General features: G+C 49.0%; 212 protein-coding genes, 4 tRNA genes, 1 other RNA gene, 2 pseudogenes and 1 riboswitch (2 of these 220 only partly in view). Of the genes and pseudogenes, 134 read left to right on the forward strand and 85 right to left on the reverse strand.

All coding sequences use genetic code 11. The features are described 5' to 3' along the window. Window positions 1-144: the beginning of a DNA gyrase subunit A gene (gene gyrA / locus OXH18_RS02675; protein WP_268610878.1), read on the reverse strand. The gene continues 2,421 nt to the left of window position 1, outside the view; the window shows 144 of its 2,565 coding nt (coding positions 1-144); its start codon is at window positions 142-144; its stop codon lies beyond the left edge, outside the window. 190 nt (window positions 145-334) lie between these two features. Between gyrA and OXH18_RS02680 the strand changes: the two genes are divergently transcribed. Further along, window positions 335-733 carry a response regulator gene (locus OXH18_RS02680; protein ID WP_268610879.1) on the forward strand — a complete coding sequence of 133 codons (399 nt, stop codon included), beginning with the start codon at window positions 335-337 and terminating at the stop codon, window positions 731-733. A gap of 92 nt (window positions 734-825) precedes the next feature. On the opposite strand, the gene OXH18_RS02685 is transcribed toward OXH18_RS02680, so the two are convergent. Both OXH18_RS02685 and OXH18_RS02690 read right to left on the reverse strand, forming a co-directional pair. Further along, window positions 826-1,023 carry a hypothetical protein gene (locus OXH18_RS02685; protein ID WP_268610880.1) on the reverse strand — a complete coding sequence of 66 codons (198 nt, stop codon included), beginning with the start codon at window positions 1,021-1,023 and terminating at the stop codon, window positions 826-828. A gap of 180 nt (window positions 1,024-1,203) precedes the next feature. Further along, complete coding sequence (locus tag OXH18_RS02690; protein WP_268610881.1) at window positions 1,204-2,424, reverse strand: 4-hydroxy-3-methylbut-2-enyl diphosphate reductase; 1,221 nt, start codon at window positions 2,422-2,424, stop codon at window positions 1,204-1,206. Window positions 2,425-2,581: 157 nt separating this feature from the next. Here OXH18_RS02690 and OXH18_RS02695 point away from each other — a divergent pair, with 157 nt between their 5' ends. Further along, window positions 2,582-4,657: a S9 family peptidase gene (locus OXH18_RS02695; RefSeq protein WP_268610882.1), complete on the forward strand. Its 2,076-nt coding sequence runs from the start codon at window positions 2,582-2,584 to the stop codon at window positions 4,655-4,657. 253 nt (window positions 4,658-4,910) lie between these two features. Here the strand turns inward: OXH18_RS02695 and OXH18_RS02700 are convergent, their stop codons facing one another. Both OXH18_RS02700 and OXH18_RS02705 read right to left on the reverse strand, forming a co-directional pair. Then, a complete protein-coding gene (locus OXH18_RS02700) occupies window positions 4,911-5,885 on the reverse strand; it encodes a DMT family transporter (protein ID WP_268610883.1) in 975 nt (324 codons plus the stop codon). Window positions 5,886-6,553: 668 nt separating this feature from the next. Further along, complete coding sequence (locus OXH18_RS02705) at window positions 6,554-6,796, reverse strand: hypothetical protein (protein WP_268610884.1); 243 nt, start codon at window positions 6,794-6,796, stop codon at window positions 6,554-6,556. Window positions 6,797-7,294: 498 nt separating this feature from the next. Here OXH18_RS02705 and OXH18_RS02710 point away from each other — a divergent pair, with 498 nt between their 5' ends. After that, window positions 7,295-7,609, forward strand: a complete 315-nt coding sequence (locus OXH18_RS02710) for a P-II family nitrogen regulator (protein WP_268610885.1) — start codon at window positions 7,295-7,297, stop codon at window positions 7,607-7,609. A 572-nt stretch (window positions 7,610-8,181) separates the two neighbouring features. Here the strand turns inward: OXH18_RS02710 and argG are convergent. Next, a complete protein-coding gene (gene argG, locus OXH18_RS02715) occupies window positions 8,182-9,444 on the reverse strand; it encodes an argininosuccinate synthase (RefSeq protein ID WP_268610886.1) in 1,263 nt (420 codons plus the stop codon). 190 nt (window positions 9,445-9,634) lie between these two features. Here argG and ssrA point away from each other — a divergent pair. Continuing rightward, window positions 9,635-10,026, forward strand: a transfer-messenger RNA (tmRNA) gene (ssrA, locus tag OXH18_RS02720). Window positions 10,027-10,227: 201 nt separating this feature from the next. Here ssrA and OXH18_RS02725 read toward each other — a convergent pair. Continuing rightward, window positions 10,228-10,301: transfer RNA gene (locus tag OXH18_RS02725), tRNA-Pro, on the reverse strand. A 157-nt stretch (window positions 10,302-10,458) separates the two neighbouring features. Further along, complete coding sequence (locus OXH18_RS02730) at window positions 10,459-11,628, reverse strand: GNAT family N-acetyltransferase (protein ID WP_268610887.1); 1,170 nt, start codon at window positions 11,626-11,628, stop codon at window positions 10,459-10,461. A 685-nt stretch (window positions 11,629-12,313) separates the two neighbouring features. Between OXH18_RS02730 and OXH18_RS02735 the strand changes: the two genes are divergently transcribed. Next, the gene (locus OXH18_RS02735) at window positions 12,314-16,036 is read left to right on the forward strand and encodes a PAS domain S-box protein (RefSeq protein ID WP_268610888.1); all 3,723 of its coding nucleotides are present in this window, start codon (window positions 12,314-12,316) and stop codon (window positions 16,034-16,036) included. A gap of 40 nt (window positions 16,037-16,076) precedes the next feature. Here the strand turns inward: OXH18_RS02735 and OXH18_RS02740 are convergent, their stop codons facing one another. Beyond that, on the reverse strand, window positions 16,077-16,949 hold the full coding sequence (locus tag OXH18_RS02740) for an SGNH/GDSL hydrolase family protein (RefSeq protein WP_268610889.1): 873 nt from the start codon (window positions 16,947-16,949) through the stop codon (window positions 16,077-16,079). A 547-nt stretch (window positions 16,950-17,496) separates the two neighbouring features. Between OXH18_RS02740 and OXH18_RS02745 the strand changes: the two genes are divergently transcribed. Together OXH18_RS02745 and OXH18_RS02750 are read left to right on the forward strand one after the other, a co-directional pair. After that, window positions 17,497-17,841 (forward strand): hypothetical protein, encoded by a 345-nt coding sequence (locus tag OXH18_RS02745; protein ID WP_268610890.1) that lies wholly within the window; start codon window positions 17,497-17,499, stop codon window positions 17,839-17,841. A gap of 184 nt (window positions 17,842-18,025) precedes the next feature. Then, window positions 18,026-18,706: a hypothetical protein gene (locus OXH18_RS02750; protein WP_268610891.1), complete on the forward strand. Its 681-nt coding sequence runs from the start codon at window positions 18,026-18,028 to the stop codon at window positions 18,704-18,706. A 62-nt stretch (window positions 18,707-18,768) separates the two neighbouring features. Here the strand turns inward: OXH18_RS02750 and OXH18_RS02755 are convergent, their stop codons facing one another. Together OXH18_RS02755 and OXH18_RS02760 are read right to left on the reverse strand one after the other, a co-directional pair. Next, window positions 18,769-20,151, reverse strand: a complete 1,383-nt coding sequence (locus OXH18_RS02755) for a (Fe-S)-binding protein (protein WP_268610892.1) — start codon at window positions 20,149-20,151, stop codon at window positions 18,769-18,771. A 9-nt stretch (window positions 20,152-20,160) separates the two neighbouring features. After that, on the reverse strand, window positions 20,161-21,468 hold the full coding sequence (locus tag OXH18_RS02760) for an FAD-binding oxidoreductase (protein ID WP_268610893.1): 1,308 nt from the start codon (window positions 21,466-21,468) through the stop codon (window positions 20,161-20,163). Window positions 21,469-21,716: 248 nt separating this feature from the next. On the opposite strand from OXH18_RS02760, the gene lpdA reads away from it, so the two are divergent. From lpdA to OXH18_RS02780, 4 genes are all read left to right on the forward strand, one after another. Further along, a complete protein-coding gene (gene lpdA / locus OXH18_RS02765) occupies window positions 21,717-23,150 on the forward strand; it encodes a dihydrolipoyl dehydrogenase (RefSeq protein WP_268610894.1) in 1,434 nt (477 codons plus the stop codon). Between the two features lie 190 nt (window positions 23,151-23,340). Then, window positions 23,341-24,222 carry an indole-3-glycerol phosphate synthase TrpC gene (gene trpC / locus OXH18_RS02770; protein ID WP_268610895.1) on the forward strand — a complete coding sequence of 294 codons (882 nt, stop codon included), beginning with the start codon at window positions 23,341-23,343 and terminating at the stop codon, window positions 24,220-24,222. A 113-nt stretch (window positions 24,223-24,335) separates the two neighbouring features. Continuing rightward, complete coding sequence (locus OXH18_RS02775; RefSeq protein WP_268610896.1) at window positions 24,336-24,668, forward strand: DUF5340 domain-containing protein; 333 nt, start codon at window positions 24,336-24,338, stop codon at window positions 24,666-24,668. Between the two features lie 170 nt (window positions 24,669-24,838). After that, window positions 24,839-26,167, forward strand: a complete 1,329-nt coding sequence (locus OXH18_RS02780) for a coiled-coil domain-containing protein (protein ID WP_268610897.1) — start codon at window positions 24,839-24,841, stop codon at window positions 26,165-26,167. A gap of 106 nt (window positions 26,168-26,273) precedes the next feature. On the opposite strand, the gene OXH18_RS02785 is transcribed toward OXH18_RS02780, so the two are convergent. Continuing rightward, window positions 26,274-26,825 carry an FKBP-type peptidyl-prolyl cis-trans isomerase gene (locus OXH18_RS02785; protein WP_268610898.1) on the reverse strand — a complete coding sequence of 184 codons (552 nt, stop codon included), beginning with the start codon at window positions 26,823-26,825 and terminating at the stop codon, window positions 26,274-26,276. An 86-nt stretch (window positions 26,826-26,911) separates the two neighbouring features. Then, complete coding sequence (locus OXH18_RS02790; protein WP_268610899.1) at window positions 26,912-27,235, reverse strand: phasin family protein; 324 nt, start codon at window positions 27,233-27,235, stop codon at window positions 26,912-26,914. A 179-nt stretch (window positions 27,236-27,414) separates the two neighbouring features. Between OXH18_RS02790 and OXH18_RS02795 the strand changes: the two genes are divergently transcribed. The 3 genes from OXH18_RS02795 (at window position 27,415) to OXH18_RS02805 (ending at window position 28,460) form a co-directional block, all read left to right on the forward strand. Further along, window positions 27,415-27,774, forward strand: coding sequence for a TIGR03792 family protein (locus OXH18_RS02795; RefSeq protein WP_268610900.1), 360 nt, complete (start codon window positions 27,415-27,417; stop codon window positions 27,772-27,774). Window positions 27,775-27,815: 41 nt separating this feature from the next. Continuing rightward, complete coding sequence (locus OXH18_RS02800; protein WP_268610901.1) at window positions 27,816-28,166, forward strand: zinc ribbon domain-containing protein; 351 nt, start codon at window positions 27,816-27,818, stop codon at window positions 28,164-28,166. A gap of 220 nt (window positions 28,167-28,386) precedes the next feature. Then, window positions 28,387-28,460, forward strand: a tRNA-Pro gene (locus OXH18_RS02805). Window positions 28,461-28,552: 92 nt separating this feature from the next. Here the strand turns inward: OXH18_RS02805 and OXH18_RS02810 are convergent. Both OXH18_RS02810 and OXH18_RS02815 read right to left on the reverse strand, forming a co-directional pair. Beyond that, on the reverse strand, window positions 28,553-29,479 hold the full coding sequence (locus tag OXH18_RS02810) for an SPFH domain-containing protein (RefSeq protein ID WP_268610902.1): 927 nt from the start codon (window positions 29,477-29,479) through the stop codon (window positions 28,553-28,555). Window positions 29,480-29,637: 158 nt separating this feature from the next. Continuing rightward, window positions 29,638-30,069, reverse strand: a complete 432-nt coding sequence (locus OXH18_RS02815) for an NfeD family protein (protein WP_268610903.1) — start codon at window positions 30,067-30,069, stop codon at window positions 29,638-29,640. 275 nt (window positions 30,070-30,344) lie between these two features. Between OXH18_RS02815 and OXH18_RS02820 the strand changes: the two genes are divergently transcribed. Both OXH18_RS02820 and OXH18_RS02825 read left to right on the forward strand, forming a co-directional pair. Continuing rightward, window positions 30,345-32,441 (forward strand): PP2C family protein-serine/threonine phosphatase, encoded by a 2,097-nt coding sequence (locus OXH18_RS02820; protein ID WP_268610904.1) that lies wholly within the window; start codon window positions 30,345-30,347, stop codon window positions 32,439-32,441. Between the two features lie 182 nt (window positions 32,442-32,623). Next, window positions 32,624-32,845, forward strand: coding sequence for a ferredoxin-thioredoxin reductase variable chain (locus tag OXH18_RS02825; RefSeq protein ID WP_268610905.1), 222 nt, complete (start codon window positions 32,624-32,626; stop codon window positions 32,843-32,845). Window positions 32,846-33,231: 386 nt separating this feature from the next. Here OXH18_RS02825 and OXH18_RS02830 read toward each other — a convergent pair whose 3' ends face one another. Next, window positions 33,232-33,507 carry a hypothetical protein gene (locus tag OXH18_RS02830; RefSeq protein WP_268610906.1) on the reverse strand — a complete coding sequence of 92 codons (276 nt, stop codon included), beginning with the start codon at window positions 33,505-33,507 and terminating at the stop codon, window positions 33,232-33,234. Between the two features lie 236 nt (window positions 33,508-33,743). Here OXH18_RS02830 and OXH18_RS02835 point away from each other — a divergent pair, with 236 nt between their 5' ends. The 3 genes from OXH18_RS02835 (at window position 33,744) to OXH18_RS02845 (ending at window position 37,310) form a co-directional block, all read left to right on the forward strand. Next, complete coding sequence (locus OXH18_RS02835; protein ID WP_268610907.1) at window positions 33,744-34,088, forward strand: hypothetical protein; 345 nt, start codon at window positions 33,744-33,746, stop codon at window positions 34,086-34,088. Window positions 34,089-34,159: 71 nt separating this feature from the next. Continuing rightward, window positions 34,160-34,513 (forward strand): hypothetical protein, encoded by a 354-nt coding sequence (locus tag OXH18_RS02840; protein ID WP_268610908.1) that lies wholly within the window; start codon window positions 34,160-34,162, stop codon window positions 34,511-34,513. Window positions 34,514-34,682: 169 nt separating this feature from the next. Next, window positions 34,683-37,310, forward strand: a complete 2,628-nt coding sequence (locus tag OXH18_RS02845) for a M1 family metallopeptidase (RefSeq protein ID WP_268610909.1) — start codon at window positions 34,683-34,685, stop codon at window positions 37,308-37,310. 227 nt (window positions 37,311-37,537) lie between these two features. Here OXH18_RS02845 and OXH18_RS02850 read toward each other — a convergent pair whose 3' ends face one another. After that, window positions 37,538-37,882, reverse strand: coding sequence for a hypothetical protein (locus OXH18_RS02850; protein WP_268610910.1), 345 nt, complete (start codon window positions 37,880-37,882; stop codon window positions 37,538-37,540). Between the two features lie 439 nt (window positions 37,883-38,321). On the opposite strand from OXH18_RS02850, the gene OXH18_RS02855 reads away from it, so the two are divergent. After that, a complete protein-coding gene (locus OXH18_RS02855; protein WP_268610911.1) occupies window positions 38,322-38,933 on the forward strand; it encodes a hypothetical protein in 612 nt (203 codons plus the stop codon). 81 nt (window positions 38,934-39,014) lie between these two features. Here OXH18_RS02855 and OXH18_RS02860 read toward each other — a convergent pair whose 3' ends face one another. The 4 genes from OXH18_RS02860 to OXH18_RS02875 form a co-directional block, all read right to left on the reverse strand. Further along, on the reverse strand, window positions 39,015-39,710 hold the full coding sequence (locus OXH18_RS02860) for a glutathione S-transferase N-terminal domain-containing protein (protein WP_268610912.1): 696 nt from the start codon (window positions 39,708-39,710) through the stop codon (window positions 39,015-39,017). 29 nt (window positions 39,711-39,739) lie between these two features. Next, complete coding sequence (locus OXH18_RS02865; RefSeq protein ID WP_268610913.1) at window positions 39,740-40,459, reverse strand: hypothetical protein; 720 nt, start codon at window positions 40,457-40,459, stop codon at window positions 39,740-39,742. Next, a complete protein-coding gene (gene coaD, locus OXH18_RS02870) occupies window positions 40,342-40,920 on the reverse strand; it encodes a pantetheine-phosphate adenylyltransferase (RefSeq protein WP_268610914.1) in 579 nt (192 codons plus the stop codon). The genes OXH18_RS02865 and coaD overlap by 118 nt, the downstream gene beginning before the upstream one ends. Window positions 40,921-41,151: 231 nt before the next feature. Next, window positions 41,152-42,000: an alpha/beta fold hydrolase gene (locus OXH18_RS02875; RefSeq protein ID WP_315874655.1), complete on the reverse strand. Its 849-nt coding sequence runs from the start codon at window positions 41,998-42,000 to the stop codon at window positions 41,152-41,154. A 303-nt stretch (window positions 42,001-42,303) separates the two neighbouring features. Here OXH18_RS02875 and OXH18_RS02880 point away from each other — a divergent pair, with 303 nt between their 5' ends. The 4 genes from OXH18_RS02880 (at window position 42,304) to OXH18_RS02895 (ending at window position 45,207) form a co-directional block, all read left to right on the forward strand. Continuing rightward, window positions 42,304-42,492: a hypothetical protein gene (locus OXH18_RS02880; RefSeq protein WP_268610916.1), complete on the forward strand. Its 189-nt coding sequence runs from the start codon at window positions 42,304-42,306 to the stop codon at window positions 42,490-42,492. Between the two features lie 452 nt (window positions 42,493-42,944). Further along, a complete protein-coding gene (locus OXH18_RS02885; protein ID WP_268610917.1) occupies window positions 42,945-43,364 on the forward strand; it encodes a peptidylprolyl isomerase in 420 nt (139 codons plus the stop codon). A gap of 44 nt (window positions 43,365-43,408) precedes the next feature. Then, window positions 43,409-44,650, forward strand: coding sequence for a bifunctional ornithine acetyltransferase/N-acetylglutamate synthase (gene argJ, locus OXH18_RS02890; RefSeq protein WP_268610918.1), 1,242 nt, complete (start codon window positions 43,409-43,411; stop codon window positions 44,648-44,650). Window positions 44,651-44,691: 41 nt separating this feature from the next. After that, a complete protein-coding gene (locus OXH18_RS02895) occupies window positions 44,692-45,207 on the forward strand; it encodes a Ycf66 family protein (RefSeq protein WP_268610919.1) in 516 nt (171 codons plus the stop codon). Between the two features lie 66 nt (window positions 45,208-45,273). Here OXH18_RS02895 and metG read toward each other — a convergent pair whose 3' ends face one another. Then, window positions 45,274-46,953: a methionine--tRNA ligase gene (metG, locus tag OXH18_RS02900; protein ID WP_268610920.1), complete on the reverse strand. Its 1,680-nt coding sequence runs from the start codon at window positions 46,951-46,953 to the stop codon at window positions 45,274-45,276. Between the two features lie 109 nt (window positions 46,954-47,062). After that, on the reverse strand, window positions 47,063-47,623 hold the full coding sequence (locus OXH18_RS02905) for a hypothetical protein (protein WP_268610921.1): 561 nt from the start codon (window positions 47,621-47,623) through the stop codon (window positions 47,063-47,065). Window positions 47,624-47,871: 248 nt separating this feature from the next. Here OXH18_RS02905 and OXH18_RS02910 point away from each other — a divergent pair, with 248 nt between their 5' ends. Beyond that, window positions 47,872-48,642 carry an MBL fold metallo-hydrolase gene (locus tag OXH18_RS02910; RefSeq protein ID WP_268610922.1) on the forward strand — a complete coding sequence of 257 codons (771 nt, stop codon included), beginning with the start codon at window positions 47,872-47,874 and terminating at the stop codon, window positions 48,640-48,642. A gap of 85 nt (window positions 48,643-48,727) precedes the next feature. After that, window positions 48,728-48,801: transfer RNA gene (locus OXH18_RS02915), tRNA-Arg, on the forward strand. A 56-nt stretch (window positions 48,802-48,857) separates the two neighbouring features. On the opposite strand, the gene OXH18_RS02920 is transcribed toward OXH18_RS02915, so the two are convergent. Then, a complete protein-coding gene (locus OXH18_RS02920; protein WP_268610923.1) occupies window positions 48,858-49,001 on the reverse strand; it encodes a hypothetical protein in 144 nt (47 codons plus the stop codon). Window positions 49,002-49,315: 314 nt separating this feature from the next. Here OXH18_RS02920 and OXH18_RS02925 point away from each other — a divergent pair, with 314 nt between their 5' ends. Further along, window positions 49,316-50,164 carry a basic amino acid ABC transporter substrate-binding protein gene (locus OXH18_RS02925; protein ID WP_268610924.1) on the forward strand — a complete coding sequence of 283 codons (849 nt, stop codon included), beginning with the start codon at window positions 49,316-49,318 and terminating at the stop codon, window positions 50,162-50,164. 733 nt (window positions 50,165-50,897) lie between these two features. On the opposite strand, the gene OXH18_RS02930 is transcribed toward OXH18_RS02925, so the two are convergent. Then, entirely contained in the window at window positions 50,898-51,056 is a 159-nt protein-coding gene (locus tag OXH18_RS02930) for a hypothetical protein (protein WP_268610925.1), read from the reverse strand. 801 nt (window positions 51,057-51,857) lie between these two features. On the opposite strand from OXH18_RS02930, the gene OXH18_RS02935 reads away from it, so the two are divergent. From OXH18_RS02935 to OXH18_RS02945, 3 genes are all read left to right on the forward strand, one after another. Further along, window positions 51,858-52,409, forward strand: a complete 552-nt coding sequence (locus OXH18_RS02935) for an HdeD family acid-resistance protein (protein WP_268610926.1) — start codon at window positions 51,858-51,860, stop codon at window positions 52,407-52,409. 51 nt (window positions 52,410-52,460) lie between these two features. Continuing rightward, window positions 52,461-55,193, forward strand: a complete 2,733-nt coding sequence (locus OXH18_RS02940; RefSeq protein ID WP_268610927.1) for an MGH1-like glycoside hydrolase domain-containing protein — start codon at window positions 52,461-52,463, stop codon at window positions 55,191-55,193. A 129-nt stretch (window positions 55,194-55,322) separates the two neighbouring features. After that, the gene (locus OXH18_RS02945) at window positions 55,323-56,795 is read left to right on the forward strand and encodes an alpha-amylase family glycosyl hydrolase (protein WP_268610928.1); all 1,473 of its coding nucleotides are present in this window, start codon (window positions 55,323-55,325) and stop codon (window positions 56,793-56,795) included. Window positions 56,796-56,825: 30 nt separating this feature from the next. On the opposite strand, the gene lpxD is transcribed toward OXH18_RS02945, so the two are convergent. Further along, window positions 56,826-57,860 carry a UDP-3-O-(3-hydroxymyristoyl)glucosamine N-acyltransferase gene (gene lpxD / locus OXH18_RS02950; protein WP_268610929.1) on the reverse strand — a complete coding sequence of 345 codons (1,035 nt, stop codon included), beginning with the start codon at window positions 57,858-57,860 and terminating at the stop codon, window positions 56,826-56,828. Between the two features lie 67 nt (window positions 57,861-57,927). Between lpxD and OXH18_RS02955 the strand changes: the two genes are divergently transcribed. Then, window positions 57,928-58,338, forward strand: a complete 411-nt coding sequence (locus OXH18_RS02955) for an ACT domain-containing protein (RefSeq protein ID WP_268610930.1) — start codon at window positions 57,928-57,930, stop codon at window positions 58,336-58,338. Here OXH18_RS02955 and OXH18_RS02960 read toward each other — a convergent pair. Next, window positions 58,300-59,331, reverse strand: a complete 1,032-nt coding sequence (locus OXH18_RS02960; protein WP_268610931.1) for a DMT family transporter — start codon at window positions 59,329-59,331, stop codon at window positions 58,300-58,302. The genes OXH18_RS02955 and OXH18_RS02960 overlap by 39 nt on opposite strands. Before the next feature lie 32 nt (window positions 59,332-59,363). Beyond that, entirely contained in the window at window positions 59,364-60,212 is an 849-nt protein-coding gene (locus OXH18_RS02965; RefSeq protein ID WP_268610932.1) for an AraC family transcriptional regulator, read from the reverse strand. Between the two features lie 207 nt (window positions 60,213-60,419). On the opposite strand from OXH18_RS02965, the gene OXH18_RS02970 reads away from it, so the two are divergent. After that, window positions 60,420-62,234: a bifunctional serine/threonine-protein kinase/formylglycine-generating enzyme family protein gene (locus OXH18_RS02970; protein WP_268610933.1), complete on the forward strand. Its 1,815-nt coding sequence runs from the start codon at window positions 60,420-60,422 to the stop codon at window positions 62,232-62,234. A 77-nt stretch (window positions 62,235-62,311) separates the two neighbouring features. Here the strand turns inward: OXH18_RS02970 and OXH18_RS02975 are convergent, their stop codons facing one another. Continuing rightward, window positions 62,312-63,367, reverse strand: coding sequence for a potassium channel family protein (locus OXH18_RS02975; protein WP_268610934.1), 1,056 nt, complete (start codon window positions 63,365-63,367; stop codon window positions 62,312-62,314). A 317-nt stretch (window positions 63,368-63,684) separates the two neighbouring features. On the opposite strand from OXH18_RS02975, the gene rpsO reads away from it, so the two are divergent. From rpsO to typA, 4 genes are all read left to right on the forward strand, one after another. Continuing rightward, a complete protein-coding gene (rpsO, locus tag OXH18_RS02980) occupies window positions 63,685-63,954 on the forward strand; it encodes a 30S ribosomal protein S15 (protein WP_268610935.1) in 270 nt (89 codons plus the stop codon). Between the two features lie 8 nt (window positions 63,955-63,962). Beyond that, complete coding sequence (locus OXH18_RS02985) at window positions 63,963-64,505, forward strand: PAM68 family protein (protein WP_268610936.1); 543 nt, start codon at window positions 63,963-63,965, stop codon at window positions 64,503-64,505. 5 nt (window positions 64,506-64,510) lie between these two features. After that, complete coding sequence (gene aroF / locus OXH18_RS02990; protein WP_268610937.1) at window positions 64,511-65,572, forward strand: 3-deoxy-7-phosphoheptulonate synthase; 1,062 nt, start codon at window positions 64,511-64,513, stop codon at window positions 65,570-65,572. 442 nt (window positions 65,573-66,014) lie between these two features. After that, window positions 66,015-67,805: a translational GTPase TypA gene (gene typA, locus OXH18_RS02995; protein ID WP_268610938.1), complete on the forward strand. Its 1,791-nt coding sequence runs from the start codon at window positions 66,015-66,017 to the stop codon at window positions 67,803-67,805. Window positions 67,806-68,084: 279 nt separating this feature from the next. On the opposite strand, the gene psaJ is transcribed toward typA, so the two are convergent. Then, entirely contained in the window at window positions 68,085-68,207 is a 123-nt protein-coding gene (gene psaJ / locus OXH18_RS03000; RefSeq protein ID WP_268610939.1) for a photosystem I reaction center subunit IX, read from the reverse strand. A gap of 23 nt (window positions 68,208-68,230) precedes the next feature. After that, the gene (locus tag OXH18_RS03005) at window positions 68,231-68,716 is read right to left on the reverse strand and encodes a Photosystem I reaction center subunit III (RefSeq protein WP_268610940.1); all 486 of its coding nucleotides are present in this window, start codon (window positions 68,714-68,716) and stop codon (window positions 68,231-68,233) included. Window positions 68,717-69,047: 331 nt separating this feature from the next. Here OXH18_RS03005 and tsaD point away from each other — a divergent pair, with 331 nt between their 5' ends. Next, a complete protein-coding gene (gene tsaD / locus OXH18_RS03010) occupies window positions 69,048-70,106 on the forward strand; it encodes a tRNA (adenosine(37)-N6)-threonylcarbamoyltransferase complex transferase subunit TsaD (RefSeq protein ID WP_268610941.1) in 1,059 nt (352 codons plus the stop codon). Window positions 70,107-70,132: 26 nt separating this feature from the next. On the opposite strand, the gene malQ is transcribed toward tsaD, so the two are convergent. Further along, the gene (gene malQ, locus OXH18_RS03015; protein WP_268610942.1) at window positions 70,133-71,641 is read right to left on the reverse strand and encodes a 4-alpha-glucanotransferase; all 1,509 of its coding nucleotides are present in this window, start codon (window positions 71,639-71,641) and stop codon (window positions 70,133-70,135) included. A gap of 1,018 nt (window positions 71,642-72,659) precedes the next feature. Here malQ and treS point away from each other — a divergent pair. From treS to clpB, 3 genes are all read left to right on the forward strand, one after another. Beyond that, window positions 72,660-76,076 carry a maltose alpha-D-glucosyltransferase gene (treS, locus tag OXH18_RS03020; protein ID WP_268610943.1) on the forward strand — a complete coding sequence of 1,139 codons (3,417 nt, stop codon included), beginning with the start codon at window positions 72,660-72,662 and terminating at the stop codon, window positions 76,074-76,076. Window positions 76,077-76,291: 215 nt separating this feature from the next. Beyond that, entirely contained in the window at window positions 76,292-77,878 is a 1,587-nt protein-coding gene (locus OXH18_RS03025) for a glucose-6-phosphate isomerase (RefSeq protein WP_268610944.1), read from the forward strand. A 231-nt stretch (window positions 77,879-78,109) separates the two neighbouring features. Then, the gene (gene clpB, locus OXH18_RS03030; RefSeq protein ID WP_268610945.1) at window positions 78,110-80,779 is read left to right on the forward strand and encodes an ATP-dependent chaperone ClpB; all 2,670 of its coding nucleotides are present in this window, start codon (window positions 78,110-78,112) and stop codon (window positions 80,777-80,779) included. Window positions 80,780-80,975: 196 nt separating this feature from the next. On the opposite strand, the gene OXH18_RS03035 is transcribed toward clpB, so the two are convergent. The 11 genes and pseudogenes from OXH18_RS03035 to OXH18_RS03085 all read right to left on the reverse strand — a co-directional run bounded on the left by OXH18_RS03035 (window position 80,976) and on the right by OXH18_RS03085 (window position 91,359). After that, a complete protein-coding gene (locus tag OXH18_RS03035) occupies window positions 80,976-82,241 on the reverse strand; it encodes a cation:proton antiporter (RefSeq protein ID WP_268610946.1) in 1,266 nt (421 codons plus the stop codon). Window positions 82,242-82,338: 97 nt separating this feature from the next. Continuing rightward, window positions 82,339-83,334: a Gfo/Idh/MocA family protein gene (locus OXH18_RS03040; RefSeq protein ID WP_268610947.1), complete on the reverse strand. Its 996-nt coding sequence runs from the start codon at window positions 83,332-83,334 to the stop codon at window positions 82,339-82,341. A 98-nt stretch (window positions 83,335-83,432) separates the two neighbouring features. Then, window positions 83,433-84,185: a hypothetical protein gene (locus OXH18_RS03045; RefSeq protein ID WP_268610948.1), complete on the reverse strand. Its 753-nt coding sequence runs from the start codon at window positions 84,183-84,185 to the stop codon at window positions 83,433-83,435. 115 nt (window positions 84,186-84,300) lie between these two features. Then, window positions 84,301-84,594: a DUF2103 domain-containing protein gene (locus OXH18_RS03050; RefSeq protein ID WP_268610949.1), complete on the reverse strand. Its 294-nt coding sequence runs from the start codon at window positions 84,592-84,594 to the stop codon at window positions 84,301-84,303. A gap of 82 nt (window positions 84,595-84,676) precedes the next feature. Next, window positions 84,677-85,420 carry a monofunctional biosynthetic peptidoglycan transglycosylase gene (gene mtgA, locus OXH18_RS03055; protein ID WP_268610950.1) on the reverse strand — a complete coding sequence of 248 codons (744 nt, stop codon included), beginning with the start codon at window positions 85,418-85,420 and terminating at the stop codon, window positions 84,677-84,679. 221 nt (window positions 85,421-85,641) lie between these two features. Beyond that, a pseudogene (locus OXH18_RS03060) lies at window positions 85,642-86,044 on the reverse strand (hypothetical protein). Window positions 86,045-86,101: 57 nt separating this feature from the next. Then, a complete protein-coding gene (locus OXH18_RS03065) occupies window positions 86,102-86,530 on the reverse strand; it encodes an HHL1-like protein (protein ID WP_268610951.1) in 429 nt (142 codons plus the stop codon). A 164-nt stretch (window positions 86,531-86,694) separates the two neighbouring features. Next, on the reverse strand, window positions 86,695-88,590 hold the full coding sequence (locus tag OXH18_RS03070) for a tetratricopeptide repeat protein (protein ID WP_268610952.1): 1,896 nt from the start codon (window positions 88,588-88,590) through the stop codon (window positions 86,695-86,697). Between the two features lie 97 nt (window positions 88,591-88,687). Continuing rightward, window positions 88,688-88,819, reverse strand: coding sequence for a hypothetical protein (locus tag OXH18_RS03075; protein WP_268610953.1), 132 nt, complete (start codon window positions 88,817-88,819; stop codon window positions 88,688-88,690). Between the two features lie 8 nt (window positions 88,820-88,827). Further along, entirely contained in the window at window positions 88,828-90,321 is a 1,494-nt protein-coding gene (locus OXH18_RS03080; RefSeq protein ID WP_268610954.1) for a sodium:solute symporter family transporter, read from the reverse strand. Between the two features lie 84 nt (window positions 90,322-90,405). Further along, a riboswitch (TPP riboswitch) is annotated at window positions 90,406-90,507 on the reverse strand. Between the two features lie 39 nt (window positions 90,508-90,546). Further along, window positions 90,547-91,359, reverse strand: coding sequence for a DNA adenine methylase (locus OXH18_RS03085; protein WP_315874656.1), 813 nt, complete (start codon window positions 91,357-91,359; stop codon window positions 90,547-90,549). Window positions 91,360-91,760: 401 nt separating this feature from the next. On the opposite strand from OXH18_RS03085, the gene OXH18_RS03090 reads away from it, so the two are divergent. Then, window positions 91,761-95,273 (forward strand): PAS domain S-box protein, encoded by a 3,513-nt coding sequence (locus OXH18_RS03090; protein WP_268610956.1) that lies wholly within the window; start codon window positions 91,761-91,763, stop codon window positions 95,271-95,273. 67 nt (window positions 95,274-95,340) lie between these two features. Here the strand turns inward: OXH18_RS03090 and OXH18_RS03095 are convergent, their stop codons facing one another. Together OXH18_RS03095 and OXH18_RS03100 are read right to left on the reverse strand one after the other, a co-directional pair. Continuing rightward, window positions 95,341-95,970, reverse strand: a complete 630-nt coding sequence (locus OXH18_RS03095) for a methyltransferase domain-containing protein (protein WP_268610957.1) — start codon at window positions 95,968-95,970, stop codon at window positions 95,341-95,343. Between the two features lie 16 nt (window positions 95,971-95,986). After that, window positions 95,987-96,157 carry a hypothetical protein gene (locus OXH18_RS03100; RefSeq protein WP_268610958.1) on the reverse strand — a complete coding sequence of 57 codons (171 nt, stop codon included), beginning with the start codon at window positions 96,155-96,157 and terminating at the stop codon, window positions 95,987-95,989. 124 nt (window positions 96,158-96,281) lie between these two features. Between OXH18_RS03100 and OXH18_RS03105 the strand changes: the two genes are divergently transcribed. Together OXH18_RS03105 and OXH18_RS03110 are read left to right on the forward strand one after the other, a co-directional pair. Further along, window positions 96,282-97,025 carry a cytochrome c biogenesis protein CcdA gene (locus OXH18_RS03105; RefSeq protein WP_268610959.1) on the forward strand — a complete coding sequence of 248 codons (744 nt, stop codon included), beginning with the start codon at window positions 96,282-96,284 and terminating at the stop codon, window positions 97,023-97,025. A 45-nt stretch (window positions 97,026-97,070) separates the two neighbouring features. Continuing rightward, the gene (locus OXH18_RS03110) at window positions 97,071-98,483 is read left to right on the forward strand and encodes a cytochrome c biogenesis protein (RefSeq protein ID WP_268610960.1); all 1,413 of its coding nucleotides are present in this window, start codon (window positions 97,071-97,073) and stop codon (window positions 98,481-98,483) included. A 69-nt stretch (window positions 98,484-98,552) separates the two neighbouring features. Here the strand turns inward: OXH18_RS03110 and OXH18_RS03115 are convergent, their stop codons facing one another. Continuing rightward, complete coding sequence (locus OXH18_RS03115; protein ID WP_268609225.1) at window positions 98,553-98,753, reverse strand: hypothetical protein; 201 nt, start codon at window positions 98,751-98,753, stop codon at window positions 98,553-98,555. 602 nt (window positions 98,754-99,355) lie between these two features. Between OXH18_RS03115 and OXH18_RS03120 the strand changes: the two genes are divergently transcribed. From OXH18_RS03120 to mnmA, 3 genes are all read left to right on the forward strand, one after another. Then, window positions 99,356-100,498, forward strand: coding sequence for a glycosyltransferase (locus tag OXH18_RS03120; RefSeq protein WP_268610961.1), 1,143 nt, complete (start codon window positions 99,356-99,358; stop codon window positions 100,496-100,498). A gap of 77 nt (window positions 100,499-100,575) precedes the next feature. After that, complete coding sequence (locus OXH18_RS03125) at window positions 100,576-101,364, forward strand: Uma2 family endonuclease (protein WP_268610962.1); 789 nt, start codon at window positions 100,576-100,578, stop codon at window positions 101,362-101,364. A 155-nt stretch (window positions 101,365-101,519) separates the two neighbouring features. Then, the gene (gene mnmA, locus OXH18_RS03130; RefSeq protein ID WP_268610963.1) at window positions 101,520-102,590 is read left to right on the forward strand and encodes a tRNA 2-thiouridine(34) synthase MnmA; all 1,071 of its coding nucleotides are present in this window, start codon (window positions 101,520-101,522) and stop codon (window positions 102,588-102,590) included. 32 nt (window positions 102,591-102,622) lie between these two features. On the opposite strand, the gene OXH18_RS03135 is transcribed toward mnmA, so the two are convergent. Together OXH18_RS03135 and OXH18_RS03140 are read right to left on the reverse strand one after the other, a co-directional pair. After that, a complete protein-coding gene (locus tag OXH18_RS03135) occupies window positions 102,623-103,309 on the reverse strand; it encodes a peptidylprolyl isomerase (RefSeq protein WP_268610964.1) in 687 nt (228 codons plus the stop codon). Between the two features lie 110 nt (window positions 103,310-103,419). Next, the gene (locus tag OXH18_RS03140) at window positions 103,420-104,223 is read right to left on the reverse strand and encodes a pre-peptidase C-terminal domain-containing protein (RefSeq protein ID WP_268610965.1); all 804 of its coding nucleotides are present in this window, start codon (window positions 104,221-104,223) and stop codon (window positions 103,420-103,422) included. A 711-nt stretch (window positions 104,224-104,934) separates the two neighbouring features. Between OXH18_RS03140 and pheS the strand changes: the two genes are divergently transcribed. The 4 genes from pheS to OXH18_RS03160 all read left to right on the forward strand — a co-directional run bounded on the left by pheS (window position 104,935) and on the right by OXH18_RS03160 (window position 108,074). Next, window positions 104,935-105,936: a phenylalanine--tRNA ligase subunit alpha gene (gene pheS, locus OXH18_RS03145; protein WP_268610966.1), complete on the forward strand. Its 1,002-nt coding sequence runs from the start codon at window positions 104,935-104,937 to the stop codon at window positions 105,934-105,936. Between the two features lie 458 nt (window positions 105,937-106,394). Continuing rightward, the gene (gene gloA2 / locus OXH18_RS03150) at window positions 106,395-106,781 is read left to right on the forward strand and encodes an SMU1112c/YaeR family gloxylase I-like metalloprotein (protein ID WP_268610967.1); all 387 of its coding nucleotides are present in this window, start codon (window positions 106,395-106,397) and stop codon (window positions 106,779-106,781) included. 123 nt (window positions 106,782-106,904) lie between these two features. Then, window positions 106,905-107,690, forward strand: a complete 786-nt coding sequence (gene larB / locus OXH18_RS03155; protein ID WP_268610968.1) for a nickel pincer cofactor biosynthesis protein LarB — start codon at window positions 106,905-106,907, stop codon at window positions 107,688-107,690. Beyond that, the gene (locus tag OXH18_RS03160; RefSeq protein ID WP_268610969.1) at window positions 107,691-108,074 is read left to right on the forward strand and encodes a histidine kinase; all 384 of its coding nucleotides are present in this window, start codon (window positions 107,691-107,693) and stop codon (window positions 108,072-108,074) included. Here OXH18_RS03160 and OXH18_RS03165 read toward each other — a convergent pair. After that, entirely contained in the window at window positions 108,033-109,028 is a 996-nt protein-coding gene (locus tag OXH18_RS03165; RefSeq protein ID WP_390904375.1) for a methyltransferase, read from the reverse strand. The two genes, OXH18_RS03160 and OXH18_RS03165, sit on opposite strands and share 42 nt — an antisense overlap. A 342-nt stretch (window positions 109,029-109,370) precedes the next feature. Between OXH18_RS03165 and OXH18_RS03170 the strand changes: the two genes are divergently transcribed. The 5 genes from OXH18_RS03170 to nblB all read left to right on the forward strand — a co-directional run bounded on the left by OXH18_RS03170 (window position 109,371) and on the right by nblB (window position 112,992). Beyond that, on the forward strand, window positions 109,371-110,666 hold the full coding sequence (locus OXH18_RS03170; protein WP_268610971.1) for an MFS transporter: 1,296 nt from the start codon (window positions 109,371-109,373) through the stop codon (window positions 110,664-110,666). A 121-nt stretch (window positions 110,667-110,787) separates the two neighbouring features. Continuing rightward, entirely contained in the window at window positions 110,788-111,054 is a 267-nt protein-coding gene (locus tag OXH18_RS03175) for a hypothetical protein (protein WP_268610972.1), read from the forward strand. 51 nt (window positions 111,055-111,105) lie between these two features. After that, complete coding sequence (locus tag OXH18_RS03180) at window positions 111,106-111,606, forward strand: GNAT family N-acetyltransferase (RefSeq protein ID WP_268610973.1); 501 nt, start codon at window positions 111,106-111,108, stop codon at window positions 111,604-111,606. An 86-nt stretch (window positions 111,607-111,692) separates the two neighbouring features. Then, window positions 111,693-112,160, forward strand: a complete 468-nt coding sequence (locus tag OXH18_RS03185) for a CBS domain-containing protein (protein ID WP_268610974.1) — start codon at window positions 111,693-111,695, stop codon at window positions 112,158-112,160. A 172-nt stretch (window positions 112,161-112,332) separates the two neighbouring features. Continuing rightward, a complete protein-coding gene (nblB, locus tag OXH18_RS03190) occupies window positions 112,333-112,992 on the forward strand; it encodes a phycobilisome degradation protein NblB (protein WP_268610975.1) in 660 nt (219 codons plus the stop codon). Window positions 112,993-113,048: 56 nt separating this feature from the next. Here nblB and OXH18_RS03195 read toward each other — a convergent pair whose 3' ends face one another. Together OXH18_RS03195 and rsmI are read right to left on the reverse strand one after the other, a co-directional pair. Then, window positions 113,049-113,627, reverse strand: a complete 579-nt coding sequence (locus tag OXH18_RS03195; protein WP_268610976.1) for a hypothetical protein — start codon at window positions 113,625-113,627, stop codon at window positions 113,049-113,051. A 385-nt stretch (window positions 113,628-114,012) separates the two neighbouring features. After that, window positions 114,013-114,894: a 16S rRNA (cytidine(1402)-2'-O)-methyltransferase gene (rsmI, locus tag OXH18_RS03200; protein WP_268610977.1), complete on the reverse strand. Its 882-nt coding sequence runs from the start codon at window positions 114,892-114,894 to the stop codon at window positions 114,013-114,015. A 380-nt stretch (window positions 114,895-115,274) separates the two neighbouring features. Here rsmI and OXH18_RS03205 point away from each other — a divergent pair, with 380 nt between their 5' ends. The 3 genes from OXH18_RS03205 (at window position 115,275) to OXH18_RS03215 (ending at window position 118,278) form a co-directional block, all read left to right on the forward strand. Continuing rightward, window positions 115,275-115,970: a sugar transferase gene (locus OXH18_RS03205; protein WP_390904345.1), complete on the forward strand. Its 696-nt coding sequence runs from the start codon at window positions 115,275-115,277 to the stop codon at window positions 115,968-115,970. 187 nt (window positions 115,971-116,157) lie between these two features. After that, on the forward strand, window positions 116,158-117,066 hold the full coding sequence (locus OXH18_RS03210; protein ID WP_268610979.1) for a sugar kinase: 909 nt from the start codon (window positions 116,158-116,160) through the stop codon (window positions 117,064-117,066). A 132-nt stretch (window positions 117,067-117,198) separates the two neighbouring features. Next, window positions 117,199-118,278, forward strand: coding sequence for an SPFH domain-containing protein (locus tag OXH18_RS03215; RefSeq protein ID WP_268610980.1), 1,080 nt, complete (start codon window positions 117,199-117,201; stop codon window positions 118,276-118,278). Window positions 118,279-118,431: 153 nt separating this feature from the next. Here OXH18_RS03215 and OXH18_RS03220 read toward each other — a convergent pair whose 3' ends face one another. The 3 genes from OXH18_RS03220 to OXH18_RS03230 form a co-directional block, all read right to left on the reverse strand. Further along, window positions 118,432-121,203 carry a molybdopterin-dependent oxidoreductase gene (locus OXH18_RS03220; RefSeq protein ID WP_268610981.1) on the reverse strand — a complete coding sequence of 924 codons (2,772 nt, stop codon included), beginning with the start codon at window positions 121,201-121,203 and terminating at the stop codon, window positions 118,432-118,434. 166 nt (window positions 121,204-121,369) lie between these two features. Then, on the reverse strand, window positions 121,370-122,368 hold the full coding sequence (locus OXH18_RS03225) for a zinc-dependent alcohol dehydrogenase family protein (RefSeq protein WP_268610982.1): 999 nt from the start codon (window positions 122,366-122,368) through the stop codon (window positions 121,370-121,372). 136 nt (window positions 122,369-122,504) lie between these two features. Continuing rightward, window positions 122,505-122,837 carry a ribbon-helix-helix domain-containing protein gene (locus OXH18_RS03230; protein ID WP_268610983.1) on the reverse strand — a complete coding sequence of 111 codons (333 nt, stop codon included), beginning with the start codon at window positions 122,835-122,837 and terminating at the stop codon, window positions 122,505-122,507. A 128-nt stretch (window positions 122,838-122,965) separates the two neighbouring features. On the opposite strand from OXH18_RS03230, the gene OXH18_RS03235 reads away from it, so the two are divergent. Together OXH18_RS03235 and OXH18_RS03240 are read left to right on the forward strand one after the other, a co-directional pair. Beyond that, entirely contained in the window at window positions 122,966-123,373 is a 408-nt protein-coding gene (locus OXH18_RS03235) for a hypothetical protein (protein WP_268610984.1), read from the forward strand. Window positions 123,374-123,569: 196 nt separating this feature from the next. After that, window positions 123,570-123,959: an alr0857 family protein gene (locus OXH18_RS03240; protein WP_268610985.1), complete on the forward strand. Its 390-nt coding sequence runs from the start codon at window positions 123,570-123,572 to the stop codon at window positions 123,957-123,959. Window positions 123,960-123,964: 5 nt separating this feature from the next. On the opposite strand, the gene OXH18_RS03245 is transcribed toward OXH18_RS03240, so the two are convergent. Beyond that, window positions 123,965-124,396, reverse strand: coding sequence for a hypothetical protein (locus OXH18_RS03245; protein ID WP_268610986.1), 432 nt, complete (start codon window positions 124,394-124,396; stop codon window positions 123,965-123,967). Window positions 124,397-124,859: 463 nt separating this feature from the next. Between OXH18_RS03245 and OXH18_RS03250 the strand changes: the two genes are divergently transcribed. Next, complete coding sequence (locus OXH18_RS03250; RefSeq protein ID WP_268610987.1) at window positions 124,860-125,054, forward strand: hypothetical protein; 195 nt, start codon at window positions 124,860-124,862, stop codon at window positions 125,052-125,054. Window positions 125,055-125,215: 161 nt separating this feature from the next. Next, window positions 125,216-126,184, forward strand: a complete 969-nt coding sequence (locus OXH18_RS03255) for a GNAT family N-acetyltransferase (RefSeq protein ID WP_268610988.1) — start codon at window positions 125,216-125,218, stop codon at window positions 126,182-126,184. Between the two features lie 3 nt (window positions 126,185-126,187). Here the strand turns inward: OXH18_RS03255 and OXH18_RS03260 are convergent, their stop codons facing one another. Beyond that, a complete protein-coding gene (locus OXH18_RS03260; RefSeq protein WP_315874658.1) occupies window positions 126,188-127,153 on the reverse strand; it encodes an aldo/keto reductase in 966 nt (321 codons plus the stop codon). A gap of 606 nt (window positions 127,154-127,759) precedes the next feature. On the opposite strand from OXH18_RS03260, the gene OXH18_RS03265 reads away from it, so the two are divergent. The 8 genes from OXH18_RS03265 (at window position 127,760) to OXH18_RS03300 (ending at window position 137,864) form a co-directional block, all read left to right on the forward strand. Beyond that, entirely contained in the window at window positions 127,760-128,767 is a 1,008-nt protein-coding gene (locus tag OXH18_RS03265; RefSeq protein WP_268610990.1) for an S-layer homology domain-containing protein, read from the forward strand. A 526-nt stretch (window positions 128,768-129,293) separates the two neighbouring features. Continuing rightward, complete coding sequence (locus OXH18_RS03270) at window positions 129,294-131,900, forward strand: alpha/beta fold hydrolase (protein WP_268610991.1); 2,607 nt, start codon at window positions 129,294-129,296, stop codon at window positions 131,898-131,900. Window positions 131,901-132,020: 120 nt separating this feature from the next. After that, complete coding sequence (locus OXH18_RS03275; RefSeq protein WP_315874659.1) at window positions 132,021-133,463, forward strand: MFS transporter; 1,443 nt, start codon at window positions 132,021-132,023, stop codon at window positions 133,461-133,463. A 178-nt stretch (window positions 133,464-133,641) separates the two neighbouring features. Next, window positions 133,642-134,487 (forward strand): ABC transporter permease, encoded by an 846-nt coding sequence (locus OXH18_RS03280; protein WP_268610993.1) that lies wholly within the window; start codon window positions 133,642-133,644, stop codon window positions 134,485-134,487. After that, window positions 134,484-135,785: an ABC transporter ATP-binding protein gene (locus OXH18_RS03285; protein WP_268610994.1), complete on the forward strand. Its 1,302-nt coding sequence runs from the start codon at window positions 134,484-134,486 to the stop codon at window positions 135,783-135,785. The genes OXH18_RS03280 and OXH18_RS03285 overlap by 4 nt, the downstream gene beginning before the upstream one ends. A gap of 63 nt (window positions 135,786-135,848) precedes the next feature. After that, window positions 135,849-136,724, forward strand: coding sequence for a glycosyltransferase family 2 protein (locus OXH18_RS03290; protein WP_268610995.1), 876 nt, complete (start codon window positions 135,849-135,851; stop codon window positions 136,722-136,724). Window positions 136,725-137,000: 276 nt separating this feature from the next. Next, window positions 137,001-137,417 (forward strand): YidH family protein, encoded by a 417-nt coding sequence (locus tag OXH18_RS03295; protein WP_268610996.1) that lies wholly within the window; start codon window positions 137,001-137,003, stop codon window positions 137,415-137,417. Between the two features lie 18 nt (window positions 137,418-137,435). Then, on the forward strand, window positions 137,436-137,864 hold the full coding sequence (locus OXH18_RS03300; RefSeq protein WP_268610997.1) for a YidH family protein: 429 nt from the start codon (window positions 137,436-137,438) through the stop codon (window positions 137,862-137,864). 65 nt (window positions 137,865-137,929) lie between these two features. Here the strand turns inward: OXH18_RS03300 and OXH18_RS03305 are convergent, their stop codons facing one another. Next, a complete protein-coding gene (locus OXH18_RS03305; RefSeq protein WP_268610998.1) occupies window positions 137,930-138,676 on the reverse strand; it encodes a WecB/TagA/CpsF family glycosyltransferase in 747 nt (248 codons plus the stop codon). 460 nt (window positions 138,677-139,136) lie between these two features. After that, window positions 139,137-139,340, reverse strand: a complete 204-nt coding sequence (locus OXH18_RS03310; protein WP_268610999.1) for a hypothetical protein — start codon at window positions 139,338-139,340, stop codon at window positions 139,137-139,139. Window positions 139,341-139,762: 422 nt separating this feature from the next. Between OXH18_RS03310 and OXH18_RS03315 the strand changes: the two genes are divergently transcribed. The 4 genes from OXH18_RS03315 (at window position 139,763) to OXH18_RS03330 (ending at window position 145,138) form a co-directional block, all read left to right on the forward strand. Continuing rightward, window positions 139,763-140,890, forward strand: a complete 1,128-nt coding sequence (locus tag OXH18_RS03315; RefSeq protein WP_268611000.1) for a glycerophosphodiester phosphodiesterase — start codon at window positions 139,763-139,765, stop codon at window positions 140,888-140,890. Between the two features lie 148 nt (window positions 140,891-141,038). After that, window positions 141,039-142,226, forward strand: coding sequence for a hypothetical protein (locus tag OXH18_RS03320; RefSeq protein WP_268611001.1), 1,188 nt, complete (start codon window positions 141,039-141,041; stop codon window positions 142,224-142,226). 331 nt (window positions 142,227-142,557) lie between these two features. Then, window positions 142,558-144,138, forward strand: a complete 1,581-nt coding sequence (locus OXH18_RS03325) for a B12-binding domain-containing radical SAM protein (protein WP_268611002.1) — start codon at window positions 142,558-142,560, stop codon at window positions 144,136-144,138. Between the two features lie 37 nt (window positions 144,139-144,175). Beyond that, on the forward strand, window positions 144,176-145,138 hold the full coding sequence (locus OXH18_RS03330) for an NAD-dependent epimerase/dehydratase family protein (RefSeq protein ID WP_268611003.1): 963 nt from the start codon (window positions 144,176-144,178) through the stop codon (window positions 145,136-145,138). Between the two features lie 126 nt (window positions 145,139-145,264). Here the strand turns inward: OXH18_RS03330 and OXH18_RS03335 are convergent, their stop codons facing one another. The 6 genes from OXH18_RS03335 to ctpB all read right to left on the reverse strand — a co-directional run bounded on the left by OXH18_RS03335 (window position 145,265) and on the right by ctpB (window position 153,029). Beyond that, complete coding sequence (locus tag OXH18_RS03335; protein ID WP_268611004.1) at window positions 145,265-146,065, reverse strand: ABC transporter ATP-binding protein; 801 nt, start codon at window positions 146,063-146,065, stop codon at window positions 145,265-145,267. A 384-nt stretch (window positions 146,066-146,449) separates the two neighbouring features. Then, window positions 146,450-147,682 carry an FtsX-like permease family protein gene (locus OXH18_RS03340; RefSeq protein WP_268611005.1) on the reverse strand — a complete coding sequence of 411 codons (1,233 nt, stop codon included), beginning with the start codon at window positions 147,680-147,682 and terminating at the stop codon, window positions 146,450-146,452. A gap of 298 nt (window positions 147,683-147,980) precedes the next feature. Then, window positions 147,981-149,528, reverse strand: coding sequence for a mercuric reductase (locus OXH18_RS03345; RefSeq protein ID WP_268611006.1), 1,548 nt, complete (start codon window positions 149,526-149,528; stop codon window positions 147,981-147,983). Window positions 149,529-149,565: 37 nt separating this feature from the next. Then, entirely contained in the window at window positions 149,566-150,360 is a 795-nt protein-coding gene (locus OXH18_RS03350) for a TVP38/TMEM64 family protein (protein WP_268611007.1), read from the reverse strand. 261 nt (window positions 150,361-150,621) lie between these two features. Then, the gene (locus OXH18_RS03355; RefSeq protein WP_268611008.1) at window positions 150,622-151,341 is read right to left on the reverse strand and encodes an endonuclease III domain-containing protein; all 720 of its coding nucleotides are present in this window, start codon (window positions 151,339-151,341) and stop codon (window positions 150,622-150,624) included. Window positions 151,342-151,685: 344 nt separating this feature from the next. After that, a complete protein-coding gene (gene ctpB, locus OXH18_RS03360; RefSeq protein ID WP_268611009.1) occupies window positions 151,686-153,029 on the reverse strand; it encodes a carboxyl-terminal processing protease CtpB in 1,344 nt (447 codons plus the stop codon). Between the two features lie 746 nt (window positions 153,030-153,775). On the opposite strand from ctpB, the gene ppk1 reads away from it, so the two are divergent. Beyond that, entirely contained in the window at window positions 153,776-155,935 is a 2,160-nt protein-coding gene (gene ppk1, locus OXH18_RS03365) for a polyphosphate kinase 1 (RefSeq protein ID WP_268613117.1), read from the forward strand. 31 nt (window positions 155,936-155,966) lie between these two features. On the opposite strand, the gene OXH18_RS03370 is transcribed toward ppk1, so the two are convergent. After that, a complete protein-coding gene (locus OXH18_RS03370; RefSeq protein ID WP_315874660.1) occupies window positions 155,967-156,779 on the reverse strand; it encodes a carbohydrate ABC transporter permease in 813 nt (270 codons plus the stop codon). A gap of 344 nt (window positions 156,780-157,123) precedes the next feature. Between OXH18_RS03370 and OXH18_RS03375 the strand changes: the two genes are divergently transcribed. Beyond that, window positions 157,124-157,819 carry an aldehyde oxygenase (deformylating) gene (locus OXH18_RS03375; protein WP_268613118.1) on the forward strand — a complete coding sequence of 232 codons (696 nt, stop codon included), beginning with the start codon at window positions 157,124-157,126 and terminating at the stop codon, window positions 157,817-157,819. A gap of 45 nt (window positions 157,820-157,864) precedes the next feature. On the opposite strand, the gene OXH18_RS03380 is transcribed toward OXH18_RS03375, so the two are convergent. Beyond that, the gene (locus OXH18_RS03380; RefSeq protein ID WP_268611011.1) at window positions 157,865-161,101 is read right to left on the reverse strand and encodes an alpha-mannosidase; all 3,237 of its coding nucleotides are present in this window, start codon (window positions 161,099-161,101) and stop codon (window positions 157,865-157,867) included. 203 nt (window positions 161,102-161,304) lie between these two features. Between OXH18_RS03380 and OXH18_RS03385 the strand changes: the two genes are divergently transcribed. The 3 genes from OXH18_RS03385 to OXH18_RS03395 all read left to right on the forward strand — a co-directional run bounded on the left by OXH18_RS03385 (window position 161,305) and on the right by OXH18_RS03395 (window position 164,088). Next, the gene (locus tag OXH18_RS03385) at window positions 161,305-162,702 is read left to right on the forward strand and encodes a hypothetical protein (protein WP_268611012.1); all 1,398 of its coding nucleotides are present in this window, start codon (window positions 161,305-161,307) and stop codon (window positions 162,700-162,702) included. Window positions 162,703-162,733: 31 nt separating this feature from the next. After that, window positions 162,734-163,570 (forward strand): TlyA family RNA methyltransferase, encoded by an 837-nt coding sequence (locus tag OXH18_RS03390; RefSeq protein WP_268611013.1) that lies wholly within the window; start codon window positions 162,734-162,736, stop codon window positions 163,568-163,570. Window positions 163,571-163,803: 233 nt separating this feature from the next. After that, window positions 163,804-164,088, forward strand: a complete 285-nt coding sequence (locus OXH18_RS03395) for a DUF2470 domain-containing protein (protein WP_268611014.1) — start codon at window positions 163,804-163,806, stop codon at window positions 164,086-164,088. Here OXH18_RS03395 and OXH18_RS03400 read toward each other — a convergent pair. After that, window positions 164,085-166,598: a metallophosphoesterase family protein gene (locus OXH18_RS03400; RefSeq protein WP_268611015.1), complete on the reverse strand. Its 2,514-nt coding sequence runs from the start codon at window positions 166,596-166,598 to the stop codon at window positions 164,085-164,087. The genes OXH18_RS03395 and OXH18_RS03400 overlap by 4 nt on opposite strands. A gap of 125 nt (window positions 166,599-166,723) precedes the next feature. Here OXH18_RS03400 and OXH18_RS03405 point away from each other — a divergent pair, with 125 nt between their 5' ends. Genes OXH18_RS03405 through OXH18_RS03415 form a run of 3 tightly spaced genes read left to right on the forward strand, consistent with a single transcriptional unit; the run spans window position 166,724 to window position 170,253 of the window. Further along, window positions 166,724-167,524, forward strand: coding sequence for an ABC transporter permease (locus tag OXH18_RS03405; RefSeq protein WP_268611016.1), 801 nt, complete (start codon window positions 166,724-166,726; stop codon window positions 167,522-167,524). 54 nt (window positions 167,525-167,578) lie between these two features. Next, window positions 167,579-169,180: an MBOAT family O-acyltransferase gene (locus tag OXH18_RS03410; RefSeq protein ID WP_268611017.1), complete on the forward strand. Its 1,602-nt coding sequence runs from the start codon at window positions 167,579-167,581 to the stop codon at window positions 169,178-169,180. A gap of 41 nt (window positions 169,181-169,221) precedes the next feature. Continuing rightward, window positions 169,222-170,253, forward strand: coding sequence for a hypothetical protein (locus OXH18_RS03415; RefSeq protein ID WP_268611018.1), 1,032 nt, complete (start codon window positions 169,222-169,224; stop codon window positions 170,251-170,253). A gap of 14 nt (window positions 170,254-170,267) precedes the next feature. On the opposite strand, the gene OXH18_RS03420 is transcribed toward OXH18_RS03415, so the two are convergent. Then, the gene (locus OXH18_RS03420) at window positions 170,268-170,744 is read right to left on the reverse strand and encodes a CRR6 family NdhI maturation factor (RefSeq protein WP_268611019.1); all 477 of its coding nucleotides are present in this window, start codon (window positions 170,742-170,744) and stop codon (window positions 170,268-170,270) included. Between the two features lie 688 nt (window positions 170,745-171,432). Here OXH18_RS03420 and OXH18_RS03425 point away from each other — a divergent pair. Both OXH18_RS03425 and OXH18_RS03430 read left to right on the forward strand, forming a co-directional pair. Then, window positions 171,433-173,589 (forward strand): alkaline phosphatase, encoded by a 2,157-nt coding sequence (locus tag OXH18_RS03425; protein ID WP_268611020.1) that lies wholly within the window; start codon window positions 171,433-171,435, stop codon window positions 173,587-173,589. 14 nt (window positions 173,590-173,603) lie between these two features. After that, window positions 173,604-174,035 carry a carboxypeptidase-like regulatory domain-containing protein gene (locus tag OXH18_RS03430; protein ID WP_268611021.1) on the forward strand — a complete coding sequence of 144 codons (432 nt, stop codon included), beginning with the start codon at window positions 173,604-173,606 and terminating at the stop codon, window positions 174,033-174,035. A 305-nt stretch (window positions 174,036-174,340) separates the two neighbouring features. Here the strand turns inward: OXH18_RS03430 and OXH18_RS03435 are convergent, their stop codons facing one another. Then, on the reverse strand, window positions 174,341-174,754 hold the full coding sequence (locus OXH18_RS03435) for a hypothetical protein (RefSeq protein WP_268611022.1): 414 nt from the start codon (window positions 174,752-174,754) through the stop codon (window positions 174,341-174,343). A gap of 473 nt (window positions 174,755-175,227) precedes the next feature. Beyond that, window positions 175,228-176,091: a pentapeptide repeat-containing protein gene (locus tag OXH18_RS03440; protein WP_315874662.1), complete on the reverse strand. Its 864-nt coding sequence runs from the start codon at window positions 176,089-176,091 to the stop codon at window positions 175,228-175,230. Between the two features lie 268 nt (window positions 176,092-176,359). Here OXH18_RS03440 and pgl point away from each other — a divergent pair, with 268 nt between their 5' ends. The 4 genes from pgl to OXH18_RS03460 all read left to right on the forward strand — a co-directional run bounded on the left by pgl (window position 176,360) and on the right by OXH18_RS03460 (window position 180,335). Continuing rightward, a complete protein-coding gene (gene pgl, locus OXH18_RS03445; protein WP_268611024.1) occupies window positions 176,360-177,088 on the forward strand; it encodes a 6-phosphogluconolactonase in 729 nt (242 codons plus the stop codon). Window positions 177,089-177,377: 289 nt separating this feature from the next. Continuing rightward, the gene (locus tag OXH18_RS03450; protein WP_268611025.1) at window positions 177,378-178,376 is read left to right on the forward strand and encodes an FHA domain-containing protein; all 999 of its coding nucleotides are present in this window, start codon (window positions 177,378-177,380) and stop codon (window positions 178,374-178,376) included. A 150-nt stretch (window positions 178,377-178,526) separates the two neighbouring features. After that, entirely contained in the window at window positions 178,527-178,949 is a 423-nt protein-coding gene (locus OXH18_RS03455; protein WP_268611026.1) for an FHA domain-containing protein, read from the forward strand. Between the two features lie 213 nt (window positions 178,950-179,162). Beyond that, window positions 179,163-180,335: a cysteine desulfurase family protein gene (locus OXH18_RS03460; protein WP_268611027.1), complete on the forward strand. Its 1,173-nt coding sequence runs from the start codon at window positions 179,163-179,165 to the stop codon at window positions 180,333-180,335. Between the two features lie 90 nt (window positions 180,336-180,425). Here OXH18_RS03460 and OXH18_RS03465 read toward each other — a convergent pair whose 3' ends face one another. The 4 genes from OXH18_RS03465 to ndhN form a co-directional block, all read right to left on the reverse strand. Beyond that, on the reverse strand, window positions 180,426-181,115 hold the full coding sequence (locus tag OXH18_RS03465) for a class I SAM-dependent methyltransferase (protein WP_268611028.1): 690 nt from the start codon (window positions 181,113-181,115) through the stop codon (window positions 180,426-180,428). 95 nt (window positions 181,116-181,210) lie between these two features. Beyond that, the gene (locus tag OXH18_RS03470) at window positions 181,211-182,995 is read right to left on the reverse strand and encodes a R3H domain-containing nucleic acid-binding protein (protein WP_268613119.1); all 1,785 of its coding nucleotides are present in this window, start codon (window positions 182,993-182,995) and stop codon (window positions 181,211-181,213) included. A gap of 240 nt (window positions 182,996-183,235) precedes the next feature. Continuing rightward, window positions 183,236-184,375, reverse strand: coding sequence for a circadian clock protein LdpA (ldpA, locus tag OXH18_RS03475; protein ID WP_268611029.1), 1,140 nt, complete (start codon window positions 184,373-184,375; stop codon window positions 183,236-183,238). A gap of 316 nt (window positions 184,376-184,691) precedes the next feature. Beyond that, a complete protein-coding gene (ndhN, locus tag OXH18_RS03480; RefSeq protein ID WP_268611030.1) occupies window positions 184,692-185,168 on the reverse strand; it encodes an NAD(P)H-quinone oxidoreductase subunit N in 477 nt (158 codons plus the stop codon). Window positions 185,169-186,013: 845 nt separating this feature from the next. On the opposite strand from ndhN, the gene rplC reads away from it, so the two are divergent. From rplC to prfA, 31 genes and pseudogenes are all read left to right on the forward strand, one after another. Next, window positions 186,014-186,652, forward strand: a complete 639-nt coding sequence (gene rplC, locus OXH18_RS03485) for a 50S ribosomal protein L3 (RefSeq protein WP_268611031.1) — start codon at window positions 186,014-186,016, stop codon at window positions 186,650-186,652. 60 nt (window positions 186,653-186,712) lie between these two features. Continuing rightward, window positions 186,713-187,348, forward strand: coding sequence for a 50S ribosomal protein L4 (rplD, locus tag OXH18_RS03490; protein ID WP_268611032.1), 636 nt, complete (start codon window positions 186,713-186,715; stop codon window positions 187,346-187,348). After that, a complete protein-coding gene (locus OXH18_RS03495) occupies window positions 187,341-187,643 on the forward strand; it encodes a 50S ribosomal protein L23 (RefSeq protein ID WP_268611033.1) in 303 nt (100 codons plus the stop codon). Before rplD ends, OXH18_RS03495 begins: the two co-directional genes overlap by 8 nt. Window positions 187,644-187,726: 83 nt before the next feature. Then, entirely contained in the window at window positions 187,727-188,590 is an 864-nt protein-coding gene (gene rplB, locus OXH18_RS03500; RefSeq protein ID WP_268611034.1) for a 50S ribosomal protein L2, read from the forward strand. A gap of 46 nt (window positions 188,591-188,636) precedes the next feature. Then, entirely contained in the window at window positions 188,637-188,915 is a 279-nt protein-coding gene (gene rpsS / locus OXH18_RS03505) for a 30S ribosomal protein S19 (RefSeq protein ID WP_268611035.1), read from the forward strand. Window positions 188,916-189,008: 93 nt separating this feature from the next. Next, complete coding sequence (rplV, locus tag OXH18_RS03510; RefSeq protein WP_268611036.1) at window positions 189,009-189,371, forward strand: 50S ribosomal protein L22; 363 nt, start codon at window positions 189,009-189,011, stop codon at window positions 189,369-189,371. 48 nt (window positions 189,372-189,419) lie between these two features. After that, a complete protein-coding gene (rpsC, locus tag OXH18_RS03515; protein ID WP_268611037.1) occupies window positions 189,420-190,169 on the forward strand; it encodes a 30S ribosomal protein S3 in 750 nt (249 codons plus the stop codon). Window positions 190,170-190,243: 74 nt separating this feature from the next. Continuing rightward, window positions 190,244-190,663: a 50S ribosomal protein L16 gene (rplP, locus tag OXH18_RS03520; RefSeq protein ID WP_268611038.1), complete on the forward strand. Its 420-nt coding sequence runs from the start codon at window positions 190,244-190,246 to the stop codon at window positions 190,661-190,663. A gap of 3 nt (window positions 190,664-190,666) precedes the next feature. Beyond that, window positions 190,667-190,912, forward strand: coding sequence for a 50S ribosomal protein L29 (rpmC, locus tag OXH18_RS03525; protein WP_268611039.1), 246 nt, complete (start codon window positions 190,667-190,669; stop codon window positions 190,910-190,912). 24 nt (window positions 190,913-190,936) lie between these two features. After that, window positions 190,937-191,170 (forward strand): annotated as a pseudogene (gene rpsQ / locus OXH18_RS03530) (30S ribosomal protein S17); the annotation flags it as partial. A 116-nt stretch (window positions 191,171-191,286) separates the two neighbouring features. Beyond that, window positions 191,287-191,652: a 50S ribosomal protein L14 gene (gene rplN / locus OXH18_RS03535; protein ID WP_268611040.1), complete on the forward strand. Its 366-nt coding sequence runs from the start codon at window positions 191,287-191,289 to the stop codon at window positions 191,650-191,652. Continuing rightward, window positions 191,652-191,987: a 50S ribosomal protein L24 gene (gene rplX / locus OXH18_RS03540; RefSeq protein ID WP_268611041.1), complete on the forward strand. Its 336-nt coding sequence runs from the start codon at window positions 191,652-191,654 to the stop codon at window positions 191,985-191,987. The genes rplN and rplX overlap by 1 nt, the downstream gene beginning before the upstream one ends. Before the next feature lie 112 nt (window positions 191,988-192,099). Beyond that, window positions 192,100-192,645 carry a 50S ribosomal protein L5 gene (gene rplE / locus OXH18_RS03545; protein WP_268611042.1) on the forward strand — a complete coding sequence of 182 codons (546 nt, stop codon included), beginning with the start codon at window positions 192,100-192,102 and terminating at the stop codon, window positions 192,643-192,645. A 23-nt stretch (window positions 192,646-192,668) separates the two neighbouring features. Further along, window positions 192,669-193,070 (forward strand): 30S ribosomal protein S8, encoded by a 402-nt coding sequence (gene rpsH / locus OXH18_RS03550; RefSeq protein WP_268611043.1) that lies wholly within the window; start codon window positions 192,669-192,671, stop codon window positions 193,068-193,070. A gap of 80 nt (window positions 193,071-193,150) precedes the next feature. Further along, complete coding sequence (rplF, locus tag OXH18_RS03555) at window positions 193,151-193,690, forward strand: 50S ribosomal protein L6 (protein WP_268611044.1); 540 nt, start codon at window positions 193,151-193,153, stop codon at window positions 193,688-193,690. Between the two features lie 2 nt (window positions 193,691-193,692). Further along, complete coding sequence (gene rplR, locus OXH18_RS03560; protein ID WP_268611045.1) at window positions 193,693-194,055, forward strand: 50S ribosomal protein L18; 363 nt, start codon at window positions 193,693-193,695, stop codon at window positions 194,053-194,055. Between the two features lie 35 nt (window positions 194,056-194,090). Beyond that, on the forward strand, window positions 194,091-194,612 hold the full coding sequence (gene rpsE / locus OXH18_RS03565) for a 30S ribosomal protein S5 (RefSeq protein WP_268611046.1): 522 nt from the start codon (window positions 194,091-194,093) through the stop codon (window positions 194,610-194,612). A gap of 16 nt (window positions 194,613-194,628) precedes the next feature. After that, entirely contained in the window at window positions 194,629-195,075 is a 447-nt protein-coding gene (gene rplO, locus OXH18_RS03570; RefSeq protein WP_268611047.1) for a 50S ribosomal protein L15, read from the forward strand. A 251-nt stretch (window positions 195,076-195,326) separates the two neighbouring features. Continuing rightward, window positions 195,327-196,640, forward strand: a complete 1,314-nt coding sequence (secY, locus tag OXH18_RS03575) for a preprotein translocase subunit SecY (RefSeq protein ID WP_268611048.1) — start codon at window positions 195,327-195,329, stop codon at window positions 196,638-196,640. Then, on the forward strand, window positions 196,640-197,200 hold the full coding sequence (locus OXH18_RS03580) for an adenylate kinase (protein WP_268611049.1): 561 nt from the start codon (window positions 196,640-196,642) through the stop codon (window positions 197,198-197,200). The genes secY and OXH18_RS03580 overlap by 1 nt, the downstream gene beginning before the upstream one ends. A gap of 307 nt (window positions 197,201-197,507) precedes the next feature. Next, window positions 197,508-197,732, forward strand: coding sequence for a translation initiation factor IF-1 (infA, locus tag OXH18_RS03585; protein ID WP_036002386.1), 225 nt, complete (start codon window positions 197,508-197,510; stop codon window positions 197,730-197,732). 141 nt (window positions 197,733-197,873) lie between these two features. Continuing rightward, on the forward strand, window positions 197,874-197,987 hold the full coding sequence (gene rpmJ / locus OXH18_RS03590) for a 50S ribosomal protein L36 (protein WP_071782548.1): 114 nt from the start codon (window positions 197,874-197,876) through the stop codon (window positions 197,985-197,987). 104 nt (window positions 197,988-198,091) lie between these two features. Continuing rightward, window positions 198,092-198,472 carry a 30S ribosomal protein S13 gene (rpsM, locus tag OXH18_RS03595; protein ID WP_268611050.1) on the forward strand — a complete coding sequence of 127 codons (381 nt, stop codon included), beginning with the start codon at window positions 198,092-198,094 and terminating at the stop codon, window positions 198,470-198,472. A 198-nt stretch (window positions 198,473-198,670) separates the two neighbouring features. Next, window positions 198,671-199,066 carry a 30S ribosomal protein S11 gene (gene rpsK / locus OXH18_RS03600; protein ID WP_268611051.1) on the forward strand — a complete coding sequence of 132 codons (396 nt, stop codon included), beginning with the start codon at window positions 198,671-198,673 and terminating at the stop codon, window positions 199,064-199,066. 109 nt (window positions 199,067-199,175) lie between these two features. Next, window positions 199,176-200,126 (forward strand): DNA-directed RNA polymerase subunit alpha, encoded by a 951-nt coding sequence (locus tag OXH18_RS03605; RefSeq protein ID WP_268611052.1) that lies wholly within the window; start codon window positions 199,176-199,178, stop codon window positions 200,124-200,126. 69 nt (window positions 200,127-200,195) lie between these two features. Continuing rightward, window positions 200,196-200,546 carry a 50S ribosomal protein L17 gene (rplQ, locus tag OXH18_RS03610; protein WP_268611053.1) on the forward strand — a complete coding sequence of 117 codons (351 nt, stop codon included), beginning with the start codon at window positions 200,196-200,198 and terminating at the stop codon, window positions 200,544-200,546. Between the two features lie 19 nt (window positions 200,547-200,565). After that, window positions 200,566-201,468 (forward strand): tRNA pseudouridine(38-40) synthase TruA, encoded by a 903-nt coding sequence (gene truA, locus OXH18_RS03615; protein WP_268611054.1) that lies wholly within the window; start codon window positions 200,566-200,568, stop codon window positions 201,466-201,468. A gap of 72 nt (window positions 201,469-201,540) precedes the next feature. Continuing rightward, on the forward strand, window positions 201,541-201,996 hold the full coding sequence (rplM, locus tag OXH18_RS03620) for a 50S ribosomal protein L13 (protein WP_268611055.1): 456 nt from the start codon (window positions 201,541-201,543) through the stop codon (window positions 201,994-201,996). Then, window positions 201,996-202,409, forward strand: a complete 414-nt coding sequence (gene rpsI / locus OXH18_RS03625) for a 30S ribosomal protein S9 (protein ID WP_268611056.1) — start codon at window positions 201,996-201,998, stop codon at window positions 202,407-202,409. The genes rplM and rpsI overlap by 1 nt, the downstream gene beginning before the upstream one ends. Window positions 202,410-202,549: 140 nt before the next feature. Further along, the gene (gene rpmE / locus OXH18_RS03630) at window positions 202,550-202,792 is read left to right on the forward strand and encodes a 50S ribosomal protein L31 (RefSeq protein ID WP_268611057.1); all 243 of its coding nucleotides are present in this window, start codon (window positions 202,550-202,552) and stop codon (window positions 202,790-202,792) included. Between the two features lie 108 nt (window positions 202,793-202,900). After that, entirely contained in the window at window positions 202,901-204,010 is a 1,110-nt protein-coding gene (prfA, locus tag OXH18_RS03635) for a peptide chain release factor 1 (RefSeq protein ID WP_268611058.1), read from the forward strand. Between the two features lie 105 nt (window positions 204,011-204,115). On the opposite strand, the gene OXH18_RS03640 is transcribed toward prfA, so the two are convergent. Beyond that, the gene (locus OXH18_RS03640) at window positions 204,116-206,158 is read right to left on the reverse strand and encodes an amylo-alpha-1,6-glucosidase (RefSeq protein ID WP_268611059.1); all 2,043 of its coding nucleotides are present in this window, start codon (window positions 206,156-206,158) and stop codon (window positions 204,116-204,118) included. Between the two features lie 81 nt (window positions 206,159-206,239). Beyond that, entirely contained in the window at window positions 206,240-206,821 is a 582-nt protein-coding gene (locus tag OXH18_RS03645) for a pilus assembly FimT family protein (RefSeq protein WP_268611060.1), read from the reverse strand. 210 nt (window positions 206,822-207,031) lie between these two features. Here OXH18_RS03645 and OXH18_RS03650 point away from each other — a divergent pair. Continuing rightward, window positions 207,032-207,112: transfer RNA gene (locus tag OXH18_RS03650), tRNA-Leu, on the forward strand. Between the two features lie 372 nt (window positions 207,113-207,484). Further along, window positions 207,485-209,308, forward strand: coding sequence for an AAA family ATPase (locus tag OXH18_RS03655; RefSeq protein WP_268611061.1), 1,824 nt, complete (start codon window positions 207,485-207,487; stop codon window positions 209,306-209,308). Window positions 209,309-209,384: 76 nt separating this feature from the next. On the opposite strand, the gene OXH18_RS03660 is transcribed toward OXH18_RS03655, so the two are convergent. The 3 genes from OXH18_RS03660 to OXH18_RS03670 all read right to left on the reverse strand — a co-directional run bounded on the left by OXH18_RS03660 (window position 209,385) and on the right by OXH18_RS03670 (window position 211,755). Then, window positions 209,385-210,092 (reverse strand): polysaccharide deacetylase family protein, encoded by a 708-nt coding sequence (locus OXH18_RS03660; RefSeq protein ID WP_315874663.1) that lies wholly within the window; start codon window positions 210,090-210,092, stop codon window positions 209,385-209,387. A gap of 175 nt (window positions 210,093-210,267) precedes the next feature. Beyond that, window positions 210,268-211,377, reverse strand: coding sequence for an arsenosugar biosynthesis radical SAM (seleno)protein ArsS (gene arsS / locus OXH18_RS03665; protein WP_315874664.1), 1,110 nt, complete (start codon window positions 211,375-211,377; stop codon window positions 210,268-210,270). 45 nt (window positions 211,378-211,422) lie between these two features. Next, window positions 211,423-211,755 carry an arsenosugar biosynthesis-associated peroxidase-like protein gene (locus OXH18_RS03670; RefSeq protein ID WP_268611064.1) on the reverse strand — a complete coding sequence of 111 codons (333 nt, stop codon included), beginning with the start codon at window positions 211,753-211,755 and terminating at the stop codon, window positions 211,423-211,425. A 423-nt stretch (window positions 211,756-212,178) separates the two neighbouring features. On the opposite strand from OXH18_RS03670, the gene hslO reads away from it, so the two are divergent. Together hslO and OXH18_RS03680 are read left to right on the forward strand one after the other, a co-directional pair. Beyond that, window positions 212,179-213,081: an Hsp33 family molecular chaperone HslO gene (gene hslO, locus OXH18_RS03675; RefSeq protein WP_268611065.1), complete on the forward strand. Its 903-nt coding sequence runs from the start codon at window positions 212,179-212,181 to the stop codon at window positions 213,079-213,081. Window positions 213,082-213,235: 154 nt separating this feature from the next. After that, window positions 213,236-213,733 carry a hypothetical protein gene (locus OXH18_RS03680; protein WP_268611066.1) on the forward strand — a complete coding sequence of 166 codons (498 nt, stop codon included), beginning with the start codon at window positions 213,236-213,238 and terminating at the stop codon, window positions 213,731-213,733. Between the two features lie 20 nt (window positions 213,734-213,753). Here OXH18_RS03680 and OXH18_RS03685 read toward each other — a convergent pair whose 3' ends face one another. Beyond that, complete coding sequence (locus OXH18_RS03685; RefSeq protein WP_268611067.1) at window positions 213,754-214,473, reverse strand: M15 family metallopeptidase; 720 nt, start codon at window positions 214,471-214,473, stop codon at window positions 213,754-213,756. Between the two features lie 78 nt (window positions 214,474-214,551). Beyond that, entirely contained in the window at window positions 214,552-215,166 is a 615-nt protein-coding gene (locus OXH18_RS03690) for an FHA domain-containing protein (RefSeq protein ID WP_268611068.1), read from the reverse strand. Between the two features lie 1,118 nt (window positions 215,167-216,284). Between OXH18_RS03690 and OXH18_RS03695 the strand changes: the two genes are divergently transcribed. The 4 genes from OXH18_RS03695 (at window position 216,285) to OXH18_RS03710 (ending at window position 219,335) form a co-directional block, all read left to right on the forward strand. Further along, the gene (locus OXH18_RS03695) at window positions 216,285-217,100 is read left to right on the forward strand and encodes a carbon-nitrogen hydrolase family protein (RefSeq protein WP_268611069.1); all 816 of its coding nucleotides are present in this window, start codon (window positions 216,285-216,287) and stop codon (window positions 217,098-217,100) included. A 97-nt stretch (window positions 217,101-217,197) separates the two neighbouring features. After that, on the forward strand, window positions 217,198-218,049 hold the full coding sequence (locus OXH18_RS03700; RefSeq protein ID WP_268611070.1) for an ABC transporter ATP-binding protein: 852 nt from the start codon (window positions 217,198-217,200) through the stop codon (window positions 218,047-218,049). 277 nt (window positions 218,050-218,326) lie between these two features. Further along, complete coding sequence (gene scpB / locus OXH18_RS03705; RefSeq protein WP_268613120.1) at window positions 218,327-218,821, forward strand: SMC-Scp complex subunit ScpB; 495 nt, start codon at window positions 218,327-218,329, stop codon at window positions 218,819-218,821. Between the two features lie 139 nt (window positions 218,822-218,960). Further along, window positions 218,961-219,335: a DUF760 domain-containing protein gene (locus OXH18_RS03710; RefSeq protein WP_268611071.1), complete on the forward strand. Its 375-nt coding sequence runs from the start codon at window positions 218,961-218,963 to the stop codon at window positions 219,333-219,335. A 110-nt stretch (window positions 219,336-219,445) separates the two neighbouring features. On the opposite strand, the gene OXH18_RS03715 is transcribed toward OXH18_RS03710, so the two are convergent. The 3 genes from OXH18_RS03715 to OXH18_RS03725 all read right to left on the reverse strand — a co-directional run bounded on the left by OXH18_RS03715 (window position 219,446) and on the right by OXH18_RS03725 (window position 221,639). Further along, window positions 219,446-219,823, reverse strand: coding sequence for a DUF423 domain-containing protein (locus OXH18_RS03715; protein ID WP_268611072.1), 378 nt, complete (start codon window positions 219,821-219,823; stop codon window positions 219,446-219,448). A gap of 46 nt (window positions 219,824-219,869) precedes the next feature. After that, window positions 219,870-220,556: a magnesium protoporphyrin IX methyltransferase gene (gene bchM, locus OXH18_RS03720; protein ID WP_268611073.1), complete on the reverse strand. Its 687-nt coding sequence runs from the start codon at window positions 220,554-220,556 to the stop codon at window positions 219,870-219,872. A 186-nt stretch (window positions 220,557-220,742) separates the two neighbouring features. Then, window positions 220,743-221,639 (reverse strand): polyphosphate kinase 2 family protein, encoded by an 897-nt coding sequence (locus OXH18_RS03725; RefSeq protein ID WP_268611074.1) that lies wholly within the window; start codon window positions 221,637-221,639, stop codon window positions 220,743-220,745. A gap of 239 nt (window positions 221,640-221,878) precedes the next feature. On the opposite strand from OXH18_RS03725, the gene murQ reads away from it, so the two are divergent. Both murQ and tadA read left to right on the forward strand, forming a co-directional pair. After that, a complete protein-coding gene (murQ, locus tag OXH18_RS03730) occupies window positions 221,879-222,817 on the forward strand; it encodes an N-acetylmuramic acid 6-phosphate etherase (RefSeq protein WP_268611075.1) in 939 nt (312 codons plus the stop codon). Window positions 222,818-222,954: 137 nt separating this feature from the next. After that, entirely contained in the window at window positions 222,955-223,419 is a 465-nt protein-coding gene (gene tadA, locus OXH18_RS03735; RefSeq protein WP_268613121.1) for a tRNA adenosine(34) deaminase TadA, read from the forward strand. A 23-nt stretch (window positions 223,420-223,442) separates the two neighbouring features. Here the strand turns inward: tadA and glgX are convergent, their stop codons facing one another. Continuing rightward, on the reverse strand, window positions 223,443-225,569 hold the full coding sequence (gene glgX, locus OXH18_RS03740; RefSeq protein WP_268611076.1) for a glycogen debranching protein GlgX: 2,127 nt from the start codon (window positions 225,567-225,569) through the stop codon (window positions 223,443-223,445). 202 nt (window positions 225,570-225,771) lie between these two features. On the opposite strand from glgX, the gene OXH18_RS03745 reads away from it, so the two are divergent. The 5 genes from OXH18_RS03745 to OXH18_RS03765 all read left to right on the forward strand — a co-directional run. Beyond that, on the forward strand, window positions 225,772-226,515 hold the full coding sequence (locus OXH18_RS03745; RefSeq protein WP_268611077.1) for a helix-turn-helix domain-containing protein: 744 nt from the start codon (window positions 225,772-225,774) through the stop codon (window positions 226,513-226,515). A 122-nt stretch (window positions 226,516-226,637) separates the two neighbouring features. Continuing rightward, window positions 226,638-227,531 carry an aromatic amino acid exporter YddG gene (gene yddG / locus OXH18_RS03750; protein ID WP_268611078.1) on the forward strand — a complete coding sequence of 298 codons (894 nt, stop codon included), beginning with the start codon at window positions 226,638-226,640 and terminating at the stop codon, window positions 227,529-227,531. Next, window positions 227,518-227,988: a Cys-tRNA(Pro) deacylase gene (ybaK, locus tag OXH18_RS03755; RefSeq protein WP_315874666.1), complete on the forward strand. Its 471-nt coding sequence runs from the start codon at window positions 227,518-227,520 to the stop codon at window positions 227,986-227,988. Before yddG ends, ybaK begins: the two co-directional genes overlap by 14 nt. A 314-nt stretch (window positions 227,989-228,302) precedes the next feature. Continuing rightward, on the forward strand, window positions 228,303-229,529 hold the full coding sequence (locus OXH18_RS03760) for a calcium-binding protein (RefSeq protein WP_268611080.1): 1,227 nt from the start codon (window positions 228,303-228,305) through the stop codon (window positions 229,527-229,529). 240 nt (window positions 229,530-229,769) lie between these two features. Then, window positions 229,770-230,686, forward strand: partial view of a beta strand repeat-containing protein gene (locus OXH18_RS03765; RefSeq protein ID WP_268611081.1) — the 5' portion only. The gene runs 1,933 nt beyond the window's last position; 917 of the gene's 2,850 nt are visible here — the first part of the coding sequence; the start codon lies at window positions 229,770-229,772; its stop codon lies beyond the right edge, outside the window.

Genomic DNA, 230,686 nt, shown 5'->3' on the forward strand with positions numbered 1-230,686 from the left:
AGGCTTTAACCCATCTCGCACATCGGGTAGGGCGCGTCCTACAATAACGCTCATGGCATATTCAAGGTAGGAACGCTGCACTTCGGTGTGGAGGGCAGTCGAGATCACCTGTCCTGAGGTGAGAATGCTCAATTGTTCAGCCATGAGTTTTCCTTTGGTTGCGTCCTAGCGTAATATCACAAATGGCAAATTTAAATAAATTATTCACAGGCGGTTCACAGGCGCATCAATGCGCAAAGCACAGCGATGAATCATCTTATGGATTAGTCTGAGAGTAATATCGATCAAACATTAGACTGGCACTAGACTGGCATTTAATGATTAGGTAGAGACTATGAAAACGGTTTTGATTGTAGAAGATGACTTGATCAATGCTCGGGTGTTTTCTAAGATTTTGACTAAACGCGGTGGGTTGGAAGTCAAGCATACCGAGAACGTGGACGAAGTCATGAAAATTGCTCAGGCAGGGGAAGCGGACATCATTTTGATGGATGTTTCGCTCTCTCACAGTGTTTACCAAGGTAAGCCGGTGGATGGAATCAAGATTACCCAAATGCTGAAAGCCGATCCTCAAACCGCCAACCTCCCGATTATTTTGGTGACAGCCCATGCGATGGAAGGCGATCGCGAGAATTTTCTTAAGCAAAGTGGCGCAGATGATTATATCTCCAAGCCGATTGTGGATCACCAGCAATTTGTAGACCAAATTGTGGCACTGCTGCCTAAGGATTGAGCTTTGAGTATAGAGTATATATGTACTATTTCGCCAGAGTTTGCCAGATACGACCCGACGTTACAGATTGCAACAAGTGGACAGCGGGCAACTCAGTTCCAATCAAAGCCTTTAATTTTGACTTTATCAAACCGATCGACATTTGTGCCTAATTCTGGAAAGTAGAGCAACGTCGAGGGCACGATGCACTTAAATTCTGCTGAACAGATGGCGTCTAAGTAGTGAATAGCCCTAAGCCCGACATTTGCATTCGTTGAAACAACTTGAAACAACTTCTTGTGTTGATCCATCCCCAATTATGAGCAGGGAATCATCAACAGCTTCCTGCCATTGAATTGGCTAGGGAATCGATCGGACGTACATCCGTTAGATTGGACGATCCGATCGGATTGGGCAAACAAGGGGGGTGTCCCTACAGGGGTTGGTCCCCCTATAGGGCACAATGGATTAAGACGATGACGACTTATCACTCATCCGAGGAATGCAACGCCCACACTGGACGCCTTCAATTCAAAAATTTTCTCAATCACCCGTTCTACAACGCGATCGGGGGTAGAGGCTCCCGAGGTGATGCCCACTACAATTGGACCATCGGGCAACCAATTCTCTTGTACCGTCAAGTCTTGGTGAAGTGGCTTGTGTTCAACGCAATTACCCGGACCAATGCGATCGGCACTGTCAATGTGATAGGAGGGAATACCGCGTTCAATGGCAATTTCTTGTAGGTGGGTTGTGTTAGACGAGTTATAGCCGCCAATCACTACCATGAGATTCAGTGGTTCATTCACTAGTTGAAACATAGCATCCTGCCGTTCTTGCGTCGCATCGCAGATCGTGTTGAAGGCTAGAAAATGCTCGTTCAGTTGGTCTGGACCATATTTTTTCATCATGGTGTGCTCAAACAGCTTGCCGATCTGTTCAGTTTCACCCTTCAGCATCGTGGTTTGGTTGGCAATACCCACTCGTTGCAAATCACGATCGGGGTTAAACCCTTCTGAGCAAGCGCGGCTGAATTTGCTCATAAATTCATCCCGATTGCCGCCATTCAAAATGTAATCGCAGACATACTGGGCCTCTGCCAGATTTAGCACAATTAGATACGTACCGGCAAAGGAACTGGTCGCGATTGTTTCTTCGTGCTTGTACTTACCGTGAATAATTGAGGTGTGGTTGGTTTTCTTATGTTTCTCTACGGTATTCCACACTTTTGACACCCAAGGGCAGGTGGTGTCCACAATGGTGCAGCCGCGATCGTTAAGTAGCTGCATTTCCTGGACACTAGCTCCAAAAGCAGGCAAAATCACGACATCGCCCCGATTGACCACCGAGAAATCTTTCTGACCATTTTCCACGGCAATAAAATTCACCTGCATTTCCCGCAGTCGTTGATTCACCGACGGATTGTGGATAATTTCATTGGTAATCCAAATGCGTTCATTGGGAAAATGCTGCCGCGTTTCATAGGCCATGGCTACCGCCCGCTCAACACCCCAGCAAAATCCGAAGGCCTCCGCCAAGCGAATGGTTACTTCACCCTGCTGCAACCGATAGTGGTTTTCGCGAATTTTCTGGATCAGGTGGCTCTGATATTCTGACTGCATCTGCCCAGACACTTCCACATCATGGCCAAATCCCTTACGGTGATAGTTGGCAGAGCTATTGAGCGATCGCTTAAAGGCTTTCGTGTCCATGCCTATTTTTCTCTATACATTTATAAAAACGATGTCTCTATCCAGCCTACCAAATGATGAAAGCATGAAGAACAAGGGATAGCAGGCAAAAAAAATTATGCTTGAAGTAGGAGTTCGCTGATAAATCCACTGAAGTCACTTATTGATAATGGGTAGCATGTTCCAATCATCTTACGCTGGTGTTACTGATATCTCTGCCCCACCTATTGCAGAACAACGATCGCATACGCATTCCTTGCATGGAGATGATCGCCCCGATCCCTATTTTTGGATGCGCGATCGCCACGATCCAGCCGTATTGGCTTATCTAGAAGCAGAAAATGCCTATACAGCCGCGATTATGCAGCCTACAGAACCGCTGCAAGCGACGCTGTACCAGGAAATGCTAGCTCGCATTCAGGAAACGGACTTGTCGGTTCCAGTGCAAAAAGATGGCTATTTCTATTACACCCGTACTGAAGCGGGAAAACCCTACACCATCCATTGCCGCAAACAGGGCAGCTTGGAGGCAGAAGAAGAAGTGCTACTGGATCAAAACCTCTTAGCAGCAGGTCAGGAATATTTTGCGCTGGGCGTGTTTCAAGTTAGTCCCAACCATCAAATTCTGGCTTACTCAACGGATACGACAGGATCTGAGCGCTATACCCTGTTTTTCTTAGACTTAGCCACACGGCAACTGTATTCTGAAAGCATTCCCGACACAAGTTACTCGTTTGCGTGGGCGAATGATAGCCAAACCGTGTTCTATACCCAGGTGGATGAAGCTCATCGTCCCTATAAACTGCTGCGCCACCAGTTGGGACAAACGATCGCCAGCGATACCTTAATCTATGAAGAACCCGACGAAGCCTATTACCTCAGTGTCTACGAAACACGCAGTCAGGCGTATATTTTGCTGGAGTTGAGCAGCAAAGTTACTACCGAAATCCATTTTCTCGATGCCAATCAGCCCACCGGAAACTTTCAGGTGATTCAACCTCGAGCGCCCGGCATTGAATATTCCGTAGAGCATCACAGCGATCGGTTCTACATTGTCACAAACGAAGACGCTATCAATTTCAAACTCATGCAAACGTCTGTCAGCGCTCCTTCCAAAGATCATTGGCAAACGGTAATTGCTCATCGTGATGATGTTCTGTTGTCAGGAGTCAGTGCATTCGCTAATCATCTGGTGATTTACGAGCGGGAAGCCGGGCTATCCAAAATTCGAGTACGCCATCTTACGAACCAACAAGAGCACTACATCGCATTTCCAGAACCCACCTATGAAGTTTATGAAGATGCTAATCCTGAATTCAATACTTCGATTTTGCGTTTCAGCTATACATCCCTAATTACACCCCGATCGATTTTTGATTATCACTTGGATACCCAAATCCAAGAATTAAAAAAAGAAACACCGGTACTTGGTGGCTACGATCGATCGCACTATATCAGCGAACGATTACAAGCGATTGCCCCTGATGGAACGGCAATTCCGCTATCGCTGGTCTATAAAAAAGGAACTGAACGCAACGGACGAAACCCTCTCCTGTTAGTAGGTTACGGCTCCTATGGCTACAGCTATCCCGATGCTTTTTCTTCCACACGTCTGTCGTTGCTCGATCGCGGTGTTGTGTATGCAATTGCTCACATTCGCGGTGGCTCGGAAATGGGGCGTAAATGGTATGAAGACGGCAAGTTCCTGAACAAAAAGAACACCTTTACGGACTTCATCGCCTGTGCGGAATACCTGATTGAACAGCAGTGGACTTCGCCGCAACAGTTGTCCATCTCAGGTGGCAGCGCTGGAGGGCTTCTCATAGGGGCCGTGATTAATCTCCGCCCAGAATTATTCAAAGCGGCTGTGGCTCAAGTTCCGTTTGTCGATGTTGTCACCACCATCCTTGATACTTCGCTGCCGCTGTCGGCCATGGAATGGGAAGAATGGGGCAACCCCAATGACAAAATCTACTATGACTACATTAAGTCTTACTCTCCTTATGACAATGTCGCCGCGCAACATTATCCGGCTCTACTCATTACCGCTGGTTTCAATGATCCTCGCGTTTCCTACTGGGAACCTGCCAAATGGACAGCAAAGCTGCGCATCCTCAAACAAGACAAGAATGTGTTGCTGCTGAAGACTAATATGGGCGCTGGACACGCTGGCGCATCAGACCGCTACGAGAAGCTGAAGGAGATCGCCTTTGAATATGCATTCCTGCTACAACAATGGCAGTTAGATCGCTAGGCTCTGTCACACCTAATCACCTAGTCCTCCATCTTTGAACGGGTGCTACACGTAGCTTGTCAGCATCCGTCGAAGCTTGAGAACAGTCGTTGGGGGACATCAACCTGAGCTGCCGGTAGAGCCAGTGATCTGGACTAATTAGTGTATTAGTGTATTAACGTTAGGTCTCCGTAGTTTGGTTGCTTAACGGAGTGTAACTCAGTTATGGCTCGAAGGGTTCGAGCCGCTAGGCATCATGCCAATTTGTTTCAAGTTATTCGGTTTCTACCGAGTAAGGAGATTCGGATGGTTGGGTAGGCGATCGATCGTATCCCAAGGCAACAATGCTAACGATCACCAACAACACCCCTAACACCTGCCGCCATTGCAAATCTTCTTGCAGCCCCACCCAAGCAAGGACAACTGTAAAGACTGGATTACTAACTGCCACAATTGCCATGGACGCTGCACTCACTAAATGAATGCCAATGTTATAGAGCAGTTGACCTAACAGGGTCAGCACCGATGCCAGGATGCTGATGATCCAGAGCGGTTCCCATGCACCGGCTGGAACATCGATCGTGAGTAACGGCAAAAGCAGGGTAGAGAGCAGCGCCATCACAATGAAATTGATCAACGTGAAGGGTATGGGATGAATGCTGCCAAAACAACTTTGTGCCAAAAGCCCTTGTATGGAATAGGCTACACTCGCTCCTAGGGCGGCTCCTACTCCTAGCAGCACATTACCGTTCTCTCCAGAAAATCCCGGTGTCACCAAAACACTACCCAATAACACTCCCCCGGTGACAATTCCGCGCAATCGGGTTGGACGGTTGCCAAAAAACTTCCAGGCCAGTAATCCAGTAATAGCAGGGTGAATAAAGAACAGTACGGTGGCAACACCGGCTGGAATTGTGGCGATCGCTAAAAATAACAGCGCCAATGCCAAAAACAAGAAACTACTGCTGATGATTGTCCGCATTAGGAGGGGACGTTGTTGAGACTGGAACAACTTTTGCAGAGCCTCGCCTGTAGTTGGATAGAGCCGCCAAGCAAGCAACGCCATCGCTGGCAACACTAGCACCGATCGAATTTGTAAAATGAGCAATGAATGATCTGGGGTAGGAGCTAACAAACCGCCCCACACAAACTGCCCAGCAATCAAACTTTCAGAAAAAATGACTCGTAGCAACACGTTTTGAAACGCCAAGCACAAAGAGCCAAGGATAACTATCAAAAATCCGTGCATGGTTGCGTTCCTCAAACGATGGAATCGTGTTCTACGCCAATTTATTTACATTCATCAATGACTGATTGTAACAATTTCATAAGATTGAAACTGGATAAAGCTCAGAAGTATTGAATCTAGCCATAAAACCTCATACTTGATCAGACAAGCATGTTCGGCAGCAAATCATAATTAGAATCAAATGCACAATCAATACCATGTAGACTTGCATTGCCACTTTGTTGAGATTTGTCTAATCAAGGAGTCAAGCTTGAGATGTATCTTCAAACACTTCCACAAAAGCTCAATTTGCTAGCGATATTAGAAACCAATACCTGAATTGTTACCTAGTACGCTTTTCGTACCTCTAGCATCGAGAATTGCCAACCAAAAAACGATCGGGTCCTATACTCCTGATCAAAAAATAGTAGGAGAGGTAGAAGTCAAGAAGATTAAAGAGACTCAGAGAGAAGGACAAACTAAGATCATTGTAAAGGATGAATAAAGTGCACACTTGTATACCACACAAGTGACACAGCGCTGTTGGCTCTATTGCCAAGCTAGAGTAGGTCATAACCGCATCTGGACCAACGATCGATACCTATTCCAAGGAAACTAGTCACTGAAGCAATCCTCGCTGTTAGTTGACGCTGTCTCAAGGAGAACACCTCGCCCCTACGATCGCTCGATCAATCTACTTGCCAGATTGGTAACTCGGTTGGTGGGGTCGGCTCTAAAGGGGGACTATAGCGAGCGGCGTTCATCCAAATGACTGAAAGCAATAAACCGACGACACAACCGATCAGAAAAATCCAAGCGTGGGAGGGTTCCAAGACACAGAGTAAACGGCGATTACTGCCATACACCTGCACCACCCACCCCTCATCCGTATCCAACTTTAGCTGTGACTGCCTCGACTCAAACTTACTCATGGTTTTCGCTCCATACTGGTTATGGGTATCGCTGACAGGCAAGTGCTCTGTATCGTATGGAACACCTGCCGAAAATCTACCTGCGTAATGGGTATAGCCGCTTTAGACAACGGATATATCTTGAGCGACCTTTGCTCAATCATAGAAAATAATCTATGATTTGAACAAGTACTATATATCTAAGTTTATACAACCTTGACTGATAAGCAGTACCTTTTTCTGAAAAGGCACCTCAAACTTATCGAATTCTTTAATAAGTGAAACTTATACGTTGAACCAATTCAACTAGATTGCACCTGATTTTTAGGTCGAATAGTGGTTAGGGTCCCAAAAGAATAAGTGTTTTTTATAAAAGTTTTGCTGATTTGAGTCAATTTTTCTCAACAGAAAGCAATAGATTCGTCGAACTTTGGCATAAACTTAAAGATATGGTTCAAGGCAAAACCATAGAGTATTGTTTTGGATTATCGAAGCAGAACGCATCAAGAGGTAACTCACATGCCCCAGAAAGCCAGCAAGCTCGTCATTGTCACCGAAAAGGTACTGCTGAAACAGATCGCCAAGATCATCGACAAAGCCGGGGCTACCGGTTATACAGTGGTGGAAGCTGGCGGTAAAGGCAGTCGCAATGTACGCTCGTCGGGACAACCCACCGTTAGCGACAGCTTCTCAAATATCAAGATCGAGGTGCTCACCGCTAGCCGGGATATAGCCGTGAAGATTTCAGATGAGGTCGCGGTGCAGTTTTTCGACGATTATTCAGGCATTGCCTATATCTGTGAGGCGGAAGTACTGCACGCGCACACGTTCTAACTCAAAACCTCTTAGGGGGCAGAAAATTCCGTCGTCTACGATGATTAGTCTCATCATAAGAGCATCACTACCTTCGCGACCTCAATTTGAGAGCCTCGGAACGGCTGATAGCGCTTTAGGGCATAAGCTTTTGGAGAATGGAACAGTGGGGTGAGGGTGAATTAAGTTCAATTCATTGATGACACCACCGATGACACCACCGGGCAATTTCTTGCGTCCCCAGTTGCAAAAAGCTCACCCCCGGCTCTCCGCGTTACTAGCCAAGTGGTGACCAGTTTCTGTTTTGAGCTAGCAGTATCCCCACCGTGTGTAGTAGATCAAGCCGAATCTAACAGAGGAAAGTTAGCGGAGACTGACAAGAGATGTTGGATTGATCTCATTTACCTCTCTTTTCTTTCCGCTCCTTTGTTATTTCGTGTTCTTCCTCTCGTCTTCAACTTCATCCTCATACTATCTCTTCAGTATCTTTTGCACTATTTTTCTGTTATCCCGAAAGATTTGCACCGATTTCTTGCCATAGCAGCTTCACCCGGAGTAGAGACGGGGGTTTGTGCTGAGTTTATTAGCCGCGTTCAGAGCAAGTCCTGACTATTACGTTCCAATGTAACCTGACCACTGGTGGCTAAAACTCGAGCACTGACGCCAAACACTCGCAGCAGTCCTTCCGAGTCGGAGTGATTATACTCGCCCACCCCTTCCATAGATGCATTTTCTTCTGAATAGAGAATGTGAGGCACGTCCACTGCTGAGAGGAAGGAAATGGTGCCTTTGTAAACCAAAATGGTGATTGTTCCAGTCGCTAGTTCAGCTGTGCGTGCGATCGCCCGTAACGCCATCTGCGTTGCCAGATCGTACCAGTAGCCTTGATAGATTTGCTTGGCAATCAGCAGTGACAGTTGGTCATAAAACTCACGAGCCCGGCGATCGAGAATCAATTGCAGCAGATAAGCATAGCAGGTTCCCAAAATTTCCACCCCAGGGCTTTCATAGACCCCGCGTGATTTAATTCCTACAAAGCGATTCTCTACCAAATGGGTACCAATGCCAATCCCGTGCTTACCGCCGATCGCATTCGTTTGCAAGAATGCCTCAACCAAGCTGACGGTTTGACCGTTAATCGCCACTGGGCGACCCTGCTCAAAGCGAATGCTCAGTTCTTCCGCTTGATCGGGTGCATCTTGGGGATAGCATCCCATGATTGGCTTAACGAACTGTGCTGGTGTTTTTAAGTCTTCTAGCAAGCCGGATTCATGCGTCAACCCCAACAAGTTGGCATCCGTGGAATAGGGCTTGTCTTTCGAAGCGGTAATGGCCAGCCCCTTCGCTTGACAGAAATCAATCATTTCGCTGCGTCCCGGAAATTGGGCTAAAAAGCTTTCATCGCGCCAGGGGGCATACACATCAAATTCGGGAGCCAGCATATTGGTAATCAGTTGAAACCGCACTTGGTCATTGCCGCGCCCGGTGGCCCCGTGGCTAAACACCGTTAGGCCGCGCTGTTTCATCTCTTCGATCATAGCTTTTGCCAATACACAACGAGCAATTCCTGTAGTGTTCCAATAACGTCCTTCATAGCAGGCTTGAGCTTGAATCACATCCACCCCGATCGCAGCAATGGCATCTCGGCAAGGTAGCATGACGAAATCGACGGCTCCGGCAGCCAACATGCGCGATCGAATCGCTTCAATGTCATCTTCATCGGGCTGTCCCAGATCCGCCGTGAAGCATACGACCTTCACACCTTGGTCAGTCAGCCACCGAGTAATGGTGCAGCTATCCAACCCGCCCGAACCAGCAAAGGCGATCGTTTTTCCTTTCAGGTCTTGCGCTTTCATTTCAAGTCCTCCTTACCACCCATCGATCACTAAAGTCCTCATTATCTAGCGAAACTTGAGCACAATCCTGTCAGCAACGGTACAGATCGGAACGCGCTCCTCGTTTAAGGCAAACCGTAACCTTGCTACGGCTCCTTACCCTCGGCTGGCAGGAATGGTGAATCGCGCTATAATTAGGAAAGCACAACGCGGGGCTGTAACGGTTTCGACGTTTTGGTGAACGCTATTTCGTGATACAGGCCGAGAGCGAGCTAACTCTCGAAAATCAATGGCTCAAAACAACGTACATGCGAACAACATCGTACCTTTTGCTCGTAAGCAAGCTGCTGTTGCAGTTGCCTAAAAACCTCTAATTGGTTCGAGCGTCTGTAGTTTGACTCCGTTAAGGACTATGGACCAACCCCCAACGGATGCGCTAGTTGATTGCCTCTGGTCGATCGCTAGCTAAGACTTCACCAGAGCATCCCACCGTTCGGGATAAGGAACGGTTCCCGCTTCGAGGATGAGAGAAGCTAAGCCTGTGAATGAGCGGAGTACTAATAACCAGAGCGGACACGGGTTCGACTCCCGTCAGCTCCATTTTGCTAAGGTTTTTATGGCACGGCTGAATTGAGATAAGGTTTGTCAAATTCAGTCCTTGCACAAGCACCATGAGAACAGACGGGGATTTAAGCTGCTGAATCAAGGAAGCAGACAGTAGGAAATCCTGTCTAGGCGATCGATGTCTGCCATCAACTGTCAAGCCGCATACCAACGGCTCAGGAACATGAACAATACCAAAAATCGGGATGACTGGATTCGAACCAGCGGCCCCTTCGTCCCGAACGAAGTGCGCTACCAAGCTGCGCTACATCCCGTAACGAAGTCCTGAACCTTGCCTGTTGAGGCTGACCGGACATCGTAGCCATTATAGCTGATCTTGAGAGCCCTTGTGAGAAGAGAGTGCTTCAACAGGTCAACTCACATATTCTTATTCGTTGTGTAGTAATGTAGCCAAAATTTGGAAGCTTGGTACTAGAAGAAGTCCGGCAGCCAAGGACAGCTACCTGTAAACAGTTGGGTAGCTATCGTCAGAACAGAGTCAGAAGCGTCGAGTAAGCCTGTCCATTTCAACTGAAGCGGCGTCAACCATCCGCTGTATAGCGGTGCTAGTCCTCGAATAGTTAACTTCAGATCGCCTCGACCACCGGGGGAAACATCTCCCTTACCCTCGGATACCGATAGAACGAACTTACCGTTATTTTCTGTAAGCCAATCATCCTGAAGTTCAACGTGCAATTCAGTTTCAAGTTCAACCGGATAGCCGCGCTTTTCCAACGCCGATCGCGCATTGACTATTCGCAGCATCCAACTCATGCTTGACACCTGCTTGGCGGATTGCTCTGGTAGTAGTAATAGCAACGGATCGATTGCCGCCCCAGTCCAACCAATTTTGTCAATTTGCGACCGATGATCGGACCAAAACGTTAAAAGACTGCGCCCCGCTTCAGCCGAAGTCACTGCCCAATCGCGCACCTGTAACGTTGACTGCTCCACCGATCGTCGTTGAGTAAAGATCACGTACCCCTGTGGCGGCTCGCCAATCAGATAGGCATAAAGCGGGGTTTTATCGTCAGTCTTCAATCGTTCTTGCCAAATGGCAACATGACGATCGAGATGCCCATTTTGACGTTGAGCAAAGGCTTGCTGAAGTTCAACAAAACGGTTGATTTCGATCGACTCCACGGATTGAATCGGCAACAATCGATCGCGCAATTGAATTGCTGATGTTGGCATCGACCAACTAACGCGGCTTCCTCCCTGCTCATAGCCAGCTTTGCGATAGAGTCGTTGAGTTGCAGGATAGAGCACCGAAATGGGCACACCTGTGTCGTGTAACTCTCTCAGCATCTGTTGCAACAGAGTAATCGCAGCCCCGCCTCCACGATATTCTGGCGCAATTCCAACCGCTGCAATGCCGGTCATAGTGACTCGTTGCCCGCCCCACCACTGTCCCATCGGAATCAGCGCCAAGCCGCCTACTAACTGTTTATTGATGCCGATCGTGCGAAAGTTAGAAGCTCCAATCTGATTAATATAATCAAGGCTTTCGCTGGGCGAGCCAATGAAGCATTGGGACAAAATTTGGCTCAAGTGTTTAATCTCGTTATCCCCGGTAGCTGCTTGATAGTGAAACTGAGCCATAAATGTTATACATCTTGACGACGTGCCCTTTCAGCATAAATCAGACACGATCGTTCGGCTTCACCAACTTGATTCACCAGACTGGAGGATGCAATGGATTCTATCAATGCGTCATCTAGTGCATGGGAAGTATCGTTTTTGGCTTTATCTTTAACTCATTAACTTCTACTACCAAATTAGCTGTTAGGTTGTTGTTCTTTCTTAGTAAAATTTCTCCTCAACAAGCGGGTTGTTGCAAAGATTATATTGTTGTCGATGGTCATTGAGTTCAGTGTTTTTGAGCGATCGAGTTTGCGAAAAGATTTCGCGAAAAATCCTGAAATGGTTGATTTTATGTCACTAAAAAGTTTTATTTTCATCACTACCTGATTTGTTCCCGTTTCAAGCAGGTGTTGCTGAGCAGAACCATGAAACGTGAAGTCAATGTAACTGTGCTCTACACAGTGTTTAATTGCTTTCATTAAAGCGATAGTCAAGTTATTAAGGATTGTGACCTATAGTTGCTTCCTAAACCACTCATGCTTCATTACTTGTTGCAAATCTACCTCGAGCTAGAAGACAATGCATGTAAATTTTTGAACAGTACAAGTAAAGAAAAGTTTACATTTCTACGCGATCAACAGCGCAGTCTCGCAATCAATCCTGGTCATAATCAGTACAGTCAGCCTCAACGTGCAATGCTGCAATGATTCAGATTCTGCTTATTGATGACAATCCAACTGATCGAGCATTGGCAATTCGCGCCCTAGAGCAGAGTTTGTCCGATTTGCAGGTTCAACCGATCATGCAAGCAGAGGCTCTTGATCAAGCGATCGCACAGGGGCGATTTGACTTAGTGATCACCGAGTACAATTTGGGTTGGACAAATGGCTTAGCGGTTTTGCGTACCATCAAATCTCACTATTCAACCTGTCCGGTCATTATGCTAACCAGCAGCGGCTCCCAGGAAATTGCGGTCGAAGCCATGAAGGCAGGGCTAGATGATTATGTGATTAAGTCTCCACCGCGCATAGCCCGATTGCCAACTGCGGTTAGTCGAGCGCTTGATAATGTCACTAGTCAGCGTCGTGCCGATGAACTGGAGTCGCGGCTGCACTCCTTGCTAAATGACTTAGAAGTGGGGGTGTATCGTCTGCTATCCGACGGTAGCCTTCTAGAAGGAAACCCAGCCTTCTGGCGATTGTTGAATGTAGACTGGGCGGCCGAGGCCATGCCAATCGCACAGTTGACTAACTATTTTCCCTCAGACTTCTATACCGACTTGCTGGCGCAACTAGGACAACCTGATTGCTCTATCAAAGACACTGGCTCGAATCACATTCACGAGGTGCAACTATATCAATCTGGGGGCGGCGCGTGCTGGGTGCGGATTAATAAACGCTGTAAAACGATCCAAGGTAAGCCAGTCATAGCGGGCATTATTGAAGATATTAGCGATCGCAAACAAGCAGAAGCCAAGCTATATCAACGAGAACAAGCTTTCCGAGCGCTGGTAGAAAACTCACCCGATATCGTCGCTCGGCAAAATCGGCACTTGCAGTTTGTGTATGTCAATCCTACCGTTGAAGCAGCGATCGGGCTGTTGCCAGAGCAATTGCAACACAAAACCCTACTGGAACTTGGCTTTCCTACAACCATGGCAAATAACTGGAATCGCATGGTGGAACAGGTGTTTGCAACCGGACAAAGCGGAGCCACCGAGTTCAAATATCTGTCTCCCCACGATGGGCTGCGATTTTACCAAACGCGGTTTGTGCCAGAGTTTGCCCAAGACGGATCTATCTCAACCGTGCTCTCAATTTCGCGAGATGTCACCGACTATAAGCGGGCTGAAATGACGGTCCGGGAAAATGAGTCCCGATTACGGCTGATCTTAGAAAGTGCTAAAGACTATGCCATTCTCACGCTGGATATGTCTGGACGCATCACCAGTTGGAACTCTGGAGCACAGCGCCTATTGGGGTACGAAGAAGCGGAAATTTTGGGGCAGACGGTACACATCATTTTTACCCGTGAAGACAATGACCAGGGTCAAGCTGATAAGGAATTGCAGGTTGCCGCTACTGAAGGGCGAGCCAACGATGAACGCTGGCATGTGCGCAAGGACGGCAGTTTGTTTTGGGCCAGTGGGTTGGTGATGGCGCTGCGAGATGAAGCCAACCAAGTGCACGGTTTTCTCAAGATCATGCAAGATCGAACAGAGCAACAACGCACCCAAGAAGCACTGCGGTTGAGTGAGAGCCGCTATCGCACATTGGCGAATGCGGTATCGCTGTTGATGTGGGTGAATGATGCCAAAGGCAATATCCAGTTTTTCAATCAGCGCTGGCAAGCCTATACGGGCAAAACTACCTTAGAGTTGAATGTGGGGCTATGGCGCGATCTCATTCACCCCGATGACTTTCAACGCACCTTTGATACGCGAGTAACGGCCATTCAGCGCGGCGAACCCTATGAAGTGAAATGTCGCTTGAAGCGATTTGACCAAACCTATCGCTGGCATTTGGCGCGGGTTGTGCCCTTGAAAGACGATCGCGGTGAAGTTATATCCTGGTTTGGCACGGCAACGGATATTGAAGATTTACAGCGCCTCGAGGCAGAGCAACGGTTTTTGGCGGAAACGAGTTCAACGCTGGCGGCTTCGCTCGATTATCAAACTACGTTAAGGACGATCGCCCAATTAGCGGTTCCGTTCCTTGCTGATTATTGCTTTTTTGACATTGTGGCGGTAGACAACAAAATTGAGCGCATCACTTGGTATCACGTTAATGCTGAAACTCAGGAGTGGTTTGCGCAAGCACCGCAGCATGTGCCGCAAATGACCGATACCCATCCCGTTGCCCAAGTCTTGATGAGCGGTGACGCTATCTTGGTGCCGCAGGTGACAGATCAATGGATGCAATCGATCGCCACCAGTCCAGACCATTTGCAGTTTATGCGTACGGCTCGGTTGCAATCAACCATGACTGTGCCGCTGATTGCCCGCGATCGACGCTTGGGAGCCTTAACGGTTTGCTATACTGCCGAGTCTGGCCGCACGTATTCAGAAGCAGAGCTAGCCTTAGCCAAGGAGCTAGCTCACCGGGCGGCCCTGGCCCTCGACAATGCCCAACTTTATTACCAAGCGCAAGAAGCCAATCGAATTAAGGACGAGTTTTTAGCCGTTCTATCGCATGAATTACGATCTCCACTAAACCCAATTTTGGGCTGGACAAAACTGCTGCGCACACGCAAATTTGATGCGGCTGCTACCGATCGTGCCCTAGCTACCATTGAACGCAACGCCAAAGTCCAAATTCAATTGATTGACGATTTGTTAGACGTAGCACGAATTCTGCGCGGCAAGCTGTCTTTACAAATCACTGCTGTTGATCTAGCCACCACCATTGAAGCTGCGATCGAGACTGTGCGACTGGCCGCCGACGCCAAATCAATCCAAATTCAAACCCACTTTACCCCCGATGTGGGCCCCATCGCGGGAGATGCCGGACGACTTCAGCAGGTAGTTTGGAATTTGCTGTCAAATGCGGTCAAGTTCACCCCTGTAGAAGGCCAAATCGAAGTACGGTTAGAACAAGGCCTGGGCAATTTGGCAGTGAGCACGGGTTGGGAAACACGCAATCCTATCTCCGAATCGCTAACCGCCACTTCGTCACCCTCTGCCATTCACTATGTAGAAATCACCGTCACCGATACGGGCAAGGGCATTACTCCGGACGTGATTCCCTACATTTTTGATTATTTCCGCCAGGCAGATAGTTCCACGACACGCAACTTTGGAGGATTGGGATTAGGACTGGCAATCGTTCGCCACATTGTCGAAATTCACGGCGGCACTGTTCATGCTAGCAGCCGTGGAGAGGGACAAGGGTCTACCTTTGTGGTGCGACTACCACAGCGAAAGTTTGCACATAGCGACGAAAATCGAGAAGCCGATCGATCGCTCCTAGTTTCAAATTCGTTACCCTTAGCCGGAATTCGGGCATTGGTGGTGGATGATGAAGCAGATGCCCGCGAATTACTGACCGTGACGCTGCAACAAGCTGGGGCAATTGTGGTTACGGCCGCTTCAGCCATGGAGGCATTAGAAATTCTCAACCAATTTGCTTCTCCACCCACTTCTCAGTCTGTTTCTCAATCCGATACTGATTCCAAACTTGATATTTTGATTAGTGACATCGGGATGCCCGATGTAGACGGCTATATGTTAATGCAACGGGTTCGCTCTTTGTCTACTGAGCAAGCCAAGCTACCAGCGATTGCCCTCACTGCCTATGCTGGAGAGTCGAACCAAAAAAAGGCAATAGCCGCAGGATTCTATCACCATTTGGCGAAACCGATCGAACCAGACGTATTGGTACAAATCGTTGAAATGCTGGTTGGAAGAAAAGACAAAGGCAGAGGGTAAAAGCGAAAAGCAATGCCTATTTCATGTTGAGTGCAAGTTTTTACGGCAATTGGGCCAACTGCGATCGAGTCATTCCTGCGTCTTGAATGGCAGCAAATGCAGCCTCTCCTAAAACCTGATGGGCGGCCGTAGTTGGATGAATCCCATCCCAAAACAAAAACTGTTCGGGTTGATCGCAACGCTGAGATTCGGTTAAACAGGCTTGGGTAACGTTGGTCAAGCCATACTTGGCGGGATTGGTAATGGCATGGCGATACAGTGCGTTGACATCTAAAACAGCTAGCTTTAACTTGGCTGTGTGTTGATTTTCTTGACTCAGTGATTGATTGAGTTGGTTCAACGATCGCTGTAGACGCCGATTGTAAGCTTTGGATAAGGAATTGAGCGTGTCTGCTTGAGTGCTGTTCTGTGTTGCTGGTAGTTGTCCCAAATTGGGTAAATTAGCGACCAAAATTCGAGTCGCTCCTGCCCGAACCAAAGTATCGATCGACTCGATGACTACATTAGCCGGGGCGTCGGTGCGAGCACTGCCCTGCAAGTAATCATTGGCTCCTATCCAAATAACATAAAGTGCTTGAGTATTGATTTGAGTACTTACTTGAGAGTAAGAGGACAGAAAAGACTGAACTTGGCTGTGAAGGCTGGGAACTAGCGCATTGGGGGTATCGGCCGCAGTAGCCCCTCCATAGGCAAAATTGGTCATATCTGTAGATGACAACTCGAGTCGATCGCTCAAATATTCAACCCAAACTCGTCCATTCGAGTAACGTCCTTGAAAATATGGCGAAGGTGGATGCAGTCCTCCAGTTGCCTGAAATACATTCCCCACATCTGAAAGACTATCCCCAAATACAACCAGTTCAGCGATGGGTGCCAAGGGTTGCAACAATGGGGTCGAAACAGTCAGAGCCATCGTAAACCCCAAAAGCACAAAAACAAGGACTAAAACACGATGTTTCACAAAAACCAGTCAGATTGAGAGCAATTTGAGATCAATGGCAATCTAATAAGATTGATTTGACGAAGTTCTACTTGTTTAGCTAGTTGCCATTCCGAGTGTAACAATTGCCTTGAAATTTAGCTGGCGGTGGTTGCGGAGTCTTGCTGGGAAGCCCTCTGCCACACAAACTCCCTCTAGTCAAGATCGTGATAAACTACATGCCTCTGCAAAGAGGCGGACAACCCCATGAAGTTGCAGCAGCGATTGTGTGGCTACTGTTCGAGGAAGCATCCTCCACAGGCTCGTTGAGCGATATCGCTGGAGGCAACTAACAGCGATCGGCTGGTGTTGGAATCTCTGATCGAAATCTCCTTTTGAGATTTCCCCCAAATGGCTGATCAGCCGAAACTACATACATTAAAAATCATATAAAACTGCATCATATGATACAAAACTATTGCTTATAAATTAAAATAGAGGCGTAGAAAGCGAATTTAATTTAACTGAAGAGGGTGCAATTATGGAGCAAAATCAACTCGATCGGCTCCGCAAGGAATTTGAGCGATTATACCGACAAGCAGATTTTGAGCAACCGGGTGGGTTCAATGAAGTAGAAAGCTCACAGGCTGGATCGGAGCATCTACAGGGATGGCGGCAACGACTGCAACAAATCTGGCAGTCAGTTAGTCGATTTTTCACCGAAGAAATTGACGACTCAACACACAGCGATCCGTTTTGGTGGCAGGTTCATAGTTGGCGCACGGGTGTTTATGCTCCAATTTTTCACGATGAAACGTCGCATGAAGCCAAAGCTTGGCTAGAAGGGTTATATCAGCGCTCGTCAAATGAGTCCGATCGGCATTAGCGAGTACAACGAACTATGGACTGCCATTACCCTGGTTCACCAGGGTTCACTATTGTTCGATCGGAGGTGCTGAAGGGCTGATTCAGATAATTTCAGTTCTAGCAACTTGAATTGATATTAGTCTGTATACAGAATTCAGCATACAATTTAGGAGAAATTGTTTTCATCATCTCCTTGGATCAGCATGACAAGCCGTTGGTTTGCACCCGAAACTGAATCTGTTTCCCAAGCTAGCCTCGTCTTTGAGCATATTGTTCCCAACGGCAAAGGGCTGGCTTTTCGGCTTTGGCATCTTCGGCTGGCAAATAGCGCCCGTCGTTGCGATGGCTGTATTCGAGTCGATTTATGCGCGCCAGTGAAAGGCGATCATTTAAGTTGGTACTCAATTATTCATTTTGATTCGCCAGACCATCTGAATCAATGGCTGAAGTCGAAACAGCGAGAAGCCTTAATAGAAGAGGGGCGAAAAATTTTTGAATTGTATCAATTCAAGTCTTTTAGTACTGGACTAGAGGGATGGTTTTCGCGCAGTAGCAAAGTAGAACAATTTGGGTTAGGGCCGTCTGCTTGGAAGCAAAATTTGGCGGTAGTTTTGGGACTCTATCCCTTGGTAATGGTGCAGACGTTCTTATTTACCAGTCTGCATTTCATGCATTCCTGGTCACACGCTAGTTCTATGCTGGTGAATAATCTGATTTCGTCTTCTATTTTGACGTGGATAGTCATGCCGCTAGTGACAAAAGGATTAAGCTTTTGGTTAACGCCCGATCGACACGCTTCGGTCAAGCTCAATGTGCTTGGAACCTGTGTGGTGGCGATCGCTCTGGTTGCCATGCTGAGCCTTTTTAATTACTTGGAGCTTTGACCTGACAGAACCGAGGCTTCTGCACAAAAGGCAAGATCAAACTATGGACAGGTTAATATACTCTAGAATAAGTCAGCTAATCCAATAGCTCGAATTGAAGCATCCAACAACCGAATGGGATGAATGACAGGGACTGTTCGGTTTTGTTGATGCAAATGTTTGAGAATTTGTAGCGAACAACCCGGATTAGACGAGGCAATCAGCGTTGCACCGGTATTGAGCAAATTGGCAACTTTCTGTTGTCCCAATTCTTCGGCAACATCGGGTTGCAGCATGTTGTATACGCCAGCGCTGCCACAGCAAAGGGCTGCATCGATCGGCTCTCGTAATGTGACACCGGGAATTTGCCGCAGCAACTGACGAGGTTGCAGACTGATTTTTTGCCCGTGTAGCAAATGGCAGGCATCCTGATACACGATCGTCAGCGGTTCTGCTTGCAGAGGATGCAGTGTTGCGGTTAATCCAATGGCACTGAGAAATTCCTGGACATCTTTGACTTTGGGGGCAAATTCGGCAGCTTTGTCACGATAGTTTGGGTCGTTTTGCAGGATGCGATCGTATTCCTTGAGCGTATGTCCACAGCCAGCCGCATTGATAATCACTGCATCTACGTTGGTTCCCTCGAAGGCATCGATCATTTGACGAGCCAGTGCTTGCCCTTGGGCTTCCTGCCCTTGGTGGTATGGCAAGGCAGCGCAACATCCTTGCGACTTGGGAATGACAACCTCGCAGCCGTTGGCGCTCAACACGCGAGCCGTGGCTTCGTTCACTTCGCTAAACAGCAAGCGCTGTACACAGCCTAGAATCATCCCCACCCGATAGCGTTTCTCGCCTTGAGCCGGGATCACCGTGGGTAAGGAGTCCTGAAACGATTTTGCGGTGATGTTGGGCAACAGCGATTCCATTGCCGCTAACCGAGGTGCAAGTCGTTGCAGCAGCCCAGTCGATCGCACTAGGTTTGACACGCCCAATTTCTGGTATAGGGCCAATGGAGCCAGCATCAGCCGCAGCCGATTTGGGTAAGGGAACAGCGAGAAGATGAGTTTCCGGAATAGCCGATCGCCCAAACCTCTGAGATGATTACGCTCAATTTGAGGACGAGTGGCGGCAATTAGCTTGTCATATTGCACCCCAGATGGACAGGTGGTAACACAGGCCAAACAGCCAAGACAAGAATCAAAATGTTGAACACTGGCAGAGGAAAGGGGAGCGTCTCCTTCGTTGATTGCATCCATAAGGTAAATGCGACCGCGGGGTGAATCAGTCTCTTTGCCAATAACGCGATAGCTGGGGCATGTAGATAGACAAAACCCACAGTGGACACAAGCATCAATCAACTTTGGATCAGGTGGATGATTATGATCAAATCCGTTCGCAAACGTAGTTTGAATATCGGTAAAATCAATTGAAACGGAAGAGATTTCTGACGGTAAATTGGTGGTCATCGCTGTTGACTAAATTCCGTTGACAAATCGATGCGGGCTGAATAAATTCTCTGGATCAAATTGCTGCTTCAGGTTTTTCATTGTCGCGAAGGCATTCCCCACGTAGCCCCAAACATCGATCGACTGTTTGAACGCAACCGGAGCCGCCAATACACTCAAGAAACCACCTTCAACTTGACACAATGCACGAGCTTGTGCCAATTGTTCTAGTGATAAAGTGTCAAACCGCAGCAACCCTAGCCCACTGGCGGCATGAATCAGTCCAAAGCTTAAAGGAGCTAGATGGCCAAGCTTGCTGAGCATATCGACCGCATTTGACGGTAACACTCCTATTTTGCAAGTAATTTCGGTTTCTTGGGGATAAGCCTGCATCTGTTCTTGCAATTGTTGCCATAGAGGTTGTTCATCGCTTCCAGGGAAGACTTGGCTATGTAAACCGATCGTCTGACCAAGCTGTTGCAAGTATTCCGTTTGTTCAGCAACGCTCACATCCAAGCTTTGGAACCGCACAATCAGCCCCATTGCCTGCTTGTTGATTAATACTGACGCTACTTCCGGCGTGACTAGCTCGATCGCCACTGGTGATAATCCCGATGCCAATAGGGTTGCTGTCGCGTTAGCAATGGACTCTGGTTTACCCGTTAGGAATACCGTTTGCGAGGCAGGGGGCAGCGGATAAATCCGAAACGATACCTGCGCGATTGCGCCTAACGTGCCATAGGAGCCAGTGAATAACTTCATCAGATCATAGCCCGCTACGTTCTTCACGACTCGCCCGCCGGCCTTAGCGATTTGACCGTCTGAACGGACGATCGATAAACCAATCAACATATCGCGGACGCTGCCATATCGTTGGCGTAGCGCCCCTGTGTCGGCTGTGGCCACAATCCCACCCAACGTTGCAGTGTCGGGATAAGCCGGATCGATCGCCAAAAATTGCCCGGCTGTGGCTAGCTGAGCTTGTAGATCTGAGAGTTTCATTCCAGCTTCGGCCGTCACGGTCAAATCCCCCACAGCATGATCTACTAAGCGATTGAGGCGAGCCGTGCTGATCACCAATTGAATGCCAGTTGCCAATCCACCCCAGTGGAGCTTGCTAGCACTGCCGCAGATCAACACAGGACACCGATGGCGATCGACCCATGCTATCACCTCCCCGAGCATTTCTTGCGTTTCAGGGTAAACCACCCCTTCCACGGTAGAATTTGGGGCTACCGCTTGAGTGATTTGGTGTTTCAGACTCGGTTCCAGAGCCTCCCAAGGGCAAAGGGCATCGGTGCCAACGATAGACTCTAGCTGGTGTGTGATCGAATTCATGGGAGTGGGGAGTCGGGGGTTGGGAATCACGATAGTCTTTACGCATTATCCATCACCTACCACCCATTCCCCCATCGTGCCAGGTTAAATGGCTGGGCTTCGCGATGACTTGGTTGTTTTCACTTGGTTGTTCACTTGAGGCGATTGAGGCTGCCTAGCTCTGTTACGATCGCCCAACCCTAATTCCCTTGTCTAAGACCCCCTTCACCATCGAAAATAGAGCAGAGGATTACCCAGAGGGGGAAATTGTGAGTCACGGATTCGATTACGATTTAGTCATTATTGGAGCAGGTGTAGGCGGGCATGGAGCGGCTCTACATGCTGTACGGTGTGGCTTGAAAACCGCCATTATTGAAGCAGCGGATATGGGCGGCACGTGTGTCAACCGAGGCTGTATTCCCTCTAAGGCATTGCTGGCAGCCTCCGGTCGAGTGCGAGAACTTCGCGACACGCACCATCTAAAAGCGTTGGGTATTCATGTTCCAGATGTTTCTTTCGAGCGAGAAGCAATCGCCAATCATGCCAATAGTTTGGTGAAAAAAATCCGCGACGATTTGACCAATAGCCTCAAGCGCCTCAACGTCGAAACGATTCACGGACGTGGCAAGTTGGCAGGGCCCCAAAAAGTGACTGTAATGACGGAAACAGGGGAAAAAACAATCACTGCCCAAGATGTAATGATCTCATCCGGGTCAGTGCCGTTTGTGCCACCGGGAATTGAACTCGATGGCAAAACTGTGTTCACCAGTGATGATGGTGTGAAGTTGGATTGGTTGCCGTCCTGGCTGGCGATCGTCGGTAGTGGCTACATTGGGCTAGAGTTTGCCGATATCTACACGGCGCTTGGCTCGGAAGTAACGATGATTGAAGCGTTGGATCAGTTAATGCCAGGGTTTGATCCAGATATTGCCAAACAGGCCCAGCGAGTATTAATTGCGCCTCGCGATATCGAGACCAAGGTGGGAATGTTAGCCAAGAAAGTGACACCCGGCTCCCCCGTGGTGATTGAACTCGCCGACGCCAAAACTAAGGAAACTGTGGAAATTTTGGAAGTTGATGCCTGTCTGGTCGCGACGGGACGGATTCCTGCAACTAGCGATCTGGGGCTGGAAACAGTGGGCGTGGAGGTCGATCGCCGGGGCTTCATTCCCGTCAACGATCAAATGGCCGTACTGGCAGAAGGACAACCTGTGCCGCATCTGTGGGCAATCGGAGATGCTACAGGCAAAATGATGTTGGCTCATGCGGCCTCGGCCCAAGGCATGGTAGCAGTCGATAATATCTGTGGTCGATCGCGCACGGTAGACTATCGCAGCATTCCTGCCGCTGCGTTCACTCATCCTGAAGTGAGCTTTGTGGGGTTGACGGAACCTGCGGCCCAAGAACTGGCCCAAGCAGAAGGCTTCAACGTGGCCACTGTGCGATCGTACTTTAAGGGCAACTCCAAAGCCATTGCTGAAGGCGAAACCGACGGACTGGCTAAAGTCATCTACCGTGAAGATACCGGCGAGGTATTAGGCGTTCACATTTTAGGGTTTCATGCGTCGGATTTGATTCAGGAAGCCGCCAACGCTATTGCTGAACGCCGATCGGTGCACGATCTTGCTTACTTTGTCCACACTCACCCCACCCTGTCGGAAGTGCTAGACGAAGCCTATAAGCGAGCGATCGAAAAAGGATAAAGTTTATCAAGATATAAGGATAGATAAAGGATATTTATTCTTATCCTCCTCGCTCCTTCCCCTAACGCTGGGGGACTTTAATTTGATTCCCCCTTAATCTGGTGGACTAGGGAAGCAAAAGTCGCTGAACCGCGTTAGTCCTGTGTCTTTTACATTCGCCTTCATACTCTAGCCTTTACCCTTTCTACTCATGCAGATTCGTCGTCGTTCCCCCGGGCCCGCTGTAGCGGTTGAAAGTTTGCGTTATCAAGTCCAGATCGAGGGTGCAGAGCCGCAGCATATTCTGGAGGAAATTGTTTGGTACAAGGAAAAAGAAGTTGACAAAATGCGGGAACAAGTACCGCTGATGGAGTTGCAACACAAAGCTTTAGAAGCACCCGCGACGCGAGATTTTGTGGCAGCACTGCGGCAGGGCAAAACTCAACCTGCCCTCATTGCTGAAGTGAAGAAAGCATCTCCCAGTAAGGGCGTGATTCGGGAAGAGTTTGATCCGATCGCCATTGCTCAGGCCTATGAAGCTGGCGGTGCATCGTGTGTGTCGGTGCTGACGGATGAAAAATTCTTTCAGGGCAGTTTCAGCTATTTGCGCCAAATTCGCCAGACGATCGACTGCCCACTGTTGTGCAAAGATTTTGTGATTTATCCCTACCAATTGTATTTGGCCCGCGTCAATGGGGCCGATGCGGTCCTGCTGATTGCTGCCATTCTACCCGATCGCGATTTGCAGTATTTTCTCAAAATTATTAAGGCACTGGGAATGTCTGCCCTGATTGAAGTCCATACGCTAGAAGAACTAGATCGGGTGCTGACGTTGCAAGACGTAGCCTTAGTTGGCATCAACAACCGCAACTTAAAGGATTTCTCGGTGAATTTAGACACGACGCGGCAGATTTTGGCAGCTAGAGGCGATCAACTGCAAGCCCGCAATATTTTAGTGGTTAGCGAATCCGGGTTGCATACCGCTGCCGATCTACAGCAAGTTCACCAAGCGGGAGCTAGTGCGGTATTAATCGGGGAATCGCTGATGAAGCAACCCCATCCAGGTGTCGCTATTGGTGCACTGTTTGTGTAAGCTCATCATGGTAACTTCATGAGAAGTAGCTCCTGTACCTAACAGAAGGTCAGGTTTAGGTGCATACTGAAGTCAGACTGAAACAAATTCACAATGAGTGAACCACGGGCTGCATGGAACCTATCCCTCTTCCATCTCACATTCATTACGAGTTGCTTCTGCAATTGCTAGAGCGACAAACAATGTTAGCCGTGGGACGCAAGTCCCCGCAACAGGAGCAAGTCCATGAATTAATTGTGACGTTGCGTAAAGCATTAACTCAGCAAAAACAGTTGGAAGAGAGTTGCCAGCGCGCCAATGTGCCCATTGACTATCGCTGGTCGTTGAATCATACGGCATCAGAACCATCTGTGCTCAATGCGATCGCGTCCCCACCAGCGGAGCCAGTAGAATCTGAACCAATTCAGCCTGAGCCAGTCCCGTCCTCTGAATCTTGCCATCCCTAGATTCTCCAAATTGATATCAATTTGAAGTTCCTTCGGTAGACTGTAAGCCAGCACAACTCGCTTCTGCAACATATCGCCCGCTGGTGTATGGAGCTAGAGCAACCATACAGGTATGTTGAGTGGTAATGTGGCATGACAGGATAGCGTTGGTAGGGTTTTGGAGGTTACGAGTGGTACAGTCAGGTTCTAGACATCGTGATGACATCGTGAATGATCCCTGTTTCCAGCCTCAAGATTGTGAAGACGCCCGTAATTTGAGCTTGACGCTAGTTCCGGCCGACTACCAAGTGTTATTGGAAGAGTTGCAACAAGCCCAGACGCTCGATCGAGAAAGAGTCGATCGCATTCAGCAACTTGAGCAAGCATTAGATCAAGCCTTGGTTTGGCTGAATGATTTACGGGCGCAACTCACTGATCAAGCCCTGCTGGAAACACAGCTTGCTAATACGGAAGAATATGCTCACGTACAGCAACAGGCCATTGCTCGCCTGAAGCTACAACTGGCAGATCAACAGCAAACACTTGATGTGCAACTGCTGGAAACTCAACAACGTGATCAAGCGATCCAAGAACTGATGGCTACGATCGAGACGATGACGCACACGCAGCAACAAGAATTGGAGCGCTTACGCTCGTTTATCACTCAAGATCAAGTTGAGGTTCAAACGCATCGCAGCCTGCTGACACAGCAAATTCAAGACCTTCAAACTACCTTGGAAACTCGACAGCAGCGCATTGCCGATCTAGAATCTGAGACCCTTTCTGCCCGCACCTTGGCAGCCACCCTGCGCGAACAACTGGCAACAGCCCAGCAACAAATCAAAGATCTCTCTGTCCGACTTCAGCAGTATCAGGCCGATTGGGCGCAATTAGAATCTCAACTGGCAGAAGTGCAGTCCGATCGCCAAACTGCTGTAAAGCTGCAATCGAGCATCAGCTTACCGATCAACTTACCACTCCAGCGCTTATCTGCGAGTGAAGCTAACACCCTATTGGTTTCACTGCAACACGATCTGACGCGGGCGCATCGCCGAATTGAGATGTTGGAAAATCAACTAGCGCAGCAAACCCGGCTTCAGGCCCATTGGCAACAAAGCCATCAACAGCTAGAAGAGGAACGCGATCGGCTGCAAACCCGTACAGGAATCTTGGAGCGGCAAACCGCAGAACTGCAAGAGCAAATTCTGCATCAAGCGCAACAGGCAACCGAGTATGAAACCGCTGTACAGTACTGGAAAGATCGCTATCTAGCACAGCAACATCAACTCTCACAGTTGCATGAACTAGCTGAGCAAGTCTCATCGGAATTAGAACCAGACACAATCCCTTCAGCCTTGACAGACCTCCTGAACTCGCTGCTTACTCTAACCGCCAATACCGGCGAAACATTGCCACCTCCATCCATTCCCCTACCCAAATTCCCAACTCCCGAACTTCCCGACTTTTTGGTGCGTCGGCGCGATCGGGTCAAAGGACAGCGGCTTGGCTTGCGAGGCTAAGTGCCTTGGGAAGCAGGAATTGGCGGTAAGAGTTGACAATGGGTAATGGGTAATCGAAGTAAACCTGTCCTCTGTTCCTTACTCCCTACTCCCTATTCCCTAATTCCTACCCACCAACTCGCAGGAGTTCTACATCAAAAATCAAGGTAGCGTTAGGAGGAATCACTCCACCGGCTCCTCGTGCTCCGTAGCCCAGTTCAGGGGGAATAATCAGCCGTCGCTGACCACCGACTTTCATGGTACTTAGCCCCTCATCCCACCCGCGAATCACTTGTCCGGCACCTAAGCGAAACGAGAAGGGGCGATTGCGATCGCGAGAACTGTCAAATTTGGTACCGTCTTCCAACGTGCCGGTATAGTGAACTGTTACATTCTGTCCCGATTGCGGCATGGCTCCATCCCCTTCCTGAAGGTCGATGTAGCGCAATCCAGAGGGGGTAGTGATAATCTCCTGATTTTCTTCCTGCATGAGATCTGTGGCATCAGTGCTAGAGGCTTGAGCAATTAGGGTGGAATTAGCTGCGGTGGTGGTGGAGATAGACGGAGGCTCAGCAAGCTGAGCAGCAATCGCCTCGCTGCCTCGCTGAGTCAGTTGCGCCACCACTAGAAAGACTGCACATGCCAGCATGATCCCAAAGCTAATTAGAATTTCCCGCAAAATCGACCTCCTTCGATCAAACTTGAAACCCAACCCTCAGTGTATATCAGCTAGGAGGCTTCAAGGCGATCGCTTAGGCTGATTGACTATCGCCACAGGCGGTTTTCTAGGTCACGAACTTGGCGCTCTAGGCGATCGATGCGTCCCCGCAGTTCATCCATCTCGTTTTGGCGTGGTACCCCTAATTCTTGTAGAACCGTCCGAAGCTGGCGGCGAAATTGAGCTTCCCAGTTGCTTTGCTCAGACTTCAACTGCTGCATCAGATCGTTAGCAAAATGAGAAGCTTGCTCTGGGTCGAGTTTGCCGTCTTTTACCCACTGATCGCTGACTTCTTTCATCTTTTCAGCAACCAAGGAGGTTGTGCCAATGCCAAGCATCAATAGCTGTTGAAGAAAATTGTTGTTGTCCATAATGATTCCTTATTCTCTGCCTCCTGCTAGCCAAGATGATCGAACCCAGGCATGATAAAACTGAACGGCTTGCAGTTTACAGTCTTATTCTGGCAAATGTTCTGCGAAATAATGCCGAGATGGAATTCTTGATAACCGATCGTTTGTTGTAGAGCAGTGATACACGAGATACACAATCTATGGAAATTGAATGGTTGAAATTCCGGGTAAATCCCGATCGGCGCGAGGAGTTTGTGCAAAAGGATGCGGAGATTTGGACAGCGGCACTGTCGCAATATCCCGGCTTCATTAGTAAGGAAGTCTGGATCAGCCCTGATGATTTAGCAGAGGTGGTACAGGTCATTCGCTGGGAAACGTTTGAGCAGTGGCAGGCCATTCCGCCTCAAGCGTTAGAACAAATCGAAGCCCAATTTAGACAGTCCATGGGCGATAGTTATGAGCTACTAGAATCCTCTCGCTATCAAATTCGCAAATTCTCGAATGAGACTGAACATCAATCTTTGAGACAAGCGCACCACCCCTATGGGCGAGGACGATAGTGCAATAGGCTAGGATTGAGAAAACTGCGGTTAGATGTGCGATGCCAGTTTGTCCTCGTTGTCAGCAATTTGTCGAATCCCAAGCGATCGTTTGTCCTACGTGTCGCCTCATGCTTAAAGCCCATGGGCATCCCGGTATTCCCCTGTTTCGAGCCGAGGAGGATGAATACCTTTGCCAAACCTGTACCTATCATGAGGATGACACTTGTAACTTTCCGCAGCGACCCTTTGCTAAAGAATGTACGCTGTATCATAATCCGCAGACTTCAACACAAGTATTGACCTATCGCCCTAGTCGGCAAGCGCTAGTGAAGCATTGGCTGCGGCGCAACGCCCCGCTGTTGATTGTGGTAGCGCTGTTGCTGATTAGCTTGTTGATTGCATTAAGTTAATGAAAACGACCTGATTGACAAATTGATTGACAAATTGCTGCCCCCTCATCCCCCACCTCCTGCTCCCAGATGGGGCGACGGGAAGTCGAAACGATTGAGGGATTTTCAACGTCACTCTTCTTGAGAAGAGAGAGATGGGGTAAGGGTCATCGAAGCTTGTCAGTCAATCAATGAAAACGGTTGAAATTCTTGATAAAATCACTTACTAATGCAGTTTAGACGGGGCGTAGCGCAGCTTGGTAGCGCACCACTTTGGGGTAGTGGGGGTCGTGGGTTCAAATCCCGCTGCTCCGATGTGTCTGATTGAAGGCTTGATTCACCAGGTAGGTTGATTGATCGGGGCGATCGCCGATCGCCCTTCGATTGTTGTACAGCTTGTTACACGCTCAGGACTTGGTGCCCTCGTCCTCACCAATGATCGATCGAATGCCTTCCACAGTGGCGGGAATGCTGCGCGGGTCCATGAACATGACCTTGCTGCTAGCGCTCGTGCCAATTTTGGAACCCATGTCGATGTAGTTCTGCGCCATCAAAAATTGCAGCGCTTCTCGCGCCCCCGGATCGGATTTCAGCATTTTGGCAATAATCTGAATCGCTTCGGCTGTGGCCTGAGCCTTCAGTACTTGCTCTTGTCGAGCCGCTTGGGCCCGCAGAATGGTGGCTTTTTGCTCAGCTTCAGCCTGTAAAATCTGGGCATCGGCACGCCCTCTAGCAGAGTTCACGGCTGAGTCTCGTTCACCTTCGGAGGTGAGAATAGCGGCCCGTTTGCGGCGTTCTGCCGACATCTGCAATTCCATCGACTCTTGCACAGCCTTGGAGGGAATAATATCGCGCAGTTCCACCCGCGTTACCTTAACGCCCCACGGGTCGGTGGCTATATCGAGTTCGCGCAATAAAACTTCGTTGATTTCCGATCGGGCAGTGAAGGTTTGATCGAGTTCCAGCTTGCCCATCTCGGCACGAATCTGCGTTAAGACCAAATTCACCATCGCCGATTGCAAATTTTGCACTTTGTAGAAAGCCTTCTCTAGATCAACAATCCGCCAGTAAACCACCGCATCAACTGAAATGGCAACATTATCGCGGGTGATGCACTGTTGTGGTGGCACATCCAAAACCTTTTCTCGAACCGTTTCGGAATAAGCAATCCGTTCAACAAACGGCACCGTAAACCGTAGCCCTGGTTCCAACTTGCGGTTATAGCTGCCCAAGCGCTCAACCAAAGCTTCGTTTCCCTGATTAATGATTCGGACGGAACCTGCCAAACTGGTGCCGCCCAGAACCAAAACAATAAGGGCAAAAATAAAGTCCATCTTAGACCTCCAAAGTGTGGATGTAGACCGCTAATGCAACATCTTCTAACGTCTTCTAAAGTTCTTAGGTTGCCCCGATCGATCGGCTAGACCCTCAGCCGCAAACAAACGTTGAGTTGAATGCACCTACAGATAGGATTCTTATCTAATCAAATGCTTCAGTGGTGCAGCAAATTGGCAGGCAAGACAATCAGCGTAGTGCCGCGTCGCTCCAAAACATACACTCGTTGATTTGCGGCAATGGTTAGATCGTCATCCTCACATCGAGCCTGCCACGAATTGCCTTCATACAGGACTCGCCCGGTTTGTCCCGGAAGAATTTCTGTTAATGTTTGTGCTTCTTTAGAATCTTCAATTTGACGATGTTTTCTGGGGGGAACCAGGCGACGCAGTAGGATAGTCAACACAATAGACAAGACGAGCCAAAGCGCAACTTGTACTGAAAAAATCGGCACAGATAGGGCAAAAATTGCCACAATAATAGCGCTAAGGCCCATTGTCAATTCGATAAATGCCGTTGGTAGAACAAGTTCCAACATGCAAAGACTCACCCCTGCAATAATCCAGAATAATGGAGTGCCAAGCGACATAGCGAAACCTCGATCAACGTTTGTAAATTGAAGGCGTTAGGATGCAACCTGGGATATGCCTGTGTCATAACCAATGTGCCGCAGAGTTCGTCTTAAAAAAGGTTGCAGAATGCTGGCTACCAGTCCATCACCAGATTGTTGGTTGCCATTGGTTGTGAAGACACAGAGTTGCCAGAATATCGTTGCAGGCGGTATACCTAGTCCCAATCTAGCTTAGCCTTCTGTGATTTCGGTGCTCTGTCAGCTTATCTTTAGGGTAAGTATCCTAGATGCGTATGAGCAGTTCCCCCATTTATCTTCAGTGTTCCAATCCCACCTGTCTGCACCCGGTTAATCCGATCGGTCAATCGGTCTGCGAGCGCTGTCAAGTTCCCCTGGTCTATCGCCATCTTTGGGCAATTGGGGACGGTGTGCGGCAAATTCCCGTCAATACCGTAGTGGGAGAGCGCTATCTGGTCAAGGCTCCTCAGATTTGGCTAGACACCAACCCAGGCACCGTGCCAGAAGTGCCAGAAGTGCTGCCAGGACGAATACTGCCCTATTTGCATTTGTATCCCCATCGCCTGCACATTCCCGAACTACATGGACTTTGTCCGCTGAGCGACAAATCGATCGCCTTACTCCTAGACAATGTGCCGATCGACGAGACGGGAGCACTGCTACCATCGCTGGAATCAGTTTGGCCCACTGTTCCACCTGTACGGCAGGTGTACTGGCTCTGGCAACTTTTTCAACTGTGGGAACCGCTTAATCACTATGGGGTGGCGTTAAGTTTGCTGCTGCCAGAAAATGTGCGGGTTCAAGGATGGCGGGTTCGGCTGCATCAGCTTTTGCGCAACCGCCAAGAACTGGAAATGCCGCTGGCTATTCGTCGGGAAGATTTAGACGATCGAGAACCGCCACCTACCCTGCCGCCGTCTTTTCCGCCGCCTGATCCTGCTGCCTCGCGAGATGTAAAAGCCCAAACGTTTCTACTGAAGGACTTGGCTGAGGTATGGTTACCGTGGATAGAACAGGCTCATGCGACCGTCAAAGCTCCTCTCCGTGCCATCTGCGCTGCGATGCAAACGGCCGCAGACACCGAACTTGGGCTACAGACGATTGCCACTCAACTGAACCATCTGCTGTTAGAGCAATCGGCCCAGTTGCCCGTGCACATTGAAGTAGTAGGTAAAACCGACACTGGTCCCCAACGATCGCATAACGAAGATGCCTGCTATCCTGATTCCCGCTATCCCGATCAGAACGACACGCTGCGGCCCCGCGTAGGGATTATTTGCGATGGCATTGGGGGGCATGAAGGTGGAGAAGTGGCGAGTCGGCGTGCCCTTGACGATCTCAAACGGCTGACAGAGTATCTGCTAGCTGACTTTCAACATCAAACCAATCCCACCTTACCCAGCGAGGTTGCTGAACAGTTAGAGAGTCGCGTGCGGGTGGTCAATAATGTTATTGCTGAACAAAACGATGCCCAAGGACGAGCGATGCGCCAACGCATGGGCACAACGTTGGTGATGGCTGTCCAGTTGCCGCAACAAGTGGAAACTCCCTCAGGCGTGCGATCGGCCCATGAATTATATCTAGTGCATGTGGGCGATAGTCGGGCGTACTGGTTAACTCCTAACTATTGCCATTTGCTAACGCTGGATGATGATGTGGCCACCCGTGAAGTGCGGCTAGGACGGAGTGTTTACCAAGAAGCCCTTGAACGACCGGATGGAGGAGCCTTAACCCAGGCTTTAGGAACCCGCGATGCCGATGCCCTGCAACCGACGGTGCAACGGTTCATGGTGGAAGAAGATGGGCTGTTGTTGTTGTGCTCGGATGGACTGAGCGATAACGATCGAGTGGAGCAAGCTTGGCAACAATTAACCCTACCGGTCTTTAGTGGCAAATGGTCCCTTGAAGAGGCGGTACAAGCTTGGATTGATGTGGCTAATCAACGCAACGGACATGACAATACATCGGTCGTACTCATGCGGTTTGTTGTGACCCCCGCTTCAACCTTACCAGACTTAGAACCAGACTTAGATCGAGAAGCAGAGCCAAGCGCCACACCCGCTCCATCGATGCCACCAGCTCCAGCAAGTCCCGCCTCTGAAGCAGAGTTTGAGTTAACAGAAGCCTCGCGGGCCTTACTGTACGATGAAGATGAGCCAACTCCGTCTCCTCCGTTTAGACCAAACCCTGGGCCATCACCCGAGTTCTTGTCGCCCCAAAAACCTTGGATACTAGGAGCGATCGTCGCTGTGATTGCAGGATTGTTGGGCTTTTTACTGTGGAGCCTTGTGAATTCTACAACTGTGACCCCTAGCGGCGAGTCTCCATCACTGCCCTTGCCAGAGACCGTATCGCCGCCGCCAAACCCCTAGCAGATCCACCGCTGCCCCTTTACCATCACCGATGGTTGAGGGTGAATGCGGTTGCCCGATCGCGAGTGAAACATCATGTGCAAAGATAATGAATGTCGTAAAACTGAATGTCGCAATCATCGCGATTGAGCAAAAACCTGCATAGCGATAAAGCAGATTGTTAAGGTTGTAATGAAAAAATTATGAAAGTTGGCGATCGTGTTCGTGTTAAAGAATCTGTTGTGGTTTATCACCACCCTCAGCACCGCAACGAAGCCTTTGATATCAAAGGACTAGAAGGCGAAGTCATGGCGTTGGTGAATGAGTGGCAAGGAACGCCTATTAGTGCAAATTTTCCGGTTCTTGTTAAATTTGACGCCAAATTTAAAGCACATCTGCGAGAAAGCGAGCTGGAACTGATTTGACGAATGGCAATGTGTTGATAGTGCTAGTCGTCAAGTATTCATCAAAAAGACAGGCGTTGCGGAGTGGATGGATCGTCTCGTCAGGGTGTTTTGCGAAACGCTTTGACAATTGGGATCAAAATCGCTCAATCAAGCTTGAATTCAGCAACGCAGAAAGCAGAGCTTGAGGAACTAGGTCTAGTTGCAAATCTGGAATTAGAACAAGTCAGCAAAACAAAGAAGATCTCACCGCTTCTATGTAGGGGATGTCTATTCGGAAGCATCCGGTGAGATCTGTTCTCTTTTCTTGAATTTTTTCTAGATTGCCAACGCCGTATTTTGCCCTGAGCGATCAATTCGTATAGGTTACAGGTACTTGCGTAATTTGAAATTGATCTGAGAGGCAACTAGTCATTGGAGCAGTGCACGGTGGTATCATCCTTGGCGATCGCTGGCTGATAATCGGTTCGTTCAGAGACTTGATTGTTAGAATGCACGAGTTCGCGTTGAGCCGCCTCAACAATAACGCGGCGCAGCCATTCAGTGCGATTCGGCAACGTTTGAATTAAGGCATGAATGGATGCCGGTAAACGGACTCCTACCACTTGTTTGGATAGGGGTTCGTCTCCCACTTGTGTGAAGGTTCCACCTTGAGATTTTTGCTTCGGATTCAACAGAGGCATAGGGTTTTCCCATCGTAGTACCCCTACCATGTTAACCCGCTTTTGTTGATATAGTACACTTAGTTTGTTAACGCGCTAGTTTTCGTAAGATTAATTTGTATAAAAAGACTATTTTTCTTCAAAAAAGCGTGTTAACCAATAAAGCCAATTTGTACTAGTCTTGCTATAATAAAAAGGCATAGAGATGGAGTTGCTCGATGATCAGTAACCTTCCCTCCGTTCATTCATTCAATCCAATGGCTACCCCTCGCTCTACCCGTGTTTGGTCTGCAAGTTCTGATTTAGATGCCTCTCCCCAATCGGCTTTACAAGATGCCGCGATCGAATTACAGGCTTATTTTTATCAACAAGAGGGCGAGATCTATCGGGTAGAGGATTTGCAGCGGGCCTTAGAGAATTGGCTAGAGCTTTCGATGGAAGCCTTGGTTGAAGATGCGTTGTTTCATGTGGTTGAGGGCGATCGATCGAGTGCATTTAATCGGTCTGCGTTCGAGTCGCAGATGAAGCGCCTCCGTCCTCTTGACCGTCCCGACGCAGCTACGGATGTTTGCCAGCCGATCTCAGCAGTGCATGCTGCATAATGGCTCATAGCTGTTCGATTGTCTAACGAGTTCTACCCTCCTCTAAATCCCTTTCTTTGCGAGAGACTCCTATGAAACTGATTGACTATCCAGCGGCGATCGCTGAACGGCAACGAGATTTACTGCAAGCGGACCAACGTATCCGTCGGTTGCAGGACACCTTAAATCGACATACGGCTGAGATTGATACTGCCATTGCATTTGATACAGAATTGCGCAACGATGCTCAGCGTAAAGCTAAACGCTTGGAACTGATGAATACCGCTGAATATCGGAAGGCTGTGGCAACACTGCAAATGGCTCAAGATGAACGGGCCGAAATTGAGATTGACTTAAGCCTGTTGCGCAACCAGTTTTCGGTATTGAAACTAGAAAAACGAGAAGCAATTGCCATCCGCGAATTGCAACTGGTGGATGCTGCTTAGCTAAAGCCAAGCTGAAAGGCAGGTATTGAGCACCGTTGAAACGCCCGTTTTGCAAGAACGAGCAGAGACCCAGTGAGACGATCTATCATTTATCCTTAGTACCCGATCGCTGTGTTGCACAGTGGGAAAGCGATATTGATTTTCACTAATGTCACTGGGTTGGTTCTCAATGCAAAACTTTTATTTTGATGATGATAATGGCCGCAAGTCGTTCGAGCTTCCAGGTGCTCGTCCTCACTATAATCCCGATCGTCCAGGACAAGTAGAGCATATTTTTCTGGATTTAGCCCTCGACTTGCCCACCCAAAGCTACTGCGGCAGTTGCACCACTCGAATTACCCCAGTGTGCAATGGCATCGAGACCTTAATGCTGGATGCTGTCAATTTACACATCGATTCGGTACAGGTAAATAATCTCAATCAAGCGTTTGATTACGATGATGAACGACTGTCTGTTCACCTGAGTCAACCAACTCAAGCCCATCAATCGATCGAATTGCGCATCGAGTACCACGTTGAACAACCTCAACGTGGACTTTATTTTATTGCCCCCACTCCCGATTATCCTCACAAACCCGTTCAGGTGTGGACTCAGGGCGAAGATGAAGACTCTCGCTACTGGTTCCCCTGTTTCGATTATCCTGGACAGTTGGCCACCTCTGAAATTCGCCTGCGCGTACCCAAACCATACGTTGCGATTTCTAATGGCGAATTGATTGCAACGCACGATGAAGGTGATGCCAAAATTTACCACTGGTTGCAGAAACAAGTGCATCCTACCTATTTGATGGCGATCGCCGTCGGAGATTTTGCCGAACTACGCGATGATTGGCAGGGGATTCCCGTTACGTATTATGTGGAAAAGGGACGTGAAGCCGATGCTCGTCGCACGATGGGCAAAACACCAGAAATGCTCGAGTTTTTCAGCCAAACCTTCGGCTATGCTTATCCCTTTCCCAAATATGCACAGGTGTGTGTTGAAGATTTCATCTTTGGCGGCATGGAGAACACGTCCACTACGTTGCTGACCGATCGCTGCCTTTTAGATGAACGTGCTGCCTTGGACAACCGCGCCGCTGAAGCGTTGGTCGCTCATGAATTAGCTCATCAATGGTTTGGCGATTTAGTGGTGATTAAGCACTGGTCTCATGCTTGGATTAAAGAAGGCATGGCTACCTATTCAGAGGTGTTGTGGACAGATCATCAGTATGGTGCTGAAGAAGCCGCCTACTATCGCCTCAACGAAACCCGCAACTATTTGTCTGAAGATGCATCTCGCTATCGTCGCCCCATTGTTACCCATATTTATCGTGAAGCCATCGAACTGTACGATCGTCATCTGTACGAAAAGGGGGCCTGTGTTTATCACATGATTCGGGCTGTTTTAGGTGATGAGTTATTCTTCAAAGCGATTCATACCTTTGTTCAAGATAATGCTCATAAAACTGTGGAAACTGTAGATTTGTTGCGAGCGATCGACAAAGCCACGGGCCGCAACTTGCAATTTTTGTTTGATCAATTTGTCTTTCGGGGCGGACACCCCGACTACAAAGTCGCCTATTCCTGGGATAGTGACAGCAACCTGGCGAAAATTACCGTCACACAAACCCAAGTCAAGGACAGCAAAAACGGCAGTAGCAGCAGTAACAGCGGCTTGTTTGATTTGAAAATTCCGATCGGTTTTGGGAAACATGAAAACGGAGATCTGCACACAAATCAGATTCGATCGTCAAGCTCATCCCTTCAGTGCTTCACTGTTCGTATTCATGAGCGAGAACAAACTTTCTATTTCCCATTGACCGAAAAGCCAACGTTTATCAGCTTTGATGTTGGCAATCATACGCTTAAGACGGTGGTACTGGAATATCCGATCGCAGAACTAAAAGCTCAACTTCAGCATGATCCCGATCCAATTTCGCGCATCTATGCCGCCGAAGCCTTGGCCAAGAAAGGAGGATTAGAGGCAGTCAAAACCCTGTCCGCTGCGTTGAAAGAAGACCCATTTTGGGGAGTGCGGGCAGAAGTCGCAAAACAACTGGCAGCAGTCAAACTCGACCAAGCGCTAGATGGACTGCTAGCAGGCTTGTCTGATCCCCATCCTAAAGTGCGGCGATCGGTGGTAGAAGCACTATCAGGACTTAAAACAGCAGCTAGCTATGCAGCCCTGAAACCCATCGCCGAACAGGGTGATGCCAGTTATTATGTGGAAGCGGCGGCCATTACTGGACTATGTGCAGTGGCTTCGATACAGCTAGACAACCCATCGCAAGAAGAAGAAGTGCTGACACTAGTGCGATCGATTTTGCAAACCCGATCGGGCTGGAATGAAACAGTACGCAGCGGTGCCATCAGCGGTCTCAGCAAACTAAAAACCTCTGAAGCAGCGCTGAACCTCATCTTGGAATACACTGTCTCCGGCACACCCCAAGCGCTACGGCTTGCTGCCATTCGCGCACTGGGTGCCATTTCTACTGGGCAAAACAACGTCAACCTGGAACGGATTTTAGTACGGTTAGAAGAACTGTCGCGTGAATCCCTTTTCCTGACACAAGTCTCGGTGGTTACAGCCTTGGGGCAAATGGAAACCAGCAAAGCGATTGGTATTTTGCAAGCCCTGGCAGATCAAACCCCCGATGGCCGAGTGCGTCGCTTGGCCGAAGAGGCAGTGCAACGGGTACAAAAGAGGATCGGCAAAGACCAAGCTGTAAAAAAACTCCAAGATGAATTAGAGCAGTTGAAAAAGGACAATCAGGAGTTAAAAAGCCGCCTAGAAACGCTGGAAGCCAAAAGTAAATAACCTACAATTTAATAAGTAGTTCAATGCAATCAGCCCAGACACTTTAACCCTAAACTGCCCTCCTCCCCCAACCCCTCCTCCCAAACCGAGCGACGGGGAGCCAGATTAACGTCCCGCTCTCAACGTAGGAGAGGGATTGAGGGTGAGGACTAAAGGGATTCAGCGGTCTCACAACAACTGTCCGAAGAATTGTTAATGAAGGTTGTTAATGAAGCTTCACCGTTGCGCTAAAGCGACGATCGAGACGGGAGAACAGTAGGCGTCCGATTGCTGGAAAGCGTTGCCCGGGATAGTTGATTCCGAGAAGCCGCTTGTTTCGACGGTAACGCTTCAGATGAAGCCCTCAGATCTGGAAACGCTTGCACTTGAGCAGGAACTGTCCGAGGCGAGATCGGCGAAATGAACCGCGCCATCAGCGGCACACAGCCAAAAATTGCAAATGTTCCACCGATCGACACCATGAAGAGTCCTGCCGCGAATAATCGCGATTGAATGGTTTGAGCTTTAGCCATGTGTGGGCTAGCAACGGGTAAGGGTTGGATTTGATTAGCACCAATTCGTTGAGGATTCATAAAACGATTGCCCCCTATCCTTGCATCTCTTCTAGTCTACCGTTTTATTAAGTTATGTATATGGCTTGGATCACTTTTTGGCGAGCTATCGGTTGAGCCTGTTACAGTCCTTTACTGCGCATTCACGTGAGCAAAGTATTCAGTAAAGTCTGGGTAAATTCACGGCTCTGGCGCTGCTTTTGATACATAGTTCTGTAACAATCAGGAAAACCAAAACATCAAGTCCTAGCGATAATTCGTTTTCAGGTTAGCGAGAGGACATGGACTAGACCCGATCGATCGGTAGCCTTTGTTCTGGATCTGAATAATTCTGGATCAACCTGTGAGCTAACCCCCAATGTGTCGGGCAACGAGAACCTGCGTTCATTCACCTCAGTGTATTCACTGGCACAGAACGCTAAATCGTTTCGTTGACTTTGTAATAGTGTGGAAGCCATCTATGGAAAAAGAAATTGCAATGGGCTTTGGAGTCAGTGTTATCTGCCTACTAGCGTCTTCGTTTGTTGCTCCGCCTCGAGAGAGTTTACCCAGTTCTTACCGATCGCTGTATCCAGTTCCCTCAGCACTCGCTGAAACATCAATCGATCGGTTGCCAGACGGTCACTACCATTTTTGCCAATCCGTGACCTTGGAAGCGACCACCGCTGATCGCTGTTTTCTCTTTCAAAAAGAAAATGATCGGATCATTGGGCAGTACCAGTCTACGGTTCCTTCAGATCCTAGTCAGACTCGTTTATGTCTAGAGGGGCAGGTGCGGGGCAATGTGATCAGTGGCAAAGCCACATATTTTTCCAACGATTTTGCCGACCTGATTCAGCAGCGTCCTGAACTGCAAGCCTCTGAATTAACTGCTTGGGATGTGACCGGTAACAGCGATGATTTACAAGTAGCCGCCGGACAGACCATTAGCTTAAAGTCTGTCAATCAGGATTCTACGGCGATCGAGTCGGTGCAGGCGATTCTTTTCAGCAAAGCCACGTTAGACCTCAGCGATTTTCAGCAGAACAGCACGGTGCCAGTGTCAGCTCCAACAAGTTGTGATGCTTCTTAATTTGTAGTGCTTAATTTGTGATGCTGGCGCGAAGGGCAGTGGTCTGTTCATGCCCCCATTCCTGCATCCTTGCCTACTTATCTACTTACTATCTCGCCTGCCCTGCCCAAATAAAATGGCTTTGGCTGCATCGCTCATGTCATTGACTTGATTAACCTCTTTGGCCTTGGCGTAGGCTCGCTGCACCGCTGGACGTGCTTGCATCGACTTGAACCAGCGCTGAACATTGGGAAACTCATCCAAGTTAATTTGTTGCCGCTCATGGGGCACAGTCCAGGGATAGCACGCCATATCTGCGATCGAATATTCTCCGGCAATGAAGGGGCGATCGATCAGTTGCGTGTCGAGCACTCCATAAAGCCGCTCGGTTTCTTTGACATAACGGTCAATAGCATAGGGAATTTTCTCAGGGGCATATTGGCTGAAATGATGATTTTGCCCCAACATCGGCCCCAATCCGCCCATCTGCCAAAATAACCACTCCATGACCTTGACGCGCTGCCGTACATCTGTGGGCAGAAACTTTCCGGTCTTCTCCGCCAGGTATTGCAAAATCGCGCCTGACTCGAACACGCTGATCGGTGCACCACCATCTGTCGGAGCACGATCGACGATCGCCGGAATGCGATTATTAGGGGAAATCTTGAGAAATTCTGGCGCAAACTGATCGCCCTTGCCGATGTCGATTGGATGAATGATGTAGGGCAATTCGGCTTCTTCCAGGAAAATCGTAATTTTGTGGCCGTTGGGCGTTGTCCAGTAATACAGGTCAATCATGACAGTTCCTCTAGATTTTCAGCTAGAATTCAGCGTCCTGGTCCTGGATAGCGATCGGCGGATGGCAATCGATTGGGGGTGAAGTTTGCCGCCGCTCGGTTGGTTGAGGGTTGATTCATTTGAATCTGCTGACGTCCGTTGCGCACCACTCGCATCATCTCGGCAAGCTGTTGTTCCATATCTTGCAGGACGCTGTCGGCATATTCGTCGGCTCCGCGTTGAATTTCTTCGCATTCGGCGATCGCCATTCGGTGCATCTCTTCTAAATCTTGCTGGGCTTGGCGGCGAATTTGTTCGATTTCAATCAGCGTTTGCTGTTGCATCTGCTCGCAATCTTGCTGCACCTGCTGACGAATGTGCTGAGCTTCCAATTCAGCTTGACGCACTAGACCCATTTCATCCAAAATTTGAGCAGCCCGCCGTTCTGCATCGGCAATAATTTCTTGGGCATATTGCTCTGCTTCTAGCAATACTTCCTCTTTGTGAAGAAGAATCTCGGTGGCTTCTTGAAACGCAGATGGCAAATTCAACCGCACCAAGTCAAGCTGGTCTAGCAACTGTTCTTCGTCTACCAGCGTGCGCCGACTCAGCGGAATCCGGGGACTGTCTAGAATTAATTCTTCTAGCTTGTTTAGCTCTTGCTGAATGTCGATTCCCCCGGTTCGGGTTGCCTCTCCGTAGATGGATCGATTGGGCGACCCTCCAGCATTGGGGCTGAGTTTTTGGTGGTTTGGGTCTTGGCGTAGCATCGGTAAATATCCAGGGCAACAGGTTGAGGAACGAGATGATCGATCGGGCCACCAAATCTAGCAATTTCCTTGACAACACTACTGCTTAGAAAGCTGTGTTCAGTCGAAGTGGCTAGAAAAACGGTTTCAATATCGTCGGAAAGGGTTTTATTGATATGGGCCATTTGCAGTTCCATTTCAAAATCGGACACTGCCCGCAGCCCTCTTAATAAAACCGTGGCGTTGCGCATTCGAGCGTAGGTGACGGTCAAACCATCGAAACAATCTACTTCCACATTGGTGAGATGCTGAGTAGACTGACGAATTTGCTCAGTTCGCTGCTGTACCGTGAACAACGGATTTTTGTTGGGATTGCGGAATACTACCACAATCACTCGTTCAAACAGCCGACATCCTCGTTCGATGATATCGAGATGCCCCAATGTAATGGGATCAAAACTGCCAGGGTAGAGTGCAATCACAGTTCAGCTAGCCATACTACTTTAAACAACACAGTTCAAACAACATGCTCGGCACAACAGGACACACCAGGACAAATTCGAGGACAAACCGCAAACGAGTCATCAAACGCCCAAGGTTAATGAGGGGATTATATCGGAGAGCTTTGCGATCGTCATGAGAACTCAAGCAATATATAAACAGACTGGCACATCTGTTGAAAGCCCCAATTTATCCGGGTTGCGAGCAATGGCCTAGACAATCTGACGGCGCAAAAATGTCAACAAGGCCTCATTGACTTTTTCGTGCCAATCTTCTTGAGGATAATGCCCCACCTCCTCCAATTCCACAAATTCAGCCGTTGGCAGCGATGACACAACTGCTTGAGCCGTTGCCACCGGAAGCCACGGATCGCGACTCCCCCAAGCAATCAGAGTCGGCTGTTGCCAAGTCGCTAACCCCGATTGAATTTCGCTCAAGGCGTTTGTCAGTTGTAGATTTTTCACCACGGCCAACAAAGCTCGTCCGGCGTCTGAACTTTTCAAGAATGGACGACGATAGACATCCAGATCTTTGTCTTCCACTTGGTAGCCGCCGCCACCTTCAAGCGTGCGATCGACCAACAGCGGATCTTGAGTTAGCATATCGCCAAGCAGGGGCAAGCCCAGTTGCTTCATTTTCCAGGGTAACTTGGCATCCGGAGACAGGGGCGCATTGAAGATGGCTAAGCGTTCTATCTGGTCTGGATGCCGCAGCGCATACTGTAATCCCACGGAGCCAACAAACCCTTGTACCACCAGCGAAAACCGATCGAGCTTTAAAGCCTGTAACCAGTCAGCGAGAGCCGTGATATAGGCATCAGGAGTATAAGCAAAGTCGCGGCGATCGGGTTTATCTGAAAACCCAAAGCCAATCCAGTCGGGAGCAATGGCCCGAAAACCTTGGTTTGCCAAGGCCGGTAACACATGGCGCCAACTGTAGCTTTGTGACGGTAAACCATGCAGCAACACAACAGGCGGCTTATCGCTGGCGTTAAGTGGCTCTGCTTCTCGATAAAACCACTGAAGGGAGCCGACTGCAATTGTTTTCTCCTGACTTGTCATTTGACTTGCCATTGACTTCACCCATGCGATCGTTGTTTGAGCTTACTGCTGTTAGAGGCGTTGAGCAAGCGGGAAGGGTGGGGAATCGGGAATCGGGAAATAATTTCATAGAGACAATCAAATCTGATTGTTCAGACAAATAAAATAAGTTTTCTATCAAGTTTTGTTACAAAGTTCATTTTGTAAATTTAGATACAGAATTTTCTGTTATATTTGATATGTGGAGGTTGATGACGCAGATCAGCGCGCCCTCTGAAATCAGTTCAGGACGTTCAAATCAGCTAATAAACAGAGAGGTTCACTATGTCTACGAGAGATCAGGCCCGGGCATTAATGATTCGCCATCATCAGATGATCAAGAATCGTCATCAGGCAATGTTGACTCGTGCAGCCGCTGAAGTTGGGTTAGATACGGTTGACTACGAAAGCCACATTCAAGGAAAGCCTTTGAATCGAGATGATTACGATCGCAGCAATGCCTCGCTCAGCTAGATGATTGATTGCTGAGTCTAGGTCAATGTTTCTTGAGATATGTCAAGAGTTATTAAAGCTTACAAATTTTGTAATGGTGGATGAGAGTGATATCGGGTGACACCTAGACTCTAAGTCATGGCTAGGTTTGGATGAATCGGCAAACCCTAATCATCATTGGGTGAATGGTTAGGCTAGCTCCCTTAGTGACTCGCTTAACATGACGCATCAACACCCGCTCTCTACATTCCGTTTAACCGTTCAGGTTCTAACCATTCAATCGTTCTAAGGTTAACGTCAGCTTGAATAGCACCGAGCAAGGGCGCTTCTTCAGCAGGAGGCGTTCTTTTTACTATGGGGCTTTTTACTATGGGGCTTTTCTGATGGGTTTTCCTAGCAGGGTTGCGCGAAACACCAAAGATTGACGTACACTAGGCTTCACGTCAGTCGATCGCAAAAGAGGGAATTGGTTTATGACTCGCGCCATTATGGAAACCGACAAGGGAACGATTCATCTTGATCTCTTTGACAACGATGCCCCCAACACTGTCAAAAATTTTGTTGACCTGTCCCAAAAGGGGTTTTATGATGGCTTGACGTTTCATCGGGTGATCTCTGATTTCATGATTCAGGGAGGTTGTCCACGAGGTGACGGACGGGGCGGCCCAGGCTACACCATTAAGTGTGAAATTAATCCGAATAAGCACGTGGCTGGTAGTTTGTCTATGGCTCATGCTGGTCGAGATACGGGCGGGAGCCAATTTTTCATTTGCCACTCACCACAGCCTCATCTGGATGGAGTCCACACAGTGTTTGGCCATACGGATGACATGGATGTGGTCAATGCCATTCGCAAAGGCGACAAGATTGTATCGGTGAAGATTGAGCAATAAGTGAGCAGTAAGACCGTTTAGAAGCAGTAGAGGAGTAAAGCACAATGGCGGACTGGCAGGTTGTTTCGGGAGGCATCACTGCACCGAAGGGGTTCAAAGCGGGTGGGATTGCCGCCGGGCTAAAACCTTCTGGTTCGCCCGATCTAGCGCTAATCGTGTCGGATGTGGATGCGATCGCGGCAGGAGTGTTCACCACCAGTCAGGTGAAGGCGGCTTGCGTCGATTATTGCCGTCAACGCCTGCAAGCGAAACCATCGGCCCGGGCAATTTTGTGTAATGCTGGACAAGCCAATGCGGCAACCGGGGCCCAAGGTTGGGCGGATGCGGTAGAAAGCGCCCAACTGACCGGACAAGCTTTGGGAATTTCACCGGAGTTGGTGCTGGTTGCGTCTACGGGGGTGATTGGGCAACGCATCAAAATGGAACAGATGCGCTCGGGAATTCCTAAGCTGGTGGAAACACTCTCAGATAATGGTTCTGATGCAGCGGCTAAAGCGATCATTACGACCGATTTGGTGACGAAATCAATCGCGCTGGAATTGATGCTGGATGGTCGTCCGGTGCGGGTGGGAGGGATTTGCAAAGGCTCTGGCATGATTCACCCAAATATGGCCACGATGCTGGCGTTCGTCACCTGCGATGCCGCAATTTCTCCGCACTTGTGGCAGGAAATGGTCAGCCGGGCCGCCGACAAGAGCTTTAACCAAATTACTGTAGACGGAGATACCAGTACCAATGATTCCTTGATTGCGTTGGCGAATGGTGAATCTCGCACACCAGCCATTACCGAATCGGGAGCGGAGTCCGATAAACTGGAAGCCGCTCTGACCGAGGTATGTATGCATTTGGCAAAGGCGATCGCCCGCGATGGTGAAGGCGCAACGTGCTTGATTGAAGTGCAGGTCTCTGGTGCACCCGATGATGCATCAGCCCGGCAAATTGCCCGAACGGTCGCGGGTTCGTCTCTGTTTAAGTCGGCGGTGTTTGGTCGTGATCCCAACTGGGGACGGATTGCTGCCGCTGCGGGGCGGGCGGGTGTGCCGTTTGAGCAAGACCATTTGCGTGTGCAGTTGGGCACGTTTTTGCTGATGGAACGCGGACAACCGTTACCGTTCGATCGGGCGGCAGCTAGTGCTTATATGAAACAAGCGGCGGCTGGGGCGTATCTGCAAGACGATACGGTGCTAGTAGCGATCGATATTGGCAGTGGTTCTGGATCAGGCATGGCCTGGGGCTGCGACCTCAGCTATGACTATGTCAAGATCAATGCAGAATATACAACCTAGCTTTCTGAAGTTTGCACAGACTGGCCTGAAGGAGCGATGTGATGCTGACTTATCTGCTGGCGATCGGGGTTGCGCTTGGTAGTTTTACCTTCTATATGATCGCCTTTTTTTTTCCAGAGCTTTACCGCAAACATGACTTGATTTGGAGCGGCGTGGGGCTATTTTATGCCTATGTACTTTGGAACTATGCCGAACGGATTCGTGGAGCCGTGCTGTTAGGGCAAATGAGTGCGATCGCCCTGATTGGCTGGTTTGGTTGGCAAACATTAGCCTTGCGCTGGGAACAAACCCCCGTAGAGCAACGGACTCATGTGCCGTTCTATCAAGATTCTTTCGGTAAAGTGGTACAAACCCAAACCGAGCAACTAATTACCTACCTGCAATCTGACGAATTTAAGTCAAAATTGCCCCAGAACTCTCAAGAGTTTTCGCAGCAAGCAACCCGCTTCTTGAAAACCGCCAAAGAATGGACGATCGCAGCCGTTGCTGCCGTTAAATCATCATTCAACTCTAAATCGATTGATTCAGCGAAATCAACCCTAGATGAGTATGAGTAGAGGATGAATAGCGGTGTGAGGATAGGGATAAAGGCAACGCTCAGGGTAGTTCCCAACCCCTAATCCCTACGCTCCGCCAAACCTCGATCGCAACTCGGCAATTTGATCATCGTCTAGTTTTTGAAACAGCGGCGGTGGCACATCAAAGGGACGATCGGGCAGCAGCGCCTGGAAATTAACGACATCCGTGAAAGAACTGCGGCGTTCAGACTCGTTCAAGTGAAGGGCTGCGCAGATGATGTCGCAAGTAAACGGAATGAACGGACTGGAGACGATCGCATAGATCCGAATTAGATTGATGCAGGTGCGGATGACAACCGCCGCTTCATCTTGGTCTTGCTTGAACAACGCCCACGGAGCACGATCGTCAATATATTGGTTGCCCACTGTCCATAAGGCGCAGAGCGTATCAGCCGCTTTGCGGAACTCCATATGATGCAGGTGATGACGCAGGGTTTCTACCATATCTCGGCAAGTTGCTTCTAGTTGCTGTTCGGCTGCGCCCGGTGTGCCACCCGCTGGAATTTTGCCATCAAAGCGCGAAGCGGCAAATTTGAGAATGCGGTTGATGAAATTTCCCAAATTATCTGCTAAATCTTTATTGACCTTGGTTTGCAATTGCTCCCAGGTAAAGGCCGAATCGGACGACTCAGGGGCAGAAGCCATTAGAGTATAGCGCCAATAGTCAGCAGGTAGCACTTCCAGTGCCTGATCGAGAAATACACCGCGTTTGCTGCTGGTAGAAAACTTGCCGCCATAGTAGTTGAGCCAGTTAAAGCCTTTGATATAGTCTGCCAGTTTCCAGGGTTCTCGGGTGCCCAAAATCATAGCAGGCCACATGATGGTGTGAAACGGCAAATTATCTTTGGCCATAAACTGCACATATCGCACATCATCATGGGGTTGCCACCAACTCAGCCAGTCGCGATCGTCTGCTTGCTGTCCCCAGGCTTTGCTCGCTGCCAAATAGCCGATTGGTGCATCGAACCAAACATAGAACACTTTGGTTTCAAAACCGGGTTTCGGAACCGGAACGCCCCAGCTAAGATCGCGGGTAATACAACGGCTTTGCAGCCCTTCATTGAGCCACTTTAACGCGATCGACTTGGTTAATATGGGCCAGTTGGTTTGCTGCTCTACCCAGCGGCGCACGGCGTCACTCAACTCATTCAGCTTCAAGAACAAATGCTTACTCTGCCGTACTTCTAGCTGAGTACTGCCGGAAACCGCCGATCGGGGTTCGATTAAATCAGTGGGGTTCAAGACAGAGGTACAGTTTTCACACTGATCACCTCTAGCGGCTGTATAGCCACACTTCGGACAGGTGCCAACGACATAGCGATCGGGCAAAAACCGTCCGTCCTCTGGCGAATACATCTGGCTAATTTCCCGCTCCTCAATAAAGCCGTTTTCGTCAAGCCGCTGATAAAAATGCTGCGTGAGTTCGTGGTTTTCTGGCGACGAGGTACGACCAAAATAGTCGAACGATAATCCAAAGCGGCTATACACATCGGCTTGGCGATCGTATTGCCGTTTGCAATAGTCTGCTACCTCTAAGCCTGCTTCCAGGGCAGCCAGTTCTGCGGGTGTGCCGTGCTCATCTGTGCCGCAAATGTAAAGCACCGTTTCGCCCTCTTGCCGCAAAAACCGAGCATACACATCGGCGGGCAACATTGAACCAACCAGGTTTCCCAAGTGTTTGATGCCATTAATATAGGGCAACGCACTGGTGATCAAATATCGCATACCTTTTTCCTTTACCTGACTGCTTCCATTTACATATCCGCTATCTTAGGGTAGCGCGGCAGGAACCAGAAGCAGTTATCTGAAGTCCGCAATCATTTCGGCAATCATCTCAGGCAGCGATCGATTCTTTACCCTGAGCCAAGTCAATATTGGCAATGGCACGCTGGGCCACGTTGCGCCAATCGGTTTGGGTGTCCCACGGGGCAAACACCAATTCCCCGCCGTCGGCATATACTCGACAAAACAGTACTTCTTCGGATTCAGCCGCTTGTACCTCAATCGTGATTGATCGCTGCAACTGTTGGGGGGTCATGGTGGCTAAGGCACTCAGCAACGATCGGCTGAAGTTAGAGTCGTAGCCAGCTTCCAAAATATAGGGGCGATCGGCTTGCACATGCAACTGCGTTTTCCAGGTATCCCGCCCCCGTCGTTCTACTTGTTTTAACTCCAGTTTTTCCACCACACAGGTCAACGCCGAATGAGGAATTAGCTGTGGCGATCGGTGCCCATCTTCGGACAGAAAATACCACAGGCCACCCTGCGATCGATTGCAGTAGATATACTTAGGACGCGGAGACTCCCCAAACCCTAGCTGACGCTTTTGCTGTAGTACATCAATGAGTTGCTGCAACAAGTCATTTTGCTGCGCAATCAAGTGCTCTAGGGACATAGGGTAGCCTCTCTAAGGATATTAATATAGTACATTAATACTATCATTTGGCGATCGTCAAGAGTCCGGTCAATCTACAAACCTGCCACATGGCTTGCAAGTTTATGGGCCGAATACCTGTAAAATGACGGTTTGTCGTCAGTTAGCTCGGGACTGGTCAGTGAGGAACTCGCGGAAAGAACTGACCCAATCGCGGCTGCCACTGACGCAGATATTCAACGGTATGCAATGAAAGTGGAGAGGAGCGCATGAAGCGGCGTCAATTTATCCAATATGCTGGCGCAGGCGTGCTGGCCACCGTGGGATTGAGTTTGGTCGATCGCCCATTGGCGCAGGCTCAGACTGGCTCAGTTACCCTTCAATTTTTGGGTCATACAAGTTTTCTGTTCACGGGTGACGGGCGACGAATTTTGACCAATCCCTTTCGACCGATCGGCTGTACGGCGGGCTATCGCGCCCCTCAAGTAGCGGCAGATTTGGTGATGATTAGTAGCCGTTTGCTTGATGAAGGCGTGACCGACGGGTTGCCCAATGATCCGCAAGTGCTCTCAGAACCAGGAATTTACGAATTTCCGGGAATGCAAGTGCAAGGTATCGCTACCGACCATGATGACATTGGTGGTCGCCGCTTTGGCATAAATGTGGTGTGGCGTTGGAATCAAGGCGGGCTGAATATTGTGCATTTGGGCGGAGCCGCCGCGCCAATCACGGTTGAGCAGCAGATTTTGATTGGTCGCCCTGATGTGCTATTGGTTCCCGTTGGCAATGGTCCTAAAGCCTTCACTCCGGAAGAAGCCAGAGGGGCGATTCAAACGCTGAATCCTCGCCTCATCATTCCAACCCACTATCGTACCCAAGCCGCAGATGACGCCACTTGTGACATTGAGCCGATCGACAATTTCCTCGCTCTGATGCAAGGCACGCCGATTGACCCCGTGAGCAGCGATACAATTACCCTCAGTTCTGCCAGTTTGCCGGAATCAGGCGCGGTGATTCGGGTATTGAGCTACGCTTTTTAGCGAGAGAAGATCTAGTAATTCAATTCGTTACGCTAAAATTGGGTATCAATCGGCGATCGGGTTTCATTGTCCAGAACGCCGGATTGGGGCTGTAGCTCAGCAGGATAGAGCGACCGCCTCCTAAGCGGTAGGCCGCGCGTTCGAATCGCGCCAGTCCCGTACCTTGTTTCTGCCAAAAGAATTTATGTAAGCCGTGGGAACGTAGAAGAAACCACTCAACCCACTCTCCCACAATCAGCCAACCCCATAAACGACGTAAATTGCTCATCGATTGCCACTTTTTCTAAAACTTGAGTGGCAAGGCGGCGCAACACCTCTTCCAGTTCACCTTGCAAGCAATAGGGAGCATTCGATCTCAAAATAATCTAAGCCGTCTGTAAATTCTCAATCATCTCGCTCGGTAATCTCGTAATGAGCAACCCATCACAATAGGAGACACTTTTTTCGCAACTTCTGGGGAAAAGCAGAGGGGGAGAGAGCAAATTGTTCTGAATTCAGCAACGCTTAATTGTTCCATAAACTTCTAGAAAAACGCCAATAATTCACGCTATAGAGCAAATAAAGCGCCTGCTTGTAAAGAACTTAGACCAATCTGAACCATCCTCTGCATCTTCCTCCAAGATGGTTCTCAAGAGAGCTTTATTTATTATTAATTCTAAGGAGTTTATTTAGTATGCTACCTTTTACTCGATCGCGGTTCTTGCGACAACTTTTATTTGGAGTCGTCGGTTTTCTGGGAGTTCTCGTCGTAGGGGCTTGTAGCGCCAATACCCTTGATGGAGGAGCCATCAAATTAGCCGATGCAACTGGCAATGCGGGCAACTTACCCGTCATGCGTGTGGCAACGGCTCCATATTTCCCTCCCTTTACCTTTTTGGCAGAAGACGGTTCTATACAGGGCTTTGATATTGATTTAATGAATGCGATTGGCCAGGCTTCTAACTTTGTTGTGGAGTTTGAAAACCAAAATGGAATCGATCAGGTGATTCGCAGTTTACACACTTCAACCATTGATGCGGCCATTTATGGTTTGACTATCACCCCCGATCGTGCCAGAGTTGTAGATTTCTCTCATCCCTATTTCAGGTCTGGTTTGGCAATCGCAACGCAGGCAAGCGATACGGAAATTACTTCGATTGACACGTTACCAGGCAAGCGAGTTGGAGTTGAATCAGGTTCTACAGGTGAAGCGAAAGCTAGAATGATTTCTGGAGTAAAAGTAAAGCCATTTGAAACGGTGATTCGGGCGCTTGAAATGTTGCAGGATGGCAAGGTGGATGCGGTTATCAATGACGCACCTGTTACAGCTTATCTCATCAATCAAGGAGAAGCGATCGGCGTGAAGGTTGTGGGTCGCTTGCTAAACGAAGAGTTGTATGGCATTGCTGTTCCTAAAAATGCTTCTAGTTTGGAAACGATTAATGAAGGATTGTCAACCATTTTGAAGAATGGTCAATACGAAACAATCTACAGAAAATGGTTTGCAGCTGATCCGCCTGTGTTGCCTGAAACGGTTCCTTAGGAGTGTAAAGGGTCGCATTGTGGATACTTCTGCTTGTATGTAGCAAAATGCCTGAGAGCTATTTAATCAAATTACCTTTACAGTCCTAAAACGTTGACAGGGTTTTCTCCCTCTAACCCTCATAAAGATAGGAACTTGACGCCGCATTTAGATTTCGCTTGCCAAGGTAGGATCGAGGGAAATCAAAACGATTCAAGAAGACTAGATTTTTACTGCAAATGATGGAATGAAACACAACACTTGGTTTGATTAAGCAATAATTTTGTTGTTTATTTCACCCTGTTAATTCTGAGTATATAAACTCATTAAAGGCTGATATTATATAGTCAAGGGGAAAGGAGCACGCTTCAAAACAGCATTCATCGTATCTCCCTATTCGACAGTAATTTCGACCAATTTAGGTGATTTTAGGCTATTGAAGGATGATTATCGAACCATAGATTTTGTTTCTCAAATTCGCATTCATTCAATTTTCTTTGTATTTTTGATCTTTAACTATTTATCAAAAAACTGTCTCAGTATTTCTCATACTGATTCTTCCAGATTTCTGAGGAAGACGAACACCATAAAGAACTTAATGAAGAATAAGGTCATTTTTTAGTTAGAACCGATTGTTTCGATTCTACTAAAAATTCTTCTCAGTTTATCTCAAATCAAGAGTGGTTCATTTGCTTTCAAATTCATCGAAACATGTATTTTGACAGCAAGGCATGAGCTAGAGCCATGGCTTAGCCTATATTTTTGTCAAAGTTAAAATAGGAGACACTTCTATGAGAACTTCAACAGCAGTTGGTTTGGTTGCTTTTTTAGCAAGTGCAGGCATTACAGTTGCTGGAACAAATTTTGCTATTGCTTCTCCTGTTTGCGCTGTTTTACCAGGTTTAGGTCTCAATACTTGTACTTGTTTTGCTAGACATCCACGACTAGGAGGAACTTTTTCAGCGGCTGGCAGCAGATTCGCAAGACAGGTTGCTCTGAGTCGATGCTTTGCGGCGGCAACGGCGCGACGATTAAACCCAGGGCAGTGCTATGCAGTCTGTGTTGGTAGAGGGTGTCGTTAATTGAATTCAACGCTTGATAACCATTTCTCTTCAACCCTCGTGTAGCAGGTATATGGTGTGCTTGTCACCTTTGTGCCCTCACCCTAAATCCCGTTCCCAAACATGGGAGCGGGGCTTTAAAGCCTTTTTCCCTGCCCTCAAACTTGGAAGAAAGGGTTGGGGAACGAGGGCGAATGCCACACTTGCAAACGCGACAGGCTCCCAGTGTATATGAGTAAACTGCGCCTTCATATCAGTTTCATATTTTCTTGTTCTAAGCTGAAAGCAAAATTATTCTAGTAACAATATTCAGCCTGCTGTCTCTTAATAAATATGTGATGTTTGGCTCAATCTTGATCCGATCGGCACATTTTAAGAACCATAACGAACCGGAAAAAGCTTGTGCAGCAAGGATTTCGAGAACCAAATGTCCTCTCTAAGCGAATCAACGCACTTGTCCTTCTCTCAGGAAATGGGAGTGCATAATGCAGCACATTTAGCGCGGATCTGTATCTTACTTAAGAGAGTTTACAGGCGATCGATTGCACGATGTTAGATGCCGTGTGGAGTGTGCATAGATCAGCAGGATAAAAAACGGAAGTTCGAGAAGCGAAGTCAGGTTTACACTGGCGTATCCCTTTGGAGAAATGGTTATGAACACTGAAACCATCAATGAAGTGAGACGCAGTTTAGGGTGGTTAATTGCCTTGGGCGTCGTTATGGTTATGCTGGGCATTACGGCGATCGTCGAACCTTTCATTGCTTCGATTGTGGTAGCGCGGGTTCTATCCTGGACGTTTTTATTAGCAGGAATCGTCCGAATCCTTCATGCATTACAATCTCGGCGACAGCGGGGCTTTTGGTTGAAGTTGCTGATTGGTATGTTCTACATGGTGGCCAGCGTTCTGCTACTCAGCAACATGTTGGGAGCAAAACTCACCTTGACACTGGTGTTTGGATGGACAATCTTGATTCAGGGAATGGTTGAGATTATTACAGCTCTTAAAATCCGTTCGGAGCCGGGTTGGGGCTTAATGGTATTTAGCGGTATTGTCGCACTGATTTTAGGAATTTTAATTTTGAATCGATGGCCCAACAATGCGATTTGGTTGTTGGGATTTTTTACAGGTGTTAGTTTTATCTTTACTGGAATTTGGATGATTATGCTGCCTCGTGCTATCAGCAATCATTTCGCCGCAAATTAATAGTTTCTCTTCATGCAGTTGTTTGAGTAGCCGAATCAATAGGAGCAATCTATGACCACAGAGCATCAGCGCCTTGAACAAAATCGCACAGGTGAAGTCAATTGGATGAAGTGGGGTCCATACTTAAGTGAACGCCAATGGGGAACGGTTCGAGAGGATTACAGTACAGACGGTAATGCCTGGGATTACTTTCCCCACGATCAGGCGCGATCGCGGGCTTATCGGTGGGGAGAGGACGGACTGGGAGGTATCACCGATGATCACAATTTACTTTGTTTTGCGCTGGCACTGTGGAATGGTCAAGATCCAATTTTGAAAGAACGCTTGTTTGGCTTAACGAATGCCGAAGGAAATCACGGTGAGGATGTCAAGGAGTATTACTTTTACCTTGACAGTACCCCTACCCATTCCTATATGAAATACCTGTATAAGTATCCACAAAAAGCATTTCCTTACGATGATTTGGTTGAAACAAATCGTCATCGTAATCGCTACGAACTAGAATATGAGCTAATCGATACAGGCATCTTTGATGACGATCGCTACTTTGATGTATTTGTGGAATATGCCAAGGCGGATGCTGAAGATCTTTTTATTAAAATTAGCGTGGTCAATCGCGGTCCTGAAGCAGCTCCGCTTCATGTATTACCGACGCTTTGGTTTCGCAACACGTGGTCTTGGTCAGACAGTGGTGCAAAACCTGTTTTAACGAAACGAGAAGGAACGGGCAACAGTGTTGTTCATGCTCAAGTCACCAATAATCTGCTAAAGCAGCATATAACTGAATATTACTTTTACTGCGATAGTGTTGTTCCACTATTGTTCATAGAGAATGAAACGAACAACAAACGAATTTTTGGAACAGACAATGCTACTCCTTTTGTGAAAGATGGTATCAACAACTACATTGTTCATGGACAACAGGATGCCATTAATCCATACAATATGGGAACCAAGGTATCTCCGCACTATGAATGCATGATAGATGCAGGGAAAACTAAGGTGATTCGTTTGCGACTTAGTAAACATGCTCCGGCTCAACTCGGAAACCTATTCGCTGACTTTGATCAGATTTTTGCCACGCGCTTGAAAGAAGCAGATGATTTTTATGCGACTGTCATTCCACCCACCGTTTTAGCAGATGCCGATCGCACAAATATCATGCGACAAGCGTTAGCTGGAATGATGTGGACGAAACAATATTTCTACTACGATGTCGATTTGTGGCTGCGGGAACGAGGCGTCAATCCTTGGGCTCCGGCTTTCCAACGGCGACATGTGCGCAATAGCGATTGGTTCCACATGAATAACGATGATATTGTTTCCATGCCCGATAAGTGGGAATATCCTTGGTATGCGGCATGGGATTTGGCATTTCATGTGATTCCCATTAGCATCATCGATCCAGAGTTTGCTAAAAAGCAACTGATGCTGATGTTGCAGGAAGATTACTTGCATCCCAATGGTCAGATTCCTGCCTATGAATGGAACTTTGGGGATGTTAATCCACCAGTCCATGCGTGGGCAACGTGGGAAATTTATACTCGCGATCGGGCGCTGAATCAAGGTAACGGAGATATTGAATTTCTCAAATATGCCTTTTCTAAGCTGCTAATCAACTTCACGTGGTGGGTTAATCGCAAGGATGAAGGCGGTAATAACTTGTTCCAGGGCGGCTTCTTGGGACTGGATAATATTGGGGTATTCGATCGCAGTGCGGCACTACCCACAGGGGGGCATTTAGAGCAGGCAGACGGAACGGCATGGATGGTGTTCTTTAGTGAGCAAATGTTTCAGATTGCGATCGAACTGGCGCTGCACGATCCCCTATACGAAGACTTTGCTATCAAGTTCTTTGAACATACAATGTGGATTGCTGGAGCAATGGATCGCATCGGTGATTTCTATGACGAATTGTGGGATGAAGAAGATGGTTTTTTCTATGATGTGTTGCGGATGCCAAATGGTCATTCCACTCGCTTGAAAGTGCGATCGTTAGTGGGGTTACTGTCACTGATGGCGGTAGCTGTCTTTCCGCGTGAAGCCTTTGAAACGTTGCCTCGCTTCCGGACAAAAGCCCAAACGTTCATCATGCGACATCCCGAACTCACAGGTAATATTCATCTTCCGTCCCAAGAAGGTATCCGAGGACGATTAATGCTGTCGATCTTGAATGAGGACAAACTACGCCGGGTTCTTTCTCGGATGCTGGACGAAACCGAATTTCTCAGTGACTATGGCATTCGTTCCCTGTCGCGCTATCACCTAGAAAACCCCTATTTCTTTTACCACGAAGGTCAAGAATACAAAGTAGGGTATGTGCCTGGAGATTCAACCTCTGGAATGTTTGGCGGCAACTCTAACTGGCGCGGGCCAATCTGGATGCCCATGAACATTTTGCTGTTGCGCGGATTGCTGCAATTCTACAGTTACTATGGCGACGATTTCACTGTAGAGTATCCGACTGGCTCTGGTCAGTACGTGACCCTGTATGACGTAGCTAATTGCATCAGCGAACGCATCGTCAGAATATTTCTCAAAGATGAAAACGGTCGGCGTCCTTTGTATGGTGGTGCTGAAAAATTTCAGACTGATCCCCATTGGCGTGATCTGATCTTGTTCTATGAATATTTCAATGGAGATAATGGGGCTGGGATTGGGGCCAGCCATCAAACCGGGTGGACAGGCTGCGTGGCGCGAATTATTCAGGCATTGGGCTACTTCACCAAAGAAACTGTATTAGACATGAGTGCGTCCATGGCTCCAGTCAAATACCAGACTTGATTGAGTAGGGAAAAGCGGCGGTAAGCGGCGACAGATCATCACCATATCGCACTAATTTTGCGGTATTAATAGAGCGGTATCAATTGCGTTGAACAACGTCGTTGGTGCGGCTCTTTGCAGGTCAAAGCAATGACACCCTTTTCTGCCCCTCTGTTATACCAAGTCAACACTCGTGTCTGGATCGCCTTGCTGTCAAAGCAATTGAATGATTCAGCAACACTGGATGACATTCCTGATGCAGCTTTAGATGAAATCGTGAATCTGGGTTTTGATTGGGTCTACGGTCTAGGAGTTTGGCAAACCGGAGAAGCCGGGCGATTAATTTCTTTGTCTCATTCCGATTGGTTAACGGAATACCGTTTGTTGCTATCTGATTTTGATGATAATGATGTGTATGGTTCCTGTTTTGCGATCAAAGCTTATGTAGGAAGCGATCGCTTAGGCGGTAATATTGCAATCGAACACTTGCGCGATCGACTTCATCAACGAGGTCTCAAGCTGATGTTAGATTTCGTTCCCAACCATACAGCGCTGGATCATCCTTGGGTTCAAACTCATCCTGAATTTTTTATTCATGGCACTGAGGAATTGTTGGAGCAAGAACCTCAGAACTATTGCCGGGTGTCTCTACCAACAGGCGACGCCATCTTTGCCTATGGTCGTGATCCTTACTTTCCGGGCTGGCCTGATACGTTACAACTGAACTATGGCAATCCTGCTGTACAAACTGCCATGCAAGACGAGTTGCTTAGCATTGCTCAATTCTGTGATGGAGTGCGATGTGATATGGCTATGTTGGTACTACCGGAGGTGTTTCAACGCACTTGGGGTATTGCGACAGAACCATTTTGGCAAACTGCTATACAGGCGGTACGATCACAACATCCTAATTTTATCTTCATGGCAGAGGTGTACTGGGAGTTGGAATGGACGTTACAACACATTGGGTTTGACTATACCTACGATAAGCGCCTATATGATTGCTTGCGTGAGCAACATGCCCAACCCGTCCGAGAACACTTTGAGGCAGACTTAAATTACCAAATTAAGTTAGCACGTTTTTTGGAAAATCACGATGAACCCCGTGCTGCCAGCATTTTTCCACCTGATGTGCATCGAGCCGCTGCCATTCTCACCTTTCTAAGTCCAGGATTGCGCTTCTTTCACCAGGGACAGCTAGAGGGATTTCATCACAAAATTTCGGTACATCTGCAACGTGGTCCCGTTGAAGCTATTGATGACGATCTGTATACCTTCTATCGTCAATTGTTAAACTGTTTGCAGCTATCGGTTGTACGAAAAGGAGTGTGGCAATTACTGGCTTGTACACCTGCCTGGGAAGGAAACGATACCTGGAATGACTTCATCAGCTTTGCTTGGAAGAAGAATGAAAAGCGATTACTCATTGTTGTGAACTATTCTGCCCATGCTGGTCAATGCTATGTAACCTTACCAGATACTGCTCTGGTGGAGAAACAGTATCAGCTTCAAGATTTAATGAGTTCCATTGTGTATGAACGATCGGGTCATAGTTTAGTATCTGGTCTTTATTTCGATCTACCGGCTTGGGGCTACCATGTGTTTAATCTTCAGGAGATATAGAGCGGCCCTATTAAAATGCAAGGAAAATGTCTATTTCTGCTTTTGCAACCGTCGCAGGGTTTGATACATTTCCGGCAATCGACTGAAGACAGCGGCGGCTTTGACGAACAACTTGTGCGGAATGGCTGGAATGCCTGTAACGATCGCACCAGCTTCTACATCATGATGCACGCCGGCCTTGGCCGAGGCAATAGCCCCATCACCAATTTTGACATGATCTACAATACCGACTTGCCCCGCTAAAATTACCCGCTTACCCAAGGTTACGGCTCCGGCTAAACCCACCTGCCCCGCCATAATGCAAGCTTCACCCACCTGACAACCATGCGCCACATGCACTAAATTGTCGATTTTAGTATGGCGACCAATGCGAGTGGTTTCTAGTGCTGGTCGATCGATGGTGCTATTACAACCCACCTCCACCTCATCTTCTAGAATCACATAGCCCGATTGCTGCATCTTGAACCAGCCTGCGGAAGTGGGCACAAAGCCAAACCCCTCTGCTCCAATTACCGCTCCACTGTGAATGACACAGTCTTTGCCAATTCGTGTGCGTTCGTGGATTGTGCAGTTAGCGTGCAACACTGTTCGATCGCCAATGATCACATCGGGATAAATCACCACGTTGGGATGAATGCAAACATCAGCACCAATCGTCGCTCCTGCTTGAATCACCACATGTGCCCCGATCGCTACGTTTTTCCCTAATTGCACCGATGGATGAATCACCGCGGTCGGATGAATGCTGGGTTCTAGCTGAAATGGCTGATAGAACACAGCAATCGTTTCCGCAAACAACTTGCGTGGCTGATCGGAGGCGACCCAGGCAATCTCGCGATCGGTGGCTTTCGTTTGCAGCGCACCATCCAAGGGCAAAATTAGAGCACTGGCCCCCGTTGAGTCGATCGCCGAGGCAAATTTGTTGCCATCAATGTAGCTGATGGTTCCTGGCTGGGCCTGCTCCACTTGAGCCACGCCAGTAATGTCTGGGTCGCAGGCAGGGTTTATTACCAGGCTATGATTTTCGCTTTGTGCTAACGCTTGCAGCAATTCACTAAATTTCATTCCCAACTCCTCACCACTTTCACTCAGAATACAATCGATTAGAGTACACCAGCCAAAATGCGAAGTAATGTCAGGAGAAACGAATCTCGATATTTTGTTACGATCGATGCAGCCAATTCTTCACGACAGAGAGTATGTCTTTTGCAGCATTCGTGATCAAAATTACCGTAATTTTAACGTTGATCCGGTTTGTCTATTCAAAGAAGATGAAGGGCTGACGCTGATTCTCGATCGCCAGCAAGCCGATGCAGCCGGTCTACCTTATATCTCCGTATTTTGCATGATTACACTTTCTGTTCATTCCAGCTTAGAGGCAGTTGGATTTCTGGCAACCATTACTAATAAATTAGCTGCACATGGTATCAGCACCAATCTTGTTTCTGCCTATTATCATGATCATTTGTTTGTTCCTGCCTTGCGCGCTCAAGAAGTGATGGCGTTACTTCAGGAGCTTGCGAGGTGTGCTAATAGATGGTGAGCTAATAGATAATATCAAAATTCCGATCAGAATCAACCCTGCCCCAATTAAGCTGACTAGGGAAAGATACTCGTTTAATAACAGCGCTGCGATCGCAGCAGCAAAAATTGGCGTCATTAGATTTAAAGCTGTAGTCAAAACCGGTGAAAGATGTTTGGCGGCATAACTGTAACACAACGTAGGAATGACGGTAGATAGCACGCTTAAGCCCAGCGAAATTATGATCACATCGATGTTGAACCCAGAGATGAATGACTGTGGACTAGAAACTACTATTAGTGGAAGCATAACGCTGGAACCAATGGTAAAGGTTATAAACCCAACGAGCACTGGATTCAATAAGGGCTGGTTTTTAGCACATTGCTTAAACAATGAAGCATAGCTTAAGCTGACCACGGCCGACAACAACGCAAACCCTAGTCCAGTGAAATAAATTGACACATCACTTGTTTGTACCTGCACTTTTGGAAGCACAAACAGAACCAACCCACTAAAGGCTGTGACGGCTCCAATGGTTTCTAGAGATTTTAAAGCCTGACGCGCTGCCACTTTACCCACTACGCCTAACAGTGGAGACAGTCCAACCACCAACACCACATCGCTGACAGGAGCTAGTTGAAAGGCCCGAACGGCAAACAGATAATAAAATACCATCAAGCTAGACAATAAAATTACGATTGGTTGACAAATCAAAATTTTTAGTTGGCAATACAGCGATCGTCGTAGTAGCAGAATTGGCAGCAGCATCGCAAACGACACAGCGAGGCGAATTGCTAGAATCTCAAAAGTAGAGAACTGTGGCAATAGTTTGATGAACGTTCCAGTTAATCCCCAACCCAGTGCAGCCAAACAGCCTGAACTGAGCGCCAGGGTGCGAGTGTCTGGCATATTGAATCTCCGAGCGAATGTGATCCGGTGGGCTAGCAACGCAAGGACAATCTGAAGTCGCTCTAGAATCGGTGGCGAATCGGTGGCGACAGCCAGAATATCCATCTTGCCCGTTACCGCTAGTTTCGAGGGGTGGTTTACCCAGACTTTATCTGAGTTCGGTATTGTCCAGGTGGAATGCCTACCCACGCTTTGAAGGTATGGGTGAAGTGGCTTTGATCGGTAAAGCCCAAGTCGATCGCAATCTCAGCTAACGATCGGTTTTGACACAGGTGGATTTTGGCATGGGCAATGCGTAAGGAAATGAGATAGGCATGGGGGGGCAGCCCGGTAGCTTTGCGAAATACTCGCGCTAGATGAAACGGACTTAAGCCACACACAGTCGATAAATCTTCTAATGATGGATCTTGCGCATAATAAACTTGCAGATAGTCTTTGATTTGTTTCACTGCGCGATGTTCGCGTCCAATCGTAAACTGATTGGGCTTGTGCCACACGGCATGACAAGTGACTAAGGTTTGCAAAATTGCTAGCAACTGCGATTCTTGCTCTAACTGAATCGTTGTTTGAGGGTGGGCCAGTTGGGCATGAAACTGGGATATCTGACAAAACAACGATCGATCGGCAATGATGGGGTCGGCAAAGAACGGCATGGCTATTGTGGTCTCTTCGGCTCCGATCGCTCGCTGCAACAGGTCGATCGCCGGATAAATCACCTGAAAGCTCCATCCGGCAGCAGTGGCAGCCCAGTTGCTGTGCCCTTCATCTGGCTGAAACACCACCAAGCTACCAGTAGGTGCAATGTGCGTTGTCCCGCGATAGCGAACTGCTTCTACGCCCCCCACAATGATGCCCAGGCAAAATTCTTCATGCACATGCCGAGCAAAGGTGTGAGTTCGATAGGTAGCATGGAGAACCTCTAAATTCTCAAGGGCTGGCAACTGCCATGCCTTGGCTTGTTCCTGCTTGGCAAATGGTTTGTTCATCCCACATGCTCTCAATGCTGAAACCTATCGTAGATGGTGTCTTGATTTGCGTCTTGTAAATTCTTGCGGGTCTTGGTTATCACAGTCGGAGCTATCACAGTCGAACTGATCCACCATTGCCGAGTGGTATGTCCGACAGCTTCATCTAGCCTCTAGCAAGCAATTTTGCCAATTCACCTTGCTGTTTGCTTCCCTGTTCTAGTTCTCTTGCCTATACTAAGGTGGGCGATTGATAAGGCGGGCGACCGATCGAACTTCATGTTGGGACAATTGCTAGATGGGCGATATTTAATTCTTTCCAAGCTCGGTGAAGGCGCGTTTGGAGAAACCTATTTAGCCAGAGATCAGAAGCGACCCAGGGAACCTCGCTGTGTCGTGAAGCGCCTCAAACCTGGCGTAACCGATTTTCGGATTCTGGATTTTTTTGAACAAGAAGCGGATGTGCTGGAGCGATTGGGACGTCATCCCCAAATTCCTCGACTGTTGGCCCATTTCGCCGTCGAGCAAGAACTATTTATCATTCAGGACTACATAGAAGGGCACTCGCTGCGCAAGGAAATTCGTCCAGGGCGTCGTCTCAACCAAGATCATGTGGTGCGAATGCTACATGACATCTTGGAAATTTTGGTCTTCGTTCATGAAAATGGAGTGATTCACCGCGACATTAAGCCCGAAAATGTGATGCGCCGCCCCGATGGAAAATTGGTTTTGATCGATTTTGGTGCAGTGAAAGAATTTAGTACCATGACGGTCAATCCGATCGGGCAAGTGGCCACCTCGGTTGTTATTGGCACGATGGGATACATGCCCACCGAACAGGCTAAAGGGAAACCCCGCCTGTGCAGCGATGTCTATGCGGTTGGTATGATCGCGGTGGAAGCCTTGAGTGGGGTATATCCTCTGTCGCTGCCCGAAGATCCCTACACAGGCGACATCATCTGGCGCGATCAAGTAGAAATCGACGATCGCTTTGCCGATGTGCTGCAAACGATGGTGCGCGATCGCTATGCCCAACGCTATCCATCGGCGCGGGAAGCACTGCAAGCCTTGAAGCAAGCGGTAGAATTGCCGCCCTCTTCTCCTTGGATAGGAACCCTACACCCGACCAAACCCGCTGCCACGTTGCTTCAGCACATTGTTGAACAAGATCCCCTGATCAACGTGTTGACCATGAACTTGGATGTGCTGAGTGTGAACGTGTTTGGTCAAGAAACCGTGCGTCGAGCCGGAGAGGTAGAATTTTTTACCGAAGAACTGGGGAACGGCACAATTATGGAAATGGTAGCGATTCCTGGTGGCGATTTTTTGATGGGAATGCCCGCCGATCGCAGTGTGGAAAGCGTCGAAAGCCCCCAACATGCTGTTACCATCGAACCGTTTTTCATGGGGATGTTTCCCGTCACTCAAGCCCAATGGAAAGCCGTAGCTGCCCTACCCAAAGTCCGTATTGATCTCAATCCCGATCCATCCCGATTCAAAAGCCCCGATCGCCCCGTGGAAATGGTGTCTTGGTACGATGCGATCGAGTTCTGCCAACGGATATCGCGCCGCACCAAACGCACCTACCGCTTACCCTCCGAAGCCGAGTGGGAATATGCCTGTCGCGCTGGCACATTAACGCCGTTTCATTTTGGCGAAACCATCACCCCAGATTTGGCCAACTACAATGGCAACTTGACCTATGAAGACGGACCAAAGGGCGTTTACCGCGAGCAAACTACTCCAATCGGCAGCTTTCCCGCTAATGCGTTTGGGCTACACGACATGCACGGCAATATTTGGGAGTGGTGCGCTGATCACTGGCACGACAATTACGAAGGCGCGCCCAGCAATGGTCAACCGTGGCTGGTAGACGATCCGGATGCTCCTCGTCTGTTGCGGGGTGGAGCTTGGAATAAAGACCCCGGAGCTTGCCGATCGACCTATCGCGATCGCGATCTTCCCACCACCCGCAATAAATTCATTGGCTTCCGCGTCGTTTGCGACGTGACTGAAGGAGAGAAGAAGAAAGGTAAGAGATGAGTTGATGAATCGATAAGTAGATGGACAGGATGCATCCCAGTTGGGCAGTTCTCGGCTATTTCCTCCCCTCTAATCCCCTATGATCGCGCCCCGCGATAGCGCAACTTTCGTTTAACGTTATACAGGCGCTTGAAATTAGGAATATCGCCCCGATGCCCCAGCACAATTACTGTATCGCCTGCATCTAGACGCACCTCATGTCCCGGATGGGTCAGAAACTCGCCATTGATCTTGCGCAAAGCGACAACAATAAACGTGCCTTTACCGCGTACCTCTAAATCAGCGATCGTACCGCCCACCAAGGGAGAATCGGCCGGAATACGTAGCTCATCGACTTGTACATCCATTTGGGCCAATAGCTCGTTTAAGCGGGCCCGATCTTCGTTTTGATCGAGAAACTGAATTGTATTAGGATGCGTGATCAAGTTGGCCATGCGCATACCGCTAATGCTGGCGGGTGAGACCACATGATTGGCCCCGGCTAACAACAGTTTTTTCTCGGTAGACGGCAATTCTCCCCGCGCCACAATCGTCAGTTGTGGATTTAACCCGCGTGCCGTTAAGGTAATGAACACATTCAGGGCATCATCTGGCAAGACAGTAGCCAGGGTTTTCGCCCGTTCAATGCCCGCTGTCTGCAATACCTGCTCATCCGATGCATTGCCTTGACAAACGCGATAGCCCAATTCCTCCGCATCGGTCAGTCGCTCCGGGTCTTGGTCAATAATGACAAACGGCTGATTGGCTGCCGCCAGTTTGTGCGCTAACACTTGCCCAATGCGTCCATATCCACAAACGATCGTATGCTCTTGCAAATTGGCAATATCGCGGGTTTTACGGCGCTGTTCTAGTACCTGTTTAATTTCTCCCTCGGCAATCATTTGAATAAATCCTCCTACGGTATACGCCGCCGAGCCATAACCTGCCACAATCACAAAGATTGTGAAAATCCGCTGTGCTGGAGATTGCACCGGGCAAATCTCGCCGTAGCCTACTCCAAACACTGTAATGATCACCATGTAAACAGACGTAATCAACGGGCACTGAAGCAAGGTATAGCCCGTAATCGCTATCAGCAAGGTGCTGATGAAGAAAACAGTGCCAACCAGAATGCGTTGGAGCGGCGACTGCATGAGTAAAGCCTCACAGGGTAGGAGCCAAACCTTATGGTGCTATTTCACGTTGCTCAAACTTTGCTATTTCTAGCTGCCAGATGGTGTGCTTTTAAGCCAACCGTTGCCGCAGTTGCTTTGAGATTAAGCGACCGAACTAGACTCTACTGTTGAGTGATGGCTAAATGTAGTGCTTTTAAGCACAGTGTCCCCAAGAATACTCATTTGAATGCCAAACAATAGCGTTGACTTCATTCTCACATCTTTTACCCCAATCGATGAAGCAGGTATGATAGTATGGTTGACTGCATGAGAATTGATAGGAATAGACTGAATTCATGGCACTACTGCAAGATCGTAAGCAAGAGATTATCTCCGAGTACCAAATTCACGACACGGATACGGGGTCTGCCGATGTGCAGGTGGCGATGCTGACCGAGCGCATCAACAAACTTAGCCTTCATCTTCAGCAAAACAAGAAAGATCATGCCTCTCGCCGGGGGTTGCTGAAAATGATTGGTCAGCGCAAGCGTCTTTTGGCTTACATCCAGAAACAAGATCAGGAACGCTATCGCGCTTTGATTGGGCGTTTAGGTATCCGGGGTTAAGATTTGCTATGTCTCCCAAGTTGCCCGATTCAAGCTCTAGTTCATCAGATGCTGATCGCCAGCCCCTGCCCTTCGAGCCAGTCAAAAGCCGCAAGCAAGTCGCTCGCAAACCTGAACAAAGAGTTGCCAAATCCCCCACTGCTGTCCCAAAGCCAGCCGCATCTAGTTCATCTTCCCCTCGATTGAACGCTCACTCAACCGCTGGAATTCCAGAAAGGGTTAGCCGTCGCATGGTAAAGCGAATGGCAGTTTTTTGTGGACTGCCGACGTTCCTGGGGATGTCTACGTTTGTGGTCAGCTATCTCGTCATCGCTAATGATCTCTATGCAGTCCCTACCTATGCTGTGTTGCTGGTAAGTTTGGGCTTTTTTGGTCTGGGTGTTGTGGGTTTAAGCTACGGGGCGCTGTCGGCCTCATGGGATGAAGACATACCAGGCAGTCGGTTGGGGTTTGCTGAGTTTGCAACAAATTGGGGACGGATGACCGGGACTTGGCAGGCGCAACGAAAAGCGGCACGGGAAGCAGCACGTAACAATCCTAAACGAGGGTAGAAACCATGATCGTGGTCATGAAAGTTGGTGCTCCTGATGAGGAAGTGGCTCGGCTCAATCAGGAGTTTCAGTCCTGGGGACTGACACCAGAAACGATTGTGGGCAAACACAAAACCGTAATTGGTTTAGTGGGAGACACGATCGATCTAGATGCCCTACAAATGCAGGATATGAGTCCCTGGATTGAACAGGTATTGCGGGTAGAGAAGCCGTTCAAGCGGGTCAGCCGCGAGTATCGTCATGGTGAACCCAGTGAGGTGATGGTGCCTACTCCTAATGACGTCATCCCGTTTAGCGAACAGGCGCCGATTGTGGTGGTGGCCGGTCCTTGCTCGGTGGAAAACGAAGCCATGATAATTGAAACGGCCCAGCGCGTCAAGGCATCAGGTGCTCAATTTCTGCGGGGCGGCGCTTACAAGCCGCGTACCTCGCCCTATGCTTTTCAAGGTCACGGCGAAAGCGCCTTGGAATTGCTGGCAGCGGCACGAGCGGCCAGTGGCTTGGGCATTATTACCGAGGTGATGGACACTGCTGATCTTGACAGAATTGCGGAAGTAGCCGACGTGCTTCAGGTGGGCGCTCGCAACATGCAGAATTTTTCGCTGTTGAAGAAGGTGGGGGCGCAAGATAAGCCAGTACTGCTAAAGCGCGGCATGTCTGCCACGATCGACGAGTGGTTGATGGCAGCAGAATATATTTTGGCAGCTGGCAATCCCAATGTGATTTTGTGCGAGCGTGGTATTCGCACCTTCGATCGACAATATGCCCGCAATACCTTAGATCTCGCTGTCATTCCAGTGCTGCGATCGTTGACGCATCTGCCAATCATGATTGATCCTAGCCACGGCACGGGGAAAGCTGAATATGTCCCGGCGATGGCAATGGCAGCCATTGCAGCAGGCACAGATGCGTTGATGATTGAAGTGCACCCCAACCCTGCCAAAGCGCTTTCGGATGGACCCCAATCCCTCACTCCAGAGCGCTTCGATCGACTCATGCAAGCAGAATTATCGCTGATTGGGCAGGCGACAGGGCGCTGGCCAAAACCTGCGGCAATGGCTCTCTAGTCCGTTCCGTCAAGATTGCCGATCATGCACAATTACATTAAAAAATTACATTAAATCGTAAGCCTGACAGACTAGGACAACCAACGCCACTGCTTGCTGCTAGTTGCCTTAGTTATGACGGGAGCGGATGTTATTCCCCTTCAATTCGAAGAATAAGCCCTAGGACGATCGGGTAAACTCACCCAATCGCTTTGGGATCAATTAAGCTAAGATCATTACGGCTTCTTTACACAAATGTTGGTGATATCACAAGGAAAACTTTGTTAAGAAGCTAGCCGATTTTAGATTCTGGAGTTCAGACGGAGATCGTTTAGAGATTTTGTCGGGTCGATCGCCTGTTCCTGATCTACCGCAGGTAGGAACGAAAACGATTGAAATTCCAGTTTCGATAATCCCCTATTAACCCTCATTGCCTATTCTCCATTCATACCGGAACTTTCTTATGACTCTGCCTATTCGCAATGTTGCCATCATTGCCCACGTTGATCACGGCAAAACAACCCTTGTTGACGCTCTTTTGAAGCAGTCCGGCACGTTCCGCGAAGGTGAGGAAGTTCCGGATTGTGTGATGGACTCCAACGATCTGGAGCGGGAACGCGGCATTACAATTCTGTCTAAAAACACGGCGGTTCACTACAAAGATACGCTAATCAACATCGTTGATACACCCGGTCACGCTGACTTTGGCGGTGAGGTGGAGCGGGTTTTGGGCATGGTTGATGGCTGTATTTTGATTGTGGATGCCAATGAAGGCCCGATGCCACAAACCCGTTTTGTGCTAAAAAAAGCGCTGGAAAAAGGGCTGCGCCCAATCGTCGTGGTGAATAAAATCGATCGCCCCCAAGCTGATCCCTACGGTGCCATTGATAAAGTGTTGGATCTGTTTTTGGAACTGGGCGCAGATGACGATCAGTGCGAATTTCCCTACCTGTTCGCCTCCGGACTGGCAGGCTATGCCAAAAAAGATCTGGAGGCTGAATCGGTAGATATGCAGCCGTTGTTTGAAGAAATTCTCGACCATGTGCCGCCTCCGGTTGGTGATCCGGCTAAGCCACTGCAACTTCAGGTGACAACGCTAGATTATTCCGACTATCTGGGACGGATTGTGATTGGTCGTATTCACAATGGCGAAATTCGTATGGGGCAGCAAGCTGCGTTGGTGAAAGAAGATGGATCGATCGTCAAATCTAAAGTGACAAAATTGCTGGGTTTTGAAGGGTTGAAGCGCGTAGACATGGAATCGGCTTCAGCAGGACACATTGTGGCAATTGCTGGCTTTGCCGACGCCAATATTGGCGAAACCATTACCGATCCGAATGAACCGCAAGCCCTGCCGCTGATTAAAGTCGATGAACCGACGTTACAGATGACCTTCTGGGTGAACGATTCACCGTTTGCTGGACAGGAAGGAAACTTTGTCACCTCTCGGCAATTGCGCGATCGCTTGTTCCGCGAGTTAGAAACCAATGTGGCTTTGCGCGTTGAAGAAACCGATTCACCTGATAAATACCTGGTTTCCGGTCGTGGCGAATTGCACCTCGGTATCTTGATTGAAACCATGCGTCGGGAAGGCTATGAGTTCCAGGTTTCTCAGCCGCAGGTGATCTACCGTGAAGTCAATGGTCAGCCCTGTGAACCGTTTGAATTACTGGTGCTGGATGTGCCGGAGGAGGCAGTTGGCGGCTGTATTGAACGACTAGGACAGCGCAAAGGTGAAATGCAGGATATGCGTGTGGGGGGTAACGGTCGCAGTCAGCTAGAGTTCACAATTCCTGCCCGTGGACTGATTGGCTTTCGCGGTGAGTTTATGCGGCTGACTCGTGGGGATGGCATCATGAACCACAGTTTTCTCGACTACCGCCCAATTTTGGGCGAAGTAGAAACCCGTCGTAACGGTGTGTTGATTGCGTTTGAAGAGGGAACAGCAACCTTCTATGCAATGAAGAATGCGGAAGATCGCGGCGTTTTCTTCATTACCCCCGGCACAAAGGTATACAAAGGCATGATTGTTGGTGAACACAATCGTCCTCAAGATCTGGAACTGAATGTCTGTAAAACCAAGCAATTGACGAATCACCGCGCTTCTAGTGGAGAGGAACTGGTACAGCTTCAAGCGCCTGTCGATATGAGCTTGGAACGAGCGCTGGAATATATTGGCCCCGATGAATTGCTAGAGGTGACACCCGCCTCCATTCGGCTGCGCAAAATGGCTAAAAAGCTGGCCAAGCGTTAATCGATCGAGTATTGGCTGGTGCTTTGCATGAGTAGGGTGGGGAAAGCTCACCCTGCTGTAGTATGTCAGCAACGCCAATTAACCAAACGAACAAGAGGCAAACGCTTCAGGGCATGGTTGCAACACAAATGCCGCAATCACTTCCTCAATCGCTTGCCTCTAATCATGAAATGAGACGCTGAACGAAAGTGTGCGATCGGTCAATTGGTTAGGAATCAATCTCGAATCACACAATGACAATCTAAACAGAGCCTCTGAGTTGTCTAGGAAGAGAACAGTTTACGGATAAAACAACAGATCTGGGAAAAATCGATTGAATTCAATCAAAATACCAGCCGTGATGAACATCCAGACGGCCAATAATACTGGGGCCGTCGAAAGGTACTTGGTTAGGTACTGCATGGACACACTCCAAAACTGGGTAACTACCGAGGAGAAACAGGAATTTGCCGATCAGGAACCGTTAACTTGCCCGTGGTGAACTCTCCAAGAGCCGCCAACGGCCAAGTAAAGCCCGTCAACATAATTCGCAGGGCCAGCGGCACATCGATGATGATCTCCTTCATTTCGGGAGATTTATCATCGCGTACTGCAATCAGGTAGGCGCGTCCAACCCAACCAATCCATCCTGCAATATACAGAAAGAGAAGGCTAGGGATAATGAATTCACCCAAGTGTCCCAGCCGACCGTCTACAACTAAGTGGGGTAAGCCATCATCGCCGCAGAGGACGTTGGAGTTAGCATACGCTTCAAACCGAGCTTTTGCTTGAGAAGTTCTAGCATTGGCAGCCCGTTGCAGGAACGCTTTTGATTCTCCACAGGGAGTCAATCCCGCTACATCCGCAGATGCTGGCGGAGCAAAGTTAAGCCACAGGAAAAGAACTAGAACTAGAGCAAACAATCTTCGCATGGAGTTGTTTCCCTTTGTTTACAAAAAGCAATTTTTATGTACAAAACTTTAAGTTTTTTGTACATGAAGGATTAGACTGTCAGAGCAATCATACTCCTTAGTTACACCCGATCGCGTTAAGCTTTTAAAAGAAGTTTACGTCGGTGATTGTTGGCAAAAACTCAATAGAACCGATAATTACAGACTGCGCCTTCTGTCAACAGGTAACTCCAAAAAACTCAACATTTCTTCAATCTTTTGAATTGATGAAACCAATTGATGAAATACAATGATGAGCACTTGGGGTGAGGGTGGGAACGAATCTAACTAAATAGTCAAACAGTCAAGCATTATGGCAACCGTTCTGGCGATCGAAACTAGTTGTGACGAAACCTCGTGTGCAATTGTACGCGACCGCACGGTGCTGAGTAATATCGTGTCATCTCAAATTGCGACGCATCAAGCGTATGGTGGGGTTGTGCCAGAGATGGCCTCGCGGCAACATGTGGAAACCGTGAACTGGGCGATCGAGCAGGCAATTCAGCAATCGGGTCTGACTTGGGCAGATATTGACGGCATCGCGGCTACCTGTGCGCCGGGGTTAATTGGGGCGTTGCTGGTGGGACTAACGGTGGGCAAAACTTTGGCAATGCTCTACCAAAAGCCATTTTTGGGTATTCACCATCTAGAAGGACATATTTACGCTTCTTATTTGAGTGAGCCAAGCTTAGAACCGCCGTTTCTGTGTTTGCTCGTATCAGGTGGGCACACTAGCTTGATCCATGTCAAGGATTGCGGACATTACGAAACCTTGGGCCAAACTCGCGATGATGCAGCGGGTGAGGCATTTGACAAAGTGGCCCGGTTGCTCGATTTGGGCTATCCTGGCGGTCCGGTGATCGATCGCCTAGCCAAAGCTGGAAATTCGCAAGCCTTTCCCCTACCCGAAGGTCAAATCTCGCTGCCCCAGGGCGGGTTTCATCGCTATGACTCTAGCTTTAGTGGATTAAAAACAGCGGTGTTGCGCTTAACCCAAAGCCTCAAACCGCAAGGGGCACTTCCGGTAGCGGATTTAGCCGCCAGTTTTCAAGACACCGTAGCCAGAGCGCTGACCAAACGCACGATCGCCTGCGCCTTGGATTATGGCATCGAGACGATCGCCGTTGGGGGTGGGGTGGCGGCCAACAGTGGCTTGCGACAGAAGTTACAGATGGCAGCGGCTCAGTACAATTTGCGCGTTTTGTTTCCTCCCCTCACCTACTGCACTGATAATGCAGCAATGATTGCCTGTGCGGCGGCGGATCACCTGAATCGGGGACACGTTTCGCCGTTGACAATCGGGGCGCAATCTCGAATGCCGATCGGGGATGTCATGCAACTCTATGCCGAGTCATCCTGTTTGCCATCGTAGCTTTACGTCAGCTTCAACAGCGATAGTCAACGACGGTACAGGTGTGTCAACTTCAATAGCCGATCGCTCAATTCAGGGCTGAGCAAACTGGCATCGGTGAAGCGCCACCGCCACTGGCCATCGTTGTAGCGCGGGTCGTTCATGCGGGCCTTGCCGTCTAGATCCAGCAGATCTTGGAGAGGAATAATTGCTAAATCTGCCACTGACGCCAGTGCCAAACGAATGAATTCCCAATTAATTGAATGCACCTGATCGGGCGAGTCATAGCCGAGATATTGGGCAACATGATACTTTTCGTTCTCGCTGGCTGTATGCCACCAGCCGATCGCCGTGTCATTGTCGTGCGTACCTGGATAGACCACACAATTGCTGACATAGTTATGCGGCAAATAGGCATTGTCAGCACCACCACCAAAGGCAAATTGCAGAATCCGCATTCCGGGAAACTCAAACCGATCGCGCAACAACTCAACTTCAGGTGTAATGATACCCAAATCTTCAGCCATCACAGGCAAACTGCCGATCGCCGCTTTCAGCGCCTCAAAGAATTTGGCATCGGGGCCTTTGATCCATTCACCGTTCATGGCAGTGGTTTCCCCACCTGGCACCTGCCAATAGGCTTCAAATCCCCGGAAGTGATCAATCCGCACAATATCGACATAGAGCAGCGTGGCCCGGAAGCGATCGATCCACCATTTGAAATTGGTTTGCTCCATCTTGTCCCAGTCGTACACCGGATTGCCCCACAGTTGCCCCGTCGCGCTGAAGTAATCGGGTGGTACACCAGCCATGAATGCCGGATCAAACGTGTCTGGATCAAGCTTGAACATATCGGGAGCGGCCCACACATCAGCACTGTTGTGGCAGACATAGATTGAGACATCGCCCACAATTTGGATAGCCTTTTGGTTAGCATAGGCTCGGAGCTTGGCCCATTGCTTAAAGAATGTAAATTGCAAAAAGCGATGGAACGTCACTTGCTCCTGCAAGGCTTCAGCGTGTGCTTGCAGGGCAGCCGGCTCTCGGCGGGCTAGGGCGGGTTCCCACTGGTTCCAAGGCTTATAGTCATGGGCTTCTAGCAGCGCCATGAACAGCACAAAATCATCCAGCCACCAGGACTGTTCTTGGCAAAAGGTTTCATAGTCGGGGCTGGAGGGCAACTGTTGAAAGCGATCGAATGCTGTCTTCAGTAACCCGTACTTATGAGGAATCACCTGAGCAAAATCCACACGGGCATAGCGCGAATCAGCGTCTGACGGCAGCGGCGTCAATTCTTCTGAATTCAACAAACCGTCCTCCGCCAATTGCTCCAGGCTAATCATCAGAGGATTGCCAGCAAACGTGCTGAAATTCATGATGTAGGGTGAATGTTCGTAGCCGGTTGGGCCCAAAGGCAAAATCTGCCATAGTTTCTGTCCGCTGCGTTCAAGAAAATCAACGAACGCATAGGCCGGTTGTCCCAAGTCCCCAATTCCAAACTGACTCGGCAAGCAAGTTGGGTGTAGCAAAATTCCACTGGCACGTTGAAAAGTCACAGCAATTCCTACTCAACTACAATTTGAATTTTTAAAAATAAAGACTGTCTCCAATCGAGTGTTGGAGCACCCTACCGCAGCACTAGCCCCGATCGAGGTATAGTACCAGCTAGTTCTAGCACACAGTTCTAGCCACTATAACGCTACTCAGTTTCTTCACGATTTGTAAACCCTGCTTTATAACGATTAAACGAACCGCCTGTTGCAGTTTTACAAAGATCAAGTGAAGGATTCTAAGACATCCGCAATTCCCGCAGGAAATGCCCTTAAAATTTTAGAATAGGAGGCTGTGTTCACGGAAGTTTGCCCGCATGGGACAAGCTTTGTCAGGCTATATCACTCTCATAAACGTTATGTAAGTTCATGTAACGTTTCAGGACATTGCGCGACGATCGCCTTCTACTGCCTTCTCTTGGTTCAATGAAGGAGCGAATCGCCATCATCAGGAAGCATCTGACTTTACCATTGCTGATGCAGGGAATGGAATCCTGCAAGTGATTCCCTGTTTGCGTTAGTCTTTACCCCTTTGGTCCGATTAGCTATTCCATTATCGCGCTTTGCTCATCAAGCGCTTTGATGATCGATCGCTAATCTTAATACCAGCTATCTCTCTATTGCTCGGTAGGATAAAGAAGGAGTACCTTCACAGTTCTGGCTCTACTGGCCCTTCATTTGGCTTGATCGTAAGTCTAGGCTCAGAGTTCTAGATAGGGTTGCAATCGCGCTCTGAAGCGGAACTCCCGATCGCTTGCTCTGATTCCTACTCCTTAAGATAGTCCAAGGGAAAGGGGGAAAGTCTGTATCGTGGGATAGAGATCTTAATAAAGTCAAGACTGTTTCGTTCTACACGAAAGAGATCGTTAGATTGCAAAAATTAAGATACACGGACCCAGCGATGGGTAACTCTGCGACGCTGCTGAGCTTGTTGCAAGGCTTTTTAACGACCGGAACACGTTCACCTGAATAGGACACTCTCATTTACACACTCTGGCACTCTGGGATATTGGACTGAGGCACTATGCACAAATCACCGTTAAGTGATGACCCCCTTTGGTTTAAGGACGCAATTATTTATGAGGTTCCCGTCAAAGCGTTTGCAGATAGCGACGGAGACGGAATTGGTGATTTTCGAGGATTAACCGAAAAGCTCGATTACATTCAAGATCTTGGAGTCACAGCGATCTGGATACTGCCGTTCTTCCCGTCACCGCTGCGGGACGATGGCTATGATATTGCCGATTACAATAGCGTCAATCCAATCTATGGCAACCTAGAGGACTTTCAAATGTTCCTAGATGCCGCCCACCAGCGGGGCATTCGCGTCATCATTGAGCTAATTGTTAATCATACTTCCGATCAACATCCCTGGTTTCAACGGGCCCGCAAAGCACCTCCAGGCAGCAGTGAACGCGATTTTTACGTGTGGAGTGATACGCCAGAGAAATACCGGGGTGTCCGGATTATTTTTAAGGATTTTGAAACCTCCAACTGGACATGGGACCCTGTTGCCAAAGCTTACTATTGGCATCGGTTCTATTCCCATCAGCCCGATCTCAACTTTGAGCACCCAGAACTACAAAAGGCCATTTTTGATGTCGTCGATTTCTGGCTTGAGATGGGTGTAGATGGAATGCGGTTAGATGCAGTGCCCTATCTCTATGAACAAGAAGGCACTATCTGCGAAAACCTGCCCCAAACTCACCTGTTTCTGAAAAAGCTGCGGGCCCACATTGACGAAAAGTTTCCCAATCGCATGTTGTTGGCGGAAGCAAACCAGTGGCCCGAAGATGCCGCAGAATACTATGGGCAGGGCGATGAATGCCACATGAACTTCCACTTCCCGCTGATGCCGCGCCTATTCATGTCGCTGCAAATGGAAGATAGTTTCCCAATTCTGGATATTCTTCAGCAGACGCCGCAGATTCCCAGCAATTGCCAGTGGGCGGTGTTTTTGCGCAACCACGATGAGCTAACACTGGAGATGGTTAGCGATGAAGACCGCGATTACATGTATAAAGTCTATGCCCAAGATCCACAGGCACGCATCAACCTTGGGATTCGCCGTCGCCTAGCGCCATTGCAGGGTAACAATCGCCGCCGCATTGAGTTGTTAAACAGCCTGTTGCTGTCAATGCCGGGAACACCTGTGCTCTACTATGGTGATGAGATTGGCATGGGCGACAACATCTACTTGGGCGATCGCAATGGTGTCCGCACCCCGATGCAGTGGAGTGCCGATCGCAACGCGGGCTTCAGCCGCACCAACCCGCAGAAGCTGTTTTTGCCAGTGATTGTCGATCCAGAATATCACTACGAAACGGTGAATGTGGAAGCCCAACGCGCCAATCCTAACTCGCTATGGTGGTGGACAAAGCGGTTGATTGCTGTCCGCAGTCGCTTTAAAGCCTTTGGTCGGGGGACGTTCGAGCTACTCTATCCAGAAAACCGCAAGGTGCTAGCATTTACTCGCACCTATGAGGGTGAACATATCTTAGTGGTGGCGAACCTATCTCGATTTGTGCAGGCAGTGGAACTCGATCTATCAGCATTTAAAGGGGCTGTGCCAGTAGAAATTTTTGGCCGTACCGAGTTTCCGGCGGTGGGCGAAGATCCCTATTTCCTCAGCTTGGGGCCTCATGCTTTCTATTGGTTCACGCTTCAGTTCCAAACCAGTTTGGTCGAGCTTCCCAAACCACAGATGCAGTTGCCCGTGGTGTTGGCTAATGGTCACTGGCAAGATGTATACACCCGCACCGAATCGAAAATTGCTCTGGAGAGCGTACTGTTAGATTACCTGCGCACCTGTCGCTGGATGGGCAGCAAGATTCGAATTCTGCAAACGCTGGAAATTATTGATGCCGTCCCGATGGAGTCATCTCAGGAAACGGCGCCTGCCCATGCCCATCATATGGTGATTGTGAAAGTTTCCTTCACTGAAGGCATTCCCGAAACCTATGTGCTGCCGTTGGGCTTTGCGGAAACTGGTGATGGATTGACGATCGAGTCCCACATCAGTGAACATGCGATTGCCTATGTGCAAGGCAAAAACACCACGGGAATTTTGTTTGATGCCGTAGTGGATAAAGCGTTTTTGACCATTCCACTGACGGCGATCGGGCAAAAGCGACGCTATGCTGGCAACGTGGGTGAGGTCATTGCCACCCCCACCGATTTGTTTGATCAGCTTTGTCTGGAGGGAACCCAACCAACACAGTCGTTGGTGGCCAGTCCTCAAGCGGCCTGTGGGGTTGATCCTCATCTGCTGCGGCGCGAACGAACCAATACGCTGGTGGGGTATGGCGAGCGCTTTTTCCTGAAGCTGTTCCACCAAGTCGATGATTGCATCAACTCCGATCTGGAAATTGGGCGCTTCTTGACCGAATCTTCTACCAATCTAGGACTGCCGCTGCCAGATAATATTGCACCAGTAGCTGGTTATCTGGAATATCGCCGCAAAGGAGCCGACCCAGTGACGCTGGGAGTATTGCAGAAATACATTCCCGAAACCCGTGATGCTTGGTCGTATGTGCTGGACAATTTGCGCGATGCCTATGTGGAGGTGCTAACAAAGCAGGTAGATATTGCTGATATTTCCCTGCCGCTGAATGTGCTGAAGGCAACCACTGAGGAAGAAATCCCCACGTTAGCCTATGAAATGATGGGCGGGCAAATTCGAGCGGCAGAACTGTTAGGACAGCGGGCGGCCGAAATGCACTTGGCGTTAGCGGCGGATACTGACAATCCTAGCTTTGCTCCCGAGGAATTTACTTCTTTCTATCAGCGATCGATTTATCAATACATGCGCAACCAGTCTGGTAAGGTGCTGCTGTCGCTACAAAAGCAACTGAAGCATTTACCCGAAGATCTGCAACCGCTAGCCAAATCGGTGCTAACCCACCGCGAGAGGTTAATGGATCGGTTCAAACTAGTGCTGGAACAACCCATTACCACAATGCGCACCCGCTGCCACGGCAATTTCCATCTGGAAGAAGTGCTGTATACGGGCAAAGATTTTGTCATTATTGACTTTGAGGGTGAGCCAAATCGATCGCTGAGTGAACGACGCATGAAGCGATCGCCGTTGCGGGATGTGGCCGGCATGTTGCAGTCGTTCTACTATGCTTCTCGTGTCGCGTTGCGTCATGAGGAAGAAAGCGGCATGATTCGCCCGGAGAATTTGCCTTTGATGGAACAGTGGGCCCACTTCTTCTATAGTTGGGCAGCGGTGGCCTTCTTACAGCAGTATCTCCGAACCGCCAACGGTGCTGCCTTCTTGCCCAAAGAGCCACAGGAACTGCAAGTCCTGCTGGATGCTTTCCTGCTAGAAAAGGTGGTCTATGAGTTGGGATACGAATTAGAAAATCGTCCTGACTATGTGGACATTCCGCTTCAGCGTATTCTGGAGTTGCTGTCGATCGCGCAGACGGCAGGTTAAGAACCAGGGATTAGGGATTGGGGTTAGGGATTAAGGTTAGGATTGGCTGTGACTGATTCATCCTACCCGTCTATTTCTAACTCCTTTCCATTCCTCTGCTTTTTAGGAGTACACTCCCGTCCATCACGCAAAATCTGCAAAAAGTTATTCCTTATCGACGGAGACGTTGACACAGTCTGTAAACTGGTGATGTCACACGTAGGTTGAGGACTGTTATGGACGCGACAGCACTATGGCAACGCTACCAGGATTGGCTCTATCACCACGAAGGATTAGGACTGTTTCTTGATGTCAGTCGTGTTCGGTTCGACGATAGTTTTGTGGCGCAGATGCAGCCAAAGTTTGAGCAGGCGTTTCAAGCCATGGCCGAGCTAGAAGCTGGATCGATCGCCAACCCAGATGAAGACCGCATGGTAGGACACTACTGGTTGCGTGACCCCGATCTGGCTCCTACAGCGGAACTAAAGCACGATATTACCTCGACCTTAGAAAAGATTCATACGTTTGCCCAAAAGGTGCACCGTGGCGACATTCACCCACCAGATGCACCCAAGTTTACCGATATTCTGTCTGTTGGTATTGGTGGGTCAGCGTTGGGACCACAATTTGTCGCCGAAGCCCTGGGGGCAATTGATGCACCAATGGCTATTCACTTTATTGACAACACCGATCCAGCAGGAATCGATCGAGTTTTGGCGCAATTGAACGATCGCTTAGCCACCACGCTCGTAATCATCACCTCAAAATCTGGTGGCACGCCCGAAACCCGCAATGGCATGGTGGAAGTAAAACATGCCTATGAACGGCAAGGTCTCAACTTTGCGCAACACGCCGTTGCAGTCACTGGCATTGGCAGTCGCTTTGAAAAACTGGCACAAACCGAAGGTTGGCTGGATATTTTTCCCATGCACGATTGGGTAGGAGGGCGCACTTCAGAAATGTCAGCCGTGGGGCTATTGCCAGCGGCCCTGCAAGGGATTGATATCGACGCCATGCTGGCAGGGGCCAAAGACATGGATGCGGCGACGCGCGTGCCCAAAATTAACGGCAATCCGGCGGCCATGCTGGCGCTGTGTTGGTATTTTATCGGTAACGGCAAGGGCGAAAAAGACATGGTAATGCTGCCCTACAAAGACAGCTTGTTGCTGTTTTCGCGCTATCTGCAACAGTTAGTGATGGAGTCGCTGGGTAAGGAAAAAGACCTCGATGGCAACACCGTCTATCAGGGCATTGCCGTCTATGGCAACAAAGGCTCGACGGATCAACATGCCTATGTGCAACAACTGCGAGAGGGCGTGCCCAATTTCTTTGTCACCTTTATTGAGGTGCTGCACGATCGCAACGGCGAATCGGTTGAAGTGGAACCAGGCGCAACAAGCGGCGATTTTTTATCTGGGCTATTGCAGGGCACTCGCCAAGCTCTATATGACAACCAGCGGGATTCGATCACTGTCACCATTCCCAGTGTCACCCCCCGAACGGTAGGCGCGTTGATTGCGCTTTATGAGCGAGCCGTTGGATTCTATGCCTCGTTGGTCAACATCAATGCCTATCACCAACCGGGGGTAGAAGCCGGCAAAAAAGCAGCGGCGGGGGTATTAGACCTACAACGGCAACTGGTGACAACCCTCGATAAAGCTGGACAACCCCTGTCTTTGACGGAGTTGGCAGAACGTATGGGAGCCACCGACAAGTTGGAAACGCTGTACCTAGTTGTGCGACATCTACATGCCAATCAGCGCGGAGTATCGGTATCAGGCGATTTTAGCCGGCCAGCTAGTTTGACGATCGCCCCCCGCTAGCCGAATCCTTGCATCTGAACTAATCTGAAAGAAACCATGCAGCCCTCGGTTGAGCAAGGTTGACTGTATCTTTCGGTCGGTCAGGAACTTGGTCAACGATTGTTATACTGAAAGCGCTGAGGCTCTAAGGCTTTAGCGGCTTTTCTGTCCTTAGCTCCCTGGTTTGCTCTTTGCGTGACTTATTCTGATTGTTTGATCTGTTTGATCTGTTCCGATCACCCCTGTTAGCGTATGCAGCCCACTGACGAAAGTAAATTTACGGAGAAAGCTTGGGACGCGATCGTGAAGTCCCAGGATGTCGCTCGGCGATTTCGCCACCAAAACTTAGAGGTCGAACATTTGGCAATCGCCCTGTTAGAACAAGAGGGGCTAACAACCACGCTGCTGGGAAAGGCAGGTGTCGATCCAACGTGGTTTCGGCAAGAACTTGATCGATTTGCCCAGCGACAGCCCCGTGTGACTTACGACAACAAGCTGTACTTGGGGCAGGGGTTAGATATTCTGCTAGACAAGGCAGAAGTGGCTCGCAAAACCATGCAGGATGACTATATTTCCAATGAACACATTCTGCTGGCGCTAGCTGAGGACGATCGCATTGGTCGCCGGTTGTTTCGAGATGTTGATCATCGGCAACTGGAAGCGGCAATTAAATCGGCCCGTGGTTCGCAAAAGGTGAAAGATCGTAACCCAGAGACTGGCTATGAAGCGCTGGAAAAATACGGACGTGATCTAACAGAATTGGCCCGGGCAGGCAGACTTGATCCGGTGATTGGACGAGATGAAGAAATTCGCCGGGTGGTACAGGTGCTTTCGCGTCGTACTAAAAATAATCCTGTTTTAATTGGTGAACCAGGGGTAGGCAAAACGGCGATCGCCGAAGCTTTGGCCCAGCGCATTATTAACGGCGATGTACCAGAATCGCTGAAAAATCGGCGCTTAATTAGCCTGGATATGGGATCGCTGATTGCCGGAGCCAAATATCGCGGGGAGTTTGAAAACCGCCTGCGGGCCGTGCTGCGGGAAGTCACCAATTCCGAAGGGCAAATTGTACTGTTTATTGACGAACTGCACACGGTAGTAGGAGCCGGAACCGCCCAAGGCACAATGGACGCGGGCAATTTGCTCAAGCCCATGCTGGCGCGGGGTGAACTGCGCTGTATTGGTGCTACTACCCTGGACGAATACCGCAAGCACATCGAGAAAGACGCTGCGCTTGAACGCCGGTTTCAGCAGGTAGTCGTAGGACAGCCGACCGTAGAAGACACCATTTCCATCTTGCGCGGGTTGAAGGAACGCTACGAAGTGCATCATGGCGTTAAAATTGCCGATTCGGCCTTGGTAGCAGCGGCCACCCTATCCGATCGCTATATTTCCGATCGCTTCTTGCCGGACAAAGCCATTGACCTGGTAGACGAAGCCGCAGCTAAGCTGAAAATGGAAATCACCTCTAAACCAGTCGAACTCGAGACGATCGAACGCCGACTCATTCAATTGGAAATGGAAAAACTCTCCCTGGAAGGCGAGGGACAATCCTCGGTGTTGATTGGCGTCTATCGTACCGCCCGCGATCGACTCGACAAAATTGAGCAAGAAATTGATGCGTTGAAGCAGCAGCAAAACCGTCTTACTTCTCAGTGGGAATCCGAGAAAGACTTGATTGCGGCAATTAATGTCTTGAAAGAAGAAGAAGAGCAACTGCGGCGACAAATTGAAAAAGCAGAACGCGATTACGACTTGAACACAGCGGCGCAACTGAAGTATGGGCGGCTGGAAACGGTGCATCGCGAACTGGAAGCCAAGGAAGCCACCTTGATCGAAGTGCAAAACCGGGGAGCCAGCCTATTGCGCGAACAGGTGACAGAAGCCGACATTGCCGAAATTGTCGCCAAGTGGACGGGCATTCCGGTCAATCGACTGATGGAGTCGGAGCGGCAAAAGCTGCTGCAACTGGAAAGCTATTTACACCAGCGGGTGATTGGGCAACAAGAAGCCGTAGAAGCGGTAGCAGCGGCAATTCGACGGGCACGGGCCGGCATGAAAGACCTGGGACGACCGATCGGTTCGTTCATGTTCCTGGGTCCGACGGGCGTTGGCAAAACTGAACTGGCGCGCGCACTGGCGGAATGCCTGTTTGACACCGATGATGCCTTGGTGCGGTTAGACATGTCGGAATATATGGAGAAAAACTCCGTAGCGCGGTTGGTGGGTGCCCCGCCGGGTTATGTCGGCTATGAAGAAGGTGGACAGCTATCGGAAGCAATTCGTCGGCATCCCTATTCGGTGTTGCTGCTGGACGAGGTGGAAAAAGCCCATCCTGATGTGTTTAACATCTTGCTGCAACTGCTGGATGATGGTCGCATTACTGATTCACAAGGTCGAGTGGCTGATTGTCGCAACACGATCGTGGTGATGACCAGCAATATTGGCAGTGAATACATTTTAGATGTGTCGGGGGATGATACAAAATACGACGAGATGCAGCGGCGGGTGATGAATGCCCTTCGCGGTCATTTTCGCCCAGAATTCCTCAATCGCGTTGATGATATTATTCTGTTCCACGCCCTTAGCCTTAAAGAACTGCGGCAAATTGTTGGGTTACAACTTCAGCGAGTGCGGCGATTGTTGTCCGATCAAAAGATTGGGCTGGAACTGAGCGTGGCGGCCCAAAATTATGTGGCTGATGTTGGCTATGATCCGGTGTATGGGGCCCGCCCGTTGAAACGAGCCATTCAAAAGGAAATTGAAAACCCGATCGCCACAAAAATTTTGGAGAATACCTTTATCGAAGGCGATACGATCGTTGTAGACGTTGCCGATCACAAGCTGTCGTTTACCAAGAAGCAGCCGACTGTCAATAGCCAAACCGCCCCAACTCGCCAAAGTGTAACAACGGAAGGGTAGCAAGTTGGAAATTTATTTAAAAAGGGTTAAATCGATTCGGCAGGGCACGGTGAGTAATACCAATTCTCTGTCAGGTGGCACATCAGCCCAACCCCTCTCGACCTCCTCTGGTTAGGGGAAAGAGTTGCAGGCGGTAGAGTGAATGCAATGCAGCATGACAAAGAGTTGGTATGACCAGCTTTTTACCCCTTGTAATCTATCCAACATCTTGATAAGACGGTTGCGATTGTTCCGCTAGCGCAAGCCGTTGACCAAAGGTATTGGTGACAAGTGGCCCCACCAAACAGGTGACGATGATATAAGCAATGATGGCGTTAAACAATCCCTCGCTCAAAATTGTATTTGTTCCATCGGGAATCACGGTTTTCATGCCATATAGCGCCACCACAAGCACCAACGCTGCCCGTGACATAGTCAGCCCAAGCATTGTCATGATTTCCGCTAATGAATACTTGAACACCGTGCCCGCTATGCCCGCCGCCAAAAACTTAGCCCCTACTGCACAGATAATGACGATCGCCGCTAGTCCCAAATTTTCTGGATGTTGAATCAGAACAGTAGGATTACACAGTACGCCCACCGAAATCAAAAAGCAGGGAATAAACACACTATTGCCGACAAATTCCACTTGTTTCATTAAAACAGGATGCTTGGAAACCACAGAATTCAGCGCTAATCCGGCAATGAACGCCCCAACGATCGAGTCAATGCCCAGCAGTAACGTCGCCGAGGCGATCACAAACAGACACGTTAAAACAAAAATAAACTGTGGCACCAGCGCATTAGCGTCTAGTTGCGTTGTCGATTGCAGAATCCGCCGACCCAAGCGAGGCACAATCCAAAAGGCAGTCAAAACTAGTAACGGCAGCACCAACAGCAGCTTTGCCCATAGTTGCCAGCCCACCCCGCCGCTAGCAATGGCCTGGACGATCGATAACCCCGTCAGCGTTAAAATTGACGTAACCACCGTACCGCCGACCGCAACCCCCACCGCTTCATGGCGCGTAATGCCCAACCGCAGCACGATCGGATAGGACACTAGTGTATGCGGCGAAAACATAATTCCTAGCAGTAATCCAGTGATCAGAGCATAGCCTAATAAATGGGCAGACAAGACGCCAAAGCTAAACGGAACCGCAAAGGTAAGCAGTCCGAACACCAACGCTCGCGATCCCAGTCGCTGCAAATTGCTCAAATCCATCTGCATTCCAGCCAGCAGCATAATGTAGAGCAACCCAATTTTTTCTAATAGCTGCAACTGTTGATCGCGAGATAAGACTCCCAACACATTTGTACCGAGGACCGTGCCCAAGATGATTAAAACCACCAGCGGTGGTAGACGTAGCTTTGCTCCAATCAGCGGTGCGAGTCCAATAATTAGTAATAAAACACAAAATACATAAACCGGATCAGTCAACGGTAGTGGAGCCACCGAAGCTGTAGGTGTGGCTAAAACAACCATAGAAAAATGCCTACTCGGTGAAGGAATGACGGAATTAGCTACACCTGTTCACCGTGCCTTTCCAGAGAAGTAATCGACAGCAATATTTACGCACTATTTATAGCGCTACCTGTCCAGATTCCAACCCAATCACCTGCTGAGTTTCAGCCGATCGTCGAGCCGCATCCGCCACGTGCAAGGCATGAAGACGCGCCGCGATCGACCCATACAACGGAGTTCCTTGGTCTAAATAATCAAGCACCATTGTTGTATCTTGGGCAAACAGACCGCGCCGACTGCCCACCTCCAACGGTTGAGTGCGCTCAGACTGCACCAGCGTTCCTTGATCGCCATCCACGAAAATACCTCCTTGCTCACCGTGAATTTCCAGCGATCGAATCGATTGCCAAATCGCCTCTCCTTTGCCGTAAATTACCTCTGCTATAAGCCCGTTGACAAAGCGAAGCTGTGCCGTGCATATGCAAGCCGTATACTGGCTTTCTGAGTGATTTGTTCCCCAAAATCGGGACTGACAGTTCACCGTTGCCACCGTCCCAAATAGATCGACTAGGCGATGAATCCGAGACACTGCTCCGATCAACGGAAACCCAAACAAATCGGACTGGTACGTCCATTTTTTGGGAGCCGGATGCTGCGAATTGAGGCTGTTGTAGCGCACATAGAACGGTGTCCCAATTTGCGGTAGCGCCGCTTTAGCCGTTTGGTGAATGCCGCTCAGCAGTTCAATATGCTCAATATGTAGCAGCTTGGCTTGAGAGTCCGCCAATTGCACCAACGCTTCTGCCTCTGCTACATCCAGCGTCAGCGGATACTCAACCACCACATGCTTACCCGCCTGCAACGCTGAGCGCACCACCCGACCATGCTCGCGATTCACGTTTGCCACCACCACCAAATCAATATCCGATCGTGTCACCAGATCTTGCCACGTTGGGCTAGCTTCGGCGGCATAGGTTTGGGCAAAGGCTTGGGTTTTGTCGCAGGTATGCCCTGCTACAGCCACTAATTGCGATCGAGCATCCGCTTGAAAGGCTTCCGCCCGCCGCTTGGCTGCATATCCCGTACCCACCAATCCCACCCTAACTAAAGCCATCGTTGCACTACTCATGGAGGACAGCATTTTGTCCCTTAATTATCGCAGGCTACGATCTGGAGTGATCAGGCTTGGTTGCAGGGGGCTGAGTTGGGATCTTAGCCTTCCACCATGCGCGTTGTGCGAAATGTGACATTTACGCCTTCATTCGACTGCTCAAGCACGAGCAATGGCGTTGGTTTTGCTTTCTGATCCCAATGCATGGACACAATGCGTCCTTGGATCGTTGGTTGCCAATTGTCATGGTTTTGGCTCATAAATCGCTGCATACACTCAATAATTTGGCTGATAGTGGCTGAGGACGGCTGAGTTGGTAGTTTGGTTAGCTTCACTTGAATACGAAATAAAACGCGCTTCAATCCTTTGGGAGAATTGGACGGATCATATTCCACATCAAAAATTTCATCCACCTGTCGGCCAGTGCTAGCAATCCCCAGCAAACCCTGTTCCGCTTGGTTAGGACGTAGGGCGATCGAAATTTTTTCTTTGACCTTGATTTTAATTTGATTCATGATGATGAAGTGGAATTGTTCTTCTTCCATTCTCATCTTTAAGTAATCTAGATTAAACTCCCGCGAGTGAATCAAATCTGGATTTTTTTCCATCTTACTGATGGTATTTAGCGCAAATTTCAGCTTTTTTTGAAGTTCTCGGTTCTTAAATTCTTCAAATCGTTTTTGCTTCTCTAACTTAGCCGTTGACACTTTGGTATATACGGCCAAACCGAGCAGCAGTAATAGCAGCAGCCCTGATGTAATTGTCCAAGGATTTTGCAATGGAGAGGCTCCGGATTGAGCTTGGGTTCCTGTCTGAGCCAACCGGGGTTCTACGAAAACGATGAGGTTTGACATGGTTGAGCCTGTCAAAGACTTGAAAAATGACTGCTACTCTAGAATTCCCTGTAATTGTTTGGGAATAGCAGCATTCGCGAAAGAAGGAAGACATCAAAGCTCAACTAGGGTATTCCTACTGCATCATGGCCTGATCGATCGCCTTTTCTAAGGCTTCTTTGCTAAGAGTGGTGAGCACAAAAACTTCTTGCACAGATTTACCTTTGCGGGCAATCACCTTGAAGCCACCCCGAATAGGAACCGATACCTTAAGCTGCAAAGCTGGATGTTTCGATCGAGCAGGGCCAATCACCGCTGGAGTAATGGTAGAAATTCCCTCTACTTCAGTTAATCGTTCTAAGACAGCAATTAACCCAGCAATATGTGTTGAGTGGTTCCAAACAAGGCGACCTTTAGGTGACTGGGCCATGACAGTAAAAAAGAGTGAGAAGAGATACTCTTATTCTGTCTAGAAAATACCCGTCGTAATAGAGCAAATTTAACCAGAGCATTTATCCCTCCTCTGGCACCTGTTCAAGTGTTTGCAAATAATCCAACCCACCCAATTGTTCCATCTGTTGCAAAATCCAGCGTTGGCGCTGCACCACTGCTGAAGAAGGTGGATTCACTTGATAAACCGATGGGGCAGGTAACACAGCCGCCAAAGCCGCCGCTGCTTCGGGAGTGAGGTCACTCGCAGACCTACCATAAAATTGCTGGCTGGCCGCTTCAACTCCAAATACGGCTGGGCCAAACTGGGCAATGTTTAGATAAATCTCTAGAATGCGTTGCTTTGACCATAGCCACTCGATCAATACGGTAAACCAGGCTTCCAACCCTTTGCGAATTAAGCTGCGCCCTGACCAAAGATACAAATTTTTAGCGACTTGTTGAGTAATGGTGCTGGCTCCGCGTAATTCTTCTCCTCGTTGATAGTCTTCAACAGCCCGTTCCAATTCGGTTAGATCAAAGCCGCGATGAGTAGGAAATCGCTGATCTTCAGAGGCGATCGCCGCTAGAGGCATATAGGGCGAGATATTTGGATAGGGCTGCCAGATGTAGGCGTAAGGCTGCCTTGCTTCTGTAGCAAAATAGGTTTGCAGCATAAAACTACTGGTAGGAGGTGGCACCCAACGCCACGGGAGAACCAACAACAGCGACAACCCAGTCGCAGCAATTGCCAATGTGACAACAGCCCTGAGCAGTAGACAGAAAAGAGACGGGCGGCGCGATCGACGTTTATATCTTCTAACCAATGTCTCTATCCAAGATCAGCGACTCACGTAAGTATGACGAACTATTATAGTGCTTCTATTGTGCTTCGCGCCGATCGGTGTCAAAGGACACAACCTAACATTCGACTTGCCGACCTGTCTGCTTTGCTGGGTGCGTAGCCGAATGACATCGATCGCATACAAAGTAGCAAGAATGGTTAATAAATACAACGTAAATTCTTCAGCAGCGTTGCGCTGGATAGCTAGTCGGTTGGGTTTTGAATCCGTTGTTCAATGTCTTCTAGTGTTTGAATCACTAAACGTTTTGCCTGAAGTCGCCAACCCCACTGTTGCAGTTTAATAGCTGCATAGCCTGCTGCCGCTGTAATGACGAAATCTAATGGCTGAAACAGAGCAATTCCCAAAAGCAAGCTGAGTCCTGCAACACCCCAAAACGGCAGCGCTACTGTTTGTCGCTGGTTTTCGACTAATTGGCTCAAAGCATCTGTGGGCATTTCGGATTGCTGTAGCTTTGATCTGCCGTTGCTCTGTGAGTGGCACTGATAGACCAATTTTTTGTCGAAGCTTTTCAATCTTGCGGGCGTCAGTACTGTATTGTGTTAACTCATCCTCTGCCATGAGGATCAAGCGTTCCAGTTGTCCCATTTAGTTTTACTGAAAAAATTTTGTTGCACTAAATCACGGCTTCTAGCGGGCAATCGCTCAGGATGGTCGATTAAATACCGATTGCACTCGAGTACTAATTTGAGCCACAAGCCCTTGAATACCGTTAGGGCTGGCGCTAGGGGGAACGGCTAGTTGAATGGGTTCATCTTTATATTCCTTTAGCCGATAGCCATACTCCAACTGCTGCTGGTGCTTGCGCAATACCGGATAGAGGCGAACGGCTCCTTGCACTAGCTCATCTTGGCTACCAAAGATTGCTTGGTTGATTTGGTTAGAACGTTTTACTGCGATCGCACCCACTGGATACCAGTGCTTTTTGCCCTGAATGCGAATGTAGACTTCATACTCTGGAAAATTGTCCGATCGCATTTGATCTAACTGCTTAGCAGCCTCAGCCCGCTGAGTCGATCGCTTAGACGGCTTGGGAGGAGCCGGGGGTTTGCCAAAGCCAAGACGAGTGTTCATTGCCATCAACCTAAATTGTTATTAAAAGTGTCTTAATAAAAGTTTACAGCGTTTTAAGGAATTCTTAGCAACTTTTTGAGCAGGTTGCTTTAGATATGCTGGTTAGCTGTGCCAAACGCGGTAAATCATGCTAAGACGGCTCGATTAGAGGTCATTAATGAGCCTTAGCCTAGGGATTGTTTATAGTGTTCCAGCAACACCGGCAAGTGATCGTATCCATCCACGCCAATGATGGGAACAATGGCCGATCGATACTGCGATCGCATGGTTTGAAAGGTATCGCCCAGTTGTCCCTCAAGAATAGTCAGTAGCCCGGCCGCCTGTCGCCACTCATTGGCTTGAATCTGTTCCAGCAGATACATGCTGACGAACGCTGCAAACAGAGCTTGTTCGCGATGTCCTAAGCTGTAGTGAGCTTCGGCTAGATAGAGCAGGTTCAGTCCTTGCAGATATAAATCACCAGACTTTTGGGCGGCTTGAAAGCCTTTTTCCAGGTAAGGAATCGCCGCTTGAGGTTGCTCAATTAACACATAGGCAATGCCGAGGCTGTGATAGCACAGCGATTGACTTTGCCGATCGCCCAGCTTTTCGGAAAGCTGCAAGCCTTGTTGTAAATAGCTAATCGGTAATTCGTATTCGTCTGGGTCAATGTGTTCTAGCTGCCGAGCCGAAACAATTTCGCTGTAGCCAAGATTAGTCAACGCATTGGCTTCTCCCAATCGATCGCCCACCTGCCGCGCCAACACCAGCGCTCGCTGGCTGTAGCCGATCGCTTCTGTATAGTCTTTTTGCGCGACATAGATACGACTGAGGTGGTTGAGGTTAGCAATCTCACAGGCTTGGTCGGTCGCAGAGCGAGCAATGTCTAGGGCTTGTTGATGGAATTCAATTGCGCGATCGTAATCGCCCAATGCGCGGCGAGAATAGCCCAACAGCGTCAAAATGCGTGCTTTTTCTTGGGTTCCAGGCACCTGTCGCAGTGGTTCATCCAGATAATTCAGCGTTTCTTTCAAGTCGTTGCCGCCAAACAAAGCAAACACCCCTCCGTACATCGGGAAATAGGGCTGCTGGGAAAAGCGACGCAGAATTTGCAACATCATCTGAAAACAGCCTTGAGACAGACGGTGGCGATCGTCTGGACTAAGCGAACTGGCGCGCTCAAACCCCAACGACAACTGATTCCAGATCACAGCAAACGTCAGAAATGTAGCAACCGATTGCTTAGTCCCCCATTTGGAATCATAGGGTTGCTTTTCAAACCAAGTCACTAAGCCTCGCTGCAAAAACTGCAAAACAATTACTAATTCCACCCAATCCCGCACTGCAATCGTTGATTGACGCTGAATGGTTTCTTCAATTGATTGATTAGTGGTAATGACTTGAAACAACTGCTTGGGCAACGGGCTTGTCACCTGCTCAGCCCAGAGTTTCCATGGACCCCACTGACTGGGTGTACCTTCAAATCCGATTGCCGTAGGTACGTCATAGATCCAGCGAATCACATGATCTTCCAAGCGTTGTTGAGTTGCTAGCCCGCTATCAATCCCAGCGACAAGTTGCTGAATGACTTGCGGTTGTTCAATCTTTTTTGTTGAAATTGATTGATTTAATGACTGTACCAGTGCCTTTAACTGATCAGTACTCAATGCATTTGTCTGATTTGGATCAACCCAATCTAGCCAAGTTACTAATGTATCTTCCGAAGAAGATTCTATAATCGATCGAGTAGCAGTAGATACGGCTGCCGTCAGGTGTTGTTCTTTTTGGTAACGCTCCCATTCTCCTTGAATTGCCTGTAACGCTCGTAGAATGCGAGTTGCTTTTGCTTGTTTTAGTTCATCGTCTATTTGAAGCTGAGTTTGTGTTTCCTCAAAGCGGGTTGCCAAACAGCGCTCAAAGATTTCTCCGGTTCCAGCCTCCACATCCTGAACCAACTGTTGATAGATTTGTTCTTTAGACCGCAGTTTGCCTTTCAGCGTAATTTCCACAATTTGATTGATTACAGCAAGATAGCGATCGGCAAATGGGCGAGCATCGGGAGAGGAAGCGTCGGATGGCATGAGTTCAACCTCGATTCAACCTTGAATTCAACAAGAATCTGATATTCAGAGTAGCAAATTCAAGGCAATTACCTCTTCTGGGGTTTAATGGTGACGTTCAAGCCAAGATTTCCATTGGGGCGAGGGCAAAATCAGGGACAACGGCCGATTGGATTCGATCGGCTCCGCTGTACACCTTGTCTTCGTAGAGTTTACTAACCCGTTGGCAGGAGATTGGTGTTAGTCTCATACCTAAATTCAACAACGCCCCCGCATCCCTAATCCGTCTGTGTAAGCGCGAATCCGGGTTTGCAGTTGGCTAAAGTCAAAGTATTTGACTCGTCCTGTACTCGTTGCGTAGGTATTCCAGCCAAAGACGATTGCCATCGATACTAGCAGCGGTACACTGAAGCTCACGAGTAAATCACCACCGAATGGAATTGCCAACCACGGACTAAAATCAGGTTTGGGAAAGAATAGTGCTCCGGCGGCAATTCCGATGACGGCACTCCAGAAGGCCACTGCACCTGTTAGTTGCGACGAATATAACCCGTAGAGAATCGGGAAAATTGCACCTGCACAAACTAAGTCTGCTAACAAAAACAAATACAGCACGTTATAACCTTGTGCGGCAATTAGCACCGCTATTAGCCCGATTGATACGACCAAAAATCGGGAAATACGAAGCAATCCAGGCGATCGTAATTGTGGAAAAAAACGAATTAAATCTAGTGTGAAGACACTAGTGATGCCATTGAGCAATGTATCTAGACTGCTCATCACCAATGCTAACGCCAGAATTAAAACTATGATCGTGAACCATGCTGGCAGAGAAAGTGCTTGAATTAACGAAAAGAAGGCTCGATCATCGGTGAATCCTAGTCCAGCCGCAAAAATACCAAGCCAGCCAGCAATAAACAACATGGGTAATATCACTAAAAATGAGGTTAGAAACGAACGCTTTACAACTTGATTATTGCGACAAGCATAAATTCGCTGCCAATTTCCCTGGTTAAACATCTCTGCTGCTAATACAGCAATCACAAGCGTTGCGCCAAATTTTATACCAGGAAGATTGCCAAAGGACAACAGGTCAGGCGTAGTCGATCGCACAGGTTCCAGCGCGACCCCCACCCCACCCAGAGCAGTTACTGTCACGATCAAGCTCAGGAGCAACAACGGCACGATTACAATCAATTGAACCGCATCGGTAAAAATGGTCGTTCCCAAGCCGCCATAAGTCGTATAAACAAACACAGCAGTAATCACCACCAGCGCCGTCCAGCCCAACGGCACATCTGCCATAATCTGTACCGCTTTGGCAATGGCTGTCAACTCGGCCGCCAAGTAAATAAACATGTAAAATACAATAATTGTCAGTGTTAACCCGTACATGGCGTTGCCAAATCGATATAGCACATACTCATTCAGCGAATGCCCGTATGGCATTAACCGACGAATGCGGGGGCCAATGCCGGCAAATACAGCAGCTGGCGTCGCTTGACCAATACAGTAGCCAATAATGCCAACCAGCCCACTGGTCGCACCAACTTCGGGCGGACTAAACAAAATCCACGCCCCCATTGCAGAGGCAACGATGGTTGCAAACGCCATCCAACTGCCAAACTGATTACGGCTGACCATATAGTCTTCCAGATCAATCACCTGCTTGCTGGCATGGAGAAGACCTAGTAGCGCAAAAATACCGGCTGTCACCAAGGTAACTAACAGCGCGATCGCTCCAATTGACATGTGTCCTTCAACCCCTTCAGTCTAGAATTAACAGGGCTAGAGGCAAAAAGCCATGAGAGGTAGAAACGAACCCGTCTCTAGATGAAATCTCGACTCGTGCTTCCCTTCGCTGGCATTACCCAGTCTCAGGTTCCGAGGGTGTAATCTCAGCCTGGCATTTAGCATCAGGCACCCCTAGCTTGAGGTTAATCATAGCATTGTCGATCGTCGCATTCACAAAAATTGCTAGTAATTCTTGATGAATAATTCATTGCCTTTAGGCGCATACTTGCGACCGTAGTTGTTCATGCCGTACTGTAGCTTCCACTCTTCTATGATCTTGGCAAAGCTAAATAGCTCTCGAATTTCTGGAGAATCGTCATAGGTAATCAGCCAGCGATGGGAACATTGTTTCATGCATTCAGCAAAGCGATGATGATCGAACGAAGTGTGCAAATCGCCTTTAATGCCATAGAGTTTGGATTTGGATGCTTTCCAGTAGGGCGGATCGAGAAACAGAAATACTTGTTTTCCCTCGGCTTGCAATAGACTTTCATAGTCTCCCCAAGTGATTTTCGTATTGACCAAATAGGGCGTTATTTGCCTTAGGCGATCGATTGATGACCAAGTAAATCGCGTTTCAAACGCCTGCTGAGAATAGCCGCCCGAATCCATCACACCAGAAAAGGTAATGCGATTCATAATAAAAAAACGAACAGCCCGATCGAACGCAGATGAAACTGATTTAGGTTCTTTTAATTTGGTATACAGTTCACGACCATCAGAATAGGTTTGTTTCAATACGGTGATGGCCGATAACAATCGATCGATGTCTGTTCTTGCGACTTTCCAGAAACAGTACAGATCATAATTTAAGTCATTAATCCAATAACTATATGCAGTAGACTGTCGCAGCGAGCTAATTGCCAAAAAGACCGAACCACCTCCGATGAACGGCTCGCGAAATTCAGTAATATCACTAGGAATTTGCGGCAAAATTCGATCGATCGCTTTAGATTTTCCACCCGGATAGCGTAACGGGCTTCTCACAAACGATATTGACTGGTTCATCGAGTGACGATAGAGGTGAGCACAATTGGGGTAAACAAAATTGTAGAAGAGTAACGGTGTAGAGGGCGCAAAAAATTATGAAGCATTGCTGCTTGAGTGTGTACCTGCTGAGATTCACCTGAAAGAGAGCTTGAAAGTCAATGCTAGGCTGATAAGCTAGAAAGCATGAATGTACAAAACTCTGGATTTATTTATAGTTTTTTCAAGAATCTATAGTTAACGGCTAATATAGGGGCATCAATCTCTTCAATGCTGCAAGACGCTTCCAAAATCGGTCTTCGTTAGGGTGAAGGTAGGTATAGGTACTCGCGGGGTTTGTCCATGCAGGAACGATCTCCAGATTTTGCTTTCAGGTAAATCAGGTAGCCAAGTTAGATATGGAAGCTGATATGAGCCAGTCTCGTGAAGAACTGTTTGAAGAAGTGAGGCAACTGCGGTTGCGCGTCGCAGAACTTGAAACACAGTTGGCGGCTCAGTCCACTCCGGCAGTCGATCGAATCACCGATGGTTTCCTAGTTATCGATCGCGACTGGAAAATTGTTTACCTCAATCACTATCTTGAAACCGTCATTGACAGACCCCGGATTGACTTGATTGGGAAAAATGTGTGGCAGGAATATCCGCAGTTGGTAGATTCTGACATCTATCACAACTATCATGAGGCAATGTTGACAGGGCGTCCTATTCACTTTGAAGCGTTTGAGCAGGTTTTTCATCGCTGGTGGGAAATTCACGTTTATCCTGATGCAACAGGGCTATCTATCTTCATCAAAAATATTGATGAGCGCAAGCAGATTGAAACAGAGCAACAAGCGTTACTTGCAGAACTAACCGCCCTACAGGCGCGGTATGCCGTGGCAGATCAAGTTAGTCATCAAGTTCTCTACGAGTGGAATGTTAAGGCCGATCAAATCCTATGGGGAGCCAACACAGAACGAATTTTGGGCTATCCGGGTCCTGTCATGCCACAAACGTTAGATCAATGGCTGGTCTTGGTTCACCCAGACGATCGCCCGCTCACACGTCGCACAATTGAGCAATCTTTGGCTGAATGTTCTTGCCTCCGAGCAGAATATCGGGTTCGTCATGATCAGGGACATTATGTTTGGATTAGCGATCAATGCCAGTTGTTGTTGCACCCTGACGGCAGCGTCGATCGCGCTGTTGGGGCGATTGTAGACATTACCGATCGCAAACAAGCAGAACAAACCCTGCGCGAGCAAGAAGAACTCTTTCGCCAAATTACTGAAACAATTCAGGAAGTTTTCTTCATTTGCGCCGCAGACTATAGCCAAATGTTTTACATCAGCCCGTCCTACGAATCCATTTGGGGACGTTCTTGCGAGAGCCTCTACCAAAATCCAGCAGCTTGGCTCGATTCAATTCATCCTCAAGATCGTAATCGCGTGGTGGTTGCCCTAGAGCAACAAGCTCAAGCAGATTCCTTTTCTCAGGAATACCGAATTATTCGACCTGATGGCTCAATTCGCTGGATTTTCAGTCGATTGTCGTTCATTCGGAATCAATCAGGAGAACTCTACCGCATTGCTGGAATTGCCGAAGATATTACCCAACGCAGACAGACCCAAAACGCTCTCAATGAATTGGCAGAATTCAACCAACACCTGATTGATAGCATCCAAGAAGGTGTCATTGTCTACGGACTAGATTTTCGCTATTTGGTGTGGAACCGAGCCATGGAACAGATGAGCGGTTTACGAGCCAGTACCGTTTTGGGCAAACGACCGCTGGAGGTGTTTCCATTTCTAGAAGAAACTGGCATCTATCAACTGTTGCTTCGATCGCTTGCTGGGGAAACGATTACGGCTCCAGATATCTATTTCCACATCCCAGAGACGGGTAAATCTGGTTGGACTTCCGCCAAATTCAGCCCTTTTCGTGACGCGAAAGGCAACATCATTGGGGTGATTGGCATCATTCATGACATTACTCATCGCAAACAAGTAGAACAGGTCCTGGAGCATCGACATGCGTTTGAACGGCTATTGGCTCAACTTTCGGCTGAATTCATTAATCTACCGTTGAACGACATAGATGCCCATCTCCAGCAGGGGCTTCAAACGATTGCCACCTTTGCCCAAGCTGATTGGGGTTGGATTTATCTCTATACCAATCATGAAACAGTTGCGACAAAAATATACGAATGGGTTGCACCCAATATCACGTCGCCGTTAGAAAACCTTTCAAGTCTCTCCATGACAACATTTGCATGGTCGATCGAGAAAATGCGTCAATTGCAACCGCTGTTTGTGGCAGACATTGCAGCATTACCACCTGAGGCCGAGGCTGAACGAGCTTCGGCTAGGGCGATCGGAGCTACCTCATTTTTAGCAGTTCCGTTAACCTATCAGGGCAATTTGATTGGGTCATTGGGGTTTCACACCTTTGGGCGCTCTATGTCCTGGTCACCCGAAGATATCAACCTGTTCATGATGGTGGGAACCATTTTTGCTGGTGCTATTCTGCGAAAGCAGAACGAACTGACGAATCAGACGGTGCTTCAGGCCATTCCCGATTTAATGATTCGCTATGATCGAAAGGGTGTATACCTCGATATGGTGAATCCAGGCCGTATTAGGCTACTTAAACAGAAAGATGAATGCATTGGTAAATCGCTTCGTGAAATCTTTCCGCCTGATTTAGCTGAAGAAAGACTATATTACATTGAGAAAGCGTTTGAAACCAACACAATGCAAATCTATGAGTATGAAATAGAGGTGGCAGGGGAAATTCTCCATGAGGAAGCTCGAATCATTGTTAGTGGTACAGATGATGTGTTATGTATGGTTCGTGATATTGGCGATCGCAAGCGAGCCGAACAAGCTCTACAACAACAAGCTGAACGATATAAACTAATTACAGAAATTACTCAAAACATTCATCAGTCGCTTGAGTTAAGCCAAATTTTAGACACAACTGTGACTGGAATTCGCCAGCTATTACAGACCGATCGAGTTATATTCTACAGCTTTAAAGATGATTGCAGCGGAGTTGTCATGGCGGAATCCGTGAGTCCGGAATGGCCTTCTTTGCTGGGACAAACCCTGTTCGATAGCTGTTCTACAATTCAACAATGCTTCGCGTTGCACAAACAAACTGGGCATATGATTGCCGATATTCACTGTACAGAACCTGCCCCCCCCTGTGGTGCATTGTTACAGAATCTACAGGTGAAATCTAACCTTGTGGCACCCGTCTGGCAAGGAGAATTTTTGCGCGGCGTGCTGATGGCTCAACAGTGTGCTGAATCCCGACAATGGCAACCGTCCGATATCGATTTGCTGAAGCAATTAGCGAACCAAGTTGCGATTGCGATTTATCAATCTGACCTCTATCAACGTCTCCAGTCGGCCAATCAAGAACTGCAACGTTTAGCCTCCCTAGATGGATTAACTCAGGTTGCCAACCGTCGTCATCTTGATGAATATCTTGCTTGGCAGTGGCAACAGCTTCAACGAGATGGCACCCCTCTGAGCCTTATTCTTTGTGACGTTGATGCGTTTAAGCTCTACAACGATCATTATGGACACCAAGCCGGGGATGACTGTTTGAAGCAAATTGCGCAAGCGATCGCTCAAACCGTTAAACGTCCTAGTGATTTAGTAGCTCGTTATGGAGGAGAAGAATTTGCGGCTGTTTTGCCCAATACCAACCTTGAGGGAGCCAGGCATGTTGCACTGAACATTCAAACACAAATTGCTCAACTTCACATTCCTCACGCTTGCTCACCTGTCAGCGACTACATCACCCTCAGCATGGGGATTGCGTCGGTAACTCCAACGACAACCACAACTCCAAAAATGTTGATTGCGAAAGCTGATCAAGCACTATATGCAGCAAAATCTCAAGGACGCAACGCTTACTGTATCAACAACGATTAATACGTATCAGCAACACTGCTTACCAGAACACTTTGGCTGGTCAGTTCGCTGGTTTGACATCGCTGCTTCATTTTTTAGCACGAAGCCGAACTAAGTATTCTTCATCTTTACGACTCTCAATCGAATTGGTGGGCTGCACGATCGACACAATTTCAAAGGCGGGAGAAAACCGTTGGAGGATTTCGTCGGGGCTGGTGCCAAAGGGCGGGCCGCCGGGACGATTGTGGGCCCAAAACAGGGCAATCAGTTCACCATGCGGCCGCAAAATCGATCGCACCAGATAGACATAATCTTCGCGTTGTTCGGGCAAAATGGCACAATAACAAGTATGTTCCAACACATAGTCGAATTGGTGGGCAAATTCAGCAGGTAAGTCAAAAATATCGCGTTGTAGAAATTGCGCTGACACACCGCGAGACTGAGCCGCTGCCGTAGCTGCCTCGATCGCCGAGGGAGCAAAGTCAAACCCCACCACCTCAAAGCCTCGATCGGCAAACAGGAGGGCGTCGTGGCCCCGTCCAGCCCCCAATACGGCAATTCGTCCCGGCTTAGGAGCATCCGCAGCGTCTAGCAGCGTCACAAATGGTGGAGCAGGTTGTCCCAAATCCCAACGAGTTGTGCCTTCTTGATAGCGGCCTTCCCAGAAGTCGGGGGTGAGGGGTTGGGGGTTGGGGGGTAAGGGTTGGGAGTGGGACATAGGATTAGGGAGAGGGTTAAAACGGTTGAAGGAACCAGGCTCCAATTGGGGAGTGGAGCGCATGGTGGCTGCGATCGAGGGCTGCCTCCAGAAGAAATAGGGTCAGCCCCAGTAAAACCTGAGAATTTTGAATTCGTTTACTTCCCTGTTGAAGCATGGCATAGGCAAGAATCTCGGTACTTCGCACATCGATTACCCAATATTCTGCAACTCCTAATGGTTCGTAAAGCGCTCGCTTTGTTTACATTGCCCCAATCTCCCGAACCTTCCTCGATACAATGATAAAGTGCAACCGTGTTATGGAGTGCCGCATGATCGAGACGTTACAAACCTGGCTTTACCAATTGGAACACTACGCCGATAGCGTGGTTTCAACTCAGTTAACTCACCTGACGATCGTCAGCGTGGGCATTATTTTCCTGGCAGGATTATTGACCAGCCTGACGCCCTGTATGCTGTCGATGCTGCCAATCACGATCGGGTACATTGGCGGTTACGAAACCCGGACTCGACTACAGGCAGCGGCCCAATCGACTTGGTTTGCTCTGGGACTGGCAACCACTCTAGCAGCATTAGGGATTGTGGCGGCGGTGGCAGGCAAAATCTATGGACAGGTGGGGATTGGGTTGCCCATCATCGTTAGCATTATCGCGATTTTGATGGGCTTGAACTTGCTGGAAGCCTTACCCCTGCGACTTCCAGCTTGGGGCGGCATAGAGTGGATCTCTAAAGATTTGCCCGAAGGCGTGCGATCGTACCTAATAGGCTTGACCTTTGGGTTGGTGGCTTCCCCTTGCAGCACCCCGGTTCTGGCCACCTTACTCGCCTGGGTTTCTACCACGCAAGATCCCCTATTGGGCAGCGTGTTGCTGCTAGCGTATACAGCGGGATATGTCGCTCCTTTGATTTTGGCGGGAACCTTCACCGCATCGATCAAGAAATTGCTGGAGGTGCGACGTTGGTCTGGATGGATTACGCCTGCTAGTGGGGCGCTATTGGTAGGATTCGGGGTGTTTTCGCTATTGTTTCGCCTCTTCCCATCTGGCAGCGTTTAAGTTGAGCCTTTGTATGATTCTTTTTTACAGCCAGTTTTGATATCCATGACTTTAAACACGTCTAACAACTCCTCTAAAAACACGGCAGTTGATACGTCAGACCCACCCTCCACCACGTCGATCGGGCTACTCAAGCGATTGCAACGCTACTGGAAACGAGAACTGATTCCCCTGCTGGCCGATTTGCGTTTGGCGATCGCTCTTCTGTTAGCCATTGCCGTATTCAGCGTGACGGGAACCGTAATCGAGCAAGGACAAACGCTCGCCTTTTACCAAGCCAATTATCCCGAAGACCCGGCCTTGTTTGGATTTTTGACCTGGAAAGTAATTCTGACCCTCGGACTCGATCACGTCTATCGCACCTGGTGGTTTTTGGCCCTGTTGATATTGTTTGGCTCCAGCCTCATGGCCTGCACTTTCAAGCGTCAGTTGCCGGCGTTGCGCTGGTTTTCCCGTACCTGGAATTTCTATAGCCAACCGCGCCAGTTTGAAAAATTTGCCCTCAGCGCCGAGTTCGATCGCGGTTCCTTAGATCACTTTATTCCGCTATTACGGCAGCGCCGCTACAAAATTTTTCAAGAAGGAAACAAGCTCTATGCCCACAAAGGAATTGTCGGACGAATTGGCCCGATCGTCGTCCATGTCAGCATGTTGCTGATTTTGGCAGGATCGCTATATGGGGCCATGACCGGATTTTTTGCCCAAGAAATGGTTCCCAGCGGCGAAACCTTTCAAGTGCGTAATATCTTTGATGCGGGGCCGTGGGCCGCGGCGCAGATTCCCAAAGATTGGTCGGTGAAGGTGAATCGGTTTTGGATTGACTACACCCCCGATGGCACAATCGATCAGTTCTATTCCGATCTGTCGGTGCTGGATCAAGCCGGACAGGAGATCGATCGGCAAACCATTCACGTTAATAAACCACTGCGTCACAACGGTGTCACCTTCTATCAGGCTGATTGGGGCATTGCGGGCGTACAGTTTCGCCTTAATAATAGCCCTGTGCTGCAACTGCCGATGGCCCTGCTGGATACGGGCGGCAATGGACGGTTTTGGGGCACGTGGATTCCTACCAAACCAGACATGAGCGCTGGCGTTTCTGTGGTGGCTAAAGATCTTCAGGGTACACTGCTGGTGTATGACATGAACGGGCAATTAATCTCCACCGTGCGCGAAGGCATGGCTACCCATGTCAACGATGTGGATTTGGCGATCGTTCAGATCATTGGCAGCACTGGGTTGCAAATTAAAGCAGACCCCGGCATTCCTCTAGTCTATGCTGGATTTGGACTGCTGATGGTCGGCGTGATCATGAGCTACATCTCGCACTCGCAAATTTGGGCCTTGCAAACCGAAAACGGCAAGTTTTATGTGGGTGGCCGCACCAACCGCGCCCAAGTTATTTTTGAACGGGAAATGATTGAAATGCTAAATCAAGTTAGGGATGTGAAAGGATGAAGAATGAAGAAAGGAGTAGGTAAGTGGGTGAGCGCATTATTCCCCACTCCCCACTCCCCATTCACCGTTCTACCGCACCAACACCGTCATGTACTTGCCTGTGGCAAACGGAGCCGGAACGATCGGCGTAAACTGCACCCGGTCAGTGGCAATCTTGCGCACATAGAACTCATTGATCTGATGTATCACTTGGTCGCGTGTTCCGATAATCCAAATCTGTACCCGATCGCTTTCCTGAACGGGCAATTCGCGATTCCATTCTCCAGTCATGGTTGTGTTCCTCTTCGTTTCCTTGCTGATGATTTGTATTGGGTTAGGAACGGCCCAAGGCATGGGGGTCACCCAACCATGCATCAGCAAGGTGTGCCGATCGCAGACACCTGGTCTACAATCAACACAGCCTAGCCTCCTGCTTGCGACAGGAAGTTAGGTTAGCTGGTTAGGGTTGCTGGTAACTTCCCTAATCAGCGCCAGTACCTTGAGCCGTTCAGCCGTTCCTCTCGTCCTGCGAAAGAACCAGCATCGCCATAGCATAAACCAACTCGATCGGTCTGCACAAGCGTATCGAGCATTTTTTTGTCAAGATTTTGTAACGAAGGGGAAGCAGAGAGCGAAAAGAGAGTGAATCACCTGCTCGATCGCACAACAACCTGCTGCAATGTAAAGAAACCGTAAATCCTTTTTTGTCAATTGGTGTGAATTCCGGACTCACTGACTAGGACAGGAATAAGCGAATAGTTGAGTTAATTGTACATAACCTCTAAGCCTTTTAAGTGGGTAGCTTCAGGGTCAACCATCACCACATTCAAAGGTGAGTCATTTGCTGTATTGCTGCGCAGCAAAGTTCACCTGCTAATTACAGCTTTCTTGCAATGAAAATTCTTTTTTTGGATCAAAGCGGTAAACCCGGTGGCGCCGAACTTTGTTTACTCGATATCGCAAGGTCGTACCACGATCGCTCCTTAATTGCTTTATTTTCAGATGGCACCTTCAAGGAAATACTTGAACAATATCAAGTTCCTGTTCGTGTCTTATCCAAACAAGGAATCAATATTCGCAAAGATTACAATGCCGTTCAAGGAATTGGTCAAATAGGACAGCTTCTGCCAATCTTAATTCAGGTGACAAAACTGAGCTACCAGTTTGACTTGATTTATGCTAATACGCCTAAAGCCCTCATTGTTGGAGCAATCGCTAGCTTAATTAGCCATCGCCCCTTGGTCTATCACCTCCACGACATTATTTCTGCTGAGCATTTTAGTGCAACTAATCGGTCTCTTTTAGTGAACTTGGCAAATCGCTGTGCCTCTCTGGTCATCGCCAACTCTAAAGCGAGCCAAGCGGCCTTTATTAAAGCTGGCGGTCGAGCAGAACTGACTGAGGTCGTGTACAACGGGTTTCAACCTGAGTCTTATTTGGTTGATGAGTCTGAACGATCGCGTTTACGTACAGAATTGGGGCTTGGCGATCGCTTTGTGGTCGGACATTTCAGTCGCTTGTCTCCATGGAAAGGACAACATGTTTTGATTGAAGCACTACACTATTGTCCTGAGGATGTTTCAGTGCTGCTGGTTGGAGACGCTCTGTTTGGTGAAGAAGCCTACAAGGTACAACTCTGGCGACAGATTGCCATGCTAGGACTTAAACCTCGGGTGCAGTTTTTGGGATTTCGCTCAGATATTCCACAATTGATGGCAGCGTGTGATTTGGTAGCACATACTTCGATCGCACCGGAACCCTTTGGTCGCGTCATTGTGGAAGCTATGTTGTCTGGTACAACGGTGGTTGCCGCTGCCGATGGTGGAGCCGTTGAGCTAATCGATCATGCTCAGACTGGATGGTTGTGTCCACCGAATGATCCTCAACAACTGGCTGAGATGGTTGTAATGTGTCGCAACCAGCTAGCGCAAACCCAGGCTATGGCTAAGCACGTTCAAGCAACGGCCAGCCAGCGGTTTAACCTCAGCCATACCAATCACCAAATTGATCAACTATTGCGGCAGGTTTTAGCTTAATCGTCGCGGTTGTCGCAAAGAAGTCGGTACAATGAAGGTCGATACAATCAAATCGATCGAGCGATCACATCCCGCTTATGTATCAAACCGATCCGTCGCTGCCCGCCAAGGAGACGCTGCCCACCATGTATGATCTTCCCAGTGAAGATCCGCAGGAACCTGGTGTGCCCGACGAGTTTCATCTGTTTCAACCGCGATTGCTGCAAGAGACTTTCTGTCCTCCTAATTATCCTGTTGAGCAGGTTTTTACAGCGAGTGATCTCAACCTTTACTATGATGTGCGTCATCCGCTGTGGTACAAACGCCCTGATTGGTTTGCGGTCGTTGGAATCTCTAGACTGTACGAAGAACACGATTTGCGGTTGAGCTATGTGATCTGGCAGGAAGAGGTAGCCCCTTTAGTGGTGGTGGAATTGTTGTCGCCTGGAACAGAAACCGAAGATTTAGGCCAAACAACCCGCGAAATTAATCAACCGCCGACTAAGTGGTCTGTTTATGAACAAATTTTGCGCGTTCCGTATTACGTTGTGTTCGATCGCTACACGAACCAGCTTCAGGCATTTCAACTGATTGATCGCCATTACCAGAAACTCCTCTTTGATGGCTCGCCGATCTGGATTGCTGAGCTGGAATTAGGGTTAGGACTGTGGTACGGACGTTATCAAGGCGTTGAACGGCTATGGCTACGCTGGTGTGATGGAGATGCGAATTGGATTCCAACTCCCGTCGAAGCAGAACGTTCACGAGCCGAAGCAGAACGTTTGCGGGCCGAAGCAGAACGTTCACGAGCCGAAGCAGAACGTTTGCGGGCTGAACGCTTAGCCGAACGCTTGAGGAGTTTAGGGGTTGATCCAAATCAGCTGTGAGGAATGACTCGTGAGCCTAAAAATCAGGACTAGAACCCTAGAAATAATGTTCTGCTGCTCCGTACTCCAGTGGTGAATGCTAGCCTAGAAGGAGAGATTGACACACTCAATCTAAATCGGTAAATCTACGCGATCATTCTCGGCTTCAGGCGCACATGAACAAGGTGGTAGTTGGACTTTCAGGCGGCGTGGACAGTTCCGTCGCAGCAGCAACTCTGCATCGTCAAGGGTATGACGTTGTAGGATTGACGCTTTGGCTGATGCGAGGCAAGGGACAATGCTGCTCGGAGGGGATGGTCGATGCGGCTCGGCTCTGTGATGAGTTGGGAATTCCCTACCATGTGGTAGACAGTCGCGATGTGTTTGAAAAGCAAATCATTAATTATTTGGTCAGTGGCTATGAAGCTGGCATTACACCGTTGCCGTGCTCACAGTGCAATAAGGCGGTGAAGTTTAGCCCCATGCTGCACTATGCTCGCGAAGAGTTGGGGGTTGATCGCATTGCAACGGGACACTATGCCCGGATTACCGTTGATCCCGATACAGGGCGCTATCAACTGCGGAGAGCCGTTGACTTGAGTAAAGATCAATCCTATTTTCTATATGATCTAGAGCAAGACGTGTTAGCCCATACGCTGTTTCCACTGGGTGAGCAAACCAAAGCCGAAACCCGACGGATGGCCGCAGAATTCGGGTTGCACACAGCCGAGAAACCAGAAAGTCAAGACTTGTGCTTGATTGAGGCACACGGTTCGATGCGATCGTTTCTAGACAAGTATCTAGCGCCGCAGAAAGGCGATATTGTTGATCAGTCTGGTCAGGTGTTGGGACAACACGATGGCATTCACCATTACACAATTGGACAACGTCGAGGGATTGGCATTGCCGCGGAACGACCGTTGTATGTGATTGGCATTGATGCTGGCAGAAATCAGGTGATTGTGGGCGATCGCGAAGCGATTCAAACCAACGACTGCATAGTGCAGCAGGTGAATTGGGTGTCGATCGCACCTCCAACTGCCCCAATTCGTGCTGAAGTGCAAATCCGCTATCGAGCGACGGCTGTTCCTTGTACGGTGATTCCGCTCAGTGAAGATGGACAGGGCGATCGGGTGAAGGTGGTGTTTGACAAGCCGCAAATCAGCGTGACGCCCGGACAAGCGGCGGTGTGGTATCAAGGAGATTTATTGTTAGGGGGTGGCGTGATCGAGAATGCCCACTCATAACAGCAGCTAGTCAGGTAAAGTTGATGGCGATATTAGATTGCGTTGCGATGAGATGGCAGAAGCTCAATCGATTGCATTTGTTCAGAAAGCCAGTGTTCCAATTGCTCATCTAGAAGTCGCTGCTGCACTGTTGCATCGAGTTGAGCCGGAATGCGTGCTTCTACCCGCAAAACCACAAACCGATCATCCAGTTGCAACGGTGGAGACACGACGCCAAGCGGGCAATTGGCTAGTAACTGAGCAAAATCGGGATGATACGTTCCTAATTCTACTGGGCCGACTAATCCACCTGTTTCTGCCTCTGGGCCTTGCGAGTACTGGGCGGCGAGGTTGGCAAACGATTGTTCATTAGCTTGAAGACGAAAATATAGTTCGTAAGCTATATCGCGATCGGGTGTGCGGATTAGTGAGTAGACTACCTGCATGAGTGAACGTTGCCGCTCAACAAAATAGGTTTCTAGTTGGTTGCCCCACTGTTGTTGCTTAAACAAATGAATTTTTAGCGATCGAATCCTATCTTGTTCACAGATATTGGAAGCCTGAAATTCTGATCGCTGTTGCCATTGAGTTAGTTCAGTATCGCTGTATTTAATGTCAGCAATAGCTCGATCGAGAATCAACTCGCGTAATAGACCAGGCAGCATTCGATAACGAATGAGCAATGGCAACAAGTCGGCAGTAGTAATGGTTTGATGATTGATCTGTAAAACGATAGTCATAATTCTAAAACTAAAATTTAAAAAGAAATAGGAATCGATCGGACCTATTGAGGCACTCGATCGATTAGATAGCCGAATAGATAGACGAGAAAAATAAACTTAAATGGCAACTAGCTAAAACTTAATGTGTAACCAGTGCTAGTACCGGAATAGAGATAGACCTGAGCAAAATAAGTACCGGTTCCCAGAAAAGCTGTCACAGAATCAGGAGATATGCCAGCATTGGTTGATTCAGCGATAATTTCAGGAATATCAATGACACCGTTGCGGTTACGATCTTGAACAAGCCGTAAATCAGCATCAGCAGACAAACCACTGAGCGTAATATTAACAAAGCGAAGGCCAGCAACTGAGAACTGAAATGTGTCAGCCGCATCACCACGTGAACCATTGCCAAACTCGCCAGGTTCGTAAAGTGAATCAGAGAACTGTCTGAAACCACGCAGAATTCCAACATTGGTTTCTACAGGCAACAAGTTACCACCGATTCTAGTGTTCGACATCCTCAAGGTGTAGGTGCTGCCAGGTCCACTGTAAAGGTAGGATTGTAAGAAGTACCTACCTGCCGCTAAACCATTGACATTGATTGCCTCATCTGCATTGCTTCCTCTCAGGGAAGAGGCAATTATCGTATCGAAACTATCAACAATACCGTTATTGTTATTATCGCGAATTAATCGCATATCAATGTCCGTACCTGGACGAATTCCTGTTAAAGAAGCATTGAAGTTACCACCATTGAAGAAGAACAATGTCGTATCGACCGTATCAAAGAAGCTGCTGATACTATCGCGACGCACATAAGGCGCACCGCGCAGAGTCCCAGCAAAATACTCGTAGTACTGGTTTGGCACAAAATTAGTGGAATTTTGCGTTGCTGGTGCATCCAACACAGTCAGTGTTGTTTTTGACATGGTAAATTTCTCCTGATTTGCCAAGCGATGAATCAAAACAGCAAAAACTCGATCGCCAACTCGTTCATGTAACCCAAGCGCGATCGACTTATGGAATATCACTGCGTAATTTCACAGAGATGTTGCTTTTAAGCATGCAGTAAGACCTCAGCTTTGCGCAAGAGAAGAAAAAATTAAGAAGTCAGATTTTATCTAAGTAGAAACACTAGAAAAGTCAGGAAAAAGTCAGAAATGTACCAGTACTGAAAGCCTTACATTGTCTGCATGACCTTGATCCCTGTCAATAAAAAAGTAGTCTGTACTACGATTGCGTCTCCCGTCACGGTGCTAAGCATCTACGAGCCAATCAAGGTGTACTTGGAAAAACTTCATGAAGCTCGGTAAAAATGACGCGGCTTCATCCCGTAATTGCAAGAGTTTTCTGAACTGCACGATCGCTGATCTCATCACCGCCGGGATTGGGGTGTTGAAAGTTTGTTGATCATCAACTTTAATACTTCGGACAGTTCAACACGTTTCATTCTCCCAATCCCTCAAGTTTGGGGAAATTGGCGATCTGACAAGTGGCGATCTTAAAAGTTCCGCAGAATTGGGGAAGTTGAGGGGCTGCATCAGTCTTGATCCCTTCTCTTTATAAGCTGGTTCAAGATACAATGGCACCATCACCTTTGCGTTGTTCACTTTTACTTTTTTCACTTTTCTCCTCTGGGCATGACCACACAGCTTAGCGATCTCGAAACTCAACTGTCCACCTTAAAACAAGAAGCTCAGCGGGCGATCGCCACTGCATCTGACCTAGAGCAACTGGAACAACTGCGCATCAAGTACTTGGGTAAGAAGGGCAGCTTATCGCAAGTGTTGGGCGGTATGGGAAAACTAGATGCCTCTGAACGACCACGCATCGGTGCGTTGGCTAATGAAGTCAAAGAACTGATTCAAGCAGAACTAGAGCAGACTCGATCGACGCTACAAACAGCGCAAATTGAAGCGCAACTGGAAGCTGAAACTCTAGATGTGACAATGCCGGGAATCTATCAACCCCAAGGTCGTACCCATCCCCTGACCAGTACGATCGATCGAGTTGTAGATATTTTTGTGGGACTGGGCTATACAGTGGCACAAGGCCCAGAAATGGAGTCAGATTACTATAATTTTGAAGCCTTGAATACACCTGCCGACCATCCAGCGCGTGATATGGCAGACACCTTCTATTTGCCAGATGGTAACTTGTTGCGCACGCATACTTCCTCTGTGCAGATTCGCTACATGGAGAACAACGAGCCACCGGTTCGGATTGTAGCTCCAGGACGGGTCTATCGTCGTGATACAGTCGATGCAACCCATACCGCCGTTTTCCACCAGGTTGAAATTTTGGCGGTAGACGAAGGATTGACGTTTACCGATTTGCGCGGCACCATCAAGATTTTTCTAGAGTCAATGTTTGGCGAGTGTCCGATTCGTTTCCGTCCCAGTTTCTTTCCGTTCACGGAACCGTCTGCTGAGGTGGATTTGCAGTGGCGCGGTCGCTGGCTGGAGGTCATGGGCTGTGGCATGGTCGATCCCAATGTTCTCAAAGCGGTGGGCTATGATCCGGAAGTATACACGGGATTTGCTGCGGGGTTTGGGGTAGAGCGGTTAGCCCAAGTATTGCATCAGTTGGATGATATTCGCCGCTTATACAGCAGCGATCTCCGCTTCCTACGCCAGTTTTAAGGACAGTATGGTCTAGAGGCGTTGCTGAACACAGATAGGAATTGCCCGCATCCCCAACCCTTCTCCCCAAGGAGAAGGGAGCCAGACTTGTTATTCTCTCTCAAAGGAGAGGGCTAGGGTATCGCTGAAAGATTGTCCTGCTTTCAAAAAATTTGGGCGCTGGTGTCAATAGAAGGTTAGGCTTCGGCTTTGCTCAGGAATGGGACGAAAGCTGAAATGGTGTGAGTAAGCAGCTTGCCCATACCCTGGTGGCATGGGGGCAGATGTTGCCATCTTTGGCGTCACGCGATTGTTCTGTTATCAAACCTGCCTCTATAGGTAGTTTTTGTCTATGTCTTGTCTAGAAAATTGATGTCTAAAAAACTCCTTAATCGGGGAGACTGCGATCGGAAGACTATGATCGGGAAGAGACGGTTCACCTTCAGGTTCACCTTCAGTAAATGCAAACAGACTCCCACATGAAAACAAACGGCTTTCACCATGTTGCTATTATCTGTTCGGACTACGCAAAATCCAAGCATTTCTATGTCAATATCCTGGGGTTTGAAGTGATACAAGAAACCTTCCGCGCCGCCCGCCGTTCCTACAAGCTGGATTTGAAAGTGGGAGATAACGACGCGATCGAGCTATTTTCTTTTCCTGACCCGCCCGCTCGCCCCAGCCGTCCTGAAGCTTGCGGACTGCGACATTTAGCCTTTGAGGTCAATGATTTAGAGGCGATCGTCACTGACCTCAGCGCACAGGGCATTGCGGTTGAACCCATTCGGCTAGATGACTTGACAGGCAAGCGCTTTACCTTCTTCCAAGATCCCGACGGTTTGCCCCTAGAACTTTACGAGCGCTGAACCTGCCCTAAAAGCGTCACCCGATCGCTTAAATAAGATAAGGAAGCATCCTATCCGCTTTTAGCGCCCATCCTTTCACCTTCCTTTTATTCGTTATCCTTCAACCTTTTTCTTTTCCTCGCCGTGTCCAATCCTGACGCCTTACGCAATCTACTCAACGATGTTGCCACCGGAACCCTTAGTCCCGATGTAGCACTCGATAAGCTCAAACACTTTGACTTTGAGCCGATCGACGAGTTCGCCAAAGTTGATCATCATCGATTGCTGCGCACAGGTTTTCCAGAAGTGATTTGGGGGCAAGACAAAACGCCCGACCAAATTGCTCAAATTATCCGAACCATGCGGCTGCACAATTCGGTGGTGATGGCAACGCGCATCCGTCCTGAGGTTTATGCTCAGGTTCAAGCGCAAATTCCCGATTTGGACTACTACCCGCTGGCCCGTATTTGTGCCCTGAAACCTGGACAACTTGAACCTCGCTATGCAGGAACGATCGCCCTGCTGTCTGCGGGAACAGCCGATTTACCCGTCGCAGAAGAAGCCGCTGTGACGGCCGAATTGTGTGGATTTCGGGTCAAACGGCTTTGGGATGTAGGTGTGGCGGGCATTCACCGATTGCTCAATAACCGTCATGTCATTGACGAGGCAGATGTGCTGATTGTAGTGGCTGGTATGGAGGGAGCTTTACCCAGCGTTGTGGCTGGTTTGGCTAATTGTCCAGTGATTGCGGTTCCTACCAGTATTGGTTATGGAGCCAGCTTCAACGGCTTGGCGGCTCTGTTAACAATGCTGAACTCCTGTGCGGCTGGCATCGGAGTCGTTAATATTGACAATGGATTTGGAGCCGCTATTTTGGCTGGACAAATTCTGCGGACGGCTCATCGCTTAAGCTCAAAAGGAGATTTGTGAATGCCCGCTATTCCTTGTCATATTCTAGTCGAAGGTAATCCAGTTATTGTTTATGCAAGTCGAAATGGCTCCCCCGAAAAGGTACTTCCGATTCTCAATCGATTCCTTGACACATTCTGGCAAGAGCGAGACGCTTCTGGTGAAATCAGCGATACCCCAGAATGTTTAGTAGCCCAAATTGTTGTGCGATTTGGCTTTGAGATTTGTGAAGACGATTATTCTAATTTGCGGGTAGGGTTGCACTATTATCCTGATGTAGAGTATTTGTATACAATTACAGCCGATCGCCAAGTACAGGTTTGGGTGCCAGAGATAGACTATCGCGAAAATCCGGCGTTGGGGTTAAAAGGCTGCCACCCCCTCCACAACACTAACCATTGTTGACGTCGGAACAATACGAGACAGCTTGAACCCAGCAGCGGTCAGCAATACCTCATATTCGGCGGCGGTGCGTTCACGTCCACCCGGACACATCACCAGCATATTCATATCCAGCAATTTGCCCATAAACGGTTCATTGCCCGGTGGAATCACTTGTTCCACAATCAATACACGACCGTTATCCGTCATGGCGCGTCGGCATTGTTTTAAGATTTCGATCGATCGATCATCATCCCAGTCATGCACAATGTGCTTGAGCAGGTAAGCATCGGCTCCAGTGGGTACGGCTTCAAAGAAATTCCCTTCCACCACTTGACAGCGATCGCTCACGCCATAAGACGCCAACACCGAAGCTGCCCCGGCTACCACCGCTGGTTGCTCAAACAAAATGCCGTGCAGATGAGGGTTAGCGTGTAACACAGCGGCTAATAGGCTACCGTGACCGCCCGCCACATCTACCAAGGTGTGAATTGGGGAGAAATCATAACCCGTGACAACGCCGACATTTTCTACGGATGAAAAGCTGGTCATAGCCCGATCGAACACGGCGGCGGCCTCTGGATTTTGGGCATAGTGTTGAAACACATTCATGCCATACAGATTTTCGAAGGCACTTTCGCCCGTGCGCAGGCTGTGCATCACGTTGCCCCAACTGGCATAATGTTCTGGATCACCGAGCATAATGGCGGCATCACGCACAGAACCAGGCTGATCGCGCTGCAAATACGTAGCTAAGGGAGTGAGGGCAAACCAACCCGGTTCGGTTTCAACGAAAATTCCCAGACTCGACAACGCACGCAGCAATCGATACAGCGATCGAGGATCAGTTGCAGTGAGTTGAGCCAATACCTCAGTTGATTGGGCCCGATCGCCTAAGTGATCGGCAATGCCCAGCTTGGCCGCAGCATAAATTGATTGCGCCACCCAATAGCTCGTCACCATTTGCATCATCATCATTTGCAGTGCATCGGGGGCAGTTAGCTCAGAATCCAGCCCAGAGGGCGCAGCCTCTGGTGCATTTAGTGTTTCTATATTCATCACAATAGTATCCATCCCGTTCTTTGTAGAGAATAAAAAGGTATATAGAGATCGAATAGCATCGCTGAGTTGAAACATGAACTTCATAAGGACAATTTGAAATTACCCTTATGCACTCATAGACGCTCGCCCTATTTTCCTCGTTCAGTAATGCCAGCAAAACATGAAAAATATACCTGTCAGTCGGTGGAGCAACCCGTCAGTCTCGCAGTTGTTACCATCTCTCTTCAATACATGAGATAGTAGATCAATTCCGCAGAGGTGCGACGTTTCTTAAATCTCAATTTGTTGTTTGTGTGGTCTGAACTGTTTTCCCTAATCAAAGCATCCATGACCTTGACCCTGACTCGTGAAACCAGGAACGTGGCGTTGCTGGTAATTTGCCAGGCCCTCGCCATGACCAGTATTACCATTCTGTTTACCGTGGCCGCCCTAATTGGCGATCGTTTGGCAGCCGATAAATCCTTGGCAACGCTACCATTGGCGCTGTTGCAGATCGCGGTGATGATAACTACCATTCCAGCTTCGCTATTGATGAAGCAACGCGGGCGGCGATTCGGCTTTGTGTTGGGTACAATCATCGGTCTGGCAGGAGCCGGGTTAGGTGTAACTAGTACTGTGATCGGTCACTTTTGGCTATTTTGCGTAGCTACGATTCTGTTTGGCGTCTTCAATGGCTTTGTTGGCTTTTATCGGTTTGCGGCGGCCGATGCTGCCAGTGAGTCGTTTCGGGCGCAGGCAATCTCGTTGGTGGTTGCGGGGGGCGTGGTGGCCGCGATTGTGGGGCCAGGGCTGGCCAGTTGGACGAAGGACTGGCTAACTGCCACCTTTGCTGGATCATTAGTGCCGATCGTAGGCTTACAAGTAGTCACCTTGGGCGTGCTGCAAGGCATTGAGATGCCGCCGCTTTCGACATCGGAGCAGCGAGAAGCAGGGCGATCGCTGAGGCAGATTATGCAGCAACCCGTATTCATCGTCGCCACGTTGGGTAGCATGGTGGGCTATGGCGTCATGGTGCTGCTGATGACGGCAACTCCTTTGGCAATGGTAGCGATCGATCATCCCTTTGAGGCAGCGGCGTCTGTGATTCAGTGGCACATTCTTGGCATGTTCGCTCCATCATTCTTTACCGGATTTCTGATTGCCCGCTTTGGCGTTTTGTCAATTATTCTCAGCGGCGTTATCTTAAATTTTCTATGTGTGGGGGTCAATGGGGTTGGGGTTGAGGTTGGACATTTTCGCGTTGCCTTGACGCTATTGGGAATCGGCTGGAATTTCATGTTTGTGGGTTCTACCACGCTGCTGACCGCTACCTATACACCCGTCGAGAAGGCCAAAACCCAAGCCATGCATGATTTTTTGATGTTTGCCTGTGTTGCTGTTGCCACATTTTTGTCAGGGCGAATTCTCAATAACAGCGGCTGGGCGACTGTCAATCAAACGGCGGTGCCGGGGCTGGTGTTGGTTTTCGTTGCAGTTCTCTGGTTGCGACAGCGGCAAGGGCAACGCCAAAGGATTCAAAGTTCAAGCATCGATCATCCAAAGGTAAAAAACTAGTGCTGATCCCAAATAGGTTCCAGCCGATCGCTTAGGATAGAGAAAGATAGCTTCACAAATCTTGAGGCTATCGGTTTACGATCGTCCTCACAACCATTTTTTGTGATTATTCTTTGCAATCATGGCTATCTTTCGTCAATATATTGCCCCACTGCTGATTGTTCTGGTGTTTTTGTTTGCCCTTGTAGCCATTGGCATTCGCAGCTTCTTGCCAGCCGACATGGCGGCTCCCGCTCCCATTGAGGAGGTGGACTCAACGGCTCAACGGTTCTCTGCGGAAATGCAGCAAGAGCTTACAGCGGCTCCAGATGTAGCGGGTCTTCCCCCTTCCCTAGAGGCGTTGGTGCATGGATTGCCAGACGATCGCGCTTTGGGAACTCGGCTATAACCAAAATTGAGCTTAATCAAACTGTGCTTCAAAGGTTATGTTTAATAAACCGTGTCTGAACCAAATTTAGCAGAACTGCCTTCAGATTATCGGCTACGGATCGGGTCTGGACTCGATCGGGCGCTGCTGGTTAAGTTCATGCAGCAGACCTATCAAGAGCTTTACCCTGGTTGCAATTTGACGCATTTTGCAATCACAGTTGAACAGTATTTGTCATCCGAAACGCCGCTGTGGTGGGTTGAGCAGGAAGATGCAACTCCGATTGCTTGCCTATGGCTGGGAACAGCTATAGATCAGGTGCAGGGCGATCGCCATGCCTACATTTTTTTGTTATATGTCAGCCCTGACCATCGTCGCCGAGGGATTGGCTCGGCTCTGATGCAATACGCTGAAACCTGGGCAAAAGCTAGAGGCGATCGGCAAATTGGGCTACAAGTGTTTCAAACCAATCAACCCGCGCTCAATCTCTACGCAAAATTGGGCTATCGGACACAGTCGATTTGGATGGTGAAATCATTCTGTATCCTTTTGCTGTTTCTGCTTCACTCCTGATCCCGCAATTCCCTAAAATGATCCAAGGGATCAAAATCTTATCTATGTTCTAATCCCTAATTCCTAACCCCTAATTCCTAGTCTCTATGTCTACGACCGTTGCCGATATTATGAGCCGCGATCCGATCGTGGTTCATCCCGAAACGCCGCTCAATGAGGCGATCAAAATTCTGGCAGAGCATCGCATTAGCGGGCTACCTGTGGTGGATGCTAGCAACAAATTGGTGGGAGTTGTTTCTGAAACCGATCTCATGTGGCAGGAAACAGGTGTCACTCCTCCTGCCTATTTCATGATTTTGGATAGCGTCATTTATTTAGAAAATCCAGCTAAATATGAACGCGATTTACATAAAGCTCTGGGACAAACTGTAGACGAGGTGATGACGAAAAAAGACATTGCTACAACGACTCCAGAAACCTCTGTCCGCAGCGCTGCTCACTTGATGCACGAACGAAAAGTGCATCGACTCATTGTAGTGGATGCGACCAAACAAGTTGTCGGGGTGCTGACTCGAGGTGACATTATTCGATTGATGGCTGCCAATCAAGAGTGAGCCGATCGACCTTTGCGTTGAGCTTGAGTGCTGAAAGTTGTGGAATCAATCAAACATCAGAGTGGGATTAGTATTGTCCAGATTTTATGATTCATTCATTGAATTGCCTCATGACAAAGCTCAACGTTTGCAAAGATTTAGTTACAGAACATTACAGAAACCGAGATTAAAAATGAGTGTTACGCCTGAATCTGTTAAAGAACTGTTGCGTTCAGATGATTTTGGACAACGCCTCAGCGCTATCAATCAGTTGCGGCAGCTTGATCCGGCTATTGCTTTTGAATTAATTCAACCTGCGATCGCCGATCAAAGTGTGCGCGTGCGCTATGCCGCCGTGAGCCAGATGTCCACCCTGGGAAGTCAGAACGCTCCGCTTTCGCTGGAAATCCTCCGTCGGTGTTTACTCGAAGATCCAGAACCTGATGTGCAAGCTGCGGCTGCCGATGCCTTGGGAGCACTAAAGCTGACTGAAGCCTATGAGGATTTGGAGCGGCTTTATCACCAAACCCCAGAGTGGCTCGTTAAGTTCAGCATTGTGGCCTGCTTAGGAGAACTTGGAGATCCACGCTCATTTTCACTGCTGGAAGCCGCTTTGCAGTCCGACAACGAACTGGTTAAAACGGCTGCAATTGGTTCGTTGGGTGAACTGGGCGATGAACGCGCTCTGCCCCTAATTTTGCCGTATGCGTCTAATCCTGACTGGCAAATTCGCTATCGAGTGGCGCAAGCGTTGAGTCGCTTTGATCATCCAGAAGCACGGGCTGCTTTAGAACAACTAACCCAAGACGAGATGGAACCTGTAGCCCAGGAAGCTAAATCTTATCTGGGCTAGTAAGGTTGGCGGTCATGCCAGCATCGCTTCATCTAAGTGATTGCATCATGGCTGCATCAATTAGACGCACCGCTTGACTTGCGACGGCTGCGGCTAGAGGTTGACCGAGACGTTGTTTTTGCTCTCGACGTTGGTTTGACCTTAGCCGCAGTTTTAGTTTTGGGCGTTGAATGAGCACGACCGCCTGTGCGTGTTTGTCGCTTCTTAGTTGCAGATGTGTCATTGGAATCGGCAGAGTCCATCCGGGTAGCCGCGGCACCGTTAGAGGGTTCACCCATTACAGCCACATTGGCAACAGACTCAGATGGTTTAGACGACTGAGCCTTGCGCGATCGCGTCCCTCGTCGAGTTCGCTTCGGTTTCTCAGCGGCTTCTTTTCTAGCAACCGCCAAGTAGCGTTTCAGTGATGCCACCGTAATCTTTACTTCCTGACCTGCCAAAATCTCTACTACTTCATCGTAGCTGTAACCCCGATCGAGCGCCATTGTGATTGAGTCGTGTAATTCCAAAACCGCTTCACGCAGCGACAGATTCTCCTTCGGTTTCGCAGGTAAATCCTTCAGCGTTGAACTGACTTGTTCAATTGCAGATTTGGGAACAGCAGCAGCAGACGAACGTTTTTTAATTTTGGCCATGTTTCAGTTCCTACAAACGTTAAATTACCTAGGTCGTTCAAGCAAGAAAGTGAGTTTGCGTTGTGAATATTTCACGGTCAACCTTCAGCGATCGATGATTTGATCATCATTTTCTCTCCTTCATACGTTTTAGGAGCTAACTCATGTTGCGATCGGCTGATATCTGACTGCAAAATACTTTCTTTTTATCTACATTACCAATTTATCTTTCCCATAAATCAATTCGCCCATTCAGTTTAGGCAGAAATCTAAAATTGCGACATGTAATCGCAATAGTTGATACAAAAATCGTCCTCCTAGTTTTGTCAACCAATTCACGGTCTTCACCCTGAATACGACCGAAGCGCATCCATTTAGCTCAACGGTGTGTCTTCTAGAGTTACAATCAATCCTCATCCTCTAATTCATCCGAACTGGTAAACAACGCATCGGGAATTGTCAGGGCTAGTTGATAAAGTTGACGGCGAGGTAAAGCAGTTTGTTGAGCTAATTGACGACTCGCTTGCGATCGCGACAATCCCTGCTGCAATAACTGCTGTAGTTCTGCCTTCAATGCCGACTCAGACAATACAGGTTCAGCCGTTTCATAACCAGACACAATCAAAGTAAATTCACCTTGAGGTTCATGCAGGCGATAAAACTTGTCCGCCTCTGCTAACGTACCGCGCCAAAATTGTTCGTGCAGTTTTGTCAGTTCTCGTGCTAGCACAACCGATCGATCTCCCCCCAACACTGTCACCAAATCTGACAACGTTTGTCGTACTCGATGAGGCGCTTCATAAAATACTAAGGTGCGAGGATCAGCTTGAATAGATTCAAGATAGTGACGACGTTCTTGAGATTTGGCAGGCAAAAACCCTTCAAAGGCAAAACGATCTGTCGGCAACCCCGCTGCACTAAGCGCCGTAATTACCGCCGTCACGCCTGGAATCGGAACCACCGCAATCTGTTCTTCAACACAAGCTTTTACTAACTCATAACCCGGATCGGAAATGCCCGGCATTCCTGCATCCGTCACGAGGGCAATCGTCTCTCCTTGGTGTAGGCGTCGCAGCAGTTCAGGATGACGAGCGCGGCGATTGTGATCGTGATAGCTAATTTGTGGTGTGGTGATTTGAAAATGCTGTAAAAGCTTTCCAGTATGGCGGGTATCTTCTGCCGCAATTACGCTGACCTTTCGCAGCACATCAATCGCCCGAAAGGTCATGTCTTCCAGATTGCCGATCGGCGTTCCAACAACGTAAAGCGTTCCAGCCTGTATATCCATACGGGCATCTTACAGCAACTTGCTGCGATTCACCCTGCTATCAAGCCTCGATCGAGGACATTCCTGCCCTTATTTTTGCATGTTTGCCCATAGCAACCAATGCCCTGAGCGCCCACTCAAGCACACAGCGCCAAGGAACACCCACTACTTGATCAAGCAAGTAACATTTTTTACTATAATCTTCATAAAATTACATATGCTGAATATACAGAACCCTAATTCGTCAAGTCTTGGTAAAGCTGGAGGGAACACGGTTTATCCAAACAGAATTCCAGTTCATACTGCTGAATATAGACATAAGAGTCAACCATGAGCAATACTCTGAGTTCTTATTTTAACTGTGACCCATCCTTGTGCTTTACCGTGGCATTCGTATACCTATGAATACAACCCCTAAAATATCTTTTTTTTATTCAAGAACTGTTTCTCATTTGTCCTCAGTACCACAAGAGACCGTTTCGTCGAGTATTCACCCATCGGTTACTAGCCGATTAAAACGATACATTGATATCATCGGAGCTTGCGTTGGTCTCACGCTTACGGCTGTCTTGTTGCTTCCGATTGCGGTTGCCATCTATTTAGACAATCCAGGACCGCTGTTTTATTGTCAAACTCGCTGTGGTTATCGGGGGCAATCCTTTCGTATCTGGAAGTTTCGCTCAATGATAGTCAATGCTGACCAACTAAAGCACACCGTTGTTAACCAAGCCAAAGGACACATTTTTAAGAATGATCGCGATCCACGCATTACCAAAGTAGGACGGTTTCTGCGTCGTACCAGCTTGGATGAATTGCCGCAGTTCTGGAATGTGCTGAAAGGCGAGATGAGCTTGGTTGGAACACGCCCACCCACTCCCGATGAAGTGAAAAAGTACAACAATCGTCATTGGAAGCGGTTAGATGTGAAACCTGGCATCACTGGCGAGTGGCAAGCCAATGGTCGATCGTCTGTCACAAATTTTGAAGATATCGTTAACCTCGATTTACGCTACATGGAGCAGTGGTCGATCGCCTATGATCTGGGGCTGATTCTTAAAACAATTCTAGTGGTTGTTAAACGGAAAGGCGCTTGCTAGGGAGCAAGCATGCACATTTCTAATCGACTCACATTCCGATTTCATTCCACCGCTGCAACCAAACCATTATGGAGAGGTTGCAATTTTTATGGGATTCACATTTCTCATACAGGACGCCGTGGACATCTGTCAGGGTGCTGTGATTCATCTCTCGATACAATGAAAGAATGATTTCTCACTCCTATCAGTGTTGCACACTCCTGCTCATGGACTATTTGTCGGGCTGATTACGCTAGACTTGCTTTACCTTGTCACCGAGTTACCTAATCGCAATCAGAAAGTTGTAGCGCTAGATTCCCTAACGGCAGCGGGTGGGCCTGCCACCAATGCTGCTGTTGCATTTAAACACTTAGGAAATCAAGCAACTCTACTGGGTGTGATGGGTTGCCATGCCATGACCTCCTGTGTAGTCACAGATTTGCAGCAATGTGGCGTTACCTTTGTCGATCTTCAACCCGATCGAGCAGAACCCTTGCCCACATCTTCTATTATCGTGACACAGGCTACAGGCGATCGGGCAGTGGTGTCTCTCAATGCCAGCAAGTCCCAAGCCCAAGCTGATGCCATTCCTGGCTCAATTCTCACCGATCTAGAACACCATAGCATTCAGGTGGTGCTAATTGATGGTCATCAAATAGAGGTGGGTCACACCATTGCCCAGCGGGCCCGCGCTGCCGGAATTCCGATCGTAATTGATGGCGGCAGTTGGAAACCCGGCTTTGAGCAAGTGCTTCCCTATGCAGATTACGTTATCTGCTCTGCCAATTTCCATCCACCCGGATGTCCTACACCAGATCAGGTCTTCCATTACCTATCTAAGCTTCAGATTCCCTATATTGCCATAACCCAAGGCGATCGACCCATTCAATTTCTCAGCCAAGGAGAATCTGGCTTCATTCCAGTTCCATCTGTGACCCCGATCGATACACTAGGCGCAGGTGATATTTTCCACGGGGCATTCTGTCATTTCATCCAATACACCAGTTTTAAAGCTGCCCTCACTCAAGCCGCGACGATCGCCGCCCACAGTTGTCAGTTTTTTGGTACAAGGCAGTGGATGAAGGAAGAAAGGATAAAGGAAAAGGATAAAGGATAAATGGGGGTAAAGGATGAGCCGATCCCGATTCCCCCTTCCCTCTTTTCCCCACTCCCTTGCTAAGGTTGAATAAGTTAAATTGACAGATACAGACTCTTTCATCTTCATCAGACTTGTCCTGGGTGTAATTGCATGGCCAACGCCGACAGTTCGTTACCACTCATCCAAACGATCACCCCAGAACGCTGGGCAGGCTTGAGCATGGATTTTATTGCGGCTGGCTATGTGGGGCTGTTGGTGAAAAACGGGCAACTAGTACGGAGGCTGACACCGGGACGCCACTTCAGCTTTGCAATTCCCTGGATTGAGCAAGCGCAAATTATTTTGGTAGATACAAAGTTGCGCAACCTAGAAGTGATATCGCGGGGCGATTTTCTATCGCTGGATCAGTATTTGGTGAATGTATCGTTGAGTGTGTTGTATCAGGTCATTGATCCAAAGCGAGTAGCCCTAGAAATTTCCGATCCGATCGCCGCCCTTACCAGTGCAGTGAAAGATACGCTGGGTGTGATTGTCAACCAGATGCGACTCAGTGATTTGGTACGGCAAGGCCGAGTCGATATTCGGCAACATCTAATCAGCCATCTCGATTTCTACTCGATCGGATTTAATTTAGAAGATGTGCGGGTCGGCGATATCAGCTTTCCCCAAGCGCGCGGGGTGGTACGGCAAATTGAAGGTTTGACGGCACGGGCAGAAGCTGAACATGAGATTGCTCTTCGATCCAAGATTGCGGAAAGTGACCAAACCATCCGATTGCAACTCAACCATGCCGAGTTAAACCAACGGGCTGAATCTGTTGTTCACCCGACGATCGCGGCCTCTGAGAATAGGGCTGCCCTCCCGCCGCACAATCGAGTGCCGCTACCACCTACCACCCTAGCCGATCCCTCACAAAGCGCGGCCACGGCGCGTCTAGTGCATCAGAGAACAGGTGCCATTGTACCCCTTTCGGTCAACCCCTTCACAATCGGACGCGAATTGGACAACAGCTTGGTTTCTGAAGATTCGCTCTGTTCACGACGACACGCCCGAATTGAACGAGTGTTGAATGCCGAGAACCATGTTCAGTATCAATTAATTGACGTGGGCAGTTCCAATGGCACGTATGTCAGCAATCAACGCCTTGTGGCACAGCAGCCGATCGTTCTTAGCCCCGGTAGCCTAATTCGCATTGGTAACGACGAATGGCTCTTTGAAGCTGAAGTGTAATGGGCAATGGCAGCCGTGATAACTAGATTTCTACTCCCGTTCTACTCCCCTCCTGTAAGGGTCGGGACGACAGTGGGGCTGTTTGGTTGCCAGCAATGGGAAATGTCATACAGAGCTTTGTGCAGAAATTATTCGCACGCTGGCAGCCATCGATCAGGCTTGAAGGGCTTGCCAAACTCGTTCGGGGGTCATGGGCAGTTGTCTCAGGCGAACTCCGGTGGCATGGGCGATGGCGTTGGCAATCGCTGGGGCAATGCCGTTGACGCCGATTTCACCAATTCCTTTAGCTCCATGCGGCCCATGGGGATCGACGGTTTCCACCAGGATCACCTCCAGCGGCGGAATGTCTTTGGCTAGGGGCAAGCGATAGGTACGGGGGGCGGGATTGAGGGGATGTCCTTGCGCGTCCCGTTGCAGCATTTCGCTGAGGGCATAGCCAATGCCCATCACAGTTGCACCCTGAACTTGTCCTTCGCAAATGCGCGGATTAATCGCTTTGCCCAGATCGATCGCTTGCACACAGCGGAGTAGTTTAACCTTACCCGTTTCAACATCGACTTCCACATCAACCCCCACCGCCGCAAACGTCAACGAGGAACAATCAGCGGCATACTCTCGCTCTACTTCGAGGGGTGGCCCTTGGGCCACAGCTTCAGCAAGGGCCGTCAACGATAGCGATTCAGATTGGCTGATCACGGCATCCCTGGTGAGCGACAACGTTTCTACCGGTGAATGCAACATAGTAGCAGCCCGAGCAAGCAGGTGCGATCGCAGGGCTTCAGCCGTCAAGCGAATGGCTTGCCCCGAAATGTATAACGTAGCCGAAGCATAGGACCCTGCATCAAATGGAGTTTCGTGGGTATCAGCCGCAATGATGTCAATGCGATCGATTGTGGTAGCCAAAGCATCAGCCGCAATTTGTCGCAGGGTTGTATCTGATCCGGTTCCCACATCGACTGATCCGGTGCGCAGTTCATAGCGTCCGTCTGGTTTTAAGCACATGCGGGCCCGGGCTAGGTGAATTTTGGCCAAGCCGCTGCCCTGCATGGCAATGGCAAATCCTGTACCGCGCCGCAATGGGCCATCTACCACCGGAGTCGCATTCAGTTGAGCTTGAAAGGCATGAGCCACTCGATCTAACACCTCTGTTAAGCCATAGCTGCCGATCAGGTGGAAATGATGATCGGCTCCAATCAAAATCTCATCGTCGGCGGTAATTAGCTGCTGACGACGCAGATCGATCGGGTTTAGCCCTAGTTTGTCAGCAATTTCATCGAGCTGGCACTCCATGGCAAATACCCCCTGTGTGGCTCCATAGCCGCGAAATGCACCGCCCGGCATGGTGTTGGTATAGATGGAATAACCTGTATAGCGCTGATTGGGACAGCCATAAATGCCCAGCGGCATACTGCCTGTCAAAAACACAACCTGTGTGCCGTGATTGCCATACGCGCCCGTATTCGCCAGGGCTTCCATGTCGATCGCCGTTAACGTACCATTCCGCTTCACCCCCGTTTTTAGGTGAATTTGCATAGCGTGGCGACTGGTGGTAGCCGTGAATTCTTCTTGGCGTGTCAGTTGCCACTGCACCGGACGCCCCGTTCGCAAGGTAGCCAAGACGCATAGATCTTCCAGCAAAATTTCCTGCTTGTTGCCAAACCCACCACCAACTTTAGCTTTGAAGACGCGGATGTTTTCTTTGGGCAGATCGAATAGTTCCGATAGCACCCGCTGACAGTGAAACGGCACTTGTGTACTCGATCGCACCATCACCGTACCGTCAGCATCAATCCAACTAATGCTGGCGTGCAACTCCAGATGAAAATGCTGGACGGCTGGCAGATAGTAGGTATTCTCGACAATGAAATCAGCCTCGGCAAAGCCAGCATCCACATCGCCCCTGCTCATCACTACCTGTCCAGCAATGTTGCGAGCCGCATCATGAATTTGGCTAGAGTCGGCTTCGTCATGGATGATGGGCACGGGCGCTGCATCTATTGCCGAAACTGAGGATGCCACTCGCCCAATTGCCACTGCCGGATCGAGGACATGCGGCAATATTTCGTAGTCTACTTCAATTAACTGACAGGCTTGTTCGGCAATGGCCACCGACTCTGCCACTACCGCTGCCACCCGATCGCCCACAAACCGGACTTTATTGTCGAGCAAGTAATGATCCAACGGATCGGGCACGGGTTCGCCATGACCTGCCGTGGAATAGGCGCGGCGCGGTACATCTGCATGGGTGAACACCGCATGAACTCCCGGGAGTGTCTTGGCTTTCTCGGTGTTGATCGAGCGAATGCGGGCATGGGCGTGGGGCGATCGCAGGACTTTCAAATGCAGCAAACCTGGTGGGGCCCAGTCGGTCGTATAGATCGGTTTGCCAGTGACAATATCGGGGCCGTCCTGTTTGGGGATGTTTTGCCCAATTTGAGGGCAGGAGAAAGTCGGAAGTGGGGAGTCGGAAGTTGAAAGGGAGGGGTGTTTGGCGGCCAAGATGCTTTTGACGATCGCTTCATAGCCTGTGCAGCGGCAGAGATTGCCATCTAGAGACTGTCGGATGTCTTGCTCAGTCTCAACTGTCAGTTTTTCGGCTGACATAATCATACCGGGGGTGCAGTAGCCACACTGAAAGCCTTGGTTTTCCAGAAACGCGACTTGAATCGGGGCAAGTTCGCCGTTGGGTGCTAATCCTTCAATTGTGGTAATGGAGCGATCGATCGCGTGAACTGCTGGATAAATGCAGCTATGCACCGGAACATCATCCACCCAAACAGTGCAACTGCCGCAATCGCCCGATTCACAGACACGATGCGCTCCATACCAACCTTGCTGTTGTAATACGGTCAATAGTGACGTGCCCGGTGTGCAATCAGTCGAGTGGACTTGCCCATTTACCTGCAAATCAAGCGATTCTGTCATAATGGTTTATGCATAAAATCATGATGCTCTCATAGGACGCTACAACTCCTCATTCCCCCTGCGCAGTAGCAGTAGACACAGTCAAGCAAGGTTGCCATATTTGTAATTGGGCGTGTTATGCAGAGGGAGCAGTTCGCGAACTGTCTTTGCAGGCGGGTTAGATATCTTAGTCGATCAGCAAGACAAGTTTACCCATCATGCTCCCACTCTCTAAGCACTGATGGGCAGCGGCGGCTTGATCCAAGGAAAAAGTTTGCCCCACGTGAATAGTTAATTGGCCTTGATCGATCAACCGGGCACACTGGCGCAAAATCTTGGCTTGTTCCTGTTGGGCCTTCACCAATCCCTTCAACATAGGGGTCAGCATCAATTCAAAACTGACGCGCAGATTGCGATCGCGGGCCGTTTTCCAATCCGTATTGGTATTGGGAGCCAAGAGCGTTACCACATCCCCATACACGCTAGTAGCCGCAAAGCTCTGCGACAACACCGCACCGCCCACCGTATCAAACGCCAGATCGACGCCTTCACCTTTTGTCCAGTGCAGTACTGCATCCACTGGATCAACCTGCTTGTAGAGAATCGGTTGATCGGCTCCCAACTGCGTGACAAATTCTGCCTTTTCTGGAGAACTCACCGTCGTACACACCGTCGCACCTGCCAGCTTTGCCAGTTGGATGGCTACATGACCAACACCGCCCGCACCTGCCTGAATTAACACCTGTTGCCCTGCTTCCAACCGTCCTCGATCGTACAATGCTTCCCAAGCTGTAATTAGCACCAACGGGGCAGCTGCCGCTTCAGCAAAACTAATCGATTTAGGCTTGTGGGCAACAAACTGCTGATCGACGATCGCATATTCGGCATAGTTGCCCGGATGTCCACCTAATCCGCCGTTGCAGAAATACACGGCATCTCCAACTCGAAACTGCTGCACGGCCGATCCCACGGCTTCCACAATCCCTGCCCCATCACAGCCCAAAACGGCTGGCATTCGATCGGGATAAAAAGTTCCGCGTTGCCGCAATTTTGTATCGATCGGATTTACACCCGCTGCTTTGAGGCGCACTAGCAGTTGCGTGTCTTGTTCCAGGATGGGGGTGGGTAATGTTTGCACCTGTAATACATCAGGGCTACCGATGGCGGTCATTAAAATAGCTTTCACGATCGACCCTCGCTGCAATCATCAGTTACTTAGCATACTGAATGATCGAGAGGGAGGTAATGGGTAATGGGTAATAGTAATTTGTGAAGATGTAGGGATGTACAATTACAATTACCGATTACCCAATTCCAAGTTTCTAATGCGCCACACTGTCTACGCTGAGGGGCACTATTTCGCCGTGTGTGGTTAACCCCAATAACATTGGCTGTTGCGGTTGAATAATTGCACCTGTGAGCATACACCGTTCTTCTTGTTGAGCAACGGCGGACATGGTTGCGCGAATGTCCGATCGATTTAACTGTGGATAATCTCCGGATTTTTGCTGCACATAATTCCATAACACATCTCGAATCAGGGCCTGATAGCCTTGGTTGCCTGCCAGTTCTTTAAGCTTTTCTTTCAATTCTCGCTCTAGCCGAATGCTCGTCACTTCCATCTCGGTCGTTGCAGTGCGGTTAATGGTGTACATCTTTTTCCTCCTTTTCAGGACACGTTCTGGGTTATGGAACTTATTGACCGAAAGTCTGGACACTCTCGTAATACAAGTGTAGTATGTAAAAAGCTAGATGCAAACTGTACTTTCCGTGAGGCGGAACCATGACTAAGGCAATCTTTGCGGTTTCACAGCAGTCCACGATTCATGGTGCTGGTGACAGCATGGTGGCTGTTTTGGAGCATCGCTTCTCAGGTGGTCATGGTATGCCGTGCACGATCGCCCCCCCTAGCGGTAATCCAATCCTGTCACCCCTAGCCCTGCTACAGCGTGACATTGTCCCTATTATTTCCCCTCTGGTTTCGGTCGAGGGCGGAATTGATGGCGAGGTCAATGATGGCGCTGTTTTCACCGGCATAGATTTTATTCCAGCGTTCATCGCTAATGTTGTCTCCGATTGTGGAGCGTTCGATCGATGGCGCAAGGGGCTGGCTCGATACCAGCTAGGCGGCACGCACAAACACAGAAGCGGGAGGTACAGCCATGCTAGCCTTGTACCCGAACAGAACTAGAACGCCATTGTTGGTTCTTTTGCCCCCGCTTCTACTCACCGAAAGCGGGGGTTCTTGACCGATCCAGGCAACTTCAAGCTTTCGATGACAGCGTAATAATTGCGTCACTGATGTAGATCGGAAGATGGGATTGATACACCGTCTTCCTCCGAACCCACTTCACCAAGTACTTAAACATTGATGGAGTCTCTCGGTCATGCTGAAAGTTGCCTATACTGAAAGCGGCTTGCACATCGAACGGTTGAATCAGTCTGTTGAAGAGTGGATTTCACTACGAGTTGTTCTAGCGTTGCGAACCAATCGACGGCTAATGGTTGAACATGGCCGGGCATCCATTCTGCTACCCATGTCGTTGCCCAGCTTGCCCAGTTTAGAAACATATCTCAAACCAGAGGAAGTAGAAACAATCGCCATCTCGATCTGCGATGACGAGTTTGTGGAAATTAGTCTGCAAGGAATCTGGATTAGTTCTTGCATGAGCGAAGCCGAAGGAATGTTTGTGGTGGCCCTTAGCCCCCGAACAGAACTGGTTTTGCTTCAACTGTGGCAAGCGTCGCAAACTTGTACGTTTCCGATTTGGCGATGATTTGACTAGTTAGACGGTTCAGCCGCATCGGAACCAGCCTCAATCGCGGGTTCTTCGGTTGCAGCCACAGGGTCTGCTTCAACGTCTGCTTCAATATCCCCCGCTTCGCCTGTCTCAATCGGGGACGGCGGAGCCTCTTCCACAGGAGGCTTAGACTGGGTTGGTTTTGGGCCACGCATTAGTGCCAAATTCACGGGGGGTTTGTCATCTGATTTGCCTTCCTTTCTGCCACCTTTGCCTCTGCGCCGATCGCGATCGTTATCTCGGCTATTATCTCGATTAGGTCGCTCACCGCCAGACCGATTGGGACGGGACGATCGAGTGGGGCGGGAACCAGATTCTCGATCATCGGCAGATGGCTGAGTCGCAGGCTCCTCATGTCCGCCAGCAGCTTCTTTTGCCAGTCGTTCCGACTTTTTGATGGGACGCTCTACCATTGTTATTTTTTAAGTTCTGTTAACTACTAGTATCCTACCTTGCCTGTAGGCCCAACTGGCATAAGAACCAAATTTTGCGCAGGTTGAAACCGAAATGAGATAGTTTCCGAAATCGCATGTAACCCAATTGTATTATCTTGTACTACAATTAAGACTGAACTTGTTGAACCTTAAAGCCACACTTTGCTTGTTTTCTGCCTATTGTCTTGATTCTGTTTACATTTTGTTTACTGATTCGTCTACTTCTTTTGCTCACCCAAATTCATTACCAAATTATCGCGAGATTTCGAAATGCTGAAGCATTAGGTTGTAGCTTAAGTTACAAAGAGTGTAACTTATTTTCTGGTCTACAGTTTCCGAAAAATCGAGCTTAAGGACAGCTTCAGCTATTAACTTCGATCGTCGATGCTTCAATCTTTCGCTTCCGTTGTTTTGCAGCTTTTGTTCCCCATTGGAGATGACTATGTTACTACTATATGTACGCTTGCATTGGCGGGAGCGTCAACCTTCTTCTCCACAGAAGAATTGCTCTGACCAAGATTACTCACTCAAGTCTGTCGAGCGGAACCACCTATCTCAAAAGGCGCATCAATCGATGGTGAACAAATTGCGCCAAGTTGAATCGAATTATGCGTTGAATCGTCGGCTGTTTCTGTAAATGGTTCTTCTTTGTAGTTCCGTAGGGTGGGTACTGCCCACCTTATACCAATTTCTAAAAATCGACGAGCATCTCTTTGCACAACCGATCGACCGATCGACATGTATCAGTTTTGTTTTTACAACCATGCAATTTGCACCAGTCATCAACGGTGACAAGTGATGATCACTTTACTAGCACGTTCTTACGCAAACGAACGCGATCTACAACCAATCGCTGATTTATTGAACACATGCGAGGCGATCGATCGCGAAGAAAATTATTACTCCACAATAGAATTGCAACAACAAGTTACAAGCCCAGATTGCAACCCCGATCGTGACCTGCGGTTGTGGTATGACAACAGCGGACAACTGATTGCATTTGGACAATTGTGGATTCCTTCCAGTGCACTTAATACAGCCGGACAGGTAGATAGTTCGTTGTGGTTTCGCGTCCATCCTGACTTTCGCTGCCAAGGATTAGAAGCTGAAATCATCACTTGGGCAGAAGCGGTACTGCGGGACGTGGCGGCGGACGGTGTGCCACTGAAACTCCTAACTCCCTGTCGATCGCAGCAGCAACATTCCCGAACCCTGCTGGAACAGCACGGATTCACAATCGAGCGGCAATTTTCGCGCATGAGGCGATCGTTGCATGAGCCAATTCCGCTGCTGCAACTGCCCAATGGCTTTACGCTGAAAACGGGCACTGAGTTTGACTTTGCTGCTTGGGTGGAAATGTTTAACCAAACCTTCGTAGATCATTGGAATTTTCATCCCTTGACGATCGAAGAATTCAAGCACGAGATTTTGAACGATCCCCGTTATCGTCCTGACCTAGATTTAGCGGCTGTAGCGGCTGATGGAACCTATGCCGCCTTTTGCTATGGCTGGATTGACCCTGAAACCAACCAGCAACAAAATCGCCTAGAGGGGCACATCAGCGCACTGGGAACTCGACGAGAGTTCCGTCGCTTGGGGTTGGGGCGAGCCATGCTGCTAGCGGCACTGCGGCGCCTAAAGGCAGCAGGCATGGAGATTGCTAGCCTGAATGTGGATGAACAGAATTCCAATCAGGCTCAGCAGCTATATCACTCTGTGGGGTTTCGTCCGCATCACACCACGCTGCATTACAGCAAATGTCTGTAGTGCTTAAGCCGCAAAGTTCCACATCACGGGATCAGCATCTAAGTGATCGGTGACGCTGCGGCTAATCCGATCGATTTCTTCCAACTCGTCTGGATTGAGCGTTACTTCTGCGGCGGCGGCATTCTGAACGGCCTGATCAGGATTGCGCGCCCCCACAATTGCACTAGTTTGCGGTTGAGCAATCAGCCAAGCTAGAGATAACTGAGCAAGGGTGCAGTTATGACGATCGGCAATGGGTCGCAATTGATCTAATGCTTTCTGCGCCCGTTGGAAGTGTTCACCCTGGAACAGCTTGTTCTTAGTGCGAATATCACCCTCGGCAAACTTGTGATCTGGGCCAAATTTGCCCGTCAGTAATCCCTGCGCCAGCGAGGAATAGGCGATGATGGAAATATCATTTTCGACACAGTAGGGCATAATGTCCTGCTCTACCTGTCGCCAAAACAAGGAGTAGGGCGGCTGAATACTATCAATTTGTCCATATTGGGCTGCTTCCGCCAGTTGCTCCTTAGAGAAATTGGACACGCCGATCGATCGAATTTTACCTTGCTGCTTTAGGTCGTTTAGGGCCCGCATTGTTTCTTCGATCGGCACAACTTTGTTCTTAAAAGAACCTGCTGGCCAGTGAATTTGATACAGGTCAATGTAATCGGTTTTCAAGCGCTGGAGGGAACCTTCACAGGCATCCATCACCTGTTGATATTCCAGATGATTGGGAAATACCTTTGTAGCATACACCACCCGATCGCGCACCGAGTGTAGCGCTTGCGCCACTAGTTCCTCTGAGTATCCATTGCCATAGATTTCAGCGGTATCAAAGGTGGTTACTCCCGCATCATAGGCCGCCCGCATGGCTTGAATTACTTCTGCATCTTCAATGCCAACCCAGCCCGTTTTACCAGCTTGCCATGTGCCAAAAATAATCGGCGTAATGGTGATTCCAGATTTACCGAGTAATCGTGCCATGATGGATTCCTAAATTCAACTGCCTATAGCAACGTTAGCGCATCCAATCATCACACAGCAGATTCAGCTTCGAGTGCTTTAAGGGGGTGAAACGTCTCCAGAGCGTAAGCCACTACAGTGTTGCCAGATATTGCCAAATTAGGCGTTGCTGAACAGAAGTATGATTCTCGTGCTGGAGCTTCTTCTTGCAGTCCTCACCCTAGCCCTCTCGCAAAGGAAAGGGAACAACAAGCCTGGCTCCCTTCTCCTAATGAGAAAAGTTGGGAATGCGGGCAATTCCTATCTGCGTTCAGCAACGCCCCAAATTAATAGATAAAACAAACGGGTCTACAGGTAGGTTGCTCAATAATAAAGTCCACTTTTGAATCTGAGTTAGAGCGTTGCTCTTTACTCCAATCTATCCGAGCTTGACAATCTCATATCAGTCTCAATGCAAGACACTACTTAATGATTTTTTCGAGGTACTCTAAAAATTTGCAATCCTTTCAACCTACTGGGATAATCGCAGCAGAAAACTCTTAATTTTTTATCAGTCCTCTTGGTCTGCAAGTGTCCCTTGCCCATCTTAGTGTCCCTCTACCGTTTCGTTGATCTAAGTGAATTGTAGCTATGACTGGACAGCCCCCTCCGGACCCTCGTTCTCGTAACCGTGATCTTGGCTTTGATGAGTTAGTTGCTATTTTTGTTTCCCTAGCGGCGATCGGCACCATTTTATTTTGGGGCTTGACCCGTGGAGATGGCATGAGGCTGACTGATTTGGGTGTGTTTGCTGATCCCACCCTTGAATCCGATCGAACACGAATTATTCCAGGAACTCGTCCTGAGAGCGATCGAACTATCATCACAGAAGAGTCTGCCCCGATTCAACCCTCGCCCACTGTGCAGGCTCCAATTCCAGCCACGCCCGTTGCTCCGGCTGTCGTGCCACCCCGATCGGTGACTGATCGTGCTGCCACAGCCCCCCAAACCACCCCAGCCCCTCCCGCAGCAACGGGGCCAATCGTAATTGCGCCACCACCCACTGCCGCTGCTGTACAATTCCCCGATGTGCCCGCCGACTATTGGGCCCGTCCATTCATTGATGATTTAAGCCAACGCAGAATCATTACCGGCTTGGAAGACGGCACCTATCGACCAGAGCAAGCTGTCACCCGTGCGCAATTTGCCACGCTAATTCAGTCAATTTTGCCGCCCGATCGAACCCAAGCCTCGATCGCCTTCAACGATGTTAGTGCTGATTATTGGGCCACGCCCGCCATCAACGCAGCCGTGCAGTCCGGGTTTTTGCGAGGATATCCCGACGGCAGTTTTCAGCCAGATCAACCCGTATCGCGGGTGCAGGTTTTAACATCCCTTGTGAATGGCTTGCAGCTATCTCCAGCCGCCAGCAACGATAACGTGAATCGATATACGGATGCTGACCAAATTCCCGACTGGGCGATTCCCATCGTAGCAACTGCCACGAATGAGGGATTAGTTGTGAACCATCCCGACGTCAATCAATTGAATCCCAATCAGCCCGCCACCCGTGCTGAAATTGCAGCGATCATCTATCAAGCTCTAGAAGCAACTGGGCAAGTACCGCCCATTCAATCCCAGTTTGTAGTGCAACCTTAACTAACCGAGGCATGGGAAATGGGGCATCAGTTGTCATATCAGTCATCATAGAGGCGGGGATTTTCTCAATCATCCCCGCTTCCCCATTCCCACTTCCCGCTTTCCCACTCTATATGTCCTTCTCAAGTTTTTTGCTAGGGCGGCCATCGATCGCCGCGGGTTGTTCATTCAGTAGATGAATTCCTTCCATCATCACTAATCCATCTCACAGTTGGTTGAACAGTTTAAAGACAACTGTCTGACAGCGGTGAAGGAATCCTGCATCGCCCTCATCCCCAGCCCTGACCCATACTTGGCATCAGAGAGCCGAACCTGCTTCTCTGGTGTCCTCCTCTCTCAGATTGGGGAGCGGTAAAGGCCAGAGCGGCGCACATCACGTAAGTATAATTACCTTTGAACAAGGGAGAATTCCGATCGCTACAGAAAGACAATGGTGATTGGTAAAGTCAATCACATCACGTCACAGAAACGTTGAGAAATGTCTGCGGCAGAATGTATCTAATGAGACGACAGCCACGAATCAAGCATGAGCATATTTAACTTCACGGTTGATCGAACGGTTGATCAATCAGCTGATCAAACTGCCACTTGCCCTCTGCACGAAGCGATCGAACCATCACAACCCCCATCTCGGTTTAGACACCGTTGGATTCAGCTTTTCTCGGTTTGTTGTGCGATTGGGGTGGGGCTGTTGCCACTGATGAAGCCTAAACCTGTTCTCAGCGCTGAACAAGTTTCAGTCACCTACGGTCCATTCGAGTTCCCTCTATCGATCGAATCGCTAGAAACATTTGCAGAAACCGGAGAAATCACTGGAGGAATGCGGTTCTATGCACGCTTCCTCGACGATGTTGCTCTAGCAGAATTTCAGCAGTTTTTACAGCGACGGTTTGAGGTGAATCCGTTTGTGCTCTCGCAGCTTACCTATTCTCCATTAGGTGAAGATGTCGTGCGGCGCTTGGGGGATGTTATCCGCACTGATGCCAATCTCAATGGATTTTATGCGCTGCGATCGGCGATGATTTTGGCAGCCAACGATCCAGAGGGGCTGTCGGTGTTGGGGGTGCTGCGACAATATCCGTCCTACCGCATCCGCATTAGTGCTCAACAGCTTTTTCAATTACGGCGAGAGCTAACCAAGCAAATTGAATATCGGGATGCGGCCATTGCGGCTATTGAGGAAGTTGCAACTCTGGAAGCGGCGAATCGTTCGGCGATCGATCTTCCAGCATTGCCTGTTCCAGGAGAACCCGGCCCGTATGCTGTGACCATGCAATCACTCATCCTAAATCGCGATCGACAAACATTGTTGGGTGAAACGATCGAACGGCGATTCCGGGTGTTGGTCTACTTGCCCAATGGATTGACAGAACCCGCCCCTGTGGTTGTGATTTCCCACGGACTGGGTTCTACTCCCGAAGCGTTTGCTTATTTGGGGGAACATTTAGCCACGCATGGATTTGTGACAGTATTGCCGCAGCACATTGGTAGTGACGAGAGCCGCCGAGAGGGCGCATTAACCGGAGTTTTCAGTAGCGTTGTTACCCCAGTGGAATTTGTCGATCGGCCCTTTGACATCAGCTATACCCTGGATGAACTAGAGCGTTTGAATGAAACAGATGCTCGGTTTCAAGGTCGCATGAACCTGGAACAAGTAGGCGTGATTGGCCATTCTTTTGGCGGCTACACAGCCCTGGCACTAGCAGGGGCCAATCTCAAGACTCAAGCCTATTTACGGCAACAGTGCGAAACCCTCAGCGCTCGCCTTGATGCATCGTTTGTGCTGCAATGTACGGCTGCTTCGTTGCCGCCCTTCACCTTTGCACTGCAAGATGAGCGCATCAAAGCGACGATCGCTGTCAGTCCGCTCACTAGTCTCGTATTTGGACCAGAGGGAATGGGGCAAATTCAGACTCCCACCATGATTGTAGCGGGCAGCAATGATTTCATCGCCTCGGCGGTTCAAGAACAGATTCACCCGTTCCTATGGCTCGATATGTCCGAGAAATACCTAGCAGTGATGGTTCCGAGTAGTCATACGTTTGTCGATCGCACGCCGCCCGGCAGTAATCCGACCTTGGATGCGATTAGCACATTGTTGTCGGGTCCAGCGCCAGAGTTGGGGCAAGCCTATGTGCGCGAACTCAGTACAGCGTTTATGCAAACGTACTTAGGAAATCAGCCAGAGTATGAAGCGTTTCTCACCGCTGCCTATGCTCGGTCAATTGAACAAGAGCCGCTACAGCTAGAACTGATTCGATCGTTAACGCCTGAACAGCTAGAGCAAGCGTTTGGCGGGCCACCACCGATTCCCTTTTTCCCGGATATGGCCACCGCAGGCGCAAGCCCCGATCGTTCTGATCAATCAGGAGCGACTTTACAAACCATTGCTGAAACCGGAGTACTCCGCGCTGCGATTCGAGTAGACAGTCCCCCTTTCGGTTTTGTAGATGCCAACGATCAGATCCGTGGATATTGCGTCACCCTTTTAACTGGGTTAACCGATCGCTTGCAGCAGCAATTGGGCACCCCGGTGCGCCTGGACATTAGTACCGAATCCACTCGCGAAAACCGCTTTGCAATCGTTCAAGATGGCACCGTACAGATCGAATGCGGCCCGAATCGGTTGCGACCCGATCTAGAAGATGTCCGGTTTTCTACGCCCTTTTTCCTAACTGGCACTCAGTTTTTAGTGCGCACCACAGAAACCGAGCAGATCAACCCACTCAGCAACTTAGCCAATGTGCGCGTGGGGGTAGTAGACGAAACCACCGCTGCTTTTGTGCGACAACGCTACCCTCGTGCCACCCTTGTGCCGTTTGCTGAAAATAGTACCATTACTACAGGCGTGCAGGCCTTGGTCGATGGGACAATTGACGCCATGGCCGCTGACGGCATTCTACTGTTAAATGCTGCCGATCGAGCCAACCTATCTACCAACGACTATACACTATTGCCCAGAGGCCCCCTCACTTGTGCTCCCTATAGCCTGATCCTGCCAGAGGATGATGCTCAATGGCAGGAAACCGTGGATGATTTTCTGGTAGGACAAGCAGGCAGAGACATTCGCAGACAGCAATTTGCTAACCTAAGCTCCTATTTGTTCTTAACGTTGGACTATTGTGTGGAGTGAGTAGGAACAGTGGATTGGGAAATTGGGCAAACGGCTAAACCACAGATGCACCTTTCGGTTTTCCTTCCTCATCTACTCATTCACCCATCCACGTTCATCCTTTCTTTGCATCCTTCACGCATGACACCGACCGAATCCGTTCAACTTCGATCGTTCGAGCAACAGCTAAATCGCGCTGACCTCACGCGAGTCATGTGGCTACTGTGGGGCTTATCGGCCGGGTTGATTGCCCTTGATGGGTTTGATTTTTTCATTATTGGCGTGGCGCTGCCGTTCATTCAGCGCGATTTTGGCTTAAACGCGACGGAAATTGGGGCAGTGGCGGGGGCCGCAGTGGCAGGAGCACTAGTTGGTTCGCTGACCCTTGGACCAGTCACCGATCGCATTGGGCGACAAATAATGCTGCTGGTGGACATTGCCATTTTCGTTGTGGCGACGACAGGAACAGCGCTGGCTTGGAATGCGGCATCGCTAATTCTATTTCGCTTTTTGGTGGGGGTTGGGATCGGGGCAGACTATCCCATCAGTGTTGCTTACATTACCGAGAATGTGCCTGCACGCTTGCGGGGACGAATGGTAATCGGTGCTTTTACGTTTCAAGCAGTGGGTGCATTGCTGGGGGCCGTGACCGGATTAACGTTGATCTATCTCTTTCAACAATATGATTCCACCACAGATGAACTGGCAATTCACTATGCATGGCGGGCGATGCTGGGAGTGGGGCTATTACTGGCGATCGGCGTTGGCGCATTACGACTGAGCTTTTTGCTAGAAAGTCCTCGCTACTATATCGCTCGTGGCGAATACGACGAAGCCTCGAAGGCGGCTGCCATTCTCTTAGAAGAGCCGATCATCATCACCCCTGACACTGATCCGCCCGATCGCGAACCACAACTGCCCTACCACGCGCTGTTTTCCTCCACCTATCGCCGCGCTACTGCCCTGGCCTCGCTACCTTGGTTTTTGCAAGATATTGCCACCTACGGCATTGGCATTTTTACTCCGGTAATTCTAACTGCGTTGGCTTTTGCCCACGAAGCTGATTTTATGGCGCAGACAATAGCTTCGGCTCAAGGCGCGGCAGTGGTCGATCTGTTTCTAATTGGGGGATTCTTGATAGCGGTATGGTTGGTCGATCGGGTTGGACGCATTCGTTTACAGATTATTGGCTTCGTGGGCATGGCGATCGGGCTATTGATTCTGGCAGTATCCGATCGCTTGGCTTCCGAAACGATATCCACTACAGCACTCGTATTAATTGGCTTTTTGGTGTTTAACTTGACGATGAATGCAGGGCCAAATTCCACCACATTTCTTCTATCGGGTGAAGTATTTCCTACCTCCATTCGTGCTAGTGGGGCTGGGTTTGCCGCTGCGGTGGCCAAAGCCGGGGCCGTAATAGGAACGATGTTATTGCCACCGTTGCAAAAATCTTTGGGCATTTCCACGCTGCTGGTGCTGTTGGCGCTGCTGTGCGGGTTGGCGGCCATTCTCACCCATCTCTTTCGCATTGAAACAGTAGGACGATCGCTAGAATCAGTTGAACCCAAGCCGCAGAATTAAGCACACTCATTGATGGTCGATTTGATGGTCGATTTGATGGTCGATCGTCCGGTTACTCACTGGTTATCTCTGTCTAAATCTTTAGTAAAGCCAAATTAATTAACTTGACGAATGTTTGCGGAATGGTTTTGCTGTTATATGGCCATAGAGTCTAGCCTGCATCTGAATGAGGATCTATATGCCGCCGAGGACTTACTACACACCCGAAAGTTACCTGAGACGGCCATTCAAGCTACTGCGGGAGATGTGGCGAGATTTATTAGCCTCGCGTGAGTTGGCATGGCGGCTGATGGTGCGGGATATCAGCGCTCAATATCGTCAATCGTTTTTGGGATTTACTTGGGCCTTCTTACCTCCCATCCTCATGGCAACTGGCTTTACCTTGGCAGGGCAAGCCGAGGTGTTTAATGTCGGTGCAACCGATATCCCCTATCCCGCCTATGTCATGTTTGGCACGTCGCTGTGGCAAACCTTTACAGAATCCATCAATGGTCCAGTTCAAGCCGTCACACAGGCAAAACCGATGCTAGCACGAGTTAACTTCCCGCGCGAGGCGATTATTCTAGCGAAGGTGGGTGAGGTGCTGTTCAACTTTGCCATCAAGCTCATTCTCATCATTGGACTATTTGTTTACTTTCAAATTTCAGTTAAATGGACAGTCATTCTGACTCCTGTACCCTTGATTCACTTGATTTTACTAGGAACGTTAGTTGGCACGTTGCTTTCTCCATTAGGAGCGCTGTACCAAGATGTCTCGAAAGGTTTAACGTCACTGTTAGGCTTGTGGCTATTTATTACTCCAGTCGTCTATCCGGTTCCCTCTGAAGGATTGTTCGGAATGTTGGTAAGGTTAAATCCGGTGACACCGCTACTCGTCATGATTCGTGAATTAGCAACATCGGACGTGCTAACCCAAGCTCAAGCGTTTTGGATTGTTAGTATCTTGACGTGGCTTGGCATTTTTCTCACTTGGATTACCTTCCGCATTGCTATGCCGTATGTCATCGAGAGAGTTAGTTCATGACTACTATCCACACAAGAATTCAAGACGCTGTTATCCCGGATGATGACGATGTAGTGCTTGCAGTCGATCGAGTCTCGAAGAAATTTTGTCGCGATTTGCATCGATCGCTCCTCTATGGCGTGCAAGACATTACCAGCGATTTGCTAGGCGGAAGACGCCATACTGAAAAATTGCGATCGGGCGAATTTTGGGCACTAAACAACGTCAGCTTTCAACTGCGACGGGGCGAGGCTTTGGGGTTGGTGGGGGCGAATGGAGCCGGGAAAAGTACGCTATTGCGCATCATCAGTGGTCTAATTAAACCAGACACTGGCTCGGTGATGGTTGAGGGCAGAGTTGCCCCATTGATTGCGCTGGGAGCCGGGTTTAACCCAATTCTCACTGGACGCGAAAATATTTACGCTAATATGTCCATCCTGGGATTATCAACTCGCGAAATTAAACGGCGATTTGATGATGTGGTTGATTTTGCTGAAATTTGGGACGCGATCGACGCTCCGGTACAAAGCTATAGTTCTGGCATGGCTGCGCGGTTGGGGTTTGCCTGTGCGGTACATATTGAGCCGGACGTACTGCTAATTGACGAGGTGTTGTCGGTGGGGGATGTGAAGTTCAAGGTCAAGTGCCATCAGCGCCTAGGGCAACTACGGGAGAATGGAACCGCCTTTGTCTTGGTTTCTCATAACCCACACAGTGTCTTGAATGTATGTAATACATCAGTTTATCTTGCCAAGGGTAGGTTGCTAGCGGCTGGTGAGACCGAATCCATTATTCGCCAATATGAAGAAGATTTGTGCCTAAGTGGAACTGAAATGGCAACAGGGCGGTTGGTCTTGCCTGCAAAACCTCCTGGCGAAAGCACCGGAGTAGACATTACGGCACTGTGCTTTAAGGATGAACAGGGTGATTTGTTAACGGCTCCTGCTACAGGTGAGCCGGCTTTCTTGTCCATTGAATGTAACGTCTGTGAACCTGTTGAAGCGGCGAATGTGAGCTGTCAAATTACGGCCCTGGCAGGTGAGTACGATAAGGTACTGTATCTCACCACAGCCAGCGACAACGAGTTCATTCATTTGCCATCTGGTCACGTTGAGATTCAAATGCAGATGCCCTATTTGGGTCTTAAACCAGGTGTCTATAGCGCAAAAATTTCAGTTCGCCAGGGTGTACGCTCCTTTGATATTGTCAAGTCATTTCGATTCACTGTAAAGGCTAGTAAAAACGTAAGTCGCTGTCTATTCTATCAACCTCGATCGTGGAAAACGATTCATCATTCTGCATCATTTAAATCTCACTGAGATTGTTCTCAAACGCGATAAAGCCATTACCACTGGTTGTATGTTCTATTGTATTCATCCGTTATGAACTCTCCTACTCTCAGTGTCATTATTCCTACTCATAATCGCCCCCATTTGCTTCCTTTGGCAGTTCAAAGTGCGCTTGACCAAACCTTTGAAGACTTGGAGGTGATTGTGGTGGATGATGCATCCACGGAACTCGCCGTGTTGCCGAATGATCCGCGTCTACGGGTGATTCGCCTTTCAATGTCTCGTGGAGGAGCAGGTGCGCGCAATGTTGGCACTGAAGCTGCTCAAGGACGGTGGATCACCTATTTGGATGATGACGATCGCCTACTACCTCATATGGTTGCTACATCGTTGGCAGCGCTCGATCAAGCAACTCTGCCACCACCCGTTGCAGTAATCTCTGGTATTGAGGTCATTAACGCTCAGGGACAACCTCTACATCAGCGGTTTCCACCACCCATCCGTCCTCGTGGTTGCTACTTTGCGTTGGAAGAGTTGGAAGCTGGTAAATCTTACAATACCAAGCAAACACTGGTCGTTGAGCGGGAGGTCATTCTCCAGATGGGAGGATGGGATGAAACATTTCGTTCACGTGTACATTCTGAATTGTTTCTCCGATTAAATCCAGTTTGCTCGATCGTTGGTGTACCTGTTATTACCTATCAACTCTATAAACATGGAGAAATCCAAGTTTCTAGAAATCCTGCGTTGCGTCAGCACAGCTTTGAACAACTGATCCAAAAGCATCGAGCAGCGTTTGAGGCTCATCCTAAAATGTTTGCGAAATTTGTCTACGATCACGCTCAAACCTCTTACGAACAAGGTCAAATCAAGGCAGCGATCGTCAATTGGTTAAGAGCAATGAAGCTTTCGCCGCAGTATACTTTCAGCCAAATGATTCAACCATTCCGCAAAAGATTGCATCGTTAAATTTCCAAAGCTGTTTTAATCGATATCTACTAACGAGGTCTCAGTCGTGTGTGGCCATTGGGTAGCACCAACAACGTCTAGACAGACAAGTGGAAATACTGGCAACCTCAAGATTTTGAAGGTAGATCGTGGGTGTCCAACAGCGGCTGGCCGATTCGGTTTACTGATGTTGGAGCATGATTGATCCGCCGGATGTCAGCAAATGGATCATTGGCGGAGGCAATTACGGTTTAGCATAATCCTTATGAGCCAACGCTGAGCCACCCTTTCGCTTTTATGAATGATCCGATGCCCCCTTCTAAACCTGGACACGTCAATGTGCAAGCTGAACTGGCTAAAGAGCGCAATCGGGCGGCAGCCGAGCGTACCCTGATGGCATGGATTCGGACTTGTTTGGCTTTGATCAGTTTTGGGTTTGGTATCGATAGCATCGTCAGTGCCATTCGCAGTTTGCAGTTTGCCAATGAGATCAATCCGATTCGCTTTTCCCGGATTCTGGGCTTAGCCTTCATCGCCTTGGGAATCTATGCCATGATAATGGCCACGATCGAGCATCGCCAAGAATTGCGCCGAATTCAGCGTGAAGAGTATCGCTATACTCCCCGTCGTTCTTTGGGATTAACCGTTGCCCTTGCGCTGGTTGGCATTGGAATTTATGCGTTCGTTGGCATTTTAGTGCGGGCGTTCATCTAGAAGAAGGAGGGATGAGCAATGAGGGATGAATTTCGATCCTTACCAGAACCACCGACTGGCGCGACCAACGAACTGGCTAAAGAGCGGAACCGGGCAGCGGCTGAGCGTACACTCATGAGTTGGGTTCAGAATTGCTTGTCATTGATTGGTTTTGGCATTGCCTTCGATCGGATTTTCAATGCAATCGATCAAACATTTCCCAACAACGATCGGATTTTGAACACGACCCTCACTGCTCTGATCGGTTTAAGTGCGATCGCAGCAGGCGTCATTTTGTTGATACTAGCCATCATCAGTTACCTTCAGCAAATTCAAGGGCTAGGTCAGGCAAACTTTCCCTATCAAACGCCCCATTCTCGTTCGTTATTAACCCTGATTGCTACCTCAATCATGTTATTTGGAACCATTGCGATTGTGGCGATTTTGATTAGGCTTGCCACACAGTAGGACACTGAGTAGCCAGATGTATTCCATTGTGTTTCGGGTGATAGGAATAGCGATCGCTAGTGCATTTAGACGCTAACCGAGTAGACCAACGCCCGCCAAGCAAACTTCGGTAAAGCTAACATGCGTCGCCACCGCCATGGTTCTTGATACAGACGATAGGCCCACTCGAGATGATTGTTGCGTAACCAGCCCGGGGCGCGAGTTTTCGTACCTGCCCAAATATCAAAACTACCACCTACTCCAATCCAAATTGCGTTTGGGCAGATGTGGCGATGGTCAGCAATCCAAAATTCTTGGCGCGGCACTCCTAACCCCACCAGAATGATATGCGGCTGCAAATCTTTCAAGGTTTGCAAGAGCAATGGCTGTTCATCGATCGTCAAATATCCGTGCTGCACCCCTGCAATTGGCAACCCTGGCACTTGCTGTTGCCAGCGATCGGCAGCCGTTTGTGCCACGCCAGGAGCACCACCATAGAAAAAAACAGGGCAGGACTGCTCCAACGTAACAGATTGTCGCAACAACAGTTCAGCTAGCTCAATTCCTGGGCATCGCCGCACCCGATTGCCATGAAACTGTAAATACAGCACCACACCCGAACCATCGGGAACCACCAGTTCAGCTTGTCGAATAATTGCTGCCAGCGCTTCATTCGATTCTGCCTGCATCGCCATCTCAGCGTTCAGCGTTACCACATGTGTCCCTTGCTGCTGTTGCAGACGATCGAGTAACCAACCAGCGTAATTGGTCAGTAAGTGCACAGGCAACCCTAGGACAGACGATGTAGACAACGATTCTTGTGACGACTTCATGGTGGTTAATGGTTATCTTTATAGGTATTCGTTGCTCTTTATCCCAAACCAATTATAAAGATAGAAGGAAAAGGCGCAATTAATGCAATTCTCTATCAAGTTACATAGTGTACCGACTCCTACTAACCTCCCTTATTAAGGAGAGGAGCCGCAGGCGGTGAGGTGAAGGCGATGCAACATGACAAAGTACTAATATAGGATGTGCTAGCAAACAACATTGACCAAACATTATTAACAAACAGCAAGTATCAACAAACAGCAAGAAAAAAGGGCGAGATACCTCACCCTTGCAAAGAGATTTTATAGTGAACAATGAATCAAACACATTGATGCGAAGAATATACTAAAAAACAGTGTATCAAAATGATACTTTTGGGAATGACATTTTCGGAAATAACGCTTGCAGAAATTAGACAATTATTCAGCCAACGTTCACAGTGGCTGGCAAAGTATTGAATGGTTAAACAAATAGGCGTGGAACGTTGCCTTGATCAAATACTAGCGTAGTGGTGATAGCAGGACGATCGCCAGAAGCAGCTAAATTTTGATCAAAAATAAACTCACTATAATCGGCTAAATTGTCAAGCCCTACCAGGTTGAGAATCACTTCTGCAATCAGCCAAGTTGCAGTTTTAAGAAATAAATTTCTCCGTTGTGCGTTCATCTGTCTTTCCTCCCATCCTGGCGATTCCTGCAAGTTTGAGGTGGTGTTCGTTGTGTTTGATGTCCTATCAAGTTCTCCAGCCTTTAATAGGGACATTATGCAAAGCGTTACAGTTTTTTATGAGAAGTTCACACTGGCTATTACTTTACAAATGCTGCTTTAAGGTCAACCGCAATCTCCTGATGCCTCAATGTTTTGATCTACAGCGGTGAATTTGTGAGCCATATCACAGACCGTGTTATTTGCTTGATTTTTACGCTACGGAGAAAGAGAGAAGATTCAGGGAATCGCCCAGCTTTTTGCCCGGGCGATCGAAATCAAACTTTTTAACCAAACGATCGTCAGCGCTTAACCTCTTTCTCATACACTCCTGCATATCCGCCGCATTCAAACACCTGGATTGAACGTCAAGAGAGGAGTGCATGAAAGTTCGTTTTCGATTAAGCTGGCTGGCAGCCGTTTCTGCCATTTTTGTGTTGTTGAGTCAAGGCTCTGTGACAGCCTATCCCACCCTATCTGGTGCGCCCCCACTGGTAATTGGGCATCGAGGTGCCAGTGGCTATCTGCCAGAACACACCTTGGAGGCCTATCAACTAGCGATCGAGCAAGGAGCCGATTTCATTGAGCCAGATTTGGTGTCCACTAAGGATGGGGTGTTGATTGCCCGGCATGAACCCAATTTGATCGACACCACCAACGTCAGTGAAGTAACAAAATTTGCCGATCGTCGCAAAACCGTATCCGTCGATGGAGCCGAGCAAGAGGGCTTTTTCTCGGAAGATTTTACTCTCGCTGAAATCAAAGAACTGCGGGCCCGGCAAGCCATGCCTCAGCGCGACCAGTCGTACAACGATCAGTATGAAATTCCAACACTGCAAGAAATTATTGACTTGGTGAAACAAACCGAGGCAGACACCGGACGGCGCATTGGCATTTATCCTGAGACCAAACACCCCACCTATTTTGATCAACTGGGGCTATCGCTGGAAGAACCGCTGATTGAAACCCTCGTGGCTAGCGACTTTACTGATCCACAGCGTGTTTTCATTCAGTCTTTTGAAGTGACCAATCTCAAAGACGAACTGACTGCTCTCATGGCTCAAGCCGGAATTGATCTCCCTTTGGTGCAACTATACGACGAATTTCAGCTTCAGCCCTACGATTTTGTTGTCAGTGGCGATCCGCGCACCTACGGCGATCTAATTTCAGCCGATAGCCTCCGCAACTTTGTTTCCACCTATGCCAGCGGCATTGGTCCTTGGAAACGCACATTTGTCTTAACCGAACCGATCGATCCGCCCGTCGATGCGAACGGAGACGGCACCGCCGAAGTCACCGAGCGCTTAACCGGGGAAATTCTGCCCGTGATTGAAAATGCTCATGCGGCTGGCTTGCAGGTGCATCCTTACACCTTCCGCGATGAAGAGAAGTATCTCACCGTCGATTATGAAGGCAACCCGATGGCCGAGTACCAACAATTCTATGAACTCGGTGTTGATGGCGTGTTTTCCGACTTCCCAGACACAGCCGTAGCCGCACGGGAACAGTAGTAGAAAGAAAAGAATGAGAGATAAGAGACGAAGGAAGAAAAGCTCCCCGTTCTCGACTCCCGACTCCCGACTTCCCATTCCCCCCTGTACAATAACGTCCTAAGATGAAGTTTTCTCGATCGAAGCTTATCTTAGGGACATGACCGATATGGTTAAAGCCACATCCCCCACCACTGTAGAAATCCGATCGGTAACAACACCGCAGGAAGCAGAGCAATTTCTCGATCTGCCGTTTAAGGTCTATGCCAATGACCCGAACTGGGTTCCGCCCATTCGCAGTAGTATTGCTAGTCAGTTTGCGCCCGAAAATCCATTTTTTGAGCATGGGCGACTGCAACGATTGATTGCGGTGCGATCGGATGAAGTGGTGGGGCGAATTGTGGCAGCGGTGAACGATCGCCTAATCGAGCGGGAAGGCCGAAAGGTAGGATTATTTGGCTTTTTCGAGTGTATTGAAGATTTCACCGTGGCCAAAGCATTGCTGAACGCAGCGTGTCAGTGGCTACGGGAGCAGGGGATGGAATTAGTGCGAGGTCCGATTAATCTCTCTACGCACAATAGCTGCCTGTTTTTGGTAGATGGCTTCAACTCGCCGCCTATGATCATGATGCCCTACAACCCGCCCTACTACCCTGAATTTGTGGAACAAGACGGTTGGTACAAAGCGAAAGATGCGTACGCCTATAACTTTGCGCTAGACAAACCTCTCCCTGATGAATTTGAACGGGCTTACCGAATTGCTTGCAAAGCGGGTGTCACCTTTCGTCCGGTGCGAACCAAAAGCCCAGGGTTTGAAGAAGATGCCGAGCGGATATTTCATCTGCTCAATCGCATGTTTGCCAACAACTACAGTTCTACGCCATGGTCGAAAGCGGAATTTATGGCGGAAACACGATCGATGCGAAGCCTATTAGACCCGGATGTATTTCCGATCGCTGAATACAATGGCGAGATGATTGGGCTGTGGATGGGCTTGCCTGACTACAACATTGCACTCAAGCATGTAGGTGGCAACCTAAACTTGATCGGTACGCTCAAATTTCTTTGGTATCGTCGGCAAATTGACCAAGGGCGCGTAATCTATATTTGCTCATTACCAGAACATCGCCGCAAAATGGTGCCGCTGGCATTGATTTATCTAGGTATGATGGGTGGAATTAAGAAGGGAAAACCCTATAAACGAGCCGAACTGGGACATATTTATGAAGACAATTACCCATCCCGAAAACTGGTAGAAGCATCGGGAGGAACCATTCATAAAACCTATCGTATTTATGAAAAGAATCTTGGCATGGCTGAATCGAGCTATGAATCTGACTACCTCCCCTCATCCTAGACTTCTCCCAACAGGGTGAGGGAACAACTGATCCGGCTCTCTTCTCCTTCCAGGAGCAGGGTGGAAATGAGGGCAACCTCTGACGTGAATTCAGCAACGCCAGAATCTTTAGTTTGATTGAATCGTTTATCCTTCAGCCTCCATCTTTACCTCTATCTTTTCGCCTTTTTGATAGAAACCACTTTCCTAAGCGTCTACTATCAGCTTTGAATCCTGAACCAGAGGCGGTAGACTATTAACCAATCTTATTTTCAATCAAGATTAAATGATTAGACGATCGTGATAGATCGCCTAATTTGTCGTCTGCTCAATCGCACGAGGCTGACATCTAATGCGTGTTTTACTGCTGTATCCGCTGTTCCCAAAAAGCTTCTGGTCGTTTGAGGAAGCATTGGAGCTATTAAACCGCAAGGCCATGTTTCCGCCTTTAGGACTGATTACCGTGGCAGCGCTGCTACCTCAAGATTGGGAGTTCAAGCTCGTCGATCGCAATGTTCGAGCAGTGACAGACGCTGAATGGGAATGGGCGGAGATGGTGATTCTCTCGGCGATGATTGTGCAAAAACCGGACTTACTAGAGCAAATTCGCGAAGCGAAGCGCCGGGGTAAGCGGGTGGCGGTGGGTGGGCCCTATGCTACCGCGTTGCCGCAAGAAGTGGCTGAGGCCGACTACCTGATTCTGGATGAGGGCGAAATGACATTGCCTCAGTTTGTGGAGGCGATCGAACGGGGTGACACGCAGGGGATTTTCCGGGCTAATGGCGAAAAGCCCGATGTGACGCAGACGCCGATTCCACGCTATGACTTGTTGGACTTTAACGCCTACGATTCGATGTCGGTGCAGTTTTCGCGAGGCTGCCCGTTTCAGTGTGAATTCTGTGACATCATTGTCCTGTATGGTCGCAAACCCCGCACCAAAACGCCTCAACAGCTTTTGGCAGAACTCGATCGTCTCTACGAATTGGGCTGGCGCGGCGGTATTTTTATGGTGGACGATAACTTCATCGGCAACAAGCGCAACGTAAAACTGCTGCTGAAGGAATTAAAAGGCTGGATGGCCGAGCGGGGCTATCCCTTCGGCTTTGTGACAGAGGCCTCGGTAGATTTAGCCGACGATCCAGAGTTGATGGAAATGATGCTGGAGTGCAACTTTGGGACGGTGTTTCTGGGCATTGAAACACCTGATGAAGACAGCCTAGAGTTTACGAAGAAGTTCCAAAATACTCGCAGTCCCCTGGTGGAAGCAGTGCAGCGCATTACCAAAACCGGACTACGGGTGATGGCTGGCTTTATTATTGGCTTTGACGGCGAAAAACCAGGTGCAGGCGATCGCATTATTCGTTTTGTGGAACAAACTACCATCCCGAACCCGTTCTTCAGTATGTTACAAGCTTTGCCTGATACAGCCCTGTGGCATCGGCTGAAGAAAGAAGGACGGCTGCGAGAAACCCAGGATGTAAACGGCAATCAAACCAATTTAATGAACTTTGTGCCAACTCGTCCGATTGAGGAAATTACCCGTGAGTACATTGATGCTTTCTGGACGCTGTACGACCCGGAAGTGTACCTCGATCGGGTCTATCGTCACATCATGATGATGGGTGCACCCAGGGTTAAATCAACGGCACAACCGATTACCTTTGATCAGATTCGTGCCGGACTAACGCTGATTTGGCGGCAAGGTATTAAACGCAAGACGCGCTGGAAATTTTGGCATCATTTTCTCAACGTGTTGCGCCACAATCCTAGGCTGTGGATTAAGTTTGTGATTACCTGTGCCTATGGCGAACACTTTATGGTGTATCGCGAAGTGGTGCGAAATCAACTCGAAAAACAATTGGCAGAGTTTTTGGCTGAAGAGCAGCGACTGCAAGTGGAACCTGATTCGTCGATTCAATCAATTGCTAGTTGAGGAGGCGGGAGTTGGGAATGGGGAGTCAAGGGTAGGAATGAAAGCACTGGTAACGGGCGCAAATGGGTTCACAGGTTCTCATTTAGTCAAAGCGCTGGAGCAGCGGGGAGACACGGTTGTTGGTTTGGTACGTGAAACTAGCGATCTGTCTCGTTTGGCAGGCTGTCAGGTGCAATTGGTACATGGTGATATTACCGATCGCACCGCGTTGCAAACAGCGATGCTAGGCGTCGATGTGGTGTTTCACACAGCGGCTTATGTGGAACTGGGCTTGGTCGATGCCGCCAAGATGGAACGCATCAATGTGGAGGGTACGCGGGCGGTGCTGGAAACGGCTAAGGCGGCAGGGGTGTCTAAGCTGGTGTATTGCAGCACGATCGGTGTGTATGGTGACACTAAAGGGCAGGTGATTGACGAAACCTTTCAGCGGCAGCAAGCCGATTTTTCCTCGGCCTACGATTCCACGAAATATAAGGCTCAGCAGTTAGTCGATCAGTTTGCTGCCGAAGGACTACCCGTGGTCAGTGTTATGCCGTCAGGGATTTTTGGTGCAGAAGATCCGCACTTTGGCCCGGTGTTGCAAACGTTTCTGAACGGACGGCTCAAGGTATGGGCTGGGGGCGATCGCATGACGGGCATTGTGCATGTGGATGACTTGGTGGCGGCAATGCTGCTTGCCGTGGAGAAAGCGGCACCAGGGTCGCACTACATTATTTCTACGGGCGATCTCAGCACCCGCGAAATGTTTGAGTTTCTTAGTCAAGAAACGGGCATTCCTGTACCGCGTGAAGTGCCGGAGCCGATCGTCCGTCTGGCTGGAAATCTCCTCGATCCGATCGGTCGCTTATTGTCTTGGCAACCCCCAATCAGCCGTGAACGAGTGCATTATGTTTACGATCGTTGTGTGCGAGTAGATGGCTCGAAGGCTCGGCGAGAATTGGGCTGGCAACCACGATCGGTAGAGCAAACCCTGCGAGATTGCTTGCGAATAGAAAACTAACACTTTTATCTCGAACCGCCCTCATCCCTAGCCCTCTCCCACGTTGAGGGGAGGGCTAAAACTGGCGGCATAGCCAGGGGGTTCAGCGCTTTCACACAAACTAGCTGAAAGATTAATTGCTTCGCATCAATGAATGGCCGATCGGTTTTGTAAAAGCCCATCTGCTTGTAGCATACCGTCTTCCAGATAGGTAACGCGATCGGCCACATCAACAATACGCGGATCGTGCGTCACCATCACCACAGTGCGATTTCTTTCTTTAGCTAGCTGCCGCAGCAGAGAAATAACCGCATGACCGCTTTGGGAATCGAGTGCAGCAGTTGGTTCGTCTGCCATGATGATTTCTGGATTACCAGTCAAGGCACGAGCAATGGCCACCCGCTGCTTCTGTCCACCTGACAGATCGCGTGGCATGGACTTAGCCTTGTGAGCCAGCCCCACTTGCTCCAGCAACGCCATCGCTTCTCGACGGCCGGCTCGCCCTTTGAGTCCCTTCATCTCCAGCGCCAGTTCCACGTTTTCCATCGCATTTAGAGCCGGAAATAAATTAAACTCCTGAAAAATAAAGCCAATATTTTTTAGCCGAATTTTAGACAACTTGGCACGGGACGATCGGGTTAAATCGTGTCCTAGTAGGCAAACTCGCCCTTGTGTAGGGGTCAAAATTCCGCCCAAGATAGACAACAGCGTGGTTTTGCCAGAACCAGACGGCCCCATCAGCAGATGCACCTCGCCTTGATTAATGTCTAGGTTGATATCTTTGAGCGCACGATATTTCTGAGAGCCGTTTTGAAATACCATTTCCACACCCCTAGCAACGATCGCTTTACCACCATGCAGGGTGTTTGGCGTTGAGTCACAGGATGCATCGAGCCGCTTTGCGGTGTCTGTCAAACTCACTTGAAAATTGATAGGCGTGGCAGTCATGAGAAGGGGTATCGTAGATGGGCAACAGGTCACTCAAGGTTAGGCGATAGCGCTAGGAAGCAGGTCAGCAGGTTAATGATCAAGCAATTCGTGGTCGCAGAACGAAAGCAAAGCGTTTATGGATACTCGAACTATCCAGCATCAAGAGTAGATTCACAACCAACGGGATGTAATTCGGATTCGTAGTTAAGTTCATAGCTAGGCAACAGACGCAATCAACAGGGGATGAACAGACTAATGGTGCTGGTTTGTTTTTTGAGTAGATTATCCTAGTTTCATCTTAGTGAGTCTTCTTATGGTTCGTAACATCCTTTCAGGTGATCTATAGGGTGTATTCATCGTTATGTAAAAACGAGATGTATTTTTGTCATGATTTGAACATTTTCACGATTTAAATACGATCGCTGGGTCAACTCGGGTCACTTTCTGTGTTGCAAATAGCGCCGAACCAACACACATAAGCACAGTGATGCCGAATATGGCGGTAGCGGTGATGGGTGTAATCAGAATCATGATGCCTTGGGTGGTAAACGTCCAAACCCCCAACCCGATACAAAGCATTAGACTGGGAATATAGCCTAGAACGGCCATCCACAGCGCCTGACGAATAATAATCCCGTAGACGATGCGATCGGCCACGCCCATCGCTTTCAGGGTGGCAAATTCCTTCATGTGATCCGATACCGAGGAGTAGAGGATTTGCCCCACAATAACCATCCCTACCACTACGCCTACGGCCGCCCCCAGTCCCAAGATAAACCCAACACCCGTGCGGCGAATCCAATAGCGACGAGTGCGGCTGGCCATTTCCTCTCGTGTTAAGACCCTTGTGTTGGGTAAGAGTTGCGCTAGCTGTTGCTTTAGAGACGGCAGATCTTCGCCAGGTCTAGCTCGAACCAAGACATAGGTGATCGGATCGGTGTCTGCCAGCGGCGTTAGTGCAGGATTACTTTGGGTAGATTGCTCGTAAACACTGCTACAAACGAACTCTTCACCTTGAAAGCGACAGTTCAAGTTTGCTGTGCGCCCGCCTGTAGAAATGGCTTTCGCGGTTTCAATGCTGCTGAATAGATAGGCACTAGAGGCGATAGATTGCGTATCTTCGGTAAGACCAACTAATTCAACCCCCAGCGAGCCGATGTTAGCCGTGGTGCCCGTCTGTTGCACATCTAAACTACTCAGGGTGGCTTTATCAGCGATGACCGTATAGGGTTGGTTTAAGGTGTTCACCTGTCCTTCAATCAACGGCGACGGACTAAATAATTGTCCTGCTGGATCAAACCCAAACAGCCGAATAGTGGTGATTTTCCCCTGAGGGCTGCGCCAGATGCCACCTCCCAGAAACAAAGGTTCCGCCCGCTCCACTCCCGGAACTTGCTGCGCCAGCTTCAAATGTCCAGCGGGAATCGGCAGAGTCAATTCCAAGTTGACCATGTCGGCACTGGCGACCCACACATCTGCCGCCGATCGATCGATTAAAACACCAACCGAACGAGAGAAACCGTTCAAAAGCCCCACCTGAATGGTGACGAGGCTCACGGCAAACATAATGCCAGCCTGCGCCACCAAAAAGCGAGGAATGTCTTCAAACAGATTCTTGCGAGCAACAGAAGTCATGAAACTAAACGGTTCAACTGAATGACGGTCTCGATCAACAGGTTCAATCAACAGGGTTCAATCAGCGTAGTCAACCACCAACGGGTTGCATGAGTCAGCTTGGATTAGCCGTCTGAGGACCCGATACTGGGCGCTGGATCGATCGACGTATCCTATGACTCTACTGTGCCCGTACTGAGGCAAAGATGGTTTGTGTGCCAGTCAAACTTGGTGTCTCTTCATCAAGTGTGTCTGAGCGATAAGAGCCATCTGGATGCCTTGATTGTAGGTGCCGATCGAGACCAACTAAGGTTGTTGGCTACGAGAGTTTAGTTAAGGCTCGCAGAAATCCCTTTGTTCGAGGCGTTAGCAGGGTGCGTCGATAGGCATCGGCAGCTTTTTTGATGGCTTCGGCTTGGGTGGGATAGGGATGAATGACGCTAGAGAGCTTATTGAGTCCCAACTTGTGCACCATTGCTGTTGTGACTTCGCTGATCATTTCTCCGGCATGACGAGCCACGATCGTCGCTCCCAGAATTTTGTCTGATCCTCGTGGGTGCAGAATTTTTAGAAAGCCAGATTCCTCACCATCTGCCAACGCGCGATCGACTTCTTCAAAAGGAATGGTAATCACTTCAACGTCAATCCCCTGTTGTTGCGCTTCTTGCTCATAAAGACCTACATGGGCAATCTCCGGATCGGTGTACGTCACCCAGGGCATGACCAAGCTGCTGAGCGTCGATCGTCCCAGCCCAAAGGGGGCAAACAGCGTATTCTTGATCACAATGCGAGCAGCCGCATCAGCCGCATGGGTAAATTTCCAGTCCATGCAAATATCCCCGGCCGCGTAGATGTGGGGATTCGTCGTTTGCAGATAATCATTGACCGCGATCCCGCGCTGGCGATTGTACTCCACTCCAACCGATTCTAGGTTCAGCCCTTCCACATTTGGGGCACGACCCGCCCCCACCAAAATTTCATCGACGGTGATGGAGTCCGGGTTGCCATCCCGAGTAAAGTGAATCACCTTGCCTTCAGACGTAGACTCAACGCGTCTCAAGGCGCTGTTCAGGACTAAATCAATGCCTTCACGAATGAACACTCGCTGCACCACTGCGGCTGCATCGGCATCTTCTTTGTTAAGAATATGGGAACCGCGATGAAACAGAATTACCTGCGACCCCAACCGCTGAAAGGTTTGAGCCAGTTCACTGCCGATCGGGCCACCGCCAATCACCGCTAAGCGCGATGGACGTTCGGTCAAGGAAAACACCGTTTCGTTGGTGAGACAGCCAGCCTGATCTAATCCGTCAACATTAGGAACCGCTGCCCTTGCCCCCGTAGCAATCACGGCTTTTTTGTAGCGCAGCGTTGTTCCGCCTACCGCAATCGTACCGGGTTCAACAAATTGTCCGGCTCCCAAAAACACATCAATGCCTAAATTGCGAAAGCGATCGGCCGAGTCGTGATCGCTAATGCCTGCCCGCACTTGTCGCATTCGGGCCATGACGGCTGCAAAATCAACCTCAATTGAGTTGGGCGATCGTACCCCAAATCGATCGGCCGCTCGCATTTCTGCCACTACCCGCGACGATCGAATCACACATTTCGACGGCACACAGCCAACATTGAGGCAATCTCCCCCCATTAAGTGCTTCTCAATCAACGCCACCTTCAACCCTAGCCCCAGCCCCGCTGCCCCGGCCGCTACCACTAATCCTGCTGTACCCGCCCCGATCACAACCAAATCATAGCGATCGCGCGGTTGCGGATTCGTCCAGTCTGGCGGATGCACCCGAGACACCAAACGCTGGTTGAATTCGTCCATGGGGGAAACAACCACAGGTTGAAAGGCAGATTGAGACACGATTAGCTCCTGAAGAGATGAAGGATGAAAGGAAAGATTAGCTGGTTCTTTTTTCGGGCAGAGTGTCCGGGTCGATCGACTCTGACAGTGCTTTTCGAGCCAGGCGCGTTACATACAGGGTTACGGCGAGTGTTGCCAGGAACCCGAAAATGCGGATTGCCCATTGCACAGTAGGGTTGGTGGGCTGCTCATTGGTACCGATTAAAGCCAGATTGCCAGCGAGCGACCCCAGATAGACGTACATGATCGTGCCAGGAATCATACCCACACAGCCCAATATGTAATCTCGTAATGAGACTTGGGTGAGACCAAAGGCATAGTTAAGCAAATTAAAGGGAAATATAGGAGAAAGACGAGTTAATAGGACAACCTTGAACCCATCGCGGCCAACTGCCTCGTCGATCGCCCGAAATTTGTCATGGTTGGCAATGCGTCGAGCTACCCACTCGCGCGCCAAATAGCGTCCCACCCAAAATGCCAGCGTGGCGCCCAGTGTAGCCCCAACGAAAACATACACCGAGCCTTGGATGACGCCAAACACGACTCCGGCTCCTAGGGTCAAGATAGAACCCGGCAAAAACGCCACTGTCGCAATGATATAAATCGCGATAAAGGCGATCGCACCAACCCACCCCAACTCATCAATCCACTGCAAGCTGTCGCGCAGCCAGTCTTGAGGATTGAAGCCATTATTCATGACAGGTTGGGACCATACTGGAGTTGGGGTCAGCAGCAGCGCAATCGTCGCCAACCCCACGATCGCCATCAAGCGGGTTGATTGGGGCGACTTCAGCCACAAGGTGAGGTGTTTGACAATGAAGGCAACCATCATTCCTAGATTCCTTGCTGCAAGAATGCCACTTGTTCAACCTCAATCGAACGGCTGATTGAGCTAGCATTCTGCCTCTACTGTAGCGGGAATTGTCGGTGCGATCGTGATGAGGGTCTGAAGGAAATCTGAGGGTTGGCTGAGCAAGCGATCGAAGGTTGGGAGGTTTAGGGTTGGGAGGTTTAGGGGACAGAATTCTCTGAACATCATGGACATCCGTCAATTAGTCACTAACACAATTAGTCACTAACAATGCAAGATCTTTCAACTTCTGCGCCGATCGATCATTCGTCGTTGCCCATGTGGACAGAGATCGAGAACAGGGCAGCGATCGCAAGCAGGGTTTTTGTAATAGCAGCATTTCTGCCCGTGCATCATCATCACTTCGTGGTTGTCGTATACCTGTTGGGCAGTCCATTCAGCAGGCAGTTGGGCTTCTAGAATGGCATGAGCTGGACCAACACTGATGGTTCCAGCAATTAGCCCAAGTCGAACTGCAACACGGTGATGATGGCTGTCTACTGCTAAAGCCCGTCTTCGCAATCGACTAAAGGACAGGACAGCAGCACTGGTTTTAGGGCCCACACCCGGTAACGACTCTAACCAAGCTCTGGCTTCTGCAACAGGCATCTCGCTCAGAAAACTCAGCGATTCATCGTCACATTGTTCGTGAATTCGCTGTAGGACGTGTTGAAGACGAGGCGCTTTTTGTTCTGCCCACGTACACGGCGCGATCGCCTGCTCAATCATTTCAGTGGGTGCTGTCCGGACTGCTTCCCAAGTGGGAAACTGGTGAACTAATTGTTGAAAAGCCCGATGCGAGTCTGCATTTTTTGTGCGATGAGACAATAATGCCGCAATAAGTTCACTGAGCGGATCAAGATCGCTGAAATAGGGAATTGGACAGCCATAAAGGGCACACAGGCGATCGTGAATCAAAATGGCCTTGTGCTGAAGTTCTGGGTCGGGGGGCTGAAACAACAAGCGCTGACAAATTGTGATTCGCTGTTCCTAATTTAGCAGCGTTTCCTCCTTTGGAAAAACATCCTGTTAGGGCGAGAGATTGCCTGATGCCCAAACTTCAATGCCATCATCCGCCCCAACAACTATCCGAAGCTTAAGACGATAGGTAGCGATCTTAAGCTTCAGATAGTGAGTCAACAGGAACCAACGCTAGTCTAATCCGTCTAATTTAAGGGCTATACCAATTAAATCGTGACGGCAACAGATGAGACCCCTCCCAAACTCCCCTTACGAAGGGAAGGTGCCGCAAGCGGCGGGGCGATCTGGCGTAAACGCTATATAGATCAGCACTATTTAGATCAGTACTAGTTTTGCCGAGAAGGAGATTCTTGTTCGGCAAGCTGCACAAATGGATTGGTGGGAGGCACAATCTGACGAGCGATTGCAGGTTGTAGAGCACTGACCGCCTCTTGATAATAGGGGTCATCTGGCGTACCAATTAAGCTCCGATCGGCCGATAGCGTTTGCCGCTGCTGGTTGGTTAAATTGACTTGAATATCAGGTGCAATGCCACGATGACTAATATCAGTGCCCCGAGGGGTGTAGTAATGGGCCACCGTCACTGCCAGTCCCGAGCCGTCCGATAAAGAATGCACAGATTGCACTAACGCTTTACCGAAGGTGCGGTTGCCCACCACGATCGCCCGCTGATTATCCATCAACGCTCCGGTCAAAATTTCACTAGAGCTAGCCGAATGACCGTCCACTAAAACCGCCAAGGGCAATTCAGTTAATGCGGTGTGGTTCGCCGTAATTTCGTGACTGTTGCCGCTGCGGTTAACCGTTCGCACAATAGCTCCTTCTTCCAGCCACATGCGCGAAATATCGATACTGGCTTGCAACAGTCCGCCCGGATTGCCACGTAGATCTAGCACAAAGCCATCTGCTCCTTGATCGAGGAGGGTCTGAATCGCTTGCCGCATCTGTTCAGGAGCATGACTACTGAACTCGGTTAAACGAATGTAGCCAATTTCGTGGGTGCTTTCGGCTCGCAGCGAGTACGAAACATTGGGCACTTCAATGCGTGCTCGGGTAAGCGGTAATGTCACCGCTCCTCTCCCATCTCGATCGACCCGCAGCGTAATTGGCGTTCCCGCTTCACCTTGAATTAGGCGAGACGCCTCTTCAACTGTCATGCCTCGCGTAATTCTGCCGTCAATGGCCACAATGCGATCGCCTGGTTGAATTCCGGCCTGACTAGCGGGTGAGTTGGCGATTGGCTCAACGACCACTAAGGTTTGGGTTGCTTCATCCCGTTTGAGGCGAATCCCAATCCCTGAAAGCTCACCACTGGTTTGATTGGTAAGGGCTTGAAACTGCTTTGGGTCAAGAAATCGAGTGTATGGATCTTCTAATTGTTCCAAGGCTTGGCGGAGGGCTGTGTAGGCGTGCTCCATTGAACTGTAGTCTTGGCTCAAAAGCTCCTGACGAACCGTCATCCAATTGACTTGGTTAAAGCTGGAATCAACATATTCGCGATAAACAATTTGCCAAGCCTCATCTAGAATCGCTTTCGGACTGTTGTGAAATGTTGCCTGTGCTGTAGAACCAAGGGACGACCCTAAAAACGACAAAGTGGCGGTTGCGGCAATGGCTCCGCTGTACAGAAGTCTGCGCAGCAGAGGGGAGAGGGAGACCGTTCGATTCATAGTTAGCAGTAACCCAGGGACTTAAGTGGAAGATCTAGAAAACGGGATCGAGCGATAGGCGAAACTGCGACTTTTTGCATCGCCGCTCAAGCACAGCAAGAAGCGTGTGGGCGACTCAACTGTAGCCCGATTCACAGGGAAGCACCGCTGATGGAAAGGATCAAGGGAAAAATCAGTGAGGAGATTTTAGAGGTATGCGCAAAGCTGCTACCAGACGGAAGCTAGGCTATCCCGTAGGAAAGTAGCTGTTGTGCATTCCCCGTTTTAGCGTAATCAAGGAATAGAACTCGATTTCTTAGACAAATCTCCAGATTGCCAAGGTGGAGTAGTGGTGAACCGGGTTTAGAGGCTGCATCCCCTAACCGCTGTTCATATTATTCCCAATCCTATTGAGATCCCGGAATAGACTGAAAGCATACTTTACACTCTTGCCCAAACGCTGCTTGATTCTTCAATAAAGACTCCGTATAAATACGATTCCTACACAACAGATTCCGGTACGAACCACGATCGCTTCAGCAAGATCAAGGCCACAGAACTTACTTTTGACGAAGATGTTACGTTTGCTTTACAAACCCATTCCAAAGATCTAGGAAACGTGTTGGGGGCAACACTAAATCTTCATCTTTTTCTGGGAGGATCTAGGATGAACGATACTGCTTGGATGGCACCGTCGATCGCTGCACTTGCGACCGATCGTTGAGGTCAAGCTAGCAGGTGAGCGAATCAGACTAGACAACAGCACCATGCCGGATGTGAAGAAACAATCCCCCACCATTGACTTAACGAGCAGAGAATATTACGTCAATCGCGAACTGAGTTGGCTAGATTTCAACTACCGAGTTTTGCATGAGGCGTTTGATGAGCGTACGCTGTTACTAGAGCGGCTGAAGTTTTTAGCGATTTTTAGCTCTAACTTGGATGAGTTCTTCATGATCCGGGTGGCGATTCTAAAAGATCAAATCGATGCTTTAGAAGTCAAGCTTGCCCCCGATCGGCTTTCTCCACAGGAACAAATGACGGCGATTGTGGAGCGATTAAGTCCCCTGATTGCCCAACAACATCAGCACTTTGAACAAGAACTGCGCCCTAAGCTCAAAACTGTGGGGGTGCATCTATTAAGTTACAGTGATCTCAACAAGGAACAGCGCACCTATCTGCAAACTTTCTTTCAGAAGCGAATTTTTCCAGTTTTAACGCCACTGGGAGTCGATCCAGGGCGACCGTTTCCGCTGATGTCCAATCTCAGCCTCAATTTAGCTGTAGCGCTGAAGCGACCTCGGACGGGTCAAACCCTGTTTGCTCGGGTAAAAATTCCCAATCTGCTACCTCGCTTTATCGCTCTGCCACCAGACCTATACCCTCAAGGACAGGCGATCGTCTGGATGGGTGTCCCTCTAGAGCAAATTGTGGCGCATAATCTTTCGTCGCTATTTCGGGGCATGGAGATTTTAGAATCCAGTGTGTTTCGAGTCACCCGCGATGCCGACTTTCCAGCCCAAGAAGATGGCGCCGACGATCTACTGGTGGCGATCTCTCAAGAACTACCGAAACGACGCTTTAAAGGGGATGCCGTGCGGTTGGAAATTCAGGCGTCGGCATCCGAATTTGTGCGCGAGAAGCTGGTAGAAGGGTTAAAGCTGAGCGAGCAAGATGTTTACAACATTGATGGCTTATTGAACCTGAAAGATTTGTTTTTCTTCGGATCGATGCCCCTACCTGACCTGAAAGACCCACCGTGGACTCCGGTGGTGCCGCCGCGCTTTCAACGGGCCGTAGAAGCAGAAAAAGTCAGTAGCTTACTGGATACCAGCGATGTGGAAGATTGCTTTTCCATCATTCGACAGGGCGACATCTTGGTACACCATCCCTACGAGTCGTTCACGGATTCAGTGCAATTTTTCATTCGCCAAGCTGCCGATGATCCGAACGTGCAAGCTATTAAAATGACGCTGTACCGCACCTCTGGAGATTCACCGATTATTCAAGCTCTGATTCGAGCGGCTGAAAACGAGAAGCAAGTGGTGGCGTTGGTAGAAATCAAGGCGCGGTTTGACGAAGAGAGCAATATTCAATGGGCCCAAAAGCTGGAAGAGGCAGGAGTTCACGTAGTTTATGGCTTCGTGGGGCTGAAAACTCATACCAAAATTGTGTTAGTGGTACGGCAAGAAGGCGAAGACCTACGGCGCTATGTTCATGTCGGAACAGGCAATTACAATCCTAAAACTGCCAAGCTTTACACCGATTTGGGGCTGTTTAGTTGCCGTGACGAGTTGGGAGCCGATCTCACTCAGTTATTTAATTTTCTGACGGGCTATGCCGAAGAACATGCTTATCATAAGCTGTTGGTTTCACCAATCAGTATGCGCGATCGCATGATTGAGATGATTCAGCAAGAGGTAAAGCACGTTCAGCAGGGCAAGCCGGGACATTTGATTGCCAAAATGAATTCCTTGGTCGATCCACAAATCATTACTACTCTGTATGAAGCGTCACAAGCGGGCGTAAAAATTGATTTAATTGTGCGAGGTATTTGCTGTTTAAGAGCAGGTGTAAAGGGGGTTAGCGACAATATTCGTGTGATTAGTATCATTGGTCGCTATCTTGAACACTCGCGGATTTTCTATTTCTACAACGATGGTGACGAAAGGGTGTACATTGGGAGCGCTGATTGGATGCCGCGCAATCTCGATCGCCGGGTGGAGGCTGTGACGCCCATCGAAGATCCCGAACTCGCTAAACAATTGAAGGATTTGTTGGACCTGATGCTGAGCGATAATCGCCAAGCTTGGGAACTGCAAGCAGATGGAACCTATGTACAGCGGCAACCTGGCAAGGATGAACCCGAACGCAGTACCCACAACTTACTGATGGAACAAGCCGCCCGATCGGCAGCAATACTTTGAAAGGCTAATGTGAGCTTTAAATGTAGGCTTGTTAGTTCTTTAATCCGGTTGCAGCCATGCCACGTAGAAACTGTCGCTGGCTGACCAAAAACAGCAGCACAACGGGAATGGTGGCGATGATAACGGCAGCCATCAACACGGCCCAGCGGTTAGTGAATTGCTCTTGAAATTCTGCTAGGGCCAACTGTACAGTTCGCAGTTCTGGACGGGTAGTGAAAACGAGCGGCTTGAACAAATCGTTCCATTCACCAATGAAGGCAAACAGAAATAGCGTTACCAAGGCCGGACGGGCCAACGGTAATACAATTCGCCACAGGATTTGAACACGATTGGCTCCGTCTAGAGCCGCAGCTTCCTCTAACTCAACGGGAATGGTTTGAAAATACTGCCGCATCAGAAAGATGCCAAATCCGTTAGCGGCAGTGGGCAAAATTAGGGCCCAGTAGGTGTTAATTAAATGCCCCCATTTTAGAACAAGAAAAATGGGAATTACTAGAATTTGAAACGGAATCACCAGCGTCGCCAAAACAATCAGCAAAATGGCTTGTCGCCCTCGAAATGACAGTCGGGCTAAAGCATAGCCGGCCAGTGCCGAGGTGATAATTTGAAATGCTGTCACCGCTAACGCCACGATTGTTGAGTTGGCAAACGCCAGCAAAAAATTTCCTTGCCGCCAGGCTTCTTGATAATTGGCCAATGTCCAACCTGTGTTCATGGCTCCGATATTTGAAAGCACGTCAGCCGGGGTCAGCGACGCTCGCAGCACCACCGCCAAGGGATATAGCACGAGTATTGCCCCCAGAGCCAGCAGGATGAAGACTAGCCAAGTGCTGGCTTGCCTCATAACGGATGAAGGCTGCAAAGTAGTGGAATGAGTAACGTCTGTGAGCAGGCGATCGGTTTCACTGGAAGTCATCGCTGTCTTATAGCCTTCAACCAATAGAAAGTAAACTCATCATAGAATTAAATCTATGTATTGTGTTTCATTGATAAATCAGGAGAGCGGAACGAATCGTCTATAGTAGACAAAGTTCCAATTTATTTCCTGGGTCTTATTGTAAATTCCCACCCCCTCCCGGTAGGGTGAGATCTGAACAGATTTTTGGCTATCGTAACCAGGAAATTGACCTTAGTTGTGAGGTCAGACAAACATTAGCTAGTTGTAGCAATGAGGAGACAACGGAAATTATGCAGCAGCTTGACATCAGCCCAGAGATTGATTTTCACAGCGAAGCATACAAAGATGCCTACAGCCGCATCAACGCGATCGTCATTGAGGGCGAGCAAGAAGCATTTGCAAACTACAATCGACTGGCTGAACTGCTGCCAGACTCGAAAGAACAATTAATCAGCTTGGCGAAGATGGAGAGTCGCCACAAGAAAGGGTTCCAAGCTTGTGGCAAAAACCTGCAAGTGACCGCCGATATGGACTTTGCTCAAAAATTCTTTGCTGATTTGCACCGCAACTTTCAGGAAGCCGCTGCCGAAGGTCGGGTTGTCACCTGTCTATTGATTCAATCACTGATTATTGAGTGCTTTGCCATTTCGGCGTACAACATTTATATTCCTGTAGCAGATGACTTCGCTCGCAAAATCACTGAAGGCGTGGTGAAAGACGAATACATGCACCTCAACTTTGGGGAAGAGTGGTTAAAGGCGAATTTTGAGGCTTCCAAAGCAGAACTGGAGGAAGCTAACAAGCAAAATCTACCCCTGGTTTGGCGGATGCTGAATGATGTGGCCGCAGATGCAGAAGTGTTAGGCATGGAAAAAGAAGCGTTAGTGGAAGATTTCATGATTAGCTACGGCGAGGCGCTTAGCAATATTGGCTTTACCACCCGTGACATTATGCGGATGTCTGCTTACGGACTATCGGCTGCCTAGACCAACTTGGTAGAGAAGGTGGGCAGTGCCCACCCTACAGCAGCATTACAATTCACTCATTAGAAAGGTGGCAATTCTCCAGGGTGCGATCGGGCTAGGCGCTTGAGTAGTTGGGCGCTCTAGTAAATTAGCCGACTTCACAGCCTTAACGTTGAGCCGTTGACCCAGAATGGGGCTGAACCCACTTGACCAGTCAATGGTGGCGGACTGTCCGTGGCTTTCGTAGCAGCGGATTATCCATTGATCTGGCGATTCTTCTGATCGCTTGAAGGCCGAAAGCACAAGGTTATTGGCAGATAAGTTCACGAATTGCCCGCTACTAGGGAGTGGAGAATGGGGAGTGGGAAGCGATGCGGTCGGTTGTGTTTGCACAATTCGCAAGGGTTGATTCAGTTCATAGCCGCGTCGGAGTGTGTGGGCAGTTTGCCAATTGCGATCGTGTGGATAGACCGCATACGTGAATTGGTGTAGGCCGCGATCGGCGTTGGGGTCGGGCCAGGCAGGGCTGCGCAGGAGCGTCAGGCGAATTTGATGCGGTTGGCAGTCATAGCCATGTTTGCCGTCGCTGAGCACGCTGAATCCGTAGGAATTGTTGCTGGCCGTGTCGCTGAGATCAGCCCAACGTAGTGCTGGCACTTCCCACTTGGCTTTTTCGTGCGCAGTTTGGGGACGGGTCGATCGCTGAATGGCGCCAAAGGGAATGTCGTAGGTGGCAGTCGCTGCATCCATATTCAGGGGAAACGCCGCTTTGACCAGCACGTGCCGTTCTTGCCAATCTACCTGCGTTTGAATTTTCAGGACGCGAGCGCCTTTGTCTAATACATAAACTTGATGAAATGTAGATTGCCCTAGTTTGCGCACAACGCGAATGCGAGTCATGATCGCCCCCTTTGCTTCGTACTGAATACTGATTAGTTGCGGTGCAGGCAAGGGATATTGTGCATATTTCGGATCAATATTCCAGGCATCCCAGTATTGTCCGCTGTCGCGAAATGCCTGTAGTTGATTACCAGGACGGCTGAGCATGTCGCGCTTGTGGACACGATCGAACAGGCGAGATAAATTGCCCGTTGTTGGATCAACCGTGACTTGCAAAAACTCGTTCTCTAAAACAAAAACATTCGTTGGCCAGGGTTTTGTCACCGATCGCCCCTCTTTCTCAGGACAGAGCCAGAAGCTGCGATAGCCAACGCCGGGAATATTTTCAGCCAAGAAAGACAAATGCCAGAAATAGCTGCCGTTACGGTTTTCAAACTCAAGCTGTGAGTCGATCGGTCGTCCGTTTAAATCGCAGATCTGCCAGTAACATTTCTGTTCCGCAAAACCGGATTGTTCTACTGAAACCGTCACCACTTCCGATCGAGTCCAGTTCAGTTGGTTGAATACCACGATCGTTCGAGCATTGGTGTGGGGAGGCGGGGGAAACTGAATTTGTTGCGCCAAGGAGTGTAATGCTCGATCGCGAATAGTTTTACCGGTTTGGGCCGCCGTTTCCCAATCCCAGTTAGCATCTATAAACACCTCCGGAATGGACGAGCCTGGCAAAATATCATGGAAGTGATTGAACAGCACTTGTTTCCAAGCCGTTTCGATCGCTGCTTGCGGATAGGGCTGATTCAGCAGCAGCGTGGTTAGCGACGCAAACAATTCCGCTTCGTAGAGCACATCCTCACAGCGACGATTCCACCATTTTTGGTCCGCATGAGTGGTGTAGCAGCCGCGATGGAATTCTAGGTAAAGTTCGTTGTTCCAAGTGGGGAGATTGGGAATTGAGGGTTGGGGGTTAGAGGTTGACCGGGTCTTGATTTCGTCGAGAAAGGTTTGGGCGGTGGTAAATTCCAGTTGCGGAAAGAAGGGAGACTGTTGCCACCGCCGCGCCATTTCTAACATATCGCGGGTAGGGCCGCCGCCATGATCACCTACGCCTGGCAGCCAGAAAGCCGTTTGTTGCTTGGTTTTGGTCTCCCACGTGCGGGCATAGGTTGCCATTTTTATTGGATCAATGCCTTCGCCGATCGGAGCCGAGTTGAGGCTGAGAATCTTTGTGCCATCCAATCCTTGCCACCAAAATAGATCATGGGGAAATTGGGTGGTGTCATTCCAGCGCAGCTTTTGCGTCACAAAGTATTCCACGTCACCTTGCTGAAGAATTTGGGGAAACTGCCAGCAGAAGCCAAACGTATCAGGCAACCAGGCAATGATGCTCACTTGACCAAACTTCTCTTTTACATAGCGTTGCCCATACAGCACTTGCCGCGCCAGCGATTCTCCGTTGACGAGATTCAGTTCCGGCTCGATCCACAGTCCCGCGATCACCTCCCATTGCCCGGCGACTATCTGGTTTTTGATGGCTGCAAATAGCTCTGGACGGTTATTTTCAATCCAGGCATAAAGTGCAGGGGTTGAGTGTCCAAAGATTAATTCAGGAAATTCTTGCTGAAGCTGGAGCACCGACTGAAATGTACGTTCTGCCACTTGCCAGGTTTCACTGACGGGCCACAGCCAGGCCAAATCCAGGTGAGCATGTCCCAATAGCTGAATTTTCCGGTGTTTGAGTAAACTGCTGAGCGGTTGAAGTTGTTGCCGCAGTGCCGTCAAACCTCGATCGAAACTGGCACGATCGGTGACGGTCAGTACCGACCAAGGCAACGTTTCGGTTGCCGTTGCCACACTGGCTAGTTTGTCGGGAGCGAAGGTTGTGAGATAGTCCTGCAATACCGCTAGCTCATCGGCAACAAAGCTCGGTTCTGGTGGATTCAAGCTCTGATTGGGGCGTTCATAGAAACAGATCGATCGCACCAGTGCCCCATTATCGTGTCCCGGACTCACCAAACGAATTGCCACCTCGATTGCATCTTGAATGTTTACCGATGCACTCAGCAGAATGCGCGTCACCGCATCAAACAAGTCGCCTTCCTGTACCAGTTTGCCGTTGACATAAATTTGTGCGTTCTCTGCCCACCACGTCAGCCCCAGTCGCAGCGTCAACCCTTGCAGATAATAGCCTTGCAAATTATGCGGTACGACAATCCGCTGTCCCAGCCACAACACCTTACGACCTTTGACCCACGTGACATGACCGCGATCGTTGCGTGTCACCGTTGCCCAGCGTTGCCACGTCGTAGACTGTGTTGCTTGAGCAACTGGTAAATCTCCTAAATGCGATCGCCAACCAGCCTGAACATCCAATTGAGTTAACTGCCGCAATCGATGAATTGTGGCGGAGATCCGATCGCCCGCAGACGGATTTTTCAACGCAGCAGAAGTGGCAAAGTTCGTCATATTCCTCGATAAGATCAGAGCAGCACTGGGTTTGTTATACCCAACTTGCCCCACGTCGGACGAAAGATGAAGGATAAAAGATAAAGGATAAAAAAGTTTGTATTTTGTTACTGAGCTTGTCCACCCGTCCTTCACTTCACCCTACTGTTGTCAAGTTTCGCGTTTCGCCTTCAGCCTCTAGCCTTTCTTACCCCCCTCCTGCCATGCCTACTGGACGCTTTCAAAGTCGATTTCTGAGCTTTGTCTCGCAGCAATCATTGCGGTTTCGAGACAAAACAGGTCAAGCATGGCGGCAGATGAAGATTACGGCGGCATGGGGAGCACAGATTTTGCTGTATCCCATCTATGCAGCGTTTCAAACTACGCGATTGGTGAGTCGTCAGATGGGGCAAGCAGTGCAACGAGTGATTCCTCAGCTACAATCCGCTAAGCCGTCGTCTCCAGTTCCCACATCAGCTTCTCACGACGCACCATTCGCATTCACCTCGGATGGACCGATTCAAAATACACTTCAGGCGATCGATGCGGTGATTCAATCCCTACCTGCTACCTCAATTGCGACTCAGTTATGTGCTAGTGAATCAGCAGAGGGCGCGATCGAACACCGTCCTAGCGCTGCCCTTCATGCTATTGCTCATTCAAACCCATCCCATTTATCCGTTCAACGCTTGCAGATTCATGGTGTGGCTTCTTCAATCGATACCCGCTCGTTGGTGCTTGTCACAATTGAAAACCGTATTTTGGACATTTTGACCCCTGAACAACAACGCCACTTGCAACAACGCATGGTGGCTGAACTCGTGACCTATCACCAACAGCGCCGATCGCTTCAGTCTGCTCGATCGTTCAACTTTCTACCGCTGCCTGCCGACCGTCCCAATGCCTTTTTGCCAATTCGGGCCTTCTATCGCTTGATGGCTTGGATGCAGACAACTCCGATTGCAATTGCCACCAATCTATTTCAGGAATCGCACCTGGCCCTATTGCATGCCGCAAAAACAGAGGCAATCGCCCACCTACCAACTGCCCAATACTCCTTGCGATCGGCAGATCGTCCGTGGCTTCGTTTGAATCAAGCTTTTGATGGGGTGCTCGATCAATCGGCTATTCCATCCTCTTCAGCTTCTAGGCAGCTTTCCTCCAGTCAAGCGTCTGCCCCAGCGGCCCCTTCGATCTCACCTTCCGTCCCTCAACCTTGGCTAACATGGGAGAGCCTGTTTCAGCAACGCCCGACTCCACCGTCTACATCCGAATGGGATTTGTTTCATCCGGCTCCTGAACATAAGCTCGTTACACGGAAATCTTCAGCCATTCGAAACCAGCGATCGACCAAGTCATCTGGAGATGTTACTCCGTTGTCCGAAGACGTGCTATCTCCTACGGTATTTACTCCTCAACCTTCCAACCTTGCCACCGCAGACACCCCTACCACTGAAACGGGGATTTCTACCACCTGGGTGGATATTGATGCCGAAGTCCAACTGGTTGCTTATGTCAAACACCCGCTGGAACAACTACTTGACTGGCTCGATCGCGGGATGGTTTGGATCGAAGAGAAACTTGCAAAAACCCTTTCTTGGCTGCGCGATCGGTTATCTTAACTCCCACCCCCTAACCCCACCCCTACCTACCTTGACCAAACAACGCCTCGACACCCTTCTTGTAGAACGGCAACTCTGCAACTCTCGCCAGCAGGCCCAGCGGTTGATTCGGGCAGGCGAGGTCATGGTCAATCAACAGGTAGTGGATAAACCTGGAACCGAAATTGAAGAGGTTGCCGAGATTCAGATCAAACACCGATCGCCCTATGTTTCCAGGGGAGGGGAAAAACTTGCCAAAGCTCTACAAGAATTTAATGTGCCAGTGAGCGATCGGGTGTGTCTGGACGGTGGCATTTCGACGGGTGGCTTCACCGATTGTTTGCTGCAAGCCGGGGCAAAGCTGGTATATGGCATTGATGTGGGCTATGGGCAAGTGGCCTGGAGTTTGCGTCAAGATGCACGTTTGATTTTGCGGGAGCGCACAAACTTACGCCATCTCACGCCCGCAGATCTGTATGCAGACAATCGACCGCTGCCTGACCTTGGTGTAGTGGATGTATCGTTTATCTCCCTCACCAAAGTTCTGTTGCCCCTTTGGCATTTGCTGCAACCGCCGCGTGAAGTGATTTTGCTGGTGAAGCCGCAGTTTGAAGTGGGGCGCGAGAAGGTCGGCAAAAAAGGTGTGGTACGTGAAACCCGCGATCAGGCAGAGGCGATCGATCAGGTATTGCAAGCAGCGCAAGCATTGGGTTGGGACTATCACGGCTTAACCTGGTCGCCCTTATTAGGACCAGCCGGTAATATTGAATATTTGCTGTGGTTAAGTGAACCGCAACAGAGTGAGCGCGATCGATCAACGCTTGATATAGCTGCACTGGAGCAACTGACCAAAGCGGCGCAGCAGTCCTTGCGACAGTCCATGACTTAGCTGTCCCCCTACTGTTTCGTGCGCTCAAGCCTGATACAGTGGAATAGCTGTTGTATCACCGAGAGGACCGCCGTTCCACCTATGCAACGACTGTGGGATGTTCTCAATATTGTCATTTTCTTTTTGCTGATTGCGTTTATCGGCAATAGCCTATTTCGGTTGGTGATGTTCTACCTACAGGGTGCTCCAACTCCGTAATAACCAATTAGTAGTCAGAAGCAGAGGAATTTATCATGGCGAACGCCTTTATCCCCGAAATTAGCGATCGGATCTGTAGCCACATGAATGATGATCATGCCGATGCTGTCGCCCTGTATGCCAAGGTGTTTGGCAATGAACCCGACACGATTGCCGCCACAATGCAGAAGATTGATGCCCAGGGGATGGATCTAACTGTGCAAACACCCGATGCCCAGAAATCTGTGCGCATTGCCTTCGATCATGATTTACAAGATGCGGAAGACGCACACCACACATTAATTGCTATGGTGAAGCAAGCAAGGCAGGCTGGCCCCTAAGGAATGGGGGGTATCTTTCTCTTTGTTTGACTGATTGGCTGAACGATGGGCAGGGTAGGGGGTGGAAGCTCTAGGTCCAGCGGAACAGTATAGCGGCTATAAACGACTGTGCCCGGTTCCCAGGGAGCGTACCAATGCAGATCGTGATGAACTAAGTAGGTTTCAGACTGCGCCGACCAGTGGAACTGCACCAAACCAATATTGTTGAGACCCACCACTTCGCGCCCTTCTTGCAGCCAGCGGTTATGCCAAAAGTGCTGCACAAACCAGTGTGTCAAGCGGTGTAGCCAAGTTTGGGGTGGACGAGTTGACAGGCTCGATCGCACCGACACCCTTTGAGCAGGTTGGCGCTTGCTCCATTCGATATGGTATCGCCAATCGGGAAAAGCTTGGGGCAGACGGACTGCGATATCCCAGGCTAAGTTGCCATGAGTACGGTGCAACCGCTGAACATCGGGGAGATGAGCAGGCGGCGGCAGGGGCTTGGTAGAGCGAAAGCCCAGAAACGATCGGACTTTGAGCAATTCTACAGGTTGTGTCCATCCAGCCCAATCCTGCGGTTTTTCTGCCACCAGCGATTTAATTTTTGTGTGTACAATGCGGGTTTTAAGCTCGGCGTTTTTGATAGCGCTGGAGGTTAGTTGCACCAAAACGTGGGGTTTTTCGGATCGATCCGGTTGAATTCGATCTGCCTGTAACAAATCCACCCGATCGTTCTCCAGTTGACGAGACCAATAGTGCAGACACACGGTCGAGCCATAGTGAATATCCCCAGAGAGGACAATAATTCGATCGCGTTGCTCAAACAGGGTATTCAACAGCTTCGAGAAGGCATGCTTATTGATGTTCCAGGCATCTCCCACATCGTTGTGAAAGGTTTTGCCTTGTTTCAGGTTCCATGTTTGTACCCAATCGATCGCTTCCAGGCTCACCAAGTTGGTCGGGGCCACAACCAAAGTAGCTTCTAGCGGAAATTGTTCGGTTTGCCGACGCTGCCTCGACGACTGCATAGTTTGTCGTAACTGGCGATCGAAGGCGGTCGGACTAAGCAACATAGGCGGTGCATTGGTGGGCTGATCGGCAGGATAGCCGCGCCAAGTTCGAGTATCAAGCACTATCGCCTCATAGCGTGGACCTCGCACAACATAGTTCCACTCCAGCGCCTCCTTAGATCGATCGAGAATCAGCACTTGCCCATCCAGGCGAAACAGGGGGATTCCGGTAGCATCGCGATCAGGAATGCCTAAATAGCGCGCAATGTTTGTCTCGGCCGCTTGATCGGTTCCCTCCGAGGCGGCCCAGCGTTGGGCCGCCAGCAGCAATGATTCTCCCCGTGCTCCTGCCTCAAAATCTTCTGGACGGTTGCCCCAGCCTTGAAAGAGCGCATAGGCCAACATGCCGTTTTGCACCGATCGCCGCCCCAAAGACTTACCGAGCACGCGCAAACACCATTCTCGGTTTAAGTACCAGTCATCGGTTACATCATGATCATCGAAGATCATATATGTAGCGATATTGGCCAAGGCCCGCCGCACTTTTCCTAAGGTTTGGGCAAATGTTTCAATAATTTGGCGCTCTTGTTCCCAGGTTTTCGCCGCCTTGGACGATCGACCCACGGCGTTGGCACCAGGAAAATCCGTCCACAGCACCGGCGACCAAGCAAACAAATAGGTGGCACAGTATTCCCCAAATCCGAACAAGTGGCTTTTAGCACATTCGGGTTGATCATACAGTCCGGCGGTGAATCCGCCTATATCTTCGGCAACTTGGCTCCGTTGTCCCGGCAGTAGGTGGCACGGCAGCAGCGGAGCAACCCCGGAGTGCAACGCTGGATCGATCGGCAATGCTTCCTGCCAACCAAGCAGCGTATCGCCAGCATCGGTCAGCGCCATCAATAACGGATCAGCGACTTCATCGCCATAGATCTGATCGCCAGTGAGAAACAGTTGGTGCGGTCTAGTTTGAGCGATCGTGCAGTGTTGCTCTAGTAAGTCATCGAGAATGGGTAGAGCATCCCGCGCCCCACCATGAGCTTTGCGACAAGAGCCATGCACAATCCGCAGATAGTTCAGATCGTCGGGCGGCAGGCAAAAGCTGGGAAGCTGATGGTCAAAATAACTAACCGACATGCGGGGTAGTGCCATAGAATTAAGCGCCTGTGGTAGGCTCCATGGCTCTGACTCCGACGAGTTGCCAACCGTCGATCGCTGAAATTTCAGATCATAGACATACACCTGTCCGGGCGTTAAGCGCTGCTGGGTGGTTCGGGCGGTTACTGCCACTAGATGCAGATGTTGTCCGATGGAAATGGTGGCTCGGCTGCCCTGCATCTGCAACTGGTCGATCGATCGGCCTTCTCCTTCCGTTGCATACACCTCCAGTGTCACATCGCAGGCCTGTCGCAGTGCCACCCACACCGTCACGGCATCTGGCTCGGTTCGTCGCAGAATGGGCCCGGCTAAAATCAGCGGCAGGTGGAATAGGCGATCACTTAGCGGAGTCCAGGACATAACGATATTGTTGATGAAGGAGCAACTTTTAGACGAGAGAACCGTTTAACACCGAGCCGTTCTCAAATGTGATCTAGCTAAGCTAGCATAGAGCGTCGTGGCTTGCATTCAAAGCATTTACATCTATGAAACGTCAACTGCGCCACCTGGTTCGTCTGTCAGGAACGCTGATTTCAGTGTATTACGCCCACATGTTAGAGTATCGGGCCGAGTTATTTTTTTGGGTGTTATCTGGCAGTTTGCCATTTATTTTGATGGGGGTTTGGGTTGAGGCGGCTGAGGGAGGGCAGTTTGGCTTATCGTCGCTTGAGTTTGTACGCTATTTTTTGGCGGTGTTTTTGGTGCGGCAATTTACGATCGTTTGGGTGATTTGGGACTTTGAGCGCGAAGTTGTGGAAGGGAAACTGTCCTTTCGATTGCTGCAACCGCTCGATCCAATTTGGCATCACCTATCTTCTCACTTTGCTGAACGGTTTGCCCGGCTACCATTTTCCTTCGTTTTGGTGGCGCTATTTTTCTGGCTTTACCCGGATGCTTTCTGGTTTCCCAACCTGTCAAGTTTGCTGTTGTTTGTGCTGGTAGTGTTCCTGGCATTTGTGCTGCGATTTGTCACCCAATATGCCTTCTCGATGCTGGCGTTTTGGATGGAACGGGCTAATGCGATCGAATCGTTTTGGTTTTTGCTTTACCTATTTTTGTCAGGCATTGTAGCTCCGCTGGAAATTTTTCCGCCTGCGGTGCGTCAAGTGGTGGAATGGACACCATTTCCCTACATGATTCATTTTCCTGCCAGTCTTTTAGTGGGCTTACCGACCGATTTTTGGCGCAGTTTGATGATTATGCTGGGTTGGATTTTGTTCTTTACCCTTTTAAATCGAGTGTTGTGGCGGCTAGGATTAAAGCGATATTCCGGGATGGGCGCATAACTGCTTGAAAGAGTTGGACATAATAGCGATTTTTGGACAATTGAAGAAACTAACATGCTGTTTAACTCGGTTGAGTTTATTGTTTGGTTTTTGCCAGCAACACTGCTGCTTTTTTTTCAAATTGGCAGATTTGGTTATTATCGTTTAGCCATCGCTTGGTTATTTGCAGCCTCACTAATTTTCTATAGCTGGTGGAATCCCATCAATTTAATTGTTCTCATTGGCTCTATTCTATTTAATTTTGCTATTGGTGCAGGACTTAGTCGATCGCCGCTTCACTCAAGCCTGAAACAAGCTGGATTAGCACTAGGAATTGGATCAAACTTAGCGCTAATCGGATATTTCAAATACGCAAGTTTTCTGGCTGAAACTACTAATGCAGTTCTTCAAACAAATTTTTACTTAGGCGAGATTATTTTACCATTAGGAATCTCGTTTTTTACCTTTCAGCAAATTGCCTATCTAATTGATAGCTATCGTGGCGAAGTGACATCTAGCTATACCTTACTAGATTATTGCTTATTCGTAGCATTTTTCCCTCAACTGATTGCAGGTCCACTCTTGCACCACAAAGAGATTATTTCTCAATTTACTAATAAATCTATCTTTCAAATTCAACCGAATAATTTTGCGATCGGCTTAACCATTTTTGCCATTGGATTATTTAAAAAAATTGTTTTTGCGGATACTGTTGCGGTTTATGCTAACCAAACGTTTGCGACCGTAGCCGATGGTGAATTGTTGACTCTGATTGAAGCTTGGATTGGGGCACTTTCCTATAGCTTACAGCTTTACTTTGATTTTTCTGGCTATTCTGATATGGCGATCGGTCTTGGCAAACTATTTAATTTACAACTACAAATTAACTTTAATTCGCCCTACAAAGCTACTAGCATAATTGACTTTTGGCGGCGCTGGCACATTACTTTATCGAATTACTTACGTGACTATCTCTACATTCCCTTGGGTGGCAGTCGCAAAGGCAACGTTCGCCGCTATATTAACTTAATGATCACAATGGTGCTGTGCGGCTTGTGGCATGGGGCTGGATGGACATTTATTATTTGGGGTGGTCTACAGGGCGTTTATTTGCTAATTAATCATCGGTGGCGATCGCTGCAACCAACCGAGTTAGAGACAGCGCTACAACACCCTCTATGGCGACATACAAGCCATTGGTTGATCACATTTGTTGCCGTTGTTGTAGGGTGGGTAATTTTTCGTGCACCCAATCTGAATATTGCAGTGGAAATGCTGAAGAGTATGGCCTGTTTTAATGGCATCTCTTTACCCGAATCATTTCAATCAGATCTTTTACAGACTTTGGGGTTTCAATTTGAGGGTTGGTTGCCGAATTTGTCGATCGAAATTGAGCAGTTGGATGATGTCAATGAAGTAGAACCTGCAATGATTTTTACAGTGCTAGCCATACAATTCATCGTGGTACGATTTCTGCCCAATACTCAACAGTGGATGAATTATGACGCATCCATATCTGAACAAGTATCTAATATTTCGATTTTTTTTCAACAGCAATTTCAAAAAACATGGCACTGGCAACCAACTCAATTTTGGGCAATTGTTACGGCTCTAATGACGGCAACTGCATTGCTGAATCTCGCTAAAGTCAGCGAGTTTTTATATTTTGAATTTTGAGTTTTTTGATGAAGCGCCGCAAACATTAGCGGAGGTATAGCTTGGTTACTTCCTACTTAAAAACCTACTTTAAAGTGCTCATTTTAATTCTACTCACGGTTGGATTAATCAATCTCGCTATCGATCCGTTATGGTATGGACAGGGCAATCGCTTAACCGGTATTAATCCACCCTGGAACGAACGCATTTCCAAAACAAATTTACTGTTACAGCAGCCACCCTCAACTTGGAATTGCTTAATTTTTGGTACATCCCGAACCACCCTTTTGGATGTCAATGACTTTAAAACCGATCGCTGTTTCAATTATTCATTTAGTGGTGCCAAAGCTGAAGAACTAGTCACCTATGCCACGTATGCCAAACAAAAGGGAATTCAACCGCGAACTGTCTATGTAGAAATTGAGCCAGATGAATTAAGCCAAAAACGTAAACCTAAAGATTTTCCAGCCATTACTGATCCAATTCCTCGCTACAAGGCGTATTTCTTTTCCTTTGATAGTTTGTGGTTGTCCATTAAAACACTGATACGGGGCTATGACTTTGCTCGGTTGTACGATCGTATGTTTCAGGTTCATGTATCAGAAAACGCGCCAAAATATGAACCCAAGCTGTTAAAAGATGATGAACGAAAGCAATGCGATTTGTCGCGAATTCGCTTCTATGAATCTTTAAAGACAATCTTTCCTGATGCTCGATTTGTGGGGTTTGTAGCTCCAGTTTCCGGTTGGTACATTTTTAACAAAAGCTATTCATCAGGGTTGATGAAGTGTCAACTAGCGGGAATTCATCGGCTTAGCTCCGTCTTTGATGTAGTGTATGACTTTGCCATACCCTCGGCACTAACCACCCGAACTGATAACACCTATGACGGTAATCACTATTACCCCGAAGTGTTTGATCAACTGGCATTGGTGTTGCAACAACCCTCACAATGGCAACTATCACACCCTGACAACAAGACGGTTGGAATTGTGGTTAATCAGTACAATGTGACCGACTATCAGCAGCTTTATGCAGCGCGACTACGCAACTTTTTGGTGCAAATTGGTGAAGCAGAATATTGGCAAGGTTAAAGTGGGAGGATTGACTACACGCCCAAAAACTCAAAGAAACCGTCGTCTAGCTCATAGCCCAACATCTGGGTCATAAATTTGAGTTGGCTGTAACGAAGGTTCCCTTGCTGTTTCATCCAGTCCATCAACACAAATACCTTGTGCATCATGAAAATTTCCAGCGCCTCTGGGTTGAATTGAATGCCTTCCGGGCTAAATTGATGGGGAACTAACATGGCGGCGTAGCGGGCTAACTCGCCGGACTCCCAGTTCAGTAAGATTGGTAGCCAGGGATAGCGAGCATCAAGGCGCACAAACCACAGACGAATTTCAGGAATTTCGGAAAGCTCTCGCGGATCGGTAGCATCGCGAGGATAATCTAGCTCGAAGCGAATTTCTTGTTCGTGAGTGGCGATCGATCCGGCTTGTTGCCATTCATTCAAAATTGTTTCGACGGGCGAAAGATCCAGCGTATTCAATTGATCGGCATTGAGTGTAATGGTGGTTGTCATCCAGACTCTCTAACTTCCTTCGTGGGCAAGCTTCTGGTGGCGGCTTTTCCAATCTTACCGGACGCTTGAACTGGATATCTAGAACAATCGCTTGAAGAATAACTGAAGGCGAGGCGTGGAAGGGGTGGAACGAAGGAGCAAGTCCTAGCTAGACCGAAAGAGGATTAATTAGCATCAATTCAGCGTTCGATCGTTTTGGCTGCGCCTTTTCCTAATATATATTTCTTATATCACTCAACTTTAATCTAAGCTTACATTCTGATTAACACCGTGTCGTTCTAAGGCTGATAATCTGTTCACGTCTTCACCTCGAATCAGCTAGTTTTTACCTGGTCGGCAAGAACTCAACCTAGACCGAATTGCATTCGTCAACATTCACGTTGCAGCACCGTGTGGGCTGACGGATGCCGCAAGATTTTGTGGGATTGCGGGAGCTTCGTTGTGTGGGCGATCGGGTTAATGAGTGAGCAGAGCGGGAACCGTGATTCCGTAAATTAAGTAGGTTCAGTGCTACAGATGGCTGCTTTGTTAGGAGATCAGTCCGCTACATGGGCTGAGGGTTACCGATTGTCTTGCAAGCACTCACTGATTCAGATTGTGCTAGTCATCTGGCTGAACTGCCCGATTGCGTCTTGACCAGTTAACTCGCAGACGAGGCGCTATATCTGTCATAGGAGGATAGAATTTCATGAATGTGCGTTCCAATGGGGAACGAACCTGGCACTGGTTGAAAACCACCAGGTTTCTGTGTCTACTCATTTGTTGTATCTTCTATATCTATTGTGTTGTTCCGATTTCAGCAGTTTGGGCCCAACCAGGTCAAACCCGATCGCCCGACGATCCATTGACGTTAGGAGCGGTGAACCCTGCTCCCGTGAGAATTTGGCCTGTCAATAACACCACTCTGATTACTGGACAACGATTTGACCTGCGAGTAGAAACTACGATTCCTGCCGAGCAACCACCAATGCTGCAATCCCTGACGATTAATGGGGAAGATGTTACCCGCACCTTTCAACAGGGTATCGAGGCAGAAATGGCGATGGCCGGAGGCGAACTGGAAGTAGGAATGCCGCCCGCCGATTCTGGTTTTTTGGGTCAAACATTACGAAACTATTCGTTTGACCAACCGGGAAATTATGAAGTATCGGCGATCGTCACATTGGATGGCGAACCAATTACCGTGACGAATACCTATCGCGTTCAAAATTTTCAACCCGCCGATGGGTTAAACAAAATCATCTTGATGATGGGCGATGGCATGGGAACCCCGTTGCGCACTGGGGCCCGCATCATGGAATATGGCATTCAGGATGGACAACCTGCCGGACATTTGCAGATTGAGCAAATGCCAGAATTGGCGCTGGTATCAACGCATTCGCTCAACAGTTTGATTCCCGATTCTGCCAACACCGCTGCGGCTTGGGTATCTGGAGCAAAAACCATCAACAATGCCCTCAATGCCTTTCCTGATAACACACCCGATAATCCACTTGATAATCCCCGTGTTGAAACGTTGCCGCAATACATGAAGCGCAACTATAACTGGGGCATTGGTATGGTGACGACTGCCTTCCTTACTGATGCCACACCATCGTCCTTTGCGTCCAATATTCGCCACCGCAACCAGTATGAGTCGATCGCCCAGCAGTATTTCGACTTCTACGATGATGCGTTCTATCAACCCGCCACTGGCTACCAAAGCCTGGCCGAACTGACGCAACCCGTAGACGTATTGTTGGGTCCAGGAGCACGTCACTTCATTGGCGATGAAGGTCTGAGCGAACAGCAGTTCAAAGATGGCAGCGTGCGGCGCGATAACCAGGATTTGATTACCGTCGCTAAAGAGCAGGGCTATACCTTCGTAACCGATCTGCAAACCATGAATGCGGCTCCCAACGATCGCCCAATTTTTGGGTTATTTCTTGGGGATTTTCGCCCCGATGCAGCATTGGGACCACAAAATATTCCCTCAGCACTGGACTTGTTGGTGTCTCGCGGACAGGCAACGATTCGCGGTCGTGGAGCGGCCGATCTAAATCCACCGATTCCGCCAGAGTTCGCCACAATTCCTATGCTTGAAGAAATGACGGCTAAGGGTATTACGGTACTAAACACACTGTATCCCAATGGTTGGATGCTGCAAGTCGAATCGTCGCAGTCGGACAAGCTAGCTCATCCCCTCGACCCCGATCGTACTCTGTACGAAGTGCTGACGTTGGATCAATCGGTGGGAGTGGCACGGGCGTTTGCGGCTCAAGAGGGTACGACGCTGATTTTGGTGACGGCTGATCATGCTCAAGGGCAAACGGTTGGCGGCACCGTTGATACGCTAGCTATTCAAGAAGGACGAATTGATTTGCAAGAGGCGATGCGATCGTTCACAGATGCAGGGTTTAGCGACTACCGTGATCTGGATGCCAACGGCTACCCTGATGAGTCTGATCCGCCCAATAAACTAGTGCTAGGAATTTCAGCACGACCTGCCTTCCGCACAGATTTTCTCACCGATGATATTAATCTCGATCCGGCCTTGGAAGAAGACGGGTCTACGCCCAACCCAGCCCGCAATCCCGATGGGTTACTGCTGACCGCTGACCTAGAGCGATCGACCACGGTAGCAAATCACACTGCCGATGATGTGCCCCTTGCAGCCGAAGGACCCGGTAGCTCTTTGTTCAATGGCGTGATTGATAACATCGAAATATTTCAGCGTATGGCAGCCGCCATCAGTGGCGTTCGTGAGCGAGGACAACTAGCCGCCTTGATACCCAGCGATCGACCGTCTGTACTAGCTCAACAGACGCATCCGGCTAGTACGCATCGCACAGCTTACCACAGCTAATTGGAGAGGGAATCATGCTTAATCTCAATCGAGCCATGCGTAACCGTCAAACTCAGTGGCTGCTCCTAGCGGCTACCATTCTAGTCATGACGATCGCCCTACTGCTAGCGCGTCCAGTCCTTCATTTGTGGCAAAAACCACACGGCACCAGTTTACTCTACGGCAAAGTGTCCGATACACGCCACTGGTATGATACCCACGGGCATAACCTGATTACTCATGCCAAAGTCACAATTAACTCGCTGCCACCGCAGACTACCTACACCGACGACAGCGGGCAATTTTGGTTCAAAGGACTGCGGAATATCAACTACCAAATTGCGATTGAAAATCCCTCGGAAAACAATCGGCAATATACCTTTGTCACTCGTGTAGCTGGACGCACCGGACGCTTCTATGATCTCGCCTCAGACGAGAAACACAATCTCAAGGAAATGGATTACTAAGCTTCGGCTAGATGGGTAGGTAAGTCATCAGAAAGCTCCTAGGTTTATAGAGTGTTGCTGAATAGGAGTATAAATTTGCTACCTACCCAGAATTGAGAAACTCCTGACAGCCCCAAAGTCCTCCAGTATTAGGGGATACTGGGGCTGCTAGAACTATCAACACAAAGCCTGAGGTCGCACAAACTTATAACGTGCGGCTACTTAAACATGCTGAGAGCGCCTCACGTTCAAAGCTTGATTTTTTTGATTGTGCCTTGATTGTGCCCTGGACTGATGTCTGGATAGTGCCTGGATAGCAATCTGGCCTAGTGGCTATTGACTAACGTCAGTAACTTTAGCAAGGCATCTTTTGAAGGTTTCACGTCCAGATAGGTCTTAAGCCGATGAGCTACACTCACGCCGTTAATTTCCACATCAACAGCGCCGTTGATGTCCATAATGATGTTGACCAATTTGATGAGCAGTCGCTGGTTGGGAATCTGTCCAACTAGCACCACAACGGCACCCCGCTGATTGATACGCAAGCCACGAATTTCGCTTGGCTCGAAGTTTTGGCTTAATGCTAACGACACTCGTTTCACTAAGCCTTTGTGATCATACTCCCCGAAAAGCCCCACCCGCTCAGGCGGAATGGTTTTGAATAATGGTGTAAAGGTAGACTGACCCATCGATCGCCCTTCTGATTTACATAAAGCAGCACTTACCGAGCGTATATGCACCCTGTCAAACCACTTTTGTCGAATGGTACAGTTTTCTTAGCTTTGATCGACCGCGTTCATTGCACCCATGAATCACAAATTGATCTTGAATCGACTGCACCTTAAGATTCAGTAAATGTTTGTGAAACCTCTATAAAGATACAAACACTCTACCACACAAATCTGTCATCAATACTACACAAGCGTATCAATACAGAGAATCTTGCTTGAGTATACGGAGGTGTCCCCTAGCACGGATCACAGGGTAAAAAATTTCCGAAACTTAGACAGAAGGTAAGTTCTAGAGCAAATATTTGTAAAGACAAAGGAGGTTAAAGCGAATGACAATCTAGTCATTTTCGCGATTAATTTGTGTTTCTTTATACTCAGTATAGCTGGTCAATCGTTTAATAAAGCAGACAGTGCTTTGCTTTTAAGAGAAAAATGGTTGTGATTATTGATTGGTTTAACTAGCTTAAACGCCAAGACGATTGCTAGGCATGAATGGTTCCATCGGGCATTATAACCCCAGCCAATTTAGCCCCTGTTAGCTTGACCATGAGTCGATTCGATACTCCAATGCGTGCTCCTTTCAAATTGGCGCCGCTCAGGTCTGCCCCGCTCAAATCTGCGCCAATCAAATTTGCTCCTTGCAGATTGGCTCGTCTTAAATCTGCTTCTAGCAAGTTGGCTCTAAACAGATTCGCTCCTTGCAGGTTGGCTTCTGCCAAGTTGACTCGATGCAAAAACGCATCGCTCAGATTGGCGTTGCTCAAGTTGGCCTGACTCAGGTTACGACAGGAAAGATCTTTTTCCCGCAAATCGGCTCCTGTAAAATCACTGCCGCTGAGGTCTTTGTCCTTGCGAGCGAAATTTGCCGATCGTGACCCAGATGCCGCGTAGGTTGATGGTTGCGAAGACGGTTGATAAACTCGGCTTTGTGCTGATGAAGATGAAGAAGCAGGAGAATAGGGAGTCTGAGGAGGTTGACTTCGCGAATAGGATGGGCGCGGCGGTGGTTGATAGTAGTGGTAACGGGGCGGAACGGTCTGCGCTGAACGTGGATAGGGCGAATGGGGATAAGGAGAACGAGGTTGATACGCGGATGAGTTAGTCGCTGAAGAGTCGGATGAGGGCGCAGAGGTTTTACGAGCAACATGATGCGATCGCAACTGATCGCGGGCTTGGTTAAATTCTTTCAGCTTGGCATGGGCTTTCTCTTGCAATCGAGGATTATCTTTGGGAAGGCGATCGGGATGCCAAACAAACACTAGGTCCTTATAGGCCTGATTCACCTCCTCTAGGGAAGCCCCCGGTTCCAGCCCTAATACTCGGTAATACCGCTCTAGATCGCTCATCGACGCAATTAGATTGTTAGACAATTACATCTACACCATGAAAGGATGGAATTAACGTGAAATTGTTCGAGTTGGCTGGATACCAGCTAGAGAAACTTCCAGCGAAAGAGAAGGTTTCCTCGACAGCAATAAAGGATATTTTTTATTCTACAAAGCCAGTTGCGGAAGCGATAGATGGGTTAATCTTCCAAGTAACAGCAATTGTCCCCTATGTTACCTGCGAATGCCCTAGTTAGCGTCTCGATTACCGTGTGTAGGAGTTGTAGAAATGATTAAGAATGTTGAGATTTTGTCTGATAAAGCGGCTTTGGTACAGCGATCGCTCGAGTTGGTGCTAGCTAAGATGGAAGCCGCGATCCGCGATCGGGGTCAGTTCACCCTAGCCCTATCAGGCGGCAGCACGCCCAAACCGTTGTATGAAGCTTTAGCAACTCAAGCATGTCCCTGGGACAAACTCCACATCTTCTGGGGGGATGAGCGTTATGTTCCGCCGGATCATCCCGACAGTAACGAAGGGATGGCTCGCAAAGCCTGGTTAAATCGAGTACCCATTCCAGCCACTAATATTCACCCCATGCCCACCGATGCGTCTGATCCAGCCGAGGCAGCCCAACGCTATGAGCAAGACCTACAGCGAATCTTTCAACTTCAGCCTGGTGAAATTCCAGCCCTAGATGTGATTTTGTTGGGCATGGGCGATGATGGGCACACGGCGTCGCTTTTTCCGCACACCGACGCTCTGCAAGTCCACGATCGACTCATTACTGTGGGCAATAAAGACGGTCAGCCGCGAATTACATTTACAGCCCCTTTAATCAATCAAGCTCGTTGTGTCATCTTTATGGTGTCTGGTGTCAGTAAACAAGCGGCGCTGTCGCAAATTTTTGCTTCTACAGCCGATGATGCTGCCTATCCTGCCCGTATGATCCAGCCAGTAGGAGAACTCTGGTGGTTGCTAGATCAAGCAGCAGGGGAAAATCTTGCAGTCGCATCTTAAAGCAACGCTTTCAAAACAGGACTTCAAACCAGGTTTATTGAGAAATGAAACGGAGCAGATCTGTAGAAATACGTAAAGCAATGACCAAACATTCACCGTCAGTCGTAATGATCGTAAGAGGGTGTTAAATCCCTGAGCCTTAACTTCCCACAATAGGTATGATGGGGGACAAGGATCTTTAACTTGTATCGCGCATTTTGATTAGCGATCTAAAGCTAGGTAGATTCAAGCGCTGACCATTCTAACTCTGAGACATTAAGGAATTAGTGGCAATTCTGGAGAGCTTTGCATGACCGTTTGTCCCAATTGCAATCACCATAACCCAGACGAAGCAGTTCATTGCGAGGCTTGTTTTACGCCTCTGCCACAGGAAATGCACTGTCCTAGCTGTGGTGCCATGGTACAGTCTGATGCGAGTTTTTGTGGGCAATGTGGTTTTCATTTGCAGGATGCCACCCAAAGCAATGCTGTGCCGTTGCCTCCTACTGTAGCCGTATCTCCAGATAAAGCTCCTCCTACTGTTCCCATTCAGCCACCAGAAAGTTTACTTGAAAATACGGTTTATTCAAGCAGTTCAACGTCTTCCAGTTCCCCGTTGCCTTCAACTGTTACAGCCCCCAGAAGTTCACCCTCTGGTGAAGAGGGTGCAACCGTGTCTGCACTACCACCCATCCTTGCGGCACCTGTTCCTAATTTGTCACCCGATCTTCCCCAATTGCCCCCCGAACCGATCGTAGAACCTGATCCACTCGCTGCTGAAATAGAGATGTCGTCTAATTCTGAAATTAATTATTCTTCGTCAATTCCGCCCCAAGAAACTGGTGGAATTGATACGTCTAAACCTTCTTTGCCCCACGAAGCTGCATCTCAGCCTCCTAACTCACCCCCTTCAACGGTTTCACCTCCGACGGTCGCCCAAGCTCCAATTTCCTCCGCCCCATCTCAAACGATTCTGCAAACGCAGGTAGCACGGTTGCTGCATGTTCAAACAAATACGCCTGTAGAATTGCCGTCGAATTTAACAGTTGTTCATATCGGTAAGCCAAACGATCGGGTTCCACCAGATGTTGATGTGTCTGGGTTCCCAAGTTCCGAAATTGTCTCCCGTGTCCATGCTGATATCCGTATTGAAGGAGACTCCTACTTCATTGAAGATGTGGGTAGTGCTAATGGGACATACATCAATAATTTGCCACTACCGTCAGGCAATCGCCATCGCTTACGTCCTGGCGATCGAATTGCGCTAGGGAAAGGAGATAAAGTTACGTTTTTGTTTCAACTTTCCTAATTGCGCCTGATCTTCATAAGCTACGTGAATGCCTCAGTTTTATTACTGTCTTCATAAGTTATATAGATAAATCAGACTGATAATTCATACCTAAAGTCTATCGGCCTAGGCTCTTGATTAGGCTCATTTGATCTAGACGTAGTTTTTCGCGTGATTACTTTAACCCTCTTGCATCCGCTCAAGCAGATTCCAATCCAAGTTTGGACTTTTCCAGATGAATCGAAGATTCGGATTGGTCGGTCTACTGACAACCAAGTGGTTCTCTACAGTGCTGTTGTATCTCGCCATCATGTTGAGCTACATCGTGTTGGTAATCAATGGGAAGTCGTGAACTTGGGTACAAATGGTACTTACATTGATGGCAGGCGCATCACTCAAGAACCGGTAACTGATGGGGTGATTATTCGCTTGGCGCGATCGGGACCTAATATTCAAATTCGTATCGGTGATGCGGTTTTGGAAGAATTACAAGACACGGTGAGCGCGCTTCGATCGTTGCCCACTCGGTCTGACCTTCCCCTAATTACTACGGAAATCACTCAACAAGCTCCCGAGGAAGATGACGTTGAGTAGAATTAACTAACTCAGATGAGGCATTGGTGCCACTCAAATTATGGAGTTAGGCAATTCTCTTGATAGACCGTCCTAGACTCGATGCAATCGACCGAGGGTTAGTGCTTTCTATATGGGAATCATCCGCGTGAGAGTTCTAGGAGTTGGCTTCTACCTTTATGCTGAGAAGTAGAACACTCTTCATTTAACCAGCCTGGCAATCCTCCAACCATCATGCAAATTTACTTGGACTACAGTGCCACCACTCCTGTGCGTGCCGAAGCAATGGCTTTGATGCAGCAGGTGATGACCGAACAATGGGGCAATCCTTCCAGCTTACATCAATGGGGACAGCGGGCCGCGACTGTTCTAGAAACCGCTCGGGAACAGGTGGCAGAGTTACTTCAAGCTGTGCCAGACTCGATCGTATTTACATCAGGTGGAACCGAATCCAATAATCTCGCGATTTGGGGCATTGCCCAGCAGTACACGATTCCGCAACATTTGATTATTTCCAGCGTGGAACATTCGGCAATCTCTGAACCTGTTCGCTTGCTAGAAAAGTGGGGCTGGCAAGTCACACGCTTGCCAGTGGATGCACATGGGCGAGTCGATCCGAATGATTTACAAGCTGCATTGCGCCGAAATACTGTTTTGGTTTCAATTATCTATGGTCAAAGCGAAGTTGGGACGCTACAACCGATCGAAACGCTAGGACAAATTGTTCGTGATCACGGGGCATTGTTTCACACCGACGCGGTGCAAGTGGCTGGACGCATTCCCATTAACCTTCAGCAGCTACCCGTTGATTTGCTTTCGGTTTCTAGTCATAAGTTATATGGACCGCAAGGCGCTGGGGCACTTTATGTTAGACCGGGTGTAGAACTGCATCCGCTATTGAAGGGGGGGGGACAAGAGTTTAAGCTGCGATCGGGAACCCAAGCCGTTCCTCTCATAGCCGGGTTTGGACAGGCCGCAGTATTAGCGGCTCAAGAGATGATCAGCGAAATACCACGGTTGATACGATTGCGCGATCGCCTCTTTGATCGATTAGCCGATGTACCGATTCTGGTACCAACGGGCGATCGATTGCATCGGTTGCCTCATCATGTCAGTTTTCATCTCAGCCATGCCGACAGCGAAACGTTGAGTGGTCAAACGATCGTGCGGCAGATGAATCTAGCTGGGATTGGAATTAGCTCTGGGTCAGCATGTCACAGCGGCAAACTGGTTCCCAGTCCGGTATTGTTGGCAATGGGTCTAAGCGATCGGCTAGCTAAGACTGGAATTCGATTAACCCTAGGACGCCATACCACGGATGCCGATATCGATTGGACAGCAATGGTACTAAAGCAAGTCTTAAAACGCCTAGCCTCAGAACCCCTGTTGTCCTCAACAAGCCGATGAAGGATTTACATTTGATAACATTTGATACTCTGTTTGATCTTCTTGATGTTCATCTAGGATGTAATCTCTAGGAATGCACTTATCCTGCTTCTACAGCTTCCACGATGGGTCAATGTACCTCCGAACCAAGCTGATTCCCAGGACTTCTAAGGAACTCCAGCGGGGAACAGCCGGTAGGTTTAGGGTTGGCAACTCCCACAGCCCCATTGATTTATCAGGGTTCGCTCCAGTATCGTCACTCGGATCGGGCAGCAATAGCAGAGGGTTGGCTAGGTTGAACGGTGGTTGGCAGAGGTTGAGCGGCTTCCAAGACCCAGTAGGAGCATCTCGATTGATGGAAGTGCCAGGATAGGTTGTTGTTAGCAGATAGCGAGAACCGCTTTGCTGAAACTGGTGGAGAGCGCGGCAAGCGTCTTGCCAAGATAGGTGAACCAAGCAATCACGACTGATGATCAAATCAACCGAGGGCAATGGATCTTGAGTGATATCTCCTACGCGGAACTGGACGGCTGGAGACGCATAGCGCTGTTGGTTGCCCTCGATCAACTCTGGCACGATATCCATGCCCGTATAAGTAATTCCCTGACGCGGTACGTGCTGCATCCAATTGAAATCACCACAGGGTGCATCTAATATCGATGTAACTTCAAGTTGCTGAAATAGGTCTGGCAGAGCGGCTCGCAGTGCGGCCGTACAAGCCAATTCAGAGCCACGCCCAGACACCGATTCTTGACTCTGCCACAGATTAACTCGACGAATGTGATCGAAGACTCGTTGCATGTCAATTTGCGCGTTAACACCTAGACTTGAAGGATCTCCATCATTGTTGCATGATCAGGGTCTCATGCAGGGTAGATTGGATGCCGACTCGTGTCTCACGCCGGGTAAATTCGCAAACGACGATTAGGTTCTTCGCCAAAGCTGGTGGATTTTAGCCGATAGTGTTCAACCAATTCATGCTGCATTTTGCGCACTTTGGCCGATCGCGGCAATAGTTCCACAGGCTGCCCTCTCGGAATTACAATCTGCTCTACGGCTAAGCGGGCTTCCTCCAAGGCTTCAATTTCATCCTCATCTGCACCTCGATAAAATAACGTCAAATCCATCGGTTCATCGGAGCCAGCCGTATCTAAATGAAGTAACCGCTGCAACGATCGAATCAATTGCGGCAAGCTGTTAGATTTCACTGCATGAATGGGAATTTGTCGCGTTTTGGCCAGTAGCCGTAGTTTTGAGTGGTTCTTGAGGTGCGATCGCAGTGCTAGAACGGCATCGGCACTATCGATATCTTTCGTTAGCACGATCGGCAAGTGCATCGTTTGAATCACTTGATCCAGTTGATGACGACTGATGGCATAGGGATAGACATGCAACGGTAAGTCTTCCCCATTTGGCCCCCTGCTAGAGAACTCGTCCATTGGTTCGATCGATGCCAACGCACCATCCATTGACTCATTCAGCAATTGATCAAACTGTTGCCGATCGGTCAGTATCCGAGAAGAACTGGTTTCCCCAATATCACTGCCCAGGTCATTGCGTTGATAGGACGGCAAGGGCGTCAACTGTCCAGACGTTCGCCAACCACTTCTTGTTGTTCCACTTTTCGCGGGATTACCAAACGGCAGCGGTCGAGCAGCAGGGGGTTGAGCAGCGATCGGAGATTCACGAGTAATGACTACCTCTCCGGCTTCATTCACAGTGCGCACTTGAGGATTCGGTTGTCGTCCGCGCAGCAAGTTATCTACAGTTTCCGACACATCTTCGTGCACCACCCACTTTTGCCGCTCTAGCATCTCAACAGCTATGTCAAAGGTAGGTGGAGCTTTACGTTCCAAAACGCTTTTCTGGCTGCCCCGTCGCCGCGCTTCTTCGTCACCCAAGGTGACAGATTGAATACCGCCTACCAAGTCGGACAGAGTAGGATTCTTGATCAAGTTCTCAATCCGATTGCCGTGGGCCGTGCCTACTAGTTGCACTCCTCGTTCGGCGATCGTCCGAGCCGCTAGCGCTTCCAGTTCAGTGCCAATTTCGTCAATCACGATTACTTCTGGCATGTGGTTTTCGACCGCTTCAATCATTACCTGATGCTGAAGTTCTGGACGTGCCACCTGCATTCGTCGCGCTCGGCCAATGGCTGGATGGGGCACATCTCCATCGCCGGCAATCTCGTTAGAGGTGTCAATAATGACGACGCGCTTGTTTAACTCATCGGCTAACACGCGAGCGATCTCTCGTAGGGCTGTCGTTTTGCCTACACCGGGACGCCCCAACATGAGGATCGATCGCCCGGTTTCTACCAAATCGCGGATCATGCCGATCGTGCCAAAAATCGCCCGACCCACACGACAGGTCAGTCCAATCACTTCACCCGCCCGATTGCGAATGGCGCTGATGCGATGCAACGTTCGTTCAATGCCTGCCCGATTATCGCCACTGAACATCCCAACTCGCTCAACTGAATGTTGTAGATCGCTTTTAGTGACCGGAACATCCGATAGATACTCCGAACCGCTCGGAAATCGTGCTTCTGGATAGCGTCCCAAATCTAAAACAACCTCCACAAGCTGATTACGATGAGGATGGGAGTCAATTTGGGACCGAATCGGTTCCGGCAAAATTTCTAGCAGTTGATTTAAGTCGTCTGTCATTTGAACGGACATGGCAGGTGGTGTCGCAGATGCGTTAAGCCCAATGGTGTCTGATGGTATGGCCGAATGAATTGGTTTATCTGAAGAATTTTTACCGTTAAATGTCATGGATAATCTGGAGATCTAGGTGCAGTCAAACCTATTCAGTAAAACAAACGGACAATTTTCAACCGAACAGAAAGCTCAGATTCGTAACGGGTGACAGGAGTCATGCAGAACTTGCAGAGCGACACTGCCCCCCGGTACTAGCCGCTATCGAGGAATAGTTTGTTTTAAGGTCATAGATGCTTTTAGAGGGAACACTAAGGAATTGGCCAGATGCACAGCCTGCCAAAGCAAGGCGGGAACGGTTTCTAGTCGAAGAGGGGAGGCAGATTGGGGGGGGTGATCACGTTGAAACATTGCCGCGTTAGCCTCATTACCCCCCTGCTCCAATTGCTCTAAGATGGGAGCGAGTAAAACTCGTGCATAGCTTCCATAGGCCACTCCAGCAATGTAGCGTCCTACATCAACTTGTGACCGTAGCAGCCCAGCCGCATGTAGCTTAGCCACCGTGTGGCGATTGGTGCCGCCTGCTAGCTGAACGTGACCGGGTAAACCTGCACTTAACACTTTCTTCCCAAGCTTGACAGCCGCCCGAGTCGTACCATCTCCGATATCGCCACTCATCGGTCTGCCGTCGGTTTGCCAAATCAACGAGCAGGGAAGTGGAGCCATCAGTTCGTAGAGAGACCACAGATAGTCAATCAAACCGTCGTCATCCGGGCAACTAATTGAGATCACCTTCAAGTTCGCGGTAAAGGGAGCGATCGCACTCCACAGTCGTTTAAAGTCGTGGAATCGTCCAACTTGCGTATGAATTTCTACGGCATCCACATGAGCCAATACTAATGGAGCCACAACACTGGGTGCGGCTACATAAGACCGAGTGGTAATTTGTTGTACCGGGCAAATGGGCAGACAGCGTCCACAGCCATAGCAGCGGTTGTCGATGACACCTGCTTCAGACTGGTTAAATACAATCGCCTGGGCTGGACAAACCCTCTCACAGGGACGATCGCACGCTGGAGGGCAAGCTGCTGGATCAAAAGCAGCCTTGCGGAAGTGAGGATCTTCGCCGTCGTTTAGGCTAACCATGAGCCAGGGCAAAGTTGTAGGAAAAAAGCCTTGCCGATTAGCAGCTTCAACTAACTGGCTTGCCGCTTGTAGCGCATCATAGGCGGCGTTAATTACGGCTGGATCTGCGGCGACATCAATACAATCAGCACCAGCCAACGTATACGCAAGAGTGAGACTTCGAACGGCAGGAAGGTGTTGAAAACTGGCTCCACAAATTAGCTTAAACCAGTGGCCCTCCCTTAGGGATCGTAAGGGGTAATACAAATCAGTCACCCTTACATACTAAAAGGCTACAGATAAAATGACTAGGTCACTTATGGCTTTAGTGTACTACAAGGGCAAGAAAACTAAATGTATCGATAATATCGCTGGTGCAAATACTGTCCAGAAAAATGATCCCCGGTAGCTTGAATCTTTGTTTTGCTCGCGTCTTTTGTTAAAACCGATCGATCTGTCGATCCTAAAACGATTAAACAAACTCCCACTGATTGAAATGGTTTTCTCTCAAATTGCAGCGCAGTAGGCGGTGGTAATGCAAAACGATTGCACGAAGCAAGAGGGGATCGCAAGCAACCAAGCCGCCCCTTTCCTAGGCTGCAATCAAAAACTCTTTCAACGGTTTCCACGTAAAGACACGCCCGCCTCCCATCTCAACCACAACCTTAAGCCGAGGCTCTATACCTGGCAAAGTGGTCAAGTACTGTAACTCCTGCTGGGACAAAATTGTTCCTTCCATCATCCAAATCACTAAACCCTTCGCATTGGATGGCAAGCTTTCTAAGGGATACTTGGCAACAGGAGCCACATAATAGCGATAGCCAACTGCTCCTTCGCGTTCAGTATCTTTTTTCCCCAGATGCGGCGGACGCACACCATGCACATTCATTAAATAGGACGAAAGATCTCCTAAACCCCGGGCAGTGATGTTAAGAACTTCATATCCTGCTGCCCGCACACGCCGCTGATATCGACCTTCGTGTCCACCCTCTAGGGGAATTAATATGCCAACTGCCCCCGCCGTTTCCAGTTCCTTGATAAATTTTTTGCCCGTTGTAATGAGTGCCATAGGTTTCTCGTTCAGCTACTGCGCCTTCAAAGATTTCAACTGGAATTTGGAGCGTCTACCCCCTTCCAGCAAAATCTTTAAGAAGATTATAGTGAAGCTCCGATCGCCCAATCAAGCCCTGTCACCCTTCGCTGCATCAGGATAGGTAATGATTAAGTCGTGATATTGATATATAACGCCATCTCTAAATCATTCTCATTCCCCTAAACCGCTTCAATCATTTATCATCAGTTACCATAAGTTACAAACTATCTAATAGTTGTTAAGCCCCCGTAACAGCCCACCCAAACCAATCTTGAGCATCATTGACTTAAAAAAATATTGACACTACCCTAGACAATTTCCTATTTTTTGCTTTATGATTAGTAGCTGTTGCCAAATTCAAGGTGACTTGTTCTCCAAGCTTTGATTGAGCGATTAGATCCACAGGTTGTATTAGGTTTGCCAAGGACCGAGCAGTGGGTGCTTGGACTAGGATGTGTAAGCAGGCTTAATCTCTATCTAGCGATCGGGTTGTTCTTTTTGGGTCAATATTCTCGCCATCTGGGTTTTTAGCGGAGAACTGTTGGTTTGAGTCGGAAAGGATACTGATTAGATTCCACTTGTTGTACAAGTTGTTTCTATTCAAGTCCTGGCTCCTTAAGCTGCGCCAAGGCGCAAAGCAGCTTTTCAATCTTCAAGCCCTCTTGGAGACTTGTGGGGATCAAAACTATTGGCAAGCAATTGATGCTGTCAAACCAGTCTAGATCTTCCGAGGTTAGTTGAATCTGGAGTTCTGTGGGCTAGTAAGTATCATTGCCAGCCCCGCTCTTTTGCAATGTGTAGAACAAGGGAGAGTCCCTACGGTGTCTGTTGGAATTCTTGGCACAAAACTCGGCATGACCCAAATTTTCGACGAAACAGGGGTGGCAATTCCTGTAACGATCGTTCAAGCAGGTCCATGCACTATCACTCAAATCAAGTCCAAGCAAACGGACGGCTATTCTGCTGTTCAAGTGGGCTATGGGGAAGTTGCTGAAAAAGCCTTAACTAAGCCTGAGCTAGGTCATCTTGCTAAATCTGGGGCTGCTCCCCTCCGCCATTTGCAGGAGTACCGCTTGGAGGATGCTAGTCAATATGAACTTGGTCAGCAGATTAAGGCAGATGCCTTTGAAGCAGGACAAATTGTAGATGTAATTGGTACTAGCATTGGCCGAGGCTTTGCTGGTTATCAGAAACGGCATAACTTTAAGCGCGGTCCGATGGCCCACGGCTCTAAGAATCATCGGTTGCCAGGCTCTACAGGAGCCGGTACAACGCCTGGTCGCGTTTATCCAGGTAAACGAATGGCCGGACGCTTGGGCAATACCCAAGTGACGGTTCGTAAACTAACAGTTGTAAGAGTAGACGCTGAGCGTAACTTGCTATTGATCAAGGGAGCCGTCCCCGGTAAGCCGGGCGCGTTGTTGAATATCCTACCAGCTAAAAAGGTGGGACGGAAGTAGGGCAAGGGAAGGTTTGAATTATCGGCAATTTAGCAGCCTCTATAGAAAGAGATAGAGCTTATGGTTAACTGCGTAGTCAAGAACTGGCAAGGAGAGGAGGCTGGACAGGCTTCTCTGGAATTGCGGGTCGCAAAGGAAGAAAATGCGGCACACATCGTGCATCGGGCGCTGGTGCGGCAATTGAACAATGCTCGTCAAGGGACGGCTTCTGCCAAAACGCGGGCAGAAGTCAGGGGAGGGGGACGTAAGCCCTGGCGCCAGAAAGGAACCGGACGAGCACGGGCTGGTTCAATTCGCTCGCCGTTATGGCGGGGCGGTGGTGTGATTTTTGGGCCAAAGCCCAGGGATTACTCAGTTAAGATGAACCGCAAAGAGCGTCGCCTTGCTCTGCGAACCGCCTTGCAAAGTCGGGCAGACGATTTGATTGTGGTGGAAGATTTTGCAACTCAATTGCCGCGTCCAAAAACGAAGGAGTTGGTGCAGGCAATGTCTCGCTGGGGCGTTGAACCAGAAGCAAAGGTGCTACTGATTGTGTCAGAGCGTGATGATAATACTTATCTTTCGGCACGCAATGTCAGTCGTTTGCGATTGATCTCTGCAACTAATCTCAACATTTTTGATATTTTGGCGGCGGATCAGATTGTCGCAACTCAGTCGGCACTTGCGAAGATCCAGGAGGTATATAGCGATGGCTAGATTTGAAACCCGCGATCTCCCAGACATTGTTCATCGTCCGATCGTGACTGAGAAGGCGACTCGTCTGTTGGAAGACAATAAGTATGTCTTTGAAGTGGTTCCTAGAGCTACGAAGGATGACATCAAGGCGGCGATCGAAGATTTATTTGATGTCAAAGTTGTTCGGGTGAACACAATGAATCCGCCTCGAAAACAGCGTCGTATGGGCAGGTTTATGGGACATCGATCCCATTTCAAGCGTGCTGTGGTGACGCTGGCACCGGGTGATTCAATTACGTTGTTCCCCGAAGTTTAAAGGTTGCAGATTTTGGATTTTGGATCTGTCCAGAATCCAAAGGAACTCAAGATCTAAAATCTAGAATTCAACGAGATTGGACTATGGGCATTCGTTACTATCGACCTTACACTCCTGGAACCCGGGAACGGGTGGTTTCTGATTTTGCGGAAGTCACTCGCAGCGAACCCGAAAGATCGCTGACGGTTTCTATTCATCGCGCCAAGGGCCGCAACAACCGAGGCGTCATTACTTGTCGCCATCGCGGGGGTGGGCACAAGCGACTTTACCGCATTATTGATTTCTATCGCAATAAGCACAATATTCCAGCCAAGGTGGTGTCGATCGAATACGATCCCAACCGTAATGCTCGGATTTCACTGCTGCATTATCAAGATGGTGAGAAGCGTTACATTCTGTATCCTCAAGGGCTAACCGTGGGAACAACTGTGGTTGCTGGACCTGATGCGCCGTTTGAAGTCGGAAATGCTCTACCCTTGGGCAACATGCCCTTGGGAACTGTAGTTCACAATGTTGAACTTGTCCCGGGCAAAGGTGGGCAAATTGTGCGGGCGGCTGGAACGGGCGCCCAAGTGGTTGCTAAAGAAGGTAATTTTGTAACGCTGAGGCTGCCTTCGACGGAAGTACGAATGGTACGTCGGGAATGTTACGCAACGATCGGACAGGTGGGCAATGCCGACGTGCGAAATACCAGTTTTGGTAAAGCAGGTCGGAAACGCTGGAAAGGTCGCCGACCTGAAGTCCGGGGTAGCGTTATGAACCCAGTCGATCACCCCCATGGCGGTGGTGAGGGTCGTGCCCCGATCGGTCGTCCGGGTCCTGTCACACCTTGGGGTAAGCCAGCACTGGGGATGAAAACCCGCAAGAAGAAAAAGCTCAGCAATGCCTTGATTGTTCGTCGTCGTCGCCGTACCTCTAAGCGTGGTCGGGGCGGACGCGAATCCTAAAGGTCTTGCACGAAACTCTCCAAGCTTGATCAGAGGTTATTAAACTATGTCCCGTTCACTTAAAAAAGGCCCATTCGTAGCGGATCACCTGCTTAAAAAAATTGAGGTGCTCAATGATAAAAACGAAAAACAGGTTATTAAAACCTGGTCTAGAGCATCCACAATCATTCCCCAGATGATTGGACATACGATCGCCGTTCACAACGGTCGTCAGCATGTTCCAGTTTATGTCACAGAACAAATGGTCGGGCATAAGCTTGGTGAGTTCGCCCCCACTCGTACCTTCCGAGGTCACGCTAAGAGTGACAAGAAGGCTCGTCGCTAAATCAATTTTGGATTTTAGATTGGCGAGTTTAGCAATGATCAAACCAGTCAACATTCAGAATCTAGAATCCAAAATTGCTACAGGAGTAAGGTTATGGCTATTGCGGATAATGAAGTAAAAGCAGTTGCTCGCTATATTCGAATGTCACCGCACAAGGTGCGCCGAGTCTTAGACCAAATTCGGGGGCGTTCTTATCGGGAAGCTTTAATTATTTTGGAGTTTATGCCCTACAAAGCCTGTGAGCCAATTTTAAAAGTGCTGCGATCGGCGGTGGCTAACGCAGAGCACAATGAAGGCTATACTCCGGCTGATCTGGTCATCAGTCAAGCCTTTGCTGATCAAGGTCCCACACTACGGCGCTATCGTCCTCGGGCCCAAGGGCGAGCTTATCAAATTCGGAAGCCAACGTGTCATATTACGATCGCCGTTGCTCCCACTGAAACCGATGAAGCGTAAGTACAGCACATTAATCACCGTTTGATTCAGATAGACAGAGGACGCACCGTGGGACAAAAGATTCATCCAGTTGGGTTTCGTCTAGGAATTACCCAAGAACACAAATCTCGTTGGTTTGCCGATACCGATCGGTATCCCAAGCTGTTGCAAGAAGACTACATTATTCGGAATTTCCTTGAAAAAAATCCAACTAAGCTGAAGAGCTTAGAAAGCCCTGGAATTTCGCAAATCCGCATTGAGCGTAAAGCTGATCAAATCGATCTAGAGGTGCATACGGCACGTCCTGGCGTTGTTGTGGGTCGAGGCGGTCAAGGCATCGAGGAATTGCGAACTGGGTTGCAGCGAGCACTCGGCGATAGCAATCGACAGATTCGCATTAACGTTGTGGAAGTTGCGCGGGTAGATGCTGACGCGGGTCTGATTGCGGAGTACGTCGCTCAACAGTTAGAGCGTCGGGTTTCATTCCGGCGTGTGGTTCGGCAAGCCATTCAACGGGCCCAGCGAGCCGGGGTGGAGGGCATCAAAATTCAAGTCAGCGGCCGACTGAATGGAGCCGAAATTGCCCGCACAGAATATACGCGCGAAGGCAAAGTGCCACTCCATACTCTCAGAGCTGATATTGACTATGCGTACCGTACGGCTCAAACCATCTATGGAATTTTGGGCATCAAGGTTTGGATCTTCAAGGGAGAAATTATTCCCGGACAAGAAGAGGTTGCCCAGCCTGCCAACAATCAACCGCGCCGTCGCCAGCAACGTCGTCGCCAGCAATACGAAGATCGATCGAACGAAGGCTAAGGCAGTGAGGAGAAAGGATTCACTAATCCGGCATTCCTCATCCCTCATCCTTCATCCTTCCAGAGGTACTAGCCATGTTAAGTCCTAGAAGAACAAAATTCCGAAAGCAGCAACGCGGGCGCATGAAGGGAATGGCGACCGTGGGTAATGAAATTAATTTTGGCGATTTTGCCTTGCAAGCGCTAGAGCCTTGCTGGATCACATCGCGTCAGATTGAAGCCAGTCGTCGTGCCATGACTCGTTACATTCGTCGGGGCGGCAAGATTTGGATTCGTATCTTCCCGGATAAACCTGTCACCATGCGCCCAGCGGAAACCCGAATGGGATCGGGCAAAGGAAATCCAGAGTTTTGGGTTGCTGTAGTCAAACCAGGGCGAATTCTATTTGAAGTGGCTGGTGTTCCTGAGGCAACGGCTCGCGAAGCTATGCGCTTGGCACAATATAAGCTCCCCATCAAGACCAAGTTTATCGCCCGTCAATCGGAGGAGTCATAACCTATGCCCTTACCAAAAATTGATGAGATCCGCGACCTCAGCGATCAGGAAGTCAGCGATCAAATTGTTTCAGTCAAGAAAGAGTTGTTTCAATTGCGGTTTCAAAAGGCAACCCGTCAGCTAGAAAAACCTCATCAGTTTAAGCATTTGCGCCATCGCTTAGCCCAACTGATGACTATCGAACGAGAACGCCAACTTGCAGCAATGAAGGCAACTCCAGACTCAGACTCAACAGCAGATGATGAATAGGCAGGTACAGGAGTAGACACTTCAATGGCAGCAAAAGAGCGAGTCGGCTTAGTCGTCAGCGACAAGATGGATAAGACGGTAGTAGTAGCGGTTGAAAACCGTGCTCCTCATCCCAAATACCGCAAAATTATGGTGCAAACCAAGCGGTATAAAGTGCACGACGAAGAAAACAAATGTCAGGTGGGCGATCGAGTCCGCATTCAAGAAACCCGTCCATTGAGCCGAACCAAGCGGTGGGCAGTGGTGGAAATCGTTAGCCACTCGTTTGTTCCTCAAGCGAGTTCTGAACTCGCGGTTGAAGCGGCTGCACCCACTGATCCAGTAGACCCCCCTGATGTAAACACTCCGGATGCAGGCGAAGAGGGAGAGGACGCATGATTCAACAAGAAACCTATTTGAACGTAGCAGACAACAGCGGTGCACGTAAGCTCATGTGCATTCGTGTTCTTGGTGGAAATCGCCGCTATGCCAACGTGGGAGATGTCATCATCGCCGTTGTCAAAGATGCGATTCCAAATATGGGCGTGAAAAAATCGGATGTGGTTCGAGCAGTCGTTGTTCGAACTAAGAAAGGATTACGGCGCGATAGTGGCATGTCCATTCGGTTTGATGATAATGCGGCTGTCATCATTAACGCAGAAGGGAATCCTCGTGGGACACGAGTATTTGGGCCAGTGGCTCGTGAGCTACGCGATAAAAACTTCACCAAGATTGTTTCACTGGCGCCGGAGGTACTGTGATGACTAAAAAGGTTCGCTATAAAGTGCATGTGAAGAAGGGCGATACCGTTCAGGTCATTGCCGGACGAGAGAAAGGTAAAGTAGGCGAGATTCTGCGGGTCATTCCGGAGTCCAGCAAAGTAGTGGTTAAAGGAGTAAACGTGAGAACAAAGCATGTCAAGCCCCAGGGCGAAGGCGAGTCGGGTCAAATTACGACGTTTGAAGCACCGATTCACAGCTCTAATGTCATGCTCTACTCTACTAAACAAAAGGTGGCTAGCCGCATTTGCTACACCTTTAACGCGGACGGACGCAAGGTGCGGATGTTGAAGAAAACAGGCGAAATCATTGATTAGTCTGTAAGCGCTAGGACGAACGCTAAAGAATAGCCCGCGCGCGTCACTCTTAACCTTTTTCCTACCTTTTAGTTCCCTGACCAAGACCAGGGAGGAGTGATTCTAAAACACTATGGCAACTAGACTAAAAACCCAGTATCAAGAAACGATCGTTCCCAAGCTGATGGAGCAGTTTCAGTACACCAACATCCATCAGGTTCCTAAGGTTGTAAAAGTGACAGTCAATCGGGGCTTGGGAGAAGCAGCACAAAACGCGAAGGCAATGGAATCATCCTTGAGCGAAATTGCCATCATTACCGGACAGAAGCCCGTTGTCACCCGTGCCAAAAAAGCGATCGCGGGCTTCAAAATCCGCAAAGGCATGCCAGTTGGCATCATGGTGACACTTCGTTCCGATCGCATGTACGCTTTTCTCGATCGGTTGATGAATTTGGCTCTTCCTCGCATTCGTGACTTCCGAGGTGTGAGTCCGAAAAGCTTTGATGGACGAGGTAATTACACCCTTGGCATTCGCGAACAGTTAATTTTTCCAGAAGTGGACTACGATTCCATCGACCAAATTCGAGGAATGGACATTTCTATCATCACGACTGCCAATACAGATGAAGAGGGCCGTGCCCTATTAAAAGAATTAGGAATGCCCTTTCGGGATAACTGAAACAGTTTCGCAAAGAGGAAACTATGGCGGCTAACGACACAATTGCAGATATGTTAACGCGCATTCGTAACGCAAATTTAGCGCGACACCAGACCACAGAAGTACCATCAACTCGCATGACTCAGAACATTGCCAGAGTTCTGCGCGACGAAGGGTTCATCACAGACTTTAGCGAGAGAGAAGAGGGAGCTAAGCGCATGCTGGTAATTTCCCTCAAATATAAAGGCAGAAATCGTCGTCCTATCATTACGGCGTTACAGCGCGTCAGCAAACCTGGGCTACGAGTGTATTCAAACCGGAAGGAACTCCCTAGAGTTTTGGGTGGCATTGGTATTGCCATTATTTCTACCTCTAGCGGTATTATGACCGATCGCGATGCCCGTCGGCAGGGCTTGGGTGGAGAGGTGCTTTGCTACGTCTGGTAGGGCAAAAAGGTCGTTAGTTCTTCGCGTGGTAAACCCTGTAACAGTAACTAACTGCTGATATTTAGTTAGGAGAGAAAAGAATGTCTCGTATTGGTAAGCGCCCTATCCCAATTCCCCAAAAAGTGACGGTCACGGTTGATGGTCAACACGTAGCTGTCAAAGGGCCCAAGGGAGAACTATCCCGCACCTTACCCGCCGAAGTGGAAGTTGTGCAGGAAGACGGCACGCTTTTTGTTAATCGCCGCAACGATTCCCGAGTCGCTCGTCAGCGCCATGGGTTGTCGCGTACCTTGGTTGCCAACATGGTTGAAGGCGTGTCTAACGGCTTTCAAAAACGCTTGGAAATTCAAGGCGTGGGCTATCGGGCACAAGTTCAAGGACGAAATCTTGTGTTGAATGTTGGCTACAGTCACCCGGTACAGATTGAACCTCCGCAAGGGATTCAGGTGGCCGTCGAAAACAACACGAATGTTGTAGTTTCAGGAATTGATAAGGAATTAGTTGGCAATCTTTCTGCTCGAATTCGGGCTGTGCGTCCCCCTGAGCCGTACAAGGGCAAGGGAATCCGGTATGCAGGTGAGTTTGTCAGACGTAAGGCTGGAAAGGCAGGGAAGAAATAGAGATGAGACTGAGTCGCAAGGAAGCAACCCGGCGTCGGCATGGTCGGATTCGTCGCAAAGTCTTTGGTACGGCGGAGCGTCCCCGGCTGGCTGTTTTTCGTTCTAACCAACATATTTATGCCCAAATTATTGACGATAGCCGTCATCACACCTTGGCAGCGGCGTCCACATTGGAAGCAGATGTGCGGTCAACAATTGAAACCGGAGCAAACTGTGAAGCATCTGCTAGGGTAGGTAAGTTGATTGCAGAGCGAGCGATCGCTCAAGGCATTCAGCAAGTTGTATTCGATCGGGGTGGAAAGCTCTATCACGGTCGCATCAAAATGCTGGCAGACGCTGCTCGAGAAGGTGGATTAGATTTCTAACAACGTGAAGCCGCTAAGGAGAAAGGAGTAAAAGGATGGCGAATCGTCGCAAGGGCAACAAAACCAAAGAAAAAGAAGCTGATTGGCAAGAGCGGGTCGTACAGATCCGGCGAGTTACAAAAGTTGTTAAAGGCGGTAAAAAGCTCAGTTTCCGAGCAATCGTGGTGGTCGGCAACGAACGTGGTCAAGTTGGCGTAGGTGTTGGCAAAGCCAGTGATGTGATTGGGGCTGTTCGTAAAGGGGTTGTGGATGGCAAAAAACATCTGGTGACTGTGCCGTTAACTAAAGCCAATTCCATTCCCCATCCGGTCAGTGGAGCAGGGGGAGGGGCTAAGGTGATGATGCGCCCAGCCGCACCCGGTACAGGAGTAATTGCGGGCGGAGCCGTTCGTACAGTGCTAGAGTTAGCTGGCGTTCGCAACATTTTGGCAAAACAGCTTGGCTCAGATAATCCCTTAAACAATGCTAGAGCGGCTGCTAATGCCCTAGCGTCATTGCGGACTTTTTCTGATGTTGCTGAAGAGCGTGGCATCCCGCTTGAAAACCTGTATGCATAGGAACTAAGTGAAACCCATGAGATTACAAGACGCTTTACCTAAAAAAGGCTCTCAGAAACGCCGTCGCCGTGTTGGACGGGGAATTGCCGCAGGACAAGGTGCAAGCTGTGGCTTTGGAATGCGTGGTCAAAAGTCTCGTTCTGGACGACCGACTCGCCCTGGGTTTGAAGGCGGACAAATGCCCCTCTACCGTCGTATTCCTAAGCTAAAGCACTTCCCGATCGTAAATCGAACTCAGTACACCTTGATCAACGTCGAGGATCTGGCTTCGCTTGAAGCAGATACTGAAGTGAACTTGGCTACCTTAATGGAGGCTGGCATTGTCACAACAAACGACGGTCCATTGAAAATCTTAGGCAATGGAGAGCTTACTGTTCCGCTGAAGGTGCAAGCAGCCGCTTTTACCGCTTCGGCCCGCACTAAAATTGAAGCCGCAGGCGGCAGTTGTGAGGTGATTAATTAGTTGATTTCAGTGGCGCTTCCTAATTTATCTCTAAACCAACAGGTTAATCTCATTGCTTGAGTGTTAGCCTGTGTTGTTGTTATGGGGGATAAGAATATTACACTAAACAATATTGGAGTCTGCACTAATCCGGTTCCACAATTCAGTTCATCCCGTCTTAGTGTCATCAGCGCTCAACAGTTCGCTGAATTTGTGAGCGGATTTTCCATTAGTGCTATGTGATTGCCACTACGCATCGAGGTATCCCTATTATGGTTGTCAGTCGAGATAAGGCTCCAACAGCACAAGAAACGTTTGTCCAGATGGCTCAAGCAGCTGGTCTTCGAGGTCGGTTGCTGGTCACTATTGGCATGTTAATTCTCGTGCGGTTGGGCATTTATATTCCAGTGCCAGGTATCGATCGGGCTGAATTTCGTCAAGCCATCCAAAGCAGTAATTTTGGTAGTTTGATTGGATTTTTAGACATTTTGGCTGGCGGTGGAATCTCTGCACTGGGTATCTTTGCATTAGGAATCCTGCCCTATATCAATGCGTCTATTATTATGCAGTTAATGGCAGCGGCTATTCCTAGTCTTGAAGACCTACAAAAGAATGAAGGTGAAGCGGGGCGACGAAAAATTTCTCAGATTACCCGCTATGTGGCACTAGGATGGGCAATCATCCAGAGCATTGGCATCAGTATTCTGGTCAATAATTATGCAATTAATCCTGGACCAGTGTTTATCGCCAAGGTCGCCCTGGCTTTGACAGCAGGGTCGATGTTTGTTATGTGGGTTGGTGAATTAATCACAGAACGAGGGATTGGCAATGGTGCTTCGCTGCTGATTTTCGTCAGTATTGTTTCCACCTTGCCTGCGTCAATTGGAGCCACAATTGACCAAGTTCAGAGCAACGCGAACCGTAGCTTGGTCGCAGGAGTAATTATTCTAATTCTGGTGTTCCTGGCAATGATTGTCGGGATCGTGTTTGTGCAGGAGGGCACCCGCCGGATTCCAATTATTTCCGCTCGGCGACAGGTGGGACGACGACTTTACTTAGAAAAAAGCAGTTATTTGCCGCTACGTCTGAATCAGGGAGGCGTCATGCCAATCATTTTTGCCTCTGCGGTGCTTTTTCTTCCTTTAACATTGCTGAATTTTCTACCAAATAACGAAATTTTAGCCAGAGCCATTCAGTACTTACGGCCGGGTGGATGGCTTTATGTCGCGGTGTATTTAGCATTAATTCTATTCTTTAGCTATTTCTATGCATCGCTGGTCGTTAATCCAGTTGATATGGCGCAGAACCTGAAGAAGATGGGAGCCAGTATTCCGGGTATTCGACCTGGTAAAGCCACCAGTGAGTATTTAGAGCGAGTGCTAAATCGTTTAACCTTCCTGGGTGCTATCTTCTTGGGACTGGTAGCTATCATTCCAACGGCGGTTGAGGGTGCAACACGTGTCACAACATTTCAGGGGTTTGGAGCGACCTCGCTGTTGATTTTAGTGGGTGTGGCGATCGATACTGCCAAGCAAATCCAAACCTATGTAATTTCTCAACGCTATGAAGGGATGGTGAAACAATAGTGACACGATTGATCTTCCTGGGGCCTCCAGGAGCCGGTAAAGGCACTCAAGCCTATGCCTTGGCCCAAGCACAGCAAATTCCTCACATTTCGACCGGAGACATTCTGCGCACGGCGGTGGCGCTAAAAACGGAACTGGGAGAAAAAGCGCAAGCCTATATGGATAAGGGGGAACTGGTTCCAGATCATTTGATTCTGGAGATGGTGCGCGATCGACTTGGCTACGACGATGTCAAAGCCGGTTGGATTTTAGATGGCTTTCCCCGCACTGTCACCCAAGCCACCTTTTTAGATGATCTGTTGAATGACTTGCATCAGTCATGCGATTGGGTGGTCAATTTTGATGTCCCTGATGAAGTGTTAGTGGAACGCTTGTTGGGTCGGGGGCGCAAAGATGATACAGAAGAAGTTATCCGCAACCGTTTGTCTGTCTATCGAGAGCAAACGGCTCCGCTGATCGACTTTTATCGAGAGCGCAATAAGCTGGTTTCTGTCGATGGCAATCAGTCGATTGAAACTGTCTCTGCGGCACTGGATCAAATCGTTCATTCCAACCAGTAACTATACATTAGCTATGGGGAATTTGATGGTGAGTCAACCAGTCCAAGTTCCCTTGTTTTTTCGCTACTTTTCTGGTCATTTTTGCGAATTGACGGCTCCGACCGTTGTTATAAACATTTGTTAGGCTGTATAAAGATGTATCGACAAGAAAAACTGTTTGAAAAGGTGCGCATAACATCAGCCAACCTTCACAAAGCTTGACCAAACCTTTATCCATCAGTTGATCTGCTTCGGTTTTGCTTGTCTATTTGATCGTCTGTCAGTGCCTAGTTGTTTGTAGTTTCATTTGTCGTTGAGGAACACTGCCTTGTCTAAACAAGATTTGATTGAAATGGAAGGAACTGTAACGGACTCCTTGCCGAATGCGATGTTTCGCGTTGATCTAGATAATGGGTTTAACGTGCTTGCTCATATTTCTGGCAAAATTCGTCGCAATTACATCAAGATTCTGCCTGGCGATCGAGTTAAGGTAGAATTGACTCCCTACGATTTGACTAAGGGGCGTATTACCTACCGACTGCGCAAAAAGTAAGGCGAGATCGATTCCACTCTATCGCTGACACTTCCGGGCAAAGTTGTTCATGCTGCGGAAGTCAGCAATCTGCTGTTAAAACTTGCATTTATAAATTGAAACTGCTATCATATTACTTTTGTAGTCTTTATACTTTTGGACATGAAAGTCCGGGCATCCGTTCGCAAAATTTGTGAAAAGTGTCGCGTCATTCGCCGTCGTGGTCGAGTGATGGTGATCTGTTCAAACCCTAAGCACAAGCAGCGTCAAGGTTAACTCATAGGCTGAGTGCGGCATAGCAATCAATGGCGAGACATCGGTTGGTTGCTCTAATTTAAGTCAGAACTGTCAAGGAAAGCAAAGCTGGAGAGATTGAAAGAGTGGCACGAATCGCCGGAGTAGACCTTCCACGGGATAAGCGTGTTGAGATAGGTCTAACGTATATCTACGGAATTGGATTGACGAGGTCGAAAGAAGTCTTAGCCAAGACTGGCATCAACCCCGACACCCGCGTCAAGGATTTGAGTGATGCAGAGGTTGCCTCCCTGAGAGAGACGATCGAAAGTGACTATCAGGTGGAGGGAGATTTACGCCGATGGGAATCCATGAACATCAAGCGATTGATGGACATTGGGACCTATCGGGGGCGGCGCCATCGCATGGGTCTTCCTGTTCGAGGTCAGCGAACTCGTACTAACGCTCGCACCCGTCGAGGTGGACGGCGAACTGTTGCTGGCAAGAAGAAGGCAACGAAGAAGTAGATATGGCCACTGCGTTGCAGCAGTCAACCCAGAGTTGGCTGCTGTCTCAGACTGTTTAAACAGTTTAGGCAGCAATTTGATTAGAAATTTTAGGATCTTCAATTCCTGCTAAGAGCTAGCTCGATCGCGGATTCTGCCACCAAGAAGCTTCGTTGTGTTGAAATACTTACTCTAACCTTTAGCTGAGATGAACTAAACATGGCACGACAAACAGGCAAAAAAACTGGAGCAAAAAAAACCAAACGTAACGTACCAAATGGGGTCGCGCACATTCAATCCACCTTCAACAACACAATCGTTACCATCACCGATGCTAATGGTGAAGCAATTTCATGGGCTTCGGCTGGTTCAAGTGGGTTCAAGGGGGCGAAAAAAGGAACCCCGTTTGCTGCTCAAACCGCCGCAGAAAATGCAGCCCGCCGCGCAACCGATCAGGGAATGCGCCAAATTGAAGTTATGGTCAGCGGGCCGGGTTCTGGACGGGAAACTGCAATTCGGGCGTTACAAGGTGCTGGCTTAGAGATCACTTTGATTCGAGACGTGACTCCGATTCCTCACAATGGTTGTCGCCCACCAAAGCGGCGACGAGTTTAATCCTTGCCCGCTTCTTTACATAGACTGGGAAGCGGATCGAGCAAAGCAAGGTTATTGTTGACAGTCTAGGTCACCACCATACGGGGCGAAGGAAAAGGGAGGTTGGACTGTGGCACAGTTTCAAGTTGAGTGCATAGAGTCTGATACAAGTGATGATCGGAGTTCGTATAGTAAATTTGTATTAGAGCCGTTAGAGCGGGGACAAGGCATCACGGTTGGCAATGCGCTACGGCGTGTTTTGCTTTCTAATCTGGAAGGCGCTGCCATTACGGCGGTGCGAATTGCTGGTGTCACTCATGAATTCATGACTATTCCAGGTGTCCGGGAGGATGTGCTAGACATTCTTTTGAACATGAAGGAAGTAGTGTTGAAGAGTTATTCGACACAGCCACAGATTGGTCGCTTGCGAGTAGAAGGGCCGGCTACGGTTACGGCAGGCTATTTCGAGTTGCCTTCTGAAGTGGAAGCCATTAACCCAGATCAGTACATCGCGACGTTGTCGGCAGGTTCAACCTTGGAGATGGAATTTCGCATTGAGAAGGGGGTTGGCTATCGGGCGATTGAGCGAGGCCGAGATGAAACGTCGGCGCTAGACTTTCTGCAAATTGACTCGATCTTTATGCCAGTTCGCAAAGTGAACTACAGCGTTGAAAATGCTCGGGTTGGCGGTTCTTTAGAAAAAGATCGCTTAATTATGGAAGTCTGGACGAATGGCAGCCTTACCCCTCAAGAAGCACTAAGTCAAGCGGCGAAGATCTTGGTGGATTTGTTTGATCCTTTGCGAGAAGTTGATTTCACCGATCAAGATTTCCCAGATGAGGGAGCCGAAGACCCCACCAACCAAATTCCGATCGAAGAGTTACAGCTTTCGGTTCGAGCCTACAACTGCTTGAAGCGGGCGCAGATTAATTCGGTAGCAGATCTATTGGATTATACGCAGGAAGATCTGCTAGAGATCAAAAACTTTGGTGCAAAATCAGCGGAAGAAGTCATTCAAGCCCTACAAGACCGCTTGGGGATCACATTACCCCATGACAAGTCTTCTCGTCCTAGTCCCTAAATCGATGCTTCGCTGAGGCGCTCAGCTGTCGATTGCTTCACTGTTGTTTATCACTCATTTTGTACTGCTATGCGTCACCGTTGTCGTGTCCCACAATTAGGTAAGCCTGCTGATCAGCGCAAGGCCCTCCTAAGGGCGCTTACTACCGAATTGATTCGAAATGGCAGCATTACAACGACCCATGCGCGGGCTAAGGCCGTGCGAGTTGAGGCTGAACGAATGATTTCGTTGGCTAAAGATGGGTCGTTAGCGTCTCGCCGTCGTGCTTTAGGCTATCTCTATGACAAAGAACTTGTTCATACGCTGTTTGCGCAAGTGAACGAGCGCTATGGCGATCGCAATGGAGGTTACACGCGGATCTATCGAACCGTGAATCGCCGAGGCGACAATGCTGAGATGGCCATCATTGAGCTAACCTGATTGATACCTAACCTCTGGCATGTCTAATTTGTTTGAGCCACTGCCATCCTCTGACACGCTTTCCGAATCCAACCGCGTTGGCGATCGGAACCTGTCAGTGCAGTCACAGCGGGTAGCCCTAGTGATTCAATACTTGGGCACGCAGTTTCATGGTTGGCAACGACAACTGCATCAGCGGACTGTACAAGAGGAAATTGAGCGGGCTATTGCTTCAATGCTCGATCGCCCTGTAACACTCCATGGAGCTGGACGAACTGATGCCGGAGTGCATGCGGCGGCACAAGTGGCTCACTTTGAAGCCCCCAGTCACATTCCGGCGTATCGCTGGACAGATATTCTCAATAGCCGCTTACCTCCAGATATTGTGATTCGGGCGGCAGCGGCGGTAGATTCAAGTTGGCACGCTCGGTTTTCAGCGTCATGGCGACGCTACCGGTACACTATTTTTACGGAAGCTCGACCAAACTTGTTTGTTCGTCCGTTTGTTTGGCACTACTATCAACCGCTCAATGAGTATTTGATGCAGGAAGCGTTAACTCCCTTGATTGGTCGTCATCATTTGGCGGCGTTTCATCGGGCTGGGTCTAAACGTCCGCATTCTTGGGTTGAAATTCAAGCGGCTGAATGTGTGCGGCGTGGTTCTTTCATACAAATTGAGATCCAGGCAAGTGGCTTCTTATATGGCATGGTGCGGTTGCTGGTGGGGTTGTTAATTGAGGTAGGAACTGGGGATCGATCGCCAGCATCGTTCACAGACATTTGGCAACAACAGCGACGGGACTTAGTGAGGTATGCAGCTCCTCCCCAAGGACTTTGTTTGTTGCGAGTCGGCTATCCAGAGTTTCCCTTCCCCCGAACCATCTGGTATGATAGCCAACCTCAATTTCTGTTACCCCCCTGCATGGAGCCAATTTGTAGCTAATTCTCTCCTTCCTCTAATCATTTCAAGCGTTACTAATAAATTACTGATACTGCGTCATTGAGGACACGACTCATGAATAAGACCTATCTCCCTCCGCAGGAGTCACTAGAGCGGAAATGGTACGTTGTAGATGCTGAAAATCAACGCCTTGGTCGATTGGCCAGCGAAGTGGCAATGATTCTACGCGGCAAGAATAAACCCACCTTTACCCCTCACATGGATACTGGGGATTTTGTCATTATTATCAATGCCGAAAAGGTGGCCGTAACTGGCAAGAAACGTTCTCAAAAGCTCTATCGTCGCCATTCAGGGCGCCCAGGCGGCATGAAAACTGAAACCTTTACTCAGCTACAGGCTCGCTTACCCGAACGCATTGTAGAGCAAGCTGTGAAAGGAATGTTGCCTAAAAACTCGCTGGGACGCCAGTTGTTTACAAAGCTGAAAGTCTATGCAGGGCCTGACCATCCCCATCAAGCCCAACAACCTGAAACTCTGACCATTAACACTATTCCTGGAGGTGAACGCTAATGCAAGCCATTGAAAGAACCGATCGAGTCATGTACCAAGGTACAGGGCGCCGCAAATCGGCTGTTGCCCGCGTCCGGCTGGTACCTGGAAATGGGCAATTGTTGATTAACGGTAAACCTGGCGATCTCTATCTTCAGTTTAACCCTACCTACTTGTCGGCGGCAAAAGCCCCCCTAGAGACCCTAGGACTAGAGACCGAGTACGACATTTTGGTCACGGTTAGCGGTGGGGGATTAACTGGACAAGCCGATTCTATTCGCTTGGGTGTTGCTCGGGCACTGTGCCAACTCGACCCTGACAATCGCAAGCCGTTGAAAGTAGAAGGCTACTTAACGCGAGATCCACGGGCAAAAGAGCGCAAGAAGTATGGCTTGCATAAAGCTCGTAAGGCGCCGCAGTTCTCTAAGCGCTAAAATTGTGATGGATAGGCTGTTAGCATTGTTAGCTTGCGATCGATGTGTGACTTCGATGAGTAAGTGGTAACAATGGATAGCCCTGATCTGCTCACTACAGATCAGCAATACAGTTCAACTCGTTTTGACAATCAATCATCATGGCAAAATCTGGAATTCATCCGGAGTGGTATCCGGAAGCAAAAGTATACTGCAATGGCGAAGTTGTAATGACCGTTGGTTCAACCAAGCCTGAAATTCATGTAGATGTGTGGTCGGGTAATCATCCTTTCTTTACTGGAACCCAGAAAATCATCGACACTGAAGGCCGCGTTGAGCGCTTCCTGCGGAAATATGGCATGATGGATAGCGGTAAATCTGGTAAGTCTGACGCTAAAAAATAGCGGGGTCGGTGTTGGACGGTTTCAGCGGTCAGCGTTCGAACATAGAAAAGGCTGATTGCTGGACTTTTTGCCATCTATACCGACTATTTCTATTGCAAGGCTACTTTTATGGCTGAGACTTATTTACTAGATAAATTAAAGTCTGTTGAGCAAACGTTTCATGAACTGACTCGGCGGCTCGCTGATCCAGATATTGCCACTGATCCAACTGAATTTCAGCGCGTGGCGAAAGCGCGATCAGCATTGGAAGAGACTGTCATGACCTACGAAAACTGGCAAAAAGCTCAGCAGGATTTGGAAGGGGCGCGACAAATTCTTCGGGATGCAGGTGGTGATGCCGAACTGCGAGAAATGGCAACATTGGAAGTTGAAGAGTTGCAAGAGAAATTAGAATCCCTAGAAGATCGTCTCAAGATTTTGCTGTTGCCTCGCGATCCGAACGATGACAAAAACATCATGTTAGAAATTCGGGCTGGTACAGGTGGCGATGAAGCGAGCATTTGGGCTGGGGATCTAGTGCGCATGTATTCTCGCTATGCCGAAAGCCAGGGCTGGCGCGTGAAGCTAGTGAGTGAGTCGTTGGCGGATATGGGTGGCTTCAAAGAAGCGATTCTGGAAATTCAAGGCGACCAAGTTTACAGCAAACTGAAGTTTGAGGCGGGCGTTCACCGAGTCCAACGAGTTCCAGTTACAGAGGCCGGTGGACGAGTTCATACATCCACAGCGACAGTGGCCGTGATGCCAGAAGTGGATGACGTTGAAGTTGAAATCGATCCCAAAGATATTGAACTGACCACTGCTCGATCGGGTGGAGCAGGCGGGCAAAACGTTAACAAGGTGGAGACGGCTGTGGATCTGTTCCACAAGCCCACTGGCATCCGGATTTTCTGTACCGAGGAGCGATCGCAACTGCAAAACCGTGAACGGGCGATGCAAATTTTGCGAGCAAAACTCTATGAGATGAAACTGCGAGAACAACAAGAAGCAGTAACATCTATGCGCCGATCGCAAGTGGGTACAGGTTCGCGTTCGGAGAAAATCCGCACTTACAACTATAAAGACAATCGTGTCACTGACCATCGCTTGGGACAGAACTTCACTTTGAATCCCGTCTTAGAAGGAGATCTCGAGGAGGTCATTCAGTCCTGCATCTCTCAAGATCAACAGGAACGCCTGGCAGAACTCGCTGCTTCTACGTCGGGAGCCGCCTCTGTTTAGCACTGATTGTGTTTGTTTTATCTTTGTGCTGATTGAAAGTATATTTTCAGCCGAGTCAAAATTCTCGACTCGGCTCATTCTCTCGATTTTTCTAACCCCCAATTTCTAATTCCTAGTGATCGAACTATGCCGAATCACTTCTGCTACTGACCAAGCTTGGGCGATGGCTCCACGAGGAGCATGAGGAGGATCGCCATCAAACATTTCGGAGATGGAATGGAAGCACGCTTGTTCGTCAAAATGGGTGAAGAGTGGTTCCCAATCAATCGGAACGGGAGCGTTGGGGTAAAACCGTTGCCACGCCCGAATAAAAGGGCCAATCAGCCAACTCCAGACCGTACCCTGGTGATATGCACGATCGCGCTGCCAAATGCCGCCTTCATATTTGCCAACATATCGCGCATCAGATGGATCGAGAGCGCGCAATCCGTAGGGGGTTAAGAGTCGATCGCGAGCGACGTGCAGCACTCGTTGTCCAATCTGCTCTGGAAACCCACAGTAACTGAGGGAAAGGGCTATGACGGCGTTGGGGCGAATGCTGTCATCAGGATAATCATCGGGGGAAATAGCATCGTAGAAATATCCCAAAGCCGGATTCCAAAACTTTTGCAGCGAGGATTTCACCTGTTCGGTCTGATAGCTAAAGCGACGAGCTTGATTAGTCAGGGCGGCTCCGTCCATGCGGTCATCTTGTTGCAGCCGCGTGGCCCATTGCTCTGCCCAGCACAAAGCTGAATACCAAAGCGCATTAATTTCAACGGCTTTGCCCCGGCGCGGGGTCACGGGTTCTTCTTTAATTACAGCATCCATCCAGGTTAATGCTACATTAGGCGCATCCCAAGTGACTAGCCCATCAAAGGCATCCACGCGAATGTTGTACCAAGTGCCTGCCATCAACCCTTTGTAAATGCGCCAAACGATCGGGTATTGCTCTACTAGAAACTCCCAGTCTTGGGTTGCTTCCAAATATAGCCCCAGGGTTTCAATCCACCAAAGAGCCGCATCAATGCTGTTGTAAAAAGGCTGTGTACCAGCATCCGGAAAGGCATTAGGAATCAAGCCCTGTTGGCAATACATGCCAAATGTTTGCAGCAAGCCCTTCGCTAACCCATAGCGCTGCGTCACTAATGCCAGCCCCGGCAACGCAATCAACGTATCGCGTCCCCAATCATTGAACCAGGGATAGCCTGCAATCACGGTGGGGCTATTGATGGAGGCACGATAGACAATAAATTGGTCGCCCGATCGCAACAAACGCTGTTGCAGGGATGCGGACTCTGGCGCAGATTGTTGAGTGTTGTCGGCTGAAACAACAGCCTCAAATGCTGTATTCAACCGCTGTTGTTCGGTTTGGATGGCTCGTTCAAATATCTCTGCACTTAGCAAATCGGGCGAAGAATCTGAGTGTCCAACCCTGGCTTCCAGAATCACCGTTTCACCAGGCTGTAGCAGTACCGATAAAACACCTGGAGTGAACAAATCTTCGCGATCGGACAAGCCCCGTTTGGTTTCTTCGGTATAGCGATAGCCCCAGTACCACATGCCATCGCTAGAATACTTACCTTGGCTCCAACTTAATTGCCACGGCGTGCCCATCCAAGCAGGGCTTTTGGCTTGCAGCAGGATGCAATGGGGTTCAACCAGTTGCACAAATTGCAACTCCGAATCAGCATGTTGCTGATAGTGAAAAATCCGATCGCCAATCATGGGGCGCAGTTGCAGCAACGCAGCCTCGGAGCCGTCATAGCGATATTCCACCAAAATGGAATGGTAGAACTGCGGCGGTGCACCCTCCACTTCAGGAGCCAGCAACCCGTGGGGCATGATCAGCCGTCGTTGCAGTTGCCAATCATTCCAGCCCCAACTCCAGGTTGGAACCGGGTCAGGATGAAACTGTTGCAGCAGTCTATATCCCATTGGGGCGATCGCACCGCTCGTCCAGAAATTAGTGCTTAATTCAAATGATCGGCCTCGCACTTCTAAACTGGCATCAATCCGCGACAGTAGTAATGTCCGCTGGCTTGGTGGTTCGAGGGCAGCAATTAGCCAACCGTGATACGTGCGCGTATGAGCATCACAGACCGTACCGCTAGCAAAGCTCCCCAATCCATTGGTTAATAACCATTCCCTGGTATCTAGCTCTTCCATTCAGAACACAACTAGCTATACAACACCTGTCCTGACACAGATTACCATCCGAGTTGTTACTAGCGTGGTATTGATCGGTGCTCAGCCGCAATTGTTAGTTTTGCGCATGGCTCCCAGCAACGTCGAGACAAACACACAGCGCTTGGCTGGACCGCCGTCCTTCACCGTCAGCGTCAGATGTCCCAAGAGGGATGAAACGTGTCCTCGAGCGTTAAATTCAACTCGATACATCTGATTAAGCTGCGGCAACGTGGTAGGTTCAGTAATCTGAATCTTGGCATCCAGCGTTTGCCATTGAATGTCGTTCGGAGATGCTGTCACGGGGTGAATTGACCAGCGCACCACTCCATGCACTTGTTGAAAGTTAGCCTGCCAATTTGATTGTGTCCACTGGGCTTGGGCTTGAGCTTGCCGCAGCGTTTGAAACACTTCATCTTGAGCGGCTGCCAACAACCGTTGATGCCAAAACGATCGCCACCCAAGGGCCGCGATTGCCGCCAAAATGCCAACTAATACCACCACCGTCAACAGTTCAATCAGCGTAAAGCCACGGTCAGAGTTTTGCTTATCGACTGGGTTTAGTTGACTTAGCGGTCGCTGGGCTAGAGGCAACAACAAGTAGAAACAAGGGTGGTCGTCGTTGCAGTCCTGCTCACGGTTCATAACAGCACCCTAGAATTGAGTTGGTTGGAGGAGAAGAGAGAAAGGAGAAGACACAAGTTTAGAATTCCCACAAAACTGAGCAGATGCGCTCAGTCGATCAGAGATTTTTGAAATTGCAGTGAAATGAACTAGGCAGAAATTGATTAGATGAGGTATGCTGAATGTTCAAGGCAGTGAACAGGTCTGCTGTTGCATTGCTCAACTAAACCTGCGGATGTGGCGGAATTGGTATACGCGCACGTTTGAGGGGCGTGTGGCTTTGCCTTGCGAGTTCGAGTCTCGCCATCCGCATTACCAGTCATCTAGAACAAGGCAGTGTAAGGAAAGCGGTTCTAGAGAAGCTTGTTTATGATCCCAACGATCCAAGCAAAGACGCTTAGTCTATATGAGTTGGAGCGATGGTTTAATTTAACGTTGGTAACTCTAGAGCAAGCATCTGTACTATTGCTGCTCTGAGTCCTTTTCGATTAATCGCTCTCACGAATGTCAGTACGTTCTCAGCACCCTCAAACATCTGACCGCTTGGCTGCTGCAATAACCCCGCGTTCGAAATCACGTCGCCTAGGTGGTTAGAGCGTGGATGTAACAAACCAGATACCTTTTCCCATGTCTGTCTTGGACAAAAGACTAGAATGAAGACTGAGCGGCGTGAGATCAGATGTGATGAGCGATCCATTTAAAGAATTAGAAGAATTTTTAGATTTTAAGCGGCTAGAAGAACTGGTTGACGAGCGCTTAGAACAACTTCTCGATTTTGTTGAAGAGTTTGAAGAACAACTCGGCGGTGGGTTCGGGTTTGATGTACAGGTAAAATCTCGCCCAAAGCCTCCTGAACCAGAGCGTCCTTACTCGCAGCCGACAGCAACCGATACGAATCAATCAACCGTTGCCACGGCTCCCCCGGCTCCGCCCACCACCCTCAAAGAAGTCGGAGGCTTGTCGGACGTACTGCAAGAATTGCGAGAACTGGTTGAAATTCCGCTGAAGCGGCCGAAGCTGTTGCAAAGTTTAGGATTAGAACCCGCACGCGGGGTGCTGTTGGTGGGGCCACCCGGAACCGGAAAGACCCTCACTGCCCGATCGCTGGCGGAAGACTTGGGTGTGAACTACATCGCCATTGTTGGCCCAGAAATTATTGGCAAGTATTACGGGGAAGCCGAAGCCCGATTACGCAGCTTGTTTGAGAAAGCAAAACGATCGGCTCCTTGCATAATATTTATTGACGAAATTGACAGCCTTGCCCCCGATCGCTCCAATGTAGAAGGGGAGGTAGAAAAACGAGTCGTCGCTCAACTGCTGAGTCTGATGGACGGCTTTGCCGCTTTAAACGGCGTCATTGTGCTAGCGGCAACCAATCGTCCAGAGCATCTTGATCCAGCGTTACGGCGACCCGGACGCTTCGATCGCGAGGTGCAGTTTCGAGTGCCCGATCGCAACGGTCGCTTGGAAATTCTCAGGATCTTGACGCGATCGATGCCGTTAGATGCGTCAGTACAACTGACAAATATTGCCGATTTGGCAGTGGGCATGGTGGGGGCAGATCTGAAGGCGCTGTGCCAAAAGGCAGCGTATCTAGCGCTGCGACGACAAGTACCGAATCTGCAAACCTCAGTTTCTAGCAATCTGACTATCAACCAAACCGATTTTCAGCAAGCCCTCAAAGAGATTAAGCCCTCGGTGCTGCGATCGGTGGAGGTGGAATCACCCAACGTGGCATGGGAGGCGATCGGCGGTCTGGAATTGGTGAAGCAAACGCTTCAGGAGTCGGTAGAAGGCGCGCTGCTGTATCCCGAACTATATCAGCGGGCCGGAGCCAAAGCCCCCAGAGGAATTTTACTGTGGGGACCACCAGGAACGGGTAAAACCTTGCTGGCTAAAGCGGTGGCGTCACAAGCACGAGCTAATTTCATAGCAGTGAACGGACCGGAGTTGCTCAGCAAATGGGTGGGGGCATCGGAACAAGCGGTGCGAGACCTGTTCACCAAAGCGCGGCAAGCGGCCCCCTGTGTGGTGTTCATGGACGAGATTGATAGTCTGGCTCCGGCCCGAGGTAGTTTTCAAAGCGATTCTGGAGTCAGCGATCGCGTGGTGGGGCAACTGCTGACCGAGCTCGATGGGCTACAAGGCTGTGCCAATGTCCTGTTGATTGGGGCAACCAATCGACCAGAGGCGCTTGATCCAGCCTTGTTGCGGGCAGGTCGGTTGGATCTACAACTGAAGGTGGATTTACCCGATCTGCCCAGTCGGTTGGCCATTTTGCAGGTTCATAATCACGATCGCCCCTTAACGGAGGCAGTATATTTGGCAGAATGGGCCGATCGAACCGAGGGGTGGAATGGGGCCGAACTAGCTTTATTAAGTAATCAGGCGGCCCTGCAAGCGATTCGACGTTACCGATCGCAACAACATACTGATCCAACTCTGCTGCAAATTACCCCAGAGGATTTTGAAACAGCCTATCAAACCTTGTTAACTCAGCGAGGATAAGTTGAAAATTGGGGGATGCCCCTCCAACCCCTAGCAGGGGACGGCGGCGTCTCCTGCACCCCCTCTAGAAGGGTTGTCAAGTTTTGACCACTGGCACACCAATCGCGGCTTGTTGCCACAGCGCATCGACTGTGACGAACTGATAGCCTTGATCTAACAAGCGAGGAATCAAACGATCGGCAGTTTTTGCCACATCTTCGCCGCCACAGTAACCATCGTGCAACACAATCAGCGAGCCGTTGCAGGTTTGGCTCAGCACTCGCTGAGTGACGATATCAATGCCCGGACGTACCCAATCTTCGGGAACTACGCTCCACATGACAGGGCGATAGTTCCATTGCTGGAGATAGCGCAAGGTTTGTGGCGTGAATAAGCCATTGGGGGGACGCACATCGCGAATGTTTTGCTGCACATATGCTAGATCCACCTGGCAGGCGTGCGCGATCGCCTCTTGCGTTTTTGCCAAGCTTTGCTTCAATTCATCAGCGCTGAGCCGGGGAAACGAGTGATGCTGATAGCCGTGTAGCCCAATCCAGTGCCCGCGCTGCCAAATTTCTTGGGCCATGTGAGGCGATCGGTGTACACAGGCCCCTAGCCAGAAAAAGCTGGCGGGGATTTCGTAGCGATCTAAAACTTCCAGGAGTTGTGGGGTGTGAGTGGGATGTGGGCCATCATCAAATGTGAGGGCGATCGTGGCAGAATTGGCATCTCCTGTCCACAAGCAAGTAGGGAAGGTGGGTCGCAGGACTTTGTGAATCAGCGGGAAGAACGGAGCAAGTTGCATGAACGGAGAGAAAAATGGGGAGAAATCGTTCCATAAACCATATGTTTGACCATAGCAAATCAAAGCAATGATCGGTAAGGGCGGGTGTTTGCCCAAAGTGACACTGGCCGAAGCAACACCTATGCTGTAGGGCTGCATCCTCCCCAAGTCAATCGCTTGTGACACCGATTTGGTACTATTCGATCGCTCCACCACAGGAACTTCCAGCCCCCGCCGTACAGCCAAAACAGTGCCGCCCAGTAACAATGTGCCGCTGCGCCAACCAGTCTGGGTGGAAATTACGAATATGCGGACGCTGATCCGTCGGAGATTGCACTTCTAAATTCAACATCTGGTTAAAGTCGCAGTCAAACAAGCGCCCGTCCCAGGAGATGGACAGCGTGTTGCGACACATGAGACCGGAAACGGTAGCTGGATTAAAGGAATTGACCAACAGTTCCAAATACCCCTCTAAGTTGCCTGATGCTTCCAGCCACTCTAAAAAGCGAGAAATCGGCATATTATTCAGGGCAATTAAGCGATCGAACGTTACCCCATGATTTTTGAGCAGTCCTGCTTTCCATTCCTGCTCCATCTTGGTCTGGTTGCTCGCTAGAAATGCCCCCACTGGATTTGACATCAACGTGAGTCGGCGTTGGGGATTACCCGTACCATACCCTACCGCATTCAGTCGATGCAGCGCTTCGATCGATTGTTCAAAGGTGCCCTGTCCGCGCTGGTTATCGGTGTTGAATTTACGATAGTGTGGCAAGGAACACACCACTTCGACGCCGCGTTCTGCTAGCCATTGAGGTAAGTCTTGCAAAGTAGGCAATAGCAGCACCGTCAGGTTACAGCGATCGATTACATGCTTGCCCCGCGCCACACATTCATTGACTAAATAGCGAAAGTGCAGATTCAGTTCTGGTGCGCCGCCAGTGATATCGACAGTATGTGCAGTCGTTTGATCCAGTGCTTGCAAGCAGGCTTCGATCGTTTCTCGATCCATGATTTCCCGTCGATCGGGCCCCGCATCGACATGACAATGGCGACAGGTCATGTTACACAATTTACCAACATTAATTTGGAAGATTTCCAGTGTCGCTGGTCGAAGTTCTGCCCATCCCGCTTCTGCAATCCGTGCCGAAAACTCTCCCGCATGGGGCAGTTGCGATAAGTCAATGGCTTCTAAACTGGCAAGCTGACGACTTGGCTCAGCTAGAGGCGATCGACGGCGTTGCAAAGACGTAGTGGGCTTGGGTCCGGCTGCTATCTCATTTAAATCAACGCCATAGGGTAGGGTCATTTCAGGCGTCTGTGTATCTTCAAACATGGAATCCATTTCTCCCCATCACATTGCCAACTGCTTCACGTGATCCAGCATTTGTAATCCATGTACGAGCGACGCCCCGCCTCGGATCGCCGTAGCCACATGAATGGCCTCGGTCATTTGCTCCAAGTCAGACCCTTGCTGTAAACACTCTTTGCTATAGGCATCAATGCAATAGGGACACTGCACCGTGTGCGCCACCGCCAGCGCAATCAGCGCTTTCTCACGCACCGAAAGGGCGCCTTCTTGAAACACGGCTCCATAGTAGGCAAAAAATTTCTCGGCTAGCTCGGAATTGCCTTCACTAATTTGACCAAAATGAGCCAGGTGCTCCGGTTTATAGTATTGATCCATGCCGCTCCTGATGAGTATAACGACTAAGTTCAAGCAAGCTTCCAGGCAATTAGCTTCTCGCCCAAACTCTCGATCGAGATGATCCGCTTCTTCTCAATCTACCGCGTTGTTTCGTGAAGTGCCGGGAATTGAGTAGATGAGTGCATGGATGAATCGATAGAAAGACGTGGAAAGTAGATCGGTGCAGATTCTCTATGAGGTTGCACCGTATACTTGACCCCTGCCAACCTCGCTTTATTAGAGCGAGGAGCTACAGGCGATGGGGGAATTCGATGCAACATGACAAAGACTGGGGATGAGACTGTAGCGATCGCCCTGAATCAACAATCCCTCTTCCAGACGTAGCAACGCAGTCAGAAAGCAGACATCCTAGAATGGAGACAGTGAGATTGTTAAGAACTGTATAGGGTAACGATAGGGTTCATGGTAGATCAATTAGTTCGAGCAACGGCGGCGGACGGTGGAATTCGCGCCGTCGGGGTGATTACAACTCGCCTGGCCGAAGAAGCAAGACAACGCCACCAGCTTTCGTATGTCGCGACGGCTGCATTGGGACGCACGATGTCCGCAGGTTTGCTATTGGCTTCCAGTATGAAGCGATCGGATGCTAGGGTAAATATCCGTGTACGTGGCAATGGCCCCTTGGGCGGTATTTTGGTAGATGCTGGATTAGATGGCACGGTGCGCGGCTATGTGGACAATCCAGATATTGAACTTCCCCCCAACAGCATTGGCAAATTAGACGTGGGCAGGGCTGTAGGGCATGAGGGCTTTCTTTACGTTGTGCGGGATATGGGCTATGGCTATCCCTACTCCAGTACAGTGGAGTTGGTTTCCGGTGAAATTGGTGATGATATTACCCACTACTTAGTTAGCTCTGAACAAACTCCGTCAGCGCTGATGCTGGGGGTGTTTGTCAGTGCGGAAGGCGTCACCGCATCGGGGGGATTACTGCTTCAAGTGTTGCCCAAAGCTGCCAGAGACGAAGCCCTGATTGAAACGCTGGAATCTCGTGTGGCCGCTCTCAAGGGGTTTACTCCGTTGCTGCGGGCTGGCAAAACCCTCCCTCAAATCCTGGACGATTTGTTAGGAGACATGGAGCTAGACATTTTACCTGAAACTCAGTTGGTCCGCTTTTACTGTGGTTGCTCGTTCAACCGTGTGTTGGGTGCCTTGAAGATTCTGGGACAAGCAGAACTGCAAGATATGTTGAATGAGGGCGAAGACGCTGAGGTAACGTGCCACTTTTGCGGCGAGGTGTATAAAGCTAATAGCGACCAACTTGAGCAACTCTTGCAGGAACTTCGGGCAGAGTCATCGTCTTAGATTCTGGTGGGATTTGTATTGCCCATCCTAAAGATTCTGTAGCGATCGATGGGAAATGTCACGATTTTTAACCAATGTGTGCTTGAATTTTTCAGGGTCGTATAACTAGAGAGGGTTGGAAGTGTTCTATTCCAGCCAATTCAGGAGGAAGTTCATGCAGGTATTGAGGCAGCACATTCGTCAAAGGTCAGGTTGCGCTGTGGTTGCTGTTTTAAGCTTGCTCGTCACAAGCTGCACTGAAAGTCGGGTGGCACAATGCCAAAAGCTGATTGATGTGGCCAACCAGGTGGTGACTGATGTTCAAACGGTAGCTCAAAACGCCAGCGCCACCAGTACGAATGGCGATACAGCCAATCGCAATAACAATAACAGCACTGACAGCGTTGCCGTCATCACCAAAGTCGCAGAAGCCGCAGAAAAGGCCCGCGTCAACATGCAAGCCCTATCACTGGATGACGAAACCTTGGTTGGGTTTCAGACTCGTTATGCTGATATGTATACCGAGATTCGCCAAACCACGCGTGATATGTTAGCAGCGGCTGAAGCTAGAGATCAAGAAGCAGGCAGAGAAGCCTACGATAACTTCAAAACAGCTACCAGTCGCGAGGCTGGACTGGTGGAGGAAATTAATGCCTATTGTGCCACTCGCTAGGGATAGCGCGATCGATTGCCCTAGATCGCTCCATACCGGGCAATGGGTGTCAGATGAGACAACGGCTCGTGTGAGTTGATTGGCTCTTGATTAGACAACCAAGCCCACAGTTGATCACCCCAAGAGAAATGCCACCACTCACGAGGATGCTGGCGAAAACCAGCGAACTCCATGCTGTGCCGTAATAGCTGGCGATGCTGATGGAATCTGCTACCCCCCACCTGATCAGCAAAATAATTTGGATAGGAGCGAGGCGTCATCTCGTCGATCGGTGATCCCATATCTACCACTGCGCCGATTGCATCCACTAACGTCACATCGATCGCAGCCCCGGTACTATGGGGTGGGGGAGTTGTCGGATCAGAACTGGGAACGGCCCAGAATTGATAGACCTGTTGCCAACAGCGTTCTCGTTGCGCCTCAGTCAATTCATCAAGCCGCAGCCCCTGATCTGCCACGACTTGGGCAAAGCTATAGTTCACCATATACTGCTGCACCGCCAGCGGCCGGTAGGCATCAAAAATCTGAATTCGCCAGCGAGGACACCGATCTTGCAGCGCAGCTTGAGCCTGTAGCAACCGTTCCACCACCGTTTGGCGTAGGTAATAGGGTGATTTATCGCCGTAGGGGGCCCCAGCTTTGACATAGGGATGGGGATGCTCAACAGCAAAGTGATTGCAAGGAATGGCAACGAGTGGTTCTCCACACTCCACGATCGGAATTTTTTGATAGGGCTTCATAGGAGTGATGGAATCATCGACAATTGGTTCGCTGTTTAAGTAAGGGTAGACACGTCAGTACTGCCCTTGCTTTCATTTTTACCCAATCGTTTCTTCCGATTCCCCCATCATCTTGCCCCGAATTGACAGAAAAAACTCAACTTGCACCGCTCCAAATTGAATTAAATCGCCATCCTTCAGGGCTGTGCGATCGGCGGGGTTTAGTCGTTGTTCATTCACCCAAGTACCATTTAGGCTACCCAAATCGGTGATGTAGAATCCAGACGGATAATGCCCAATGACAGCATGACAACGCGAAACAGACTTATGAGGAACTTGAATGGCACAAACGCGGCTGCGACCAATGAGCCAACTTGACGAAACAGGTGTCACCTCAGTAACGTGTGGCTCGATCGCGTTGGTGGCCAAGAACGCGACGCAACCTGCCGTCACCGCTTGAATATAGCGCTTCGATCGCTGACAGCGTTGAGGAGCTTTGAGGACAGGAGCCATAAGGGCAGATACGTCCTCTAACTCATACTCATCAAGCAGCGACTCGGATAATGCTGGCTGGTGTGCCAGTAACTGAAAAGACGGATTAGAGCAATTGGATGAAGAATCAGAAGGATTCAATAGCATTTTGTAATAGGGAGGCTGAAAACGTGAATCAATCCAGTGATCGCCTAGCGATCGATCGAGCACACTCCACTGCATCGAAAAAACCTGGCAATGATTCTTGCGTTTCTTGGCACCTGTCCTTGAAAGGGTTCTTACCTTTGCCAACGGGTAAATGACCAGATGGATTTGCCCTACCATCGGTTAACTATCTTGGGACTGCGGCACAAGACCGAAATGCGGAAATCACTCTGTTACCTAAGCCCAATAGAGGCAAATCGCACGAGGGATTGCCCGATTCGGCAAAATTATCTGAATGCAAAAATTGAACCATCACCCTTGGCAGTGCTACCCTGTTTCATCAACGCTACTTAGACAGCCAGTCAGCAATCCCTTCTATGAAGAATTGCCACAGAAGAATTGCCACAACCTGTCAAGCAACTTGCCAAGTAGAGTGGAGATACTGCAAGGGTAATCCTACTTCCGCTAGTTTTGCAACTCTACATTTGGTGGATTTTATCAACACTTTACTAAATGTAAGAAAAGCCAAGTATTGCGTAAACCAGTGAGTCTAATTGCTTAGTTTGGTGGCAGATCAATCGAGGCAACATCCATGACGTTGACACAACGAACAGTCCTTATCGGCAGAAATTGACGTATGACCTTGATTTGATTCAGCCATCCCAAACCAGTTTGCCGCCAACTAAAAATTACTAGTTAATCGCTTCGCCAAGGCAGACAAGAAGTTTTACAATAAAAATCGACCTTATTGACGACTCTGACAGACACTTAGCCAATTCATCTCCAAAAGCATCGGTCAAGTTTTGAATCCTTGAATCGCATCAACACTCAACCGATGATCATCCATTTTTGCAACCTACTAGGTAGAATTTGACATTGTAAATATGTCAAGACTGATACTGGTTAAGGCTGAAATTGATATGCAATTACTTTGCCTTGTTCGATTGTATTGCTCAATTGTCATAAAACAAGTCCCTTAGTTTTTGTTGAGTTGTTGCTTGTCAGAAAGTAATAGAAAAACAATAAACGTTTTGAAACGTGAGCGCCTATCAACCTCGTTTGTTTAAAAGCAGAATCTACTGTATTGCTAGGGCTATTCAAACCATCCCCTAGTAACTGCATAATTATCTTAGTTGATTCTTAGTTAACTGATTATTTTGAAGTATTTAGCCACCTAGCTACGTTTGGGTTTATCTATGAAGTCTTACCTTGCTGCTGCTGTGCAAATGACCAGCCTACCGGATCTGTCCAAAAATCTTGCTCAAGCAGAAGATTGGATTGAGTTGGCGGTGAGGCAAGGAGCCGAGTTGGTCTGTTTACCAGAAAACTTTTCGTTTTTGGGAAGCGAAGACGCGAAAATGCTGCAAGCCGAGACGATCGCCCAAAGGAGTGAAAAATTTCTCAAAACGATGGCACAACGCCATCAAATTACCCTGCTAGGTGGTGGTTTTCCAGTACCAACAGGGCATGGACAGGTCTATAATACGGCGCTACTGGTGGGGCCATCAGGCGAAGAATTAGCCCGCTATGAAAAGGTGCATCTGTTTGACGTGAACCTTCCCGATGGCAATACCTATCAAGAGTCCAAGACGGTACTTGCTGGAACCCAATTGCCGCCTGTCTACCCCTCTGACGAGTTTGGTAATTTAGGACTATCGGTTTGCTATGATGTGCGTTTTCCAGAGCTATATCGCCATCTAGCGCATAAGGGGGCCGAGGTCTTAATTGTTCCAGCCGCCTTTACGGCTTACACGGGCAAAGACCACTGGCAGGTGTTGTTGCAAGCGCGGGCGATCGAAAATACTTGCTATGTCATCGCCCCTGCCCAAACTGGGAAACACTTCGGGATTCGCCAGTCGCATGGCCACGCCATGATCATTGACCCTTGGGGCATTGTTTTAGCCAACGCAGGCGACAAACCCGGTGTGGCGATCGCTGCCATTGCTCCCACTCGAATTGAACAAGTGCGTCGCCAAATGCCCTCTCTACAGCATCGAGTGTTTGTCTCGTAAAACTCGTCTAAGGAAATTCACACAGTCTGCCCCTTAGGTTGTCAAGCTAGTGTAACGTAAAGTTAAACGCTTCTGATTTGAAATACTCCTCGTTCTTATGACTGTTGCGGTTTGTCTGCAAAATGTCCACAAGGTTTATAACAACGTGCCAGTTGTGAATGACCTTTCTTTGATGATTGAGCCGGGAGAAGTCTTTGGGTTGCTGGGGCCCAATGGAGCCGGAAAATCGACTACGATTCGTATGTTAACCACGTTGACCCAACCTACCCAAGGAGAGATTGTGGTGGCTGGCTATGATGTGGTGCGGCAACCCTTCGGCGCGAAGAAGCAGATTGGCGTTGTGCTTCAGCAAACCAGCGTAGACTTGGATCTCAGCGTTTGGGAAAATATGGAGTTTCACGGACGGATGCACCATATCCCCAACTCGATTCGCCAAAAAGAAATTCAGCGGTGGTTAGAGTATGTGGAGCTAGACGATCGCCGCAATGACCTGGTGAAAACCTTGTCGGGCGGCATGAAGCGTCGCCTACAAATTGCTAGAGCTTTGCTGCATCGCCCCCAGATTCTATTTCTAGATGAACCAACTGTGGGGCTAGATCCGCAAACCCGCCGTCGGCTATGGGAAATTATCAAAGGCTTGAATCAACAGGGCATGACAATCTTGTTGACGACCCACTACATGGAAGAGGTGGAATATCTCTGCAACCGCATCGGCATTATGGACAGCGGCAAGCTCATTGAAGTTGGTACCCTTGAAGAACTGCGCCAAAAACACGGCGAGGGGTTGCTGATGAAGCAAAACGGCGATCGCTGGGAGTATCACTTTTTCCCAACGCTCGACGATGCCAAAATCTTCCTCGATCAACAACCAGACAAAACCGGGATGATGGTACGCCCTTCCAACTTAGAAGATATTTTCGTAGAATTGACCGGGAGAAATTTGGATTAGGACTGTGCCACCTGAAATAACCTGAATGGGTCCAAGCGAGTGGGAAGTCAAGCAACGTTCAATTATTGACTTCAACCATCCGCTACACGAGCGGCATAGTTTATGTAGTAGTGCGATCGGTCGCTGTATTCGCTAAAACTGTTTTCTCATTGATAAATAAAACCAATCGCTCATTCTTGAGAATTCAGCTATACTCTTCAGGCAATGTTTCACCCTAGCGCTTTGCTTGCGATTTCAAGTGACTTCATCTCTGATTTCTCCGGTTTCTACCTCACCGATGATGCGCCTCGCCAGCAAAATTGAAGCCATTTTATACCTCAAAGCTCAGCCGCTGACTCTTGCCAAGATTGCCGAGTATGCTAAGTGCGATCGAGATGAGGTAGAAGAAGGCATCATTGAATTGATGTCAGATTATGCTCACCGCGACAGTGCCCTGGAAGTTGTAGAAACTCCAGAAGGCTACTGCTTGCAACTGCGAGAACCGTTTCAAGATTTGGTACAAACCTTAATTCCAGTAGACTTGGGGGTTGGTGCTCTGCGGACGCTGGCAGCCATTGCCCTCAAAGGATCGATCGCCCAACCTGAGTTGGTAGAACTGCGCGGCTCTGGAGCATATCAACATGTGCAAGAACTCGTACAGCTTGGATTTGTGCGTAAACGGCGACAATCGGACGGGCGATCGTATCGGCTGCAAGTCACCGATAAGTTTTACCAATATTTTCAGGTTGATAAACTTCCTAACCCCTCAGAGCCGCCTGTACCGCCTCTTTAGCCAGTTTTGGATGACTCATGGGGGGGGTGCAATCAGCAAATTAAGAGTGTTAAGTTAGGAGTAACTAGTCGCACTCGCAGACATCGATGTCACAATAGATGAAAGTGTCTGTAACATTTTTTAGGAATCCAAGGCTACTATGGTTTTTAACCCTGACAATTTTGAGTTCTTCGGCGGTGAGATCGAAGAGGGTCAGGCGAATAAGTTGTTGAAGTACCTTCAGCATCAGTCTCCTGAAATGCTAGCGAGAGTTGCCAGATCCGTTAGCCCTGAAATTAAGCAGATCATCTCCCAGAATGTTCAGGGATTGGTGGGTGTTTTACCTTCGGAAACCTTTAATGTGCAAATTACGACCGATCGCGAGAATCTAGCTGGTTTGCTAGCCTCTGCCATGATGACAGGCTATTTTCTACGTCGCATGGAACAACGGATGGAGCTAGAATCCAGCATCAAAGGATCATCGCCTTTAAGCTTCGATGCGAGTGATTTCGATCTGTTTAACACAGACGAGTAGGGACAGCAAATTCCACAGGTTTTAGGCAGGTAAGTTAGGCGTGGTTACAGTCATGCCAAGCAAATTTGGGTGAAGTAGGGTTTGCCCTCTGTTGTGGGGTGTGGGGCGGGTTATTTGTATCCCCAAGCGGCAATTGCCAAACAGATCCAGCCTGCGAGGAATGCGACCCCGCCGATTGGAGTAATTGCCCCTAACCCCTTGATTCCCGTAAAACTGAGGGCATACAGACTGCCACAAAAAATTAGCACCCCAGCAATAAACGCTGCCCCAGAGGCAGATAGCAGGGGCGGCGCAGCTTCGGCACGGCTCAATAGTAAGGCTATCAGCAGCAACGCCAGCGCGTGGTACATCTGATAGCGCGTGGCCAGTTCAAAAATTTCTAGCGATCGGTCAGTTAATTTGTCTTTAAGGGCATGGGAAGCAAAGGCTCCAGCCGCAACTGCCAAGCCACCCAACATGGACCCAATCAGTAAAAAGAGTCTGACCATTACCCGAATTTCCTATCCGCTAATGCTGCCATCCTAGCCCAATTCTTTATTCCTTCATAGCTTCCAGCAGTCGTGAAAAATAGAAGCGGGTTTTGGTCATCGCATTGCGTTGTACTGTCCAACCGTTTGCTTGCAACGCCTCGACGATCATCGCTTCCCGATGTAGATAAGCGCGAGTGGCCTTGCTGGGGCCAGGAAAGAAGTCACCAATGCGCTTAAGCAAGCTGTAGCCCAACGTTTTCGGCGCAAAGCTGAGGATGAGGCGATTGGTGGCCAAGTTGCTGAGATGCGCAATCATGCCCATTGCCTGCTCTTGGGGATAGTGAATCAGCACATCTAGACAAACCACCGTGTGATACTGTCCGCTCAACGATTCCAGATCTTGAACTACAAATGTGAGGTTTTCCGAGCCAATACCAGCAGCCATAGCCCGCTCCTTCGCCTCACCCACCATTTTCTCGGAAATATCGCTGGCATAAACGATGGCTCCTGCTTGTGCCAGCGGTAAACTGAGACTACCAACGCCACACCCTGCATCACAGATGGTTAATTCTGCCACATTGCCATCACTTCTGAGCCAGTTCAGCACCGTATCAACCGTCTGCTGATGCCCCTTGCGGATATCCAATTGCACTTTATTGACATCCCCAGTGCCATAAATTCGTCGCCAGCGATCGAACCCAGTGGCATTAAAGTATTCGCGAACTACAGTTTTATCGTCAGTTGCAGTCATAAGATACGGCGTTTGTTGAAGAACCAAAAAATTAAGAAATACTCTTAACGGTAAACGATCGTATTACGATTTCTCACCATTTACACAAAAAAGAGGTCGGGAAGTAGAAGTGAAGGGGTAGGGGGAGTAAATCAGTCAGCGACTGGTGCATCTACTCCCTGTACATGACTTCCGATTCCCAATTCCCTACTCCTGTTCCAACAACTGCCGGGCTTCTGCAAGAGACTGCTGCTGAGCGTCTGTCACCTCTGGATACTTCAAACCCAGTTTTTCCAGAGTTTCATAAATAATAGCTGCTACTACAAGGCGCATATACCATTTGCGATCGGCTGGGATAATGTACCACGGTGCCCAGTCAGTACTGGTATGATTAAATACCTCTTCAAATGCATTCATATAATCATCCCAATACTGTCGCTCTTTGACATCATTGGCAGAAAACTTCCAGTTTTTCTCCGGTTTATCTAATCGATCTAAAAACCGTTTCTTCTGTTCTTCTTTCGATATATTCAGGAAAAACTTCAAAATGATGATACCGTTATTGACGAGGTAACGTTCAAAACAATTAATTTCGTCAAATCGCTGCTGCCAAATATGCTCGTCATGTTTCAGCGATCGAGGTAATTGTTGCCGCTCTAAAAGCTCAGGATGAACGCGAACCACCAGCACTTCTTCATAATAAGAACGGTTGAAAATACCAATTCGCCCACGTTCTGGCAGTGACTTTGCATAACGCCAGAGATAGTCGTGATCGAGTTCTTCAGCAGAGGGTTGCTTGAAGCTAAACACTTGACAACCTTGAGGATTAATGCCCGACATTACATGCTTAATCGTGCCATCTTTGCCTGCGGCATCCATTGCTTGAAAAATGCACAACAAAGCATAGGTATTCTGGGCATAGAGTTTATCTTGAAATTCTGCCAAGTGTTTCACACCAGCCGCCAATAACTCGCTGGAGCGTTCCTTTAGTTCACTTTTAGAGAATTTGTGATGTTCCTCTTCAAAACTGCTGATGAAGCGGGGATTATAATCTTTTAATTTGATCTGGCTACCGGGCTTCACTAGAAACGGGTCAAATTTCATACGAAACTCTCAACTCAACGATCTGACTACGCTGGCAACTCATCATTCGCGATCGAGAAGTGTGGGTTCGGCTGCGCTCAATTCACTCAATGAGGCAGTCGAATCGCCATGCCTAAACATTGCACAGCTAAATCAGGGATATGTTTTTCACTGTATCGTTGAATGTCGGCGAGAGACGGCCCTTGTGTCAAGGTCGTAATATAGTTTGGTACAAAACTACGCAATGGTCGGTACGTCCTATGCTCAATCTCGATCGTCTGTCTACGGAACAGCGCAATCCCAACACGCTACAGATTGATCAGGTTTCGACGTTGGAGATGGTTAAACTGATCAACGATGAAGATAAACAAGTGGCGCTGGCTATTGAACACGTATTGCCCACCATTGCTCAGGCGATCGACATCATTGCCGTTCAATTAAAACAGGGTGGCAGGTTGATCTATCTAGGAGCGGGAACCAGCGGGCGTTTGGGAATTTTGGATGCTTCAGAATGTCCTCCCACCTACGGCACCGATCCGAACTTAGTGATTGGGTTAATTGCTGGGGGTGATGCAGCCATTCGCAAAGCGGTAGAAGGGGCAGAAGATAGTCGTGAATTGGGCGCTAAGGATCTCCTTACACTTGGATTGACAGCGCAGGATGTCGTCGTGGGGCTGGCGGCCAGTGGACGAACGCCCTATGTGATTGGTGGATTGGAATATGCTCAGGACATGGGTGCACAGACAATCGCCATTGCCTGTACCCCCAATTCGGTGATTGGCATGATTGCTCATATTGCCATTGAAGTTTCACCTGGGCCTGAAGTAATTACGGGTTCAACACGAATGAAAGCTGGAACAGTACAGAAACTGATTTTGAACATGCTTTCGACCGGAGCAATGATTAAAATTGGCAAGGTTTATAGCAATTTAATGGTTGATGTACAAGCTACAAATCAGAAATTAGTAGAGCGAGCCAAGCGCATTGTCAGCGAAGCAACCGGAGTCGATCGATCGCGGGCAGAAGCCCTACTGCAATTAACCCACTACGACGTAAAGCTAGCCATTTTGATTGAAAGAACGAATTTACCCTTAGAACAAGCACAAATGATCTTGCAACAGGCAGATGGATATTTGCAAACAGCGATTGATACCGCTACTGGTAAGCTTACGCTGCACAACCATACCCCAATTGAGTAGGACAAATCGAACACCGAACATCCGATTCTCCATTCCCGACTTCCCAACTCCCGACTCTCCATTTTCCATTCCCTGTGCTTCCATCCATCCCCCCCCCTGCCATCAATCATCCCGAATACCTCAACCACTATCATTGGATGTGCCGAGCGATCGAACTAGCCGCAGCGGCTGGAGACGCTGGAGACGTGCCTGTCGGTGCAGTCATCGTGGCAGATAAACAACTCATTGCAGAAGGCGAAAACCGGCGCGAACGGGATCATGATCCCACCGCCCATGCTGAAATTGTGGCACTGCGATCGGCCGGCCGCGCACTCGGAACGTGGCATCTGGAGCAATGCACTCTGTATGTCACCTTAGAGCCGTGTCCCATGTGTGCTGGCGCGTTAGTGCAAGCCCGATTAGGGTTATTGGTTTATGGAGCCGATGACCTCAAAGCGGGCGCGATTCGCACGGTGATCAACATTCCCGATGGGGCCAGTTCCAATCACAAATTGCCTGTGATGGGTGGGATTCTGGCATCCACCTGTCAGCAGCAATTACAGCAGTGGTTTGCCGCCAGAAGACAAGCGAAACGATCGAATCCTCCCAATCAGCAGAAATGACAGAGTAATCGTTCCGAGCGATTTCAACCGATCTGCTTTAACACCACAATCGATCGATCGAGCACCGGAATGGGTTTGTCGCTGGTGTACCATAGGCCATTTTCAATCAAACGAGGATGGCGAGTGTCCACAATCACTTGCCAGTGGCGTGGCTGCAACCCTTCTGGAATCGTAAACTCCAGCATTTCATAGTGGGCATTAAAAAACAGCAAAAAACTGTCATCCATGATTCGTTCGCCCCGTTCGCCGGGTTCCGCAATTTCTAATCCATTCAACAGAATCGCGATCGCCTTAGCAAACCCATCGTTCCACTGGTGCTCAGTCATCTCACCACCATCGGGATTAAACCAGGCAATGTCGTGCACTCCCGATCCATGAATAGCGCGGCCTTGAAACCACTTGCGACGGCGAAACACCGGATGGAGGCGGCGTAGGGCAATCAATTGACGAGTAAAGTCTAATAGTTCATGATCTTCATTGTTAAGTTGCCAGTTCAACCAAGACACCTCATTGTCTTGGCAATAGGCATTGTTGTTGCCTTGCTGCGATCGACCCATTTCATCCCCACTGAGGATCATCGGAACCCCTTGAGACAATAGGAGGGTGACTAGGAAATTGCGCTGTTGCCGTTGCCGCAGAGTTAACACAGCCGGATCTTGAGATTCGCCCTCTTCTCCACAATTCCACGATCGGTTATGACTTTCGCCATCGTGATTATCTTCCCCATTAGCTTCGTTGTGCTTGTCGTTATAACTAACCAAATCGCGCAGCGTAAAGCCATCATGGGCAGTAACAAAGTTGATGCTAGCACTGGGATTGCGACCATTGCTTTGATACAAATCCGAGCTACCCGTAAACCGATAGGCAAATTCTGCCAAGCGGCTATCTTCACCACGCCAAAAGTCGCGCACCGTATCGCGGTATTTACCGTTCCATTCTGACCACAGCAATGGAAATTCGCCCACTTGATAGCCGCCCTCGCCCACATCCCAGGGTTCGGCAATCAGCTTCACGTCCGCTAAAACCGGATCTTGGTGAATGATATCGAAGAAAGCCGAGAGACGATCGACCGCATACAATTCTCGCGCTAATGCTGATGCCAGATCAAAGCGAAAGCCATCGACGTGCATCTCTAGCACCCAATAGCGCAAGCTATCCATGATCAGCTTCAACACCTGAGGATTGCGCACATTCAGGGAATTGCCACAGCCCGTGAAGTCCATATAGTAGCGAGCATCTCCTTCGACCAAACGATAGTAGGAGGCGTTGTCAATGCCGCGCAAGGATAGGGTAGGGCCCAAATGATTTCCCTCACCTGTGTGGTTATAGACAACATCTATAATCACCTCAATGCCCGCTTGGTGCAATGCTTTCACCATTTGCTTAAATTCCACCACCTGTTGCCCCTGAACACCGCTGGAACTGTAGCCAGAGTAGGGGGCAAGATAACCGATCGAATCATATCCCCAATAGTTGCGCAATCCACGCTCAACTAAGTGTCCGGGGTAAGCCAAAAAGTGATGCACGGGCATCAGTTCAACAGCCGTGATCCCTAACGATTGCAAATGGGAAATGGCCGCCGGATGAGCGAGCCCGGCATAGGTGCCTCGTAACGCTGGGGGAATATCTGGATGTTGTTGTGTGAACCCTTTCACATGCAGTTCATAAATAATCGTTTCGTGGCGCGGCGTTTGCAACAGCGCATCCTCTTCCCAATCAAATAGTTCGTCAATGACAACAGCTTTCGGGATCAAGGCAGCGTCATCTTCGTGGGAAAATGAAAGGTCCCGCCCCGGGTCACTCCAGGAATAGCCAAACGTCGCTTCACCAAACTGCACATCGCCTTCGATCGCTTTAGCATAGGGATCGATCAGCAACTTGTTGGGATTAAAGCGATGCCCCCACTGTGGTTCGTAGGGGCCATAGACCCGAAAGCCATACCGCTGTCCCGGCCCTACCGAAGGAATATAGCCATGCCAAACAAAATTACTCATCTCCGTCAGCGGCAGTCGGGTTTCTCGTCCTTGTTTGTCGAACAGGCACAGTTCAACTTTCGTGGCGTGTTCGGAAAACAGGGCAAAGTTGGTTCCTTTCCCATCCCAGGTTGCGCCTAGGGGGTAAGGTTTACCAGACCAGAGTGATAAGTACATATACTCAAGCAATTTGTATGGTTTTGTTAAGGCATTCGTTTCCCCTGATCCTAACTGGCAATGGGCAAGTTGTCGTCAAGTGTGGCAAACGGCGCGTTTAAGAAGGTATGGGTGAATGGGGATACAATCGAGAAATTTAGGCAAGAAATTCAAGGTTGATAGACCTCATCAGAACTCATTAAACCTTACAAAACAGCAGTCTATGGATGCTCTCGAAACAATCATCGGCGAATGTCGAACTTACTCCGATCGAGTTGACACGCATGATCACGCTTATGCTCAGTTGTTGTTGCCTCTGTATGGTAGTTTATTTATTCAGACCGAGTTTCAGGAGTTTGAGTTGCAATCATCGCATGTATTCTTTTTGTTGCCCCATTGTCAACATACGTTTTATGCCAAAGATTGCAACCAATTTCTAGTCTTGGATATTCCTAAATCTAGCATTTTTAATCTCCGTTGTATTCAACAAAATACTAGCATCAAAACTATTTTAGACGATCGCTGGCAAGCATTGCGTCAATTACTCCTAGCTGAAATTAATCAATCACAGTACTCATTAACAGATTTGTTTCGTTATGCTGAGCGCTTACTACAACTGAAACCGCAATCGCGATCAATTCAATATCTTCAGGAGAATTATCATCAGTCAATTACATTACCTGAATTAGCCAAACTTGAAGGATACAACACAACCTATTATTGCGAATGGTTTAAGTTCACGACTGGAAGCACCGTCAAACAGTACATTCAAACATTGCGGTTCGAGCGAGCAAAGCACTTGCTGCAAGCGACTGATTGGTCTGTCACTCAAATTGCTCATGCGATCGGCTACGAACATCCTGCTTCCTTGACTCGCCTGTTCAGACAGTTTAGCGCCTTTACTCCACAAGCCTATCGGCAACACAGCCGAAATTCGGCCACCTGTTTCCAAAATTTGGCTAAGTAAGTTGGTCTGTACAAGCTCTACAATGCCCATGTCGGTGAAGCTTTGCCGTATTGCTTTAATCATCGCACCGATATCGGCGCCAATGCTTTGTCCCTACGTTTCCGCATTCCCAAAATCTCGCTATGCTCGATCGATCGCAACGCTTCCGACAACGAGCCACCCTAATTGGCTTCAGTGCTATTCTCATGTGGTCCACCCTGGCTCTACTCACCAAGCTCAGTGGCAATCTACCTCCCTTTCAACTGACAGCAATGGCATTTACCATCGCAGCGCTGATTGGTGTAGGCGTTTGGTTGAAACAAGGCGGCTCGATCGTCCGTTCCTTGAAGTTACCGCCCGCCGTGTGGGGACTGGGCATCTTTGGTCTATTTGGCTATCACCTGTTCTATTTCATTGCCCTCCAGCAAGCTCCTGCCGTAGAAGCTAGCCTGATTGCATACCTGTGGCCGCTGTTGATTGTATTGTTTTCTGCATTGTTGCCGAATGAATCACTGCGCTGGTTTCATGTAGTCGGGGCGATCGCTGGATTTGTCGGAGCCGCAGTGTTAGTCACCCAAGGACAGGGACTCAGGTTCAGCCCACAGTATAGTTTGGGTTATCTAGCGGCTCTAGGTTGTGCTTTTACCTGGTCTAGTTATTCGGTCTTGTCACGGCGATGGGGCAATATTCCCACCCATGCTGTTGGTGGCTTCTGCTTGGTTACAGCCCTACTAGCCTGGCTCTGTCATTTTGCGTTTGAACGCACGGTGTTCCCCCAAGGTGGTCAATGGTCGGCAATTCTTGGTTTGGGACTAGGCCCAGTGGGGCTGGCGTTTTACACCTGGGATTATGGCGTCAAACATGGCAATATCAAAAGTCTAGGTGCGTTGTCCTATGCGGCTCCGCTATTGTCTACGGTGCTTTTGGTAGTTTGTGGACTGGCAGAGGCAAGCTGGCGGCTAGGATTAGCCTGTGTATTGATTGTTGGAGGAGCCGTGTTAGCGGCTGGAAGATGGAGTAATGATGAAAAAAACTAATGCGGTGCGGCTACTCGATCGCCTCAAGATTGCCTACAACCTGCTGAGCTATGACGTAGATCCGGCGGATTTATCCGCAGAAAGTACAGCCCAAAAACTGGGCTTGCCCCCAACACAAATCTTTAAAACGCTGGTCGCTAAGGGCGATCGACAAGGGGTATGTCTGGCAGTAATTCCTGGCAATGCTCAGTTAGATTTAAAGGCACTGGCCGCTCTGAGCGGTAACAAGAGCATCGATCCGGTACCCCTGAAAGATGTGCAACCGTTGACGGGCTACATTCGCGGTGGTGTTACAGCTTTAGCTTGTAAGAAAGACTATCCAGTATATGTGGATGCAACCATCGAACCATTACCGTGGGTAGCTGTTTCCGCAGGGCAACGCGGACTGATGATTCAATTAACCCCAACGGACTATTTGCGCGCGGTGAATGGCACAGTGGGATCGATCGCTCTCTAACCCACAGGGTGCCTCTCGGTTGTGCAGCCCTCAACACCTTCCCTTTTTTCCAACCATGGAAGCCGGGGCAGGGGATGAGGGCAGATACAGCAACCCCAATACGAGCGTGGGAGACATTTAACTTCCGCTTCGATCCTAATACCAATTTAAATTGAGAACGTGGCAAATCGGGTAAGGGCGATTCGCGAATCACCCTTACGAGCGGTTCATCTGTCGCAGAGATGGTTTAAAGCGGTATAAGCAAGATCCGAAATAACTTTTGTAGTGATTGTTTCTTTACTTGTTCAGACCTGTTGATCACAAGGAGAGAGCTTATGCCAGTTTCAATGATAGGGCGAGGACGAAAGAATCCATTTGGCTATGTCGATCGCCAAATTACTCGAACAAATGTAACACGAACTTATATTCTTAGAGACATTGACACAAGCTCAACTGGCGTTTCAACCGACATTGGTAGTCCGTATGGCTCCAGTTCGGGCGTACAGCTTTATTCGTTGACTACCATTCTCAGCGGTGAACCCGGTGGAATCACCCGGCTACAACTGCGTAGAATCAACAATACCCAAGAAAATGGCTCTACTTATCTCACCTATGAAGTCAGAGTGACGATCGATCCTCGTTCTCGTCAAACTTCGATGACATTAGGCTCAACGATTTCGCCAGAAACGGGATATGCTGGCTTCTATTTCAGTGATTTGGGCATCGGCACAGGAGGTGGAATTGCCATTGCGGGTAACGGCAACATTGTAGGAACATCAGCCCGAGATGCCCTGATTGGGGGGGATAGCAACGACACGATCGATGGGCGTGGTGGCGCTGACTATATGCGCGGTGGGCGCGGTAATGATACTTACATCGTTCGTGACAGCAACACCCAAATCGATGAAACTCCTCAGACAGGCATCGAAACGGTGGTGTCTTATGTCGATTGGGATTTGAGTCGAAAGGTGATTGCTCTACCAAAATTTAATGGTGAAACAACCAATAGATTTCAGGTAGAAACAAATGTTGAAACTGGCTTGGATCATCTCACCTTGACGGGTAATGCAGCGATTAATGGCACAGGCAATAATTTGTCTAACGTCATCAAAGGCAACAACGCCAACAACACCCTGTCGGGGCAAGCCGGCAACGATACCCTAATTGGGGGCGGTGGAAATGATAGTTTATTCGGTGGTGACGGCAATGATGAACTGAATGGATTTGGTACTGTAGCGAGTACCGTGTCTCAGTTCGACACCCTCAACGGTGGAGCCGGAAACGATGTATTTGTGTTGGGTGGAACTTGGGGCGTTTCGTATGTCGAACCGGGCGATGGCTATGCCGTGATCAGCGATTGGACAGCGACTCAAGATCGCATCAAGGTCAAAAATGTGCCCGGCGGCACCTATAGCCTAGAGTTCAAGAGCGTGAGTGGTATTGGCTCTGCTCTGTTGGATACAGAAATCTACTTCACCGACTCTCGCGGCTTCAAAGATCGCATTGGCATTATCCAAGACAGTATTAATGTCAACATTGCGCGTGATTTTGTGTTTGTTTAAGCTCTACAGCAACGGAGGACAATGGAAGGACTATATTAAAATCGTTAAGCTTCATAGCGGATAAACAGTAACTTCAAGCAATGACCCTAATGGTTCTGTCTATCGCCAGCTCTAGAGTTAGTGTGTTGGTTTAGAAAGCGAAAGTCACAATTTAATGCGATCGAGCACCTCGTTGAGCCATTTCTCATACAATCGGTGCAAACTGTGCAATGGTTCCTGAATAGTTAGCCCGATCGACTCATGAGGTATTCTGCTTTTTATCCCCGTCTGAGTCTTGCGCTCAGCCTTTGCCTAAACATTACCCTTGGGCTGGAATTGTTTCGCCCTCCAATGGCCCAAGCTCAAGTTCGCGCCGATCGCACTTTGTCTCGTACCTCACAAGTCGATCTAGACGGGAATCGCTGGGTGATCACGGAAGGAACACTCAGAGGAACTAATTTGTTTCATAGTTTTGAAGAATTTTCTGTGCCGGAGAATGGGACAGCTTCGTTTCAAGGCATTGATCCAGCCATTGCTAACATCTTTGCGCGAGTCACAGGACAACTGCGTTCTAATATCAATGGCACGATCGAAGCGTTACAAACCAATGGAGCACTGAGTTCCGCTAATCTATTTTTACTAAACCCCAACGGCATTCTGTTTGGGCCCAATGCCCGGCTCAATTTGGGTGGTTCATTTATTGCGACTACAGCCGATCGCATTCAATTTGCCAATGGGGTACAGTTCAGCGCCAGCACGCCTCAAGATGTTCCCTTGCTAACAGTTAGCACGCCGATTGGGTTGCAGTTTGGCAGCAATCCAGGTCGCATTATGAACCGATCGATGGCGCAAAATTTCAGTAGCACTGGCGAGGTTCTGCTTGATCCGTTTGATGGTGAAGCACGCGGTCTCAGAGTGTTGCCAGGTCAAACCTTGGCGCTAGTAGGCGGTTCTATCAGGTTACGCGGAGGGGGATTGGTGGCAGGAAGCGAGAACACTGAACCGGGTGGACGGATTGAATTAGCCAGTGTGGGGGCTAACGAAGTTGTTCGCCTCATTCCTAGCACAATGGGTTGGAGCTTAGGGGTGACGCCCGGGCAGAATTTTGATGATATTCGCTTGTCGCAAGGGGCAATTGTCAACACCAGCGGCAACAGCGGCGGTGCCATTGTTGTACA

It is taken from the genome of Thermocoleostomius sinensis A174 (genome assembly GCF_026802175.1).
In the GTDB taxonomy this organism is placed as follows: Bacteria; Cyanobacteriota; Cyanobacteriia; order Elainellales; family Elainellaceae; genus Thermocoleostomius; species Thermocoleostomius sinensis.

Coding starts and splice junctions, on each gene's coding strand:
- rplO (WP_268611047.1), top strand. CDS start 194,629: ATGAGATTACAAGACGCTTTACCTAAAAAAGGCTCTCAGAAACGCCGT.
- OXH18_RS03195 (WP_268610976.1), bottom strand. CDS start 113,627: ATGGCCAAAATTAAAAAACGTTCGTCTGCTGCTGCTGTTCCCAAATCT.
- clpB (WP_268610945.1), top strand. CDS start 78,110: ATGCAGCCCACTGACGAAAGTAAATTTACGGAGAAAGCTTGGGACGCG.
- OXH18_RS03075 (WP_268610953.1), bottom strand. CDS start 88,819: ATGAGACTAACACCAATCTCCTGCCAACGGGTTAGTAAACTCTACGAA.
- OXH18_RS02865 (WP_268610913.1), bottom strand. CDS start 40,459: ATGCTACGCCAAGACCCAAACCACCAAAAACTCAGCCCCAATGCTGGA.
- aroF (WP_268610937.1), top strand. CDS start 64,511: ATGATCGTGGTCATGAAAGTTGGTGCTCCTGATGAGGAAGTGGCTCGG.
- OXH18_RS02775 (WP_268610896.1), top strand. CDS start 24,336: ATGGAACCTATCCCTCTTCCATCTCACATTCATTACGAGTTGCTTCTG.
- OXH18_RS03350 (WP_268611007.1), bottom strand. CDS start 150,360: ATGATGGTTGCCTTCATTGTCAAACACCTCACCTTGTGGCTGAAGTCG.
- OXH18_RS02905 (WP_268610921.1), bottom strand. CDS start 47,623: ATGTCCCTAGAGCACTTGATTGCGCAGCAAAATGACTTGTTGCAGCAA.
- OXH18_RS03680 (WP_268611066.1), top strand. CDS start 213,236: ATGCAGGTATTGAGGCAGCACATTCGTCAAAGGTCAGGTTGCGCTGTG.
- rplF (WP_268611044.1), top strand. CDS start 193,151: ATGTCTCGTATTGGTAAGCGCCCTATCCCAATTCCCCAAAAAGTGACG.
- OXH18_RS02750 (WP_268610891.1), top strand. CDS start 18,026: ATGACAAGCCGTTGGTTTGCACCCGAAACTGAATCTGTTTCCCAAGCT.
- OXH18_RS03310 (WP_268610999.1), bottom strand. CDS start 139,340: ATGAACGCACAACGGAGAAATTTATTTCTTAAAACTGCAACTTGGCTG.
- lpxD (WP_268610929.1), bottom strand. CDS start 57,860: ATGAAATTTAGTGAATTGCTGCAAGCGTTAGCACAAAGCGAAAATCAT.
- hslO (WP_268611065.1), top strand. CDS start 212,179: ATGGTAGATCAATTAGTTCGAGCAACGGCGGCGGACGGTGGAATTCGC.
- OXH18_RS03325 (WP_268611002.1), top strand. CDS start 142,558: ATGCGTGTTTTACTGCTGTATCCGCTGTTCCCAAAAAGCTTCTGGTCG.
- OXH18_RS03295 (WP_268610996.1), top strand. CDS start 137,001: ATGAATGATCCGATGCCCCCTTCTAAACCTGGACACGTCAATGTGCAA.
- OXH18_RS03640 (WP_268611059.1), bottom strand. CDS start 206,158: ATGGAAGAGCTAGATACCAGGGAATGGTTATTAACCAATGGATTGGGG.
- OXH18_RS03245 (WP_268610986.1), bottom strand. CDS start 124,396: ATGGTAGAGCGTCCCATCAAAAAGTCGGAACGACTGGCAAAAGAAGCT.
- rpsK (WP_268611051.1), top strand. CDS start 198,671: ATGGCACGACAAACAGGCAAAAAAACTGGAGCAAAAAAAACCAAACGT.
- OXH18_RS03460 (WP_268611027.1), top strand. CDS start 179,163: ATGCAAATTTACTTGGACTACAGTGCCACCACTCCTGTGCGTGCCGAA.
- OXH18_RS02880 (WP_268610916.1), top strand. CDS start 42,304: ATGTCTACGAGAGATCAGGCCCGGGCATTAATGATTCGCCATCATCAG.
- typA (WP_268610938.1), top strand. CDS start 66,015: ATGACTCTGCCTATTCGCAATGTTGCCATCATTGCCCACGTTGATCAC.
- OXH18_RS03335 (WP_268611004.1), bottom strand. CDS start 146,065: ATGACTGCCACGCCTATCAATTTTCAAGTGAGTTTGACAGACACCGCA.
- OXH18_RS02835 (WP_268610907.1), top strand. CDS start 33,744: ATGGCTACCCCTCGCTCTACCCGTGTTTGGTCTGCAAGTTCTGATTTA.
- OXH18_RS03330 (WP_268611003.1), top strand. CDS start 144,176: ATGAAAGCACTGGTAACGGGCGCAAATGGGTTCACAGGTTCTCATTTA.
- OXH18_RS02855 (WP_268610911.1), top strand. CDS start 38,322: ATGGAAAAAGAAATTGCAATGGGCTTTGGAGTCAGTGTTATCTGCCTA.
- trpC (WP_268610895.1), top strand. CDS start 23,341: ATGCAGATTCGTCGTCGTTCCCCCGGGCCCGCTGTAGCGGTTGAAAGT.
- OXH18_RS03025 (WP_268610944.1), top strand. CDS start 76,292: ATGGACGCGACAGCACTATGGCAACGCTACCAGGATTGGCTCTATCAC.
- OXH18_RS03220 (WP_268610981.1), bottom strand. CDS start 121,203: ATGACAGAATCGCTTGATTTGCAGGTAAATGGGCAAGTCCACTCGACT.
- treS (WP_268610943.1), top strand. CDS start 72,660: ATGCACAAATCACCGTTAAGTGATGACCCCCTTTGGTTTAAGGACGCA.
- OXH18_RS03405 (WP_268611016.1), top strand. CDS start 166,724: ATGAAACGTCAACTGCGCCACCTGGTTCGTCTGTCAGGAACGCTGATT.
- OXH18_RS03380 (WP_268611011.1), bottom strand. CDS start 161,101: ATGACGAACTTTGCCACTTCTGCTGCGTTGAAAAATCCGTCTGCGGGC.
- rpmJ (WP_071782548.1), top strand. CDS start 197,874: ATGAAAGTCCGGGCATCCGTTCGCAAAATTTGTGAAAAGTGTCGCGTC.
- OXH18_RS03065 (WP_268610951.1), bottom strand. CDS start 86,530: ATGAACACTCGTCTTGGCTTTGGCAAACCCCCGGCTCCTCCCAAGCCG.
- OXH18_RS03005 (WP_268610940.1), bottom strand. CDS start 68,716: ATGCGAAGATTGTTTGCTCTAGTTCTAGTTCTTTTCCTGTGGCTTAAC.
- scpB (WP_268613120.1), top strand. CDS start 218,327: ATGATGCGCCTCGCCAGCAAAATTGAAGCCATTTTATACCTCAAAGCT.
- OXH18_RS03410 (WP_268611017.1), top strand. CDS start 167,579: ATGCTGTTTAACTCGGTTGAGTTTATTGTTTGGTTTTTGCCAGCAACA.
- OXH18_RS03420 (WP_268611019.1), bottom strand. CDS start 170,744: ATGACAACCACCATTACACTCAATGCCGATCAATTGAATACGCTGGAT.
- OXH18_RS03305 (WP_268610998.1), bottom strand. CDS start 138,676: ATGAAGTCGTCACAAGAATCGTTGTCTACATCGTCTGTCCTAGGGTTG.
- OXH18_RS03655 (WP_268611061.1), top strand. CDS start 207,485: ATGAGCGATCCATTTAAAGAATTAGAAGAATTTTTAGATTTTAAGCGG.
- OXH18_RS03045 (WP_268610948.1), bottom strand. CDS start 84,185: ATGTCAAACCTCATCGTTTTCGTAGAACCCCGGTTGGCTCAGACAGGA.
- OXH18_RS03465 (WP_268611028.1), bottom strand. CDS start 181,115: ATGCAACGAGTCTTCGATCACATTCGTCGAGTTAATCTGTGGCAGAGT.
- OXH18_RS03285 (WP_268610994.1), top strand. CDS start 134,484: ATGACTACTATCCACACAAGAATTCAAGACGCTGTTATCCCGGATGAT.
- OXH18_RS03280 (WP_268610993.1), top strand. CDS start 133,642: ATGCCGCCGAGGACTTACTACACACCCGAAAGTTACCTGAGACGGCCA.
- tadA (WP_268613121.1), top strand. CDS start 222,955: ATGTGCCGAGCGATCGAACTAGCCGCAGCGGCTGGAGACGCTGGAGAC.
- OXH18_RS03235 (WP_268610984.1), top strand. CDS start 122,966: ATGACTAAGGCAATCTTTGCGGTTTCACAGCAGTCCACGATTCATGGT.
- OXH18_RS03165 (WP_390904375.1), bottom strand. CDS start 109,028: ATGATGATGATGCAAATGGTGACGAGCTATTGGGTGGCGCAATCAATT.
- OXH18_RS02940 (WP_268610927.1), top strand. CDS start 52,461: ATGACCACAGAGCATCAGCGCCTTGAACAAAATCGCACAGGTGAAGTC.
- OXH18_RS03320 (WP_268611001.1), top strand. CDS start 141,039: ATGGTTAAAGCCACATCCCCCACCACTGTAGAAATCCGATCGGTAACA.
- rpsE (WP_268611046.1), top strand. CDS start 194,091: ATGGCGAATCGTCGCAAGGGCAACAAAACCAAAGAAAAAGAAGCTGAT.
- OXH18_RS03450 (WP_268611025.1), top strand. CDS start 177,378: ATGACCGTTTGTCCCAATTGCAATCACCATAACCCAGACGAAGCAGTT.
- rpsI (WP_268611056.1), top strand. CDS start 201,996: ATGCAAGCCATTGAAAGAACCGATCGAGTCATGTACCAAGGTACAGGG.
- OXH18_RS03250 (WP_268610987.1), top strand. CDS start 124,860: ATGTTACTACTATATGTACGCTTGCATTGGCGGGAGCGTCAACCTTCT.
- OXH18_RS03745 (WP_268611077.1), top strand. CDS start 225,772: ATGGATGCTCTCGAAACAATCATCGGCGAATGTCGAACTTACTCCGAT.
- OXH18_RS03370 (WP_315874660.1), bottom strand. CDS start 156,779: ATGAGGCAAGCCAGCACTTGGCTAGTCTTCATCCTGCTGGCTCTGGGG.
- gloA2 (WP_268610967.1), top strand. CDS start 106,395: ATGAAAACAAACGGCTTTCACCATGTTGCTATTATCTGTTCGGACTAC.
- rpsH (WP_268611043.1), top strand. CDS start 192,669: ATGGCGGCTAACGACACAATTGCAGATATGTTAACGCGCATTCGTAAC.
- OXH18_RS03710 (WP_268611071.1), top strand. CDS start 218,961: ATGGTTTTTAACCCTGACAATTTTGAGTTCTTCGGCGGTGAGATCGAA.
- OXH18_RS02925 (WP_268610924.1), top strand. CDS start 49,316: ATGCTACCTTTTACTCGATCGCGGTTCTTGCGACAACTTTTATTTGGA.
- rplB (WP_268611034.1), top strand. CDS start 187,727: ATGGGCATTCGTTACTATCGACCTTACACTCCTGGAACCCGGGAACGG.
- rplR (WP_268611045.1), top strand. CDS start 193,693: ATGAGACTGAGTCGCAAGGAAGCAACCCGGCGTCGGCATGGTCGGATT.
- OXH18_RS03135 (WP_268610964.1), bottom strand. CDS start 103,309: ATGACTATCGTTTTACAGATCAATCATCAAACCATTACTACTGCCGAC.
- OXH18_RS03160 (WP_268610969.1), top strand. CDS start 107,691: ATGCCCGCTATTCCTTGTCATATTCTAGTCGAAGGTAATCCAGTTATT.
- OXH18_RS02745 (WP_268610890.1), top strand. CDS start 17,497: ATGGAGCAAAATCAACTCGATCGGCTCCGCAAGGAATTTGAGCGATTA.
- OXH18_RS02935 (WP_268610926.1), top strand. CDS start 51,858: ATGAACACTGAAACCATCAATGAAGTGAGACGCAGTTTAGGGTGGTTA.
- OXH18_RS03725 (WP_268611074.1), bottom strand. CDS start 221,639: ATGAAATTTGACCCGTTTCTAGTGAAGCCCGGTAGCCAGATCAAATTA.
- psaJ (WP_268610939.1), bottom strand. CDS start 68,207: ATGCAGTACCTAACCAAGTACCTTTCGACGGCCCCAGTATTATTGGCC.
- OXH18_RS03105 (WP_268610959.1), top strand. CDS start 96,282: ATGATCGAGACGTTACAAACCTGGCTTTACCAATTGGAACACTACGCC.
- prfA (WP_268611058.1), top strand. CDS start 202,901: ATGGCTGAGACTTATTTACTAGATAAATTAAAGTCTGTTGAGCAAACG.
- pheS (WP_268610966.1), top strand. CDS start 104,935: ATGACCACACAGCTTAGCGATCTCGAAACTCAACTGTCCACCTTAAAA.
- OXH18_RS03425 (WP_268611020.1), top strand. CDS start 171,433: ATGAATGTGCGTTCCAATGGGGAACGAACCTGGCACTGGTTGAAAACC.
- OXH18_RS02730 (WP_268610887.1), bottom strand. CDS start 11,628: ATGGCTCAGTTTCACTATCAAGCAGCTACCGGGGATAACGAGATTAAA.
- OXH18_RS03035 (WP_268610946.1), bottom strand. CDS start 82,241: ATGGTTGTTTTAGCCACACCTACAGCTTCGGTGGCTCCACTACCGTTG.
- OXH18_RS02955 (WP_268610930.1), top strand. CDS start 57,928: ATGTCAGGAGAAACGAATCTCGATATTTTGTTACGATCGATGCAGCCA.
- OXH18_RS02760 (WP_268610893.1), bottom strand. CDS start 21,468: ATGAATTCGATCACACACCAGCTAGAGTCTATCGTTGGCACCGATGCC.
- OXH18_RS02680 (WP_268610879.1), top strand. CDS start 335: ATGAAAACGGTTTTGATTGTAGAAGATGACTTGATCAATGCTCGGGTG.
- OXH18_RS03115 (WP_268609225.1), bottom strand. CDS start 98,753: ATGACTGGAGAATGGAATCGCGAATTGCCCGTTCAGGAAAGCGATCGG.
- OXH18_RS03070 (WP_268610952.1), bottom strand. CDS start 88,590: ATGCCATCCGACGCTTCCTCTCCCGATGCTCGCCCATTTGCCGATCGC.
- OXH18_RS03255 (WP_268610988.1), top strand. CDS start 125,216: ATGATCACTTTACTAGCACGTTCTTACGCAAACGAACGCGATCTACAA.
- OXH18_RS03440 (WP_315874662.1), bottom strand. CDS start 176,091: ATGAGCGATCTAGAGCGGTATTACCGAGTATTAGGGCTGGAACCGGGG.
- OXH18_RS02690 (WP_268610881.1), bottom strand. CDS start 2,424: ATGGACACGAAAGCCTTTAAGCGATCGCTCAATAGCTCTGCCAACTAT.
- OXH18_RS03375 (WP_268613118.1), top strand. CDS start 157,124: ATGCAGCAGCTTGACATCAGCCCAGAGATTGATTTTCACAGCGAAGCA.
- OXH18_RS02820 (WP_268610904.1), top strand. CDS start 30,345: ATGAGCAGTTCCCCCATTTATCTTCAGTGTTCCAATCCCACCTGTCTG.
- OXH18_RS03760 (WP_268611080.1), top strand. CDS start 228,303: ATGCCAGTTTCAATGATAGGGCGAGGACGAAAGAATCCATTTGGCTAT.
- OXH18_RS03270 (WP_268610991.1), top strand. CDS start 129,294: ATGAGCATATTTAACTTCACGGTTGATCGAACGGTTGATCAATCAGCT.
- bchM (WP_268611073.1), bottom strand. CDS start 220,556: ATGACTGCAACTGACGATAAAACTGTAGTTCGCGAATACTTTAATGCC.
- OXH18_RS02705 (WP_268610884.1), bottom strand. CDS start 6,796: ATGAGTAAGTTTGAGTCGAGGCAGTCACAGCTAAAGTTGGATACGGAT.
- OXH18_RS03140 (WP_268610965.1), bottom strand. CDS start 104,223: ATGTCAAAAACAACACTGACTGTGTTGGATGCACCAGCAACGCAAAAT.
- OXH18_RS03110 (WP_268610960.1), top strand. CDS start 97,071: ATGACTTTAAACACGTCTAACAACTCCTCTAAAAACACGGCAGTTGAT.
- ctpB (WP_268611009.1), bottom strand. CDS start 153,029: ATGAATCGAACGGTCTCCCTCTCCCCTCTGCTGCGCAGACTTCTGTAC.
- OXH18_RS03395 (WP_268611014.1), top strand. CDS start 163,804: ATGGCGAACGCCTTTATCCCCGAAATTAGCGATCGGATCTGTAGCCAC.
- OXH18_RS03240 (WP_268610985.1), top strand. CDS start 123,570: ATGCTGAAAGTTGCCTATACTGAAAGCGGCTTGCACATCGAACGGTTG.
- OXH18_RS03080 (WP_268610954.1), bottom strand. CDS start 90,321: ATGTCAATTGGAGCGATCGCGCTGTTAGTTACCTTGGTGACAGCCGGT.
- OXH18_RS03095 (WP_268610957.1), bottom strand. CDS start 95,970: ATGTCCCACTCCCAACCCTTACCCCCCAACCCCCAACCCCTCACCCCC.
- OXH18_RS03695 (WP_268611069.1), top strand. CDS start 216,285: ATGAAGTCTTACCTTGCTGCTGCTGTGCAAATGACCAGCCTACCGGAT.
- rsmI (WP_268610977.1), bottom strand. CDS start 114,894: ATGGATATACAGGCTGGAACGCTTTACGTTGTTGGAACGCCGATCGGC.
- OXH18_RS03265 (WP_268610990.1), top strand. CDS start 127,760: ATGACTGGACAGCCCCCTCCGGACCCTCGTTCTCGTAACCGTGATCTT.
- rplM (WP_268611055.1), top strand. CDS start 201,541: ATGAATAAGACCTATCTCCCTCCGCAGGAGTCACTAGAGCGGAAATGG.
- OXH18_RS03315 (WP_268611000.1), top strand. CDS start 139,763: ATGAAAGTTCGTTTTCGATTAAGCTGGCTGGCAGCCGTTTCTGCCATT.
- OXH18_RS03185 (WP_268610974.1), top strand. CDS start 111,693: ATGTCTACGACCGTTGCCGATATTATGAGCCGCGATCCGATCGTGGTT.
- OXH18_RS02960 (WP_268610931.1), bottom strand. CDS start 59,331: ATGGATATTCTGGCTGTCGCCACCGATTCGCCACCGATTCTAGAGCGA.
- ybaK (WP_315874666.1), top strand. CDS start 227,518: ATGAAAAAAACTAATGCGGTGCGGCTACTCGATCGCCTCAAGATTGCC.
- OXH18_RS02845 (WP_268610909.1), top strand. CDS start 34,683: ATGCAAAACTTTTATTTTGATGATGATAATGGCCGCAAGTCGTTCGAG.
- tsaD (WP_268610941.1), top strand. CDS start 69,048: ATGGCAACCGTTCTGGCGATCGAAACTAGTTGTGACGAAACCTCGTGT.
- OXH18_RS03125 (WP_268610962.1), top strand. CDS start 100,576: ATGTATCAAACCGATCCGTCGCTGCCCGCCAAGGAGACGCTGCCCACC.
- OXH18_RS03385 (WP_268611012.1), top strand. CDS start 161,305: ATGCCTACTGGACGCTTTCAAAGTCGATTTCTGAGCTTTGTCTCGCAG.
- OXH18_RS03715 (WP_268611072.1), bottom strand. CDS start 219,823: ATGGTCAGACTCTTTTTACTGATTGGGTCCATGTTGGGTGGCTTGGCA.
- OXH18_RS03670 (WP_268611064.1), bottom strand. CDS start 211,755: ATGGATCAATACTATAAACCGGAGCACCTGGCTCATTTTGGTCAAATT.
- OXH18_RS02810 (WP_268610902.1), bottom strand. CDS start 29,479: ATGGACTTTATTTTTGCCCTTATTGTTTTGGTTCTGGGCGGCACCAGT.
- rplD (WP_268611032.1), top strand. CDS start 186,713: ATGGTTAACTGCGTAGTCAAGAACTGGCAAGGAGAGGAGGCTGGACAG.
- ppk1 (WP_268613117.1), top strand. CDS start 153,776: ATGCCGGATGTGAAGAAACAATCCCCCACCATTGACTTAACGAGCAGA.
- OXH18_RS02825 (WP_268610905.1), top strand. CDS start 32,624: ATGAAAGTTGGCGATCGTGTTCGTGTTAAAGAATCTGTTGTGGTTTAT.
- OXH18_RS02735 (WP_268610888.1), top strand. CDS start 12,314: ATGATTCAGATTCTGCTTATTGATGACAATCCAACTGATCGAGCATTG.
- OXH18_RS02850 (WP_268610910.1), bottom strand. CDS start 37,882: ATGAATCCTCAACGAATTGGTGCTAATCAAATCCAACCCTTACCCGTT.
- rplV (WP_268611036.1), top strand. CDS start 189,009: ATGGCTATTGCGGATAATGAAGTAAAAGCAGTTGCTCGCTATATTCGA.
- OXH18_RS03645 (WP_268611060.1), bottom strand. CDS start 206,821: ATGAACCGTGAGCAGGACTGCAACGACGACCACCCTTGTTTCTACTTG.
- OXH18_RS02695 (WP_268610882.1), top strand. CDS start 2,582: ATGTTCCAATCATCTTACGCTGGTGTTACTGATATCTCTGCCCCACCT.
- OXH18_RS03430 (WP_268611021.1), top strand. CDS start 173,604: ATGCTTAATCTCAATCGAGCCATGCGTAACCGTCAAACTCAGTGGCTG.
- OXH18_RS03340 (WP_268611005.1), bottom strand. CDS start 147,682: ATGACTTCTGTTGCTCGCAAGAATCTGTTTGAAGACATTCCTCGCTTT.
- argJ (WP_268610918.1), top strand. CDS start 43,409: ATGGCGGACTGGCAGGTTGTTTCGGGAGGCATCACTGCACCGAAGGGG.
- OXH18_RS02895 (WP_268610919.1), top strand. CDS start 44,692: ATGCTGACTTATCTGCTGGCGATCGGGGTTGCGCTTGGTAGTTTTACC.
- rplQ (WP_268611053.1), top strand. CDS start 200,196: ATGCGTCACCGTTGTCGTGTCCCACAATTAGGTAAGCCTGCTGATCAG.
- OXH18_RS03400 (WP_268611015.1), bottom strand. CDS start 166,598: ATGTCCTGGACTCCGCTAAGTGATCGCCTATTCCACCTGCCGCTGATT.
- OXH18_RS02700 (WP_268610883.1), bottom strand. CDS start 5,885: ATGCACGGATTTTTGATAGTTATCCTTGGCTCTTTGTGCTTGGCGTTT.
- OXH18_RS03275 (WP_315874659.1), top strand. CDS start 132,021: ATGACACCGACCGAATCCGTTCAACTTCGATCGTTCGAGCAACAGCTA.
- OXH18_RS03700 (WP_268611070.1), top strand. CDS start 217,198: ATGACTGTTGCGGTTTGTCTGCAAAATGTCCACAAGGTTTATAACAAC.
- OXH18_RS03090 (WP_268610956.1), top strand. CDS start 91,761: ATGAGCCAGTCTCGTGAAGAACTGTTTGAAGAAGTGAGGCAACTGCGG.
- OXH18_RS02800 (WP_268610901.1), top strand. CDS start 27,816: ATGCCAGTTTGTCCTCGTTGTCAGCAATTTGTCGAATCCCAAGCGATC.
- OXH18_RS02840 (WP_268610908.1), top strand. CDS start 34,160: ATGAAACTGATTGACTATCCAGCGGCGATCGCTGAACGGCAACGAGAT.
- secY (WP_268611048.1), top strand. CDS start 195,327: ATGGTTGTCAGTCGAGATAAGGCTCCAACAGCACAAGAAACGTTTGTC.
- OXH18_RS02860 (WP_268610912.1), bottom strand. CDS start 39,710: ATGATTGACCTGTATTACTGGACAACGCCCAACGGCCACAAAATTACG.
- rplE (WP_268611042.1), top strand. CDS start 192,100: ATGGCAACTAGACTAAAAACCCAGTATCAAGAAACGATCGTTCCCAAG.
- ndhN (WP_268611030.1), bottom strand. CDS start 185,168: ATGGCACTCATTACAACGGGCAAAAAATTTATCAAGGAACTGGAAACG.
- rpmC (WP_268611039.1), top strand. CDS start 190,667: ATGCCCTTACCAAAAATTGATGAGATCCGCGACCTCAGCGATCAGGAA.
- mnmA (WP_268610963.1), top strand. CDS start 101,520: ATGAACAAGGTGGTAGTTGGACTTTCAGGCGGCGTGGACAGTTCCGTC.
- OXH18_RS02795 (WP_268610900.1), top strand. CDS start 27,415: ATGGAAATTGAATGGTTGAAATTCCGGGTAAATCCCGATCGGCGCGAG.
- yddG (WP_268611078.1), top strand. CDS start 226,638: ATGCTCGATCGATCGCAACGCTTCCGACAACGAGCCACCCTAATTGGC.
- argG (WP_268610886.1), bottom strand. CDS start 9,444: ATGAAAGCGCAAGACCTGAAAGGAAAAACGATCGCCTTTGCTGGTTCG.
- OXH18_RS03175 (WP_268610972.1), top strand. CDS start 110,788: ATGGCTATCTTTCGTCAATATATTGCCCCACTGCTGATTGTTCTGGTG.
- OXH18_RS02965 (WP_268610932.1), bottom strand. CDS start 60,212: ATGAACAAACCATTTGCCAAGCAGGAACAAGCCAAGGCATGGCAGTTG.
- OXH18_RS03040 (WP_268610947.1), bottom strand. CDS start 83,334: ATGGCTTTAGTTAGGGTGGGATTGGTGGGTACGGGATATGCAGCCAAG.
- OXH18_RS02885 (WP_268610917.1), top strand. CDS start 42,945: ATGACTCGCGCCATTATGGAAACCGACAAGGGAACGATTCATCTTGAT.
- OXH18_RS03495 (WP_268611033.1), top strand. CDS start 187,341: ATGGCTAGATTTGAAACCCGCGATCTCCCAGACATTGTTCATCGTCCG.
- OXH18_RS02910 (WP_268610922.1), top strand. CDS start 47,872: ATGAAGCGGCGTCAATTTATCCAATATGCTGGCGCAGGCGTGCTGGCC.
- OXH18_RS03300 (WP_268610997.1), top strand. CDS start 137,436: ATGAGGGATGAATTTCGATCCTTACCAGAACCACCGACTGGCGCGACC.
- glgX (WP_268611076.1), bottom strand. CDS start 225,569: ATGTACTTATCACTCTGGTCTGGTAAACCTTACCCCCTAGGCGCAACC.
- OXH18_RS02830 (WP_268610906.1), bottom strand. CDS start 33,507: ATGCCTCTGTTGAATCCGAAGCAAAAATCTCAAGGTGGAACCTTCACA.
- rpsS (WP_268611035.1), top strand. CDS start 188,637: ATGTCCCGTTCACTTAAAAAAGGCCCATTCGTAGCGGATCACCTGCTT.
- OXH18_RS02975 (WP_268610934.1), bottom strand. CDS start 63,367: ATGCAGTCGCCGCTCCAACGCATTCTGGTTGGCACTGTTTTCTTCATC.
- OXH18_RS03470 (WP_268613119.1), bottom strand. CDS start 182,995: ATGTCCGTTCAAATGACAGACGACTTAAATCAACTGCTAGAAATTTTG.
- arsS (WP_315874664.1), bottom strand. CDS start 211,377: ATGACCCTACCCTATGGCGTTGATTTAAATGAGATAGCAGCCGGACCC.
- OXH18_RS02790 (WP_268610899.1), bottom strand. CDS start 27,235: ATGGACAACAACAATTTTCTTCAACAGCTATTGATGCTTGGCATTGGC.
- rpsO (WP_268610935.1), top strand. CDS start 63,685: ATGGCACTACTGCAAGATCGTAAGCAAGAGATTATCTCCGAGTACCAA.
- OXH18_RS03660 (WP_315874663.1), bottom strand. CDS start 210,092: ATGCAACTTGCTCCGTTCTTCCCGCTGATTCACAAAGTCCTGCGACCC.
- OXH18_RS02755 (WP_268610892.1), bottom strand. CDS start 20,151: ATGACCACCAATTTACCGTCAGAAATCTCTTCCGTTTCAATTGATTTT.
- OXH18_RS03690 (WP_268611068.1), bottom strand. CDS start 215,166: ATGCAGTGGAGTGTGCTCGATCGATCGCTAGGCGATCACTGGATTGAT.
- rplX (WP_268611041.1), top strand. CDS start 191,652: ATGACTAAAAAGGTTCGCTATAAAGTGCATGTGAAGAAGGGCGATACC.
- OXH18_RS02815 (WP_268610903.1), bottom strand. CDS start 30,069: ATGTCGCTTGGCACTCCATTATTCTGGATTATTGCAGGGGTGAGTCTT.
- OXH18_RS02945 (WP_268610928.1), top strand. CDS start 55,323: ATGACACCCTTTTCTGCCCCTCTGTTATACCAAGTCAACACTCGTGTC.
- OXH18_RS02710 (WP_268610885.1), top strand. CDS start 7,295: ATGCCCCAGAAAGCCAGCAAGCTCGTCATTGTCACCGAAAAGGTACTG.
- nblB (WP_268610975.1), top strand. CDS start 112,333: ATGAGTGTTACGCCTGAATCTGTTAAAGAACTGTTGCGTTCAGATGAT.
- OXH18_RS03230 (WP_268610983.1), bottom strand. CDS start 122,837: ATGTACACCATTAACCGCACTGCAACGACCGAGATGGAAGTGACGAGC.
- OXH18_RS03215 (WP_268610980.1), top strand. CDS start 117,199: ATGGCCAACGCCGACAGTTCGTTACCACTCATCCAAACGATCACCCCA.
- OXH18_RS03290 (WP_268610995.1), top strand. CDS start 135,849: ATGAACTCTCCTACTCTCAGTGTCATTATTCCTACTCATAATCGCCCC.
- OXH18_RS03050 (WP_268610949.1), bottom strand. CDS start 84,594: ATGGCCCAGTCACCTAAAGGTCGCCTTGTTTGGAACCACTCAACACAT.
- truA (WP_268611054.1), top strand. CDS start 200,566: ATGTCTAATTTGTTTGAGCCACTGCCATCCTCTGACACGCTTTCCGAA.
- OXH18_RS02685 (WP_268610880.1), bottom strand. CDS start 1,023: ATGGATCAACACAAGAAGTTGTTTCAAGTTGTTTCAACGAATGCAAAT.
- rplN (WP_268611040.1), top strand. CDS start 191,287: ATGATTCAACAAGAAACCTATTTGAACGTAGCAGACAACAGCGGTGCA.
- OXH18_RS03205 (WP_390904345.1), top strand. CDS start 115,275: ATGAATACAACCCCTAAAATATCTTTTTTTTATTCAAGAACTGTTTCT.
- pgl (WP_268611024.1), top strand. CDS start 176,360: ATGATTAAGAATGTTGAGATTTTGTCTGATAAAGCGGCTTTGGTACAG.
- OXH18_RS03685 (WP_268611067.1), bottom strand. CDS start 214,473: ATGAAGCCCTATCAAAAAATTCCGATCGTGGAGTGTGGAGAACCACTC.
- OXH18_RS02740 (WP_268610889.1), bottom strand. CDS start 16,949: ATGGCTCTGACTGTTTCGACCCCATTGTTGCAACCCTTGGCACCCATC.
- OXH18_RS02875 (WP_315874655.1), bottom strand. CDS start 42,000: ATGACAAGTCAGGAGAAAACAATTGCAGTCGGCTCCCTTCAGTGGTTT.
- OXH18_RS02985 (WP_268610936.1), top strand. CDS start 63,963: ATGTCTCCCAAGTTGCCCGATTCAAGCTCTAGTTCATCAGATGCTGAT.
- metG (WP_268610920.1), bottom strand. CDS start 46,953: ATGCGATATTTGATCACCAGTGCGTTGCCCTATATTAATGGCATCAAA.
- OXH18_RS03120 (WP_268610961.1), top strand. CDS start 99,356: ATGAAAATTCTTTTTTTGGATCAAAGCGGTAAACCCGGTGGCGCCGAA.
- rplP (WP_268611038.1), top strand. CDS start 190,244: ATGTTAAGTCCTAGAAGAACAAAATTCCGAAAGCAGCAACGCGGGCGC.
- murQ (WP_268611075.1), top strand. CDS start 221,879: ATGCTCAATCTCGATCGTCTGTCTACGGAACAGCGCAATCCCAACACG.
- rpmE (WP_268611057.1), top strand. CDS start 202,550: ATGGCAAAATCTGGAATTCATCCGGAGTGGTATCCGGAAGCAAAAGTA.